The sequence below is a fragment of the Pantoea sp. genome, from assembly GCF_028283705.1.
Lineage (GTDB): Bacteria > Pseudomonadota > Gammaproteobacteria > Enterobacterales > Enterobacteriaceae > Pantoea.
In genome coordinates this window covers 461,372-692,057 of the sequence record NZ_JAPWKD010000011.1, presented here as the reverse complement: position 1 = coordinate 692,057, position 230,686 = coordinate 461,372, and the positions used below count along the sequence as shown (strand labels likewise).

The 230,686-nt window shown below is 53.9% G+C and carries 216 protein-coding genes, 4 pseudogenes and 1 riboswitch (2 of these 221 cut by a window edge); of the genes and pseudogenes, 100 read left to right on the top strand and 120 right to left on the bottom strand.

The genetic code is table 11. The annotated features are described in order from the left end of the window. Window positions 1–8, bottom strand: the beginning of a protein-coding gene (locus PW844_RS10165; protein ID WP_299450923.1) for a BtpA/SgcQ family protein. Its footprint begins 838 nt before the window's first position; 8 of the gene's 846 nt are visible here — the first part of the coding sequence; it begins with the start codon at window positions 6–8; its stop codon lies off the left edge, out of view. A gap of 24 nt (window positions 9–32) precedes the next feature. Between PW844_RS10165 and PW844_RS10160 the strand changes: the two genes are divergently transcribed. Beyond that, window positions 33–902 carry a PfkB family carbohydrate kinase gene (locus tag PW844_RS10160; protein ID WP_299450921.1) on the top strand — a complete coding sequence of 290 codons (870 nt, stop codon included), beginning with the start codon at window positions 33–35 and terminating at the stop codon, window positions 900–902. 15 nt (window positions 903–917) lie between these two features. Here the strand turns inward: PW844_RS10160 and PW844_RS10155 are convergent, their stop codons facing one another. Next, window positions 918–1,865 carry a substrate-binding domain-containing protein gene (locus tag PW844_RS10155; protein WP_299450920.1) on the bottom strand — a complete coding sequence of 316 codons (948 nt, stop codon included), beginning with the start codon at window positions 1,863–1,865 and terminating at the stop codon, window positions 918–920. 305 nt (window positions 1,866–2,170) lie between these two features. On the opposite strand from PW844_RS10155, the gene PW844_RS10150 reads away from it, so the two are divergent. The 6 genes from PW844_RS10150 (at window position 2,171) to PW844_RS10125 (ending at window position 8,309) form a co-directional block, all read left to right on the top strand. Then, on the top strand, window positions 2,171–3,193 hold the full coding sequence (locus PW844_RS10150; RefSeq protein WP_299450918.1) for a LacI family DNA-binding transcriptional regulator: 1,023 nt from the start codon (window positions 2,171–2,173) through the stop codon (window positions 3,191–3,193). Between the two features lie 353 nt (window positions 3,194–3,546). Further along, window positions 3,547–4,293, top strand: a complete 747-nt coding sequence (locus PW844_RS10145; protein ID WP_299451136.1) for an ATP-binding cassette domain-containing protein — start codon at window positions 3,547–3,549, stop codon at window positions 4,291–4,293. 10 nt (window positions 4,294–4,303) lie between these two features. Beyond that, complete coding sequence (locus PW844_RS10140) at window positions 4,304–5,314, top strand: ABC transporter permease (RefSeq protein ID WP_299450917.1); 1,011 nt, start codon at window positions 4,304–4,306, stop codon at window positions 5,312–5,314. A gap of 3 nt (window positions 5,315–5,317) precedes the next feature. Then, window positions 5,318–6,397: a phosphotriesterase gene (locus tag PW844_RS10135; protein ID WP_299450914.1), complete on the top strand. Its 1,080-nt coding sequence runs from the start codon at window positions 5,318–5,320 to the stop codon at window positions 6,395–6,397. Window positions 6,398–6,408: 11 nt separating this feature from the next. Continuing rightward, window positions 6,409–7,167 carry a glutamine amidotransferase gene (locus PW844_RS10130; protein ID WP_299450912.1) on the top strand — a complete coding sequence of 253 codons (759 nt, stop codon included), beginning with the start codon at window positions 6,409–6,411 and terminating at the stop codon, window positions 7,165–7,167. Then, entirely contained in the window at window positions 7,164–8,309 is a 1,146-nt protein-coding gene (locus PW844_RS10125) for a M20 family metallopeptidase (protein WP_299450910.1), read from the top strand. Before PW844_RS10130 ends, PW844_RS10125 begins: the two co-directional genes overlap by 4 nt. A gap of 19 nt (window positions 8,310–8,328) precedes the next feature. Here the strand turns inward: PW844_RS10125 and PW844_RS10120 are convergent, their stop codons facing one another. Beyond that, window positions 8,329–9,264, bottom strand: coding sequence for an AraC family transcriptional regulator (locus tag PW844_RS10120; protein WP_299450908.1), 936 nt, complete (start codon window positions 9,262–9,264; stop codon window positions 8,329–8,331). A 108-nt stretch (window positions 9,265–9,372) separates the two neighbouring features. Here PW844_RS10120 and PW844_RS10115 point away from each other — a divergent pair, with 108 nt between their 5' ends. Continuing rightward, window positions 9,373–10,209, top strand: coding sequence for an oxidoreductase (locus PW844_RS10115; protein WP_299450906.1), 837 nt, complete (start codon window positions 9,373–9,375; stop codon window positions 10,207–10,209). Window positions 10,210–10,341: 132 nt separating this feature from the next. On the opposite strand, the gene fdhA is transcribed toward PW844_RS10115, so the two are convergent. After that, on the bottom strand, window positions 10,342–11,541 hold the full coding sequence (gene fdhA / locus PW844_RS10110; protein WP_299450904.1) for a formaldehyde dehydrogenase, glutathione-independent: 1,200 nt from the start codon (window positions 11,539–11,541) through the stop codon (window positions 10,342–10,344). A 388-nt stretch (window positions 11,542–11,929) separates the two neighbouring features. Beyond that, entirely contained in the window at window positions 11,930–13,138 is a 1,209-nt protein-coding gene (locus PW844_RS10105) for a pyridoxal phosphate-dependent aminotransferase (protein ID WP_299450902.1), read from the bottom strand. Between the two features lie 68 nt (window positions 13,139–13,206). Here PW844_RS10105 and PW844_RS10100 point away from each other — a divergent pair, with 68 nt between their 5' ends. Further along, the gene (locus tag PW844_RS10100; RefSeq protein WP_299450900.1) at window positions 13,207–14,283 is read left to right on the top strand and encodes a CTP synthase; all 1,077 of its coding nucleotides are present in this window, start codon (window positions 13,207–13,209) and stop codon (window positions 14,281–14,283) included. On the opposite strand, the gene PW844_RS10095 is transcribed toward PW844_RS10100, so the two are convergent. From PW844_RS10095 to PW844_RS10065, 7 genes are read right to left on the bottom strand one after another with little or no spacing between them, the layout of a single operon-like run. Next, window positions 14,267–15,190, bottom strand: coding sequence for a dihydrodipicolinate synthase family protein (locus PW844_RS10095; protein ID WP_299450898.1), 924 nt, complete (start codon window positions 15,188–15,190; stop codon window positions 14,267–14,269). The two genes, PW844_RS10100 and PW844_RS10095, sit on opposite strands and share 17 nt — an antisense overlap. Window positions 15,191–15,199: 9 nt before the next feature. Beyond that, window positions 15,200–16,369, bottom strand: coding sequence for a Xaa-Pro peptidase family protein (locus PW844_RS10090; RefSeq protein WP_299450896.1), 1,170 nt, complete (start codon window positions 16,367–16,369; stop codon window positions 15,200–15,202). Beyond that, window positions 16,356–17,456 carry a mandelate racemase/muconate lactonizing enzyme family protein gene (locus tag PW844_RS10085; RefSeq protein ID WP_299450894.1) on the bottom strand — a complete coding sequence of 367 codons (1,101 nt, stop codon included), beginning with the start codon at window positions 17,454–17,456 and terminating at the stop codon, window positions 16,356–16,358. Before PW844_RS10085 ends, PW844_RS10090 begins: the two co-directional genes overlap by 14 nt. Continuing rightward, complete coding sequence (locus PW844_RS10080; protein WP_299450891.1) at window positions 17,453–18,628, bottom strand: M20 family metallopeptidase; 1,176 nt, start codon at window positions 18,626–18,628, stop codon at window positions 17,453–17,455. The genes PW844_RS10085 and PW844_RS10080 overlap by 4 nt, the downstream gene beginning before the upstream one ends. A gap of 13 nt (window positions 18,629–18,641) precedes the next feature. Next, on the bottom strand, window positions 18,642–19,388 hold the full coding sequence (locus PW844_RS10075) for an amino acid ABC transporter ATP-binding protein (RefSeq protein WP_299450890.1): 747 nt from the start codon (window positions 19,386–19,388) through the stop codon (window positions 18,642–18,644). Then, the gene (locus PW844_RS10070) at window positions 19,385–20,110 is read right to left on the bottom strand and encodes an amino acid ABC transporter permease (RefSeq protein ID WP_299450888.1); all 726 of its coding nucleotides are present in this window, start codon (window positions 20,108–20,110) and stop codon (window positions 19,385–19,387) included. Before PW844_RS10070 ends, PW844_RS10075 begins: the two co-directional genes overlap by 4 nt. 30 nt (window positions 20,111–20,140) lie before the next feature. Next, window positions 20,141–20,953: an ABC transporter substrate-binding protein gene (locus tag PW844_RS10065; RefSeq protein ID WP_299450886.1), complete on the bottom strand. Its 813-nt coding sequence runs from the start codon at window positions 20,951–20,953 to the stop codon at window positions 20,141–20,143. A gap of 185 nt (window positions 20,954–21,138) precedes the next feature. Here PW844_RS10065 and PW844_RS10060 point away from each other — a divergent pair, with 185 nt between their 5' ends. Beyond that, on the top strand, window positions 21,139–22,035 hold the full coding sequence (locus PW844_RS10060; protein WP_084880868.1) for a GntR family transcriptional regulator: 897 nt from the start codon (window positions 21,139–21,141) through the stop codon (window positions 22,033–22,035). A 52-nt stretch (window positions 22,036–22,087) separates the two neighbouring features. Then, window positions 22,088–22,873, top strand: coding sequence for an SDR family oxidoreductase (locus tag PW844_RS10055; protein WP_299450883.1), 786 nt, complete (start codon window positions 22,088–22,090; stop codon window positions 22,871–22,873). 86 nt (window positions 22,874–22,959) lie between these two features. Here PW844_RS10055 and PW844_RS10050 read toward each other — a convergent pair whose 3' ends face one another. Both PW844_RS10050 and PW844_RS10045 read right to left on the bottom strand, forming a co-directional pair. Next, window positions 22,960–23,787, bottom strand: a complete 828-nt coding sequence (locus tag PW844_RS10050) for a substrate-binding domain-containing protein (protein WP_299450881.1) — start codon at window positions 23,785–23,787, stop codon at window positions 22,960–22,962. A 24-nt stretch (window positions 23,788–23,811) separates the two neighbouring features. After that, window positions 23,812–24,462, bottom strand: a complete 651-nt coding sequence (locus PW844_RS10045) for a LysE family translocator (RefSeq protein WP_299450879.1) — start codon at window positions 24,460–24,462, stop codon at window positions 23,812–23,814. A 243-nt stretch (window positions 24,463–24,705) separates the two neighbouring features. Here PW844_RS10045 and PW844_RS10040 point away from each other — a divergent pair, with 243 nt between their 5' ends. After that, the gene (locus PW844_RS10040; RefSeq protein ID WP_299451134.1) at window positions 24,706–25,278 is read left to right on the top strand and encodes a cytochrome b/b6 domain-containing protein; all 573 of its coding nucleotides are present in this window, start codon (window positions 24,706–24,708) and stop codon (window positions 25,276–25,278) included. A gap of 53 nt (window positions 25,279–25,331) precedes the next feature. Here the strand turns inward: PW844_RS10040 and PW844_RS10035 are convergent, their stop codons facing one another. Further along, the gene (locus PW844_RS10035) at window positions 25,332–25,691 is read right to left on the bottom strand and encodes an NUDIX hydrolase (protein ID WP_299450876.1); all 360 of its coding nucleotides are present in this window, start codon (window positions 25,689–25,691) and stop codon (window positions 25,332–25,334) included. After that, window positions 25,685–26,284 (bottom strand): NUDIX domain-containing protein, encoded by a 600-nt coding sequence (locus PW844_RS10030; RefSeq protein WP_299450873.1) that lies wholly within the window; start codon window positions 26,282–26,284, stop codon window positions 25,685–25,687. The genes PW844_RS10035 and PW844_RS10030 overlap by 7 nt, the downstream gene beginning before the upstream one ends. Before the next feature lie 81 nt (window positions 26,285–26,365). On the opposite strand from PW844_RS10030, the gene PW844_RS10025 reads away from it, so the two are divergent. Then, complete coding sequence (locus PW844_RS10025) at window positions 26,366–27,115, top strand: DeoR/GlpR family DNA-binding transcription regulator (RefSeq protein ID WP_299450870.1); 750 nt, start codon at window positions 26,366–26,368, stop codon at window positions 27,113–27,115. On the opposite strand, the gene PW844_RS10020 is transcribed toward PW844_RS10025, so the two are convergent. After that, on the bottom strand, window positions 27,108–28,049 hold the full coding sequence (locus PW844_RS10020; RefSeq protein ID WP_299450868.1) for a helix-turn-helix domain-containing GNAT family N-acetyltransferase: 942 nt from the start codon (window positions 28,047–28,049) through the stop codon (window positions 27,108–27,110). The genes PW844_RS10025 and PW844_RS10020 overlap by 8 nt on opposite strands. 373 nt (window positions 28,050–28,422) lie before the next feature. On the opposite strand from PW844_RS10020, the gene PW844_RS10015 reads away from it, so the two are divergent. Then, window positions 28,423–28,806, top strand: a complete 384-nt coding sequence (locus tag PW844_RS10015) for an ATP-binding cassette domain-containing protein (RefSeq protein ID WP_367187752.1) — start codon at window positions 28,423–28,425, stop codon at window positions 28,804–28,806. A gap of 105 nt (window positions 28,807–28,911) precedes the next feature. Continuing rightward, entirely contained in the window at window positions 28,912–29,673 is a 762-nt protein-coding gene (locus tag PW844_RS10010; RefSeq protein ID WP_299450866.1) for an amidinotransferase, read from the top strand. A gap of 3 nt (window positions 29,674–29,676) precedes the next feature. Here PW844_RS10010 and PW844_RS10005 read toward each other — a convergent pair whose 3' ends face one another. The 10 genes from PW844_RS10005 to PW844_RS09960 all read right to left on the bottom strand — a co-directional run bounded on the left by PW844_RS10005 (window position 29,677) and on the right by PW844_RS09960 (window position 36,795). Next, the gene (locus PW844_RS10005; protein WP_299450864.1) at window positions 29,677–30,477 is read right to left on the bottom strand and encodes a hypothetical protein; all 801 of its coding nucleotides are present in this window, start codon (window positions 30,475–30,477) and stop codon (window positions 29,677–29,679) included. Further along, entirely contained in the window at window positions 30,474–30,962 is a 489-nt protein-coding gene (locus PW844_RS10000; protein ID WP_299451132.1) for an RNA polymerase sigma factor, read from the bottom strand. The genes PW844_RS10005 and PW844_RS10000 overlap by 4 nt, the downstream gene beginning before the upstream one ends. A gap of 54 nt (window positions 30,963–31,016) precedes the next feature. Continuing rightward, window positions 31,017–31,556, bottom strand: a complete 540-nt coding sequence (locus tag PW844_RS09995) for a tetratricopeptide repeat protein (protein WP_299450862.1) — start codon at window positions 31,554–31,556, stop codon at window positions 31,017–31,019. A 160-nt stretch (window positions 31,557–31,716) separates the two neighbouring features. Continuing rightward, entirely contained in the window at window positions 31,717–33,243 is a 1,527-nt protein-coding gene (locus PW844_RS09990) for a carboxylesterase (protein ID WP_299450860.1), read from the bottom strand. Window positions 33,244–33,258: 15 nt separating this feature from the next. Beyond that, window positions 33,259–33,816, bottom strand: coding sequence for a lipid IV(A) palmitoyltransferase PagP (pagP, locus tag PW844_RS09985; protein ID WP_299450858.1), 558 nt, complete (start codon window positions 33,814–33,816; stop codon window positions 33,259–33,261). 82 nt (window positions 33,817–33,898) lie between these two features. After that, window positions 33,899–34,045 (bottom strand): hypothetical protein, encoded by a 147-nt coding sequence (locus tag PW844_RS09980; protein ID WP_167379277.1) that lies wholly within the window; start codon window positions 34,043–34,045, stop codon window positions 33,899–33,901. A gap of 83 nt (window positions 34,046–34,128) precedes the next feature. Then, the gene (locus tag PW844_RS09975) at window positions 34,129–34,338 is read right to left on the bottom strand and encodes a YdgH/BhsA/McbA-like domain containing protein (RefSeq protein WP_013508023.1); all 210 of its coding nucleotides are present in this window, start codon (window positions 34,336–34,338) and stop codon (window positions 34,129–34,131) included. A gap of 194 nt (window positions 34,339–34,532) precedes the next feature. Then, window positions 34,533–34,748, bottom strand: a complete 216-nt coding sequence (locus tag PW844_RS09970) for a YdgH/BhsA/McbA-like domain containing protein (protein ID WP_299450845.1) — start codon at window positions 34,746–34,748, stop codon at window positions 34,533–34,535. Between the two features lie 125 nt (window positions 34,749–34,873). Next, window positions 34,874–35,629 carry a 2-phosphosulfolactate phosphatase gene (locus PW844_RS09965; RefSeq protein WP_299450842.1) on the bottom strand — a complete coding sequence of 252 codons (756 nt, stop codon included), beginning with the start codon at window positions 35,627–35,629 and terminating at the stop codon, window positions 34,874–34,876. A gap of 71 nt (window positions 35,630–35,700) precedes the next feature. After that, window positions 35,701–36,795, bottom strand: a complete 1,095-nt coding sequence (locus tag PW844_RS09960; protein ID WP_299450839.1) for a hypothetical protein — start codon at window positions 36,793–36,795, stop codon at window positions 35,701–35,703. 435 nt (window positions 36,796–37,230) lie between these two features. Here PW844_RS09960 and fhuE point away from each other — a divergent pair, with 435 nt between their 5' ends. Next, window positions 37,231–39,429: a ferric-rhodotorulic acid/ferric-coprogen receptor FhuE gene (gene fhuE, locus PW844_RS09955; RefSeq protein WP_299450837.1), complete on the top strand. Its 2,199-nt coding sequence runs from the start codon at window positions 37,231–37,233 to the stop codon at window positions 39,427–39,429. A gap of 41 nt (window positions 39,430–39,470) precedes the next feature. On the opposite strand, the gene PW844_RS09950 is transcribed toward fhuE, so the two are convergent. Next, window positions 39,471–39,737, bottom strand: a complete 267-nt coding sequence (locus tag PW844_RS09950) for a YdgH/BhsA/McbA-like domain containing protein (RefSeq protein WP_299450834.1) — start codon at window positions 39,735–39,737, stop codon at window positions 39,471–39,473. A 297-nt stretch (window positions 39,738–40,034) separates the two neighbouring features. Here PW844_RS09950 and PW844_RS09945 point away from each other — a divergent pair, with 297 nt between their 5' ends. From PW844_RS09945 to PW844_RS09910, 8 genes are all read left to right on the top strand, one after another. Continuing rightward, window positions 40,035–42,008, top strand: coding sequence for an alkyl sulfatase dimerization domain-containing protein (locus PW844_RS09945; RefSeq protein WP_299450832.1), 1,974 nt, complete (start codon window positions 40,035–40,037; stop codon window positions 42,006–42,008). 158 nt (window positions 42,009–42,166) lie between these two features. Beyond that, window positions 42,167–42,865: a sulfatase-like hydrolase/transferase gene (locus PW844_RS09940; RefSeq protein ID WP_299450829.1), complete on the top strand. Its 699-nt coding sequence runs from the start codon at window positions 42,167–42,169 to the stop codon at window positions 42,863–42,865. Between the two features lie 86 nt (window positions 42,866–42,951). After that, on the top strand, window positions 42,952–43,860 hold the full coding sequence (locus tag PW844_RS09935; RefSeq protein ID WP_299450826.1) for a sulfatase-like hydrolase/transferase: 909 nt from the start codon (window positions 42,952–42,954) through the stop codon (window positions 43,858–43,860). 181 nt (window positions 43,861–44,041) lie between these two features. Next, a complete protein-coding gene (locus PW844_RS09930; protein ID WP_299450823.1) occupies window positions 44,042–44,917 on the top strand; it encodes an HAD family hydrolase in 876 nt (291 codons plus the stop codon). A gap of 8 nt (window positions 44,918–44,925) precedes the next feature. Beyond that, window positions 44,926–46,200: an anaerobic sulfatase maturase gene (locus PW844_RS09925; protein ID WP_299450821.1), complete on the top strand. Its 1,275-nt coding sequence runs from the start codon at window positions 44,926–44,928 to the stop codon at window positions 46,198–46,200. A gap of 19 nt (window positions 46,201–46,219) precedes the next feature. Continuing rightward, window positions 46,220–46,519, top strand: a complete 300-nt coding sequence (locus tag PW844_RS09920; RefSeq protein WP_299450819.1) for a YicS family protein — start codon at window positions 46,220–46,222, stop codon at window positions 46,517–46,519. A gap of 43 nt (window positions 46,520–46,562) precedes the next feature. Then, the gene (locus PW844_RS09915; protein ID WP_299450818.1) at window positions 46,563–47,729 is read left to right on the top strand and encodes an OmpP1/FadL family transporter; all 1,167 of its coding nucleotides are present in this window, start codon (window positions 46,563–46,565) and stop codon (window positions 47,727–47,729) included. Window positions 47,730–47,762: 33 nt separating this feature from the next. Then, entirely contained in the window at window positions 47,763–49,376 is a 1,614-nt protein-coding gene (locus PW844_RS09910; protein WP_299450816.1) for a mechanosensitive ion channel domain-containing protein, read from the top strand. Here the strand turns inward: PW844_RS09910 and PW844_RS09905 are convergent. From PW844_RS09905 to PW844_RS09895, 3 genes are all read right to left on the bottom strand, one after another. Then, window positions 49,369–49,569 (bottom strand): diguanylate cyclase, encoded by a 201-nt coding sequence (locus PW844_RS09905; RefSeq protein ID WP_299450815.1) that lies wholly within the window; start codon window positions 49,567–49,569, stop codon window positions 49,369–49,371. The two genes, PW844_RS09910 and PW844_RS09905, sit on opposite strands and share 8 nt — an antisense overlap. Window positions 49,570–49,623: 54 nt before the next feature. Further along, entirely contained in the window at window positions 49,624–50,160 is a 537-nt protein-coding gene (locus tag PW844_RS09900) for an NlpC/P60 family protein (protein WP_084880800.1), read from the bottom strand. Between the two features lie 269 nt (window positions 50,161–50,429). Then, window positions 50,430–51,410, bottom strand: coding sequence for a 2OG-Fe(II) oxygenase family protein (locus PW844_RS09895; protein WP_299450812.1), 981 nt, complete (start codon window positions 51,408–51,410; stop codon window positions 50,430–50,432). Between the two features lie 582 nt (window positions 51,411–51,992). Here PW844_RS09895 and PW844_RS09890 point away from each other — a divergent pair. Together PW844_RS09890 and PW844_RS09885 are read left to right on the top strand one after the other, a co-directional pair. After that, complete coding sequence (locus PW844_RS09890; protein WP_299450810.1) at window positions 51,993–52,961, top strand: ABC transporter substrate-binding protein; 969 nt, start codon at window positions 51,993–51,995, stop codon at window positions 52,959–52,961. A gap of 9 nt (window positions 52,962–52,970) precedes the next feature. Next, entirely contained in the window at window positions 52,971–54,389 is a 1,419-nt protein-coding gene (locus tag PW844_RS09885; RefSeq protein ID WP_299450809.1) for an amidohydrolase family protein, read from the top strand. 48 nt (window positions 54,390–54,437) lie between these two features. Here PW844_RS09885 and PW844_RS09880 read toward each other — a convergent pair whose 3' ends face one another. Together PW844_RS09880 and PW844_RS09875 are read right to left on the bottom strand one after the other, a co-directional pair. Further along, a complete protein-coding gene (locus tag PW844_RS09880; RefSeq protein WP_299450808.1) occupies window positions 54,438–55,796 on the bottom strand; it encodes an 8-oxoguanine deaminase in 1,359 nt (452 codons plus the stop codon). A 121-nt stretch (window positions 55,797–55,917) separates the two neighbouring features. Then, entirely contained in the window at window positions 55,918–57,432 is a 1,515-nt protein-coding gene (locus PW844_RS09875) for an MDR family MFS transporter (protein ID WP_299450807.1), read from the bottom strand. Between the two features lie 80 nt (window positions 57,433–57,512). Here PW844_RS09875 and PW844_RS09870 point away from each other — a divergent pair, with 80 nt between their 5' ends. Continuing rightward, complete coding sequence (locus PW844_RS09870) at window positions 57,513–58,205, top strand: TetR/AcrR family transcriptional regulator (RefSeq protein WP_299450804.1); 693 nt, start codon at window positions 57,513–57,515, stop codon at window positions 58,203–58,205. Here the strand turns inward: PW844_RS09870 and nac are convergent. From nac to PW844_RS09850, 4 genes are all read right to left on the bottom strand, one after another. After that, window positions 58,177–59,088, bottom strand: a complete 912-nt coding sequence (gene nac / locus PW844_RS09865; protein ID WP_299450802.1) for a nitrogen assimilation transcriptional regulator NAC — start codon at window positions 59,086–59,088, stop codon at window positions 58,177–58,179. The two genes, PW844_RS09870 and nac, sit on opposite strands and share 29 nt — an antisense overlap. Before the next feature lie 203 nt (window positions 59,089–59,291). Beyond that, a complete protein-coding gene (locus tag PW844_RS09860) occupies window positions 59,292–62,891 on the bottom strand; it encodes a DUF6543 domain-containing protein (protein ID WP_299450800.1) in 3,600 nt (1,199 codons plus the stop codon). 219 nt (window positions 62,892–63,110) lie between these two features. Continuing rightward, the gene (locus tag PW844_RS09855; protein WP_299450799.1) at window positions 63,111–63,479 is read right to left on the bottom strand and encodes a hypothetical protein; all 369 of its coding nucleotides are present in this window, start codon (window positions 63,477–63,479) and stop codon (window positions 63,111–63,113) included. Continuing rightward, window positions 63,466–64,209, bottom strand: coding sequence for a hypothetical protein (locus PW844_RS09850; protein WP_299450797.1), 744 nt, complete (start codon window positions 64,207–64,209; stop codon window positions 63,466–63,468). The genes PW844_RS09855 and PW844_RS09850 overlap by 14 nt, the downstream gene beginning before the upstream one ends. Before the next feature lie 192 nt (window positions 64,210–64,401). On the opposite strand from PW844_RS09850, the gene PW844_RS09845 reads away from it, so the two are divergent. From PW844_RS09845 to PW844_RS09830, 4 genes are read left to right on the top strand one after another with little or no spacing between them, the layout of a single operon-like run. After that, a complete protein-coding gene (locus tag PW844_RS09845) occupies window positions 64,402–64,980 on the top strand; it encodes a peroxiredoxin (protein WP_299450795.1) in 579 nt (192 codons plus the stop codon). A gap of 15 nt (window positions 64,981–64,995) precedes the next feature. Beyond that, complete coding sequence (locus PW844_RS09840) at window positions 64,996–66,228, top strand: thioredoxin family protein (protein ID WP_299450793.1); 1,233 nt, start codon at window positions 64,996–64,998, stop codon at window positions 66,226–66,228. A 16-nt stretch (window positions 66,229–66,244) separates the two neighbouring features. Beyond that, window positions 66,245–66,796 (top strand): sigma-70 family RNA polymerase sigma factor, encoded by a 552-nt coding sequence (locus PW844_RS09835; protein WP_299450791.1) that lies wholly within the window; start codon window positions 66,245–66,247, stop codon window positions 66,794–66,796. After that, window positions 66,789–67,418 (top strand): NrsF family protein, encoded by a 630-nt coding sequence (locus PW844_RS09830; RefSeq protein WP_299450789.1) that lies wholly within the window; start codon window positions 66,789–66,791, stop codon window positions 67,416–67,418. Before PW844_RS09835 ends, PW844_RS09830 begins: the two co-directional genes overlap by 8 nt. A gap of 292 nt (window positions 67,419–67,710) precedes the next feature. Here PW844_RS09830 and PW844_RS09825 read toward each other — a convergent pair whose 3' ends face one another. Further along, window positions 67,711–68,775, bottom strand: a complete 1,065-nt coding sequence (locus PW844_RS09825) for an SDR family oxidoreductase (RefSeq protein ID WP_299450788.1) — start codon at window positions 68,773–68,775, stop codon at window positions 67,711–67,713. 100 nt (window positions 68,776–68,875) lie between these two features. On the opposite strand from PW844_RS09825, the gene PW844_RS09820 reads away from it, so the two are divergent. Beyond that, entirely contained in the window at window positions 68,876–69,778 is a 903-nt protein-coding gene (locus PW844_RS09820) for a LysR family transcriptional regulator (RefSeq protein WP_299450786.1), read from the top strand. Here PW844_RS09820 and PW844_RS09815 read toward each other — a convergent pair. The 6 genes from PW844_RS09815 to PW844_RS09790 are packed head-to-tail and all read right to left on the bottom strand — an operon-like array spanning window position 69,775 to window position 76,066. Further along, the gene (locus PW844_RS09815) at window positions 69,775–70,425 is read right to left on the bottom strand and encodes a methionine ABC transporter permease (RefSeq protein ID WP_084880755.1); all 651 of its coding nucleotides are present in this window, start codon (window positions 70,423–70,425) and stop codon (window positions 69,775–69,777) included. The genes PW844_RS09820 and PW844_RS09815 overlap by 4 nt on opposite strands. Then, window positions 70,409–71,509: a methionine ABC transporter ATP-binding protein gene (locus PW844_RS09810; RefSeq protein ID WP_299450784.1), complete on the bottom strand. Its 1,101-nt coding sequence runs from the start codon at window positions 71,507–71,509 to the stop codon at window positions 70,409–70,411. The genes PW844_RS09815 and PW844_RS09810 overlap by 17 nt, the downstream gene beginning before the upstream one ends. A gap of 2 nt (window positions 71,510–71,511) precedes the next feature. Continuing rightward, a complete protein-coding gene (locus tag PW844_RS09805; RefSeq protein ID WP_084880750.1) occupies window positions 71,512–72,309 on the bottom strand; it encodes a MetQ/NlpA family ABC transporter substrate-binding protein in 798 nt (265 codons plus the stop codon). A gap of 23 nt (window positions 72,310–72,332) precedes the next feature. Further along, a complete protein-coding gene (locus tag PW844_RS09800; RefSeq protein ID WP_299450780.1) occupies window positions 72,333–73,694 on the bottom strand; it encodes an LLM class flavin-dependent oxidoreductase in 1,362 nt (453 codons plus the stop codon). Further along, a complete protein-coding gene (locus PW844_RS09795; RefSeq protein WP_299450777.1) occupies window positions 73,691–74,881 on the bottom strand; it encodes an SfnB family sulfur acquisition oxidoreductase in 1,191 nt (396 codons plus the stop codon). The genes PW844_RS09800 and PW844_RS09795 overlap by 4 nt, the downstream gene beginning before the upstream one ends. Before the next feature lie 9 nt (window positions 74,882–74,890). Further along, window positions 74,891–76,066, bottom strand: a complete 1,176-nt coding sequence (locus PW844_RS09790; protein WP_299450775.1) for an SfnB family sulfur acquisition oxidoreductase — start codon at window positions 76,064–76,066, stop codon at window positions 74,891–74,893. 419 nt (window positions 76,067–76,485) lie between these two features. On the opposite strand from PW844_RS09790, the gene PW844_RS09785 reads away from it, so the two are divergent. Beyond that, entirely contained in the window at window positions 76,486–77,880 is a 1,395-nt protein-coding gene (locus PW844_RS09785; RefSeq protein WP_299450772.1) for an amidase, read from the top strand. Between the two features lie 120 nt (window positions 77,881–78,000). Continuing rightward, on the top strand, window positions 78,001–78,936 hold the full coding sequence (locus tag PW844_RS09780; RefSeq protein WP_084880733.1) for a helix-turn-helix domain-containing protein: 936 nt from the start codon (window positions 78,001–78,003) through the stop codon (window positions 78,934–78,936). Here PW844_RS09780 and PW844_RS09775 read toward each other — a convergent pair whose 3' ends face one another. The 7 genes from PW844_RS09775 to PW844_RS09745 form a co-directional block, all read right to left on the bottom strand. Then, window positions 78,937–79,488, bottom strand: a complete 552-nt coding sequence (locus PW844_RS09775) for an ANTAR domain-containing response regulator (protein WP_299450768.1) — start codon at window positions 79,486–79,488, stop codon at window positions 78,937–78,939. It abuts the gene before it with no gap. A gap of 106 nt (window positions 79,489–79,594) precedes the next feature. Then, complete coding sequence (locus tag PW844_RS09770; protein ID WP_299450766.1) at window positions 79,595–80,299, bottom strand: ABC transporter ATP-binding protein; 705 nt, start codon at window positions 80,297–80,299, stop codon at window positions 79,595–79,597. Next, entirely contained in the window at window positions 80,292–81,023 is a 732-nt protein-coding gene (locus PW844_RS09765) for an ATP-binding cassette domain-containing protein (protein WP_299450764.1), read from the bottom strand. The genes PW844_RS09770 and PW844_RS09765 overlap by 8 nt, the downstream gene beginning before the upstream one ends. Beyond that, a complete protein-coding gene (locus tag PW844_RS09760) occupies window positions 81,020–82,051 on the bottom strand; it encodes a branched-chain amino acid ABC transporter permease (RefSeq protein ID WP_299450763.1) in 1,032 nt (343 codons plus the stop codon). Before PW844_RS09760 ends, PW844_RS09765 begins: the two co-directional genes overlap by 4 nt. After that, window positions 82,051–82,920, bottom strand: coding sequence for a branched-chain amino acid ABC transporter permease (locus tag PW844_RS09755; protein WP_299450762.1), 870 nt, complete (start codon window positions 82,918–82,920; stop codon window positions 82,051–82,053). The genes PW844_RS09760 and PW844_RS09755 overlap by 1 nt, the downstream gene beginning before the upstream one ends. A gap of 11 nt (window positions 82,921–82,931) precedes the next feature. Then, window positions 82,932–84,173, bottom strand: coding sequence for an ABC transporter substrate-binding protein (locus tag PW844_RS09750; protein ID WP_299450761.1), 1,242 nt, complete (start codon window positions 84,171–84,173; stop codon window positions 82,932–82,934). 329 nt (window positions 84,174–84,502) lie between these two features. Continuing rightward, window positions 84,503–87,991 carry a hypothetical protein gene (locus PW844_RS09745; protein WP_299450759.1) on the bottom strand — a complete coding sequence of 1,163 codons (3,489 nt, stop codon included), beginning with the start codon at window positions 87,989–87,991 and terminating at the stop codon, window positions 84,503–84,505. Between the two features lie 312 nt (window positions 87,992–88,303). Here PW844_RS09745 and PW844_RS09740 point away from each other — a divergent pair, with 312 nt between their 5' ends. From PW844_RS09740 to PW844_RS09730, 3 genes are all read left to right on the top strand, one after another. Further along, entirely contained in the window at window positions 88,304–88,606 is a 303-nt protein-coding gene (locus PW844_RS09740; protein WP_299450757.1) for a hypothetical protein, read from the top strand. A 242-nt stretch (window positions 88,607–88,848) separates the two neighbouring features. Further along, window positions 88,849–89,127 carry a hypothetical protein gene (locus PW844_RS09735; RefSeq protein ID WP_299450755.1) on the top strand — a complete coding sequence of 93 codons (279 nt, stop codon included), beginning with the start codon at window positions 88,849–88,851 and terminating at the stop codon, window positions 89,125–89,127. A gap of 81 nt (window positions 89,128–89,208) precedes the next feature. Then, window positions 89,209–89,847, top strand: a complete 639-nt coding sequence (locus tag PW844_RS09730; protein ID WP_299450754.1) for a LysE family transporter — start codon at window positions 89,209–89,211, stop codon at window positions 89,845–89,847. Here the strand turns inward: PW844_RS09730 and PW844_RS09725 are convergent. The 6 genes from PW844_RS09725 to PW844_RS09700 form a co-directional block, all read right to left on the bottom strand. Continuing rightward, the gene (locus tag PW844_RS09725; RefSeq protein WP_299450753.1) at window positions 89,823–90,614 is read right to left on the bottom strand and encodes an AraC family transcriptional regulator; all 792 of its coding nucleotides are present in this window, start codon (window positions 90,612–90,614) and stop codon (window positions 89,823–89,825) included. The genes PW844_RS09730 and PW844_RS09725 overlap by 25 nt on opposite strands. A gap of 83 nt (window positions 90,615–90,697) precedes the next feature. Further along, a complete protein-coding gene (locus tag PW844_RS09720; protein WP_299450751.1) occupies window positions 90,698–92,818 on the bottom strand; it encodes a hypothetical protein in 2,121 nt (706 codons plus the stop codon). A gap of 173 nt (window positions 92,819–92,991) precedes the next feature. Continuing rightward, on the bottom strand, window positions 92,992–94,146 hold the full coding sequence (gene argE / locus PW844_RS09715; protein ID WP_299450750.1) for an acetylornithine deacetylase: 1,155 nt from the start codon (window positions 94,144–94,146) through the stop codon (window positions 92,992–92,994). Then, window positions 94,139–94,813, bottom strand: a complete 675-nt coding sequence (locus PW844_RS09710) for a DUF1028 domain-containing protein (protein ID WP_299450748.1) — start codon at window positions 94,811–94,813, stop codon at window positions 94,139–94,141. The genes argE and PW844_RS09710 overlap by 8 nt, the downstream gene beginning before the upstream one ends. Continuing rightward, window positions 94,810–95,235: a RidA family protein gene (locus tag PW844_RS09705; RefSeq protein ID WP_299450746.1), complete on the bottom strand. Its 426-nt coding sequence runs from the start codon at window positions 95,233–95,235 to the stop codon at window positions 94,810–94,812. Before PW844_RS09705 ends, PW844_RS09710 begins: the two co-directional genes overlap by 4 nt. A 9-nt stretch (window positions 95,236–95,244) precedes the next feature. Then, window positions 95,245–96,519 carry an NAD(P)/FAD-dependent oxidoreductase gene (locus tag PW844_RS09700; protein WP_299450744.1) on the bottom strand — a complete coding sequence of 425 codons (1,275 nt, stop codon included), beginning with the start codon at window positions 96,517–96,519 and terminating at the stop codon, window positions 95,245–95,247. Between the two features lie 608 nt (window positions 96,520–97,127). On the opposite strand from PW844_RS09700, the gene PW844_RS09695 reads away from it, so the two are divergent. From PW844_RS09695 to PW844_RS09685, 3 genes are read left to right on the top strand one after another with little or no spacing between them, the layout of a single operon-like run. Beyond that, window positions 97,128–98,531, top strand: a complete 1,404-nt coding sequence (locus PW844_RS09695; protein ID WP_031285270.1) for a cytosine permease — start codon at window positions 97,128–97,130, stop codon at window positions 98,529–98,531. Between the two features lie 14 nt (window positions 98,532–98,545). Beyond that, on the top strand, window positions 98,546–100,192 hold the full coding sequence (locus PW844_RS09690) for a GMC family oxidoreductase (protein ID WP_299450739.1): 1,647 nt from the start codon (window positions 98,546–98,548) through the stop codon (window positions 100,190–100,192). Continuing rightward, window positions 100,185–101,675: an aldehyde dehydrogenase gene (locus PW844_RS09685; RefSeq protein ID WP_299450738.1), complete on the top strand. Its 1,491-nt coding sequence runs from the start codon at window positions 100,185–100,187 to the stop codon at window positions 101,673–101,675. Before PW844_RS09690 ends, PW844_RS09685 begins: the two co-directional genes overlap by 8 nt. Before the next feature lie 44 nt (window positions 101,676–101,719). Here the strand turns inward: PW844_RS09685 and PW844_RS09680 are convergent, their stop codons facing one another. After that, on the bottom strand, window positions 101,720–102,640 hold the full coding sequence (locus PW844_RS09680) for a LysR substrate-binding domain-containing protein (protein WP_299450737.1): 921 nt from the start codon (window positions 102,638–102,640) through the stop codon (window positions 101,720–101,722). A gap of 207 nt (window positions 102,641–102,847) precedes the next feature. Next, complete coding sequence (locus PW844_RS09675; protein WP_299450735.1) at window positions 102,848–103,753, bottom strand: LysR family transcriptional regulator; 906 nt, start codon at window positions 103,751–103,753, stop codon at window positions 102,848–102,850. Between the two features lie 133 nt (window positions 103,754–103,886). Between PW844_RS09675 and PW844_RS09670 the strand changes: the two genes are divergently transcribed. Continuing rightward, window positions 103,887–104,588, top strand: coding sequence for an SDR family NAD(P)-dependent oxidoreductase (locus tag PW844_RS09670; RefSeq protein ID WP_299450734.1), 702 nt, complete (start codon window positions 103,887–103,889; stop codon window positions 104,586–104,588). A 5-nt stretch (window positions 104,589–104,593) separates the two neighbouring features. Here PW844_RS09670 and PW844_RS09665 read toward each other — a convergent pair whose 3' ends face one another. Beyond that, window positions 104,594–105,523, bottom strand: coding sequence for a LysR family transcriptional regulator (locus tag PW844_RS09665; RefSeq protein WP_299450732.1), 930 nt, complete (start codon window positions 105,521–105,523; stop codon window positions 104,594–104,596). A 70-nt stretch (window positions 105,524–105,593) separates the two neighbouring features. On the opposite strand from PW844_RS09665, the gene PW844_RS09660 reads away from it, so the two are divergent. After that, window positions 105,594–106,445 (top strand): MBL fold metallo-hydrolase, encoded by an 852-nt coding sequence (locus tag PW844_RS09660; RefSeq protein WP_299450731.1) that lies wholly within the window; start codon window positions 105,594–105,596, stop codon window positions 106,443–106,445. Then, a complete protein-coding gene (locus PW844_RS09655; protein ID WP_299450729.1) occupies window positions 106,432–107,787 on the top strand; it encodes an amidase in 1,356 nt (451 codons plus the stop codon). The genes PW844_RS09660 and PW844_RS09655 overlap by 14 nt, the downstream gene beginning before the upstream one ends. Window positions 107,788–107,843: 56 nt before the next feature. Here the strand turns inward: PW844_RS09655 and PW844_RS09650 are convergent, their stop codons facing one another. The 6 genes from PW844_RS09650 to PW844_RS09625 form a co-directional block, all read right to left on the bottom strand. Beyond that, complete coding sequence (locus PW844_RS09650; protein WP_299450728.1) at window positions 107,844–108,233, bottom strand: hypothetical protein; 390 nt, start codon at window positions 108,231–108,233, stop codon at window positions 107,844–107,846. A gap of 97 nt (window positions 108,234–108,330) precedes the next feature. Further along, window positions 108,331–108,999, bottom strand: coding sequence for a hypothetical protein (locus PW844_RS09645; protein ID WP_299450727.1), 669 nt, complete (start codon window positions 108,997–108,999; stop codon window positions 108,331–108,333). 117 nt (window positions 109,000–109,116) lie between these two features. Beyond that, a complete protein-coding gene (locus PW844_RS09640; protein ID WP_299450725.1) occupies window positions 109,117–109,749 on the bottom strand; it encodes a hypothetical protein in 633 nt (210 codons plus the stop codon). A 630-nt stretch (window positions 109,750–110,379) separates the two neighbouring features. Next, window positions 110,380–110,787 (bottom strand): DUF2000 domain-containing protein, encoded by a 408-nt coding sequence (locus tag PW844_RS09635; protein ID WP_299450724.1) that lies wholly within the window; start codon window positions 110,785–110,787, stop codon window positions 110,380–110,382. 31 nt (window positions 110,788–110,818) lie between these two features. Next, window positions 110,819–111,694: an AraC family transcriptional regulator gene (locus PW844_RS09630; RefSeq protein ID WP_299450723.1), complete on the bottom strand. Its 876-nt coding sequence runs from the start codon at window positions 111,692–111,694 to the stop codon at window positions 110,819–110,821. A 64-nt stretch (window positions 111,695–111,758) separates the two neighbouring features. Further along, entirely contained in the window at window positions 111,759–112,667 is a 909-nt protein-coding gene (locus PW844_RS09625) for a LysR substrate-binding domain-containing protein (RefSeq protein ID WP_299450722.1), read from the bottom strand. Between the two features lie 99 nt (window positions 112,668–112,766). On the opposite strand from PW844_RS09625, the gene PW844_RS09620 reads away from it, so the two are divergent. Further along, on the top strand, window positions 112,767–113,540 hold the full coding sequence (locus tag PW844_RS09620) for a 2OG-Fe(II) oxygenase family protein (protein ID WP_299450721.1): 774 nt from the start codon (window positions 112,767–112,769) through the stop codon (window positions 113,538–113,540). A 2-nt stretch (window positions 113,541–113,542) separates the two neighbouring features. On the opposite strand, the gene PW844_RS09615 is transcribed toward PW844_RS09620, so the two are convergent. Both PW844_RS09615 and PW844_RS09610 read right to left on the bottom strand, forming a co-directional pair. Then, complete coding sequence (locus tag PW844_RS09615; protein WP_299450720.1) at window positions 113,543–114,616, bottom strand: DUF2817 domain-containing protein; 1,074 nt, start codon at window positions 114,614–114,616, stop codon at window positions 113,543–113,545. Between the two features lie 37 nt (window positions 114,617–114,653). Further along, window positions 114,654–115,424, bottom strand: a complete 771-nt coding sequence (locus PW844_RS09610; RefSeq protein WP_299450719.1) for an ABC transporter substrate-binding protein — start codon at window positions 115,422–115,424, stop codon at window positions 114,654–114,656. Window positions 115,425–115,800: 376 nt separating this feature from the next. Between PW844_RS09610 and PW844_RS09605 the strand changes: the two genes are divergently transcribed. The 3 genes from PW844_RS09605 to PW844_RS09595 all read left to right on the top strand — a co-directional run bounded on the left by PW844_RS09605 (window position 115,801) and on the right by PW844_RS09595 (window position 122,377). Further along, window positions 115,801–117,924, top strand: coding sequence for a hypothetical protein (locus PW844_RS09605; RefSeq protein ID WP_299450718.1), 2,124 nt, complete (start codon window positions 115,801–115,803; stop codon window positions 117,922–117,924). A 75-nt stretch (window positions 117,925–117,999) separates the two neighbouring features. Continuing rightward, on the top strand, window positions 118,000–120,174 hold the full coding sequence (locus PW844_RS09600; RefSeq protein WP_299450717.1) for a hypothetical protein: 2,175 nt from the start codon (window positions 118,000–118,002) through the stop codon (window positions 120,172–120,174). A 28-nt stretch (window positions 120,175–120,202) separates the two neighbouring features. After that, on the top strand, window positions 120,203–122,377 hold the full coding sequence (locus PW844_RS09595; protein WP_299450716.1) for a pentapeptide repeat-containing protein: 2,175 nt from the start codon (window positions 120,203–120,205) through the stop codon (window positions 122,375–122,377). Between the two features lie 84 nt (window positions 122,378–122,461). Here the strand turns inward: PW844_RS09595 and nfsB are convergent, their stop codons facing one another. Continuing rightward, a complete protein-coding gene (gene nfsB, locus PW844_RS09590) occupies window positions 122,462–123,115 on the bottom strand; it encodes an oxygen-insensitive NAD(P)H nitroreductase (protein WP_299450715.1) in 654 nt (217 codons plus the stop codon). An 86-nt stretch (window positions 123,116–123,201) separates the two neighbouring features. Continuing rightward, window positions 123,202–124,203, bottom strand: coding sequence for a zinc-binding alcohol dehydrogenase family protein (locus PW844_RS09585; protein WP_299450705.1), 1,002 nt, complete (start codon window positions 124,201–124,203; stop codon window positions 123,202–123,204). A 134-nt stretch (window positions 124,204–124,337) separates the two neighbouring features. Here PW844_RS09585 and PW844_RS09580 point away from each other — a divergent pair, with 134 nt between their 5' ends. Beyond that, a complete protein-coding gene (locus tag PW844_RS09580; RefSeq protein ID WP_299450704.1) occupies window positions 124,338–125,249 on the top strand; it encodes a LysR family transcriptional regulator in 912 nt (303 codons plus the stop codon). A 229-nt stretch (window positions 125,250–125,478) separates the two neighbouring features. Then, window positions 125,479–126,534 (top strand): 2,3-butanediol dehydrogenase, encoded by a 1,056-nt coding sequence (locus PW844_RS09575; protein WP_299450703.1) that lies wholly within the window; start codon window positions 125,479–125,481, stop codon window positions 126,532–126,534. A 31-nt stretch (window positions 126,535–126,565) separates the two neighbouring features. Here the strand turns inward: PW844_RS09575 and PW844_RS09570 are convergent, their stop codons facing one another. Beyond that, a complete protein-coding gene (locus tag PW844_RS09570) occupies window positions 126,566–128,422 on the bottom strand; it encodes a sigma-54-dependent Fis family transcriptional regulator (protein ID WP_299450701.1) in 1,857 nt (618 codons plus the stop codon). A gap of 141 nt (window positions 128,423–128,563) precedes the next feature. On the opposite strand from PW844_RS09570, the pseudogene PW844_RS09565 reads away from it, so the two are divergent. Continuing rightward, window positions 128,564–129,197: pseudogene (locus PW844_RS09565) on the top strand (LysE family translocator). Between the two features lie 62 nt (window positions 129,198–129,259). Here PW844_RS09565 and PW844_RS09560 read toward each other — a convergent pair. The 9 genes from PW844_RS09560 to PW844_RS09520 all read right to left on the bottom strand — a co-directional run bounded on the left by PW844_RS09560 (window position 129,260) and on the right by PW844_RS09520 (window position 136,422). After that, on the bottom strand, window positions 129,260–129,712 hold the full coding sequence (locus PW844_RS09560) for a hypothetical protein (protein ID WP_299450700.1): 453 nt from the start codon (window positions 129,710–129,712) through the stop codon (window positions 129,260–129,262). Window positions 129,713–129,885: 173 nt separating this feature from the next. Continuing rightward, window positions 129,886–130,821 carry an ABC transporter substrate-binding protein gene (locus PW844_RS09555; protein ID WP_299450698.1) on the bottom strand — a complete coding sequence of 312 codons (936 nt, stop codon included), beginning with the start codon at window positions 130,819–130,821 and terminating at the stop codon, window positions 129,886–129,888. Window positions 130,822–130,830: 9 nt separating this feature from the next. Then, window positions 130,831–131,568 (bottom strand): ABC transporter permease, encoded by a 738-nt coding sequence (locus PW844_RS09550; RefSeq protein ID WP_299450696.1) that lies wholly within the window; start codon window positions 131,566–131,568, stop codon window positions 130,831–130,833. Further along, complete coding sequence (locus tag PW844_RS09545; RefSeq protein ID WP_299450695.1) at window positions 131,549–132,268, bottom strand: ABC transporter ATP-binding protein; 720 nt, start codon at window positions 132,266–132,268, stop codon at window positions 131,549–131,551. The genes PW844_RS09550 and PW844_RS09545 overlap by 20 nt, the downstream gene beginning before the upstream one ends. Then, window positions 132,265–133,233, bottom strand: a complete 969-nt coding sequence (locus PW844_RS09540; protein ID WP_299450694.1) for a HesA/MoeB/ThiF family protein — start codon at window positions 133,231–133,233, stop codon at window positions 132,265–132,267. The genes PW844_RS09545 and PW844_RS09540 overlap by 4 nt, the downstream gene beginning before the upstream one ends. A gap of 11 nt (window positions 133,234–133,244) precedes the next feature. Beyond that, window positions 133,245–134,003 carry a thiazole synthase gene (locus tag PW844_RS09535; RefSeq protein ID WP_299450691.1) on the bottom strand — a complete coding sequence of 253 codons (759 nt, stop codon included), beginning with the start codon at window positions 134,001–134,003 and terminating at the stop codon, window positions 133,245–133,247. A gap of 3 nt (window positions 134,004–134,006) precedes the next feature. Then, window positions 134,007–134,204 (bottom strand): sulfur carrier protein ThiS, encoded by a 198-nt coding sequence (gene thiS / locus PW844_RS09530; protein WP_299450690.1) that lies wholly within the window; start codon window positions 134,202–134,204, stop codon window positions 134,007–134,009. Continuing rightward, window positions 134,188–135,132 (bottom strand): FAD-dependent oxidoreductase, encoded by a 945-nt coding sequence (locus tag PW844_RS09525; protein ID WP_299450689.1) that lies wholly within the window; start codon window positions 135,130–135,132, stop codon window positions 134,188–134,190. The genes thiS and PW844_RS09525 overlap by 17 nt, the downstream gene beginning before the upstream one ends. 127 nt (window positions 135,133–135,259) lie before the next feature. Continuing rightward, a riboswitch (TPP riboswitch) is annotated at window positions 135,260–135,379 on the bottom strand. A gap of 317 nt (window positions 135,380–135,696) precedes the next feature. Continuing rightward, window positions 135,697–136,422 carry a pirin family protein gene (locus tag PW844_RS09520; RefSeq protein WP_299450687.1) on the bottom strand — a complete coding sequence of 242 codons (726 nt, stop codon included), beginning with the start codon at window positions 136,420–136,422 and terminating at the stop codon, window positions 135,697–135,699. Window positions 136,423–136,545: 123 nt separating this feature from the next. Here PW844_RS09520 and PW844_RS09515 point away from each other — a divergent pair, with 123 nt between their 5' ends. From PW844_RS09515 to PW844_RS09505, 3 genes are all read left to right on the top strand, one after another. After that, window positions 136,546–137,421 carry a LysR family transcriptional regulator gene (locus PW844_RS09515; protein ID WP_299450685.1) on the top strand — a complete coding sequence of 292 codons (876 nt, stop codon included), beginning with the start codon at window positions 136,546–136,548 and terminating at the stop codon, window positions 137,419–137,421. Window positions 137,422–137,510: 89 nt separating this feature from the next. After that, the gene (locus PW844_RS09510) at window positions 137,511–137,774 is read left to right on the top strand and encodes a type II toxin-antitoxin system Phd/YefM family antitoxin (protein ID WP_299450683.1); all 264 of its coding nucleotides are present in this window, start codon (window positions 137,511–137,513) and stop codon (window positions 137,772–137,774) included. After that, window positions 137,771–138,058 (top strand): type II toxin-antitoxin system RelE/ParE family toxin, encoded by a 288-nt coding sequence (locus PW844_RS09505; protein ID WP_299450681.1) that lies wholly within the window; start codon window positions 137,771–137,773, stop codon window positions 138,056–138,058. The genes PW844_RS09510 and PW844_RS09505 overlap by 4 nt, the downstream gene beginning before the upstream one ends. Here the strand turns inward: PW844_RS09505 and PW844_RS09500 are convergent. The 4 genes and pseudogenes from PW844_RS09500 to PW844_RS09485 all read right to left on the bottom strand — a co-directional run bounded on the left by PW844_RS09500 (window position 138,012) and on the right by PW844_RS09485 (window position 142,330). Continuing rightward, entirely contained in the window at window positions 138,012–138,995 is a 984-nt protein-coding gene (locus PW844_RS09500; protein WP_299450679.1) for an ROK family protein, read from the bottom strand. The two genes, PW844_RS09505 and PW844_RS09500, sit on opposite strands and share 47 nt — an antisense overlap. Continuing rightward, window positions 138,992–139,858: an ABC transporter permease gene (locus tag PW844_RS09495; RefSeq protein ID WP_299450676.1), complete on the bottom strand. Its 867-nt coding sequence runs from the start codon at window positions 139,856–139,858 to the stop codon at window positions 138,992–138,994. The genes PW844_RS09500 and PW844_RS09495 overlap by 4 nt, the downstream gene beginning before the upstream one ends. Then, on the bottom strand, window positions 139,858–140,778 hold the full coding sequence (locus PW844_RS09490) for an ABC transporter permease (protein WP_299450674.1): 921 nt from the start codon (window positions 140,776–140,778) through the stop codon (window positions 139,858–139,860). Before PW844_RS09490 ends, PW844_RS09495 begins: the two co-directional genes overlap by 1 nt. 15 nt (window positions 140,779–140,793) lie before the next feature. Beyond that, window positions 140,794–142,330: pseudogene (locus PW844_RS09485) on the bottom strand (ABC transporter substrate-binding protein). A 192-nt stretch (window positions 142,331–142,522) separates the two neighbouring features. On the opposite strand from PW844_RS09485, the gene PW844_RS09480 reads away from it, so the two are divergent. From PW844_RS09480 to mqo, 5 genes are all read left to right on the top strand, one after another. Further along, window positions 142,523–143,656: an ROK family transcriptional regulator gene (locus PW844_RS09480; protein ID WP_299450672.1), complete on the top strand. Its 1,134-nt coding sequence runs from the start codon at window positions 142,523–142,525 to the stop codon at window positions 143,654–143,656. Window positions 143,657–143,667: 11 nt separating this feature from the next. After that, on the top strand, window positions 143,668–145,116 hold the full coding sequence (locus tag PW844_RS09475; protein ID WP_299450671.1) for a M81 family metallopeptidase: 1,449 nt from the start codon (window positions 143,668–143,670) through the stop codon (window positions 145,114–145,116). Then, window positions 145,113–146,897, top strand: coding sequence for an ABC transporter ATP-binding protein (locus PW844_RS09470; protein ID WP_299450669.1), 1,785 nt, complete (start codon window positions 145,113–145,115; stop codon window positions 146,895–146,897). Before PW844_RS09475 ends, PW844_RS09470 begins: the two co-directional genes overlap by 4 nt. Before the next feature lie 110 nt (window positions 146,898–147,007). After that, window positions 147,008–147,712, top strand: a complete 705-nt coding sequence (locus PW844_RS09465) for a GNAT family protein (RefSeq protein WP_299450667.1) — start codon at window positions 147,008–147,010, stop codon at window positions 147,710–147,712. A 228-nt stretch (window positions 147,713–147,940) separates the two neighbouring features. Next, window positions 147,941–149,593, top strand: coding sequence for a malate dehydrogenase (quinone) (mqo, locus tag PW844_RS09460; protein WP_299450666.1), 1,653 nt, complete (start codon window positions 147,941–147,943; stop codon window positions 149,591–149,593). Window positions 149,594–149,634: 41 nt separating this feature from the next. On the opposite strand, the gene PW844_RS09455 is transcribed toward mqo, so the two are convergent. Further along, window positions 149,635–150,102: a DUF1203 domain-containing protein gene (locus PW844_RS09455; RefSeq protein ID WP_299450664.1), complete on the bottom strand. Its 468-nt coding sequence runs from the start codon at window positions 150,100–150,102 to the stop codon at window positions 149,635–149,637. Window positions 150,103–150,347: 245 nt separating this feature from the next. On the opposite strand from PW844_RS09455, the gene PW844_RS09450 reads away from it, so the two are divergent. Continuing rightward, window positions 150,348–151,046: an RluA family pseudouridine synthase gene (locus tag PW844_RS09450; RefSeq protein ID WP_299450662.1), complete on the top strand. Its 699-nt coding sequence runs from the start codon at window positions 150,348–150,350 to the stop codon at window positions 151,044–151,046. Window positions 151,047–151,062: 16 nt separating this feature from the next. On the opposite strand, the gene PW844_RS09445 is transcribed toward PW844_RS09450, so the two are convergent. Both PW844_RS09445 and PW844_RS09440 read right to left on the bottom strand, forming a co-directional pair. After that, window positions 151,063–151,602 carry a DUF2058 domain-containing protein gene (locus PW844_RS09445; protein WP_299450660.1) on the bottom strand — a complete coding sequence of 180 codons (540 nt, stop codon included), beginning with the start codon at window positions 151,600–151,602 and terminating at the stop codon, window positions 151,063–151,065. 96 nt (window positions 151,603–151,698) lie between these two features. Next, window positions 151,699–151,809, bottom strand: a pseudogene (locus tag PW844_RS09440) (DUF2543 family protein); the annotation flags it as partial. A 210-nt stretch (window positions 151,810–152,019) separates the two neighbouring features. Between PW844_RS09440 and PW844_RS09435 the strand changes: the two are divergent. Further along, complete coding sequence (locus PW844_RS09435) at window positions 152,020–152,898, top strand: permease (protein ID WP_299450658.1); 879 nt, start codon at window positions 152,020–152,022, stop codon at window positions 152,896–152,898. A gap of 137 nt (window positions 152,899–153,035) precedes the next feature. On the opposite strand, the gene PW844_RS09430 is transcribed toward PW844_RS09435, so the two are convergent. Further along, window positions 153,036–153,464: a molybdopterin-binding protein gene (locus PW844_RS09430; protein WP_084880557.1), complete on the bottom strand. Its 429-nt coding sequence runs from the start codon at window positions 153,462–153,464 to the stop codon at window positions 153,036–153,038. Between the two features lie 335 nt (window positions 153,465–153,799). Here PW844_RS09430 and PW844_RS09425 point away from each other — a divergent pair, with 335 nt between their 5' ends. Continuing rightward, complete coding sequence (locus PW844_RS09425; protein WP_299450655.1) at window positions 153,800–154,519, top strand: dienelactone hydrolase family protein; 720 nt, start codon at window positions 153,800–153,802, stop codon at window positions 154,517–154,519. 3 nt (window positions 154,520–154,522) lie between these two features. On the opposite strand, the gene PW844_RS09420 is transcribed toward PW844_RS09425, so the two are convergent. Then, complete coding sequence (locus tag PW844_RS09420) at window positions 154,523–155,692, bottom strand: ROK family protein (RefSeq protein WP_299450654.1); 1,170 nt, start codon at window positions 155,690–155,692, stop codon at window positions 154,523–154,525. A 254-nt stretch (window positions 155,693–155,946) separates the two neighbouring features. Between PW844_RS09420 and PW844_RS09415 the strand changes: the two genes are divergently transcribed. From PW844_RS09415 to PW844_RS09395, 5 genes are read left to right on the top strand one after another with little or no spacing between them, the layout of a single operon-like run. After that, the gene (locus tag PW844_RS09415; protein ID WP_084880543.1) at window positions 155,947–157,194 is read left to right on the top strand and encodes an extracellular solute-binding protein; all 1,248 of its coding nucleotides are present in this window, start codon (window positions 155,947–155,949) and stop codon (window positions 157,192–157,194) included. Window positions 157,195–157,203: 9 nt separating this feature from the next. Beyond that, window positions 157,204–158,112 (top strand): carbohydrate ABC transporter permease, encoded by a 909-nt coding sequence (locus PW844_RS09410; RefSeq protein ID WP_299450653.1) that lies wholly within the window; start codon window positions 157,204–157,206, stop codon window positions 158,110–158,112. Beyond that, a complete protein-coding gene (locus tag PW844_RS09405) occupies window positions 158,102–158,941 on the top strand; it encodes a carbohydrate ABC transporter permease (protein ID WP_299450651.1) in 840 nt (279 codons plus the stop codon). Before PW844_RS09410 ends, PW844_RS09405 begins: the two co-directional genes overlap by 11 nt. Continuing rightward, window positions 158,938–159,891, top strand: a complete 954-nt coding sequence (locus PW844_RS09400) for a carbohydrate kinase family protein (RefSeq protein WP_299450649.1) — start codon at window positions 158,938–158,940, stop codon at window positions 159,889–159,891. The genes PW844_RS09405 and PW844_RS09400 overlap by 4 nt, the downstream gene beginning before the upstream one ends. Window positions 159,892–159,893: 2 nt before the next feature. Next, on the top strand, window positions 159,894–160,982 hold the full coding sequence (locus PW844_RS09395) for an ABC transporter ATP-binding protein (RefSeq protein WP_299450647.1): 1,089 nt from the start codon (window positions 159,894–159,896) through the stop codon (window positions 160,980–160,982). Window positions 160,983–161,182: 200 nt separating this feature from the next. Here the strand turns inward: PW844_RS09395 and bamA are convergent, their stop codons facing one another. Beyond that, window positions 161,183–163,621: an outer membrane protein assembly factor BamA gene (gene bamA / locus PW844_RS09390; RefSeq protein WP_299450646.1), complete on the bottom strand. Its 2,439-nt coding sequence runs from the start codon at window positions 163,619–163,621 to the stop codon at window positions 161,183–161,185. A gap of 231 nt (window positions 163,622–163,852) precedes the next feature. Beyond that, window positions 163,853–165,262 carry an MFS transporter gene (locus PW844_RS09385; RefSeq protein ID WP_299450644.1) on the bottom strand — a complete coding sequence of 470 codons (1,410 nt, stop codon included), beginning with the start codon at window positions 165,260–165,262 and terminating at the stop codon, window positions 163,853–163,855. A gap of 116 nt (window positions 165,263–165,378) precedes the next feature. On the opposite strand from PW844_RS09385, the gene PW844_RS09380 reads away from it, so the two are divergent. Further along, on the top strand, window positions 165,379–166,236 hold the full coding sequence (locus tag PW844_RS09380; RefSeq protein WP_299450643.1) for a helix-turn-helix transcriptional regulator: 858 nt from the start codon (window positions 165,379–165,381) through the stop codon (window positions 166,234–166,236). Here PW844_RS09380 and PW844_RS09375 read toward each other — a convergent pair. Further along, a pseudogene (locus tag PW844_RS09375) lies at window positions 166,219–166,969 on the bottom strand (hypothetical protein). The gene PW844_RS09380 and the pseudogene PW844_RS09375 sit on opposite strands and share 18 nt — an antisense overlap. A 268-nt stretch (window positions 166,970–167,237) precedes the next feature. Further along, window positions 167,238–167,453, bottom strand: a complete 216-nt coding sequence (locus PW844_RS09370) for a hypothetical protein (protein WP_084880517.1) — start codon at window positions 167,451–167,453, stop codon at window positions 167,238–167,240. Between the two features lie 342 nt (window positions 167,454–167,795). Here PW844_RS09370 and PW844_RS09365 point away from each other — a divergent pair, with 342 nt between their 5' ends. From PW844_RS09365 to PW844_RS09335, 7 genes are all read left to right on the top strand, one after another. Then, on the top strand, window positions 167,796–168,662 hold the full coding sequence (locus PW844_RS09365) for a MurR/RpiR family transcriptional regulator (RefSeq protein WP_299450641.1): 867 nt from the start codon (window positions 167,796–167,798) through the stop codon (window positions 168,660–168,662). A gap of 8 nt (window positions 168,663–168,670) precedes the next feature. Beyond that, window positions 168,671–169,240, top strand: coding sequence for a D-alanyl-D-alanine dipeptidase (gene ddpX, locus PW844_RS09360; RefSeq protein ID WP_299450639.1), 570 nt, complete (start codon window positions 168,671–168,673; stop codon window positions 169,238–169,240). 124 nt (window positions 169,241–169,364) lie between these two features. Beyond that, entirely contained in the window at window positions 169,365–170,825 is a 1,461-nt protein-coding gene (locus tag PW844_RS09355; protein WP_299451129.1) for an ABC transporter substrate-binding protein, read from the top strand. Between the two features lie 46 nt (window positions 170,826–170,871). Next, window positions 170,872–171,894 (top strand): ABC transporter permease, encoded by a 1,023-nt coding sequence (locus PW844_RS09350; RefSeq protein WP_299450638.1) that lies wholly within the window; start codon window positions 170,872–170,874, stop codon window positions 171,892–171,894. After that, window positions 171,894–172,784 (top strand): D,D-dipeptide ABC transporter permease, encoded by an 891-nt coding sequence (gene ddpC, locus PW844_RS09345; RefSeq protein WP_299451127.1) that lies wholly within the window; start codon window positions 171,894–171,896, stop codon window positions 172,782–172,784. Before PW844_RS09350 ends, ddpC begins: the two co-directional genes overlap by 1 nt. Continuing rightward, window positions 172,784–173,770, top strand: coding sequence for an ABC transporter ATP-binding protein (locus tag PW844_RS09340; protein ID WP_299450635.1), 987 nt, complete (start codon window positions 172,784–172,786; stop codon window positions 173,768–173,770). Before ddpC ends, PW844_RS09340 begins: the two co-directional genes overlap by 1 nt. Then, entirely contained in the window at window positions 173,763–174,701 is a 939-nt protein-coding gene (locus tag PW844_RS09335) for an ABC transporter ATP-binding protein (RefSeq protein ID WP_299450633.1), read from the top strand. The genes PW844_RS09340 and PW844_RS09335 overlap by 8 nt, the downstream gene beginning before the upstream one ends. Here PW844_RS09335 and PW844_RS09330 read toward each other — a convergent pair. The 3 genes from PW844_RS09330 to PW844_RS09320 form a co-directional block, all read right to left on the bottom strand. Then, window positions 174,685–175,713, bottom strand: coding sequence for a Gfo/Idh/MocA family oxidoreductase (locus PW844_RS09330; RefSeq protein WP_299450631.1), 1,029 nt, complete (start codon window positions 175,711–175,713; stop codon window positions 174,685–174,687). The genes PW844_RS09335 and PW844_RS09330 overlap by 17 nt on opposite strands. Window positions 175,714–175,824: 111 nt before the next feature. Beyond that, window positions 175,825–177,003 (bottom strand): FAD-binding oxidoreductase, encoded by a 1,179-nt coding sequence (locus PW844_RS09325; RefSeq protein WP_299450629.1) that lies wholly within the window; start codon window positions 177,001–177,003, stop codon window positions 175,825–175,827. A gap of 122 nt (window positions 177,004–177,125) precedes the next feature. Beyond that, entirely contained in the window at window positions 177,126–178,067 is a 942-nt protein-coding gene (locus PW844_RS09320) for a 2-hydroxyacid dehydrogenase (protein ID WP_299450628.1), read from the bottom strand. 227 nt (window positions 178,068–178,294) lie between these two features. On the opposite strand from PW844_RS09320, the gene PW844_RS09315 reads away from it, so the two are divergent. From PW844_RS09315 to crtB, 4 genes are read left to right on the top strand one after another with little or no spacing between them, the layout of a single operon-like run. Continuing rightward, on the top strand, window positions 178,295–179,200 hold the full coding sequence (locus tag PW844_RS09315) for a polyprenyl synthetase family protein (RefSeq protein WP_084880489.1): 906 nt from the start codon (window positions 178,295–178,297) through the stop codon (window positions 179,198–179,200). Continuing rightward, entirely contained in the window at window positions 179,197–180,366 is a 1,170-nt protein-coding gene (crtY, locus tag PW844_RS09310; protein ID WP_299451124.1) for a lycopene beta-cyclase CrtY, read from the top strand. The genes PW844_RS09315 and crtY overlap by 4 nt, the downstream gene beginning before the upstream one ends. Next, a complete protein-coding gene (locus PW844_RS09305; RefSeq protein ID WP_299450626.1) occupies window positions 180,363–181,844 on the top strand; it encodes a phytoene desaturase in 1,482 nt (493 codons plus the stop codon). The genes crtY and PW844_RS09305 overlap by 4 nt, the downstream gene beginning before the upstream one ends. Then, window positions 181,841–182,770: a 15-cis-phytoene synthase CrtB gene (gene crtB / locus PW844_RS09300; RefSeq protein ID WP_299450624.1), complete on the top strand. Its 930-nt coding sequence runs from the start codon at window positions 181,841–181,843 to the stop codon at window positions 182,768–182,770. Before PW844_RS09305 ends, crtB begins: the two co-directional genes overlap by 4 nt. Window positions 182,771–182,784: 14 nt before the next feature. On the opposite strand, the gene PW844_RS09295 is transcribed toward crtB, so the two are convergent. The 3 genes from PW844_RS09295 to PW844_RS09285 all read right to left on the bottom strand — a co-directional run bounded on the left by PW844_RS09295 (window position 182,785) and on the right by PW844_RS09285 (window position 186,458). Next, a complete protein-coding gene (locus tag PW844_RS09295; protein ID WP_299451122.1) occupies window positions 182,785–183,270 on the bottom strand; it encodes a sterol desaturase family protein in 486 nt (161 codons plus the stop codon). A 58-nt stretch (window positions 183,271–183,328) separates the two neighbouring features. Then, a complete protein-coding gene (locus PW844_RS09290; protein WP_299450622.1) occupies window positions 183,329–185,836 on the bottom strand; it encodes a hypothetical protein in 2,508 nt (835 codons plus the stop codon). Between the two features lie 196 nt (window positions 185,837–186,032). Continuing rightward, window positions 186,033–186,458, bottom strand: a complete 426-nt coding sequence (locus tag PW844_RS09285; protein WP_299450619.1) for a MarR family transcriptional regulator — start codon at window positions 186,456–186,458, stop codon at window positions 186,033–186,035. Window positions 186,459–186,663: 205 nt separating this feature from the next. Here PW844_RS09285 and PW844_RS09280 point away from each other — a divergent pair, with 205 nt between their 5' ends. The 4 genes from PW844_RS09280 (at window position 186,664) to PW844_RS09265 (ending at window position 190,297) form a co-directional block, all read left to right on the top strand. Beyond that, window positions 186,664–187,263 (top strand): non-oxidative hydroxyarylic acid decarboxylases subunit B, encoded by a 600-nt coding sequence (locus tag PW844_RS09280; RefSeq protein ID WP_299450617.1) that lies wholly within the window; start codon window positions 186,664–186,666, stop codon window positions 187,261–187,263. 2 nt (window positions 187,264–187,265) lie between these two features. Beyond that, on the top strand, window positions 187,266–188,693 hold the full coding sequence (locus tag PW844_RS09275; protein ID WP_299450615.1) for a non-oxidative hydroxyarylic acid decarboxylases subunit C: 1,428 nt from the start codon (window positions 187,266–187,268) through the stop codon (window positions 188,691–188,693). A gap of 10 nt (window positions 188,694–188,703) precedes the next feature. After that, the gene (locus PW844_RS09270; protein ID WP_299450613.1) at window positions 188,704–188,931 is read left to right on the top strand and encodes a non-oxidative hydroxyarylic acid decarboxylases subunit D; all 228 of its coding nucleotides are present in this window, start codon (window positions 188,704–188,706) and stop codon (window positions 188,929–188,931) included. Window positions 188,932–189,106: 175 nt separating this feature from the next. Continuing rightward, on the top strand, window positions 189,107–190,297 hold the full coding sequence (locus tag PW844_RS09265) for an MFS transporter (protein ID WP_299450610.1): 1,191 nt from the start codon (window positions 189,107–189,109) through the stop codon (window positions 190,295–190,297). A gap of 85 nt (window positions 190,298–190,382) precedes the next feature. Here PW844_RS09265 and PW844_RS09260 read toward each other — a convergent pair whose 3' ends face one another. From PW844_RS09260 to PW844_RS09245, 4 genes are all read right to left on the bottom strand, one after another. Then, window positions 190,383–190,721 (bottom strand): helix-turn-helix transcriptional regulator, encoded by a 339-nt coding sequence (locus PW844_RS09260; protein ID WP_299450608.1) that lies wholly within the window; start codon window positions 190,719–190,721, stop codon window positions 190,383–190,385. A gap of 97 nt (window positions 190,722–190,818) precedes the next feature. Next, window positions 190,819–191,760, bottom strand: coding sequence for a sugar phosphate isomerase/epimerase (locus PW844_RS09255; protein ID WP_299450606.1), 942 nt, complete (start codon window positions 191,758–191,760; stop codon window positions 190,819–190,821). A 9-nt stretch (window positions 191,761–191,769) separates the two neighbouring features. Then, a complete protein-coding gene (locus PW844_RS09250; protein WP_299450604.1) occupies window positions 191,770–192,948 on the bottom strand; it encodes a Gfo/Idh/MocA family oxidoreductase in 1,179 nt (392 codons plus the stop codon). A 53-nt stretch (window positions 192,949–193,001) separates the two neighbouring features. Further along, window positions 193,002–193,925 (bottom strand): substrate-binding domain-containing protein, encoded by a 924-nt coding sequence (locus PW844_RS09245; protein WP_299450601.1) that lies wholly within the window; start codon window positions 193,923–193,925, stop codon window positions 193,002–193,004. 393 nt (window positions 193,926–194,318) lie between these two features. On the opposite strand from PW844_RS09245, the gene PW844_RS09240 reads away from it, so the two are divergent. From PW844_RS09240 to PW844_RS09225, 4 genes are all read left to right on the top strand, one after another. Next, window positions 194,319–195,332, top strand: a complete 1,014-nt coding sequence (locus PW844_RS09240; RefSeq protein WP_299450598.1) for a LacI family DNA-binding transcriptional regulator — start codon at window positions 194,319–194,321, stop codon at window positions 195,330–195,332. Between the two features lie 341 nt (window positions 195,333–195,673). After that, window positions 195,674–196,402 (top strand): gluconate 2-dehydrogenase subunit 3 family protein, encoded by a 729-nt coding sequence (locus PW844_RS09235; RefSeq protein WP_299450595.1) that lies wholly within the window; start codon window positions 195,674–195,676, stop codon window positions 196,400–196,402. 18 nt (window positions 196,403–196,420) lie between these two features. Next, window positions 196,421–198,190 (top strand): GMC family oxidoreductase, encoded by a 1,770-nt coding sequence (locus PW844_RS09230; RefSeq protein ID WP_299450593.1) that lies wholly within the window; start codon window positions 196,421–196,423, stop codon window positions 198,188–198,190. Window positions 198,191–198,192: 2 nt separating this feature from the next. Further along, complete coding sequence (locus PW844_RS09225; protein WP_299450590.1) at window positions 198,193–199,506, top strand: cytochrome c; 1,314 nt, start codon at window positions 198,193–198,195, stop codon at window positions 199,504–199,506. Window positions 199,507–199,544: 38 nt separating this feature from the next. Here the strand turns inward: PW844_RS09225 and PW844_RS09220 are convergent, their stop codons facing one another. Together PW844_RS09220 and PW844_RS09215 are read right to left on the bottom strand one after the other, a co-directional pair. After that, the gene (locus tag PW844_RS09220) at window positions 199,545–200,009 is read right to left on the bottom strand and encodes a heme-degrading domain-containing protein (protein ID WP_299450587.1); all 465 of its coding nucleotides are present in this window, start codon (window positions 200,007–200,009) and stop codon (window positions 199,545–199,547) included. 84 nt (window positions 200,010–200,093) lie between these two features. Next, window positions 200,094–201,107: a LacI family DNA-binding transcriptional regulator gene (locus tag PW844_RS09215; RefSeq protein WP_299450584.1), complete on the bottom strand. Its 1,014-nt coding sequence runs from the start codon at window positions 201,105–201,107 to the stop codon at window positions 200,094–200,096. 191 nt (window positions 201,108–201,298) lie between these two features. On the opposite strand from PW844_RS09215, the gene PW844_RS09210 reads away from it, so the two are divergent. Continuing rightward, on the top strand, window positions 201,299–202,492 hold the full coding sequence (locus tag PW844_RS09210) for an L-talarate/galactarate dehydratase (protein ID WP_299450581.1): 1,194 nt from the start codon (window positions 201,299–201,301) through the stop codon (window positions 202,490–202,492). A gap of 10 nt (window positions 202,493–202,502) precedes the next feature. On the opposite strand, the gene clcA is transcribed toward PW844_RS09210, so the two are convergent. Both clcA and PW844_RS09200 read right to left on the bottom strand, forming a co-directional pair. Beyond that, a complete protein-coding gene (gene clcA, locus PW844_RS09205) occupies window positions 202,503–203,894 on the bottom strand; it encodes a H(+)/Cl(-) exchange transporter ClcA (protein ID WP_299450579.1) in 1,392 nt (463 codons plus the stop codon). Window positions 203,895–203,914: 20 nt separating this feature from the next. Continuing rightward, window positions 203,915–204,265 carry a cupin domain-containing protein gene (locus PW844_RS09200; protein ID WP_299450578.1) on the bottom strand — a complete coding sequence of 117 codons (351 nt, stop codon included), beginning with the start codon at window positions 204,263–204,265 and terminating at the stop codon, window positions 203,915–203,917. Window positions 204,266–204,411: 146 nt separating this feature from the next. Between PW844_RS09200 and glsB the strand changes: the two genes are divergently transcribed. Further along, window positions 204,412–205,335 (top strand): glutaminase B, encoded by a 924-nt coding sequence (gene glsB / locus PW844_RS09195; protein WP_299450577.1) that lies wholly within the window; start codon window positions 204,412–204,414, stop codon window positions 205,333–205,335. A gap of 8 nt (window positions 205,336–205,343) precedes the next feature. Here glsB and PW844_RS09190 read toward each other — a convergent pair whose 3' ends face one another. After that, complete coding sequence (locus PW844_RS09190) at window positions 205,344–206,285, bottom strand: D-2-hydroxyacid dehydrogenase (RefSeq protein ID WP_299450575.1); 942 nt, start codon at window positions 206,283–206,285, stop codon at window positions 205,344–205,346. 187 nt (window positions 206,286–206,472) lie between these two features. Here PW844_RS09190 and PW844_RS09185 point away from each other — a divergent pair, with 187 nt between their 5' ends. Both PW844_RS09185 and PW844_RS09180 read left to right on the top strand, forming a co-directional pair. Next, the gene (locus PW844_RS09185) at window positions 206,473–206,871 is read left to right on the top strand and encodes a DUF2946 domain-containing protein (RefSeq protein ID WP_299450573.1); all 399 of its coding nucleotides are present in this window, start codon (window positions 206,473–206,475) and stop codon (window positions 206,869–206,871) included. Window positions 206,872–206,901: 30 nt separating this feature from the next. Further along, window positions 206,902–208,653 carry a DUF2534 family protein gene (locus tag PW844_RS09180; RefSeq protein WP_299450571.1) on the top strand — a complete coding sequence of 584 codons (1,752 nt, stop codon included), beginning with the start codon at window positions 206,902–206,904 and terminating at the stop codon, window positions 208,651–208,653. A 51-nt stretch (window positions 208,654–208,704) separates the two neighbouring features. Here the strand turns inward: PW844_RS09180 and PW844_RS09175 are convergent, their stop codons facing one another. Together PW844_RS09175 and PW844_RS09170 are read right to left on the bottom strand one after the other, a co-directional pair. Continuing rightward, window positions 208,705–209,721: an NAD(P)-dependent alcohol dehydrogenase gene (locus tag PW844_RS09175; RefSeq protein ID WP_299450569.1), complete on the bottom strand. Its 1,017-nt coding sequence runs from the start codon at window positions 209,719–209,721 to the stop codon at window positions 208,705–208,707. 106 nt (window positions 209,722–209,827) lie between these two features. Further along, on the bottom strand, window positions 209,828–210,097 hold the full coding sequence (locus tag PW844_RS09170) for a hypothetical protein (protein ID WP_084881206.1): 270 nt from the start codon (window positions 210,095–210,097) through the stop codon (window positions 209,828–209,830). 291 nt (window positions 210,098–210,388) lie between these two features. Between PW844_RS09170 and PW844_RS09165 the strand changes: the two genes are divergently transcribed. The 3 genes from PW844_RS09165 (at window position 210,389) to PW844_RS09155 (ending at window position 212,766) form a co-directional block, all read left to right on the top strand. Continuing rightward, complete coding sequence (locus PW844_RS09165) at window positions 210,389–210,949, top strand: thioredoxin (protein WP_299450565.1); 561 nt, start codon at window positions 210,389–210,391, stop codon at window positions 210,947–210,949. A gap of 114 nt (window positions 210,950–211,063) precedes the next feature. Beyond that, window positions 211,064–211,990 (top strand): extracellular solute-binding protein, encoded by a 927-nt coding sequence (locus PW844_RS09160; protein ID WP_299450564.1) that lies wholly within the window; start codon window positions 211,064–211,066, stop codon window positions 211,988–211,990. Further along, window positions 211,987–212,766 (top strand): molybdenum ABC transporter permease, encoded by a 780-nt coding sequence (locus PW844_RS09155; RefSeq protein ID WP_299450562.1) that lies wholly within the window; start codon window positions 211,987–211,989, stop codon window positions 212,764–212,766. Before PW844_RS09160 ends, PW844_RS09155 begins: the two co-directional genes overlap by 4 nt. 5 nt (window positions 212,767–212,771) lie before the next feature. On the opposite strand, the gene PW844_RS09150 is transcribed toward PW844_RS09155, so the two are convergent. The 6 genes from PW844_RS09150 to PW844_RS09125 all read right to left on the bottom strand — a co-directional run bounded on the left by PW844_RS09150 (window position 212,772) and on the right by PW844_RS09125 (window position 217,704). After that, entirely contained in the window at window positions 212,772–213,161 is a 390-nt protein-coding gene (locus PW844_RS09150; RefSeq protein WP_299450560.1) for a response regulator, read from the bottom strand. Window positions 213,162–213,441: 280 nt separating this feature from the next. Continuing rightward, entirely contained in the window at window positions 213,442–214,218 is a 777-nt protein-coding gene (locus tag PW844_RS09145) for an ATP-binding cassette domain-containing protein (protein ID WP_299450559.1), read from the bottom strand. Next, window positions 214,218–214,901 (bottom strand): ABC transporter permease subunit, encoded by a 684-nt coding sequence (locus tag PW844_RS09140; protein WP_299450557.1) that lies wholly within the window; start codon window positions 214,899–214,901, stop codon window positions 214,218–214,220. The genes PW844_RS09145 and PW844_RS09140 overlap by 1 nt, the downstream gene beginning before the upstream one ends. Before the next feature lie 9 nt (window positions 214,902–214,910). Next, window positions 214,911–215,630, bottom strand: coding sequence for an ABC transporter permease subunit (locus PW844_RS09135; RefSeq protein ID WP_084880409.1), 720 nt, complete (start codon window positions 215,628–215,630; stop codon window positions 214,911–214,913). Window positions 215,631–215,642: 12 nt separating this feature from the next. Beyond that, window positions 215,643–216,491: a transporter substrate-binding domain-containing protein gene (locus PW844_RS09130; RefSeq protein ID WP_299450553.1), complete on the bottom strand. Its 849-nt coding sequence runs from the start codon at window positions 216,489–216,491 to the stop codon at window positions 215,643–215,645. 16 nt (window positions 216,492–216,507) lie between these two features. Further along, entirely contained in the window at window positions 216,508–217,704 is a 1,197-nt protein-coding gene (locus PW844_RS09125; RefSeq protein WP_299450550.1) for a M20 family metallopeptidase, read from the bottom strand. A gap of 410 nt (window positions 217,705–218,114) precedes the next feature. On the opposite strand from PW844_RS09125, the gene PW844_RS09120 reads away from it, so the two are divergent. Beyond that, entirely contained in the window at window positions 218,115–219,773 is a 1,659-nt protein-coding gene (locus PW844_RS09120; protein ID WP_299450549.1) for an inositol phosphate phosphatase SopB, read from the top strand. A 6-nt stretch (window positions 219,774–219,779) separates the two neighbouring features. Further along, entirely contained in the window at window positions 219,780–220,133 is a 354-nt protein-coding gene (locus PW844_RS09115; RefSeq protein ID WP_299450547.1) for a hypothetical protein, read from the top strand. Window positions 220,134–220,243: 110 nt separating this feature from the next. Here PW844_RS09115 and PW844_RS09110 read toward each other — a convergent pair whose 3' ends face one another. Beyond that, entirely contained in the window at window positions 220,244–221,029 is a 786-nt protein-coding gene (locus tag PW844_RS09110) for a helix-turn-helix transcriptional regulator (RefSeq protein ID WP_299451120.1), read from the bottom strand. A 158-nt stretch (window positions 221,030–221,187) separates the two neighbouring features. Here PW844_RS09110 and PW844_RS09105 point away from each other — a divergent pair, with 158 nt between their 5' ends. From PW844_RS09105 to PW844_RS09090, 4 genes are read left to right on the top strand one after another with little or no spacing between them, the layout of a single operon-like run. Further along, window positions 221,188–223,317, top strand: coding sequence for a TonB-dependent siderophore receptor (locus tag PW844_RS09105; protein ID WP_299450545.1), 2,130 nt, complete (start codon window positions 221,188–221,190; stop codon window positions 223,315–223,317). Then, complete coding sequence (locus PW844_RS09100; RefSeq protein ID WP_299450543.1) at window positions 223,311–224,180, top strand: ABC transporter substrate-binding protein; 870 nt, start codon at window positions 223,311–223,313, stop codon at window positions 224,178–224,180. The genes PW844_RS09105 and PW844_RS09100 overlap by 7 nt, the downstream gene beginning before the upstream one ends. Next, window positions 224,177–226,159, top strand: a complete 1,983-nt coding sequence (gene fhuB / locus PW844_RS09095; protein ID WP_299450541.1) for a Fe(3+)-hydroxamate ABC transporter permease FhuB — start codon at window positions 224,177–224,179, stop codon at window positions 226,157–226,159. The genes PW844_RS09100 and fhuB overlap by 4 nt, the downstream gene beginning before the upstream one ends. An 8-nt stretch (window positions 226,160–226,167) precedes the next feature. Then, window positions 226,168–227,760 (top strand): cyclic peptide export ABC transporter, encoded by a 1,593-nt coding sequence (locus tag PW844_RS09090; RefSeq protein ID WP_299450539.1) that lies wholly within the window; start codon window positions 226,168–226,170, stop codon window positions 227,758–227,760. Here PW844_RS09090 and PW844_RS09085 read toward each other — a convergent pair. After that, window positions 227,750–228,439, bottom strand: a complete 690-nt coding sequence (locus tag PW844_RS09085) for a DJ-1/PfpI family protein (RefSeq protein ID WP_299451118.1) — start codon at window positions 228,437–228,439, stop codon at window positions 227,750–227,752. The two genes, PW844_RS09090 and PW844_RS09085, sit on opposite strands and share 11 nt — an antisense overlap. Before the next feature lie 295 nt (window positions 228,440–228,734). On the opposite strand from PW844_RS09085, the gene PW844_RS09080 reads away from it, so the two are divergent. Further along, window positions 228,735–229,064 carry a helix-turn-helix domain-containing protein gene (locus tag PW844_RS09080; RefSeq protein ID WP_299450538.1) on the top strand — a complete coding sequence of 110 codons (330 nt, stop codon included), beginning with the start codon at window positions 228,735–228,737 and terminating at the stop codon, window positions 229,062–229,064. A gap of 39 nt (window positions 229,065–229,103) precedes the next feature. Here PW844_RS09080 and PW844_RS09075 read toward each other — a convergent pair whose 3' ends face one another. Together PW844_RS09075 and PW844_RS09070 are read right to left on the bottom strand one after the other, a co-directional pair. After that, window positions 229,104–230,630, bottom strand: a complete 1,527-nt coding sequence (locus PW844_RS09075) for a sodium:solute symporter (RefSeq protein ID WP_299450536.1) — start codon at window positions 230,628–230,630, stop codon at window positions 229,104–229,106. Further along, window positions 230,627–230,686, bottom strand: partial view of a hypothetical protein gene (locus PW844_RS09070; RefSeq protein ID WP_299450534.1) — the final stretch only. It continues 210 nt past the right edge of the window; the window shows 60 of its 270 coding nt (coding positions 211–270); the start codon falls outside the window, past its right edge — the gene reads right to left on this strand; the stop codon is at window positions 230,627–230,629. Before PW844_RS09070 ends, PW844_RS09075 begins: the two co-directional genes overlap by 4 nt.

Genomic DNA, 230,686 nt, shown 5'->3' with positions numbered 1-230,686 from the left:
ACTGCCATCTTAATCACCTTTTCGAGAAAACCATGCATATCTACGTATGCGGCAATATTACCGTTGATGAATTCTGGCAGGTTGATCATTTTCCTTCCGAGGGTGAATCCGCCCTGGGAAATAAAGTACATAGTGATGTGGGTGGCAAAGGTTCCAACCAGGCGATGGTATTATCCCGCTGTGGTATTGCCACCACATTAATTACTGCTACCGGCGCAGATTCACAGGGTGAATGGTTACGCCAGCGCGCCAGTGATGAAAGATTGACGCTGTTACCTTCTGCGGCCACCGTTACCTTTAGTGACAACTCGGTTATTTTCACCACGGCTGATGGCAACAATGCCATTATGACCAGCAATGCCGCCGCAAATAGTCTGACCCCGGAAAGCGTTAGCGCACATTTAACAGCGGCGCAACCGGGAGATATTTTTTTACAGCAGGGAAATCTCTCCCCGCAAACCACTCTGGCATTGTTCCAGCAGGCTAAATCCCGGGGTATGACCACGATATTTAACCCTTCCCCGGTGAATCCGGATTTTGCCCATTGCTGGCCCTGGGTAGACATCGCAGTCGTCAATCAGGGAGAAGCGGCCTTACTGCTCCCGATGCTGCCACCGCACGGTAGCCTGATCACCACCCTGGGCGCTGCCGGTGCGCAATTACAGCGTGACCAGCAGAGCTGGCAGGTCGCCGCCGTCAAAGCCGAGGTTATCGATACCACCGGCGCGGGTGATACCTTCCTTGCCGTGATGCTGGCCTCCAGCCTGCTGCGTCAGACCCTGCCGGACGCGCTGGCATTGCGTCATGCCACTGCGGCGGCAGCCATCACCGTCAGCCGCCGGGGGACCTGGGGCGCATTTCCCACCCGCTCAGAGTTACAGACCATTCTGGCCCGGCGTTAATGCCGGACCAGAGGTTTATTTGAACATGGCGCGATAGCTACCCACGTTCTCTTTGGTCACCACCGTCGCCGGTACCTGGATGTGTTTCTGCACCGTTTTACCGGCGCTGATGGCATTCAGGGCTTTGACGGCTTCTTCACCCATTTTTTCCGGGTCCTGTTGCAGTACCGCCACCACATAACCCTGATCGATACCGCTGATGGCGCGGGCAGTCAGGTCCCAGCCAAACACCTTGATATCCTTCTGACGTCCCTGGTTTTCCACCGCCGCAATCGCGCCGAGCAGTGCCGGTTCACCGGTGGCATAAATCGCGGTCATATCCGGGTTGCCGGTAATCAGGTTTTCCGCCGCCGTCATCGCGTCATCCTGGATGTTGCGGCCATCAACCACATCGGCCACGCTGATGTTTTTATTGCTTTTGATGGTGTCTTCAAAGCCTTTCTGGCGCTCATTCTGGATGGCAGAATTCAGCGCGCCAACAATACCGACACGCGCTTTGCCGCCCATACTTTTATCAACATAACCCAGGAAATATTTGCCGAGGATCTTACCGCCTTCAACGTTATCTACCCCCACCTGAGCCGCCTGTGGGCCAACGGGTAATACCGCATCGATAGCAATCACCGGAATATTTTTCGCTGCCGCTTCTTTAATTGCGGGCATGATGCCATTGACGTCAATGGCATCCACCATAATGCCTTTCACGCCCTGTTCAATATAGTTTTCAATCGCATCATTTTGTGAAACAGGATTATCGTTAGCGTTAAAGATAACGACATTTTTACCGCTGGCTTTTGCCGCTTCCTGCGCGCCTTTATTCATCTGATTAAAAAATAAGGCCTGCTGATTGATCTGCACCAAAGCATAATCAGCCGAAGCCGCCATAACGGAAGTAGTCATTATCGAAGAGAGAAGTACAACACAGGAAAGAACGCTTTTCTTGCTGGTGTTAAATAACATCATCGTTGCCCTCATCAAAAAGTGTCTGCACCCTGGTGGGTAAGTTTTTTTGCGGGACAAATATCTGTAACAGCAAACATAATGTCTGCTGCCTGCATTGGCGGCCTTTATTACTTTTCCGTCACGAACTCCGTTCGGTGGCTGGATGAAAAGCGCTAAAGGAAAAACGGCATCGGATAAACTGGGTATTAACATTCGCCGAACGCAATAAAATGTCAAGCGAATATTTTAAGTGCAGCCGCAGTAAAAAGTCTGTCGCTGGCAGGGAAAAATGTGTTAATGCTGTGGCCGATAAAAGGTGTGCACTCATGACAAAAAAACGCGTTTTACTTTCAGATGTGGCGCAACTGGCTGGGTTGTCAAAAGCAACCGTGTCGCGCTATCTCAATCATTCGCTGGTTCTGCCGCAGGATACCGTTACGCGTATCGAAAACGCGATCCGTCAGCTGGATTATCGCGGCAACTCGCTGGCTCGCCGCTTAAGCAAAGGCGGCAGCGAAACACTCGGCCTGGTGCTGCCCGATATTACTAACCCCTTCTTTGCCGAGCTGGCCGATGCCGCCGAAGAAGCCGCGTCACAGCGTGGCTACAGCCTGGTGTTATGCATCACCCGCAACAACCCGGACAAGGAATGCCAGTTTATTCGCTGGCTGGATACCTGCCAGGTGGATGGCCTGTTGTTCACCACCAACCGCCCGGATAATGGCCTGCTGCGCAAAGAGGTCCAGCGCCAACAGCGTATCGTCTTGCTGGATGAGGATATTCCCGGCAGCAACGTGCCGAAAGTTTTCGCCGATAACGTCCAGGGTGGCAAACTGGCGACGGAGCAGCTGATTGCCGCCGGGCATCGGCAGATTGCCTTTGTTGGCGGTCCCGATGCGTTGATGAGCGTGCGCGAACGTTACCAGGGTTTTTGCCAGGCGATGCAACAGGCCGGGCTGGCAGTGGTGCCGGAATGGGTGTTGTTTGGCAAATACGAGCGCAGTTTTGGCGCGCAGGCCCTGCACCATTTCTTTGCCAGCGTACCACGCCCGAGTGCGGTGTTCGCCGCCAGTGATTATCTGGTGCTCGGGTTACTGGATGGCCTGCGTGAACGCGGGTTGCGTGCGCCGGAGGCCCTGTCCCTGGTGGGATTCGATGATGCCAGCTATGCCGATTTCACCCAGCCGCGTATCTCCACCATTCGCCAGCCCGCACGGGATATGGGGCGTGCCGCCGTTGAACAGATGCTGAATCTGCTGCACGGCGATTTGCCGCTGCCGCAGGAAACCCGTTTACCGGTGGAATGGATTGCGCGCGACTCCATCAGTCCCCTGCACAACGTGCGCTAAATTAGCGCATCGTTGCACCCTGCTGGCTCATCACGCTTAAAATCTCCGCCACCAAGTAAACCGGTTTACCTGAGTGAAAAAAATATTTCACCAAAGTAAACATCAGGTTGCACAAGGTTGCATGAGGTGATTTTTTCACCTGGCACAGTCTCTGCTATCTTTCCAGTGGCGAACAAATATCTCTGCAAGACATGCGTTGGTCAGCGACACGTATTACGCGCATCGGGTAAACCGGTTTACAAGATGTAAACCCTTACCGCGTAAGGCGTCCGCTGATGCAACGTCTCCGTTTGAATCACAAGGGGAGTGTTGAGATGCAACAGCAGCAACGTGCCGCCCCGGCACGGGTTGAGATGATCAATATCACTAAAACCTACGGCTCGATTCGCTCGCTGCGCGGTGTGAATCTCGAGCTGGCACCCGGTGAAGTGCTGGGTCTGGTCGGTGACAACGGTGCCGGTAAATCCACGCTGACCAAGGTGCTGTCCGGTGCCGTAGTGCCTACCAGCGGAGCAATTCGTATTGATGGCGAGGAGCAGCGTTTCGCGAATCCCGCCGATGCCCGACGTTGCCATATCGAAATGGTTTATCAGGATCTGTCGCTGTGCGACACCGTGGATGTCGCGGGTAACCTGTTTATGGGCCGCGAACCGATGAAACACTGGCTGGGCGTGCCCTTTCTCGATCAACAAAAAATGCATGCCGATGCGCGTGAAATGCTAAAGGGATTGGGGATTTCCATTCCTGATACCCGCCTGCTGGTGCGTAATTTGTCAGGTGGGCAGCGTCAGGCGATCGCCATTGCCCGTGCGGCAGCGTTCGGTCCGAAAGTGCTGATTATGGATGAACCCACAGCGGCGCTGGCCGTGGCCGAGGTGGAAGCGGTGCTGGAGCTGATCAAACGCGTCAGCGCCCGTGGCGTTAGCGTGATCCTGATTACCCACCGTTTGCAGGATCTGTTTCTGGTATGCGATCGCATCATGGTGATGTACGAGGGCACCAACGTGGCGGACCGCCGGGTGGCCGACACCAGCCTGAGCGAAATCGTCAACCTGATTGTCGGCGAGAAGTTCAGCGCGCCGTCCGCCCACGCCCATTAAGGGAACGAGTATGAGTATGGTTAACCTCTCCGGTACACGCATGATCCAGCATTCGCTGCCCAGACGCCTGCTACATAACCATTCTGGCGTGGTCAGCATTGCGCTGTTTTTTGTCTTCTGCTGTGTGGTGTTTTCACTGATCACCAGCAACTTTCTCACCACGCCTAACTGGCTCAACATTATTCGCCAAAGCGCACCGCTGCTGATTGTGGCGACGGCGATGACGCTGGTGATCACCACCGGTGGCATTGATCTCTCGGTAGGATCGACGCTGGCGCTGGTAGGCGCGTTGTCCGCCATTGCCCTCAACAGCTGGGGCTGGCCCTGGTACTGCGTACTGATTGGCGGCCTGGCAATGGGCGCGTTAGTCGGCGCGATTAACGGTTTCTTTATCGCTTACGAGGGGATTCCGGCGTTTATCGTCACCCTCGCCACCCTGGCGGTGGTGCGGGGCGTGGCGCTGTTGATCACCCAGGGCTACTCGATCCCGGTCCCCGCCGATAGCCCGTTTACCTTTATGGGCCGCGCCTGGGTGATGGGTATCCCGATGCCCGCCCTGATCGGCATTGTGGCGCTGATTGTCGGACATGTGGTGCTTAACCATATGCGTTTTGGTCGCTATGTCACTGCCATCGGTGCCAACGCCGAAGGTGCCCGCCGTAGCGGTATCAATACCAAAGCGGTGGTGATGCGCGTTTACATTATCAGCGGCATGGCAGCCGCGCTGGCAGGCATGATCATCACCGCCCGTCTCGGCAGCGGTTCCTCTAATCAGGGCGAAGGGTTTGAGTTGCAGGTTATCGCTGCCGTGGTGCTCGGCAGCACCAGCCTGTTCGGCGGTTTTGGCACGGTGATCGGTACGTTATTGGGTGCGCTTTCCATCGCCATTATCCAGAACGGGTTGATTCTGTCGCATATTTCACCGTTCTACACGCAAATCGCCACCGGCGCGATCATCCTGCTCGCCATCTGGATCAACACACGCATTCTCAACCCGGCACGCGCCTCTGCCAAAGGATAGCTGATGAAAGGTTCACTTTTTCGTCATCCCGAACCGCTGCCGCTTGGCGTGCAAAGCGGTTATGTGATGACGGTCCTCGGCCCGCTGCCGCTGGACCAGATGGGTGTCACGCTGATGCATGAACACATTTTGCTGGATGCCTCAGGCAAATGGGTACCGCCCTGCTGTTGTAGCGAGCGCCATATCGCCGAGATGCCGGTACGCATCGAAAATCTCGGTGAATTGTCGCTCAATCCGCTGATGAGCCGTGATAACTGCCAGCTGTTTGACGTCGATGTGGCGATTGAAGAGTTGATGAAGTACCGCGCCCTCGGTGGGGAAACGGTGGTTGATCCCACCAATATCGGTATTGGCCGCGACCCTAAAGCATTGCAACGTATCGCCCGTCTCACCGGCCTGAACATCATCATGGGCACCGGTTTGTATCTGCAACCGTCGCACCCGGAGTGGGTAAAAACCACCAGCGTGGAACAGCTGACGGAAAAACTGATTTATGACCTCGGTGGACTGGCGGAAAAACCTGAGGTGCTGGCCGGGCTGATTGGCGAGATTGGCGTATCCAGTCGTTTCACCGCCGATGAAGAGAAGTCACTGCGGGCGGCGGGACGCGCCAGTGCGGCCACCGGGGTGCCGATTGAGGTTCATCTTCCTGGCTGGGAACGTCTTGGCCACAAGGTGCTGGATATTCTGGCCCAGGAAGGTGCTGATTTGCGGCATACCGTGTTGTGCCATATGAACCCCAGCCATGCGGATAAAAGTTATCAGCGAGAACTGGCCGATCGCGGTGCGTATCTCGAATACGACATGATCGGCATGAGCTACTACTACGCCGATGAACAGGCACAGTCCCCCTCCGATGAAGAGAATGCTAACGCGATTTGTGCACTGATCGATGACGGCTATCTCCAGCAGATTTTGCTGTCGCAGGACGTGTTCCTCAAAACCATGCTGACGCGTTACGGCGGCCACGGCTACGGCCACATCCTAAAAAATTTCGTACCGCGCCTGCGCCGCCACGGTGTCAGCGGTGAACAGTTAGAAACGTTGATGATCGCCAACCCACAGCGGGTATTTGGCGCGTAATGGAGAAAATCATGACGAAAAAGGTTCTGCTGGTGGGTGAATCCTGGACCAGCACCTCAACACATATCAAAGGCTTTGATCAATTCGCGACCGCCACCTGGCACAACGGTGCGGTGGATTTCCTCGCGGCGTTGCAGGACAGCGCGTATCAGGTCACCCATATGCCGGTACACGAAGCCCCTGAACAGTTCCCGCTGACGCTGGCTGCATTACAGGAATGGGATGTGATCATTCTGTCGGATATTGGTGCTAACACCCTGCTGCTGCATCCCGCTACCTGGCTGAAAAGCCAGCGCACCGCTAACCGCCTGACGTTACTGCATGATTATGTTGCTCAGGGGGGGGCGCTGATGATGATTGGCGGTTACTACAGTTTCCAGGGCATCAATGGCGGCGCACGCTACCGCAACACGGCGGTTGAACAAACGCTGCCCGTACGGTGCCTCGCCTGGGATGACCGGATTGAGCGCCCTGAAGGCTGTTACCTGGAGCAAACCCAGACGCATGGCATTCTGGAAAATCTGCCTGCGGAGATGCCGTGGCTACTGGGCTATAACGAAGTCGAAATGCAACCCGAAGGGCAGCTGCTGGCGACCGTCACCGGTACAACGCACCCGTTGCTGGCAATCCGCGAATATCAGCAGGGACGCACGCTGGTGTGGACCAGTGATATGTCTGCGCACTGGCTGCCACCGGAATTTGCGCAATGGCCCGGATTTCGCCAGCTGTGGCTCAATTGCCTCGACTGGCTGACCGGATCACCCGCATGAGCGCGTTACGCGATCTGACGCAGCAATTGCTGCGTTTTAACACCATCAATCCCCCCGGTGACGAAGCTGCATGCATGGCGTGGCTGGCAGATTACCTCAGCGATGTGGGTTTCCAGGTGCAGCAGCATAGTTTTGGTGAACGGCGAACCAATTTGATTGCCATGTTACCGGGCAAGACTAACGGCAAGCCGCTGGGTTTTACCGGACATCTGGATACGGTGCCGCTGGGCGTGGCTGACTGGCAATATGACCCTTTCGGTGCGGATATTATTGATGGTCGCCTCTATGGACGCGGCAGCAGCGATATGAAAGCGGCGATTGCTGCCTTTGTCACCGCCTGCCAGCATCATCAACCCGCAATCATGGCGGGTTGCGGCGTGGTGCTGTACCTCACCGGCGGTGAAGAAACCGGCTGCGATGGCGCACGGGCTCTGATCGGTGACACCGCGTTGCCTCAGCCGGGCGCGTTAATCGTCGGCGAACCGACGGCTAACTATCCGGTGATTGGGCACAAAGGGGCGTTGTGGTTACGCTGCGAAACCCGCGGGAAAACCGCGCACGGTGCCATGCCGCATCTGGGTATTAACGCTATCTATCTGGCGGCGGAGGCGCTGGGGAAGATCCAGCACTTCTCGCCTGGCGCGTCACATCCGCTGATGAAGCAACCCACGCTGAACGTGGGACGCATTCAGGGTGGGTTAAACATCAACTCGGTGCCCGATCGCACCACCTTTGATGTCGATATCCGCACCGCGCCAAATCTGCAACATGGCGAAATCCGCCAGCGCCTCTCAACTGCCCTCGGGGAAAGAGTGTTCATCACCACGCTGGTCGATTTGCCTGCGGTGCTGAGCGCAGAAGAACATCGCTGGATGCAACAGGTGTTTCAGCTATGTCAGCCTCTACACGCCGAGCCATTGACTGCGCGGATTGTGCCCTACTTTACCGATGCGTCGCTGCTGCTACCGGCACTGGGTTCACCACCGTGCGTCATTCTCGGGCCGGGTGAACCAACGATGGCGCATCAGACTGATGAATATTGCCTGCTGTCACGGCTGGAAGAGGCAGAGAATTTATACGGGCAATTGATTGAGGCGTGGATGACATCTCAGGCCGCCATCAATGGCGACCCTACGATTTAACGTTTTATCAATCACGTAATCAATGCGAAGAAACAAATGCCGCGTCGCGATGCTCTGGCGGCACGGCGAAATGCTGTTGCATTCTGCGGCTCTCCTCCGCCGGTGGCAGGCCAAACAGGCGTTTGAATTCGCGGTTAAACTGCGACGGGCTTTCATAACCCACCGCAAAGCTGGCAGCGGCAGCGGTCATCTCCTGTCGCACCATCAACATCCGCGCCTGATGCAATCGTACTGATTTCACATATTGCATCGGTGCAGTACCGGTGATGGTTTTAAAATGGCTGTGAAAGGTGGGCACGCTCATCCCCGCTTCTGCCGCCAGCTGCGCCAGTGTCAGCGCCTGTGCATAGGTGGCATGGATCTGGCGCAGCGCTTTGCCAATTTTGCCAAACTGTCCCTGCTGCGTCAGCGCCGAACGCATTACAGTGCCCTGCGCGCCGGTCAGCACCCGGTAATACAATTCACGCATCAGGGCTGGCCCGAGAATGGCCGCATCACGCGGATGATGCAGCGCTTGCAGAAAACGCAGCACAGAACCTTGCATCACCGCATCCATCGGGCTGGACATCATGCTTTGCGGTGCCGGTATCGGTTCGGCACCGCCCTGCTGTTCGAGTTGCAGCAACAACTCCGCCGCGACGGCGAAATCCAGATGGAGATAAATAGCCAGCAAGGGTTGCTCCGGGCTGGCATCGGTTTCCATCACAAAGGGCACCGGCACTGAAACCGCAAGGTAATGCTGGGCATCATAGACATAAACCCGATCGCCCAAATAACCGCGCTTACACCCCTGGCAGACAATCACGATACCGGGATCGTACAGCACCGGCGTGCGTGTCAGAGGACGGTCGGATCGCAGGATACGCACCTGCTCCAGTGCGGTCAGGTTATAGCCCTCCTCCGGTGCCAGTGCGCGAAGCAATGCCACCATGCTGGTCTGAATCTGCTCACTCATAAAATCACCCACTCATAAGATTAGGCAATAAAACCAGAAGATACGGCCTCAGCACAAGAAAGAATGAAGAATATTATGCATTCTCACTTGTTAGCAGGAGCCTATCTTATGTCATCAACCAAAACGTTATTCATCACCGGTGTCAGCAGCGGCTTTGGCCGTGCTTTAGCGCAGCAGGCATTAAACCAGGGTCATCGGGTGATCGGCACCGTGCGTAATCAGGCCGCCGGAGAGGCATTTGAAGCGCTTAAACCTGGTTTCGCCACCGCCTGCCTGCTGGACGTGACTGATTTCAGCGCCATCAACAGCACCGTTGCTGCACTGGAAGAGGAAGTGGGTCCGATTGATGTGCTGGTCAACAATGCCGGTTACGGCCATGAAGGGGTGATGGAAGAATCTTCCCTGGAGGAGATGCGTCGTCAGTTTGATGTCAACGTATTTGGCGCTGTCGCTATGATCAAGGCGGTGCTACCGTTTATGCGCCAGCGCCGGCGCGGCCACATCATCAACATCACCTCGATGGGCGGTTTTATCACCATGCCGGGTATCACTTATTATTGCGGCAGCAAGTTCGCGCTGGAGGGGATTTCCGAAGCGCTGGGCAAAGAAGTGCAGCCTTTTGGTATCTTCGTCACTGCCGTGGCACCGGGATCGTTCCGTACCGACTGGGCAGGTCGTTCGATGGTGCGCAGTGAAAGAAGCATTGCCGATTACGACGCGCTGTTTAATCCCATCCGCCAGGCGCGCGTGGAAAAAAGTGGTAAGCAACTGGGTGACCCACAAAAAGCCGCTGTGGCGATGCTGGAGATCATCGGCAGCACCAACCCTCCGGCGCATCTGTTGTTAGGCAGTGATGCCCTGGCACTGGTACAGGATAAATTAACCACCTTTAATGAGGATATTAAACGCTGGGAAAACCTGACACGTTCAACCGATGGTGAATAATGGTTTGTCAGATATTTTAAATATTTCACCTTAATGAAAGATGCGCCGGCACCTTATTTCTCTTGTTAATGCTGGCGCAGTTTTTTTAGAATTTATCTGATGCAATTACCACACAAAATATAGGTTATCTGGTCAGGGTTTCGAGAAAGAGAAATGCGGATCAATAACGAATTTCTTCGGTACGCCAGAATCAAATTCACTGTAGCCGCGCGGCGCATCTTCCAGTGAAATCACTTCAACCCCAACAATTTTGGCAATCGGAATACGATCCCACAGAATGGCCTGCATCAGCTGGCGATTATATTTTATCACCGGTGCCTGCCCGGTGTGGAAGGCGTGTGATTTGGCCCAGCCCAGTCCCAGACGAATGCTCAGGCTGCCCATTTTTGCTGCCTTATCGACAGCGCCAGGATCTTCTGTGACATACAGGCCGGGAATACCGATTTTGCCTGCGACTCGCGTCACCTGCATCAGCGCATTGAGAACAGTTGCCGGTGCTTCATGCTGCGCCCCTTCGTGACCATGCCCACGGGCTTCAAAGCCCACGGCGTCGATGGCGCAATCCACTTCCGGCTCACCGAGGATGGCAGCAATCTGCTCATGCAGCGGTGTATCCTGACTTAAATCAACCACTTCGAAACCCTGTTCTGCCGCATGTTTGATGCGTGCGCCATTCATATCACCAACGATCACCACCGCCGCACCCAACAGGCGTGCAGAAGCAGCGGCCGCCATGCCGACCGGACCCGCACCCGCCACATAGACGGTGCTACCTGGTCCTACCCCCGCCGTCACCGCCCCGTGGAAGCCGGTGGGCAGGATATCGGAAAGGCAGGTTAAGTCTTTGATTTTCTCCAGTGCCTGCTCGCGATCCGGCAGCTTGAGTAAGTTGAAATCGGCATAGGGCACCAGTACATATTCAGCCTGCCCCCCCACCCAATCCCCCATGTCCACATAACCATAGGCCCCACCGGCACGCGCCGGGTTTACCGTCAGACAGACGCCGGTGTGTTGTTCTTTACAGGAACGACAGCGCCCGCAGGCGACGTTGAACGGCACTGAGACCACATCACCGATCTCAAAGCGTTCCACATCGCGACCTTTTTCGATCACCTCCCCGGTGATTTCATGCCCCAGCACTAACCCAACCTGGGCGGTGGTACGCCCGCGCACCATATGCTGGTCGGATCCGCATATATTAGTGGAGAGTACTTTGAGGATCACTCCGTGTTCTATTTTCTTGCCCCTGGGATCGTGCATTTTCGGATAATCAATCGACTGGACTTCAACTTTGCCATTACCTATGTATACCACTCCGCGGTTTTCAGACATGTGAGCACCTTTCAGAAAGTATTAATTTTTAAATGTCGCCGTTGAGCATAGGATCATACTCTGCGCCTCTAAGCTTAATAACTCCCCTGCACGCGGTTGTGCTTTCTGCGTTTATTATTCTCGATGTGTGCAAAGCATCACAATTAAATTAAACATCATTCAACTTGTGGATAATTTCAGTGCGGTATTTATTCAGGACAAAATTTATTTACTGCCTCGCTTAAATAGCAGATATACAGCGACGCTGTGGCCGGTTTTTGTTAGTCGATGTTGTAGTATGTTGTAATCAAAGTGGTACCGGGAGTGTTTCTGAAACGCGTGATAAATCACGCCGCTACCGCCACATTTGTAGCGGCGCGATTTATCGCGCAAAGCCAAAAACCTGGCGCTAACGCAGTTTTGCGCATGCGGTCAGCAATCGCTGGCACGCCGTTTCCAGCAGCGCATCGTCCACCGCATAGGCGATACGCAGATAGCCCGGCGTCCCAAACGCCGAACCATGCAACACCGCCACCTGGGCTTCCGCCAGCAGCCAGGAGGCCAGCTCCTTATCATCGCTGATCACCTCTCCGCCCGGCGTACGGCGACCCATCAACCCCTGGCAATTGGCAAACACATAAAATGCGCCTTGTGGGGCACTGGCACTCAGTCCGTCGGTGGCCGCGATCATCGCCAGCACCTGGTTACGACGCTGTTCCAGTTTTGCCAGCCAGCCCACCAGAAAATCAGCCGGTTGATTCAACGCTGCCACCGCCGCCGCCTGGGCGATGCTGCTGGCATTGGAGGTGCTTTGCGATTGCAGCACCTGCATCGCCGCAATCAGCCAGCGCGGTCCCGCCGCATAGCCCAGACGCCAGCCGGTCATGGCATGGCTTTTTGACACGCCGTTCACCGTCAGGGTGCGATGTGCCAGTTGGGGTGCCACTTCGGCAAAGGTCGCGAACGGCGTCTGGTCATAACGCAGCGGTTCATAGATATCATCGGCCATAATCAGCACATGCGGATGATCGGACAGCACATCTGCCAGCGCCCGCAGCTCCTGGGCGCTATAAATCGCACCGGTTGGATTGCCCGGCGAATTGAGGATCACCCAGCGCGTTTCCGACATCAGGGCCGCCGCCAGCTGCGCCGGTTGTAGCTTCCAGCCGTCCGCTTCAGCGCAGGGAACAATCACCGGCTCACCTTCCGCCAGCGTGACCATGTCCGGGTAAGACACCCAGTAAGGGGCGGGAATGATCACCTGCTGGCCTGCATCGACCGTCGCCAGCAGCGCATTAAAAATCAGCTGCTTCGCTCCGCTACCGGCGATGATTTCATCTGGCGCGAACTGCAACTGATTATCACGGGCAAATTTACCGGCAATTGCCGCCTTCAATGCTGCGGTACCCGCCACGGCGGTGTACTTGGTTTGCTGCTGCACAATGGCTTCGATACCGGCATAGCTGATTGACGCCGGGGTGGCAAAATCCAGCTCGCCCTCGCCCAGATTGATCACCGCTTTGCCTGCTGCTTCCAGTGCACGTACCTGGTCAGAAATGGTCGCGGTTGGCGAAGGTCGTACCCGCTGCATGCGCCGGGCCGTTTGACTGTTATTCATAAATCCTCTTTTGTATCTGATGATTCAACTAATACAATTATTCATCCAACATCAGCAGGAAAATTGCCGTGTCACTGATATTCATTCTCGATGATTCACCCTTACCGGCCCGTTACGGTGTCACCGCCAGCCTGTGGGCTAATCAACTCGGGTTGCCGTTATGGAGCCTGCGCCCCAGCTTTAGCGGCGATGTGCCCGATAGCCATCAACACGTTATTCCCGCCGGTTATTGCGTCACCAGCGGCCTGTATCGCAGCGATACGCTGCAACAGGAAGTCAGCAGCGCCGACTCGCTACCGAACGCTGGCGCAGTGATCGTCTTACACACCACGCGTGCCACAGAAATTGTTGATCTGCCTGGCACCCGGCTGTTCAGCCACGACAGCGGCCAGACGCTGGTACTGCGCGATGACACTCAGCCGCTGCTCACCCTGCATACCGACCACTATGGTCGCTGGTCTGCCGCACCAGCCGCTGAACCTGCCAGCACGCTGCGTATTGGCCTGATTGGTCGCGAAGCTGACCATCGTCAGGCTTATCCGGCCACGCTGGCGGCGCTGGGTGATGCTGCATCCGCATTGCATCTGACGCTCGACATCCACTTCCTGCCACCCGCCTCGCTCTCCGCCAGCCTGGATGAACTGAAGGGGCTGCATGGCGTGTTGCTGCCGGGTGGATCATCAATGGCGGCGGTACAGGGACAAATCCGCGTCGCGCAAGCCACAGTGACCCGCCCACTCCCCACCCTCGGGCTGTGTCTCGGGATGCAGAGCATGGCTACGGCTGCCGTGCGCCAGCAGCCAGCGTGCGAACAGGCGATTCTGGCGGAGGTCGCCCCCGATGCGGCCCTGCACAGCTTTGTCGCCTTCGTCGATGGTCATCACCGTTGCGGGGTGCTGCCATTTCATGACGGTGCCATGCATTACAACCATCGTTATCGCTTTAATCCGCAGTTATTTGCTCAACTCAGCGCCAGTGGCGTGCAGGTCAACGCGCAGACCGACGATATCGTTGAGGGTATAACCTTGCCCGATCATCTGTTCTGGCAAGGGGTGCAGGGCCATCCCGAACTGGCATCGCGTCCGGATGCCCCGCACCCGCTGATCACCGCGTTTCTACAGGCGGCGCTTACTCAGCGAGGGTAACGCCGGTACGCGCATCGCTGGCCAGTTTGTGCATCACGCTGGTCAGCGCTGTCTGGGCTTCGGCAGAAATATCCAGCAGCGGCGCACGTACGCGACCACCGTTGAAGCCACGCAACGCCATTGCCGCTTTCACCAACTGCGGCTGACCGTGCTGACGCGCCAGGGCACGGTAGTCGTACCACAGCTGATGAAGATCGCGAGCCGTGCCCGCATCGCCTTTTTCCACCGCGCGGAATGTCGCCAACACCAGCTCCGGCAGCGCCCCGCTGTTGGTGGTGCTGATACCGTCAAAGCCAGCCATCATCGGGCCTAAGAACGCGAGGTCCGAGGCGCAGAACAGACGCAGACGTCCACGCAGGCGGTTGGCGATCTGGTCGATGGCGGTCGGGTTAAGATCCCCCTGTTTGATCCCCACCACACCCGTGACATCCGCCAGTTGCTCAAGCAAGGCAGGCGACAGCGTGATACCAATGCCCGGTGCGTTGTAGACCAGGATGCCGGTTTTAGATAACGGTGCCATCTCTTTGAAATAAGACAGGATTTGCGCGTCGGTGATTTCGCTGACGTACGGTGCAGTGACCATCGGTAAACCACCCAAATCGCCCGCCAGAATAGTCAGTTCACGCGCATCACGCGGGTCTGAGCTGGCGCTGCACAGCATCACCGGGATACGGTCCTGCACACAATCCATCACCTGATAGAACAATTCACGGCGCTCGGCCAGTGACATCACCGGAAACTCGCCATACGTCCCGCCAATCAGAATGCCGTCATAACCAAGACCAATGACGCGCTCAATGTTTTCCCGCAGGGCAGCGAAGTCGATAGCGCCGTCAGCCGCAAACGGCGTGACGGTGATGTTGAAAATGCCACGCAGGCGTTCACGGCATTCGTTGATATCTTTCATGGAAATTCCTTACAGCAAAGTTAATGGACGAGAGAGACTGCCAAGCTGGCGATAACCGGTTTCCGTGACCACCACGGTTTCACTGACGCCGACGGTGAATTCGCCGTAAATGCGCAGCGCCGGTGGAATATGGAAAGTCATGCCTGGCTGCAATTCGGTGGTAACACCGCTGTACAGGCTGAGAATGCCGCCTTCGCCCCAGTCCGGTGCGAAAGAGACACCGATGGAATAACCGGTGCGTTTTTTGAAATGTTCGGTGAAACCGGCGCGATCGATCACTTTTTGGCAGGCGATATGCGGCTCGGCACAGGTGGCACCCGGACGGATGGCATCCAGTGCCGCCTGCAACGCTTCCTGGCACACTTTTTCCATTTCCAGCGCAATCGCCGGTGGGCGACCAATCCACGCCGAACGCATCAGCGCAGCGTGGTAGCGATCATGCGCAGCAGCCATTTCGAGAAATACTGGCTCGTTATCCTGCATCACGCGACGACGCCAGGTGCCGTGCGGCACACCACTACGCGGTCCGGTGGACACCAGCGGCTCCATCCCGACATATTCAGAACCGGCCGCGATGGCGGCACCCATCATCGCGGAAACCAGCGCGTTTTCATCGCTGCCGCTGCGAATTGCTGCCATACCGGCACGCATACCCGCATCAACATAACGTGCCGCGGTGGCGATTTTTTCCACTTCTGCCGCAGACTTCACCGCACGCAGCGGTTCGATCACGCCAGCGGTGTCGGCGATGGTACCGAGTTTGCTTTGCAGCAGTTCGTAGACAGCAATCGGCAGGAACCAGCCGCGTTTGTCCAGCCCGATGCGCTTATTCAGCCAGCCACGCTGTTGCAACATGCCGACAAGAAAATCCACCGGGTTATCGCCATCCTGATAGATGGCGGCGTCAGAAATAAAGGTGTTGGCGATAAAGTTGAAGTATTCCAGCTGGCGAATCACAAACACCGGGTCCCCTTCTACCGGCAGCAGCAGCGCCTGGAAGGTGTAATAACCGGGGGTTTGCTGACCGGTGAGCCAGAAGATATTTTCCGGCCCGGTGACGATCATCACATCGACACCGGCGGCGCTAAGACGCTCACGGGTGCGCTGCATACGCAGTGCATACTCGTCCGCGCTGAAGGCGGACTCACTGCCCTGGACTACATTATTAAGCTGTTGCATCACTAAACTCCTGAAGGAAAGTGGCGTCGGCGGCAGAAAACTGCACACCCAGGCCGGGAGAATCGTTCACGGCGACCTGGCCGTGGGCATAAGCGAGACCGCTGACCGGGTCATCAGTTAAACCATCAGCGCCATAAAGTTCGGCGAACGCCGGTTGCAGCACGCGGCACAGCTGCAACGCCGCTGCCGTCGCCGCATGGCCTTCATTCATCTGACCAATCATGAAAGGAACCGCCGCGTTTTGCAGACGGCGCGCCGCCGCCAGCGTCGGTGCCAGTCCACCCAATTTGACCAGCTTGAGATGGCCCCACAGCGCCCCTTCGGCCGCGATCAGGCGATCGATGGCCGCGTTGCTGTTAAGGCTTTCGTCGAGCATGATCGGGATGGCATACGGGTACAGCTCCGCCAGATGCCGGTCATCAGCGACGGCCAGCGGCTGCTCGATATAACTCAGCTGAAGTTCACGCAATTGCGGCAGCACCTGGTGGGCCTGCGCCAGCGACCACTGGCCGTTAACGTCGATCGCCAGTGAGATCTGGTCGCCGAAGGCGTCGCGCAACGCCTGTAAACGCGCCAGATCGGTGGCGAAATCCGCCACGCCGGTGCGCAGTTTCAGCTGGGTGAAACCGCGCCCGACATACCCTTTCGCCTGGGCCAGCAGTTGCGCTTCGCTGCCCCAGAACAGCGTCTGGTTGGTGGCGAAACCCAATGCCGCTGTCGGTGCACCCAGCCAGGCTGCCAGGCTGACGCCCTGCTGACGTGCCAGCAGGTCATGCAGCGCCATATCCAGCACCATGCGTGACGGAGCCAGCAGCGGGCTATCCTCGGCGTGCACGGCAGCCAGCATGCTGTGCGCATCGGCCTGCCAGTCCCACTGTGCCAGCGTCGCCAGCAGATTGTTCAGCACCTGCTGTTCGCTGTAGCCATGCAGATAAGCAATGTTAAGCCGCACTTCACCGATGCCCTGCACACCCTGATCTTCCAGCTGGAGCCACAGGGTATCGAGCGCATGTACCGCGCCGGATGCCGCGGTATGCAGCGTCACCCCGGCGTAATGCAGATCGCCGTGCCACAGTTGCGCCTTCACGCGTGGGCCTCCGCAGGCAGCATCGCCAGCGCGATATCGAGATAGATGTAAGCCGCAGCGATAAACTCCTCTACCGGGACAAACTCGTCCGGCTTATGCGCCACCGCCAGCGCGCCGGGGCCGACCACCACACCTTTGGCACCGAGGGTACGGAAATGCACCAAATCACAGCCGCCCTGGAAACCAAACGGGCCGGGTTCCGGCTGACCATGCCGACGGCAGGCCGCCAGGCTGTGCTGCACAATGGCTTCATTGCTGTCAGTTTCGGTTGCGCCACCGGTGGTCGGTTGCCAGGCGATGATTTCCGCCTCAACACCGGATTGTTCTCTGGCGTGATCGAGCAGCTGTTGCAGCTCCGCTTTCACCTCTGCTTCGTCTTCGCCCGGCACCATGCGGCGATCCAGCAGCAGTTCGCAGTTATCCGGCACCACGTTATCGGCGTGCCCGCCGTGGATACGGGTGACGGTTAAACTGGCGTTACCCACCAGCGCGTGGCAGCGGCAGCGCACCTGCTGATGATGGGCCTCCTCGATCAACCCGAGCAGTTTCGCCGACTGGTAAATCGCGTTGATACCCAACTCCGGCGTACCGGAATGCGCCGTCACGCCTTTCACCCGCACACGCGGACGCAGGCTGCCCTTATGGGCCGAGAAGGTGGCGTTGGAGGTCGGTTCGCCAATCACTGCAAAGTCGATGGCCGGCGGCTGATCGCGCACATAAAACTTCGCCCCTTCACTCGCCACTTCTTCATCCGCCGTGAACACGCCCATTAGCGTGCCGGACCAGCTGTGACGGGTCGCCGCCAGCATGCGCAGCGCTTCCACCATCGCCACCAGCGGGCCTTTGGCATCACAGGCACCACGACCGTATAAACGCCCTTCACGCTCGGTCAGGGTAAAGGGATCGCTCGACCAACCGGTCCCGGCCGGGACGGTGTCGAGGTGGGTATTAAAGGCAAAACAGGGGCCGTCGCCGTTTTTCAGCAGCGCGATCACGTTGGTGCGCCCTGGCGCATACTCGCTGAACGAGAGGTCAAAACCCGCTTCGCGCAGCCAGCCTGCTACGCACTCGGCGGCCTCACGTTCGTGACCGGGCGGGTTTTCGGTATTGATGGCGACCAGTGCGGTAAGATCCCGCTTCATGCGCACACTGTCTGCCTGGTAACTACTCATAGGTACTCCGCTATTAATGTAAGATCTGGTCGAGGAAACGTTTGGCGCGTTCGCTGACCTGGCCGGTAAAAAAGTCCTGGGCGCTGGCGCGTTCGAGAATTTCGCCCTCTTCCATAAACAGGATTTGATTGGCAGCGCGGCGGGCAAAACCCATTTCATGGGTTACGACCATGCTGGTCATGCCTTCGGCACTCAGCTCCGCCATCACATCCAGCACTTCACGGATCATTTCCGGATCCAGCGCCGAGGTCGGTTCGTCGTACAACATCAGTTCGGGTTTCATCGCCAGCGCGCGGGCAATCGCCACACGCTGCTGCTGGCCGCCGGAAAGCTCATCCGGGAAGTGGTCGGCGCGTTCATTGATACGCACCTTTGCCAGCAGCATTTCGGCCTGTTTGCGCGCCTCAATGCGGTTGATGCCCAGCACCGTCATCGGGGCCAGCATGATGTTTTCCGCAGCGGTGAGATGGGAAAACAATTCGTAGTTCTGAAACACCATGCCAATACGCTGGCGCAGCTGATGCGGCGGAACTTCGCCACGGCTGATGTTTTGCCGGGCAAAAAAAACATCGCCGCTGTCAGCCGGGGACAGCAAATTGACGCAACGCAGCAGCGTCGATTTACCCGAACCGGACGGGCCAATCAGCACCACGGTTTCACCGCGATTCACGCTCAGCGAGCAGTTTTTCAGTACGGTCTGACGACCAAAGGTTTTATCGATGCCGATCATTTCCAGCAGCGGTTTACGTTCCTGGTTCATGACACCTCCCGAGCAGGTTTAGGCAGTTTCATTTCATGGGATTGTGCTTTCTGACTTTTGCGGCGGCGCTGTTTCGGGTCGAGGGTGCGCTCCAGCCATGACTGGAAAATCATGAACAGCGTGGTTAGCAGCAGATAGTAGATACCGGCAGCGCACAGCGCTTCGAAGTAGCGGAAACTGGCGCTGGCCGCCTGATTCGCCACCAGCAGCAGCTCCTGCACCGCAATCACCGACACCAGCGCACTCGATTTCAGCATGCTGATCATCTGGTTACCCATCGGTGGCAGTACAATGCGTGCCGCCTGCGGTAACACGATCTTGCGCATGATCTGCGCGTTGCTCATACCCAGCGCCATACCGGCGGTACGTTGCCCGCTTTTCACTGCCTGGAGACCGGAACGCAGTATCTCAGCCATATACGCACCTTCATTGAGCGAAAGCGCCAGCACTGCACAGGTAAACGCGGAGAAGCGTAAGCCGAAGCCTGGCAGCACGTTGTAGACAAAGATGATCTGGAATAGCACTGGCGTGCCACGAAACAGCCACAGGTAGAAAAAGGCCAGGGCCTTTCCGGCGCGGAAAGGAGCCTCCTGTAGCAGGGCCAGTACCAGACCCAGCACCACGCCACACAACAGTGAGCAAAGGGTGATGAGCAGTGTCATCCACGCACCCTGCAAAAACTCAGGGGAAAGGAAGTACTGCCACATTAAATCAATCGACATAGCTATCTCCGGTTAACGGCTTGAAACGCATTAAAAAATGGCAACGGAATCCGGGAAGTTCCATTTCTCAATCAGTTGCTTGTAGGTGCCATCTTTCACCAGGCTTTGCAGGCCCTTCTCCAGCTGTGCTTTGGTTTCGGCATCCCCTTTACGCACGGCAAAGGCGATATGGGTATCGGCTTCAAATTCCGGACCTACCGCTTCGAACATGCCGGGTTTCTCGCTGAACAGCGCCAGGGTGCCCGGCGTAGAGAGGAATTCTGCATCAGCGCGGCCCTGAGCAACGGCAACCGCAGAGTCAGTGGCCGCCGGGAAGGTCAGCACGTTGATGGCGGCTTTGCTGGCGGCCACGCAATTTTTGTTGTCCACCCGCGCCTGACTCTCTTCAATGCCACCCAGAGTGACGGCGATGGTTTTGCCACACAGCGACATATCACGACCGGTGATGCCCGCCGAATTACCTTTACGCACCACCACGCGGCTGCCGATCTTCAGGTAAGGCACAAAATCCACCTGGGTGGCGCGGGTCGGGTTGACGTACATCGCTGAGTTGATGATGTCGAGGCGATTGCCCTGTAAGGCCGGGATCAGTCCTTTGAACTCCATCGCCATCGGCGCAGGCGTGAGTTTGAGTTCTTTACTCAGTGCCGTGATCAGGTCGATATCAAAGCCAGTGAGTTTGCCGTCTTTGACAAATTCGAACGGCATAAAGGTGGCGGCGGTGCCATAAGTCAGTTTGCCGGGGGTAACACTTTCCCCTGCGGCATGGCTGGCAAGTGGCAGCAGCGCCAGTGTGAACATCAATCCGCGCATGCGGCCTTTAGTGAAATACGAGCTGGACATAGTCGTCTCCTGGTTAATATTTTGGATTTTATGAATCAACAAATACAATCATGATGACAAAAACACGTCCCTTCCTGGTGCACTTGCACGCTTATCGTGCAGTTCCTGCTTTATTTCGCTGCAAAACTTTTCCCGTGTTATTGTATATTCAGACCACAACAATACACTTTCAGGGAACGTTCTCCATGCAGCCTGACTCAACTGCGAGCAGTCGCCGGATAGCCCGGCAAATCCTTGACCTGATATATGAAGCAAGATTCGATCCAGGTCATCATTTACGTGAACAACATCTTGCCGATGCGCTGGGCGTTTCACGCACGCCGGTACGTGCCGGATTAAAAGAACTGACCCGCCTCGGTGCGGTGGAAGCCCGGCCCAATCAGGGTTTCTTTCTGTTAAAGAGCGCCGATGAACTGCAACAACTGAGTATCGAACAACCCAAAAGTAATGATCAGAATTTGTATGAATTGCTGGTCCGCGATCGTATTGCCGGTACGCTGCCCGAGTCCTTCACCCAGACCGAAATTGTGCAGCGCTATGAGGTGGACCGCGGGATACTGACGCGCACCCTGGTGAAGCTGTCGGAAGATGGCCTGATTGCACGTAATGCCGGGCATGGCTGGCGCTTCCTGCAAACGCTGAACTCGGATGTGGCTTTGCGCAACAGTTACGGTTTCCGCCTGATGATTGAACCCGCCGCCCTGCTGACGCCGCATTTACATGTCGATCGCCAGTTACTCAAACGGCTGCGTGCACAGCATCTGTGGCTGATTACTCACCCGGATATCACCCAAGTCCCGGCGAAGGACATCTTCGAAACCGACGCCTCCTTTCATGAGCTACTGGCGGAAGCCAGCGGCAATCTGTTTGTGTTGCAGGCGATTCAGCAGCAAAACCGCTTACGCCGCCTGATGGAATTCGGCAGTTATCACAACAAGCGTCGCGTCAAAGAATGGTGTGAAGAACATGTGGCGATCATTGATGCGTTACGGGAAAACAAGCAGGAACTGGCCGCCAGCCTGATGCAGCAACATCTGCAATTTGCCTATGACCAGGTAAATATTAAGCGGCCACGTAAATAATCGGCATCAATTTTGCACATCATGATCCTGAAAATACAATCAGGAGTGGTTTATGGATTTGCAAATACAACAACGGGTCGCGCTGGTGTGTGGTGCGGGAAGTGGTTTAGGCCGGGCGATGGCGCTGTCTCTGGCGCAGGAAGGGGTAAAAGTCGCGGTGACCGGCCGCAACCTGGAAAAGCTGGCAGAAACGGTGGCACTGATCCAGCAGCAAGGCGGCACCGCGCAGACCTGGCAGCTCGACCTGGCTGCGCCCGAAAAGTTTGATGATGTATTGAACGATATCCACCAGCATTGGGGCGATATTGATATTCTGATCAACAACTCGGGTGGCCCGCCTCCTGCCACTGCTCAGGGCACTGATGCCGGTATCTGGCAGCAGCAGTTTTCCCTGATGGTTTCCTCACTGATTCAGCTGACAGACAAAGTGCTGCCCGCCATGCGCCAGCGCGGTTGGGGTCGTATTATCACCTCGACTTCGTCTGGTGTGATTGCCCCGATCCCTAATCTGGCGCTGTCCAATGCCCTGCGTATGAGTTTACTCGGCTGGTCAAAAACCCTGGCCCGTGAAGTGGCGGCGGATGGTGTAACGGTTAACGTGCTGGTGCCGGGACGTATCGCTACCGATCGCGTCAGCCAGCTGGATGCCATCAAGGCGAAACGTGAAAACAGTACCGCGGACGCCGTAGCGGAGAAAAGCCGTCAGGGCATTCCAGCGGGCCGTTATGGTGCACCCGAAGAATACGGTGCCACTGCGGCGTTTCTTGCCAGTCAACAAGCCAGCTATATTACTGGCACCATCATGCGGGTGGATGGCGGGATGATTGATGCGATTTGATGAGTAAGGTCAAAAGAGCGCGGTGAATCGCGCCGCTACGGACCGATGGGGGTTTTGTAGCGGCGCGATTTATCGCGCAATCGTTATCAATGGCGGTTGGCACAGCCGCACTTTGACATCTCACCGTGCACATGTTTGCCATGATGCGAATGACGCACCTGCAATTCGCCCTGCTGCCACGCCGCGCTGTCATCTGCCTTGTTATCCAGCAAGCGATTTAACGCCTCAGCCACCAGCAAATCACCACGCTGCGCCCAGCTGGTCAAATGCCAGGTCGGAGAGCGAGCCTCGTCGACATCATCAAAACCCACCACGCCAATGTGCACACCCTGACCAAAATCGCGCACTGCCTGCATGACACCGAAAGCCAGCACGTCATTTTCGCAGAACAGCGCATTGATACGTTCAGCAGCACGCGTTTTTTTCAGGTATGCCATCATCGCCTGATAAGCCAGTTCACGATCATTGTTACCGGCAATCAGTCGCTGATCGAGGGTTTTATCCGCAGCGGCTAAGCTCGCGACAAAACCCTGCATCTGACGCGGTTCGATTGCGGGATCTTCGCCGTGCATAACACCAAAACGTTGATGCCCCTGCGCCAGCAGCAGACGACCAATCTCAGCACCGGCATCATAGTTATCCGCCCTGAGCGCGTTCTCCCCACTCAGCCAGATCGCCGGGAATGGTGATGCCTCTTCGCGATAAAGGGAGGTGAGGAAAATCAATCCGTTAACGCCCAGTTCAGTCGCCTTACTGAGTAACGACAGGTAATGTTCGCGCGAATTAACGTTGAGCAACAATGACAAACATCCACGCGCATTCAGTTGTCGCGTCACTTCATTCAGCATTTTTACGCTGCTGGGATTAGCGAACTCATCGCTGACGATACCGATGATATTGTGCTTTGCTGCCATTAAAGGCTCCTTCTGCAATCAGGTTTAACCACGACGGGTTAAGGCCAGACGAATCCCAAGACCAATAAAGGTGACGCCAACCACCCGATCCAGTAACTTTTGCATCGCGGCGTTTTTCGCCACTGCACTGGCGGCACCACCGGCTAACAACGCAAACAGGGTATCAGTGGTTAAACCCACCAGGGCGTAAGTCAGGCCGAGGATCAGGAAAGATTGCGCATGGTGATCGCCGTCAACCACGACAAATTGTGGGAAGAAGGCGATGAAAAATAGCAACACCTTCGGATTGGTCACCGAGGTAATCAGCCCACGAGTTAACAGGCTACGCGCACTGACAGGCATTTTGACGGCAGCCTCACCAGCCTGTTGTGCGGCGCTACGGCTGACAAACGTCCCCCACACCATTTTGCTGCCGAGAAATAGCAGGTAGGCAGCACCAATATATTTAATCACCGTAAATAGCAACGGCGAGGCGGCAATCAAGGCCGTGAGGCCAATGGCACTGGCAACCGCATGAGTACAACTGCCTAACGCCACACCTGCAGCCGAGATCACTCCGGAACGTCGCCCATTCGCCACGCTTTGGCCTACCACGTAGGCCAGATCAGGGCCGGGGGTTATGCAAAGTAAAAAGACTGAGGCGAGAAAAAGAGGAAAGTGGGTGATGTCCAGCATGGAGCGCTCCTGTCAGTGACTAAAGGTTGATTTTAACCAACCCGCAACAGGAATCTAGCACTGAAGAAGAGAAAAAGTTTCTCCTGAGTTGAGTTAAAACCCTCAAAATTGGATGATAAATATTATCAGTTGCAATTGCAGCGTATTTCTCAGCATAAATATTAAAATTAGCGTTAAGGTTGGATTAATCTTCCTCTGAAAAAATTCATGTTATCCACCCAGGATGCAATGAAGGTAAATAACATGAAGGTCAGTATCTGGCGTAGCTTGCCACATGAAAATGCGCCGTTGTTCCGGCTATTACATATTTTGGTTGCAGTGTTGATTCTGGCACAGATTATTAATTCTAATTTTACCCGACGAGAAGCGCTGGGAGGTCACTCGCTGGAGACAACCATCACCTGGATGCATATCGTATCCGGATTTGGGTTGATCGTGCTGGGGATTGTTCTGCTGTGGTGGATGTTCTCGCAACGCGGCTTTAACTGGTATTTTGCATGGGCAAAGGCTGATTTCAGGGGCATACGCCAGGATCTCAACACGCTGGCAAAGTTGAAGTTGCCAGAGGCGCTGCCGGGAGGTATTGCCGCCACCATCCAGGGACTGGGCGTAGTCGCCTTACTGGCCGTGGCGGTTTCGGGCGGATTATGGTTTGTCGTGAATACTATTCAGGGTCCATCTTCTGCTTTCGCCCATTCCATCCTGCACTGGCATAAATTTCTTACTACTTTTATTGAAGTCTATTTTTACGCACATGGCGCGATGGGACTTCTGCATATTTTTCTCGATTATTACAAACGCTATTCCGCTGAATGATAAGATATTAGAAAATACACAGGAAACCGTTTATTTCCTGTGTATTGCTAAATTCAATCCTCAATGACCGGAATAGAATCAACGCTGGTGAAGATAGTCAGACCGGCGGCCAATCCCACCTGCACATCATTATCCGCGCCCTTCGATGTACCCGGCAGGCGCAGAATCGCCTCACAGCAATGAATCAGACGATGCGCCACCGGATAGAGAAATTGTTCACTGATTTCATCACCTATTTTTTCCGAACCTGCCACCCGTGCCAATGGCAACGCCAGCCATTCACCAATCACTGGCGTATGGCCTTTCTGATACACCGCCAGCGCAACCTGTTCCATTTTGCGCAGGTTTGCGTGGATCAGCGCCTGATCGCCCTGCGTACCGCTACGAACCGGACCCGCGATAAGAATCAGCATGATTTCATCTCCGTATTGAGGCGCAATGCCAGGTGTTGCAGCAACATGATCGTTTTCGCATCCATAATTTCACCGCTTTCAATCGCTCTGAGCGCGCGCGCTAAAGGCCACTCCAGCACTTCGATGTCTTCCCCTTCTTCTGCCAGGCCACCGCCCGAACTACTGCGATCCTTGTCCTGATACTCCGCGAGAAAGAAATAGAGTTTCTCGGTCACTGACCCCGGACTCATAAAGGCTTCAAACACCTTTTCGATACGCTGAATACGAAAACCGGTTTCTTCCTGCGCTTCGGCAATGATGCGTTCTTCGGGTGACGCGTTGTCGAGCAGGCCAGCCGCCGCTTCAATCAAAAAGCCGTTGTGTCCATTGATAAACACCGGAAAACGAAACTGCCGCGTTAGCACCACGCTGCTTTTTGCGCGATTAAATAACAGCACTACCGCGCCATTACCACGATCGTATGATTCGCGGCTTTGCTCCTGCCAGCTACCATCAGCCCGTAAAAATTCAAAGGTGTATTTTTTCAGCGTGTACCAGTTATTCGATAGCAATTGTTCGTGGATATGCCGCACACGTGGTGATGTTGATTGCATGTTTTACTCTCCTGAAGGTGACAATAATCACGCTATCATGCATAATCGTGCACATACAAGAAAAAACAGGAATAAAAACGCATGCTCTCCAGTCAGCGAAAACAGCAAATCCTTGATATTCTGACCGCCGAAAAGCAGGTGCTTTCCAGCGAACTGAGCCAGCGCTTCCGCGTTTCTGAAGACTCAATCCGTCGTGATTTAAGGGAGTTAGCAGCGGAAGGATTACTCCAGCGTGTGCATGGTGGGGCCTTGCCGGTATCGGCAGCCATTGCGCCTTTTGAAACACGCAAAAACGTGCAAATCGGCTCAAAACAGCAGATTGCACAGAAAGCCGTGCAGCTGATTCAGCCCGGCCAGGTGGTGATTATCGATGGTGGCACCACCACAGAAGAAATGATCAAACTGCTGCCGCAGGATGTGGATTTTACCGTGGTGACACATAGCCCGAGCATTGCCATGGGGCTGTTACCTTACCCGCGCGTTGAGGTGATCATGATTGGCGGGCGCTTATTCCGCCATTCGGTGGTGACAGTTGGCGCGGCTATGCTGGAGTCGATCGCACGTATCAACGCCGACCTGTTTTTTATGGGCGTGACTGGCGTGCATAAAACCGCCGGCCTCACCACCGGGGATTATGAAGAGGCTGGCGTGAAGCGCGCCCTGGCTGCCAGAGCTGCCGAGACCGTGGTGATGGTATCGAAAGAGAAAATGAACTCCGCTTCGGCGTTCGCGATTGGCGATTTGTCGCTTGCCAGCACGTTGATCGTTGATGACCCGCTTGATGACGCGATGGCGCGATTACTGGCGCAAAAACAGATAACGGTTATTTAGTCACGCGGGTAAATTGCTGTTCCAGCATGGATTTTCCCCACTGGTCGCCCTGCCACTCCTGTGTCAGGGTAAAACCAAAAGATTCGTACAGACGGCGGGCGGCGTGCAATCCGCTGAATGTCCAGAGCTGAACCGCAGAGAATGCCTGCGCATCACAAAATGCCATCGCGGCACTCAGTAATTTTCTGCCGACACCCGCCCCACGGCAGCCATCGTCGAGAATAAACCAGCGCAGATGCGCCTGATTATTTCCCAGGTCTTCACCATCGATGGCAACTGAGCCGACAATACGGCCCTGCTGGCTGGCGACCCAGATTTGGTTGCGTGGCGCATCCAACCGACCGGCAAATTCCGCCAGACCCGTTGCCACTTTGCCTTCAAAAAACGGGCCAAAACCATGCTGCTGCGCATAGTAGCGACCGTGCATTTCCGCGACCCGGCCAATCAAGCCGGGCTGATAACCCGTGGTGATGGCGATTTCCGGCACCACTTCATCCTGATCGCGGCGCGCTTTTAATGCTCCGGCATAGGCCGCTAATCCCTGAGCAACCGCCTGCTGCTGCTGCCCCGTGAGATGCGCCAGCGCAGTGATGACCTGGCTGGTGCCATATTCATTGATTCTGGCAACCGTGATTTTTCCCTGATCGGTCAGCACCAGTTGCTTCACCCGGGCATCCTGGGTGGATGGCACTTCGGTTAATTCGCCTGCTTTGATCAATTTGCCCAGCATACGGCTCACGCTGGACTTCTCCAGCCCGAGGATTTGCACCAGCTGCGCGGCGGTCATCCCGTCATGGCTGGCAACTTCCAGCAGGGTATGCACCGCCGAGGGAGAATATTCGGTCGCCGCCAGGGTGGTGTTCATAAATCCCAGCTCGCGCACCATCAGGCGCGATGAAGCACGGATCGTCTGGATAAGGGTGGGATCGGTCATGGTTAGCATTCGGCGTGAAATAAGGTTGTATAATACAACCATTTTGCGGGTGAAGTTGTCAAGGGCGTACTGGGTTGTGCATCAAGCAGTAAAAACGCCTTGTCTGAAAAGAGACAAGAAGGTATCAATAGTCATTCCATCCCTTCACCCACTGATAACTAAGGAGGATTACTATGCTGACGTGTGAATTGTTTATTTACTCACACCTCTATAGTAATTGGCCGTGCTCAGGCGTCACCGGTATCGTGCTGCGATAATCCGCGTCCTGAGCGAAGTCACTGAAAATTTAACTCCCTTCCCTCCGGCTTACCGGGTTGTCGTCAGCGTTGTTTGACGTCAGGACTTTTTGCGCCTGCAACTTATGAGTAAGCACATGAGCACTTTACTATCAGCACAGGCTGTCAGCTTTGATAATGCCTTCGGCACCCTTTTTCACAACATCACTTTTAGTCTGCAAAAAGGCGACCGCATTGGTCTGCTGGGGGCAAACGGCAGCGGCAAAAGTACCCTGCAAAAAATCCTCAGCGGCGAACTGGATGTCAGCAGGGGTAATATCGTGCAGGCCAGCCATTGTTTACTGGCAAGAATTGAGCAACACCTGCCACCGTCACTTGCACAGGCAACGCTACTGGCTAGCGTAGTGGCACAACTGCCCCCCTCGCTGCAACTGAGTGAACGCTGGCGTGCGGAAGCTCTGCTCGACAGCCTCGGATTCAGCGTGGACCCGCAAGCATCGGTGTTGTGGCTTTACAGGTGAAAAGTGGCGATCGCATCGCCGTGCTGCACGCGCGGCTTAATTTACTGTGAGTCGCCTGCAAGTTAGATTGATTGTCAGGCACAACCATTATTAAAGGAATGACAGATGGCTTTTACTCAAATCATTGCAAGACTCCCGGCTGACAATTGCGCGGCAGGGCTGACCACCGCCTCTCTCGGCGCACCGGATGCGGAACTCACCCGCAGGCAGTTCTGGGAGTATCTGAACGCCATGCTGTCGCTCAGATTGAAGGTGACACTGCTACCCGCAGAAGCCGACTTTCCCGATGCGCACTTTGTCGAAGATACCGCCGTGGTCCTGCCAGAACTGGCGGTGATCACCCATCCTGGCGCGCCACAGCGGGCGGGCGAAGTCGAATCAATCAAAGCGGTACTAAAGGATTTTCGTCCGCTGAAAGTGATGAGCGAGCGCGGAACGCTCGAAGGCGGTGATGTCATGTTAATCGATAAGGCGTTTTATATCGGACTGACGACCCGCACCAATGAAGCCGGTATCAGCGAGTTTGCCAGTCTGGTGGAACCTTGCGGTTACAGCGTCACGTCTGTTGAAGTTGACGAAGGTTTGCATCTTAAATCGGCGATCAATTATGTCGGTGAAAATACCCTGATCTCGACAGAAAAGTTCGCCCGCCTGCCGCAATTCTCCCACTATCAGCACCTGATTATTCCCGACGAAGAAATCTACGCCGGTAATACTTTGCTGATTAACGGTACGCTAATTACCCCGACGGGTTATCCGGCAACCCTGGCACAACTGCGCACGCTGGATATGCCGATTATTGAACTGGATACCAGTGAAATCCGTAAGATGGACGGCGGCCTGACTTGCCTTTCACTGCGTTTCTGACGTTTACACCTGCAAACCGCGACTCAGCAAGGTCGCGGTTTTCATCAACTGCTCCGCCGGATTACGCCCTATCAACACAAACTGATAACCGTCGCGATACCACCACACCAGGTTCATACCGTGACGTGTTTCCTGGTTAAGTGTGCTGGAGGGCTGCGGGTCCTGACGTGAAATGCACAATGCCATCGGACCATAGCTGGCATGGTTCCAGGCAATCTGGCTGATCAACGTATCGTCATAGCGCAGCATTCTGACGCTTTTCAGATCCGCTTCCGGTAACGCGAGTTGCGTCAGCGTCAGATGGAGATCCAGATCGCGCGCGGTGCGTGCCAGCGCCTGTTGCAGTGCCTGTGGTGAGTTATCGACATCCGCCAGCGTTTCCGGGCTGTATAACGACATATATTGTGCTTCCAGCTCACGGATGGTTACGCTTTCATCCGGTTGCGTCACCGGACGCAGCAGATAGCCGACACTCCCTCCCACCAGCAGAAAACCCAACGATGCCGCGATTAATGCCCGCCGACTCACCTGTACCGATCGCCGCTCGGGCAGCGCTGGCGTTTGCGCCAGCAACTGTGCCAGCTGCTGCTGCATACGTTGTTCCGGGGCCTGATCCAGCATCACACCAAACGCTTCCGCAAAGGGTTGATTGCTTTTCATCAGTTCTGCGGTACGGGCAGATAACGCCGGGCTGCGTTTCAGTTCCTTCTCAAATGCCTGGACGTCATCCGCGCGCATTTCGCCATCCAGCCAGGCAACAATAGCTTCATCCGGATAAGGTGAAGTAAAGCGGATCGCAGTCACAAACGTTTCTCCTGTGCCGAAGACCCGACATTGACGGCATTGGCCAGCGTGGTGCGCGCCGCAGCCAGGCGGCTCATAATCGTCCCCACCGGCACGGCCAGCGTCTCAGCCGCTTCCTGGTAAGTAAAGCCTTCGACATACACCAGAAACACCGCATTGCGCTGCGCCTCCGGCAACTGTCCAACGCGCTGCATCACCTTGAGATACTGCATGCGTTCCTCATTAAGTTGCTGATGATCCGGGGCGATCAGTTCATCACTGGCGACAAAACCCTGTCCCATACGCACCCGCTGGGCGCGCAATTCATTGATCCACACTGAATGCAGCACGCTAAACAACCAGCGATCAATGCGCGTGCCAGGCGTGAATTGCGCACTGCGTTCCAGCGCCCGCACACAGGTGGATTGCACCAGCTCTTCGGCCACATCACGGTTACGTGACAGCACCATGGCGTAACGCCATAAGCGCGCCAGATGTGTCGCCAGATGCTGTCGGACTTCAGTGCTGGTGATTTTTCCACCCTCCGCTAAACACCGCTATCAGGACTCCGGATGCCCATTAATCGCGGCTTGCAAGTCGCGATACTCTTCACAGCTTACGCCACACAAGGTTTTAATGACGGCAAGCTGCTCCTTCGCCAGATCGGGACGACCTTTGATCATCCAGGCCTCGCCGAGATATTCACGCACTTTGGCGTAATGGGGGTCGATGGCGATTGATCGTTGATAGTAGCTCATCCCTTCATCTGTGCGGCCCAGCTTACGTGTGGCGTAGCCCCGGTAATTCCAGGCTTCTTTGGTGTTGGGATTTTTTAGCGTATCCAGCAGATTCAGCGCTGCCTGATACTCTCCTTTTTTGGCCAGATGGTAGGCGTAGTTGGTTTTGTCCTCATCGCTGAGTGAACTGGTTTTATCCGGCACACAACTTTTCGATTTGCTGTCGTACACCTGACCTTTCGGACAATCCGGTGTTTTACTGTTGCTGTCATCATCCCCCATCGCCCATGCACCGGGTACGTGCAGGGCCAGTAACAAAGCAGGCAGAACCAACCAGCGAACAGAGTTGATCGTTTTCATCATTGAACCTCGCGAAGTGGCATGGAATAAGGCGGCCAGTGTTTTCACACCGACCAGAGGCAAGGTTCACCGGGAGAAAGACGCCGAAAAATCACCTTGTCTGGTGGTAAACACCTCAATGGCGATTTCTATTCGGGAAAAATTGTATTTTTTTCGCGATCGATCACCAGCTTTGCAGACATGCGGCAACATCAGGTTGGTTGCTACAGGCAATGTGGTGATTAATACGCGTCATCATATAGTCAAAAAACGGGTTGGAATTGGCGCGCATCAGGGTATCCAGCCCGACAATCAGCGTGTTGGTTTCACCGCGCAATGAGATGGTACCAAGGCTAATACCCGACTGGTTCTTTTCCGTCGGTTCCAGACCATAGAGCGAATCCGTGAGGGGAAACGGCACCGCGACATGGGACAGAGAATACATTCCTGGCGGCCACGCGATATTTAATGGCTGAACGGTTTCGTTGGTTTGATCGGCTGCTGTGTTGCGGGCAACGGTTTCGCTGGTTGCTGGCGTCGCATTGGTGATCACTGTGGTGCCGTAATGACGTGGTGCAGCCGGCAGCAAATTGCTCACGGCAGTGTATAACGCTGGCCGGATCAGCGCGCGCAAATCAGAAGCCTGGTTGATATCAAAAATCACCAATTGATTACCCCGGCTTTGCAGATAACGATATAGCGAATCCACCACCGCACGGGTACTGACCGTGGAATCCATTACCGACTGGAACGTCAGCACGGGCGGCAGTTGTGCCAGCTGCTGATTACGTGCCTCCTGCAAAATTTGTTGCTGAAGTGCCTGGGTCAGTAGCCAGGACTGGCGTGCCGCCTTAACCGGAAAGGAGTTGTATTTATAGGGATTGAACTCCGGCACCACATTCAGCCATGCTGCTTTGGCAAATCCAGGCAGTAGCGAAGGCAATCCCGCCAGCCCGGCAAAGCGCGCAAAAGCCGTCACACCGATCATCGGTGACATCAGTACAATCTGCTGGGGCTGGCGCAGCGAGGGATCATTGAGAGCATCAAGGGCGTATTTCATTGCCAGCGCACCACCGTTGGAATAACCCACCAAATGGAGCGGGACATCAGGTCCGGCGCGTCGCGTGGCTTCGCGCACCGCCAGACGGGTGACGGCCAGCCATTGCTCCCAGTTCACCGTGGTCAGTGCGCCCGGTGCGGTACCATGTCCTGGCAGACGCGGGACTACCGCCACAATGCCCTGCTGCCGGTAATCTTCCGCCAGATAGCGCATGCTGTAGGGTGAGTCGGTCAGGCCGTGTAACAATACCACCGCGCCGCGCGGGGTGCCCTGTGGCATCAGAATAAAAGAACGATTCCAGTCAGGCTGAAAACGGGCAGGATAAACCCGGCTTTGTGCGTAGTAACGGTTCAGTGTCGTTTTCTCATCGTCACTGAGCTTATCGGTAATGCTGTGCTTCATATCGAGAAAAATCGCGTCTTCCCGCGTTTGATAATCAGAAAAACTGGCGCGGTCGATCTCTTTCTCACTCATTTCATCCGCTGACCAGGTATGCCAGCGATGTAAAGGCGCACCGCGTTCTGACTGATAAATCCGACCAATAAAGAAAACGATGATGATGACGACCAGACCCACCAGGACGATTTTTGCCAGGCTGGCAACGGTTAACCCGGTTTTTTTCAGCCAGCCATCAAAGTGGGTTCTCGCCATATCAGCATCCGTCGGTTAAAAGGCCAAACGCAGCCAGGCGAATAGCACATTGCCATTATTATAGGTGCCTGGAATATAGGTGAACTGCACGGTTGCGCGTTTATAACCCACTGAGAAAAGCGGTAATACGATGGGTAACGGCACATAGTTGGCGAAATCATCACGCGCCGTAATCCCGGCGGTAAAGCCGAGGCCGAGGCGAAAATCACGCGCGTTATCGAGATAGCAGCCCTTTTCCCAACCGTAGCCAACGATCGGCTGCCACTCATTATGCGAATCTTTAAACATCATGGCATACAGCGTGCTCCAGTTACCTTCTTCATTGTAACGGGACACACCAAACCCACCGCCCCACGGCGTTTCATTATAGTTATCGGTTTTTTCTTTATCGTATGCGAAGCGTGCATGCCAGGCGATGAATGGCAAATAGAGATCGTAATTCTGCGGTTGTTCCCAGGTCTGGGAGATGTCGTTGGTTAACCAGTTCCACCCTGAACTAATCGTTCCTTCTGCCTGTGCCGGAGCCGCACAGATAAACAAGGTTACACACAAAGCCACCAGATAACTTCGCATGATTTATCCTTCTGAAAACTCACACATTGAGTCTCAATTCTGGGAACAATCTGAAGGATTTGCAAATCTGGATTACAGGAAGTTAGTTTTTTTCCATTAATTCGCGCACGGTCGAGATAAATTGCGGCCAGTGGCGAAAACGGATAGCGGGCATATTGGCGTGGCGATGAGATTTGAGAGACTGGACAAATGCCGCTGCCTGGGCTGCGATTTCGTGGTTGTGATGCATGGCATTAACTCCTCATGACGGGTGAAGGGCGAAAAAGGCCGTACCAGGACGGCCCTCTTCGGCACTTCCCTTTGCGACCATAATTATTTGGTCAGTTCAGCCGACAGGTAAGCACCGTTATCAACACGCGCACCGGTGATTTTGTAAGATGCGCCCGCTTGTTTGGCCTGAGCGGCAATTTTGGCTTCGGCACCATCAAGGGTTGAGGCGGAAGCGGTAATGCTTTGTGCGAAGCTGCCGAAAGAAACCAGTGACAGGGCCGCAACTGCAACGAAAGTTTTGATAGATTTCATGGTCATTTCCTCAGAGATTATTTTAAGTTGTGAGGCATTTCGCCCCGATGTGAGAAAGAATAGACCTGTCACCCGGCGGATAAAAGCTGAGCGCTTTGCTGAAATAAATCAAAAAAATTGATAAAGATTGATACCATCAAAAAAAGGGCCACCCCACGGCGACCCTTTCCAGCGCTTCCGGGCATCACTCGCTGTTATTTGTATAACTCAGCGGTCATATGCACACGATTATTCGTGTTGGCTTCAGTGATTTTGTACTGAGCGCCCTGCTGTGCTGCCTGCGCGGCGATTTTCGCTTCAGCACCGTCCAGCGTAGAAGCTGTAACGGAAACGCTCTGAGCAAAGCTGCCAAATGACATCAGTGAAAGAGCAGCGACAGCGGCGATTGACATGGCTTTAATGGTTTTCATGGTCTTCTTCCTTCGTTTATTTGTTAAAAGGCTGTATGCCTTCGATGGAAGTTATAGTAACTATAGTTATCATTTCATGATTGATAATTAGTGCGGTAATTGTGATCGTGGTAATTATCACTCCATCACGGCTTTGAGTTGTCATTAACACAGGGGACAAAAAACTTCCCTGCCAGCTGGCAAGCATTGGCACTCACATCAACCTGCAAACACAGTTCAACATCTGTTGCAAAGCCCCGTTCCCTTAGCTCTGTAGCTGATGCACACTCTTTTAATACGGCAAAATTTTGCTGCTGCGCCGCCTGAAAGGCGGCAACCGCCATCTCCGCATCCGGGGAACGCAGACGCATACCTAATGCCTGGATAATTCCGCCCGCTGCGACATAATCCTCAATCGCCGGACGCAGGCTGCCATCCGGCCAACGCTCACCACAGGGGATCACCAGAATTCGTTGAAAATGGCCACAGGCCGCTGCGGTTGCCTGCCGATTACGTAACCCGGCGCTATAAACCGCGCCGCCATGTTCGCGCGCTTTAAACGCAATGGTGGAACCATTGGGTGATGGCAACACCAGTTTTGTCCCGGCAGGAATATTCAATAATGAGGCGGGCGATAAGGTAAAGGTTTCAGCAGAGAAGCGCCGATCAATGCTCGCGGCCTGCGCACCCATCTCTGCGGCATACGCCTGGGCAGACGCGTCTTTCCAGGGCCAGGGGGCTATCAATGCGCCATTGTCATTCGCCACACTGACACAGGTGGAAAACGACATGACATCTACCACAATCACACAATCCGCATCCTTAGCCAGATGCTGTGCGGCGGCAAGCCCCCATTCCAGACGGATATCGAAGCCATGTTGCGAGAAGTATTGACCAGGCATAACGGAGAGTCACCTTGGGTAGCAGCGCAATCGGGAGCATAGTGTATTGCGCTGCTACAGATTTTTCTCTTTTATTTTAGTGCGATACGCGCCACGCTATCCGGGCCTTTAGTGGAGTTGTCTTTGTTAAACGCCTGCTTCAGGGAAACATACAGCGTTTCACCATCAGGTGACACCAGCAGGCTGTTCGGGTTGGTATCGAACGACCAGCTGTTTTTCACCGCATAGCTGGTGGCATCCAGTTGCAGCACTTTCTTCGACTCACGCTGGCTGATGTAGATCTCATTGCGTTTCGCGTTGAACTTGATGCCCAGTGCGTCACCCGTGATACGCTTGATCACCTTACCGCTATGCTCGTCAAACACCAGCGTGGTCTTGCCTTTGGAATCATCAGTAACGAACAGGCGACCGGTGGCCGGATCTTCTGCCATATTCAGGAACAGGTACTCTTTGCCATCTCCTGCCGTCCAGCGTTGTTCAATTTTATGCGTACGTGGATTGATGACCGCGATTTCCCCTGCACCATTGGCAGCGTAGATACGTTCGGTCAGCGGTGAATAGATGATGCCCGTTACCCATTTACCGACATTTTTGATCGTGGTTTTAGGTTTGAAGGTTTTGGTATCCACCACCGAGATAAAGCCCGGATCAGCGACGCGGCCTACGTAAAGTTCGTTGCCATGCAGCAACATCTCGCGTGCACCGGGCACGTCACCGTCTTTATCCTTCTTACCACCCAGCATCAGGCGTTGCAGCACTTTGCCGCTCTGTGCATCAACTTTCGACACCCCGCCATCCAGCGAGTTGGTGGTGTAGAACACGCCACCTTCGCTATCGATAGCCATACCGAAGTTTTTCAGATCGGTATGGGTTTCCCCTTTGGTTGCCAGCGTAGTCGGGTCGAGGCGATACAACATGCCGCCGTTAACGTCCTTGAAGCTCTGCGCACTGGCGACATACAACGCATTGGCTACCGGAGAGTAAGCCAGTTCATACAAGCCATCACCAATCACACGCTGGGTAAGCTGGTTATCGGTTGGTTTTGCCGCCACGGCGACAGCAACTGTCTGAGTTTTCTGGGCGGGTGCCTGGCAGGCAGTCAGGCTAAATGCGGCAATGACCGCTGCGGCAAGCGCTGCCCGACGCGGACTGAAAAACGATGTCATTCTGAACTCCATCAATGGATAACGGTCTCCGGCAGGACAAAGCTCTGGCGGAAATGATCGTAGAAAGAATGAGAATCATACGCATTAACGAAAACTTAGCAAATCCCCCCTAAACAACAGCTTAGAAGAAGCCCACTCCCCTCGTTATAAACGGAACATTTCCCTGCAAAATACGCCAGCTGGCAGGTGAATTGACGTCAGTAAAAACGTTAACTTGAGTAATTACAAGGTCTATTGACACCCTATCCTTATGATTACCTTAATTTATACAAATATTTACATAATTGAATGAAACCTTTTTAGAATTTTTAAAGCAAATGATTATCATTGGCTTTCTCAATTAATGCGCTTCTTTGCGTTAAATGCCGCAGGATGGTGCGGCTAAATAAAAAAACAGAAGCGATAACAAACACGCTCTTTTTGACGGGAAATATCATGTCTTTGATTTGCAGGGATACTCACGCGTCCGGCATGCGCAAAACCTTTACGGTTTCATTGCTGGCAATGGCAGTACACGCCCTTCTCAACCCGATGACGGCCCAGGCGGCGGATAGCAGCAGCAATACTCAGCAGGATCTGGTGGTGGATGCCACCACCAGCGGCGACAACACCGCCCAGGATAAGCAGGACTATCAGGTCAAAACCACCCGTGCCGGTACCAAATTGTTGCTGACGCCGCGCGATGTGCCGCAATCAGTCAGCGTCGTTACCCAGCAGCGTATGCAGGACCAACAACTGCAAACCATTAATGACGTGCTGAACAACACCACCGGCATCACCAGCAGCCAGGATGACAGTGAACGCGCCTACTACTATTCACGCGGTTTCCAGCTGACAAACTTCACCTTTGACGGTATTCCCACCTCCATGGGTGATTCGTGGAACTATGGGGATACCGCCTCGGATACCGCGATTTACGATCGTATCGAGATCGTGCGCGGTGCCACTGGCCTGATGACCGGCGCAGGTAGCCCGGCGGCGTCTGTCAACATGGTACGTAAACATGCCGACAGCAAAGATTTCACCGGAACGGTAAGTGCCAGCTACGGGAGCTGGAACAAACAGCGTTATGTCGCTGATCTTTCTGCGCCATTAAATGAATCAGGTTCGGTTCGTGGCCGCGTCATTGCCGGTTATCAGGATCAGGACAGCTGGCTGGATCGCTATCACAAAAACACCAAATTCCTTTATGGCACCCTTGATGCGGATCTCACTGATAACACCACCTTGTCACTGGCTTACGATTATCAGGACGCCGACACTCGTGACCCCACCTGGGGTGGCAACCCGGTGTTTTACAGCAATGGTTCTCTGACACATTACCGCCGCAGCCTGAACTCATCCGCCGACTGGACTTACTACCACACCACAGTGCGCAAAGTGTACGCCGACCTGGTGCATAACTTCGATAATGGCTGGAGTTTCCGTCTGAACGGCACGCATGCCGAAAACACCTTCAGCGACAAACTGCTGTATGTGGGATACATGGCTTACCCGGATGAGACCACCGGTGAAGGTGCCGATGGTTTTGGCAGTAAGGACCGGGGCAAACGTGAGTTAACTTCGGTGGATGGCTATGCCAGCGGTCCCTTCGAGTTATTTGGTCGTCAGCATCAGCTGATGGCGGGTATCAGCTATAGTCGTCAGCACAACAGCACCTATAGCCAGAATGGCATCACTGATGAAGATGCAGGAGATATTGCCAGTGATGATATCGGGATATTTAACAATCACTGGAATGGCAATATCGCGGAACCTGAGTGGGGCGACTGGTATCAAAACGCCGATGACGTGGTACGCCAGAAATCTGCCTACACCGCTGCGCGTTTCTCGCTGGCCGATCCGCTGTCGCTGATTGTCGGTGCGCGTTACACGCAGTACAGCACCAATGGCAGCAGCGGCAATATGGAGAAAAACAACATTACGCCTTACGCGGGTGTGGTGTATGACATCAACGATACCTGGTCGGCGTACGCCAGCTATACCTCAATCTTCCAGCCACAAACCTACCGTGACGCCAGCGGCCATTACCTGACGCCGGTAACCGGCAAAAGCTATGAAACCGGCCTGAAATCAGCCTGGTTCGATGGCCGACTGACCGCCACTATGGCGATCTTCCGCATTGAACAGGACAACGTCGGCGAGGAAATCAATGGCGTCTATGTCAACAACAGCAGCGAGCAGGCTTACACCGCGACCAAAGGTGCGCGTAGTAAAGGGGCCGAATTTGAGCTGAATGGTGCGCTGACGGACAATCTGCAAATGACTTTTGGCGCAACACGTTACGTGGCGCGTGATTCAGACGGCCGTTACAACCCGGGTCAACCGCAGACTGAATTTAAGCTGTTCACCCGTTACCAATTGCCCATGCTGCCAGAGTTAACGATCGGTGGCGGTATCAACTGGCAGAACCGTGTGTTTGAGGATGACACCGCACCCGATGGCAGCACCCAACGTGTCTATCAGGGTAGCTACCCACTGGCTAACCTGTTTGCGCGTTATCAGGTCACCAAACAGGTGGCTGTTCAGGCTAACGTCGATAATCTGTTCGACCGCACCTACTACAGTTACATGAATAACTATGTCTACGGTGAACCGCGTAACTTCTCGGTCAGCGTGTCATATCAGTTCTGATAGCCGATGCCTGCGCCCTGGATAACCAGGGCGCAGTGTTTTTATTTGTATACCGTTGCCGTTGCACGGACCTTGTCACCTTCATTGCCGGAGGTGATGACAAAATATTTACCTCCCATTGCATCAGCCTTTTTGGAAATTTCCTCCATCGCGGCACGCGGTGAGGTATGTTCTTTGGTCGAACTCACTGTGCCAACTTTATGATATTTCTTCGCTTCTGCTTTGCTGATTTCCTTTGCAGCAAAGGCTGAGCCACAAATTAACGAAGCGGTGATGAGCGCTATCACTCCTGCCATGATCTTTTTCATTATCACACCTCAGAGATGTTTGAAATCGGACGGATTATTGCAGCAATTAAATTTTTAGACTGAGTTTGAAATATTGCAACTGTTCGATTTAAAACCTGGCGAGGACTAAATTCTAAAAAAAATCATTAACGCTTCGCTTGATTACCAAAAATCTTCGGCTAGGGTTACTTCACAATGTCAATGAATTTAAAACCATTAACCCAATAATTTTCATCACAGTTTCTATTTTTTACTGGCCTTATATTTACCAGGTGCAGCTTCATTTTTATTTTTAGCCCATCAAGCCGAGGTCATTAAATGAAACGGAAACATTTGCATTGTCTGGTAATGGCTGCCCTGCTTACCAGTTCGTTTAATTCTGTTGCTGCGGACACCAATCCCAAAGACGCCACTGGCGCAACTAAACAAGCCAATGATGCGCTGTATAACCAGTTACCTTTTAACGATAAAACCGATTTTAGTGATGCCCACAAAGGATTTATCGCCGCATTACCCGAGGCTGTGATTAAAGGCGCAGCCGGAAATGTTATCTGGGATCCGGGCCAGTACGCGTTTATTAAAGAGGGTGAAAAATCGCCGGATACCGTTAATCCCAGCCTGTGGCGTCAATCACAGTTAATTAATATCAGCGGGCTATTTCAGGTTACCGATGGCGTCTACCAAATCCGCAATCTTGACCTCTCCAATATGACCATCATCGAAGGTGACAAAGGTATCACGGTTATCGACCCACTGGTTTCCGCTGAAACCGCCAAAGTAGGGATGGATCTTTACTATAAACATCGTGGTAAAAAACCTGTGGTCGCGGTGATTTATACTCACAGCCACGTTGACCACTACGGTGGAGTACGTGGCGTAGTAGACGAAGCGGATGTGAAATCCGGCAAAGTGAAAATTTATGCCCCGGCAGGTTTTATGGAGGCCGCGGTGGCTGAAAATATTATGGCAGGCAACGTGATGAGCCGCCGTGCCAGTTACATGTACGGCAACCTGTTAAAAGCAGACCCGAAAGGCCAGGTCGGCGCGGGATTAGGCACCACCACTTCAGCGGGGACCGTCACCCTGATCGCCCCAACGGACACCATCAGTAAAACCGGTGAGAAGCACACCATCGATGGCCTGACCTATGAATTTATGATGGCACCGGGTTCGGAAGCGCCATCAGAGATGTTGTGGTATGTCGAAGAGAAGAAAATGATTGAGGCGGCGGAAGATGTCACCCATACCCTGCATAACACCTACTCCCTGCGCGGTGCTAAGATTCGTGAACCGCTGCCCTGGTCAAAATACATCAACGATGCCATCACCCGCTGGGGCGATAAAGCCGAGATTATCATCGCCCAGCATCACTGGCCGACCTGGGGCAATGATAACGTCAACAACCTGCTGAAAACCCAGCGCGATCTCTATCGTTACATCAACGATCAGACGCTGCGGATGGCGAATGAAGGCCTGACGCGTGACGAAATCGCCGCCAACTTCAAATTGCCGGATGGACTGGCGAAAACCTGGGCGAACCGGGGTTATTACGGTTCAGTAAGCCATGACGTGAAAGCCACTTATGTGCTCTATCTGGGTTGGTTCGATGGTAATCCTGCCACGCTGGATGAGCTGCCCCCGGAAGAAGCAGCGAAGAAATTCGTTGAATACATGGGCGGTGCGGACTCAATCCTGCAAAAAGCCAAAACCGACTTCGACCAGGGGAATTACCGCTGGGTAGCACAGGTCGTCAGCAAAGTGGTGTTTGCCGATCCCAACAATAAAGCTGCGCGCGATCTGGAAGCCGATGCCCTGGAACAATTGGGTTATCAGGCTGAATCCGGCCCATGGCGTAACTTCTATCTCACTGGCGCGCAGGAGCTGCGTAATGGCGTGGTTAAAGGCCCCACGCCAAATACTGCCAGCCCGGACACAGTCAAAGCCATGACACCAGAAATGTTCTTCGATTTCCTCGCGGTGCATATCAATGGCGAGAAAGCCGGCAATGCGAAGGCAGTGATTAACGTCGATCTGGGTGATGATGGCGGCAAATATAAGCTGGAACTGGAAAATGGTGTGCTCAACCACACGTCTGATGCCCAGGCACAAAATGCGGATGCTACCCTCACCCTCAACCGCGACACCCTGAACAACATCATCCTCAAGGAAGAAACGCTGAAGCAGGCGCAGGATAAGGGGGAAGTTAAAATCAGCGGTAATCCCGCCAAAGTCGATGAGTTGCTTGGCTACATGGATAAATTTGAGTTCTGGTTCAATATGGTGACGCCGTAATAATTACCGGGCTACCGAGCCATTGGGTAGCCCGGAATCACCCTAAAAAAACGCTTATTCTGTTTTTATTTTTTTCGCGAATGGACGTAAGACAATCTCAATACCTTTCTGTGCAGTGAATACTTTCAAAACAACCGCTATTTCTAAGGATGTAAACGATGAACAGATCCTATAAAGGCGTTGGTGTTTTAGCTCTTGCTGCCGGTTCGATACTTCTGCCCCATTATCTCCGGGCGGAAGAACCCGCGAAAAATGTGTCGGATGATCAGAGCAACGGTAATAAACCCAATATTATTTTAATTGTTGCCGATGATACCGGTTACGGTGATCTCGGTGCCTATGGGGGTGGCGAAGGCCGGGGTATGCCAACGCCAAATCTCGATAAAATGGCGCAGGAAGGGATGACCTTCTTCAGTTTTTACGGGCAGCCGAGCAGTACCCCAGGCCGCGCAGCAATGCAGACCGGGCGTATACCTAATCGCAGTGGCATGACCACGGTGGCATTCCAGGGCCAGGGCGGCGGGCTACCGAAAGAGGAATGGACACTGGCTTCGGTACTGAAAACAGCAGGTTACGACACCTTCTTCACCGGCAAATGGCACCTGGGGGAATCGGACTATGCCCTGCCGAATGCTCAGGGTTATGACGAGATGCGCTATGTCGGGCTTTACCATCTCAATGCCTACACCTACGCCGATCCGACCTGGTTCCCGGATATGGATCCTAAACTGCGCGAAATGTTCGCCCGCGTGACGCGAGGGGCATTATCAGGAAAAGCCGGTGAAGCGCCCCATGAAGATTTCAAGATCAATGGTCAGTACGTTAATACCCTGAAATTAATGGTAAAGAAGGTGTAGTCGGTATTCCTTTCTTTGATCGCTATGTAGAAAAAGCCTCACTGGAATACCTCGATGCTCATGCGAAAGACAGCAAACCTTTTTTCATGAGCATCAATTTTATGAAGAACCATCAACCTAATATGCCCGACCCGGACTTTGTCGGAAAATCAATGGCGAAGACCAAATATGCCGATTCGATGGTAGAAATGGATGCCCGCGTCGGTCACATCATGGACAAAATCCGTTCGCTGGGACTGGATAAAAATACCTTAGTTGTCTTCACCACCGATAACGGTGCCTGGCAGGACGTTTATCCTGATGCCGGATATACGCCGTTTCGTGGCACTAAAGGCACCGATCGTGAAGGAGGAAGCCGCGTACCAGCCATCGCCTGGATGCCGGGCAAAATCAAAGCCGATAGCAAAAACCATGACATCGTGGGAGGCCTCGACTTGATGGCCACCTTCGCGTCTGTAGCGGGCATTAAAGAACTGCCCAAAAATGACCGCGCAGGAAAACCCATTATCTTCGACAGTTACGATATTTCCCCGGTACTGTTCGGCACTGGCCCGGACCCTCGAACATCATGGTTCTACTTTACCGAAAATGAACTGACACCAGGGGCCGTCAGGGTCGGACACTACAAAGCAGAGTTCAATCTGCGCGGCGATAATGGTGCCTCAACTGGCGGGCTGGCGGTGGACAGCAACTTAGGCTGGAAAGGTCCGTCGTCCTATGTGGCGACTGTGCCGCAGATTTTCGATCTCTGGCAGGACCCGCAGGAACGTTATGACATCTTTATGAATAACTACACCGAGCACACCTGGACGCTGGTGACGTTCAACCAGGCCATCGGTGACCTGATGAAAACCTACATTAAATATCCACCACGTCCGGCACAAAGTGAATCCTATACCGGTCCGATTACCATCAGCCAGTATCAGCGTTTCCAGAATGTGCGCGATCAGCTCGATAAAGAAGGTTTCCAGTTGGGATTACCAACCGGTAACTGAGTATTTAATGCCTGGCCCATATTTTATGGGCCATTTTTTCTGCCTTCATGAAGGTATCGAAATGAAAACATTCGCGCATTCAATCACTGTATTCATTTTGTGGTTTTGCTTCGCCTTGCCAGCCGTCCACGCTGCGACGGAGCTCCCCTCCTGGAATGACTCTGCGTCGAAAGAAAAGATTATGAGTTTTGTCCAGAAAGTCACACAGCAAGGCAGTGCGGATTACGTGCCGCCAGAGGAACGTATTGCGGTATTTGATAATGACGGTACGCTCTGGACCGAACAGCCTGCATATGTGCAACTGGTGTACCTGATCGATCGTATCAAAGCACTGGCACCGCAGCATCCTGCATGGAAAAACCAGCAACCTTTTAAAGGGATACTGGAAAACGATATGCATGCCGTGGCCGCAACCGGCAATCAGGGACTGATGGCAATTGAACACGCCGCTGACGCCGGAATGACCACCGACGACTTTAAAACCAGCGTGACACAATGGTTGCAGACTGCGCGCGACCCTCGCTTCAAACGCCCCTACACCGAACTGGTTTACCAGCCGATGCTGGAGCTGCTGAGCTATCTACGCGCCAACGGTTTTAAAACCTATATCGTTTCCGGCGGCGGCACTGATTTTATGCGTCCGTGGGTAGAAAAAACCTATGGCATCCCGCCGGAACAGGTGATTGGTTCGACTGACCAGGTCAAATTCGAAATGGGGAAAGATGGCAAACCGCGTCTGATTAAACAAGGGGTCATTAACTTTATCGACGATGGTGATAATAAACCGGTGGCCATCAATCGTTATATTGGCCGGATGCCCATCCTCGCCTTCGGCAATTCCGATGGCGATTTGCCGATGCTGCAATATGTCTCCTCTGGCTCTAAAACCAATCTGGTGCTTTATCTTCATCACGATGACGCTGAGCGTGAATATGCCTACGACCGTCAATCCGCTTTTGGACGACTGGATAAAGGACTGGATGAAGCGCATCGGCATGGCTGGCCCGTTGTCAGCATGAAAAAAGACTGGAACACCGTCTTCCCGGCATCTCAGTGAGGCATCCGATGAAACATAGCACGACTATTCCGCTGACTCCGCTGCCGACTTTTGAAAAGCTGGGAGTGAACTACAAACGTCGTTATCACATGATGGCAAAGCCCTCCGGTTCCACCTGTAACCTGGATTGCAACTACTGCTTTTATCTGCATAAAGAAGAATTATTACATCAACATCGTGACGCAGGTATGAGTGGTGAAATACTGGAAAACTTTATCCGTCAATACATTGCCAGCCAGGACGGGGAGGAGATTATTTTTTCATGGCAAGGCGGTGAACCGACATTAATGGGGCTGGAATTTTTCGAAAAGGTTGTCGCTTTACAGAAAAAATACCAACCCCGCGGCCAGCGGATTGAAAATGATCTGCAAACCAATGCGGTGTTAATTAATGACCATTGGGCCAGATTTTTGAAGAAGCATCATTTCCTCGTGGGTGTTTCCATTGATGGGCCACGGGAGTTACATGACCGTTATCGTGTCACGCGCAGTGGAAAACCCACCTTTGATCGCGTGATGAAAGGCGTTGATGCCTTAAAGCGTCACGGCGTTCCTTTCAATGCATTGGTGGTGGTGAACCGTACCTCCGCAAAATATCCCCTTGAAGTCTATCGTTTTTTGACTCAGGAATTAGGTGCGACTTATATCCAGTTTAATCCCTGCGTGGAGCCGGTTGATTTTAAACATACCGCGCCACAATTCTGGCAGGATGACACCCTTCCCGTCACCGGATCGCGACGCGCCCGGCCGGGCGATCTGGACTCAATCGTCACCGACTGGTCGGTTGATCCTGAAGACTGGGGGCAGTTTCTGATCGCCACTTTTCAGGAGTGGGTCAGTAAAGATCTTGGCCGGGTGCAAGTGAACTTATTTGAAACCGCAGTCGTCCAGACCATGGGGTTGCCTTCTCAACTCTGCATCACTGCCGAGTTTTGTGGTAAGGGGCTGGCAATTGAAAAAAATGGCGATGTGTTTTCCTGCGATCATTATGTTTACCCCGAATATCGCCTGGGGAATGTCACCACCCATCAACTGGCACAGCTGGTGTTTTCTGAGCGACAAAAACAATTCGGCATGGGGAAACGTAATACTCTGCCACGATACTGCAAAACCTGCCCATATCTGACGCTTTGCTGGGGGGAATGCCCGAAAAATCGTATCGTGCTCACACCAGATGGCGAATCCGGTCTAAATTATTTATGTCCGGGTATTAAAGCTTTTTTTACATCCGCTATGCCCGCGTTGCAGCAGATCGCAAAAATACTCACTGACCTTAAAGAGTAATTCACGAATGGAGAATAATATGCGTCGATCTCTATTATTATTGGCCCTGTTGCTGATGCCGTTTCACTATCTGGCAGCATCCCCGTATGAAAGCCTCGGTTTTGCCTTGCGCGAGCAAACGATTTTACAGGACCTGCGTGCGCACTGCCATGTCAGCACCACCGTTTCCGATCAGGCGCTGACAAAATACTTTACCGATAATAAAGAGACTCATGATGAGATTATCGCCGCTGCTGATGCATTAAAAGCCGGTAATCAGCAGCTGTATCATAAAAAAATCAGTGATGTTTCCTGCCCATCCGGATTAGCCAGTAAATAACTACCCAGTCGGGAGACGTTATGCGCCGCAATGTCCTGTTATTATGGCGTTGAGTACGCCACTACTTGCCCATGCCAGTGGTTTATATCTGTATGAAATTGCCACGGAAGATACCGGCCTTGCCGGTGCTGGCCAGGCCGCACGGGCACAGGATGCATCAACGTTAATGACCAACCCCGCCGGGATGACGCGACTGCCAGATCATATGATTACTGGTGGTCTTCAGGCGTTATACGGCGATACGCCCTATACACTGGATAATGATGCCGCCTTACAGGGCAACAGCCCCGGCAACACTATCGGCTGGTTTCCCGGCGCCAGCATGTTCTACCATCAGCGCCTTAGCGACCGCTGGTCAGCGGGCATCGGCTTGTATGGCAATTACGGCCTGGGGTTAGATTTTGGCAATTGGGCGGGGGACCGCTTGATCAAAAAAAGCACCCTGATTGCGATGACACTGAGTCCGGCCATCGCGTGGAAAATCAATGAGCGACTGTCGTGGGGGCTGGGTCTCGGTATCAACTACGGCTTTCTGTCATTGACGCGTAATGTTGATGGGCAGGATGAAAAAGCCACGGATCATGACTGGGCACTTAACTTCCGTACCGGCTTACTCATGCAAGTCACCGATGCAACGCGCGTGGGTCTCACCTACACCAGCAAAACTGATTATCACTTCAACATCAATGGCACAGCACGCTTCCCGCAGTTAGATAATGTCTCTTATAACCTGCCAATATCGGCGCAGGTTAACACCCCGGCACAACTGATGTTAAGTGCGGTACATGACCTCAATCAGCAATGGTCGCTGTTAGCCGACCTCGGCTGGCAGGACTGGAGCGCTTACGGTACCAATCAGATCACTGTCAGCGGCCAACCACTGACGCGCGACAATCGCCTGCACGACACCTGGCACACCGCACTTGGCGTGCAGTTCCGCCCGAATGACCAATGGCGTCTGAACACGGGTATCGCCTATGACAGCAGTTTCTATAAAAACCAGGATGATACCTCAATGACCATGCCCTCGGGTGCAGCGTGGCGTTATGGCGTTGGTGCGCAATACCAGCTGACGACGTCCAGCAATATTGGGGTGGCCTTTGAATACCTGAATATGGAATCGTCGTCCGTTTCATCGCCACTGGTGAAAGGTCACTATAACGATCCGAATATCTATTTTTTCAGCATGAATTACAGCTATCAGTTCTGATTACTGTCAGAACCTGGCACGAGGATGAGCGTAATGAAAACAGGCGTTTATCTGCTTTGCTGGCTATTACTATTTCTCGCGACAAGTGTGTTTAGCGCTGAACCGCGTCAGTCACCTTCACCACAGGAGAAGGCACGAACCCTGGTGCTGCTGAATCAACCCGTCGTGATGTTGCAGGCACGTTTTGGCATGACCACCCCGGAAGAACGCGTACAACGTACCCTGACACAGTTACGCGGGCTAAACGCTGACGATCTGCAACAACCGGTCGTTATGGAACCTGTGATGCGTTACCACCAGCCCGGGGTGCTATTTTCCGTCAACCATCAGCCATTTATGTTACTCAGCCAGGCCGACCTGGATGAAGGTGACGATTTAACGCTGATGCAGGCGGCAGACCGTGTTTATCAGCGTCTGGAAAAATTACGTGCCTTACTGAAGGAGCAGTATTCTCCGCACTATTTGCTGATTTCGCTGGTGAAAAGCCTGGCTGGCGCAGCGGGGTTAGTCCTGTTGGTGGCGCTGTGCTGGCACCTGAATCAGTGGCAGACACGCGCAGCGGCCAAACGTCCGGCCAGCCGCAAACACCTGCTACCTGCACCGGTGCGGACTTTTTTCGGGCCAGTCCGGTTACGGATGTATCAGACATTAATGTGGCTGCTTTGCCTGGTCATGACTTACCTGTGGTTAAGCTGGGTATTGCGCTTGTTTCCTTATACCCGCATCTGGGGACTGGATCTGGGTGATTATGCGCTGTCGCTGTTGCAGGAGATCGGCGTGGCGGTGCTGTCGGCATTGCCGGGTTTATTTATTGTCGCCGTGATTATCCTGATCACCGCCATTTTCACCCGTATTATTCGGCTGGTACTCCGTCGGGTCGAGTATGGAAATATGCATATTCCCGGCCTGCATCCTGAAACTATCGGCGTAACGCGCCGTTTGATCAGTGTTGCTATCTGGCTGTTTGCGCTCTCTGCCGCTTATCCGTTTCTGCCCGGTGCCAATTCCCTGGCGTTCAAAGGTATTAGTGTGTTCTTCGGTCTGATGCTGACGCTGGGATCGGCGGGTATCATGAACCATGCCATGAGTGGTCTGGTACTCACCTACTCACGCGCCCTGCGTAAAGGCGATGTGATTCGTATTAGTGACAATGAAGGTGTGGTCACTGAAGTCGGGATGCTGGCGACAAAAATCATCACACGCGAAAATTATGAAGTCACGGTGCCGAATGCGGTGGTGGTCAGTGGCAAGATCACCAATCTCAGCACCGCACTTAAAGGCACAGGGATTAATCTGACCACCAGCGTGACGATCGGCTATGACACACCGTGGCGTCAGGTGCACAGTATGCTTGAGCTAGCCGCCAGCCGCACGCAAGCCATTGTACATCAGGAACCTCCGCTGGTACGTCAACTGGCGCTAATGGACTGGTACATCGCCTATGAACTTCAGGTGCGGCTGCCAGCAGGCGGATCTCTGGCCGCCGCCAGAACTGAACTACATAGCCATATTCAGGATGTATTTAATGAGTTTGGTGTGCAGATTATGTCACCAAATTTCGTTGCGCAGCCGGAGGGAAACGTATTGGTCACGCCGGAAAACTGGTACACCCCTCCGGCGCGCAAGCCAGACCCGGATGTCAGCTGACCCAGCAATTTCTGCCGCGCTCTTTAGCGCGATACAGCGCCTTATCAGCCAGAGCAATGATCGCCTCAGCAGTCAGACCGGGCGCTGCACGGGCAATACCCATACTGGCCGTCACATACGAGGCAGCGTCAGATGTCGCATGCGGTAGCGCACGCCGTTGAAAACTCTGTTGTTGCGGTTGGGAACTGTTCACCAGACATCCTTTACGTTGATGGCATTGATAAACAGTTTATCTGCTGAGTGTAAATCAGGTAGTTTTATTCAGCGTAATTTCGGAGTTGTATTCCCGGTGCAAACGGCGCGCCTGAATAAATACTGATTTCCAATACGGATTGTTCAGGGAAGAACGCATGACTCCACGACTGGCCGATGCGTGCAGGAATTGTTGATCGGTGTCATAAAAACCAACGTGCAGTTCATGATTGATGCGGAAAAATACCAGGTCGCCGGGCTGCATATGGTCAGGCTGAACCCGCTCACCCATTTGAATTAATTCACGCGTGGTGACACGGTCCATCGGAATATTGAAACGATCCTTTAAGGTGCGCCACACGAAGCCGGAACAATCAACACCGGATAATTGCGTGCCACCCCATTGATAAGGTGTTCCCTGCCATGAATGCATCTGGTCATGCAACGCGGCAATAACCGGAATAAGATCTTCCTGGCTTTGAGCACTGTCATTGTCGGCCTGTGAGTCACGATGGGCAGAATGGGATGAGCACCCTGCGAGAGAGAGAAAAACCAGAGCGGCCAGTGCTTTAAACATTGCAGGGGAATTCATGGTGTCGTGTGTCACTCATTGAAGTTGGTTTCAGGTTTATACCGCAGTAATGAACGCCGGAAAAATCAGAACCGCTCAGACTTGCAGTACCTTACACTTCACTTACTCAGGCTTACACTACAATACCAGGATATTTCCGCAGGTAAATAGTTAAATCACTTTCTGATGAATTAATCGACAGGTGCAGGATGTATTGCACATCCTGCACACAAATTTGGCTTAAAATTAATTCAGCGCTGACTCACGAAGCGAAGCGGTATTATTTTCGCTCAATATTTACCGGAAAAGTTTGCACTGATACGTTGTGCCAGATAATCCTTCGCCGAAATCGGTGGATATTTTTTCTCCGGCCCTTCGATAATAACGTCTTCATTCGCCTGGCAGAAAAACGCCAGGCTGTAGCGCGCAGGGACGGATTCGCCTGGTAAAGGATTTGCCACGCGATGGAAATTGGACGGCAATTTATCATCGCTCCAGCGCATCAGCATATCGCCAATATTGCAGGTAATCAGCCCATCCAGCGGCGCGATTGGTGTCCAGACCTGCTCCTCCATCTCTTTACCCGGACATACCTGCAAACCGCCTTGCCCATCGCGCTGGAACAATAAGGTCAGGCAATCGAAATCAGTATGTGCACCTGCACGCCACGGGCCATCCACCTCACCGGTGATAGCAAAGTAATGCAGCATACGTAAGGTGCTTTGGTAAGTGGCGTGAGAGGGTTCATGTGCATGGCTGAAGAAGTCCTCCGGGAAGCCAAGCTTCAGCGCGAAGCATGAAAGCAGCTTCATCCCCACCGCCCAGCACTGACGCTCGAACTTCATTATCTCATCACGAAAACCTGGCAGGGTGTCATCATCCGGCCACAGGCCAGCCATACGTGGCAGCGTAATCTGGTACGACTCTTTCTGATCAGGCTTGCCGGTAGAAGGACGGATTTGTGCACGATATTCCCAACCTGCATTGCGGCTGAGCGGATGACGGGCCTTTTCGCTTTCCGGCAGCGCAAAAAAACGCTCCGCATTGGCGAACGCGGCGTTGATATCGTCGAGTGGGATATCATGGCCGGAGACCTGGAAGAACCCGATGTCTATGGCCGCCTGCCACAGCTGGTCGGCGATTTCGTGTTTACGTTGGTCGAAATCAGCGAGATCGATGATACGCACTTCGCGCACCGCTTCACTGCCGCGTGCGCCCATGCGTGATTCTTTAGCCAGTTCATGCATGGTATAAGTCGTTGTCTTTTCCATTGGTACACCTCGTTATAAAGAGATAACGGATGACCTGTACCGCAACTGGCAGGCCATCCCCGCGTCCATTGGCTGGACGATCGAGCAATGACCCACCGGGCAACGACCACGGCTGACAGCTTCTACTCAATAGCAATCTGGCAATATTTGTGCCACAAATCGCACGCTACCGTCGCGGCACCATTTATCACGCGGTTGTTGCGGTGGCGCGGCTTAAAAACGCGCAATAAATCGCGCAGCAACGGGTTAAATACAGTTTTATTGCACCATAACAATGCAAACCAGCAACCAATGACTCACAAATGAGCAAAATCTAACAAACATCTCACCAACCCATAATGTCGCTAAGAGATTTATTTTAATAAATTCATAATGATAAACATAATCATGGTAAATGGCATGGGCTTTGCTATTTTCCATGCAGAGTATAAGCGGTTAGCGTGGCGCGCCTGCCATGCGGAACATTGCTCTACAGCTTCGGCTGTACCTCGTCAGGGGACGGTGCTATGCATCGTGAGCAGGTTCATACACCGCATCATCCCCTGAATACGAACACACTTTGCGTTTGCTTTGGGGGTTTTTATGTCAATGTCGTCCTTCCGTTTGCCGCTGTTTGCCGCGCTTATCGGCGCATCTTCCCTCACCCACGCCGCAGACAAGCTGGTGCTGCAAACCACCTGGGTCGCACAAGCCGAGCAAGGCGGTTATTACCAGGCTGTCGCCACCGGAATCTATAAAAAGTATGGCCTGGACGTGGAAGTCCGTTCAGGCGGGCCGCAGCTGAACAATATGACGCTGCTACTGGCGAACCGTGCCGATGTTATCGTCAGCTATGATCTTCAGGTGTTGCAGGGCATCCAGCGTAACTTCCCGCTCAAAGCCATCGCCGCCCCCTTCCAGTTCGACCCACAGGGCATTATCACCCACGGTGATGTAAAGGATTTGGCCGGGCTGAAGGGTAAAACTGTGCTGGTCTCCGCCAGCGGCCAGGCCAGCTGGTGGCCGTGGCTGAAAAGCAAATATCAGCTCAACGACGACCAGGTGCGTCCTTATACTTTCAATATGCAGCCGTTCCTCGCCGATAAAAATACCGCGCAGCAGGCGTACGCCACCTCTGAAGTCCAGCAAATTAAAGAAGTGCAGCCGGACAGCCAATTTTATCTGTTCGCCAATTACGGCTATCCGGCGTATGGCGGCATTCTGGTGACGCGCGATGACCTGTTGCAGCAGAAACCCGATGTGATGAAACGTTTTGTCGAAGCCTCAATGGAGGGCTGGAAATCTTACCTGGCTAATCCCGCTGCCGGTGACGCGCTGATCAAAAAAGAAAATCCACAGATGACCGATGCGATTCTGGCGTTTGGCGTCTCGCAGATGAAAGCCCTGCATTTGATTGATGGCGGCGATGCGGCGAAACAGGGACTGGGAGTGATGACGGAAAAACGCTGGCAAACCACTCGCGACTTTATGGTAAAAGCCGGGTTGCTGGATGCCGCCACGCCGTGGCAAAAAGCCTTTACCACCCAGTTCTATCGTCAGACAGCCATGTAAGGGACAGGCATGAAAATTCTGATTAAAAATTGCCAGGCCATCCTCACCGGGGATGCTCAGCAGCCCCGCAGTCACACGCGTGATATCCGTATCGAAAACGGTCTGATCAGCGAACTGGGTTCGCTTCTGGCACAGGCCGATGAGCAGGTGATCGACGCACGCGATTGTGTGGTCTATCCGGGCTGGGTCAACACCCATCATCACCTGTTCCAATCACTGCTGAAAGGCGAGCCGCAGGGGCTGAACCAAAGTCTCGGCGCCTGGCTAGCCGCCACCCCTTACCGTTTTCGTGGTGCGTTTGATGAACAGACTTTCCGCATCGCTGCACGCATTGGTCTGGTGGAGTTAGTGCGCTCCGGCTGCACCACCATTGCCGATCACCACTATCTTTACTGGCCTGAGATGCCGTTTGATGGCGCGCAGATTTTGTTTGAGGAGGCGCAACAGCTCGGCGTACGTTTCGTGTTATGCCGTGGCGGTGCCACCCAGAGCCGTGGGCTGGAAAGCGATTTACCCACTGCCTTGCGCCCGGAAAAGTTCGAGACAATGATGGCCGATGTCGAACGGCTGGTGACGCAGTACCATCAGCCCAACGCCTTCGCCATGCGTCAGGTGGTGATGGCACCCACCACCACACTGCATTCCACCACACCGCAGGAGTTGCGGGAAAGTGCCAAGCTGGCGCGCCAGCTTGGCATTCGTCTGCACAGTCACCTGTCCGAAACGGTTGATTATCTCGATGCCGCCAAAGCCAAATTTGGTATGACACCTCTGCAATTCTGCGCCGAGCATGACTGGATCGGCAGCGATGTGTGGTTCGCCCATCTGGTGAAATTGTTGCCGGAAGAGATCGCCTTACTCGGTGCAGCAGGCAGCGGTATCGCCCATTGTCCCCAGAGTAATGCCCGCCTCGGCAGCGGTATTGCTGACCTGATTGCTCTCGAGCAGGCCGGGGTAAAAGTTTCGATTGGTGTTGATGGAGCGGCATCCAATGAAGCCGCAGATATGCAGAGCGAAACCCATGCTGCCTGGCAATTACAACGCGCCCGTAAAGGGATGCTGGCGCAACCGCGTTATGCCGGTGGCACTTTTGAAGGCGGTGGCGATGCCGCCAGCATTGAAGATGTGGTGCGCTGGGGCTCCCACGGCGGCGCACAAGTGCTGGGATTGCAAACCGGCGTGATTGCTCCAGGTATGGCGGCGGATATCGCAATTTATCAGCTCGACGATCCGCGCTACTTCGGTTTGCACGATATGGCCATCGGGCCGATTGCCTGTGGCGGGCGGGCGCGTATCAAGGCGCTGCTCTGCCATGGAAAAATTATCATGCAGGATGATGTGATTCCGGGCGTCGATTTGCCAGCGCTGGGACGAGCTGCCGCTGATGCAGTGAAAATCCTTCAGCAGCGAGCAGGCGTGACAGTGTAACATGATCCGTAACGGCGCGACGCATCGCGCCGTTACAGGATATGATGATTACAATCCGGCAATCAGCGCTTTGGCTGCTGCACGATGTTTCACCATCAGCTCTGCCGCATCCAGCCCGATGATCTCACCGTCTGACACACGCCATTCCCCACCTACCATCACTTTATCCGCCCGTTCCGCACCACATAAAATCAACGCAGATAACGGATCGTGGCTGCCGCTAAAGCGCAGCTCATCCAGCTTAAATAATGCCAGATCCGCCTGTTTGCCCACCGCCAGCTCACCAATATCCGCACGTCCCAGCAAGCGCGCCGACCCGGCTGTCGCCCATCGCAGCACCCGCTGCGGGGTTATCTGTTCGGCGCCATAGCGCAACCGTTGCAGATAAAGTGCCTGGCGTGCCTCGTACATCAAATTCGACGCATCATTCGAGGCCGAACCATCCACACCCAGGCCAACCGGCGCGCCAGCCGCCTCAAGATCTACCGTCGGGCAAATGCCTGAAGCCAACCGCATATTCGATACCGGACAATGGCAGATACCGGTGCCTGCGGCACCCAGACGTTTGATTTCGTCATCATTGAAGTGAATGCCATGCGCCAGCCAGGTTCGATTGCTGAGCCAGCCCACATGTTCCAGATAATCAACGGTGCGCATACTAAAGGTTTGCTGGCAAAACGCCTCTTCATCCAGCGTCTCCCCCAGATGAGTATGCAGGCGAACATCATGCTGTTCCGCCTGGCGGGCGATTTCGCGCATTAAATCGGTGGTCACGGAAAACGGGGAACAGGGTGCGAGGCCGATCTGAATCTGCGCTCCTTCGTGTCGCTGGTGATACTGCTTAATCAGGCGCAGGCTATCCTGCAAAATGGTGTCGGCATCCTGAATAGTCTGCTGTGGAGGCAGGCCACCCTGTTCTTCTCCCAGATTCATCGAACCCCGGGTAAGCAGCGCGCGCATGCCCAGCTGTTGTACCACCTCCACCTGCACATCAAGTGACTGCTCCATCCCGGCAGGGAAAAGATAGTGATGATCGCTCACTGTAGTACAGCCGGACTGCAACAACTCCGCCATCGCCACCTGACTTGCCAGATGCAGCGCCTCGGGGGTCAGGCGCGCCCATACTGGATATAGCGTTTTCAACCACGGGAAAAGCGGTTGATTCACTACCGGAAGCCAGGCGCGGGTTAAGGTTTGATAGAAATGATGATGGGCATTAATCAGACCGGGTAATACCACATGGTCACGGGCATCAACCACGCTGTCACAAGGCTGAGACGGGGTCTGCCCAAGGCGCAGAATTTCGCTGATACGTGAACCTTCAATGACCAGGCCGCCACGGCCATCAAGGTTGTCGGGGAGAAATACGGCAAGGGGGTTTTTAATCCAGATACGGGCAGCGCACATGGCTGGCTCCTCTCAGTGGTTAAACATAAGGGTTAGCCAGCTCAGTTATTGCCTGTCTGCTGATCCAGGCGCATCGCGATGCGGCATTACTATGCCGCATCAGCGAAGGTGTGAAAAGCGATCAGGCGTCTTTTTTACGCAGCGGTGATTCCGGCATAAACAACGACAGAATAAACGCCAGCAACATCACGCCCGCCGCCATCTGAAATGCCGCATGCACCCCATCACCAAATGCCTGCAAATACGGGATCTGCACATCCATAGCAAGATGGTGGATCGCCTCGGGGTCGAGGCTGTGTGGCAGTTCAGCGCCCTTGTCCACCAGCTTTGTCAGCCCGGATTTCAATACCTGGCTGAACACCGCACCAAACAACGCCACCCCAATGGAACCGCCCACCGAGCGGAACAACGTCACCGAAGACGTCGCCACACCAATGCTGTCAGGTGAGACGGTGTTCTGCACAGCCAGCACCAGAACCTGCATCACCATGCCCATTCCCATGCCTAAAATGCTGGAGAACAGGTAAATGTGCCAGACCGGGGCATCCAGCGTTAGCGTGGTCATCAGCGCCATGCCGATGGTCGCCAGCAAAGTACCGGCAATCGGGAACATACGATACTTACCGGTGTGGCTGATCACACGTCCACTGATAATCGAGGTGACCAGCAAACCGCCCATCAGCGGCAGCAATTGCAAACCGGCCTGCGTGGGTGTCGAGGCTTTCACCACCTGCAAATACAGTGGCAGAAAAGTGACGCTGCCAAACAGCGACATCCCGACAATAAAACCAATCAGGCTGGAGAGCAGAAAACTCCGATTACGGAATAACGTCAGTGGGATGATCGGTTCCCACGCCCGACGTTCTTCATACACAAAGCCAATCACTCCCACCACGCCAAAGGCGAAAATACACCACAGCTGCGGGTCGGACCAGGCATGTACCGAGCCCCCTTCACTGGTGAACAGCGTGACCCCCACCAGCGCCAGGCAGAGGAAAAAGGCTCCAGGATAGTCGATTTCATGTGCCTTGCGTTTGCTGTCGGTTTTGAACACCGCGTTAATCACCAGCAGAGCGAACAAACCCAGCGGCAGATTGATATAGAAAATCCAGCGCCATGAAGCGTGCTGCACAATAAATCCCCCCAGCAACGGACCAATCACCGTCGCGAGGCCAAATACGCCGCCAAACAAACCCTGATATTTACCGCGATCGGCAGGCGGGATCACATCTGCCACCGCCGCCATACTGACCACCATCAGGCCGCCTCCCCCCAGCCCCTGCAAGGCACGGGTAAAAATCAGCTGTTCCATGTTTTGTGCCAGCCCACACAACGCAGAGCCGACCAGGAACAAAATCACCGAGATTTGCAGCACGGGTTTACGACCAAACAGGTCGCCAAATTTACCATATAGCGGTACAACAAGGGTCGAAGCCAGCATATAAGCGGTAACGATCCACGACAGGCGGTCTAAACCACCCAGCTCACCAACAATCGTCGGTAAAGCTGTAGAAACAATGGTTTGGTCCAGGGCAGATAGCAACATGACCAGCAGCAACGCACCCAGCAGCCAGCCAAATGACTGCCGTTTGGTATCCGAGCTGGCGACTGGCTGTACCAGAGAATTGGTTTTCATAGGAAACACCATGTTGAAATTAATTAAATACACAATTAATATTGATCGTAGTCTGGCAGGAAACAAGTGAGCACGCAAAAATGACCGCACAGAAAGTCCCTTTAGACGCAAAATCAGCAAAATCCGAACCGCGTCGTCCCGGCCGTCCACGCGGTGGCGCGATTAACGCGCAGCAGCGAGAACATCTGCTGGATATCACCCTGGCGCTATACGCGGAGAAAGGCATTGGCGAGACATCGCTCAACGCCATTGCGCGCAAGGCGGGTGTCAGTCCGGCAATGCTGAATTATTATTTTCAGTCACGCGAAGCGCTGCTTGATGTGGTGGTTGAGGAGCGTTTTCTGCCGCTGCGACAGCGTCTTGTCGGACATTTTATGCATGAGCCGAGTGACCCTGTCACAACGTTTAGCGCCTTTATCCGCGAGATCGCCGACATCATTGAGACCCACAACTGGTTTGCTCCACTGTGGATGCAAGAAGTCACCGAAGGCCAGGGTGGGTTAGGACATCACATCAAAACCCGCTTTGGACATGCGGAACGCGATAAGGTGAAAGGTCTGATCGAGGGGTGGCAACAACAAGGGCTGCTCAATGCTGACCTGGAGCCGCAGCTTTTGATGACCTCAATACTGAGTATGGTGCTGGTGCCGTTTACCCGTTTTGCTGGCGATCCTGCTTTCAACCGCGAAATGATTGTGCAGCATACCCTGAGCCTGTTCTGTAACGGGATGCGGCCTGCAACCATCAAACCAGCGAAGTCAGGCCAGCAGTAAGTTCAAGCAACAGCTCACGTACCGCCGCAGCGGGCTCCGACAACGGTGTGCGATCGGAAATACATAAGGACAGAGTCTGACTAATGACCGGTGCGCGAATGGTACGGATCACCACGTTGGGCGAACCCACCTGAATCTGTTCTGCTATTGCTTTTGGCATGATGGTGCAGCCAAGACCCGCATACACAGCACGGGCAATACTATTCACCGCCTCCAGTTCACCGATAACATTGAGGCTTTGATGATGTTGATAAAAAGCTTCATCGATGGCACGGCGGACAAAGTTATAGGCAGGTGGCAGCAGCAACGGGAGTCCGGCGAGCTGGTTAACCCGTATCCCGCCATCATCAGCGTCGAAAGCAACATCAGCCCGGGCGACAAGACAGAAAGATTCTTCCAGCAGTGGTTCATAATGCAGACCTTTGATGCCACCGCGACCATGCAGCAACGCCATCTCCAGCCGACCATTGGCGATAAGTTCGCTATAGGCCTGCCCGACACTTTCCACCAGATGCAGTAATATCCCCGGATGGCGTAAGCGCATTTCATTCAGCAAGGGCACCGCCAGATTTGCCGCCGCACTAAATGGCGCCAGGCCAATGGAAACCCGGCCCGATAGCAGCTGCCCGGCGCTCAATACATCCACTTCCGCCTGTCCAAACTGACGCAGCATGGCGTTGGCATGACCGTACAGTACCTTGCCGGCTTCGGTTGGCACCACGCCCTGCTGACTGCGAATCAACAACTGGCGCTTAAAATGCTCTTCCAGCGCCACTAACTGCTGGCTGAGCGCTGGTTGCGCAATATGTAATGCATCTGCCGCACGGGTAATGCTGCCCATATCCACAATAGTGATGAAGGACTTCAGACGCCGGATATTCATATTACCCTCATGAACGATTAACGCCTGTTCGGCGATTCAATCAGGCAGTGGCGACTATATCGGCTTTACTTTTACGAGGGGTAAGAAGAAATGCCTGTCGCCAGATAGGTGTTTTATATGAATATCTTTACCAAAGCCGATACATCCATTCTGACTGGAGAGACTTTGGTATCAGGTCAACTCTTCAGTCCTGTCAGACACTGTTACTTTTCGGATCTGAAAGGTGAGTTGATCGAACCATCAGGATGGGTTGTGCCGGGAATCGCCTCCCCCATCTCGGAAATACAGAGAGTAAATGAGTCCGCATTTTCATAAAATATTTCACGCCTGAAAGCATGATTTTCCCTGAGTCGGGTATCTGTAATCACCGAAGAATGATAAAGCGGATCAATTCTTTCCACCAGCTTACCATTTTTTATATGATCACCTCCGCCGGTAATGAAATCACTTCCCCAATCTCCCCGGGAAAAAAGAATTGAGTTATCGCGTCTGCCCATCAGTGAATTGGGGCCAGTCCCGCCATAGCGGGGAGTCGGATAAATTAAATCCGGGGACGGTTTACCATCAATTAATACACTAGGATGAAATAGTTCATGCATCCAGGCTTGATTCTGTGAGTGCTCATCTAACAGCATGAACCGTTCGGTGAGACCGATATAATTTTCGTCATGATGCCAGGTAGCCACAACATTTTGCCGACTCTTCTCTGTAAGCATCTCATAACGGATGCTTTTATCATTCCGTAACGCCCATTGCGCACGCTCATATAAGGCATCAATGCGTTCAGCGGTTCTGACGATATCCACATTGGTCAGCTGTTCCAGATATGAGGCAAATCTGTTGCTAAGGTCATAGCTTTCCAGCGTTTTAATATCATGCAGTAAAGAACGCATCTCGTTCAATTTCAGTTTCCTGACCTTGACCAAAGCAGAGGCTATTTTACCTGTCGGGACTTTGGTTTCATCAATCATGTAAAAACGCTTTGATTCATCCAGCTTTATATATTTTTTTATCTCAGTAAGATCAATATCTTCAAAGCCATTAAATCCGCCCACGGCTTCACGGAACTGTTCAGTGCGTTTAATATAACCTAAATGAAGAGAGAGAATCTCTCTTCCTTTCGGGGTATATAATACATCTTTAGCCTTCAGCAAAGTAGGAATGGCCTTTTCCATCGCGCTATTAAGCATTTGTGCGCGCTGATGACTGAGTTTATCGAGTTTTTTCAGACCTTTTGCCAGGGTCACAATGTTATTGGTTGGCACAACTACATAGCGTTGCCAGAAAGAGAGATTTAACGTTTCCAGCCTTCGGGGGGATGTTGAATCCACCAGGGATTCAGCTTTAACGCCTTCTTCTGCTGTGGCTGCCGCTTCCGCGACGCCCTCTGTTTCCATTTTCGGTGAATATTTAAAAATATTCACCTCATCGGAAACAAAACGGCTACCGAACCTGATACTATTGCCCTCCTTCACGCCAACACTTTCCACAGCAGCGATACCATCAAATAAGATGGCCGCTCCATCCCAAAACAGGTTTTTTATGGCTTTTTTACGTTGAGCATAACTATCTCCATTAATGGCCTGATCCAGGTCGAGGCTCGCTTCGGCGATATCCATGCCAAGGAAAGTCACTGCTCCGACCGCAGGCGCAACCACGAAAAGTAATCCGATAACACCTTTTGCCGCCTGTAAATTCATTAAAACCTGTTGCTTGAGCACCTCATTATTAGAAGTCGTCAACACCTCACTGTCGCTTAATATACGTTCTTTCATCCTGTCGCGTAGCCAGGTAAAAGGATCACCATTTATCGTTTTTGGTCTGATGTTAATACATTCACTGCCCCACCTGCCCTCTTGTATTTTTCTCATTGCGGAAAGAACACCGTTCGTCAGCATGCCATCCTGACGGTTCAGCAGGGTAAAATGCCCCGCCAGTGTTTCACATTTTCTCGGGTCGGCAATCTGATTGATGAACCATTGCTTCATCTGACTTTCATTGTCGAATTCCTGATAGTATTTATCAAGAGATGGAAGATAGACAATAATTTTGCCATCACTTCCTCGCAGGATAAAAATATTACTGGCTTCATAACCATTAATATCAAAGGTTATCAGCGAAGCCCCCAAACCGACACCCATTTCCTGTTTCAGTGCTGCCAGCGAGACAGCTGAATTTTTTAGCACATTGCCAAAAATTGCGCCATCCAATAGCTTTAACCCTTCCGGTGATAATTTCCCGGTTGCGCACTGCTCCATAGCTGCACTGATTGCCTGCCCCTTAGCCAATAGCCTGACTCCCGCTGAATATTTACTCCAATAGTCCTTTTGTTTCTGTTTAAATTCGTTGGAAAAATCAATACCGATAACGACATCTTTAAAAGCCCTGGGGGTTAAACGAACCTCATTTCTTTCGTCATAGTATTTTGCTGTATTGTTTGCTGTATAAATCCCGTCACTGCCATTAAGGGTGTCATCATTCAGCCGCTCTTCGGCATTGAAGTTTTCCATTGCCTTTTCTGTCAGTGTTAGCGATTTATCTGGTGGCCCGACATGATCCCAACCAGTGACGGTTTTAGTAGAAGAACCCGCATATTTAAATTGGTGATAATAAATACGGTCAGGATCGAGATCTAAAAGACAGCATTTCTTTAATGACGTTTTCAGTTCAGTGGAAACAAAGGAAAAAATATCCTGGTAGTTATCAATCACTTCATTGGTGATATTGACGTAAGTTTTCCACTCAACCAGCCAGTTTGTACCATTGTGGGCATTGATCTTAATGGTGGACTGCTCAATCAGGCTGGCATGGGGTGGCACCGTGCTAACTGCAGTTGTCGGGGCAGTGATTTCACGCTTTTGCCGGGCGAGACCAGGAATATTATTCTGCAACATCATCGCTCCCCAATCTCTGAAGCGGACTGGAGGGGTTGCCGCTTCGACACAAAATCCGGCTGTCACAGGAGGACGCACATTCCCTGCGGTCTGTTCAGGTATGACTGGTGGTCTGTTTGCGGCTTCCCTCATCCCCTGCTGAGAGAGATGGTGTCCCATCTTTGCTTTTCGCAACAACAGCCCCAAATCGGTCTTATCATCCACAATCCACTTTAACGGATTCAGCCCGTCATAGAGCGAAGAAAGCCATTTAGCGGCTGGGATGATCTGGCAGCACCTTGCCCGGAATAATGTTTTAATCGCTACAGTTATGGCAGAGGCGATATCGGTTCGATTCGGCACCAAAGAGGCGAAAAAATTGAGCAGTACAATTTCTGGCGCGATAAGTGTGCAAGGCAGTATGGCTCGCCCCTCCTCCATCAGTGCTTCCCCCTCTCTTGTCAGCGCTCTCCCTTGTTGAAGTACCACAACCAGTTGTTTGAAAATTGCCTGATTCACCTCGACGGGTTTGGCCATGGCCACACCCGTGATATCAAAAAAATCTTCAAAAATTTTTTTATGTTGCAAATTTGACTTTTTTTCTGGCGGCGGGAAAGGTGAGGGTGTAAATAAATGATTAAGTAACTCCCGGTTTTTCTTTATATTCAACAGCCGTAACGCCCGACTGAGAAAAATATAACGCTCGTAGGGTATGATTTCTGCACGATAATCATCAGAAACTTTATCAACTTCCGGCATGATACGTGATAAAACAGCTGAAATCTCCTTATTCACCGAGTGCGACAACGGTTCAAAAGGTGAATTCGTGACCTGACAGATCCAATTCATTGACCAATTATAAGTAGAAATAACCTGATTAAAATGCGAATTTACTTTAAACAGGGATGAGTTGCTAATTCCTTCTTTCATCAGAAACTCCTTTTATAGATAGATTTTCTATCCGGCAGAATCAGCTTAGTCGTACCTGAGCAGAACCGCACCAGCCCTTAACGTATTAAGTTATACGAATCATCTTATAAGTGGGTAGTAAAACCGGCGTTATTGCGTGAGTGAATGGATATGATGTGCGAGGCAGATCGGATGATAAACACGCCACCAGGATGGAGGCGTGTTTATCACTGTTCGATGTTATTTTTCAGTTCTGTCAAGAATGAGATAAGCCGGTTGGCACATACTACCGCGCTCCTGAATCCAGTAATAATCCATATCGGTGACATGGTCGTTCAGCCCGGCATCGACACGCTTCACTTCCAGGCGCAAGCCTGCCATATCGTTATAAGTTAGCCCTGCCTTGACGATAAATTTATATTTAACGCCCTTCTCTTCTTCGAAGGATTTAAGATAAGGTGTCATCTGCTGTTGGATTTCTTTCAAACAGATAACTTCGTTATTAATCTTAAATGGCTCCCCAGCTACACCGTCAATCGGCGCAGCGAAAGCAGATGCTGATGCCAGCGCCAGCAAGGTGGGCAGAATTATTTTATTAATAACACGCATTATAATTGCCTCCATTATTGCGCACGCACTTTAACCCTTCTGATTCATAGGGTGGTAACACAATTGGCTTTGCATCGGGTCGTGAAAGGTGAGGGAGTGAGCTGATCAGAGCAAAAACACACTGATTTAAGACGTTACCGACCTCCGCTGCCTTGTTGAGATAATCATTCGTTACCCGGTCTCTTCGGTACATCTCCTGCTTCCGCATCTCTTTTGGAAATTCGGAGAAAGGACGCCAGTCCTGCGCATCACGCCATGCTTTATATGGGGCAAGTTGTGTTTTATATTGCTGGCGACAATCTGAATTTTCTATTGCTGCCATATATTTGTTGTTGCTGACGCCATAATCAATATAATTACTTTCGGCCAAACCCCTATCAAGAGAGTCTTCAGCGTAGGTAGAAATTTCTTTCAGAATCTCCTGGGTCATCTGAGGATTTTCTTTCATATCCTTCGCAATCAATGTATGGACCAGCGACATGTCCTTCGCTTCTGTCCATTTAATCATTGGGACTTTCGGTACATCAACAATATCTGAGTTCGGATTTTTGGGGAAGAAATTAGCCACACCCACGCCCATCGTCACCACAAAAATAAAGAAACTCGCAATCGCTGCGGTGAGAAAGGTTCTGAATTTTCCACGGCCTTTATCACGGCAACGATTCGCTATCTTCTTATAGCTTAAAATCGTGATTGCAATACAAATGACGATCACTACCAACCCTTGCATGCCTGCTCCTTTGGAAATATATCCCGATTAAATTCATAAAGGTACACATCCGTGATATCGGCATTTGTTGCCGGGTCTTTAACGCACCCCTGTAAAAATCTTTTCACCTGACCGAAACTTTCCCTGCTCATCCAGCGAACTGATTAACAGAGTCGAAAAACCGGAACACCCTCAAACCCGCAGGAGCAGATAATGAAACCCATGAAAAACCTCGTTCGTACCCTGACCCTGGCTGCCGTACTGGGCCTGTCCGCCACCGCAATTACCGCGCAGGCCGCACTACCCGTCGGAGCCAAAGCACCCAACTTCGAATTGCAGGGCGCTCTGGCAGGCAAACCGCTGACCTTCTCACTGCAACAGGCGCTACAGAAAGGTCCGGTGGTGCTTTACTTCTTCCCGGCGGCGTTCAGTAAGGGTTGTACTCTTGAAGCGCATGATTTTGCTGAAGCCACTGATAGCTTCAAAAAAATGGGGGCGACAGTGATTGGCGTGACTGCCGGTAACACCGACCAGGTCAGCGATTTCTCCAAACTGGAGTGCCGCGATAAATTCACAGTAGCGGCCGACCCGGGTGCCAAAGTCGCGGCAGAATACAAAACCACCATGGAGATGAAGGGCAAAACCCTGTCTGACCGTACCTCCTACGTCATCGCACCAAATGGCGACATCCTGCTGAGTTATACTGACAGAAACCCGGACACCCATATCGAGAAAGCACTCGCCGCCGTGAAACAGTACAGCGACGCACATCCGCAAACCGCGACTAACTAATCGACGAGGCCAGCGATGTTAACCGCCATGCTGGCCGCCTTTATTGGCGGCATCATTCTCAACTTTATGCCCTGCGTATTTCCGGTGGTGTCACTGAAAGCACTGGGCCTGTTACGTCATTCCGATAACAGCGCCAGCGCGCGTCGTGAAGGTCTGGCATTTTTACTCGGTGTTGTCGTGACCATGATGGCACTGGCGGGTATTCTGCTGGCGGCACGCGCCGGTGGCGCAGCGGTTGGCTGGGGTTTTCAACTGCAATCACCGCTGGTTATCGCCCTGCTGGCGCTGGTGATTCTTGCGGCGGCACTCAACCTGCTTGGCGTGTTTGAAGTCGGTTTGTCAGTGCAGCAAGTGGGCGCAATCGACATCGGACGCGGTGCCTTTGTGCGTTCGGCCCTGACGGGTGCACTGGCGATTATTGTCGCCACCCCCTGCGCTGCACCTTTTATGGCCAGCGCTATCGGTTATGCGCTGGTCCAGCCTCCTGCCGTTGCGCTGGTGATCTTCTTTGCCCTTGCACTGGGTTTTGCCGCTCCTTTTACCCTGGTGTCACTGTTTCCGGCACTGGCAAAATTCCTGCCACGCCCCGGCGCATGGATGGATATTCTGAAACGCGGCCTCGCATTTCCTATGTTCGGTGCTTACGCCTGGCTGGTGTGGGTACTGGCGCAACAGTCAGGTAGTGGCGCGCTGGCAACCTTACTGGCTGGCTCGGTAGTGTTGGGGTTTGCCGGGTGGTTATACGGCATAGCACAAAAACGCCGCTTCGCCGGAAAAGGCCACAAAGTCCTGTTTGCCGTCACTGCCGTCCTGGTGATTGCGGTGCTTGCTCCGCTGCCGGGGATGATCAAATCCGGGGCGGGGCTGCCGGGTGACCAGGTGGCAGCAACCATCACCCAGGAAAAATGGACGCCACAAACCGTTGCGGCAGAGCGTGGTCACGGCAAAGCCATCTTTGTGGATTTCACTGCATCCTGGTGTATAACCTGTCAGGTTAACCAGAAAACCACGCTTTCGACCCAGGCGGTTAAAGACGCACTGGCGAAAACCGGTACGCTGTATATGGTAGCCGACTCAACCAAATTTAATCCCGATGTCGATGATGCCCTCGGACAGTTTGGTCAGGGTGGTCTGCCGATGTACCTGGTGTATCCGGCCGATGGCGGACCGCCAAAAGTGTTGCCGCAGGTGTTAACCCCCGGCATCGTGGTTGATGCGCTGACTCAGGCAGCGAACAAAAAAGCCTGACCCAACAAGGCGGAATATGGATACAAGCGATACCGGGCGCGACAGCTGGCCTGCACTGATGGAACGGGCGCAGGCAGGCGATCAGCTGGCGTATACACGCTTGCTGCAAGCACTGGTGCCGGTGATTCGTTCGCAGGTACGAAAACAGCTCGCTGACGACGCGCTGATCGAAGACGTGATCCAGGATGTGCTGCTGACAGTGCACCGGGTCCGTCATACCTATGATCCCGCTTATCCCTTCTTACCCTGGTTGATGGCGATCATCTCAGCGCGCGCCGTGGATGCATTGCGCCGCCGGGGACGTCATCAGCGCTGGGAAGTGGCAGAGGAGCATCTGTCGGAAGCATCCGCCCCGGCGGATACACAACGTCAGGATTCACAGGAAGAGCTGGCGGGATATTTGCGTCAGCTGCCTTCACGCCAGCGGGAAATTGTCGAACATGTCCATTTACGTGAAATGAGCCTGACAGAGGCGGCAGCGCATAACAACCTGAGCGTCGCAGCGGTGAAATCGCTGTTGCATCGTGCGCTGATCAATCTACGCCGCTTTGGAGCACATCATGACTGATCATAACCTGTTGATTGAAAAACTCAGCCAATCAGTGCAGCCGGTCAAACGTCCGCGCGCCACGGGCTGGCGGGTGCTGACCTGGCTGGCTGGCGCATTGCCCTGCGGCGTGCTGGCAAGTTTTCTGGTGCAACGAAGCCTCACTGACTGGTCACAACCGGGTGCACATTGGGCAATGCTACAACTGGCACTGGCCTTTGTGCTCGGCACGCTGGCTATTCGTAGCGCCTTTACGATGAGCATTGCCGGACGTCGCAGCATCAGCTGGAAAGCCTTATTGCCTCTGGGTTTGCTGTGGCTGGCGTTGAGTATTCTCAACATTCCGCGTGTGGAGCCGCCGTTACATGTGGGCGATGGCACCAACTGCTACACCTTTTTGCTGGTGGTCAGCACGCCAATGATGGTGATGATGATTGCCAGCCTGCGCCGTACCCGTGCGCTGCATCCGGTGCGCAGTCTGACGATGGCGGGCTTTGGGGTTGCCTGCATGGCGGTAACCTTGCTGGCCTTTTGCCATCCGGTGCATCTGCATAAAGAGGACTTTGTGATGCATCTGGCAGCGATTGTTACCATTGTGGCGTTAACGGTGTTGCTGGGGAAACGCTGGGTGGCGATAACGTAAGCTGCTTCATAGCCTACTTCTCCTTGACCCGAAGGTCCGTAAGAGGCTACTCCAAACGCGTGTGGCATTTGGAATGTGGCCTCAGTTTAATGTAAAACGTCCTGCAAGACGTCATATGTTAACTGGGGCTTTTCTCTTTCTGCCGTTGGCAAATGCTTAAGGCAGAAAGCCTCAAGCACCCGTCGCGATTCTAATCTAACCGCCTGACTTATCCCACATTCTTATCTCATCTGATCGCGCTAACCCGCGTTTTATCTGCGTTCTGGGATCCGTGACAGATTCTTATGCAACGTTATGGAATCACCCGCTCTGCCTTCAGTTTATCGAACAGCTGAGTAAACGAATCCAGTGTGCTGCGATACCCGATAAACCCGGCCTTACGGCTCTTGCTCATATCCGTGAAAGCCTCCATCGGACGGCCCAGATCGGCATCGGTGTGCCACCACGAGGCAAGTTTGTTGATATCGGCTTCGCGTAAGCCATCACGCTGCGCGATCTCACGCCATGCTGCCGCTGCATCCTGCATCCGCCCTTCCAGCGGCATCATCTGCGCCGGATACGCTGCTGCTTCGATACCGAAATAGCTCGCCAGTCGCGGCCATAACCAGTTCCAGCGGAATACATCCCCGTTGACCGCATTAAAATCCTGATTAGCCGCAGCAGGAGATGTCGCCGCCCACAGCAGTTGCTCCGCCAGCAAACCGGCATCGGTCACATCCGCGAGACCGTTCCATTGCTCCGTCGAGCCGGGGAAAATAAAGGGCCAGCCCTTTTCACGGCACAGCGTGGCATACACTGCCAGCGTCTGGCCCATATTCATCGCGTTACCCAGGGCATAGCCGATGATGGTATGGGGACGATGCACGCTCCAGCGGAAGCCAAATTTCTCCGCCCCGGCAAAGACTTCATCTTCCTGCGCGTAATAGAAATTATCGACTGGCTGACGCCCTTGTTCCTCACGGAAAGGCGTGACCGGTACGGCCCCTTTGCCATAGGCTTCGAATGGACCGAGATAGTGTTTCAGTCCGGTTACCAGCGCCACATGCGCCCCCTGCAAACGATCGCCCAGCGCGTTAATCACGTTGCGTACCATGCCGCCATTAACGCGAATGTTTTCTTTTTCATTCTCCTGACGCGACCAGACGCTAAAAAACAGCGCATCCGGTTTTACCCCGGCTAACACCGTATGAACCGCTTCCGCATCGGTCAGATCTGCCGTCAGACTGCGGCATCCCTCCGGCACTGCCCCACGTCCGCGTGACAGGCCCGTCACCTGCCAGCCCTCGCTGATCAATTTCTCCGCCAGCGCACGACCAATCACACCGCTGATCCCGACAATTAACGCCTGCTTTTGCATTTCAATTCTCCTCAGTTTGCGTAATCATTAGCGTAATAGAGAATTTAATTCCCATCTCTGGCATTAATTCACATCATTCACAACCTGAGTTCATGAATAGATGCACGATCAACGTCTGAAGGACATCGTCCCGTTTGTTGCCAGCGTGGAAAGTGGCAGCTTTACCGCAGCAGCGGAACGGCTGCACCTCACCGGTTCAGCGATCAGCAAAAGCGTCACCCGCCTGGAGATGCGCCTTGGCTCGCGTCTGCTGGAACGCACCACACGTAGCCTGAAACTGACGGACGCCGGTTCCGCTTACTATCAAACCTGTATCCGCATTATGGAGGAACTGGCGGAAGCTGAAGCGGTGCTGGCGGCGCAGCGCAGCATTCCTTCCGGCCGGTTGCGGCTGGCTGTGCCCAACACCTATGGCCGATTGGCGGTGATGCCGCAGCTGTTACCCTTCTGCCTGCAACATGAGGAGCTGGAACTTAGCCTGAGTTTCTCCGATCGTTTTGTCGATTTGTTCGAAGAAGGGATTGATGTGGCGGTGCGCATTGGTGATACCCCGGATTTGCCTGCCTCGCTCGGTTATCGTCAGATGGGACGTGAACGAATGGTATTCTGCGCCGCGCCAGATTATCTGGCACGTATCGGACGACCCACCGATGTCACCGGACTGATGCAGCATCGGGCCATTATGTATGAACGCGTTGATGGCAGCACCAAACCCTGGCTGCTGCAAGCGGAGGACGGACATCTGCAATGGCGCAACGTACCGCATCGCATGGCGCTGGGTGATGTGGATGCTCAGGTACAGGCGGTCTGTGCCGGGCTGGGAGTTGGACAGATGCCTTCATGGCTGGTGCGTGAGCAGCTGGCGCGCGGAGAGCTGGAAATTATCCTGCCCGAACATCAACCCGATGGGCTGGCGCTGACCCTGGTCTGGCCGCGCCGCAAACAATTGTTGCCGAAGGTGGATGCGTTACTCAGCGCGCTCAGTCAGTTGCCCATTCGTTAACGATGATTCAGCCGCCGGGATAAGCGATCACCAAAGAATTGCAGCAGGGTAACCAGTGCCACCAGCACCACAATCACCGTCAGCATCACCTGCATATCAAAGCGCTGATAACCGTAGCGATAGGCGAGATCGCCCAGACCGCCTGCACCAATCGCGCCTGCCATCGCGGAGGCGTTAATCATCGTCACCAGGGTGATAGTAAAACCGCTGACGATGCCGGGGCGGGCTTCCGGCAACAAGACGTGCCAGACAATATGCCAGCGATGAAACCCCATCGCCTGCGCCGCTTCAGTCAGCCCTTTATCCACTTCACGCAGGCTGACCTCGGCAATCCGCGCAAAAAAGGGTGTCGCCGCCAGCGTCAACGGCACTGTCGCCGCCCACACGCCATAGGTGGTGCCAACCACCCAGCGGGTAAACGGAATCAGCGCTACCATCAGAATCAGAAACGGGATAGAGCGAAACAGATTCACCAGCCAGCCAAGCAGACGATTCAGCAGCGGATTGGGGAACAAGTCGCCTCGCCCCGTCACCACCAGGATCACCGCCATCGGTAACCCCAGCGCCAGCGCGAATAGCGACGACACCCCGACCATTAACAAGGTATCCAGCAATCCGGTCCACAAACGTTCAAAGCCCAGTGACATAACCTGCAATCTCCAGTTGGTCTGCCATGCCGTTCAGCGCCTGCTGCACGTTCGGCGCGTCATGACGTACATCCAGCAGCACCAGCAGCTGGCCGGTGGGTTTATTTTCCACCCACTCAATAGCGCTAAACAGCAAGGTTACTTCCCCCGCGACGCGCTGGCTGAGTGCACCGATATCCGGTAACGCGCCCTGCCCGGTATAGCGCAGCCGTACCAGCAAACGTGAATCGGCCTGCTGACGTTGTGGCGTAAGCAATGGCACAAGATATTCCGGCAGCGCCTGATATTGTGGGTTGAGCAGCTGGCGGGTGGTTTCGTGTTGCGGATCGCTATACACCTGCCACACCGGACCACGTTCGATAATCTCACCCTGATCGATCACCGCCACCTGATGGCAAAGATCGTGCACCACGTCCATTTCATGGGTGATCAGCACGATGGTGATATGGCGCTGCTGATTAATTTTCCTGAGCAGCGCCAGAATGGCGCGGGTGGTTTCCGGGTCGAGTGCCGAGGTGGCCTCATCACACAGCAGCAATTCCGGGTCATGCACCAGCGCGCGGGCAATGCCGACGCGCTGCTTTTGCCCGCCAGAAAGTTGCGCGGGCCAGGCGTGCTGGCGCTGTTCCAACCCCACCAGTGCCAGCAATTCATCAACTTTGCGCTGGCGTTGTGCAACGGGCACTCCGGCCACCTTCATCGGCAGCTCGATGTTTTCCCGTACCGTTTTCGCCGACAATAAATTGAAATGCTGGAAGATCATGCCGGTGCGGCGTCGCCACTGCACCAGTTGGCGATCGCTCAGTGTGCCAAGGTCGATACCATCGATAACCACCTGCCCGGCCGTCGGCGCTTCCAGCCGATTGAGGCAACGGATCAGCGTGGATTTACCGGCTCCGCTGCGACCAATAATGCCGAAAATCTCCCCCCGCTTAACCTGCAGGTTGATATCTTTCAACGCCTCCTGCGTCTGCCCGGCGTAGCGTTTCGTTAAGTCGCGGATCTGCACATGCGCCTTGCCCGATCCCTCGCGCGTCTGTTCCAGCAAGGCATCCTGTTCGCCGGGCAACGTCAGGCTGACCATGCTTACTGGCTCCAGCCTGGCTGGTACAGCTTGCCGTAGAAACTGTCCAGTTTGGCGCGCACCACTGGCGAGTGTTGGTAGATATCGACAAACTTCGCCAGACGCGGATCGTCCTGATGACCGTCGCGAATCACGAACTGAATGACATACTCCGGGTGTTCCAGGCCATCAAACAGCAAGGCTTTTTCCGGATCGATGGTTTTCGCCAGACGCAGGTAGTGTGGATAGCCCTGCGCGAGGTCAACTTCATCCAGTGAGCGCGACAGCTGCACCGCCTCAACTTCGATAATCTTCAAATCTTTTGGGTTGCTGGCGATATCATCAACGGTGGCTTTGAGACCGACGCCGGGTTTTAAGGTAATCAACCCGGCCTTTTGCAACAGCAGCAGACCGCGTGCACCGTTAATCGGGTCATTGGCGATGGCGACCGTGCCACCCTGCGGGATTTGGTCCAGCGAGGTATGCTTTTTCGAGTACAGGCCGATGTTATTGATGATGGCAGGCGCGTAAGGCACCAGATGGAAACCGCCCTCTTTGTTAGCGTTTTCAAGGAAAGGTTTATGCTGGAATAAATTGACATCGATATCGCCATTTTCCACGCTGACATTGGGTGCGGTCCAGTCGGTAAACTCCACCAGCTGGACATCAAGCCCCTGCTTTTTTGCTTCAGCAACGGCGGTTTCCAGCGGCGGAGCAAAGGCTGCGGTAGTGCCGACTTTTAACGGGCCGCTGTAATTAGCAGCACTCGCTACCGAGCTTACAGCCAGCAACGCAGCGGCCAGTTTTAACGCAATTTTCATAGCAATTCCCTGAGGTCAATGGATTAACGAAGGTTGGTCGCAAGCCGCCAGCGTGCCGCCGGATGGCGATCGGGCAGACGGTCCTGATGCTGAAAAATCTTTTTACGCATTGAACCGGGTTGATAGGCGGTTTTATAGCGTTCACGCTGCTGAAGTTCTGGCACAACTAAATCAATAAAATCCTGATAACTTTGTGGATTGAGGATGCGCGTCAGGTTGAAACCATCAATATCCCCTTCGTCGATCCAGTTGATCAGTTGCTCCGCCACCTGCGCAGGGTTACCCATCACCAGCGGATAACGGCTGCCCATCGCGTGTTGCTCCAGCAGACGCCGACGTGTCCAGCCGCTGTAGGCTTTGCTCACTGATTCAATCGCCCGCGTGTCGCCGCTGGTAATCGGCTCATCAAGCCCGAAAGCGGCCAGATCCATGCCAATCGAACTGGAGAAGTGAGCGATCCCCGCCTCTGGGCTGGCGTAGGCGAGATAGCTGCGATACTTCTCCTGCGCTTCGCGTTCGGTAGGGGCGACAATCACGCTGACACCCATAAAAATGCGTAGATCCTCAGCCAGCCTCCCGGCATCCACTGCAGCCTGACGCAGCCGCTGAGTTTGCTGACGCATCACTGCCGGGGAGCTGGCATTAACAAAACTGCATTCGGCATGACGCGCCGCAAATTGCATCCCGCGTGCCGAGCTACCCGCCTGAAATAATAACGGCGTGCGCTGCGGCGACGGGCTGCTCAGGTGATAGCCCTGCACCTGATAAAACTCGCCCTGATGGTTTATCTGATGAATTTTCTGCGCATCGGCGTACAGCCGTCGTTGCCTATCCACCACCAGTGCATCGTCCTGCCAGCTGCCTTCCCACAACTGATACACCACATCCAGAAACTCATCGGCCTGATCGTAACGGCGATCGTGGTCCAGTAACTGGCGCTGGCCCATCGCGCGGGCGGCGCTATCGAGGTAGCCGGTGACAATGTTCCAGCCAATGCGCCCCTGCGTCAGATGATCGAGCGTCGAGAGACGGCGGGCAAAAGCATATGGCGCTTCATAGCTCAGGTTGGCCGTGACGCCGAAACCCAGATGCTGTGTGACGCTCGCCATAGCGGAAACCAGCATCAGCGGGTCGTTCACCGGCAACTGAATCGACTCGCTGGCCGTGAGATCAATACCCTGCTGATAAACGTCGTAGACGCCGAGGATGTCGGCGATAAAAATGCCATCAAATAAGCCGCGCTCCAGCAGACGGGCGAGATCGGTCCAGTAGGTCAGTGAATTGAAATCGACGGAACGATCCTGCGGATGCGTCCACATACCGTGATGGATGTGGCCCACGCAGTTCATATTGAAAGCGTTCAGCAGAATCTGCTTGTGGCTCATAATGTCCCCCGACGCGGCGGTAACACGCCATTCAGCAGATAGTTACCAATCGCCGGATATTTCCAGCGTACCGGGTCATGCAGGGTATGAGTGCGCGCATTGCGCCAGTGACGATCAAGATTGTGTTCACGCAGGCTGGCACGTGAGCCACCCAGTTCGAACAACAAATTACCGGCTTCCAGCGCCACTTCCGTAGTCCACGCCCGTGCTTTCGCCACCTCGACCGACGCCGTCGCCACGCTTTCTGCCGTGGGTTGTTGTTGTGCGCTATCAACAGCCTCCCCCGCCAGTGCCAGCAACGCATCACCCGCGGATAGCCGCGCCGCGAGGCGGCCGGTGCGATCCAGCGTCAGCGGATCGTCAACGGCACGTTCAACGCCGCTGTCCGGCCACGGACGTGCCCGCTGCCGCAGAAAATCCAGCATGTCGTTAAAAGCCGCCCGCGCGATGCCCTGATCAATGGCCGCATGCAGGATCTGGGCAAAGGGACCAACCGTCGTGGGTCGTTCAAAAGCGGTCTGGAATGGCACCACATCAGCCGCGCTGACGGCGACATCAACAAACTGTACGCTGCCGCTACCGGTGGTGCGTTGACCAAAGCCGCTCCAGTCATCAATAACGCTGACGCCCGCCTGATGGCGCGGGACAAACACCAATTGTTCTTTATCGTCATCACCGCGCGCAGCGGTGGGGATACGGTCCGCAAATAACGCGCCGGTGGCGTAAAACTTGCTGCCGTTGAGCTGCCCAGCGGCGATGCGCGTGCTGCGCTGATGCGCCGTTGGGGAACTAAATTCCGCCAGCGCATTACCCAGATGCACGCCCGCCAGCACTTCTTCATACAAGCGCTGCTGCTGCGCCGGGCTGCCATTAACGCGCAGCACCTCCAGCGCGTAGAAGTGATTTTGCGGTACCTGGCCGATGGCAGCATCCGCCTCGCTGACAATGGCAACAATCTGCGCCAGCAACCCCGAGGGGATGGCGATGCCACCATAGGCCCGAGGCACGGTAATCGCCCCCAGACCAGCAGCGAAAAACTGCTGTAACTCAGCATGGGGCAACTGGCGTTCACGATCACGCAACGCGGCATCGCGTCGGTACTGTGCAGCCAGTTGCTGCGCTGCCGCCAGCGCCTGTTGTGCATCAGCAAGGTGTGCAGCGGGTTGTTTGGGCTGAACCTGGGTCATGATTGCTCCTTAAATCCAGGCATGGCGTGCCGGTAGCACTGCATTGAGGTAGTAGTTGCCGATGGCATGGGTTTTCCAGCGCACCGGGTCATGCAGGGTGTGGGTGCGCGCATTGCGCCAGTGGCGATCGAGGCCATGCCGCAGCAAAGTGGCGCGGCTGCCACCCCATTCGAGCAACTTTTCACTGGCGCGTAACGCAACCTCGGTGGTCAGTACTTTGGCTTCAGCGACCGCTATCGATGCCTGCGCACAGTTTTCCGCCGTCAGAGATTGTTGATCGATGCTATCCAGCACCTGCGCAGCGCGTGCCAGCAAGACATTTGCCGCCGTCAGCTCGGTACTGAGGCGACCAACATCGGCAATGATGTAGGGATCGTCTGCATTACGGGTGACACCAGCATCCACCCACGGGCGAGAACTGCTGCGTACAAACGACAGCGCATCATCCAGCGCGCCCTGCGCGATACCGGCATCAATAGCCGCCTGAATCAGTTGTGATACTGCGCCGCGCAGCGTGGGTTTTTCCGGTGCCGGCAACGGCATCACCAATTGGGGATCCACTGCCACCTGCTGCAATCGGACCGTCCCGCTGGCGGTGGTGCGTTGCCCCATCCCCGACCAGTCATCGACTATCTCAACACCTGCGGCGGGCTGCGGGATAAACGCCATCACCGGCTGTCGATCATGAATCGCGGTCGTTACCAGGATGTCAGCGAATAACGCCCCTGTGGAGTAGAATTTCTCGCCGGTAAGTTGCAACCCCTGTGACGTTGTAACTAGCCGTGCCTGCACATCACGGGTATGACGGGTATTTTTTTCTGGTCCGCCGTTGCCAAGCCGCTTGCCACTGACCACGGCACTCAGCAAACGTTGCTGCTGTTCTGGCGCTCCTTCACCAAGGATGAATTGAATCAGGCCGAAATGATTTTGTGGAATTTGTCCCAGCGACGGATCGCTGGCAGAAATCAGGCGGAATACTTCCGCCACGGTCCGGAATGATAAACCAGCCCCGCCGAACTGGCGCGGCACACTGATACTACCCAGCCCCAGCTGGGTAAATTGATTCAACAAAGCAGTGGGATAAATACGTTGCTGATCGCGCTCGATCGCACCCGCTTTTGCCTGTTCCGCCAGATGGCGTGCAGCGTCAAGCGCTTCAGCGTCATTACTTAATATTTTCGTCATGATTTATTTCACTTTTGGCGAATCTGGGGGAAACAACCGAATGGAAGCGATAATAGGCAGCGGGAATAAAACAAGTAAATAGCGCGGTTATGCTATATCCACACAAGGTTTTTCATTATTGAGATAACTTTTATTTCAGGCGCAGACACATGCATTTTAATAGTAAGAACGATAATATTTTTCTTAAAAAGAAATATCGCTAAGTAATGGCAAAATATATATATCAGCTTCGCACCAAATTGTAGCGGTGCGATTTATCGCGCGCCTTTAACCTCCGCACCACAGCAACAGCGCAATAAATTGCGCCGCTACACGCCCTGTCATTCCTGGCACAGCGGTTGTCCGGCTTAACAAAGCCGGGCTGGCACGTCTGCTTTACGTTGTTGTTCATCCACATTTTTCTGCGAGGAAAGCACACGATGAACAACCTGCACTACAAAAGTTTGCTGGAAATTGGCCGCCTGATTCAGTCGCGTGAAATCACCTCGGTTGAGGTCACTACCGCCCTGCTGGCGCGTATCGATACGCTGGACAAAACGCTGCACAGCTATTTTCACCTGATGCGTGAAAGCGCGTTAAAACAAGCCGCCGAAGCGGATAGCGAGATTGCCAGCGGCACGTTACGTGGCCCGCTACATGGAGTGCCCATCGCACTGAAAGATCTGATCTGGACCAAAGACGCGCCCACCAGCCACGGTATGATCATCCACAAAGATCACTATCCGGCGGAAGACTCAACAGTGGTGGAGCGTTTCCGCGCGGCCGGAGCGGTAATCATGGGCAAACTGACGCAAACCGAAAGCGCCTTTGCCGATCACCACCCGGAGATAACCCGCCCAACCAACCCGTGGGGTAGCGCGTTGTGGACTGGTGTTTCCTCCAGTGGCTCCGGCGTCGCTACCGCAGCGGGTCTGTGCTACGGCGCGATAGGTACCGATACCGGCGGTTCGATCCGCTTTCCGTCGAACGCCAACGGCCTGACCGGCATCAAACCCACCTGGAGCCGTGTCACCCGGCACGGTGCCTGTGAACTGGCAGCGTCCCTCGACCATATTGGCCCGATGGCACGCTCCGCCGCGGATGCCGCCGCCATGTTGCAGGCGATTGCCGGACGGGATGAGAAAGACCCCACCTCCAGCAGTGAACCGGTGCCGGACTACCTGGCACTGATGACCCGCGGCGTCAGCAAACTGCGTATCGGCCTCGATAAAGCCTGGTCGCTGGATCAGGTGGATGACGACACCCGCGCCGCGTTGCAGTCTGCCATTGCCACCCTGAGTGAACTCGGTGCCACCTTTGTCGATATCACCATGCCGGATACCGAGCAAGCGGCAGCAGAATGGAGCGCGCTGTGTGCAGTGGAAACCGCGCTGGCGCACGAGGACACCTATCCGGCACAGAAAGAGAAATATGGACCGGGTCTCGCCGGGTTGCTGGACCTGGGGCATCAGGTTACCGCACTGGAATATCAACGCTTGCTGCTCAGCCGGGCGGCACTGCGCGGGGATATCTCCGCCCTGTTCAGCAAGGTGGACCTGGTACTGGCTCCTGCCACTGCTTTCGCCGGATTAACCTGGGACACCATGACCCGTTTTGGCACCAATCAGGCACTGTTTAACGGCGTGCTGCGCTATACCAGTGCATTCGATGCCAGCGGCCACCCCACTATCACGCTGCCCTGCGGCATGACCGCGGCCGGTGCGCCTATCGGCTTTCAGCTGGTAGCCGCCCATTTTGCCGAAGCCACCATGATTCAGGGCGCGTGGGCTTATCAGCAGGTTACCGACTGGCATAAAAAACATCCGGCCCTGTAAACCTGCTCCGTTTCCCGCCGCGCTCCCCGACGCGGCGGCTTTTTTTGTCGCTTTCATGGCCCAAAAATTGCTTTATTTCTCCCACTGCCGCCCTTTTCGCCATGTTTAGGGGACGTTGTCATGAAAGAAAATTTCACCACCGATAACCTGGAAAACCGTCATCGCTTCGATGCCTGGCGTGATGCAGTATGCTCACGACTGATCAAAGCCGAGGCCAGACAAACCCATAGCGGGGAATTTTCCGGGAGTTTTGGCTATTCGATGCTGGGACATGTGGATATCGCCAACCATATTTCCCGTACCGCGCTGGTGTGGCAACGCACCCGGGAATGCATTCGCCGCCATCCCAATCACGATTTCTATCTTGGCTATATCTGCAGCGGTTCCGGCACGCTCAGTCAGAACGACAATCATTCACACGTCAGTGCCGGTGATGTGGTGATTTATGATGCTGCCACGCCGTTTGATTTCGCGATGGACAATGTCGCGATCAATATCGTCCATTTGCCACGTCCGATGATTGAAAAAGAGGCCCCGGCGATTGCCCGGCTGGCAGGAAAAGCGCTGGATCTCACCCGTCCGGGCATGCTGTCGCTCAGGCAAATGCTTACCGAAACCTTCTCCTTTAACGCCGAGCGCGAGAATGCCTTTCTCACAGAACAATTCGCCAACACGTTGCTGAATATGATTTCTGTCAGCCTCAATTTGCAGAAAAGCGATGATGCGCTGAGACCCGATCTTTTCTCGCGCATGGTGAGCTTTTTGCGGCTGAATCTGCACGAACATGATTTGTCCGTAGCGCAAATCGCCAATGCACATCATGTTTCACCACGCACCGTCAGCCGGGTATTTGCTGCCCATGGCACCACGCCGATGAATTTTGTCTGGCAGGAGCGCTTACAGGCCAGCCACAAAGCGCTGGCCGAAGGCAAAGCACGCAATATCACCCAGGTGGCGATGGATCACGGCTTTAGCGATATGTCGCACTTCAGCCTGGCGTTTCGTAAGGCCTTTGGTTACACCCCCAGCAGTTTGATCCGTCAGCCACAGAGCTGACTACTTTTGCAGGCTGTTGATCACCCGCTCGGCGGTATATTCCATGCTGCTGCGGGTGTTCATCGCTTCACTGCGCATAAAACGGTAAGCACCCGATTCATCCAGCCCGTATTCGCGCATCAGAATGCCTTTCGCCTGGGTCAGACGTTCACTTTTCCCTTTTACCTGCCGTCTGACAGCCTGTAACGTGCCGATCATCTGCACAATTAACGCAAACGGATTGAGGGTACGTTCGGCGATAGCACTGGGTTGCAGCTCGATTAACAAGGGAAATAACCGGGCATTATGGCAATCAGCAAGGGCGATCACCGGGATATTTGCCTGCCGCCAGGCACGCATCAGTGGCAGGATCGCCTGCTGAAAATGCGGCTCCACTGCAACAATCACCAGGTGCACATCATCAGGTGCGAGGGTCGGCAGCGGCCAGCTGTGCTGCGCCTGACAACCCAGTTGCGTCAGCGAAGCACAGAATGCACGGACGCTCTGGGCATCAGGATGGAAAAGATGCAGCCGCACGCCCGCAAGCGTCGCCATTAAAGATTGCTCAGTCATGCTTCACCCTCATGGAGTGGAAAGCATTACAGTAAGCAACCCGAACGGTAGCTGCTTTGTTGTGGCGGTCGGAGATTGTGTCAGATGGGACAGCCCGGTTCGCCCATCAGGCATGAAACCCTAAATACTGCTCCGCAATACTGGCGCTTGAGGTGGTTTGCGGATCGATGTGGTGAATAATCTCACCCTTCTCAATCACATGGATCTGATCCGACAACGCATAAAGAAACTCAATATCCTGTTCCACCAGGATGATCGAAATATCCATCTCATGCCGCAGTCGTTGCAGCGTCTCAATAATCTCCTCGCAGATATTCGGCTGGATCCCCTCGGTTGGCTCATCCAGCAATACCAGCTGTGGTTGCCCACACAAACAACGCGCCAGCGCCAGCAATTGCTGTTCACCGCCAGATAAAGCGCCTCCCGGCTGGGCCAACAGCCGTTTGAGGCGCGGAAAAATCTCCAGCATCTGCTCGATAATTTGTCCGGCGCGCGAGAAGTGCTTCACGCAACCCATGCGCAGGTTTTCTTCCACCGTCAGCAAGGGAAAGATTTGTCGCCCCTGCGGCACAAACCCAATCCCGGCCGCCGCCCGCTGATGCGCCTGATAAGCAGTGATATCGATACCATTCAACGCAATACGCCCCTGCCATGCAGGCAGCTCCCCCATAATGGCGCGCAGTAGCGTGGTTTTACCCATGCCGTTGCGCCCCAGCACGCCAGTAAAGGATTTGGCGCCAACAAACAGATCAGTCAAATGCAGCACCGGAATCTTGTTATAACCCGAGACCATCTCTTTAATTTCAAGCATGTTTAATCTCCACGTTGCCGAGATACGCCTCTTTGACCAGTGGGTTACTGGTTACCTCGCGGAAACTTCCTTCCGCCAGCACCGCCCCCTGATTAAACACCGTCACTTTCTGCGCGATCATGCTGATAAACTCCATATCGTGTTCCACCACCACCACGGTACTTTGTTGATTGATGGCTTTAATCAGTTCGGCAGTTTTACGCACCTCGTGGTGCGTCATCCCGGCGGCTGGTTCATCCAGCAGCACCAGCTGCGGGCGGGAGATCAGGATCATCCCCAGTTCGACCCATTGCCGCTGACCGTGCGCCAGCTCCGCTAAGGTGACGTCTGCCAGATGCGCCAGTCCGATATCCTGCAACACACGATCAATGGCGGCAGGCACCTCCGCTTTAACCATTTTATTGGCCGCCGCCTGCCACAGATTTTCGCGCACGCTCAACCCTTCAAACACGCTGGGGACCTGGGTCTTGATACCAATACCCAGACGCGCGATGGCCCACGGACGCAGACCGGAGATCACCTGGTCGCGATAGCGGCACTCCCCCCGGCTCGGTGTCACCTGCCCGCTCAGCATCTTGAAGAAGGTGCTTTTACCTGCACCATTCGGCCCAATCAGGCAACGTAATTCGCCCTCGTGCAGGGTGAAATCCACTTCTTTCACCGCGTGGACCCCGCCAAAACTGACGCCGATCTTGCGGGTTTGTAACAATACCGGCGCGTTCATTGTTTCACCTCGCTGACCTGCGGTGAGTTTGCCTGCTCTGTGGCTTGTCGCTTACGCCGCCCCAGCCGTTGTATCGTTGGCAACATGCCTCCGGGGATCAGCAGCACAAATACCGCCAGAATCACCCCCAGCACCAGATTGACGTCTACCGTCTGCTGCGCACCCAGCCGGGTGACCATCCACTGCAACAGAATGCAGCTGATCACCGGACCGATCAGCGTGCCGCGTCCGCCAACAATCACCCAAATAATGATCTGCGCTGACTGGCTGATACTGAACACGCCAGGGCTGACAAATGCGCCCCAGTTAACGTACAGACAGCCCGCCAGCCCGGCGATGGCAGCACCGATGGCAAAGGTCGCCAGCTTGTGGGCTGGCACGTTATATCCAAGCAGACCGGCACGCTGTTCGTTCTCCCGGATCGCCACCACCGTTTTGCCAAAGCGACTCAGCAGGATGAATTTCAGCAGCACATAGCACAGCGCCAGGCAGCCCGCCGTCACCATAAAGATCGCTTCCGGTGACAAAATCGCATCAGGCTGGAATGGCAGGTTAAGGGTGGGCACCGACGGGATACCATTGAAGCCGCCAAGCAGCGCCTGACCAATATGGTATTCACTGCCCGCCGTGGAGTTTACCCAGTTAAACAACACCAGGCTGACAGCCAGGGTGATCGCGCCAAGATACACATCGCTCACACCGCCATAAAAAATCACATACCCGAGCAGCAGCGAAAACAGCGTCGGCAGCAGCACCGCCATCACCACCGCCCAGGTGGAGTCGCCCCAGTTGATGGCGCATATCGCGTAGGTATAAGCACCAAGACCGAAAAACGCCGCCTGACCAAAACACAGAATGCCGCCATAACCCCAGATAAACGCCAGGCTGAGCGCCAGCAGCCCCATCACCAGAAATACTGTCACCGACAGCAGCGTATACAGCTCCAGTGCGCCCGACAGCCAGAACGCCGCCAGCATCACCACCAGCGCGACCACGATAATCTGCACCCGTTCAGCAATCAGTTTCATTACAGCGACCTCCTGAAGAAGCGTCCGGTGATGCCCTGCGGCAGTAGACGCAGCAGCACAATCGCGCTAAGCAACAACGCCACTGCGCCAAATACTGGCGTCCAGGCGTAGGTTGCCAGCTGGGAGATGGTGCCAAACAGGGTGGATGAGGAGAGCGTCCCGGCAATAATGGCGCTGCCGCCGCCAATCACCGTGATAAACGCCTTCGCGATAAAACTGATGCCGATGGTGGGAATCACCCCGGTGATCGGGGCCAGCAGCGCACCGCCCAGCCCGGAGAGCGCCGCGCCGAGGCCGAAGGTCAGGCTGTAGATTTTGCCGGGATTGGTACCCAGCGCCGCCGCCATGCGCGCGTTCTGCATGGTGGCGCGCGCGCAGAGGCCGAGGGTGGTAAAGCGCAGCAACAGCCACAACCCACCGACCAGACACAAGGCAAACACAATGGTAAACAGCGAATAGCCACTGGTGCTGTAACTGCCCACGCTGACGCTGGGTAGCGGCGAACTGATACCCAGCGTGGTATTACCAAATACCATGGTCGCGGCACCGATCAGTGCCAGACTCAATCCCCAGGTTGCCAGCATGGTGTCAATCATCCGGCCATAAAGGTGACGGATAATCACTCGCTCAATCACGATACCAAACAGCCCCACCACCAGCGGGGCAACCACCAGCATGGCTACCCATATGGGCAGGCCGAGGCGGTTGGTGGCGAGAATCGCACTATAGCCACCGAGCATCATAAATTCGCCATGCGCCATATTGACGATTTTCATCATGCCAAACACCACCGCCAGACCGAGGCTCATGATAATCAGCACCGCGATAGCATTGAGCACCTCAATGCCGTAGATAATTAACAGATCCATAGTGGCTCCTGTTACAGCTCGATTTGATACTGTTTGGTATCGCGCGGGTTTTTCTTCAAATCGCACACCATTGCGGTATCGCTCGGAGGCTGATCGGTGAAGGTTTCGAGGATTTTCATCTGATGGTTCTCGACCTCAGCAATGTGCACATCCAGCGAACAGTGATGCGTGGCCGGATCGACCGTGACTTTGCCGCTTGGCGAGGTCACGCTAATGCCAGACTCCAGCGCTTCAATCACCTTCATCCGGTCAATATCACCCGCTTTGCGCACCCCTTCCGCCCAAATCAACATGCCCTGATAAGCCCCCATCGCCAGATCGCTGATATTTGGCGTGCTGGCACCGTATTTGGCATGGAATTTTTGCACAAAGGCCTGGTTTTCCGGGGTGGCGATTTCCTGCATATAGTTGGCCGCCACCAGGATGCCGTTGCTCTCTTCCGGTGACAGGATGATGTGTTCATTGCCGCCACCAAACACCGTCGATGCAATCGGGATCTTGCCGCTCATACCCGCCGCATGCCATTGGCGATAGAAAGAGATATGCGCGCCGCCCACCAATGCCGACCACACCATATCCGGTTTCGCACTCTGGATTTTTGAGATGGCGGCACCGAAGTCGGTGACATCGAGCGGGAAGAATTCCACCGTCATCACTTCGCCGCCGTTATCGTGCACCGACTTTTTCACCCATGCGGAGACGATCTGGCCATAGTTATAATCAGCCGCCAGCACATAGACTTTTTTGCCCCATTTCTTCATCGCGTAGGGCACCAGTTTTTCCACAGTTTGCGCCGGGGTAGAACCCGTTGAGAAATAGTTGCGGTCACACACGCCGCCTTCATATTGCGTCGGATAGACGTAGAGTGTGCGGAAGCGGTCCAGTACCGGACGAATAACTTCGCGCGAGGCCGAGGTAATTCCGCCGTGTACCACGGAGACCTTATCTTTTAACGCCGCCTGCTGCGCGTATTGTGCATACAGCTGCATATTGGATTGGGCATCATAATTAATCATCTGCAACGGGCGCCCCAACAAGCCCCCGGCCGCGTTGATTTCATCGGCCGCCAGATTGATGGCGTTGGACATTGGTTTACCGTAGATATCCAGACCACCAGAAAGATCAAGAATGGTCGCCACTTTGATGGCGTCTTTATTATCCGCCGCAAAACTGATTTTCGGTGCAACACCCGCAGCCATACCTAATGCCGATAATGCAGATCCCTGAAGAAAAGAACGACGACTAATAGCCATAGCACCCTCTGAATGAAGTGATGAGTCAGTAAGAACAATAAAATGGGTTTCCGGGAGAACCGGACAGGGTGAAACCAGCAGCTGGCAGACAACGCTGTCTGCATGAAAAAAGATGTGATTGCCACAACGCTGGGGCAATAGTTTCAGAAAGCAATAACCGGGCCAGCCTTAATACCCTGATGCCTGCTCAGAATATTCGCGGGTTATGCGGGCCAGTCTGAATGAACATTCAGGTGCTATTGCACTCTTTCGCAGCGCCTGGCACCACGGCGGTGCAGAGGGATTGGTTTAGAGCGGCGCGATAATTCGTGCCGCTACAAATGTGCAGGTCAAAACAATTTCATCATTTCCCAGATTTTATTATCGATATAACCCGGCTTATTCATGGTGACTCGCATTTCTGAGCTTAATAATGCTGTGCAATCCGCATAACCGGTAAGTATCCCCACTTGCGGGCATAATGTATCCTGCCAGTGTTTTAGCGTGTCGATTTCCTGCACGGTATTTTCATAGACAATTTTCTTTTGTTGTTCGTCATAGTGGGCTTTGCTGTATTGATGGTAAGACTTGCCAAAAGAATCAGCCAGCTCCAGCCAGAAGCGTTCAACATCTGTCAGAAAATGCCAGGCTAATTTACGCCACGCTGGCGGGGAGTTATCATGCGTCCCGCTAAATTCTGACGAGGATAACCGTGCAAAGAGTTCTGCCAGGCTCAGAGCCGCCACCGCACGCTGCTGATTAGGACTTAATAGTAAAAATTGACTGTATGCCCGCTTAGCTTCTTCCTGGCTCCCCCATCCATTGAGATCCATCATGCGTGAACGCAGAAGACTCAGCAGTTCATCTGATAAATTCTGACGTTGTTGATTGGGCGAACTCCCCTCAGAAAAATAAGGAGCCAGTACTTTCGTCAACAGCAGATGATCATCCATGCTGGTCAGATCGATTTGCCAGACACCGTTTTTAGCCACACAACGCTGGAAATTTCTGCTGATGAGTTCAAGCCGTGCAGCTTCACGCCCGGAGACAGGCGCAGTGAATTGAAACGGATCAAAAACAGGCCGGACGGCTGGTTGTTGTTGAATAAACAGCCAGGGGTACAGGGAAAAGATTTCATTAATCCGCGCTGCATTTTTCCCAATAAAACTCACTGATAGTGTCTTATCCTGTTGTTCAATATCGAATGGTTCAGGATTAATAACGATATCGGTTCGCTTTTCCAGCACCGCATCCTGATGCTCATTGGTGAGATAGAACCCTTTTGTCTTATCAGGTAAGACATAAATTGGCAGCTGCTGGCCATCATCGCTGTCAACAACCATGAGTTTGATCAACTCACGTTGTACGGCAGCGATTTCCGGGATGGTCAGAAAAGCAGTTTTAACTGCGGGTGGCAATTGATTGTACCTTTGGTGGATCCAAAGCTGATATTTCAATAAAGCATTATTTCCCAGGACGGGTAAGTAACGGGTAAGAATATGATGCTGTTCCTCAATACTGATACGCTGATCGAGTAGCTGAGTGCCCAAGGCACTATAAAGTTTATCCATTGCCCATTCACAACAGTGCTGGATATCGATGGAAGAGGCATAGCCTTGTTGCGAGAAATGATTTAGCAAAGCATAAAGAGCCGGGTGACTGAGGCGTTCTCCCCCGCCAGCGATAATATGGCTAGCCATCTGTTCCGCAAAATCCTGTTTAACCCGCTGGTCGGCAATGCTTTCGAGAAATAGCAGAAATTCAGGTTTTCCTCCTTCACCTGTGCCGGGTTCCAGTTGAGAACGTATTTGATGATTATTAAACATCTCGGCTGCCAGCGTGATCTGCCGTTTGTCATAATTACCAAACAAGGTGTCATTAAACCTGGTATTTTTAACAATTAAGTTTTTGACTCTTAACCCGGAGAAATTACATCCCCGGCGAAACGTCAGCCCGGTCCACGTCAGATTTTCCGCCTCCACATTTGAAAAATTGCTCTGGAGAATCTCGCAGCACGGATAATAATGATGTTGCTGGTGGTGAATGTTAACAGGAAGCGATGACATCACCACATTTTTCAGCTGTGATTGATTGAAGTTAATTTCGGCATTGTCTGCTTTGTTACATTGATTTAAATAAATATGAACATTTTCCCATTTATTACCGATGACGGTCGTGTGTCCCAGAGACTGCACTAACCAACGAATCGGGGCGGTATCCGTGCCGGTTAAGTCCAGTCGTTCCATATTAAAATCTTTAAGCCAGACACTGGCCGGTTTTTTATGCAGTGACTCCGGGGTTTGTTTGATTTGACTCCCCTTTAGCGTAGATATGGGTTTTTCGTTACCAATGACATTATCAAGATAACAGTCAGTGAAGCTGCAATTTTCCAGATGGGTAGTATTCACATCGGAAAGCAAAAATAGCAGCGCACAGGAGTCAAACGATTTTGCCTGCAACATCTCCTGTACACGCTGCTGTAGCGTTAATTCTCCCTCAGGTTTCCGAATACCTGAAATCTCTTGCGAAAAGGTAAAATAACGCTGCATACCCACCAGTGACATATCTGTGGTGACTATAAAGTCAACCAGCGCATCGATCAGGAACTGGCTCGCTTCATCCCCGCTGGCGGCAAGATGATAATAAAGCGCAGAAATGTAATTGACTTGTTTTTGAATCATTAGCGTTAATTTTCCCGGGGGAATTATTTCATCACGCTTATTAGTGGGTGCGGTGTTGAGAAATTCGTCTATCAGACTGGTTAATGTGTAACGAGGTTGCAGTTGATTACGAGTCTGTTCAGCATCGGGACGATATTTTGCCTGAGCTTCTAACAAATCAGCAATTAGAGAGTGAAAAGCTGTCCTCTCATGTTGTTGGTTATTAATATTGATGTGGAATAATTCCTGAAGAATGACGCCGAGATTATAGCTATCGGCCTTGCTATTATAGGTTCTGCTACTCTTGACCTCCGGTGATAAATAACAGGAAAAATTTATGCCACTCGATTTTGTCATGGATTTAATCCTGGCCTGTTGCAGAAAACGGTAGAAAAACGCCGAGGGTTCAAACTCCACTTCAAGGCTACCATCGGCAGCTTCCGGTTTTTCGGACAAGAAAATAACTGTCGGATTGAGATAGGCATGCGCTTTAATACCCACAGAATGACCAAAGGTCATGATCTTTTTATGGAAATCACTACACCCTTCCAGCATCGCACGCGCACCTTGTAATCGCGTCATATAGTCACTGACAATATCTTCAATCGAACAACAATTATCTCGTTGATGATTAAGCCGCTCCAGCCATTCCGCGCACGAAATTAGCCCCTGCCGGTTAAACGAAACGGTGATAAAGTTTTCTTCGCCCTGGCCGCTATCACTGGGCAACGTCACCATGCCAATCCTCGAACGCTCGCTATTAACACAGTTAGCAATGGCAGGGAATCGATCTTCATGTCCACTGGCGATAATGGCGCTGGCAGGATAGGTAGAAACTTCAAACTTTTGCCCGGTAGCCATAATTTTTACGTCATAACATTGCAGCTTTCCGTGCCCAATGCTCGCGCTACGGGCCAGATTTTCCTCCACCAACAGATCGTGAGCGTCCAGATAATAGCCCGTCTGCTGCCCAAGCAAACAGGCGAAAGCCGCTTGCCGCTGCCAGCTGATAGCCGTCTGAAAGGTCGTGGTGGCAGCAACAGAGGTTGTGGCATGGGAAGCTGATTGCGGGATCTCGGCCACATTACCGATATGATCTATCCTGGCAATCGGTGCCACCTGATTAGGGGTTATTATTGTGTCATTAGCAGCCTGCGGTACTGACGAAGTTACGCGCATATCATGGATCTCTTTAAATATATTTGGATAACGTCGGGCGCTGAAGGATTGAATGAATATACTATTTCAAAGACGTGTGGCAAAAGCAGAATAATCCCTCTGCAATTTCTGATTTCATATCTTGCTCATAAAATCGCTATGTTTTATTTTTCCGTATTTTTGCAATCTCCTTTTCCTGATGATTACCGAAATTAAAAAATCCACCAGCATCATAAAAACCTCATCCTTATTTAAGGAGAAATAATATGTCAGACATTCCCATTAACCCAGTGAGCTCAGCCGCCCACGTTAAGTCACAAGAAGGTGAATTACGTGCACAACAGCAGCCCATCGTTATCAGAAACAGTGGTGAGATTGTTAGCAATACCAAATGATGAATTTAACCGCCTGATTACTGCACAGGAAATCCCGCCAAATTTTCAACTGTTAGAGTATGACCCGGAGAAATACACCATGAGGCCCGTACCTGGCACTGCTGAAAATCTTATTAATTTGCTGCGCACTTTCCCCGCCCTGCATTCACTCTGGTCCACCAGTGACAGGAATTTATCAGAGGTGATCACCAGGTTATTCTCCCACCGCGAAGGTCTTAATACCGTGAGCAACAGCGGGTAACGGAAATTGAAAACCATATTATTGCACGGCTTACCCGGCAAACCCGTGAGAGAAAAGATCTGACGTCGTTTGATGATTTAAATACGTCAGGAAAAATGCTCTCACCGTTCAATGCGGACATCGGGACAGAAGAAAAACGTGAGGCACTGATCAACCTCACACGTGAAAAGCTGGGATTGACTCGTACTGGACTTTCCACGCAACAGGAATAAACCATCGCCGCCGTGATCCTGGCAAGAATAATGATCCAGCTATCATCCGCAGCAGATTGCGGCAATGAAGAACAAAACCCCTATCCACTGCGCGATACCGGTATCGGGCTGATTGACGATGCTATTGTCTTGTGGCCGGATATTGCCCCAAAAAACCGCAACAATTCGAAGGAGTTGCTTTCATCACAGCAGGACATCCCCGCAAACCGCCTCGCCCTGCTTGCCTCCCGTATGGCGGCCTATCATCCACCTGGGCTGGAAGGATGGCGAGTTGCGAGGCTGATTCAGCAGAATTATCCGCTGCTGTAATGCGCAATTCTTTCCAATATCCCTATACGACAACATGGTTAAATACCTCCACTTTCACCAGCGCGGGATGCGTATTTAATTATGTTGCAGTTTTCCAATGGTTTTCTGTTGAGTTTGTCGTTGTGCCTCGATATCGGTCTGGCGAATATCGCCATGATCACTCTGGCAATGCAGCGCGGTTATTTCCACGGTTTCTGGCTGGGGATTGGTACCTGCATCGGCGATTTAATTTATGCGCTGCTGGCACTGGCGGGCATGGCGGTGGTGTTGCAGTTTGCGGCGGTACGCTGGGTGCTGTGGGTGGGTGGCGGGCTGTTGTTAGTCTGGTTTGCGATCAAAATGCTGCTGGCGGCATACCGTTCGGTCACGGCGATCAATATGTCTGAACAACAGCCAAAACGTTCATTGATGCGGGAATTCAGCCGTGGCGTGATGCTGGCGCTATCGTCCCCCACCGCCATTCTGTGGTTTGCCAGCGTCGGGGGCGCACTAATTTCACGTATGGGGCATGGTAATACGGGTGCTACCTCATGGTTTCTCAGCGGCTTCTTTATCGCCGGGGTATTCTGGACCTGCGTATTGTGCCTGGTGGGCAGCATGGGAGGAAAACTGCTGGGGCAGCGTCTGCTGAAATATTCCTACCTCGCTTCAGCGCTGATTTTCTGTTACTTCGCTGTCTATGTGATCAGCTCCGGCTATCGGGAATTTATCCTCAGCTGATGGGCATAAAGGTGCGGCGTGGTGCCCATCACCTTGCGGAACGCATTGATAAAATGGCTCTGGTCATAAAAACCGAGTTGCAGCGCCGCCTCCTGGGGGTGCACGCCACGCCGCAACAAATCACGTGCATGATGTAAACGCAGTTGCATATGGTATTGCAGCGGTGGCATACCGGTAAGCTGGGTGAAACGCCTCACCAGATGGTATTTGCTGAAACCCACCTGTTGCGCCAGCGTATCCAGTTGCGGTTTTACACTCAGATCGGCGCGCAGCAAATCTTTCACCTGGGCGATAAGCTGTTCATCGCCCTGCTGGCAGCTGGCCTGATCATCCAGCAGCTCGCCGCATAACCACATCAGCAGCTGTTCATCATCCTGCTGTGCCACATCCGCAAAGCGACAAATCGCGGCAAACACCCGCGCATCGTAGTACGCCCCTTCACGCAGCACTGGTGCCTCACTGGTGCTATGCAGGCCATGCTGCGCCACCACTTCTCGCAGCACCGACTGCGGTAAATGCACACTAATAAAACTTACCGGTTCCAGACTGAACGCTGACGCCTGAATCGATGCCGGATTGTAAACCGTCACCTGCCCGGCTACCGCTTCATGTTCTTTACCATCCAGCCAGATGGCTTCCCGGCCACTCAGGTTGGCACAAATCACATATTCATCATGTAAATGTCGTGGAAAACCACTGTCACTGGCGGTGACGCGGGAACATTCAATACCATTACGGTTTACCCATTCAGAAGCATTCAGCGACACAAATCCGGACCCATTGCGCGAAAAGAGCTTTATAACAGCATCGTCACAACGGGAATGCAATGTTGCATCCCCGCTAATGTAGCTTATTGCGGTAAAGGATAGACCGCATCAAACGCGGCTTTGATCGCTGCGCCGTCAGGGCCGTGGAACTGATACTGATTTATTTCGGATAATAAACCGGCTACCTGCTCGGGATGTTGCAGGCCAGGACCTGAAAGCGAGTTATACCAGCCGATTCGCGCACGGTCATTGAACATACCCGGGCAGGCTTTGCAGGCATTCCAAAAAATATGCGAGGCGGGTTCATGGAAAGCCGTGACGCTACTACTTTCGGTGCCGTAATATCGCTTTGTAGATAATTCAAGCAGCACCTTCACCATGACCAGCGCCGCGATAGCGTGTTGTTGATCACGAGGACGGGCCTGAAAGCTGGGATGATTTTCCAGTTGCTGTTGGGCTTGTTTTACCAGTGCGGTGCAACTTTGCTGTGAATTATGCCCACAATAAGAGGAAAAAACTTTTTTCAACATTTTCGCCGTATTACTGAAGGTCAGATTCAATTTTTTTCCATACGGCTGCGCCAGAAGTGCCTTCGTATGATGGTTAATAGCCCCTGCTTCCATTCTCTCCTCAACAGACAAGTCACTATATGAATATGAAGTAAACAGGCCGTTTATCACCATTTGCAATGACATGGTGGCGCGCTCCCATAAACGATTAACCAGCGGCAAGGCCGAGCGAAGGCGACTTATTTCGCCTTGCTCAGCCGCCACAAATTTAATGTTCTTGCCTGATACATCACATTTTATCTGCTCTGGATTGCGTGGCGGAGTATTTGACGTGACCAGACCTTCGAAATCCATTTTTGACAGGCAAATAATCTCCCATGTTTCCGGATTAAAAAAAAGATGGGGAATATTGGATCCATTTATCTTTCTCAGCCAGCTGAGATCTGCCAGATCTCTGTGCTCAGAAAACCTGCTCCAGATTTGCGGATATTCTCTTGCCACCTGATTGACCACCACCTGGACTTGCAAAAGTTTTTCCACAGGCAGTTTGCTGAGCAACCCCCGGGCCTCTGCCAGCTCCTTCTCACCGGGGTTCAGCGGGGCACGTCGATAGTGTTGAAACAGCAGTTTATCCCTGAATTCCTGAATATCTTTGTTACCCGCGTAAAGAGGATCGCGCAGTTCTGCAATTAATGCGCGCAGTAGCGGTTCATTACGATAACACTCCACCAACGCAGGTGAGTGCATGATGATTTCCGTCATCTGCCTCATCAAATCCACCACGATATCTCCGTTGTTCTTTTTCATGGTGTTGAGCATATTGAGAACAATTGCGCCATTTTCAGGGGATAATGATTTATTCAATCCCTCTGCATTATCAAACATCTTCCGGTTCCAGCTAATAGCACCGTCACTATAGTGGTCACACTCCAGACCCGACCAATCACAGGGGCCCGTCACTAATAATTCTTTGATGGTATTACCGGTGATATTCACCTTTTCCAGAAAATCAACGTAACTCAGCGTCAGATCCGTTATCCCAGAACCGGTCAAATTCACACGACTAAATTCACAAATACTGTGGAAACATCCTTTAAAAGAGACATTATTGAATTTAGCTTTACTGAGATCGACCTGAGAAAAAACAGGAGCATCACCGCTGGTGAATTTAACATCATTAATCTCAGCATCTTGCAGATTGACAGAGGAAAACCCAATTGAATCAAAACAGGATTGGCTGCCTTCCAAACCACCATCAATTTTTATGCCCGCCAGATTAGCATGCGAAAAACTCACATCGCCCCACTTCATCAGGTCTTCTGTCGCCTTAAACCAGCAATTACTCATTTCCACTCCAGCGGGAAAATGGTTATGCATAATTTTAAGATCGGTAAATTTATGCCCACTCATTCTGAAGGGAGGATTACCATATATCTTATAAGAGGTGGCTTTGCCGTCTGAAAGTTCAACACTGACAAAATTTCGTGGCTGCTTATCCGTGCTCATGAGTTTATCGACATAATGAGCAAAGTCTCCGGCTTTAGTCATCAAATAATCACCCAGGGTTTTAACGGTATTTGACTGCATGGAGGCCTGGGAATTCTGAGCAGCAATTTTTCGTATGGCGGGGGTTGGTTTATTTTCTGCTGAACTGCGGGTGACATTTGACACCAGAGATGTCGGTAATTTTGGCATGCTTTTTTCCTTAAAGGCATTGATACGCGTGGAGCCGCGCATCATCTGAATTTTTCGGAAGGACTGCCAGTGAGTTCAGCTGAGTTAAGAGGAAAGTCATAACATCATCAGGATCAATTGATGATGGTTGTTGATTCGCGCCCTGATGTAGCGGCGCGATTTATCGCGCGTTTTTAAGAAAAACAGCGCATCCACTGGCACAGATTATCAAGCATCGCCATACAACGTTCGACTTGCTCTATGGCGATAAACTCATCCGGTTTATGCCCCTGCTCCATGCTGCCCGGCCCGCAGATCAGGGTAGCAATCCCCGCTTCATCAAATAATCCCCCTTCGGTGCCAAACGCCACCGTTGAAAAATCATCGCTACCGCTCCACTGCACCAGCCATTGCGCAAATTGCGACTGGGGATCGGTGAGCAGGCCAGGGTAATGGCTCAGCGGCTGAAAATGGATCGCGCTTTCGCCCGCTACCGCCTGCATCTGTGGCAATAGTTGCTGCCGGGCAAACTGCTCAACCCGGGTCATCATCCCCTGGACATTTGCCTCTGGCAGATAGCGGATTTCGAAATCAAACTGGCAATCCTGCGGCACGATATTTAGCGCACTGCCACCCTGAATCACACCGGTCTGGAGCGTGCTGTACGGTGGTTCAAAACGCGTATCCTCGACCAGTTTCAGTTGCTGCGCCGCTTCGCCGAGGTGGTTGATAAGCTTTGCTGCATATTCGATAGCATTGACGCCAGATGGCGCATAGGCCGAATGGCAGGCGCGGCCATGCACCTGACAGCGTATCGCCACTTTACCCTTGTGCCCATAAACCGGACGCATTTCCGTAGGTTCGCCGATAACACACATGGCGGGTTTTTCCGCTGAAGCGCGCAGATAGTCAACCATGCTTCGCACGCCGAGGCAGCCCACTTCCTCATCATAGGAAAAAGCCAGATGCAACGGCAGGCGCAACGGCTGGGCCAGAAAATTATCCAGCGATGCCAGCACGCAGGCGAGGAAACCTTTCATGTCAGCACTGCCACGACCATAGTAGCGCCCTTCCTGTTGTGTCAGGGCAAACGGCGGCAGCGTCCATTGCTGACCATCAACCGGGACCACATCGGTATGGCCGGATAACATCACTCCACCGTCACCGCGCGGTCCCAGCCGGGCATACAGATTGGCTTTGCGCCCGCTGGCATCCATGATGCGCTGCGATGCGATCCCGCGCTGCACCAGAAAATCCTCAATCCAGGTAATCAAGGCCAGATTGGATTCGCGGCTGGTGGTATCAAACGCCAGCAGCGCCGCAAGGATATCGCGCACCGCGCTACTCATCGCCGGGGACGCCATAGCTCGGGGCATCGCGTGGATCGAGCGCACGGGTGACGTAAGCCTGCATCTGCGGTTCATACGCCAGCCACAGCTTATGCAGCTCGGCCAATGGGTTTTCTTCTGCCCAGTCAACGCGCAGATCCACCAGCGGCCAGGTGTAATCATCCACCACCTTCACAGCAGCAGAATGCACCGGCCCCGCCTCACCACCGGCGTCGATCCCTGCCTGCAACGCCGTGAGCAGGCGACCAGTAAGCTCACCGGTGGCAGCTTCAAAAGCCGCCACCATCTCGGCGATCACCGCTTGTTCCGCCAGCATATTACCTGCGGCCACGCACTCTTTGCCCTGCACCACATGATAGATACCCAGCGTCTTGTCACCGCTAAAGGCGGCGCTGCGACCGCTGGCGTCAATTACCGTCACCTGGCGATATTCGCTAAAGCGATCTTCTGCCAGTGCGCTTTTTAGCGCCTGTTCCGGCGTTAAGCCCTCTTCCAGACGCGCCAGAATCTGCTGCCCCAGCGCCGGTAATGTGATGTTCTGGCTGGATACCGCACCCACTCCGGCCACCAGCCACGGGCAACGCGCCCCTACGGCAATGCTCGACGAACTAATGGCGATACCAAGCTGGCCGGACTCCGCACAGCGTGCCGCAATCGAAAGCGTCATTTCGCCTCCCAGTCATCCGGGATCACCGCAATCACATCAATTTCCATCAGCCACTGCGGCTGCGCCAGTGCCGAAACCACCAGGCCAGTTGAAATCGGAAACACCCCTTTCAGCCATTTCCCCACCTCCTGGTAAACCGGCTCGCGATAACGCGGATCGATGATATAGGTGGTGGTTTTAACAACATGGCTCAGATCGCTACCGGCTTCTTCCAGCAGTTGTTTGAGGTTTTTCATCGCCTGTTCGGTTTGGGCGCGTGGATCGCCCAGTCCCACTAAATTACCGTCAAAATCAGTACCGACCTGACCACGCACGTAGACGGTATTACCGGCGCGCACTGCCTGGCAGAGATCGTTGTCCAGTGTCTGATTCGGATAGGTTTCTTTGGTGTTGAACATACGAATACGTTGATGAGTAGGCATAACAGTTCCTTAAAGCGAGTCAGAGGGAGCGCGGTACTGCTGGTACTGGTACTGGCGCTGGATAGCGATCTGGTCAGCAATGAATTTGGCATCATGCCAGACGCCCCAGATAAAGGTGGAACCACGACGTGACAGCCAGGGTAAGCCGAGGAAATAAACGCCCGGCTCGCTGGACACGCCACGATGATGCTGCGGTCTGCCCTGTTCATTGAAGGCATTGACCTTTAACCAGCTGTAATCGGCCACGTAACCTGTCGCCCAGATAATGCTGGTGATCCCGGCCTCTGCCAGATTCAATGAAAGCTGCGGATGGGTGACACAAGCGGGGTCTGGCAGGAATTCACGTGCCTGTGGCTCCGGCGGTAAATCAAGGCCGTTACGATCGATATACGCATCAGCGGCATCCAGTAACGCGAGGTAATTCGCATCGCCACGCGCAATATTCTCCGCCAGATCATCCTGAAAACGAACGGTGTTCTCGGTGAAACTTTCCGTCAGGCCAACGAGGTTTACGCCCTGCGCCGCCAGACGACGGAAATCAACAGTATGACCACCGCGTGCACCGCTCACGGCGATGGTGACATGCTCTTTGCCCGGTTGACTGGCCGCGGCATCCCACAATCCGAGCACACCAAGCCACCAGCAGAAGTCCCGGCCACGGTAAGAACGCGGCGGGCGATCGTGCGGTCCCACCGACAACCACACTGGCTTACCGGATCGTTGCAATTCATCGGCAATCTGCACGCCGGAAGAACCAGCACCAATCACCAGTACGCCACCCTGTGGCAGCTGCTGCGGATTTTTATAGTCAGCCGAGTGCAGCTGTTGTATCTGGCTATGTTGAGGGGCAATTGCCGGGATAACCGGGCGCTGGAAGGGTCCAGTGGCGGCCACGATACGCTGCACATTGATTACGCCTGCGGAGGTGGTGACAGTAAAACCACTGCGCCCCTGATTGCGTTCAGCGCTTAACACTTCGACGCCGGTATGAATCGGTGACTGGTTCATGGCGGCATAACTGACAAAATAATCGGCAACCTGTTCTTTTGCCACAAAGCTATCTGGTGAGCAGCCAGGAAATTCCATGCCCGGAAAACGGTCATGCCAGGCCGGGCCATTGGCAACCAACGAATCCCAGCGACGACTACGCCAGGATTCGGCAATACGGTTTTTCTCCACTACCAGATGCGGAATACCCAGACGCATCAGGTGTTCGCTCATGGCAACCCCCGCCTGACCCGCGCCAATAATCAGCGTATCTGTTTCAGTATTTAATGATGTCATTTCAACGTCCTTCATCCCGCATCACGCAGGGGATTAACCACTTAAGAAGGACCCAAGACTATTGGAGCGCATGCAGACGGTAAAATATTATAAAGTGAGCGTCTGGATAGAAAATATTTAACCTGTTGGCAACCTTCATCGCCGAAATAAAATACAAAGCCCTGTTAAAGCCGCATCCGCACTGCACAGGCAAGATAAAAAGGTGCTGAGATAAATCAAATCCACGCGATTCACAGGCAACATTTTTACTTATTAATTTTACAAAATTGACGATATTTTATATTGCCAATGATGCTTCATTGACGTGCGGGCGCGCACCAAAATAAGGCACTCAGCCAGAGACTTGTATTTTAGATGTTAATAATCATAAGGTTAATTAGATTCAAAAAGGTCTAACCTGTCATTCTTTAACGTCTCAATTTGGGGCAGTCAATCCATAAGCGAGATTGCATCTTTTTTTTATATTAGTTGGCTATATTTTTCTTCATTTCTCTCAATAGCCAACTGTTGCAACATCCCATCAACGTTATTTTCACCCCTCCCAATTTTTTGGGTGGTTATAACCGCAGCCATGCGGCAAGCCTGCAAATGACTTTGTTGAGATAACTATGATGACAAACAACCCAAAAGATAATGCTGTTGCAACCACAATAGAGTTGAGCACCATCCAGCCTATTCCCGCGCATGAACGTCATGGCAAGCCACGGGATCTTTTTACCATCTGGTTTGGTTCAAACATCATGTTGCTTACCGTGATTACCGGCGCGCTGGCGGTGAGTATTTTCCACTTATCTTTTATGTGGGCCACCATCGCGGTATTGATTGGTAACCTTGCTGGTGGGCTGTTTATGGCATTGCATTCCGCGCAGGGACCACAATTAGGTGTGCCGCAGATGGTTCAAACCCGCGGCCAGTTTGGTTCTTATGGTTCCGTGCTGGTGGTGGCGTTAGTCGTCATCATGTATATCGGCTTTCTGGCATCGAACCTGGTGCTGGGCGGTCAGTCACTGCACGCCATCTACGCACCGGTTTCTACGGATACCGGCATCCTGGTTTCTGCGGTTCTCAGCCTGGTGGCCTGTGCCTTCGGCTATAACCTGATTCATGCCTACACCAAGGTGATGTCGTGGGTATCCGGTATTATTTTGCTCGCGGCCTTTGCGTGGATTGTTTTCGTGCATGGTCTGCCGACTGATTTTCTCGCGCGTAATGGTTTTAATCTCAGCGGATTCCTCGGTGCCATTTCTATCGCCGCGTTATGGCAGCTGGCCTACGCGCCTTATGTATCCGATTATTCCCGCTACATGCCAAAAGATATCAGCGAAAAAAGTGTCTTCTGGTGTAGTTATCTGGGATGCGTACTGGGTTCATTGTTCCCGATGATTCTTGGCATTCTGGTTTCTATTTGCATCGTGGATGGTGATTTAATCACCGGTATTGTTAATATGACTGGCGGATTATCCTCCACCGTCATTATCGTGTTTGCCTTAGGCATTGCCGCGACCAATGCAATGAACCTCTATTGCGGTGTGCTCTGCACCCTGACCCTCGGCCAGACATTCCTGCCTAAGTGGTCGCCGCTTTCTGGCGCCCGTATTGTTGTTTCTATTGTCACCATTCTTATCGAAGTCTTGATTGCGATTTATGGTCAGGAAAACTTCCTGGTGAATTACACCAACTTTATTCTGATGCTGCTGTATGTGCTGGTGCCGTGGACGGCAATTAACCTGGTTGATTACTATCTGGTGGCCCACGGTAATTATGATGTCGCTTCATTCTTCCGTCGTGACGGTGGGATATATGGTTACTTCAATTCAAAAGCCATTTTCTGTTATCTGCTGGGTATCGTGGTCGAGATTCCTTTTATGTCAACGGCTATCTATACCGGTCCGGCGGCAAATATGTTAGGTGGTGCCGATATCTCCTGGATTATTGGTTTAGCCATCGTCTCGCCTGTTTATTATTTCCTCTGCCGTACTCAGGCAGTGGCGCAAACCTCTGTTGCTAAATAATTACCGGAATGACTATGAACAATAGTAATACCTACGACTACATCATTATTGGTGGGGGTTCCGCAGGTTCCGTGCTGGCCGCCCGGCTGGCTGAGCAGGCAGATCTGAAGATCTGCCTGATTGAGGCTGGAAGTCGCGATGAGACCCCACGCATCCAGACGCCTGCGGGAACCATTACCCTGTATAAAAGCAAAAAGTTCAGCTGGAACTTTTATTCAACGCCACAAAAAAGCTTAGGGGGGCGACAACTCCACGTCCCGCGCGGCAAGGCGCTGGGGGGGTCCTCATCCATGAACAGCATGATTTATATTCGCGGATTACCTTCTGATTATGACCGCTGGGAACAGCAAGGTTGTGAGGGATGGGGCTGGAATAATGTCCTGCCCTGGTTCAAACGCTCGGAAAAGAATCTGTTGTCTCAGGATCCGGCATATCATGGTTTTAGCGGCGAATTACTGGTTGATAAACCGCGCGATCCCAATCCGGTATCAGCGCTGTTTGTTGCGGCGGGCAAGCGAGTCGGATTAGCGGAGAACACCGACTTTAACGGTAAATCGCTGGCAGGTGTCGGGATTTATAACGTTACGCAAAAAGATGGCAAACGGTTATCGAGCTATCGCGCATTTTTGCATCCCCATATTGGTCAAAGCAATTTGACGGTCATGACCGACTGCACTGTGCAAACGTTGATCATTGAAGACAAAGTGGTCAAAGGCGTGCGTATTACTGAGCATGGCCGCGATCACCCCACGTCAATTTTGTGCCGCCAGGAAGTCATCCTGTCAGCAGGCTCCATTGGCTCACCGCATATTCTGTTGAAGTCAGGCATCGGGCCTGCCGCCGAACTTGAAGCCGCAGGTATTCCGCAGGTGCACCCTCTTCCCGGCGTGGGTAAAAATCTTCAGGATCATCTGGATGGTCTGGTCACCGTGCGGTCCGGTAACCCGCTAACGCTGGGTTTTTCCCTCGCCGCCTGGAAACCGATCCTGACCTCTCCCTTCAACTATCTGTTTCGCCGCAAAGGTTGGTTAACCACCAATTATGTAGAAGCGGGTGGTTTTGCCGCGACAAAACTCAGTAGCGATGAACCCGATATTCAGTTCCATTTTGTGCCGGGTTATCGCAGCCACCGGGGGCGCTTATTTGAATGGGGCCACGGCTACGCGATTCACACCTGCGTGTTACGCCCGAAATCGATCGGCGCGTTGCAGTTAACGCGCGATGGGCAAATTGCCATTGATTTTAATTTCCTCGCCGACCCTGATGACGCCAGCGTGCTGGTTGAGGGGATAAAAGTGGCAAGGAACATTCTTGCTCAGCCGGAATTCGCCGCATTGCGGGGTGAAGAGATGCTGCCGGGCAAACATATTCAGACTGACGAACAGCTGCATCAATACGTCAAAGAATATTGCGCCACCGTTTTCCATCCAGTGGGCACCTGCAAGATGGGCCGGGATGAAATGAGCGTTGTCGCACCGGATACCCTCAAAGTGTATGGCGTGGAAAATTTGCGCGTGGCTGACGCATCAATCATGCCATCGCTTATCAGCGGCAACACCAATGCCCCTTCAATTATGATTGGCGAACGTGCGGCAAGCATGATCCTGCAAGGAACGCCGGTAGCTGGCACCGAGACGAATAAGGAGAACGCGTATGCATAATCGTGATTACTGGCAAGGTCTGCTTAACCAACAACGCTTTAGCACACATGCCCTTATCGGGGGTAAACCTTACATCGCCAAAGCGGAGAAAACCTGGGCGGTAGTGAATCCCGCCACCAATGCGGTGTTAGCGGAAGTCACCGCTTGCCAGGCTGAGGATATTGACGCAGCGGTGGATTCCGCCCGCCAGGCGTTTACCTCTGGCATCTGGTCCGGGTGCCCGTTAGCGCAACGCAAAGCGGTGCTGCGCAGGCTGGCAGAGCTGATGCTGGAGCACCGGGAAGAACTGGCGCTGCTGGAAAGCGTCAGCATGGGGAAACCGGTGCTCGATGCCTATAACGTTGATGTGCCGGGGGCTGCCCATGTGATTGCCTGGTACGCAGAAAGTATCGATAAGATTTATGACGAAGTCGCCCCGACCCGTCCAGGAACGCTGGCAACCATCACTCGTGAGCCTGTCGGCGTTGTGGCCGCCATTGTACCGTGGAATTTCCCCCTCGATATTGCTGCCTGGAAAATCGGACCGGCCCTGGCCGCTGGAAACAGTGTAATCCTGAAACCCTCGGAGAATTCGCCTTTCACTGCACTGAAACTGGCAGAACTGGCGCTGGAAGCCGGATTGCCTGCCGGGGTGTTAAACGTTGTTACCGGGCTGGGGATCGAAGCCGGTGCCGCGCTGGGCCTGCATAACGATGTTGATGTGCTTACCTTTACCGGTTCAACCGCAGTGGGCAAAGCCTTTATGGCCTATTCCGGCCAATCCAATTTGAAGCAGGTGTGGCTGGAATGTGGTGGCAAAAGCGCCAACATTATTTTTGCCAATTGCCAGGATCTCGATTTAGCCGCCGAAAAAGCCGCCTTCGGTATCTGTTTCAATCAGGGTGAAGTTTGTTCAGCCAACTCCAGATTATTAGTTGAACGTAAGATCTATCCCGACTTTATGGCGAAGTTGATCACGAAGTTGCACAGCTGGCAACCTGACCATCCACTTAACCCAAATGCGAGGATGGGCGCGATGGTTTCGACTGCGCATAAAGATAAGGTGATGGATTTTATTCAAACCGCGGTGACTCAGGGCGGTATTGTGCGCACTGGTGGCGAGCAACGCGAAATCGAGACAGTCGCTAACTACATCCTGCCGACGGTGATTGAGATTGAAAGTGAAAACGTTAACTTATGGCGTGATGAAGTGTTCGGTCCGGTGCTCGCGGTAAAAGTCTTTGATGATGAGTCGGAAGCCATCGAACTGGCGAATAATCATATTTACGCCCTTGCCGCGTCAGTATGGTCTGACGACCTGAATCAGGCGCATCGTGTGGCGCGCAAACTGAACGCCGGGACGGTGTCGGTCAACACCGTTGATGCGCTGGATGTGACCGTTCCGTTTGGTGGCAATCAGCAATCGGGTTTTGGCCGCGACCTGTCTTTACATGCCTTTGATAAATTCACCAAATTAAAAACCACCTGGATTGAATTACGTTAAGTACCACTGACGTTGGCTCTACCCGCAACGGGTAGAGCCACAATTTAATGGCTGCTGACGGCCGGAGTTAATTCAACGCTGCGGCAATAATCCATAAATAACCGCGTCGGCCGCGTGGGTTCATTATTTTGCAGATAAGCCATAATCAGCGTCGATGCCGCCATTTCATCGACAATATCCAGTTGCACCAGGCGCTGCCCATCGTATGTCATATCCGAACAGGGCCGGGTCACCAGCACCGAAAAGCCCAGCCCCTGCCCGACCATGCACCGCACCATTTCAATTGACGGTGAGCTATAGGCCACTTCAGGGTAATAACCATTCTCTTTGAAAATGCTGATAAAGTAATTTTTGCTGGGTACCGCATCCAACAGGATCATCGGTTCGCTTGCCAGTTCCTGTAATGTCACCGCACTTTTTTTCGCCAGCGGATGAGCCGCCGGTAGCAGCGCATAGGGTTTATGCGGCGCATTCAGCGGTTCTTTCTGAATCGCGTTGTCCAGGTCAAGATCGTAGAGAAATGCCATGTCAAAACGGCCACGATGTAAACCGTGCATCAGCTCATGCTGTTCACCGTCGTACAGCTGAATATTGATTTCTGGATAGAGTTTTTTGAAACCTGCAATCAGCTTGGGCATATACAGCGGAGCCGCCGATTCAAAGCAACCCACGGCGATGGTGCCGCAAACCAGCTCATTTTCTGCGCGTGAACTTTGCTCAAACTCATAGGACAGCCGCAGCAACTCCTTTGCTTTATCGTAGAACCGCCTCCCACTGGAGGTGAGCGATACGCCCTGCGCATGATGGCGAATGAATAGCTGCTGATCAAAAGCGTCCTCAAGGTTTTTGATGGCGACCGAAATCGAAGGCTGGGCGATGTGCAGCTGACGTGACGCTTCGGCGATGCTTTCGGTCTCAACCACAGTGACGAAATATTTAAGTTGCTTGAGCGTGAAATGTGTCATGAGAAAACCATTATAGAAATATTGTCAGGTGAAGGTGCTACATAGCTTTAGGCTAATCAATGTGGATCAAGCAAGTGCCATGCCATGTATTCGCGATCGCGACAGCATTCTTAAACGGGAAAAGTTTGATATTCGTGAGGGAGGTAGCGGGTTTTTACTGCACTGTGAATCATCAGTAAACCAGCCCTGCCCCCTGGTTGCACCTTATCAGGGCAGAGGGATCTGATCACGCACCAGACCACGCAACCAGCGATGCGCCGTATCATTTTCCAGCCGCGGATGCCAGAACTGCGAAACGGTCATCTCCGGGGTACTGAACGGTAGCTCAAAACTCACCAGCGCCGGGCTGGCTTTAATCAGCGGGTGACAGAGAAACAGCGAACGAGGCACCAGCGCCACCAGATCAGAGCCTTGCGCAATCGCCACTGCGGTGGAAAACGCAGGCACCACGGCGGCAATCTGCCGGGTGTAGCCCGCTGCCGCCAGTGCATCATGGATCGGTCCGCCCAGTTCACCACGGCGTGAAGCCACGATATGCCCCCAGGCAGCCAGTTCGCGCAACGTCACCTGCTGCGCCAGCGGATGCCCCTGGCGCACCACACCAACAAACCGATCGCGAAACAGCGCCTGCATGCGGATTTCCGGCCCCATATTGCCGAGCACGCCGATCTCCAGATCGACCCGCCCTTCACGTAAATCGCGTGAACTTTTTTCCGGCTTCGCCACAAAGTTCAGCCGCACACGCGGCGCAACCTGCGCCACCGCGTTGATTAAGGTGCTACCGAAAGCCTCGACAAATCCCTCATTGGTGCGCAGATTAAAAACCCGATCCAGCGTCGCCAGATCCAGTGCTGTGGCTGCCGGTTGCAGCACCGCGCGCGCCTCACTGACGCTATGCTGGGTTCGCTGCCGAATTTCCTCGGCGTACGGCGTCAGCACCATATTGCGCCCGGCCCGCACCAGCAACGCATCACCTGTGGTGGCGCGTAACCGCCCCAGCGTACGGCTCATGGCAGACTCACTCAGGCCAAGACGGCGCGCAGCCCCCGTCACACTGCCTTCAGTCAGCAGCGCATCAAGCGCGAAAAGAAGATTCAGATCGGGTTCAGTCATACTTCATCCTCTCTGATTAGTGCTGCGGAAACAAGGCGTTTACTGCAGGTTATCAATGCACATACTGCGCGTTCCGCCTGCTATCCAGCGGCGCTACACTCTTGCTGTAACGTTCATTACAGGAGAGAACCTTATGACCCCTTCAGCAACCCCACGCGTTTTACTGATTGGTGCCTCACGCGGGCTGGGCTTTGCCCTGACTGAGACCATGCTTCAGCGTAGTTACCATGTGGTGGCGACCGGACGCCAGCATTCCACCGCATCACTTGAGTCTCTCAACCAACGCTATCCAGATACCCTGAGCGTAGAAAGCGTGGATATCACCCTGCCAGAACAGGTTAGCGCCCTCAAGCAGCGCCTGGGCGATCGTCAGTTCGATATGTTGTTCGTCAATGCCGGTGTGAAAAATAAGGATGGTGAAACCATTGCCGATGTCTCCACTGACGAATTTATTCGCGTGATGGTCACCAACGCGCTCAGTCCGCTGCGCGTGATTGAAACCTTCAAAGACAATGTCAGCGCTGACGGCACCATTGCGGTGATGTCATCCGGCCAGGGTAGCATCACCAATAACACCAATGGCAACTACGAAGTCTATCGCGGCAGCAAAGCCGCTCTGAATATGCTGATGCGCAGCTTTGCCGCGCGTCATCAGGATGATAGGCGTACCCTGCTGCTGCTGGCGCCAGGCTGGGTACGTACCGATATGGGTGGTCCCGAAGCACACCTGAGCATTGAAGAGAGCATCCCCAACCTGCTGAATACCATGGAAACATGGCGTGGTCGCACCGGATTACATTATCTCGATTATCTTGGCCGCGAGGTGCCGTGGTAACCCCCTTAACCCAGTTTGTGCAGCACCAGCTGACGGAGTTTGTTGCGCATCCAGCGATGGGCCGCATCCTCGCTCCCCGCCTTATGCCACAGCAGCGATAACCTGTAATCAGGCATCGCTACCGGCACCGATGCCGCGCACAGTTCATAACGTTTGCACCAGCTGCTGACCAGCCCTTGTGGCACAGTGGCGAATAGCGGCATACGGTTCAGCATCATCGGTAATGCGGAGAAGTGCGGCGTGACAAACCTTACCCGGCGGGCAACTCCCTGTTGTCTCAGTTGCTCATCGAGCGCACTTTCGCTGACGCCGCGATAGGACACCAGCACATGATCGTGCTGAACGAAATCAGCCAGCGTCAGCGGTGAAGCCAGCCGAATCTGCCGGTTATCCCACAAGGTGCAGAAACCCGCGCTGGCAATATCTTCACGCAACAAATCGCGGCTGCTTTCATTGCCGACCATTACCGCCATATCCGCCTGCTGCTTCTCCAGCAGCGGGATGGCCTGCCAGGGATCGGCAGCCAGCACCGTAACATCCACCTGCGGCGCTGCTGTCATCAGATCCGCCAGTAAATCCGGCATCAGCCATTGCTCGACCCAGTCACTCATGCCGAGGCGAAAGCTGTAACGATCCTCCTGCGGGTTAAACGCTGGCGTACTAAAAATTGCCTGCTGTACACCCTGCAATAATGGCGCAATTAACTGTATCAGCTGTTCCGCGCGCGGCGTCGGCGTCATGCCGTGCGAGGCACGTATAAACAGCGGGTCGTCAAACATCTCACGTAAGCGTTTCAGTGCCGCACTGACGGCAGGCTGTCCAAGATACAACCGCTGCGCTGCGCGGGTAACGCTGCGCGTTTCGTACATCACCAGCAGCAGCACCAGCAGATTAAGATCGACGCGAGTTAAATCATTTTCATTGATGATTTTCATGATTTTAATCGATTTAGATAATGCTTCAGGCTTCAGTATAGTGGCGTCATTAACTGACCGGGAGCAAATTATGCCAATCCGTGTAGGCGACTGCCTGATCGCGAAAGTGACCGAACAAACCGCAGCAGTTCCGTTTAGCGCGCTCTTTCCAGAGAGCTGCCATGAAATGTCCAGCGCAATAGCACAACAAACGGCTGAATTGTCGATCCACAGCTGGGTGGTAAGAAGCGGCGACGACATCATCATTATCGATACTGCCACTGGTAATCAGCGCGAACGAGACCATAAGCCACAGTTTCATCAGCTGCAAACCGATTATGCCGCACGCCTGGCACAAGCCGGTGTGCAGCCGCAGGATGTCACACTGGTACTGATGACGCATATCCACACTGATCATGTCGGCTGGAATACCCACTGGCAGGAAGGACGCTGGCAGCCGATGTTTCCGCATGCGCGTTACATCTGTTCCGCACTGGAGCTGGAGCGATGCCAAAACACCCCGGCGATGCAGGCGTTATATCTCGATAGCATTCTGCCGCTGATTAACAGTGGTCAGCTGGAGACGGTTGATGTCGATAATTCACCACGGTTTGCCGGTGTACTGCGTTATCTGCCTACTCCCGGCCACAGCAGCGATCATGCGTCACTCATGCTCAGCAGCCAGCACCAGCATGCGCTCTTTTCCGGCGACGTGATGCATCATCCAATCCAGTTTCAGTTCCCCCTCTGGAACTCGGTATTTTGTGAAGATAAAGCGCTGGCGGTGCGTTCGCGGCAACGGGCGATAGACTGGTGCCTGCAAAATCAGGCAATCTGGTTTAGTTCCCATTTTTCTGCCAGCTCATGCGGCAGGGTTTTACCTGCTGACGATGGGCAGCTTCACTGGATGCCGCTGGAGGCTGAACCGGATGCAATATGCTGATTATCTTCGTGCTTCGTTAAGCGACCTGACCCAGGCACTGAATCAAGGCACCACCACCTCTCGCCAGTTAACCGGGTTTGCCCTGCAACGTATTGCGGAAGCCGATCAAAGCGGCCCGCACTATAACGCCATTACCTGGCTGTTTGCTGACCAGGCACTGGCTGCGGCTGATGCCAGTGATGCGCGCCGCCGCCACGGTGAATCACCGGGTCGCCTCGAAGGTATCCCGGTGTTGATCAAAGATAACATCGAGGTACAAGGCTGGCCGACCAGCGCCGGTTCGGTGCTGTTACGCGCTGTCATTGCCGAACAGGACGCCCCGTTAGTGACGGCGCTGCGTGCCGCAGGTGCGGTGTTGCTGGGTAAGACGGCGATGCATGAGCTGGCGGCAGGGATTACTGGCGCATCCTCCCTCAGTGGTTTTACTGACAACGCCTGGCTGGCGGGCCATTCACCCGGCGGTTCCAGCAGCGGCTCGGCGGTGGCTGTCGCCGCAGGTTATGTTCCGCTGGCGATCGGTACCGATACCGCAGGCTCGGTACGCATTCCGGCCGCATTTAATCATCTGTATGGCCTGCGCATGACGCACGGTGCCATCAGCATTGACGGCATTGTGCCGCTGTCACCGACTCAGGATATTCCCGGCGCGCTGGTACGTCATGCAGCCGATCTGCGCCTTGCCAGTGAGATCCTGAGCGGGCAGCAGTTTGTGGGTGGTGAAGAACCCCTGCGTATCGGTTTGTGGCTGGAAGGATTTGCCGCAGAGGAACCGGCAATCAACCAGGCGATACGTGCTGCGGTGGCGGCGCTGACGGGAGAAAACGGCACGCAACAGGAGATTGCCTTCCCGCAGCTTGAAGCGCTCGCAACGGATGCCAGTATCATTCCCTGGGAGTTTGCCGAAGCGCTGGCAGACTGGCTGGCCGACAAACCGCAGGCCGAGGTGAGCACGCTCAGCGAAGTGGTCGCATCGGAGCGGCATCATCCTCAGCTGAAAGCGGTGTTTACCGCACGCGCCAGTCATCCAGGTAAGGCCAGTGAAAGCTATGCCGTCCAGCAGGTACGTCAGCGCACGCTTTATCAAACCCTCAGCCAGCTGTTTGCCCAGCGCAGGATTAACCTGCTGGCCTATCCGGTGGTCAAACATCCCCCGGTGAAACATGGCGAGTTACAACCCGGCAGCAACGCCCTGCTGGCTGCGGTAACCGGGGCACCCGCTATCAGCATCCCGGTGGGCTTCACTGCCCAGGGACTTCCGATTGGCATGGAACTGCTGGCATTGCGCGGACGGGAAGATCTGTTGCTCTATGCAGCAGCGCAGATGGCGGAGTTCGGCAGGTAAGGTTGTATGTGTATCGACCATTGCCACGACGGCAGCAATGGTCAACGTTTTGCGGATTACTGGCAGTTTGGCGCGCCAGCCACATTGGTGTTAGCCACCGCATTGATATTGGTAAAGGCTGCCGCGTTATTAGACGCCTGGAAACAATAGCTATCCGTGTTTGGTGCTTGCACCGCGAAGAAACAGGAGACGACATTCGCCGGAATAGTGATGTTGTGCAGTCCGTGAATAGCGAAAATTGTGGCGGTGGCCGCGCGGGTGGCTGCACTGTTCGGGTTTTTCCGGAAAGTAATCCCGGTATTAGGTGCCGTAACCTGAATCTGCGAATAGTTGGTACAATTGGCACTGAACGGCAGATCAACGGCGAATGCTGGCAGCGACATAGCAGAAAATGTACTCAGAATCACACCAGCCGTCAGGTAGTAGCAGATACGTTTTGTTTGCATGATATACGTCCTTTTCATCGATAGGAATCTGCAATAAATGCAGTGGTTTGTTGCAACATCACAACGTTGTAAAGCGAGACTACCTGGTGATTGAGAGTCAGATTTGCAGGAAATTTAAATTTCCGTTCAACATATATTTCAGATCCGTACTGCCGGATCCGAAAGCAATTTTAACCGGCGTACTCATACTGGAACCTGAAACAGAAAAAAAACGGCTATTTGATGAATTGCTCATCCTGGGCAGCGCCACCCCTTGTGCAAAATCGGTGACCGTCAGATACCAGGATATTTGCGCAACATCAAAATAATAAAACGTATTAGGCGCACCTTGCATGGCTAAGGCTGGATATTGTTCAACATAAAGCGCGACCGCCATATTAGCCGCATCCGAGACGGTAAAACTGCTGTCTGTGGTAATTTCCAGTTTATTAAAAATACTACTTTTGTTATAAGGATTACCGGAAGAAAATCCATACTGGTTATGTTGTACCGGAAGGACATTATATCCACCCAGGGTGGAGGGGAAAACAGCAACCGGTGGTTGTCCGGTAGTAAAAAGGACATTGGTATCCAGCGGCTGAGGCGTACTTCCCCAACCTAATCTAAAATCAGTTGGGTCCCAGCTGAATGATACTCCTCCACCATTATTTGTCCCATTCACCATCCAGACCAGGGAAGATTCATTCCCTCCCGAAGCATCGGCAAGAAATATCGCTATATATTGCGCTGCACCGCTGTTATTAATCACCTGCACCGAATAAGCCACGATTAGATATCCTTCTACCAGAAAACCTATTCGAAAACCAACCTGCTGCATAAACAGCAGATTGGATTTCTTAATCTTTTGCTGTGCAAAAACTAATTACCGCAAAAAGTGGCAATATCAGGAAACAGGAACAAACTGCAAGGTTTCATTGAGTTCAAATTTCAATGAAGTCACCCCATCAGCAAAGGAGAACTGGGTCGGACTGCTGACATAAGTACCTGATACAGCGACACCTTGCTTGGAATCCGTGGTGCAAATCCAATAGGTTGGGTGCGTATCAAACAGGAAATTCCCGTTGGGTTTACCTTGCATTGCAAATGCCGGTAACGAATTCATATACACCGCGAGGCTCATGGCTTTTGATTGTGCAACGGTAAATGTTGCATCGGTTGTCACCAGCATACTGCCGCTGGCAACGCTGGCATTGTTGAATGCCAGGGGCTGTGTCTGGAACTGGCCATTTGAAAACGTCACACCCATGGCATTATTTCCACCCGAGGCAGTCGGATTCATATTCTGTATTGGCCCACCAGAACTCCACTGCACACCGGGCGCGATTGGTTGTGCCGATGTACCCCAGTTTAATGCCCAATCAATGGTCCAGTTATAGGTGTTCGTATTTCCATCATTGATGGTTTGCAGCAGCCAGACTAATGGTAAACCAGCGATGAGATTAGGATAGGTTTGGTAAATTGCAACATTTGCAGCGCCGCCGCTGGAATTTAATACAGAGAGAGAATAGGAAGACATAAGTTGTTCCTTTCAGGTTGAGTTAATAACAATATCTGTATTCAGAGCCAATTTACAACGATGTTCCGAAGCGGAACGACCTTATTATCATCGTATTTTTTTATTGTGCAAACCCCCTTACCAGGCCTGCGCGAGGAAATATTTAAATAATTAACATGGGGTATTCAGATTTTTTCTGGAATTTTCAGCAAGGGAAGATTACGAATAACTCCCCCTTTTTCATAGGAGAGCATTTAAAATTTCATTATGCAGGTATATTTTTTAACAGAAAATAATGTAAAAAATACTTATGAATTTGAGTTAAGAGTGTAAATTTAATTACATGATTTTTAAGATAAAAAATATTTTTCCTTTTTCATATTGATTTTCATATGCTCTGAATTATCATTTTTCATAATGATTTGAGCAGCAAGCTGGTAAGGAAATCCGATGTAATGCACTTATGGCGAGAAAGCGTATGGCGAGCCGATGTAGTTAAATCATACTGTTATGTTGCAGGCAGCAAAGTGCTGACTTAAAAACCGTCAATAAACTGATAGAACGTTGCCCATTATTTGGGCAACGCGACACGCCTATTAGTTATTGAATATTAACCTTAATAAAAATATAAATTTTCAAAAAATAAAAATATCAACCATGTAATGACAAGCCCTTGATGGCTTTATCAACCGCTTTCTTCGGACCCCGTAGCGCGATGCCCACCAGATTCAGGTTATCTGCATCCTCGGCAAGGAAGACTTCGCGATTCGCCGCATCATGACCCGTGGAAAACATAGCGTGAACATAGGGAATGATGGTTAATTCGCGTTCCAGTCCCTGACGATGGGCGCGTTGCAGACCCGGCAAATCCCCGGCAAACACCAGCATCGGCTGCCCGGCCATATTGCCGTAATGACGTCCGCGAGCATCAACGTAAGGTTCGCCCATCATTTCTGGCGCAGCCGAGGCAATCCCGGTGGCCAGAAAGGCCACCACATTTAAGCGCTGCCAGGTGGCTAAATCATCACGTACGATCAGGGCGATTTTAGTATCAAACATCTGCAACAACTCCGTTCGGGTCAAAACCCTATCATAAACAGGAGCGAGGCAGGCGGTCTGGAACGTTTGTGCACTGACGCTGATAAGAGGCGGGTGTCATGCGATAAGCACGCTGGAACCAGCGGCCAAGGTGGCTCTGGTCAGAAAAACCCACTTGCAAGGCAACCTGAGCAGGTTCAACGCCCTGCGCCAGCAGGCTACGTGCGCTACGCAGCCGTAACCGTACCAGATAAGCATGAGGAGATTGCCCAAAGGCTTTTTTGAACTGGCGCGTCAGGCGAAAACGATCAATACCCGATAACCGCGCCAGCTCCTCGAGACCAATATCTTCCGCCATAAAATCGTGCAGATAATCACGCAGCAACTGCATCGGTGCCAATGTCTCAGTTCGCTGCAATCCCGGACGCGTATCGAGGTGACGTGACAACATGGTCAGCAGATGATCAAGGCTTTGGTCACGCGCCAGCCGTCCTTCGCCATGGTGCACCGCGTACCATGCCTGCTGAATCGCGCAGGCCAGCAGCGCATCATCGTTCAGGGTTGAGCGAAAAGCCGCTTCTATATTGGCAATATCACCCAGACCACGCCGCTGCATCATCTGTGCCACCCACGTTTGTGGCAGGTAAAGCATCACATAAGTGAAGCCTTCGGTATCCGGGGCATGACCATCATGCACCGCACCCGGTTCAATCAGAATCGACCGCCCCGGCGTGCTGGTATGCAATGCGCGGTGGCAGTTGAAACGCTGCAACCCCTGCTGCGTCACCCCCACCAGCAACTCATCATGATCGTGGGGATCGTAAGCGTGTCCGCAAAAATGGGCATTGACGCTTTCGATGCCAGTTTCGTCATCGCGGCGAAAATCGACCCAGTCCTGGCTGCTGGCGTTAGCGATTTTGGCTGGCATAACGGCTCCTGGCTGGCGCAATAGAAAAGAAACAAACTATATCAGGCCGGATAACAGCCACCAACTATTGGCAGCCCGCTCCCAACTCACGTAGCCAGTGAATCATCGCTTCACTGCCTGGCTGGCTCAGGGTGCGCTGTGGCCAGGCAAGAAAATAGGGTTTGCTGAGGGGCAGGCAGAGTTCATCAATCACCACCAGCTCGCCACGCGCCAGCTCCGGCGCGATCAGTCGCCGCTGCCCCAACAGCAATCCGGCTCCGGCCACAGCGGCATCAATCGCCAGCGAGGTGAGATTGAAGCTAAATGCAGGTTGCGGTGGCGGTTCGTCTATTCCTTTAGCCTGAAACCAGCTGCGCCAGTCAGGCAGGAAACGCCCTTCGTTACCCCAATCGAGATGAATTAAAGGTGCATGGCTGAAGATTTCTTCAGGTGCAAAGCGTTGTAACAAGGACGGACTGGCAACCGGCAGTACCTCATCATGAAACAGCCACTGCTTATCCAGCTGCGGATAACGATCCTCGCCAAAGCAGATAACAAAATCGGCGGGCATAGCGGTGAAATCCACCTGGGCATGGGTGCCATGCAACGACAGATCGATCTCCGAACAGCAAGCGCGCCAGCTCGCCAGCTGGGGCAACAACCATTTCGACGCCAGCGCCGGTAATGCATACACCGTTAACCTGGGGGCGCTGGCGGCATGGCGAATATTTTGCTGACCAAGGTGCAAAATATCAAAGGCTTCGGTGACATAGCGCAAATATTCCTTCCCGGTTTCGGTCAGCATCACGCCACTTTGCGTGCGCAAAAACAGGGCACTACCCAGTTGCTCTTCCAGCTGGCGAATCTGCTGGCTGACTGCAGCCGGTGTTAACGCCAGCTGGGCAGCCGCTTTTGCCAGGCTGCCCAGTTCGGCGGCCACTTTAAATGACTGGATAACGCTGATTTTTGGCAACCGCGGCGATTGGGCAGGCATTAAGTCTTCCTTATCAGGGTATTAAGTATTTATCGTTACACAGCTTTGCAGGTGACAGTTAGAGTAACATCACACCTGCTAATCATGAGAATTGTTGCTATGTCTGGCTCTCTTGTTCGTCTCGACCTGCATCCGCTGGCCGATCATGACTGGCGTCAACGCTGTCGTGAGCAATTAAACCAATCTGGCGCGCTGGTACTGCGTCAGTTTTTACAACCCGCAGCCTTACAGGCGATCATCGATGAAGGCCTTGCGCAGCGCCATCTGGCTTATCACACCCTCAGCAAACATAATGTTTATCTGATGAAGCCTGATGAGGCGTTCAACCCTGAGCACCCACGCAATCGTGATGTGATCAGTACCAAAGGCTGTATCACCGATGATGCCATCGCTGCCGAATCACCGCTGCGTCAGCTTTATAATGATGCCCTGTTCAAAAGTTTCCTGTGCGAGGTACTGGGTGAAGAAGCGCTCTACCCCTACGCTGACCCTCTTTCCTCTATCAACCTGCACTACGCACCCCACGGCCAGGAGCTGGGCTGGCACTTCGACAACTCCTCTTTTGCCATCACCTTATTAGTACAAAAACCGCTGGCAGGCGGTGTGTTTCAGTACGTGAAGGATCTGCGTGATGCCGACGCTGGCGAGATGAACTTTGCAGGTGTTGAGGCGGTGCTGGATGAACGCCAGCCGGTGGAAGCGCTGGCGATTGAGGCCGGTGATTTGGTGTTGTTTCGTGGCCGTAATTCTCTGCACCGCGTGACGCCTACCGAAGGCGACGTTACGCGGATGCTGGCGGTGCTGGCTTACAACACTCAACCCGGCATTGCATTATCAGAGACAGCGCGTATGACATTTTACGGCAGACTGTGAAATCAGGGCGTGTCCGCCAGGGCATGCCAGCCGCGCAGAAAGATTTGCTGCGTGCGGAAAGCCACTAACGCACGCCAGTCCGCATCGCTGGGCCAGAATCCTTCCACCAGTTGTTGCTTGATCACCTGGCCTGCCATACTGGCGGGGTCGCCATATAAATGCAGCCAATGATCTTCCCGCACTCGCTGATGCATATCTTCCCCCGGGTATGTCCCACATTCCACCACCAGCGGCAAAATCCGGGTGTCGGCGAGCACAGTCAGCAGGTATTGCGACAGATATCCCGTCGCCGTCGCGGTGACGCCCGTTGTGCTGTCACGTCCGGCTCCGGTAAACAACAAGGTCAGCCATTCCCCGTAAATTGCCTTACCCCAGTCATGCGCGGCATAACGCTGTTCCGCAATCGACAACAGCATCGGATGTCCCCAGGCCCCGGCACCGGTATGCAGGTCAAAACTGATGATGGTTTTCGCCGTCCGAAGATGTTGGTCGATGATCGCCGCCATGGTGTGATACGACCAGGACGGCTGATGACCACCAAAGAAAAAGCCTTCGGCAGCTGCGTACTGCCCTGCTTCCACCACACGTTTTACTGCCTGCCAGCCAACATTCCCGAGCGCTTCAGCCAGTTGTCGATCGGCGCTGTCACGGTCACCATGATAAATACCATGCCACTGGGCATAATCCGGATTGACTGGGGCCGGCTGGCTGAAATCGAGAAAATTACGGTTGAGGTCGATATTGTCTTCGTTGACGCGCCGCAAATGGGCCGCTCCCCAGGGATTGAGCAGATGAATCAGCAGCACCGCCGTGTCAGCAGGCAATGCCTTTTCGTCAAGCGTAGCCAGCCAGGCGATCTGACAATCTGAGCCATAGTAACCTTCCACACCATGCGTACCCGAAACCACTAGCATCAAACGTGATGCAGTGGTTGGCCCAACCCGGACGACGTCTGTGTAGAGTCTCTCCCCCTGCGGACCAGGAAGTGGATGTGCATAAGAAGTCACAACGGCATCTCTGCCTTGAGCAGCAGCCAGAAAGCGCGCCCGCTGGGCGCTGTATTGGGGTAATAACATATGATTCAGACTCCTGCGATTCGTCACGCCGGGATGATCAGGGATAAACCTTGAATTTAAAGTATTTTTTGGTCAGCTGATCATAGGTGCCATTTTTATGAATCTCCGCCAGTGCCGCGTTGATCATCTTCAGGTTTTCTTCATCCCCTTTACGCAACGCGATACCCACACCGTCGCCAAAAATCTTTTTATCGACCAGCGTGCCTTTGATGGCGTAGTCCTTGCCTTCCGGTTTGGTCAGAAATCCCTGTTCAGCGGAGACGGCATTGCTCAGGCTGCCATCAAGACGACCGGCCAGCAGGTCCGGATAAACCTCCATCTGATTGGGATAAGAGACCACGTTGACTCCTTCCGGTGCCCATTTGGTTTTGGCGTAAGTTTCCTGGATGGTACCCTGCGCCACACCGATGGTCTTGCCGCGCAGGGAAGCAATGTCGGTCGTCAGCTTGCTGGCTGAGGGGGCCAGCAACGCACTTGGCGTGTTATACAGCATGTCACTAAACGCCACCTGCTGACGGCGTTTATCGGTCATCGACATCGCTGACAGGATGGCATCAAATTTCTTCGCCTGCAGGGCGGGAATACTGCTGTCAAAACCCATTTCCACCCACTGGCACTTCACTTTTGCCTGAACACAGATAGCGTTACCCAGATCGATATCAAATCCCTGTAGCGACCCATCAGCCGCTTTTGATTCAAATGGCGGGAAGGTGGGATCAACACCAAAACGCAGAGTTTGCTGCGCCAGTGCTACCTGGGTAAAGGTAGTAAGCGAAAGCAATAACGCGAGGGATAAGCTCTTTTTCATTTTTATCTCCGGAATGCAGGTGAGTTTGAGCACGACACTCAGATTAAATAACATGCGCCCTGCCTTCCCACCAGCGAATATATAACTTCTATCCAGAGCAAAATCTTATATTATTTAATGGGTTAGGGAATTCTTTATACCGCATTAATATTTACTTAATGCCACAGTTCTCTACAGGCACAATCAATCATGCCACCGTCATTCAGAGGACAGGCATAATCTACCGGCTCATGTCTTTATCATTATCTCTTCAGCCATATTTCAGGATGAAACTTGTCCTTGCGCGATAATATACCGCTTATATTTATCTACGTAACCTCTCACTCGTGCAGATACAGGGAATTGCTTATCCCGAAAATGATGCCAAGGAAAATAAATGGACAACTTTATTAATGCCCTTTCGTCATTAGAAATAACCCGACGAGAGGGTAACAACCAGACGCAACGTCCGAGGCTGCAATTAGGAAATGTCCCCGCCGAACCTGTTTCAAATAAGCCAGAAACCTCATCTCAGGAAAAATACACCCCAGAGATTCATGGAGAAGATTTTAGCTATTACATGAAAAACCACAAAGAAGAACAAAAAATCTCACGAATATTCCGGGAAATTAACTTCGCCAATACCAGCAAGAGTCCGGGCGTTTATCGTGACATAATGAAGTTCGACGGCGACACTTTTATCGATATGAATTTTAATTTTGCATTTTTTCTGCAAAAAGGCAGTCAGTTAATCAGAAGCCTGATAAAAACAGAAAAAAGAGGCCTAAACTGGTTTAAATTTCAAATGGGGGATATTTGTTGGCAGGAAAGTATCATTGATGGTCTGAGACATGGAAAAAGATCAAAGATGATAGCCGTGGATATCTCGAACGTTAATTTAATTGGTGGTGCGTTAAAGAACTTTTCTATCAGCAACTGTGATAGCAAAATTATTAACAATATTGATTTCACTCATGCTTTTCTGGAGAATATCACTTTATCCGATGCACGAAACCAACCTTATAAACTGAGCAATGTCCGCTTCACCAATATGCATGCTATCAACGTAGAGTTTGATTCAGTCGAGTGCGTCAACGATGTTTATTTTATCAATACTTTTATTGATAAATTTATACCAGGGAAATTCAGCCAGTTTGACGGGGCCATATTTGGTGCATATCAACCTCGCAGCATCGGGTTGGACCCTGTCATCTTCTCCTGTGAAGAAAACATTCATCTTTATCTTAATGAAAGTCATGGTGCACTCTTTTTTAAAATCATTCATACAGTGCCCAATAACGCTGTCCAGCGAGACTGGATGGAGCAACTTCTGGATATGTTTAAAAGCGAGCCACTGTTATATCAGGTTGTTCTTAGCTCAAAGTCATTACAGGAATCACTGATGACTGAACTGACAAAGCCCTATCTCACCTCCTCATTAATGGTAAAAGAATTTCTCAGTAAATCATTGCTCCAGCATCATCAGCATGCCCTACTACGTGATACCGAATTGGCCGAAGCCTATTACCTGCTTTTCAATACGCTTGCCCATAACTTACCAGGATATGAATTCCTGATTTACCAGGTATGTAAGCTTTCACCGTACTGGCAGGATTTATTATACCAACAGGCACCTTTTCAACCTTTTCTTCATTATTTAAACGTCAATAACATTGACGCGTCCCGCTGCCATATCTTCTGTTATCCCCAGGCAGGAACCGCCTTATGCATTTCAGCAGAGGAATTCCAGCAACTCATCAATATCGGTAAAAAGCCGGAGAGTTTTTTACTGTTACAACATTTCACAGGTGATAATCGTGTTCAGCGCATTCCTTCCTTATATGAGGCACTCAATCCTCTGCTTAATATCTTCCCTATAATGCAGTCACTTTGGGGAGAACACGGAAAGAAAATGATCCCCATGATCAATTTCCTGTTTTCCTGGCGCACGGGTCTCAATGACATAGAGAAACACCGGGTCGAAGAGATCAGGCATTACATAATTTCTGTGCTGGAACGTAAGGCGACACAGAGAATGGATCTTACCTCGCATTGTGACGAGCAGCTTCTGGGAAAAGTCTTTTCTCCTTTTTTTAATGATAACGAGACCAGCGCTCATCAGGCGTCAAGGCATCGTCAGGAACTTATCTGGCTGATGCAGACGCATCTTTCACTAAACAGTTATGGACTGTGGGAAAACGACCAGAATGCTGTGTTTTATCGGCTAATGATACGATTGCTGACTGAACTCTCCTCTTCACGCCATTTTGGTGCTGACCAAACGTCCCCTCTGCCAACACGCATGCTGGCTGCGATGCTATGTATGGATGCAACCCAACCCACAACGTCTGTTATTGATAACAAAACCAGTGAAGCGTGGCAGCAACGCCTGTTACTACAGGATAGCGACACCCTCAATGACCTCGGTTCATTAGCAGACCAGATGGCGGCCTATCAAAGTCCTGGGTTCAGGGGTGACAAAATCGATGCAGCAAGCAGAGAACGCTATCCCCTGGCTTGATTGACAGCGCGACTCGCCGTTTTTATCAGACAGGATACTTCTTTATTTTTTCAGGACTTATCAAACAGGAAAAAAATGATTAATAATACAACCCCCTCCTTCACTCCTGTGGTATCTGCTACTACAGGGAATAATAGCCTCCCTCAGCCTGTCCCGATGGAGATTTATAATACTGATACAGTTCCAGCGTCAATGGCCGTGGTAACGGATAATGTCATGGATGTCGATCATGCGCCCGTACTGAATGACATTACCCCCGATAAATATGTTGCATACATGAAGAATGAGAGAGCTCATGAAAAATATCCGCGCACATTTCGCAATATAAAATATTCCCCCTCTGCGAAATATAACCCTAATGCATATCAGGGGCCGATGCACTTTGACCACGATAAGTTTATCGATGTGGAGTTTTATTGTTTTAACATCGGTGGAAAGGGAGTGGTAGAATTTAAAAACTGCACAATTGAAACCTCCAGCCACAAATTAAACTGGTTAAAGATGGATTTAACAAATACCAATTGGGAAGGATCGACAATCGATGGTTTATATCGAGGCTCAAGATCAGAAATAAGATCATGTTATTTCTCTGATGTTCAAATGCCAAAATGTACATTAAAGAACTTTAAAATATATGATAGTGATACGGATCGGATTGAACGATCAAACTTTAGCGATTCCACTATGGAAAATATGGTCTTTAGTGGTTGCATCAGCTGCGACTACACGAGATTTTATCTTTTTAAAGATACCCGTTTTTGTAACATGCAGGCAATCAATCTCACGTGGGATGCCGTAGATTGTGTGGAAAATGTTGACCTTACCAACGCTCAGATAAAAGAATTCACCCCGTCCGGAGGAACTAAATTAACCGGCGTGGAGTTTGGCGATTATCAAAAAGATGCAATCACGATAAACCCCGCGATGTTTAACTCGGAAGAGAAAATTGATCTTTATCTCGATAGCATTAACAACCATGAATCAGGCGCGCTGTTTTTAAATACCCTTGATTCGATTACCAACCTGGTGGTTAAATGTGATTTCGCTGAACAACTTATCAAAATGATTAAAAATGAATCGGTATTATCAGCCACCTATAACAGCTCGATAACACTACGACAATCCATCATGAGTCATTTGGCTAACCCAGCTTATGCCGCCTCACCTGAGATCCAGACATTTATCAGAGATGAATTATTAAAAGAAGATAATGATATCATAATTCCGGCGAACTTACGCCCCATGATGTATCGTGTACTTAGCTCGCTGGATAGTAGTAAATTGCTTGATCATCAATTTATGGTAAATCAGTTAATCACTGAATACCCATTGTTACGACAAAAATTTTATCAGCTAACACCGATAAATGAATTCATTAGGCATATAGAAGAAAAAATAATGATGCCGGATGAAAACTCACTGTATCATATTTTCTATCATCCTGACGACAGGAAAACCGCGTTATATCTTCCAGCAGCGGACTACAAAGATTTAATAGAATCTAACCAGGCACCACAACATTATTCGTTTCTGAAATTTCAACCTGGCGAGAACGATATCATTACTGATAAGTCAGCCACGGTTAAACGTCAAAGCCGCGTTCTTGGCGCATTCCCGGCTTTACATAATCTCTGGATTCGTGCCGCCGGGCTTTTCACGCCGGTCATTCATTCCCTGTTTGAACACGGCGACAAACTGGATACTGCACAAATGACGAGGGCCGCTGAGATCGAAAATCATTTGATTTTGATCATCAAACGCCAGGCCGATGAAAACGTAAGACTTACAGATGAAAAAGATGCGTGTTTGTTAAGCGAGATAATGGCACCTTTCTATATTGAAGGGGATCGCGCCAGGGGTTTACGCTGGCAACTGGTTGAACTGATACAACGACAATTGGGCCTGAAGAGAAAACAATTCTCAGTTCGCGAGCAGAAAATTATTGCTTTTATGATCATCATAAGAATGCTACCAGATATCTTCTCTACGCATTATTATTCAATAGAAAATATGTCTCCTTATGCGCCTCGTCAGCTTGCTAAAAAACTGATTGATGACCTTGTGGCCTATGCACCTGAGATCGTTGATGCGGCTGAAGCCACGGTATGGAGAAATCGCCTGGTGACAGACCAAACCAATGAATTTACCTGTTCTGCTGCATTAGCAACCAGAATGGGTAACTATCAGATTCCCGGCGATCGCGGTCAGGAGATGAATAAAGCCATTAAACTCTATTATCCTCTTAATTAATTTATCTCCTCTTTCAGGAAGAAACATCATGTCCGATATTTCTGTTAATGCCCTATCCTTACCCACGGCAACGCTCCCAGGAAATATTCAACCCGAGTCTTTGTCTGGTGTGGCGGTGAATAATATCTCAACTTCTCCTGCTTCAAATACACCACTCGTAATCAATACCCTGGATGCAGACAACATCATTGAACTGGAACCTATCACCGGTGAGACCTTTGTCGATTATATGCATAATGTCAGACCCCATGATCAACGCCCCAGAACCTTTCGCGGGCTGGGTTTTGGCTATGAGCGCGACTGCAAACCTGGTGCTTTTTACGAACCGCTGATATTTAATGGAGACAACTTTTCCGACTTAAACTTCCGAGGGCATTCCACTAACTACCGCATTGAAATGAAGAACTGCATAATCACAGCAGAACAAGATCAGTTAATTTGGTATGGGTCGAATTTTAAAAATTCCTGTTGGGAGGGCACCACAATTGACGGTTCATGTAAAGGACAGCAAGGTACTATCAGAGACTGTGAGTTATCCCAGGCAGAAATGTCTGGCTGTAAACTAAAAGACCTTCATATCGTAGACAATGCCTCATGCCAGATTGAAAAAACTAGCTTTTCTAATTGTGAGCTGAAAAATATAACTTTTTCCAATAATCTAAGGAGTCAGTATAAATTCAGGAACATTAGTTTCAGAGATATTCAGGCGGGAAAATTAGTTCTGGAAAGAGTTAATTGTCTGGAGAATGTGGACTTTACTAATGCAAAAATCGATAAACTCTCTCTGTTGGAAGGGACTAAATTAACCGGCGCGATATTTGGTGATGACGCATCTGATTTTATTAAACTCGATCCCGAGATGTTCTATGGCATCCCCCAGATAGACAGACATCTAAACAGCATTAACAACCCTGATACAGGCGCGTTGTTTTTCAATACACTCGCATCGATAAACAATAATGCTGTCCGCTGCACCTTTGCTGAGCAACTGGTCGCAATGCTTGATGGTGACGGTGTGTTAGCGGAAACCTATAAAAACTCTCCATCATTAAAGCTCTCATTTATTAGAGAGATGACAAATAACTGTTATACAAACTCAGAAATCATCAAAACCTTTATCGACCGTGAATTATTGAATCACAGCAGAAATGCATTACTTTCGGACAGCCCGCATGCAGATCTCACTGAACTGTTTATGAAATTGAAGCAGGAAGAACTACTCGATTATCAGTTCCCAATAAACCAGCTCATCAAGGCACACCCAGAATTGCGGGATAAGTTTTATCAGCAAACGCCGATTAAAGATTTTGTCAGCTTTATAGAAAAAACAATAATGATAGATAATGAGGATGCTCCCCATCATATTTTCTATAACCAGGAGAATAAGACCGCGCTTTATCTTCCGGCAAACGATTTCAGAGATCTGATTCGCTCCAGCCAGACACCGGAACGTTATGCCTTATTGCGTTACCAACCAGAGCCTGATAAGGAAGAAACCATTACGGATATCCCCGCAGCAATGACGGATCTTAGCAGCGTACTGGAAGATTTCCCTAAGTTGCACTCCCTCTGGAGCCGGTCCGGGGGCATTATGACACCGGTGATTCGTTTTCTGTTTTCCCATGCTCCCGGTCTTGAAAACCGGCAAAAAAACCGGGCCGCTGAGATTGAAAACCATATGATTTCCCTGCTGATGCGCAAAGTTGATGCATCAGCAAAACTCACAACAGGGGCTGATGAATCTCTGTTAAGCGAGATACTGGTCCCTTTCTATCTCGCTGAAAATGAAGACGACCGAAATAAAGCCAAAGCACTGCGCGGGCAGCTGATTGAATTAGCGCAACATCGGCTGCCGCTGAGTCGCAAAAAATTCTCTGATGCTGAGCAAAAAATTATCGCCGGGATGATCATCATACGTATGCTGGCTGACCTGTTTTCCACCCGTTTTTATGCGGAAGAAGAAAAATCGGCCTATGCCCCACGTCAGCTTGCCCGATGTTTGATTGATGATCTCAACACATTCTGGCCCGGAATAATTAATCCCGCTGATGCGGATGAGTGGAAGGAACGCCTGGTGCCGCAATTAAGCGATACTTTTACCTGCTCCGCGATTGTTGCGGGTATGGTCGCCAGCTACAAAATCCCTGGTGAACAGGGCACTGAGATCAGCAAGGCAATTAAACTTCATTACCCTCTGATTTAATAAATGCTTATGTAACCCGTAGCGGCCCGATTTATCGCGCATCTTTTAAAACAATGCGATAAATCAAGCCGCTACGGCAAACAATTAAATAAACGTGAAAATCTCTTCGCGTGGCAGACGTGATTTCGGCAGCCCCGCATTGAAATCTTCTTCGCTACGGTAGCCAAGCGAGACCAGTACCACGCTGGTCAGCCCTTTTTCACGCAGGCCCAGCGCCTGGTCCAGCGCGCGTTGGTCAAAACCTTCCATCGGCGTGGCATCAATACCCATCATTGCCGCGCCCAGTAACAAACCACCCAACGCCAGGTATACCTGTTTTTCCATCCATTGCGGGATATCGCGTTGCTCGTAACGATGAATATCAACATAGCCACGACGGCTCTTATCCTGACCCGCTTTCGCCTCCGGCTTCAGAAAACGACCGTCTTTCTCTTCCTGCGCCAGTACATTTTGCAAATGCGCTTCATCGAGATCAGTCCGCATGCACAGCGCGATAACGTGAGAGGCATTCAGCACTTTAGGGCCGTTGTAAACAAAGGGTCCCTGGGTTGATTGTGCGATAAGCTCGCGACCGGCAGTCGTCGAGGCCACCACAAAGTGCCACGGTTGCGAATTCACCGATGAAGGGCTGTTGCGCAGCACATGCAGCAGGGTTTCGATCTCGGTATCCGGCAGACTTTTGCCGGAAGCAAAGGCTTTCACTGTGTGGCGACGGACCACAGCATCATTCAGCGTCATGTTTTTCTCCAGAGCAGTAACGGGTAATGTGGCAATACGATATCCGCCTCGCTAACCCACGGGTTAACGATTTGTGTTTCAATACGTTAAAAACCGCTCAGTACAATTTTGCCGCGTGCACGACCACTTTCAATCAGGGCATGAGCCTTGCGCAGGTTGGCAGCATTAATGGTGCCATGATGTTCACCGGCAGTGGTTTGCAGGGTGCCATCATCAATCAGCGCGCTCACCTGTTGCAGAATGTCATGCTGACGTTGCATATCGGCGGTGTGGAACAGTGAACGGGTAAACATCAGCTCCCAGTGCAGTGATATCGCTTTACGTTTCAGCGGCACTGCATCCAGCGTTTCAGGATCATCGATCAACGCCAGCTTGCCCTGCGGAGCCAGCACATCAATCAGCTGCGGGTAGTAGCTGTCGGTATGCGTCAGGCTGGCGACATAACGCACGTTGCTAATGCCCAGCGCGGCCAGTTGCTCGCCCAGCGGACGCTGATGGTCAATCACATGATCTGCGCCGAGCGAACGCACCCAGTCCGCCGTTTCCGCACGGGATGCCGTGCCAATCACCGTCAAACGGGTGAGTTTACTGGCAAGCTGGGTCAGCATCGAACCCACTCCACCGCCTGCGCCAACGATCAGTAACGCGGAATCGTCATCGGCCTCGATTTCCAAGCGGTCAAACAGCAATTCCCAGGCGGTTAACGCGGTGAGGGGCAGCGCGGCAGCATCCGCGTCGTTCAATGACTGCGGCCTATGTGCGGCGATACGCTCATCCACCAGTCCATACTCGGCATAGCTACCGGGGCGGGTGATATCACCGGCGTAATAAACCTTATCCCCTGGCTGAAACAGCGTCACCGCCTCGCCCACCGCTTCCACCACGCCCACTGCATCCCACCCCAGAATGCGCGGTGTATCGGTAGGCGCACCAGCGCGAACCTTCGTATCCACCGGGTTGACCGCGATGGCATTGATTTTGACCAGCAGATCGCGGTCGCCTGGTTGCGGTTTGGCAACATCGAGATCATACAGGGCATTTTCATCAGAAATCGGTAAACCATTCTGGCTGTAAACAATGGCTTTCATCGGTTGATCCTTATATCTCAAGGGTTTTAGTGAATGACACTTAGCCTACGCTGCCCTCTCCTTGCGAAAAACGTCACTTGCAGGGGAACACTTTCACTCTTAGAGTGAAAATCCGCTATCGCTGGGGAAATAAAATGATTCGACTGGAAGATGTGACGTTATTTGTGCGCTCCGCTGCGCTTGGCAGCTTTTCTCGTGCCGCGCGCGAGGCTGACCTGTTGCCAGGCCAGGTCAGTGCTGCGATTCAGCGTCTGGAACGTGAGCTGGATAAACGCTTGTTCGCCCGATCCACCCGCAGCCTGCGTCTCACCGCTGAAGGGGAAAAATACCTGCCCTACGCCCAGGAAATGCTGGCACTGATGCAGGCTGGTGCCGACAGCCTGCAAAGCCATGAAGATGCGTTATCCGGCGAACTAAAAATCGCCCTGCCTTCCGATATTGGACGCAATATCGTGCTGCCATTGATTACCGAATTTTGCCGTCAGCACCCGGCATTGTCGGTGCGTCTCTCGCTGTCCGATCAAATCAGCGATGTGTTTCGTGACCCGGTGGATATCGCCATTCGCTACGGCAAACTGGATGACAGCAGTTATGTTGCCCTGCCGCTGGCCGAAGATAATCGTCGGGTGCTGGTGGCGTCTCCATCCTGGCTCGATCAACATGGCCGCCCGGGGACGCTGGAGGAGATCGCGCGGCATGATTGTCTGCTGTTTGTGATGAATGGCCATGTCTATGATAAATGGACCTTTCCTCAGGAAGGAATGCGCCGCCAGATTACGGTTAAAAGCCGTCTGCTGTGTGACGACGCAGATGTCGCCCGACGCTGGGCGGTGGCCGGGATGGGTATCGCTTATAAATCCTGGCTTGATGTGTGTGATGACGTGCGGGAGGGGCGGCTGGAAGTGGTGCTGCCACAGCAGCCTGGCGAAAGCACCCCGCTGCATCTTATCTGCCCGCATCGCAAACAATTTTCTCCGGCCATTCGGGCATTGCATCAGCTGCTGCGTACCCATCTGCGGGCGCTGACTGCGCAGCTGTCGGCATAATTGTCACAAATGCGCGATTTATCGCGCGCCTTTTATGTCACAACGTTACACCTGCACCTGTTACAGCTGTAACACCGTGACACTTCATCCAAACCATCAATCTTTTAAATTCATATAGTTACCATCACCTTCCGACTGGCACAGTTTTCGCTATAGCCACGCTGAGCTTCTGCACCGGCCATCTTAAGTGGCAATGGACAGAAATAATGCCAGCCTCAAGGAGAACATAATGAAAGCGGCACGTTGGTATAAAGCACGCGACATTCGCGTCGATGACATTGAAGAACCCCAGGTCACAGCCGGAAAAGTCAAAATTAAAGTCGCATGGACCGGCATTTGCGGTAGCGATCTGCATGAATATATCGCAGGTCCGATCTTCGTCCCGGTCGAAAAACCGCACAAAATCAGCCATGACATTGCGCCGATTGTTCTCGGTCATGAGTTTTCAGGTCAGGTGGTTGAGGTTGGTACCGGTGTCACTAAAGTCAAAGTCGGCGACCGTGTCGTGGTCGAGCCGATTCTCTCCTGTGGCGAATGCCCGGCCTGCCGCGAAGGCAAATACAACCTGTGTGGAGACCTTGGTTTCCACGGCCTCTCCGGCGGTGGTGGTGGTTTTGCCAGCTATACCACAGTGGCAGAGCATATGGTGCATCGTATGCCGGACGCCCTCTCCTATGAGCAAGGTGCGCTGGTGGAACCTGCTGCGGTGGCATTGCATGCGGTACGCATGAGCAAACTGAAAGCCGGCGACAAAGCAGCAGTATTTGGTGCCGGTCCGATTGGTTTGCTGGTCATCGAAGCGCTGCGTGCTGCCGGTGCTGCTGAAATCTATGTGGTGGAACTGTCACCGCAACGTGCAGAGAAAGCACGCGAACTGGGTGCCAAAGTGGTCATCGACCCGAGCAAAGAAGATGCCGTAGCGAAGATCCGTGAGCTGAGCGATGGCGGCGTTGATGTGGCCTATGAAGTGACCGGCGTGCCGGTGGTGCTGAAGCAGTGTATCGACAGCACTAACTACGAAGGCGAAACCGTTATCGTGTCGATCTGGGAAGGTGAAGCGTCGTTCCACCCAAACAAAGTGGTACTGAGCGAACGTACCATTAAAGGCATTATCGCCTACCGCCATATTTTCCCGGCAGTGATGGAGTTGATGGTGCAGGGTTATTTCCAGGCGGACAAGCTGGTGACCAAACGCATCGAACTGGCCGATCTGGTCGAGCAGGGTTTTGAGGCACTGGTGAAAGAAAAACAACAGGTCAAAATTCTGGTACGTCCACCACAGTGATATTAATCGGGCCAGCCTGGCTGGCCCGCCTTTAATGCCGCTCCGGCAGCTGAATCGCGTATCTTTGCAAACGTCGGTACAACGTCATGCGGCTGATGCCGAGCTGGCGTGCGGCTTCACTCATATTCCAATGCACTGCGCGGAGCTGCTGAATCAGTTGCCCCGCCTCGCTTTGCGTCTGATCGGGCTGTTGTGCCACCGCCTGAAGGGTATCGGGCAAGTCGCCCGGCTGAATGATCCCTGCCTCACACATCGCCAGTGCATACTGCAACGCATGATTTAACTCGCGCAGGTTACCCGGCCAGCGGTGATTGACCAGATGATGACGTGCGCGATCGCTGAGTTGTGCCCGCCCCGCCAGCAGCGTATCAATCAGCCAGTTAATATCCGTACGTTCCCGCAGCGGCGGCAACATGATGCAGGCCCCCTGGAGACGATAGAGCAAATCTTCACGGAACAACCCCTGGGCCACACGCTGCGCCAGCGCATGGTGCGAAGCGGAGATCACGCGGATATCCACCTTCTGCGGCTGACGTGCACCAATCGGCAGCACTTCCTGCTCGGCCAGCACTCGCAGCAGACGCGTCTGCATCTCCAGCGGCATATCCCCAATTTCATCGAGGAACAGCGTGCCGCCATGCGCCGCCTGAATCAGCCCACTGCGCGCTTTGCTACCCGCACCAGAAAAACTTCCCGGCAGATGACCAAACAGCTCGCTTTCAATCAGGCTCGACGGAATTGCCGCGCAGTTCACCGCGATAAAAGGGCCGTGGCGGCGGGCGCTGGCCTGATGAAAGGCACGGGCAAAATACTCTTTCCCGCTGCCGGTCTCCCCCTGTACCAGCACATGCAGCGGGGCGTCCACCAGACGCGTTGCGCGACGTAATTGCTGCGCCAGTTGCGCATCGCCACCGGTTAACGCCGCCAGTTCAGGCGCTATCGTCACACTCTTCGCTGCCGGGGAGGAAGCGGCTACCCGCACCGGCGCGAGGGTTTGCGCATAGAAACGTTGTGGTCCGTGGATATCTTCCAGTTGCTGCGCCTGCAACAACTGCTCAAGCGACAGATCAAATAACGTCGAAACCGATAATCCAGATGGTAGTTGCCCGGTTCCCAGCCAGCGTCGGGCCGCTGGATTCAGTCCCACCAGCTGGCCGTTGCCGTCAAACGCCAGTAAGAATTCTGGCTGCACATCCGCCCATGCCGGATTACGACTGAGTTTCAGCACCCAATCGTGACGATGACGATGCAACAGCCAGGCGTTCTCGATTTGCTGCGCCTGTTGCCGTGCCAGCTGCATCACCAGATGCTGGCTGGTACGTGGCTGTGGGGAGGTGAGCGCAGAAATATCCAGCACCGCCTGTAGTTCGCCCTGTGAATCAAACAGCGGCACCGCGCTACAGGTCAGGGGGATATGGGTGGCGTCAAAATGTTCGGTTTGATGGATGGTGATGGCCTCCCCCGTTGCGAGGGCGGTGCCGACGGCGCAGGTGCCGGAAAGCGCTTCTGACCATTGCGCCCCGAGGAACAATCCGGCGCGACGCAGGCTAATCTCTGCGTGGGTATCGCCGAGATAGTCCACCGCCACGCCCTGCGCATCTGCCAGTAGCAGAATATAACCGGCAGGGGCAATCTGCTGATATAGCCTTTGTAAACCATGCTGCGCCACAAAACGTAGTTCTTCCAGTTGCTGGCAGTGCTCGCGCAACTGATGGGCCGGTAAGATGCGTGCCTCCTGCATTCGGCTAGGATCCAGACCGTGCCGCGTGACACAACGTAACCAGGAAGCATGTACCGCATCATCCTGCGGATTCAGCACATTTGTGGCTACCGCCTTTTCGACGCTGGTGACCACGTTGGCGATATGCTCGCGCTGGCTCAGATTCACAGTCCCTCTCCTTCCTGGCACCCTGGTTAAGTGGAATCACAGCATAGCGAATTAACACCTAATTAACAGATCCGGCATGGAAAAATGTCGCGTCTGACGATATAACCCTAAATCTGGACTTATTCGGCCACAGAGGAAATTATGGCGCTTTCTCACGGAACTGATTTTGATCTACACCACCTATTTTGTTGCCACGGCCAGCCCCGGTCCGAGCAACATGGCGATTATGGGTACAGCGATGAAGCAAGGGCGCGGTTCTGCGCTGGCACTGGCGGGTGGGGTGATTGGCGGTTCGATGCTATGGGCGTTGCTGGCAGCCTGCGGCGTTCTTACAGTTCTGGCAACCTTTGCTCAACTGCTGGTGATATTAAAAATCGGTGGTGGCCTGTATCTGTTGTGGCTGGCGAGTAAAGCCGGCAGATCGGCTTTGCGTAAACCAGATGCACCGGAATTTGCGCAGCACAGTGGCACGCCAGCGCAGTACGGCAGAATGTTTCGCCAGGGTTTGCTGATGCATGTGGGCAATCCAAAAGCGATTCTGACCTGGGTAGCAATTATGTCAGTGGCGCTGAAGCCAGAAGCGGCATCATCAACCCTGCCGATGATCATCGCCGGATGCGCTGGAATTTGTGTGTTGGTTTTCTGTGGATACGCGCTGCTGTTTTCCACCGCGCCGATGGCGACGTTCTATCGCAAAATCAGACGCGGACTGGATGCGCTGCTGGCCTGTTGTTTTGCCATTGCCGGGCTAAAATTAGTCTTCAGCCGTAACTGAGTCGCATTTCAAAGCGGCTCGATAAATCGCGCCGCTACGACGCCCAGCTAATTTTGTTGAAATCAGGAATTATTCGGTTTGCTGGCCGCAGTTTCGCTGAACGCGGGTTTCTGTTTGGACACAGAATACACCACATTTTTCGGGCCGTTAGTGTCCGTGGTGACGTCTACTGACTGGATAGTCACGCGGCCAAAGCCAAACAGCGTCTGAACGTAGCCACCTACCTTATGTTTACCCGCCGCAACATGAACCTGCTTTTCTTCGCCTTTCGTCAGCAGACCCGCATCCTGGCCATCCACCGTTACATAGATGGCAGAGCCGTCATCGGTACGCGTGACTTCGTGAGTGATATTGATTACCGTCGGGCCTTGATCAAACGGCGATGCCATGTTGTCGTTCTCAATCGGAGCCGGGGTGGCAGCGGTGACAGCAGCCGTAGTATCAGCAGCATGACGGGCACAACCGGTAAGCAATGTTGCGGCCATCAGGCCAGCCAGCGTGTAACGTGAGAGCATCGTGACGAAAAACCTTTTTCTGAAAGATAAAGGCGTATTTTAGCGCGCGGCTATCAGTGATGACAGTCACACAATTCCAGTATTATCCGAATTCCGCCCCCGTTCAGCCCCTGCGCCGCACGCAATGCAAAAAAGGCGGCGATTTTACCGCCGCCCGGGGAGTCAGCAACAGGTTATGGCAACGAATACCTTGCCATCGGAGCCACCTGCTGGATTAAGCCATTGGCTTTCATATAGGCGGCAAAAGCCTGATAGCGTTGCGTATCGAGCGTTGCGCTATGGCTGGCGAAATACGGCAACGTTGCCTGCCACGCCTGATGATTAAGCGGTGTGTTCAGTTCAGGATATTGCTGAATAAAGGCCTGCCAGGCCTGTTGCGGATGGGCACGCAGCCAGGCGACACCGGCATCCAGACCGCGTAAAAAGGCTGGGATACGTTTGTCCTGCGCCGCCGTTTTCTGGTTTGCCAGGATGATCAATTCGTCGTAAGCCGGGACACCAAAATCTTCCGGCTTAAATACCACCGGATTCGCGCCCTTATTTTTCAGGTCGAGCAACTCATAGTTGCGATACACCGTCATCGCCCCATCAATTTTGTGCGTCAGTAGCGCAGACTCCGCATCCATATTCAGGTTAATCAGTTTGACCGAGTCCGCATCAACACCCTGGGATTTCAGCATGTTGCGAATTGCCACATCCTCAAACCCCGGAATAGCATAACCGAGCGATTTTCCGGCAAAATCCTTCAGCGAGTGAATGTCCGGGGACACCGTGGTCAGGGTGTTCAGCGGCTGATTGATCAGCGTACCCACGCGGATGACCGGCACGTCTTTATCCACCAGCGTGTACAGCTGCGGTTGATAGCTGATAGCAAGATCAGCCTTACCCGCCGCCAGCAGCAAGGGTACGGAGGCCGAATCAGCCGGGGCGATCATCTCCACATCCAGCCCTTCTTTTTTAAACGCGCCGCTGTATTGTGCGGCAAAAATGGCCGCATGGTTAGGGTTCACAAACCAATCGAGCAGCAGACGAACCTTTTCATTGGCCTGGGCGACACTGGTGGTTGCCAGCAACAGCAAGGCGGTGATCGCAGTACGTAGGGTGTTCAAAGTGCATCCTTAGGTTAAGTGCCAGAGAGTTTTCTTGCGCATCAGGGCGACGCTACCGGACAGCAACAACGCCAGAATCAGTAACAACAACAACGCGGCAAAGCTGGTGGCGGTTTCCAGCCGGGCATTGGACTGCATCATCAGGTAGCCCAGTCCTTCGCTCGCGCCAACCCATTCGCCAATCACCACACCAATCGGTGCCAGCACCACCGCCATCTGCAGGCCGGAAAAGAACTGCGGCAGCGCGGCTGGCCAGCGTACCTGCCAGAAGAGACGAAAACGCGATGAGTTGAGGGTTTGTGCCAGCTCCAGCCAGCCCGGCGGGGTGCGACACAGGCCGTCAAACAACGACAGGCACAGCGGGAAGAACAAGATCAACGCCGCCACCACGACTTTGGACGCGATGCCAAACCCCAGCCACAGCACCAGCAGCGGTGCCAGCGCAAACACCGGAATCGCCTGGCTGGCAGTGACCAGCGGAAATAACAAACGGCGCAATGTCGTGCTGGCGGCCATCAGCACCGCCAATACCACCCCCGCACCGACGCCCAGCAGCAACGCCAGCACAATCTCCGCCAGCGTGTACAGCATGTGATGCCATAACAGTTGACGGTGTACCCACAAGGCTTCCAGCACCGCCTCAGGTGAAGGCAGCAGAAATTTGGGCACACCGCTGCGCAGCGCCAGCAACCAGCCGCACAGCAACACTGCCAGCAGATAAACGGCGCTAAACAGATTCTTTTTCATCTTGATTCAATCGGGTAAAAAGATGGCCCTGCGCCAGCAACAGGCCGGGATCGTCAATCGGACGAGGTACCTGCCCGTCTGGCACCGACCAGCGTTCAATATGCAACGGCTGCCCATTGAGCAGCAGAATGTCATCGGCCATGCGGCAGGCTTCCAGCGGGTCGTGCGTCACCAGCAGCACGGTTTTACCTTGTAACAGGGTTGCCGTCAGGGTTTGCAAGCTGAGTTTGGTCATCACGTCGAGGGTGGCAAAAGGTTCATCCATCAGCACCACATCCCGTTGCGCGTAAAGGGTGCGAGCCAAAGCCACGCGCTGACGCATACCGCCCGACAGGGTATCAGGCCGGGCATTGGCGACCTGAGTCAGTTTCACCTGCTCCAGCAGATGCTGTGCCCGCTCCGGTTCGGGTTTGTCGCCTTTCAGACGCGCCGCCAGCATCACGTTGTCCAGCACCGATAACCACGGAAAGAGCAAATCCTGTTGCCCCATCCAGGCCACACTGGCCGCAACGCCACTAATGCGCCCCTGCTGTGGCTGGAGCAAGCCCGCCACCAGCCGCAGCAGCGTGCTTTTACCGATGCCACTGCGTCCCAGCATCACCGTGGTTTTACCGCCACGCAGCCGCAGATTCAGCTGCTGGCACAGCGGCTGTGCTCCCCAGCTAAAACCAAGATCGTGCAGTGTGATATCCTGGCTCATGATCGATTCGCTGCCAGAATGGCCAGCTGCGCACAACCGCGCTGCGCCAGCGTCGTGGCGGCCTGAGCCGCACGAATACCGCTGGCGCAAACCAGTACAATGCGCCGGTCTTGCGGGGGTTGCCATGCGTCAAGCTGTTGCGGCAGGATGCGCTGCGCCCATGCCGCCACACTGACCGGCGCTTCTTCGCGGCTACGCAGTTCTACTATGCAGTCCTCCGCCGTGAGGAGCTGCGTATCAATAAACGGCACCCAGGGTTGATCCGGCTCCGCAGCCCGATCAAAACGGAACTGACGAAAGTGCCAGTGCACAAAATCACAGTTCACCAGACAACCGAGCGGTGAAGGTTCCAGGCCAAGCAATACGCTCAGCGCCATTTGCGCCTGCATCGCGCCCAGTGTCGCCACTGCTGGCCCCATCACCCCGGCGGTATTGCAGTTCGCGGCACTGGTGGGTAACTGCGGGAACACCGCACGATAGCTGGGGGCTGCGCCGCAGAATCCCCCGACATAGCCCTGACGCCCCAGAACCGAAGCGCTGATCAGCGGTATCCCCGCCGGATAACAGGCATCCGATAACTGATAAGTGACGGCAAAGTTATCTGCCGCATCGATAACCAGATCGATGTTGCTGAGTGCCTGCTGCACATTGCTGGCCGTTAGCGGCTGCGGCACCGGTTCCACCTGCACCTGTGGATTTCGCCGCAGCAGCGCACGCTGGGCGCTGGCGACTTTCGATTGCTGCACATCCTGCATATCAAACAACGTCTGCCGATGCAGATTATGCAGCGCCACCGTATCGTCGTCATACAGGCGGATAAAACCCACGCCGGCGCCCACCAGCAGCGGCAGCAGCGTCGAACCCAATCCACCTGCCCCCACTACCAGCGCCCGTGCCCCAGCCAGCCGCTGCTGCCCCTGCTCACCAATCTCCGGCAACATCGTCTGACGTTGATAGCGATCCATATGGACTCTCCTCAGCAAAGATTCGCCAGGCCAAAAACCGGGGTCGAAGGCACCGCCATATCGCGTTTTTCCATCAGTCCGCCGTCGCGCGCCGCTTTCCCGGCCTCAATGGCCTGGCGGAACGCCGTCGCCATCAGCACCGGATCGCCCGCTTTCGCCACCGCGGTATTCAGCAAAACAGCATCAAAACCCAGCTCCATCGCCTGCGCTGCCTGTGATGGTGCTCCAATGCCTGCGTCAATAATCAGCGGGATATCGGTAAACCAGGCACGCATCGCCCGCAAACCATCAATATTGCGCAGCCCCTGACCGGAACCGATGGGCGCGCCCCACGGCATCAGCACTTCGCAGCCTGCTTCCAGCAGTTTTTCGCCGACAATCAGGTCTTCCGTGGTATAGGGGAAGACCTGGAAACCCTCAGCGCACAGAATGCGTGCCGCTTCTACCAGCGCAAAAGGATCCGGTTGCAGCGTATCGGCATGGCCGATCACCTCCAGCTTGATCCATGGCGTGTTAAATAATTCACGCGCCATATGCGCGGTGGTCACCGCCTCCTGTACCGTATGGCAACCGGCGGTATTCGGCAGCACGCGCCTATCCAGCTGCGCCAGCAATTCACGAAATGCCGCACCGGCGACACCTTCACGCCGCAGGCTGACGGTGATGATTTCACTGCCCGAGGCGACAATCGCCTGTTGCAGAATCGCCGGGGAGGGATAACCTGCCGTGCCCAGTAAAAAACGTGATTGTGGTTCAAAGCCGTAAAACATGATTTAGCCTCCCTGCATCGGTGATAACACTTCCAGCTGACATCCTTCTTCCAGCAGCTGGCTGTCGTACTGTGTTCTGGGCACAAACATGCCGTTAAATGCCGTGGCGACGCAGGCAGCATCAATTTGCTGCTCACGTAGCAACTCGCTAAGGGTGCTGGCGGCAGTCAGCACCTGGCGACCATTAAGCTGAATTTTCATAACGATGTTCCTCAGACAGACGCTGCATCAGCTGTTCCGCCATCAGCGGTGCCAGCAGGAAACCATGGCGATACATGCCGTTCAGATAAAAAGTGTCATTTTGATAGTGGATTTCCGGCAGATTGGCCGGATACGCCGGGCGCAGACCGCTGGCGTTTTCGATAATGCGGGCTTCGGCTAACGCCGGATGAAGGGTATAAGCCGCACTGAGGAGTTCCATCATGGCACGTGCGCTGATGGCGCTGGTATCATGGCTCTCCACCATAGTGGCACCGAGCATAAAATGGCCGCCACGGCGGGGCACCAGATAGCAGGGAAAACGCGGATGCAGCAGACGAATCGGGCGTGAGAACTGCACCTCATCGCTGTGCAAAATCAGCATTTCACCGCGTACCGCGCGCAGACGCGGCAGCTCAGAGGCAGCGTGGATGCCGCGGCAATCAATCACTTGCCCGGAGGCTTTGTCGCTGTGGAACGTCACCCCTCGCTGCTGTAATTTTTCACGCATCTCAGCCAGCGCCAGACGCGGATCAAGATGGGCTTCCTGGGAGAAAAATAAACCCCGCGCGAAACGACCGGCCAGTGCCGGTTCCACTGCGGCCGGATCCACCCATTGATGCTGTTCCGTCATGCGGGCAAAACGGTTCAGCTCCTGGCTATCACGCACGGGTGCCACCACCAGCGTCCCCTGATGTTCGACGCTGCTGACCCGTTTCTGCCACCAAGCAGCAGCATGCTGACCAAGATCAATCACCGCACGCGGCGCACTTTCGGCTTCACACCAGGGCGCAAGCATACCGCCCGCGAACCAGGATGCCGGAGTACGGTTTGCATCGACAATCACTTCGATCTGCTCACCGCGTTCCGCTAACAGGGTCGCCACGCACAGGCCCGTCACACCGCCGCCAATCACCGACCAGCGACTCAAAACGGATATTCCGGAAAAGAAACAGGAGATTGCATATCGGCCTCTCAGTCATTGCACTGAGACCCGGATACAGGAGAAGGGAAATAGCATACGTTGCACGGAAACGCCCCGCTGCCAGACAGCCTGCGATGCAGGTTGTCAGTCTTCCTACGCCAGTATCAACTGGGTCAGGTTCAAAGGGTCGCTAAGCCGCGCAATGCGCTTTTAGCCTCTCAGTCTCTCTGGCGAGACTCCCCCGACGCGTCTATTTGTATTGTAGTCGTCTGAATTCGTCAAGCATCAGCACCGCAACAAAGCCTAACCTTTCAAAATCTCCTGTTTCAGCATCATGCGCTTTTCTCCACGATTGCCTGGTATGCTCTTGAGATCTGGATTAATAAAACAACGTCTGGCAGGAAAATTATGTGTGCTGATTCAGTGATTTCCGCCATCCTGGTGTGCGTATTTGGCGTGATTATTTTGTGGTGTGTCTTACGCCCGTGAAAGGGCAGGAAGTCGCGGGGATAGTAATGGATTTGCTGCTACCACTAAAGGGAGGCACTCATGCCTCCCCTTTTCTACTTATTAACGCTGCGGATGATTTACTTCCAGCGGACGCAGGTCAAACAACAGCACTTCCGCGTCTTTACCGTTGGCGAATTGCAGCGCGGTTTCGTTACGTACACGCGCACCGTCACCTTCGTTGAACACCACACCGTTCACTTCAATGCTGCCGCGTGCCACATGGATGTAAGCGTAGCGATCGGCATCCAGCGTAAAGGTCTGCTGCTCTGCGCCGTTAAACAATCCGGCATAGATTCGGATATCCTGACGCACACTCAGTGAACCTTCATCACCCTGCGGTGAAACAATCAGACGCAGCTGACCACGTTTGTCGCTTTCTGCCACCGATACCTGCTGGTAACCTGGCTGCGTGCCGCGTTCTGCCGGAACGATCCAGATTTGCAGGAAATGGACGTTGTCCGCTTTCGAGTGGTTAAACTCGCTGTGCGTTACGCCGCTTCCGGCACTCATCAGCTGCACATCACCGGGGACAATCACCGAACCGGTGCCCATGGAATCTTTATGCTCCAGCGCCCCTTCCAGCACATAGGAGATGATCTCCATGTTGCTGTGCGGATGAGCACCAAAACCCCGTCCCGGCGCAACACGGTCATCGTTAATCACCAGCAAATCGGAGAAACCGGTTTGTTTCGGATCCCAGTAGTTGGCAAAAGAAAACGTGTGGCGTGAGTTCAACCAGCCGTGGTCACCGAGGCCACGCTGGGCTGACAGTCTTTGTTCAATCATGGTCTGCTCCTCAAATTTGTTGGCGGAAGACGATATTGCTTCCTGATGTGACTCAGTATACGTAAACTGAATCGCCCAACAATGTGTTGCATTGACAATGACCGTCACCAATAAGTGGACAATATGCAGATAGACGACCTCCGCATTTATGTCGCCGTGATTAAAGCCGGCAACTTCACCGCCGCCGCAGAACAGCTGCTGCTTTCCAAACAATATGTCAGCCGCCGCATCGCCGCGCTGGAAGAAACACTCGGCGCACGCCTGCTCAATCGCAACACGCGTAAGTTGTCAGTGACGGATAACGGCCAACTGTTTGCCCGCCATGCACAGCGCATTCTTGATGATGTGCAGGAGGCAGAGTTGGCCGTGTCAGGACGCCGCCAGGTTTTACAGGGCAGTTTTCGTCTCAGCGTGCCGATGTCGTTCGGCATCAGTCATCTGTCGCCGTTTATCGCTGAATTTCTCAGCCTGCATCCGGCGCTGCAATTCCAGGTCGAACTGGCGGACCGTTATGTCGATATGATTGGCGAAGGCTTCGATATGGCGATTCGTATCGGCACATTGCCCGACTCAACGCTGATCGCCAAAAAACTGGGGGAGTTCCGCCGGGTGATCTGCGCCAGCCCCAGCTACCTGCAAGGGGCCGATGCCCCGCGTCGCCCCGAAGATTTGCTGGATCATGCCTGCCTGCGCTACGGTCGCGAAAGCCAGACCGGCTGGGAGCTCTTTCAGGGGGAAAAACGTGAGGTGATTAACGTGCAGGGGCCGATGGTCAGCAATAACGGTGAAATGCTGCGCGATGCAGCAATTGCCGGGCTGGGGTTGATCCTGCTACCGGAATTTATCGTTGCCCCCGCCCTCGCCAGTGGTGACCTGATCACCGTGCTGGATGACTGGCACCCCTCCTCGCTCAGCCTGAATGCGCTCTATCCGCAGCATCGCCAGCGCAGCGAGGTCAACCGGGTGTTTATGGCGTTTTTGCAACAGAAGCTGGCGTAGCGGCACATTTTATCGCCAGCTTAGGCTGGAGGTTTATCCGTGGTCTGGCTATATTAATCATTCTGACCATTTTGATTAAAAGGTGCGTTATGGAAACCATTACCGCTCAGGTAGCTAAAACTCAATTTGGCGAGTTGCTTATGAAAGCACAACGTGAACCTGTTGAGATCAGTAAACATGGCAAGCGTGTGGCTGTCGTTATGTCCGCTGAGGAATATGATCAGATAGAGACATTGAAGCTACAGATGCTACGCGAAAAACTGGCTCGCGCTGAAGCCGATATTGCGAATGGTCGCTCAATGGAGGGTGATCAATTCTTTAACCAACTGATGAAAGAGTTTGATGACGAATGACGCTGATCCTATCGCAGGAAGCGCAGCAGGATATTAGCGACATTCGTCGCTACACGGTTAACAAATGGGGTAAGGCAAAGGCTATAGAGTATATTTTGCAACTCCAGCTCGCTATGAAAACACTGGAAAGATCTCCGCAACTGGGCATCGAACGCGAAGAAATACGCGCCGATGCACGCAGTTTTCCTTGTGGCAAACACATCATTTTTTATCGTGTGATCCCAAATGGTATTGCGATCACCGCGGTGCTGAGCCAGCTTCAGGATCCAAAGAGATATCTTTAGACACCGCTTCTCCAGCCAGCAATGCTGCTCCGAGCATACCACCATGATGGGCAAAAGCTCCCGGCACCACTAATGGCTGAGCACTGCGGCGTAACACATAACCTTGCACCGCCGCATCCAGCGCCGCGATCAGAGGTGACACCGAAGCCAGGCCGCCACCCACCACCACCACTGAAGCCCCGGTGAGATTGATGCAGTACGCCAGCGGCTGGCTGACCAACTGTAGCCAGGCGCTGATGGTTTGTCCGGCCAGTGCCTCCTGACGTTGCCAGCGCGCAATAATGTCGAGGCTGCTGACGGATTCATTATGCAAAGTGCGATGCAGATTTTCCATGCCACGCGCACCACCGTAGCTATCGAGGCAGCCCCGTTGTCCACACGGACAGAACTGGCGTGGCAGGCGTCGCCATTCACCGTCAATCTCAACTTCCGTCAGTGTGATCGGGCCATGCCCCCATTCGCCGGTTAACCCATTTTGCCCGATGATAATGCGGCCATTCGCCACCAGGCCGCCGCCGACGCCAGAACCGAGGATCGCGCCAAACACCACCCTGTGACCCCGCCCCGCCCCGGCCAGCGCTTCGGCATAAGCAAAGCAGTCCGCATCGTTATGGACGATCACTTCACGTTGTAGTTCGTCAGCCAGTTCTCGTGCCAGGTTGCGTTGATGGAAGGCCGGAATATTGCTGGCAAAGATCTCACCGCTATTGGGTGCCACAATCCCGGCGGTGGAAATCGCTACCGGGCTGCTGGCGCTAAAATGCTGCTGATGCTGGTCGATCATCGTTCGGATTAACCGCGTGAACTCCGGCCAGGACGTGGTTGGCATGTTTTCCTGCCCGAGCAAAGCCAATTCACCGTTGCTCGTCACCATCCCCAATTTGATAAATGAACCACCTAAATCGAAACAGATCACCGCAGGTTGCTGTGTATTCATAAACGCTTATCCATCACATCGCGTAAGCCGTCACCCAGCACGTTAAAGCCAAGTACGGTAATCAGAATGGCCAGGCCAGGGAAAAGGGAGACGTAAATGTTGAGTCCGAGGAAGTTGCGTCCATCGCTCATCATAGTGCCCCACTCCGGCATCGGGGGCTGCACCCCCAGCCCGAGGAATGACAGGCTGGCAGCCGACAACACCACCGCACCAGCCGTCAGGGTCGATTGCACAATCAGTGGACCGATCGCGTTGCGCAAAATATAGTGGGTGATAATGCGCGGATAACGTACCCCCAGCATATGCGCCGCTTCGATGTACTCCATATTTTTCAGCCCCAGCGTCAGATTGCGGCTGAGACGGGCATAAACCGGGATGGAGAATAACGAGATGGCGATCAGCATATTGGTCAGCCCTTCGCCGAGTACACTGACAATCAGAATCGCCAGTACGATACCCGGAAAGGCAAAAATCACGTCCATCATCCACATGATCGCCGCGTCGATTTTGCGCCCCGCCAGACCCGAAATGATACCGAGCGGAATGCCAATCACCATCGAAATCGCCACGCTCAGGCACACTTCAAATAACGAGATACGCGCCCCATAAATCACGCGCGCGAAGATATCACGGCCATAATCGTCAGTGCCAAACCAGTGCGCGGCGGAGGGTGCCTGTAAGGTATTCAGTAAATCCTGTTCGATCGGGTCCCAATGGGTAATCAGCGGGGCCAGCAGTGCCGCCAGCACCACCAGCAGCACCAATCCACCGCCAATGGCAATCGACGGATATGCCGCCAGGAAACGCAACAGCTGCCTGCTGCGCGATCGGCGCGACACCAGGGAAGTTTCGATGCTGTTCATCAGTCGAACCTTATTTTTGGATTCAGCAAGCCGATGAGAATTTCCCCCACCAGATTCATCAGCACCACACCGGTGACGGCCACCAGGGTGACACCCTGAATCACCGGGTAGTCACGATAGCGCACCGAATCCACCAGCAAACGACCAATGCCCGGCCAGTTGAACACCGATTCCGTCACAACCGCACCGCCAATCAGGCTGCCGAAATTCAGCGCCACAATGGTCACAATGGGGATCAGGGCGTTGCGTAACGCGTGTTTCCAGTGGATGCTGCGCGCCGACAACCCCTTAGCCCTGGCGGTGCGAATGTAGTCCTGACTTAATACATCCAGCATGCTGGAACGCGTCATGCGGGCGATCATCGCCATCGGCAAAATCGCCAGCGTCACGGTGGGCATGATGTAATTACGCCACGAATCGGCTCCCAGCAGCGGTAGCCAGCCGAGTTGTACCGCAAAATAGTTCATCGCCAGCAGCGCCAGCCAGAAGTTGGCAATCGACGCTCCGGCAATGGTCAGCACCATCACCACCTGATCCGGAATGCGCTGGCGATAAATCGCCCCGGTCATCCCGGCGGGTACGCCAATAGCTATCGCCAGCAGGTAAGCCAGTGCCGCCAACGATAAGGTATAAGGCAGCCGTTCACTGATCTCGCTGATGACGGGACGTTGCGACTGCAACGACATCCCCAGATTGCCGTGCAGCGCTTCCGCTGCAAACTTCACATATTGCAGCGGCAGTGGCTGGTCAAGACCCAGACGGATACGCATGTTATCCACCGCTTCCTGCGGTGCTTCCGGCCCCGCCATCAGGCGTGCCGGATCGCCCGGCAGCGCACGGATGGCGATAAAAACGATGATGGACACCCCGAATATAATCAACGGCAGTGAAAGCACCTTTTTCGCGACATACGCTTTCATAGCAACTCGCCTGGGTTATTTTTTGACGGCATCCCGCACCACTAACTGACCACCCGGCTGCATGGTCACGCCGCTGATATTTTTCCGCGCTGCATACAGGTCATCCTGGTAGAACAGCAGCACCTGCGGTGCCAGCGCGCTGATGCGTTTCTGCGTGTCGAAGTAGAGTGCTTTGCGTTTGGCATCATCCATGGTGGAGGCGGCGGTATCGATCAGATCATCGGTTTGCTTATCGCTAAAGAAACCAAGGTTGGCGCCACCCGGAGCGAAGCTGCTGGTGTGGTACAGCGGTCGCAGTTGCAGGTCAGAACCGTACAGGCCGGATGACCATGAAGCCAGCACCGCATCAGTGCCCTGCGAAGCTTTCTCTTTTGCATCAGCGAAGGCCGCTTTGGTCCAGACACCACTTTCCATCTGGCGCACATTCAGCTTCACGCCAATTTTGCTCCACATGCCCTGCAATACCTGCGCAGTGCGTGCATCCGGTGCCTGCACCGCAATCGACATGGCAAAGCCATCGGCATAACCCGCCGCTTTCAGCAGGTCTTTAGCTTTTTGCAGATCAAAGGGATAGTCATGCAGGCTTTTATCGTAGTTCACATCAACCGGTGCCAGCGCCGAGTTGGCGGGCTGGGCATAACCAAACATCACTGCTTTGCTCAGCGCCTGCTGATCGGTGGCGAAGTTCAGCGCCTGACGCACGCGGACATCGCTCAACGCTTTACTTTGCGTATTAAGATCAACCCAGAACACCGCCGCACCCGGCGATTGTTTCAGATTGATGTTGGGATTGTTTTTTAACAATGCCGGCGAATTGTGGTGGCACGGGGTTAATAATATCGACCTGGCCGGATTGCAGCGCCATATTCATCACCGAAGGCTCACTGCTCCACGTCCATTTTATTTCATCCGGCCCGGATGATTTACCCCAGTAATCCGCGTTCTTTTGTTCCAGCACGTATTCGCCGGATTTATATTGCACCAGCTTATAAGGCCCGGTGCCATCCGCTTTATTATTGATGCTGCCATCTTTATCCGCTTTGGGGCTGACCATTAATCCTGGCCCCGACGCCAGTACCGTCAAAAATGCCGGGTTTATTTTTTTCAGCTGAAATTCCACCGTCAGATCGTCTTTTTTCTTCACGTCCTGAACAAAGGTGCGGATTTTACCGCTGGCGGCCAGGCCGCGTTTGGTATCGAGATGGCGTTGAAAGTTTTCCACCACTGCATCGGCGTTAAAGGGCGTGCCATCATGGAATTTTACATTGGGACGCAGTTTAAAAGTCCAGTTCAGCCCGCTGGCATCGCTACTCCAGGAGAGCGCCAGCGCCGGAACTGCCTTGCCATCATCACCCAGTCGCGTCAGGCCTTCATACATCGGGTCCAGCACCGTACCGGTAAAGGTGGCAGTCTGATTACCCGGATCCATGCTGCGTGGCGGTTCGTTCTGCATAATAACCAGTTGGCTGGCAAACGCAGAGGCGCTGGCAAATAGCGACATCATGCAGCCCGCGAGAGTAATAACCCTGAAACGCTTAAGTGTGCTTTCCATGAAGGCCCTCAGATACGATTGGTGAATTATCCCGGCCATATAAGGCACAACTCCCAAACAAAAGCCAATAGGTTAGTTCATATATTTTACTTATATCTCGATCCAGGTTCAGAAAATTAACTAAATGCCGTTGTATTTGTTCCTATGACTTATTATTGTCAGTGAAACAGTGCCTTGATCGCAGGACTCTTAATGCTCAATGCTCATCAGCAACAAATCATTCGTCTGCTTATTGCCTCACATGGCATGAGCCGCACGGCTATTGCGCAGAAGATGAAAATGAGTAAAGCGGCCATTAGCACCCTGATTAAAGAGATGCTCAATGCCGGTTTGCTGGAAGAAAGTATTCCTGAAGCCACCGGGCAGGGTCGCCCTTCCGTGTTATTAAAAATGCGCGCCGATAGCGCTTATTTTCTTGGCGCGTCGTTGCTCGGTGAACAAATTACCCTGGTGTTGATCGATATGCATGGGCACGTGCTGGCAAGCAGCGTGCTGACCCTGAGTCTCGACCCGCAACAACTCATCCAGGCCATTGCCGCAGCCATCCCCCCGCTGGTACAGAGCAAGGGTATCTCACCGGATCAACTGATTGGCCTTGGCGTTACGCTTTCCGGCTTTGTCGATGAACACCAGGCAGTCTGCGTGCAATCAGCCCTGCTCGGCTGGAAAAATGTCGCGCTGGCGGAGATGCTGAAGCAGGCAACCGGGCTGGAGGTGTCGCTGGAAAATGATGCCAAAGCCCTGGCGGTGAGTGAGAAGATCTTCGGGCTGGCGAAGAAAGTTCGCAACTTCACCCTGATTTCGCACAGCGATGGCATCGGTTCAGCGCACTTTTTTCAGGGGCAACTGCATCGCGGTGCCCACGGTGGTGCCGGAGAAATTGCCCATTGCACCATTGAGCCCGGCGGCCACCCCTGTCGCTGCGGTAAACGCGGCTGTCTCGACACTCTGGCATCCTTAACGGCCATCCGCGAAAACATGCGCGAGAAAGCGCTCGATGCCGTAACCCTGGCGGAGCTGGAAAATCTGGCGGTGAAAGGCAGCAGTGCGGCGATTGCCATTCTGCACCGCGCGGGTAATGCGCTCGGCCTTGCCATTGCCAATATCATTCAGATGAACGACCCGGAATTGATCGTGATTGCCCATCATTCCGGCGCGTTTGATGGCTTGCTGAAAACCGTGGTGATGCAGGCCATCGATGCCAATGTCTTACCTTCCATCATGGGTAAGACGCCGATTTCGACCATCGTTCTCAGCGACGAAAGCTGGGCCAGAGCCGCTGCCAGTGTGGCGGCCTATCGTTTTTTAATTCATTTACCCGAGTAACGGAGGCGGCAATGCGCATTGCTTTTGGTGGTATTCATACTGAGTGCAGTACCTATAACCCGGTGCTGAATTATGCTGACGACTTCCGTATTCTGCGCGGCGATGAACTCACGGCGAGTCCTTATTTTGCCTTTCTTGCCGATTACGATGCCCTCTTCCTGCCGACCTTTCATGCCCGCGCCATCGCAGGTGGTCCGGTCGCACGCGTCACTTACGAAGATTTTAAGCAGGATTTCTTAAGCCGACTGGCGACGTTGTTGCCCGTAGATGGCGTGTACCTGGCGATGCACGGCGCGGTCTACGTTGAAGGAATGGAAGACGCCGAGGGTGACTGGATTGCCGCCACCCGTGAGCTGGTGGGTGACGATTGCCCGATCAGCGTTAGCTATGATCTGCACGGTAACGTCACGCAACGCATCATCGATGCGATCGATATGTTCTCCACCTACCGCACTGCGCCGCATATCGATGTGGAGGAAACCATGCGTCGCTCAGTCGCGATGCTGGTGAAAAGCCTGCACAGCGGCGTGAAACCAGGCGTTGTCTGGGCACCGATTCCGGTAGTGTTGCCTGGCGAACGCACCAGTACCGAAGATGAACCGGCGAAAAGCCTGTATGCCCGCCTGCCCGCCATTAACGCGATCGATCATATCTGGGATGCCTCACTGATGGTGGGTTATGTCTGGGCCGATGAACCGCGCGCAACGGCGGCAGCCATCATGACGGGTACCGATGCCGATGTGCTGGCTGAACAGGCGGCAAAACTGGCGCTGACGTACTGGCAGGCCCGAGAACAATTCAGCTTTGGTTGTGTCACCGGCAGCACTGAGGAATGTGTACGGATGGCGATCGCCAGCCCTACCCATCCGGTGATTCTGGCGGATTCCGGTGATAACCCCACCGGAGGTGGTGTTGGCGATCGCGGCGATATGCTGGCCGAGTTGATTCGCCAGGGTGCGCAGGGAGTGATTGTCGCCGGTATTACTGATAAACCGGCGACCGACGCGGCTTTTGCTGCCGGAGTCGGCGCAACGCTGCCATTGACCATCGGCGCGACGCTCGATCCGGCGGGTGGCAAGGCCAGTGCGCAATTTGTGGTGACTAACCTGGTGGATGACGCACGATCCGTCGCGAAACAGGCGCTGCTGCAAACGGGTGGCATTACCGTGGTGGTCGCTGACAGACGCCGTCCCTACCATAATCTGGCGGATTTTGCGCTGCTGGGGCTGGATCCGGCCACTGCCAATATTGTGGTAGTAAAATCCGGTTATCTGTCCCCCGAACTGGCACCGCTGGCCAATCCTAACCTGATGGCGCTATCAGAAGGCGTGGTCGATCAGTACGTCGAACGTCTGGTCCGCAAGCGTAAGACTCAGCCTGCTTATCCTTTTGATACCGATTTTGATTTCCTGCCGGTGAGCGCCCTGTCCGCACGCTTTATGGCAGAGCCGCAGCCATGAAGACGCAGGAACCAGTGCTGCGCATAGAAAATCTGTCAGTGGCGTTTCGCCACGAGGATCACTGGCGCGAAGTGGTGAATAACGTCTCATTTGACATTCACGCTGGCGAAACGCTGGCGATTGTCGGTGAATCCGGCTCCGGTAAAAGCGTCACGTCTATGGCGATCATGCGCCTGCTGAATACCCGTCATGCTCGCATCACCGGTAAGGTGCTACTCAACGGCAGTGATTTGCTGCTGCTGAGCGAAGCCGCCATGCGCGATATTCGCGGCAATGCCGTGGCGATGATTTTTCAGGAGCCGATGACCAGCCTGAATCCTTCGTTCACCATCGGTCATCAGATTGCCGAGGTGCTGACCACGCACCGGAAAATTTCGTCGCGAGCCGCCAGAGAAGCAACGATTCGTTTGCTGGAAAAGGTACGCATCCCCAACGCCGCGAAACGCTTTGATGACTATCCCCATCATTTTTCGGGTGGGATGCGTCAGCGGGTGATGATCGCGATGGCGTTGGCGTTAAGACCCAAATTGCTGATTGCTGATGAGCCCACCACAGCGCTGGATGTCACCATCCAGGGGCAAATTCTTGATCTGATAAAAACCCTGCAGGAAGAAGAAGGCACGGCGGTGTTGTTTATCACGCACGATATGGGCGTGGTGGCCGAAGTCTCAGACCGAACGCTGGTGATGTATCAGGGCGATGTCGTGGAGACCGGCACCACCGCCGCCATCTTCTCCGCCCCGTCGGCGGAATATACGCGCAGGCTGATTGCCACCGTCCCTCAGCTCGGGGCGATGCGCGGTATCGCGGGACCACGTAAGTTTTCGGATCCTCACTCGCCTTGTGCGATGCCGCGCTTGTCGGCGCAACCGTTGCTGTCGGTGAAAAATCTCACTACCCGCTTCAGTATTCATGAGGGACTGTTTAGTCGCAAAACCGGTGCGGTCCACGCGGTGGAAAATATCTCTTTCGACCTGATGCCAGGTGAAACCCTGTCGCTGGTGGGTGAATCAGGCTGTGGTAAATCCACCACCGGTCGCTCCCTCACCCGTCTGACCCGCGCCACATCCGGTCAGGTAGAGTTTGACGGTTATGATGTGCTCAGTCTCGGCCCGGACGAATTACGCAAACTGCGTTGCGCAATGCAGATGATTTTTCAGGATCCCTTCGCCAGTCTGAACCCGCGCATGTCAGTGCAGGAAGCGCTGACCGAGCCTTTTTTGCAGCATCGGTTGGGCAGCAAAGCCCGGGCAATACAAAAAGCCGCTGAACTGATGGAGCGTGTGGGATTGTCGGCAACGATGCTGAAAAGATATCCGCACGAATTTTCCGGCGGCCAGCGGCAACGTATCTGCATCGCGCGTGCGTTAATGCTGGACCCGAAAATGATCATTGCCGACGAATCGGTTTCCGCGCTGGACGTGACGGTGAAAGCGCAAATCATTAACCTGCTGCTCGATTTGCAGCAAAACCTGGGCTTGTCGTATCTGTTTATTTCTCACGATATGGCGGTGGTAGAACGCATCAGCCATCGGGTGGCAGTGATGTTGTTGGGTGAGATTGTCGAGATTGGCCCGCGCGCGGCAATTTTTGAAAACCCGCAGCATGATTACACCCGTAAGCTGCTCTCCTCAGTGCCGGTACCGGATCCGGCACGCCGCCAGCTCAGACGACATATGGAGGTCAGCGAGCTGAAAAGCCCGGTCCGGCCACTGGATTATGTGCCGGAAACACGTCGCTATCGCGAAGTCAGCACCGGGCATTGGGTGATGGATCAGTAAATTGCACGGATCCGTAGCGGTGCGATTTATCGCGCATTCCCGTGCGCCGTGCCGGGAAAATGCGTTACGTTATAAGGATTGCTACCCGCTACTTTATCAAGGAATGTTGTGTGTCTCATTTTAATCAATATGGTCAACCCGTAGGGTTTGCTCTGCCGGACTGGCAGCCCGTCGCGCGTCCCTCCGTCACCCCCCTGGTGGGGCGGTTTTGTACGCTGCAACCTTTACAGACCGGACACTGCGCATCGCTGTTTGCGGCATTTTCTCAGGCTGAAGACGATCGCGACTGGACATGGCTGGGTGCCGAACAACCCCACTCGCTGGAAGAGATGCAGCGCTGGGTCGCACACAAAATCGCTGATACCTTGCTGGTACCTTATGCCGTCATCAGCCATGCCAGCCAACAGGCGGTGGGTGTGGTGTGTTTCGCCAATATTGACCAACAAAATGGCGCGCTTGAAATCGGCCATGTAACCTGGTCACCGCTGATGCAGCGTAATGTGCTGGGCACGGAGGCATTGTTTCTGCTGCTGGCCCAGGCCTTCACGCTGGGCTATCGTCGGGTGGCGTGGCGCTGCGACTCGCTGAACCATGCATCGCGTCGCGCGGCGGAACGCATCGGCTTCACGTTTGAAGGCCGCTTTCGCCAGGCAATGACACGCAAACAACGCAACCGTGATACTGACTGGCTGTCGATTATTGATACCGAATGGCCTGTCATTTATCAGGCGATAACGCGTTGGATAGACGAAGAAAATATTGATAATTCAGGGCAGCAAATTTTGCCATTACATCGATTCCTTAAGCGGAATTAATTTCGCTCACTCAGGATTTCCCTTTCTGAAATAGTGGTTGTAAATTATGTACACCCCGGCAAAATAACCGCCTATTTCGCATGGAAATAGCCCAATACATTTGTAACCAAATAAATCCACCATTTTGCTTCAATAGTTTTTAAACTAAATAAATTTTAAAATTTCAATAACAATGTTTTAAATTTGTTGCGAACTTTTTACTCATCGCTAAGAAACGTTGTTATCGCAATGAAAAAATCAACTACATTACTCACCTCGCTTTCGCTCGCTGCACTGCTTGTCAGTTCTGCTGTTCATGCCGCCGACACACCGGAAAAGACTGATGTGCTGCTAATTGGCGGGGGCATCATGAGTGCTTCTCTGGGAACCTGGCTGGAAGAATTACAGCCCAGCTGGAAACAGGTTATGGTCGAAAAGCTGGACGGCGTGGCACTGGAATCGTCGAACGGCTGGAATAACGCCGGTACCGGCCACTCCGCCAATATGGAGCTGAATTATACGCCAGAACGTCCGGACGGAAGTATTGATGTCAGCAAAGCGCTGGAAATCAACGAAGCCTTTATGATTTCTCGTCAATTCTGGACCTCGCAGGTGAAACGCGGTGTATTAAATAACCCGCATAACTTTATTAATTCTACTCCGCACATGAGTTTTGTCTGGGGCGATAAAAACGTTGAGTATCTGACGAAACGTTATGAAGCGCTGCAAAAAACCGTGCTGTTCCAGGGAATGAAATTCTCCACCGATCACGCGCAAATTCAGCAGTGGGCGCCGTTGATTATGGAAGGACGCGATCCGCAGCAGAAAGTGGCGGCAACCTGGACCCCGGTTGGCACCGATGTTAACTATGGCGAAATTACCCGTCAGCTGATTGGCAGCCTGAAAAAGAACGATAACTTCTCGCTGGAAACCTCATCAGAAGTGACCGATTTCAAACGTAACAGCGATAACAGCTGGCACGTCACCATTAAAGATGTGAAAAGTGGTGAAAACCGCACCATCGATGCACGTTACGTGTTTATCGGTGCGGGCGGCGGCGCGCTGAAACTGTTGCAGAAAACCGGTATCCCTGAAGGTGAAAACTACGCTGGCTTCCCGGTGGGCGGTTCATTCCTCGTCACCGAAAACCCGGCGATTACCAGCCGTCATCTGGAAAAGGTGTACGGTCAGGCTTCCGTGGGTGCACCACCGATGTCCGTACCGCATCTTGATGCCCGTTTCCTTGATGGCAAGCGCGTGGTGCTGTTTGGACCATTCGCTACTTTCTCAACCAAGTTCCTGAAAAATGGTTCGCTGTTTGATCTGTTAGGCACCACCACCACCAGCAACTTTATGCCGATGACCCACGTAGGCATTGATAACTTCGACCTGGTGAAATATCTGATCGGGCAGGTAATGCTGAACGATGACGACCGCTTCGCCGCGCTGAAAGAATACTTCCCGGAAGCGAAGAAAGAAGACTGGAAACTGATTCAGGCGGGTCAGCGTGTACAGATCATCAAGAAAGATGCAGAGAAAGGTGGTGTGCTGAAGCTGGGTACGGAAATCGTGACCGATCAGCAGAAAACCGTTGCCGCCCTGCTGGGTGCGTCACCGGGAGCCTCAACCGCAGCGCCGATCGCTATTAACGTGATAAAGCAGCTGTTCCCGACCGAATTCGCCAGCCCGGAATGGCAGCAGAAAATCCATCAAATCGTTCCGGCCTATGGTCAGAAATTGAACGACGACCCGGCACTGGCTCAGCAGGTTTGGGATGACACAGCTGCAACACTGCAACTGACTAAACCACCGGTGATCAACATGCCAGCCGCTGCCACTCAGTCGCAGGCCACCACACCGGCTAAAACAACTTCCTCGCCGCAACACGATATGGCGCTGTAAGTCTCAACCCCGTGCCGTCTGGTGCGGGGTTTTTCTTTATATCAACTACGTTCAATGACACACAGATAACAGCCAAACCGGGCGCTATGCACATGGATATATGCGGTTTCAGGTTGACGCAACATCTGCAAAATTAACGGCTCCGCCTCACCGCCTTGCGTGACCTCCGCCGCAATAATCATATGTGCTGTATTAAAGGCTCGTAGCGAGAGTAGCCGGGTTGTCAGATACGCAGGGACTTCATCTTGATAAACACCTTGTGTGGTACATCCCTCATGGATATAGATGGCGTGTCTGCCTGAATAAGGCGTTGCCGCTGGTTGGTAGGCGTAATTGACCAGAATCGCATACTCCCCCTCCGGCACATCACGTAATGCAATACGATCCGGAAAACCCGAGGATCTATCAGCCCGCTTACGTATCGCCAGATGTAACGCCAGATAGCGCTCATCCTGGCCAAATAAATGTGCAAACTCTCTGCTTTCCAAACCGCGAATGGTATAAGCCATATTATCCTCCAGGCGTTAAGCGTGGAGGTATTAAGCACCTGAACACGACGGCGTGCTCGCTGTTAACGGTCATGGAGTTTTCGATGATGAGACTTAAGACTTATGCTCTGGCAAACCTCATTTCCAGCACCGCATGTTGTAGATGCAGCAGAAAGGATTTGGCTGCAATTTCACCGAGGAAGGAAATTCGCCTGTTGGCTAAAAATTAGTTATTATCCGCTCCCACACTCCCCCCTGGCGACCTGATGTCTGTTATTTTTGATACCTTTATTGCCCCACCGTGTCATGACCAGATAGAAACGCTCTATCAGGACGAACACCTGGTACTGATCAATAAACCCGCCAACCTGCTCAGTCTCTCGGGCAAAAATCCGCAAAATATCGATTCCGTACATCACCGGCTGGTAAAAATATTTCCGGGCTGCACCCTGGTTCACCGTCTTGATTTCGGCACTTCCGGCTTGATGGTGATTGCGCGCAATAAGGCGATCAACGCCGCCCTGTGCCAGCAATTCAGTCAGCGCAGCGTGACCAAGGTTTACAGCGCACTGCTGTGCGGACATCTTGAAAACCATGAAGGGGTGATAGACGCGGCGATTGCCAAAGATCCGGCGCGCTTTCCGCTGATGTCAATTTGTGCAATCCATGGCAAACCCGCCCGTTCTCGCTATCAGGTGGTTGAACGTTTCAATCATGAGCTGGAAGATGGGACGTTACTGCCGTTAACGCGGGTGCAGCTAATTCCGGAGACCGGTCGCACCCACCAACTACGTATTCATTGCCAGCTGCTGGGCCACCCTATTTTAGGTTGCGACCTGTATGGCGGTCGCCTGCTGCCTGGCACGGAAAAAGCCCCTCGGCTAATGCTGCACGCCAGTGCGCTGGATTTTGTGCATCCAGTCAGCGAAGAGTGGATCAATGCGCGCCATAATAGCCCGTTTTGAACGGGCAACGCTCTGATTACCACATCAAATCATCAGGCACTTTAAAATCAGCATAGGGATCATCTTCATCATGCTGTTCCTGACTCAGGGGGCTGTTTAATACAATACTGCTCGCATCTCGCTGGGCAATTTTGTCAGCGACCACTGCGGGGATAATCGCGTATTCACTCTTACCATTGCTATCAACCACCAGGCGGGCGATAGCAAGGTGCCCATTCACCAGTTGCGTTTGGGTCAACTTATCAACACTGATTTTTTTAATTAAATTGTTATCGGTGAAATTAAAATCAATATCGCCTTTTGCAACGACGATTCTGTTCATCTCAATAAGTTGCTTCACCTGAGCTTTATATTCTTTTGCTAAAGCCGCTTGTTTTTGTTGTTCGCTTAGCTGCTTATCTCGCTCAAGTTGCGCTTTTTTATTCTCTTCCACCGCCTCTCTGGCCTCACGAGCCTGAACGCGTGATTTTTTTGCCGTCTTTTGGACTTTGGCCATTTTCTTGCTGGTCACTAATCCAGCCTTCAGTATTTGCTCTTGTAAGGTAAGTTTTGTCATCTTCGCTTCTAAACCATCTTAAAAATTTTGGGGGCAGCCCCAACTCTCACGTCTATTCATTGCCCCAGTGATTGAGAAAAGTGGCGATCTCATCAGCTGAAAATAGCGTGCCAGCGCATCAGGTTCTGACTCGCTTACCGGCTTTGCCACTTCCGCCTTGTACTTATCCACGATGCCATAAAATTTAAGCGCTACGCCATTGTTCATCAGTTGGGGGTTAAAGTCTATGCCGTGCCTGCTGTGAATTTTCTTTACCTGTGTGCTTTCATAAGGTTATATAAATCCACCAAATGATTAAGCGGAATCGTTGATCATTGACAAGGTGGATATCACGTCTTAACTCAATACGCGCTGTGCTGAAAATTGGGCAGAAAGGTGAGCCGTTGAGTTTTGCGAAAACGCTGTTAAGGAAACATTGTGACGATTTTTGTTCCGCTGATTTATCTTTTTGCTGGCTGGCTGATGGGAAAAACGGCCTGGGACTTCAAAACAGCTGCGTCCTGGATATTAACGCGTGTTGCCATTCCGATTGTCATCATATTCAACATATCGACGCGCTTTGGCAGTATGAGTACCATCATCATCACCACAGCCATCAGTATGCTGATTATGCTGATGGCGTCGCGCTACATTATTCGTGATCCCATTAAAAGCCTGTGCTTCAGTTACCTTAATATTGGCTGGCTTGGGTTGCCTGTGGCTACGGCCCTGTTTGGCAATGAAGCCGCAACAATCATCATCGCCGCCTATGTCGGCAGCTCGATTGTGGGCAATTCTGTCGGTGCGGGGATGCTTTCAGGCCACCATTTTAATCCAGTTAAATTGGTTCAGACTCCACCAGTGCTGGCGCTAATCCTCGGGGCGATGCTCATTCCCTTTAGCCAGCAAATCACACTGTGGTTTGCCGATCTCTATGATGTCGCAAAATTTCTGATGAGCTTTCTCGGCATGGCCGTGCTTGGAATATGGCTGTCCAAAATTGAGCTGACTCTTCAGGATCTCCGCCAGGAAGTCCGCCCGTATCTGGTTAAATGTGGTGTGATGTTTATTCTGTTCACACTGCTTTTAATGCTCGCCAGAACATTCGACTTCCGGCTGATAACACAAAATCCTGGGACGCTTTATCTGCTTTGCCTCCTTCCTCCGGCAGCCAATATCATCGTTCTGGAGACGCATTATCTGGGCACGGGGCGTTCTGCTAAGCTCATTACCTGCGGAACCTGCATCAGCATCATCGCGATTAGCCTTTTCGCTGCGGCTGTAGCTATTGCCAGGACGATGGGTATTGCTCACTGATATCACGTCCGGAAAGGGTATTTTGGGCATGGCAGCCAGGGTTTGATCAGCAACTCGCGTTCACTACCTCCTGGTAATGACGATGAACGCAAGTTGCGTTAGAACGCTGATTACCTGACATAGAAGGAAACTGCGTGTCAGGCACGGGTTGCAATCAGAATGGCTGATGCTTTGATCAGAGCCAGCACGCGACTGCTCTGATTCAGCTTCATCTCTTCCTGGCTTTCGTTGGTAACGACGGCAATGATTTCAAACCCGGCGTCAGTTGCAATATGCACTGTCGCGTTAACTGCGCCTTCAGTCACGCGGGTGACGCTACCGGCATACTGGTTACGCGCGGAGAACTTCAGGCCACACTCTTCAGTGGCAAGGGTGACCCATGGCGCTTTAATGAGCGCGATGGCCTCTTTACCAACCGCCAGGCCTAAAGCTTCTTTACTGCTGTGGGTGACAATCGCCACCAGTCTGACGCCACCAGCGAGCGTCAATTCGACTTCGTCATTGACCGCGCCGATGGTGACTGCGCTGACCGTGCCAACCAGTTGATTACGTGCTGATACCTGCATAGAAACTCCTTATCTCGCGATTGAGTGATTATCGGATTTATAGTCTGACATCCGTCTATTTAGCGCTGTTTCCGTTTAAGTTCAATAAGCCATTTTTGACTGCTGTTATAAGATTTGGCTTGTTTACAAGTCGGGGTGTTTTTCACGACTGTATCTATCCAGAAAAAAGGAGTGAGCTTATGAAGTTGGCCGCGAAATCGTCGCGCTCCAGCCAAATTCTCAGCACATCGACTCCGTTAACATTTCCTGCTATCACCTGCTGAAACCATTGCATTGATCACCGTTTCCCGGCACGGTATAGGGTTTTAACCTATTTATTTATCAGGGAATTATTTATGAATTCTATCGTCACATCTCCAGTTACTTATTCATCAAACGGCGTAACCTTAGCCGGTTCTCTGGTTTATCAGGATGGCATCAATCATCCACGCCCCGGTGTGGTGATGGCTCCGAACTGGATGGGTGTCACTGCGCTGGCCGAAGATGTGGCAGCAAAAATCGCCGCTCAGGGCTTTGTGGTAGTGGTGGCAGATCTCTACGGTGAAGGCCAACGCCCGACGAACGGCGAGGAAGCCGGTAGCATGATGATGGCGGTGAAAGATACCCCGGCAGAAGTGGCGCGCATGCAGGCAGCCCTGGCGGCGCTTCAGCATCAACCGCTGGCACCGGTAGCAGCGGATAAGCTGGCAGCGATTGGTTTCTGTTTTGGTGGTCACTGCGCGCTGGAGCTGGCACGCAGCGGTGCTGATATCAAAGCGGCAGTTTCCTTCCACGGCACGCTGGATACCAAAGGCGACTATGCCATTGATGGCATCAAAGGCAGCGTGCTGGTGCTTGACGGTGCCGCCGATCCGCTGGTACCGCGTGAACAACTGAGCGAATTCGCCCGCGAGATGAGTGCGAAGCAGGTTGACTGGCAACTGGTCAGCTATGCCGGAGCAGTGCACTCTTTCACCGATCCGTCGGCAAGCAATCCGGGTGTCGCGCAGTACCACCCGCAGGTGGCAGAACGTGCATTTAAACGCATGTTCGCGCTGTTCGCCGAAACCTTCTAATCCTTATTTCATCAGTACCTGAAACTGTGGATTAAATTCATCGAAGATCGGCAATGCCGCAGCTCCCAATGCTGCGGTATCGCTGCCTGTCATCCCGGTTTTCAGCCGTGAACCGGTCAGATAGCGTCCGCGCACCGATTGATATAACGGCGGCAGGCGCTGAATGATTTTATCCAGCAGCGTAGCAGGCATCATGCCGCCAATGATCACACTCTCGGCATCGAAAATGCACTCCAGCATGTTAATTGCCTGCCGCAGAGGCCCTAATGCGTTGTCTATCCAGCGATCAAATAATGCCGGGTCAACTTCCAGCAAATCGTCCGGCAATGCGCTCATTGGATCCAGTCCGCAAAACTCATAGGCCGCCTGTAACGACACATAACGCTCCAGACAGCCGTGATTGCCGCAATAGCAGGCGCGTCCACCCGGTTCGATCACAATATGCCCCACTTCCCCGGCATTGTGCGCATGCCCGGTATAAATATGCCCGTCGGTAAAAATTCCGGCCCCGAGTCCGGTACCGATATACAGGTAAATAAAAGAGTTGAGCTGGCGCGCGACGCCGTGGAAACGTTCGCCGATAGCGGCCACCGTCGCATCATTCTCCAGCGTCACCGGCAGGCCGCTCATCGCCGCCAGTTCAGCCTCAATATCCACCTGTTCCCAGCCATTCAGCGTAGTCGGCCCTACCGATGAGATCCCCTCGACACCAAACGGCCCAGGCATCACCACACCAATCCCCAGCACCTTATGCCAGCGGTTACCCAACTGGGTTTTGATCTCCGCCAGCACCTCGGCAATGCGCGCTAAGGTGGCACCGGGTTGGGGCTTTTGCACCAGAATAAGGCGACGAAAGTGAATCTCGCCGGTCAAATCTACCAGCACAATCAATAAAGTTTGATGATCGAGATGAATGCCGATCGACCAGGCGCTGGCCGGGTTCAGCGTTACCGGAATGGCTGGTTGTCCCCGCCCCTGCTTACGCGGCTGGCGGCTGGCAAGCAGCTCTGCCTCTTCCAGTTCCGCCACGATGTTTGATACCGTTTGCGGCGTTAACGCGGTCAGCCGTGCCAGCTCGGCACGCGTCAGTTCGCCATGCAGGCGAATGGCTTCGATGATCACGCGGCGGTTGTGCGCACGCGCATGTTCCAGATTGGTTCCCGAGGTTCTCATCGTACTCCCTTAGCTCTTAAGCGCATCGGCATCAATATCTATGATCGGCCACACATTTTCCATGCTGTTCACCTGACAGATGCAAAAATCTGTGCAGAGTTAAGCGCAGTAGTCGCCGGGATTTTTACCCTGGCACGTCACTTGCTTTAGCTAACTGATGTCAGCCGCAGCAATCTGACAACCTGTGCGCGTTATTAAATCAATCAAATTGATTTAATTAAACACCCTCTTTTTGCATCTAGGCGGAGAAAACCATGAAAACCCGATTCACCCCCACGCTGAAAGGATGTTTTGCAGCCCTGCTGTTAGCGAGCGCGGGAAGCGCCTCAGCGGCCACCACACTCAATGCGCTGTTTATGACTCAGGCTGCTTACAGTGAAAATGACATTCGCGCCATGACCCAGGAATTTGAAAAAGCGCACCCGGATGTGCAGGTTAATCTGGAGTTTGTCCCTTACGAAGCGTTGCACGACAAAATCGTTGCGGCACGCGGTGCCGGTGGTAACGGCTATGACGTGGTGTTGTTTGATGCCATCTGGCCTGCCGAATTTACCCGCTTCGATTTACTGCAGGACGTGAGCAGCCGCATCACCCCGGAAGAAAAATCACAAATCTTCCCTGGCGCGATGAACACCGTGGTGTTCAAAGGTAAAACCCTCGGCATGCCGTGGATCCTCGATACCAAATATCTTTACTACAACAAAGCCATGCTGGAAAAAGCTGGTATCACCACCCTGCCACAGACCTGGCAACAGGTGATGGATGATGCGCGTACCATCAAACAGAAAAATATCGTCAAATATCCGCTGGTGTGGAGCTGGTCACAGGCGGAAGCGCTGGTGTGTGATTACACCACGCTGGTGTCTGGTTTTGGCGGCAAGTTCTATCAGAATGGCAAACTCGATTTCTCCAGCCCGGCCTCATTACAGGCAGTGAAACTGATGAAAAGCTCGCTGGATGAAGGTCTGAGCAATCCAGCATCCCGCGAATATCTGGAAGAGGACGTGCGTAAATCCTTCTCCAACGGCGACGCCGCGTTCGCACTGAACTGGACTTACATGTACAACATGGCGAACGATCCGAAGCAGAGCAAGGTTGCAGGCCAGGTGGGCATTATGCCTGCTCCAGGTGATGCCCCCGGTAAAGTGGGCGCGGTTAACGGTTCGATGGGTCTGGGCATCGCCAAAGGCAGCAGCCATGCGGAACAAGCCTGGCAATACATCAGCTATATGACTTCCCAGCCGGTACAGAATAAATACGCCACCCTGAGCCTGCCTATCTGGAAAAGCTCGTATCAGGATCCCGCCGTACTGAAAAACCAGGAAAGCCTGATTGCCGCCGCCGATAAATCGCTGAACGTGATGTTGTCTCGCCCGGAAACCGCCGATTATTCCCGCCTGTCTAATACGCTGCAACAGCAATTACAGCAGGTGCTGCTGGGCAGTGCGACGCCGGAAGCGGCGATGCAGGCGGTGGATAAAAGCGCGGCGCACCTGCATTAAGGAGTCAGTATGCTGAGTTTGCGTCAACGCGAACAGCGGCAGGCATGGGTGCTGCTGGCACCCATGTTACTGGTGATGCTGCTGCTCACCGCCTGGCCCCTGCTACGCACCATCTGGCTCAGTTTTACCGATGCCGCCCTAATCGGCAGCGGTGAAGCGCCCGGCTGGGTGGGATTGGATAACTACCTTTTTGCCCTCACCGATGCTGATTTTCAGTCTTCGCTCTGGCGTACGCTCTACTTCACCGTGGTGTCGGTCGCCATTGAAGGGGTGATTGGCGTACTGGTGGCCCTGCTGCTTAATCAGAAATTCATCGGTCGTAATTTCTTACGCGTGCTGGTGATTCTGCCGTGGGCGCTACCCACCATCGTTAACGCCATGATGTGGCGACTCAACTTCAACCCGGATTATGGCAGCATCAATGCGCTGCTGACACAGCTGGGGATTATTGATGGCTATCGCAGCTGGCTGGGTTCACCGGATTCCGCCCTTAACGCCGTGATGTTAGCGGATATCTGGAAAAACTATCCGCTGGTCACGCTGCTGGTGCTGGCTGCACTGCAATCCGTCCCTGAGGATCTGTATGAGGCCGCACGACTCGATGGCGCATCGGCCTGGCGACGTTTCCGGGCGATTACCTTTCCGGCCATCGTCGGCCCTCTGAGTGTCGCGCTGGTGTTGCGTACTATCGATGCCTTTAAAATCTTCGACATTATTTACGTGATGACGCGTGGTGGCCCGGTCGATAGCACCAAAACCCTCAGCTTTTATGTCTACCAGGAGTCATTCAGTTATCTGCGCGCCGGGAGTGGTGCGGCTTACGCCATCCTGATGACCCTGCTGTGTGCGGTGCTGATCATCATTTACATGTCGCTATTGTGGCGTCAACGTCGTCGTGGGAGTGCCTATGAAGGCTAAATTACGCGCGGTGGCGAAATACCTTGCCGCGCTGGTGGTCGCCATTTCGGTATTGGCACCGATGGGTTGGCTGTTTCTGATGAGCGTCAGTGCCACCAGCGACCTGACGCGCATACCGCTGGAATGGCTGCCACGCCAGTGGGACTTCACCCGCTACGGCAGGCTGCTGTCGCTGGCAGCCGATCAGCCTGGCACCCTGTTTCTACACGCCCTGGGCAACAGCCTGATCGTCGCCACCGGGGCGACGGTGATTTGTTTGCTGCTGGCGATTCCGGCCGCGTTCAGTTTCTCACGCTATCGTGGTCGCGACGGCTGGTTGTTTGCCTCCCTCGCCATCTACATGGTGCCACCGGTCGCCTTTGTGCTGCCGCTTTATTTCCTGTTACAGCATTTCGACCTGCTCAACACCCGACCCGGTTTGATCATTGTTTATTGTTCGCTGATCTTACCTTTCCTCACCTGGATGCTAAAAAACCAGTTCGATGCCCTGCCGCAGGATATCGAACAGGCGGCACGCCTTGATGGTCTGCGTGTCTGGCAGGTGCTGCTGCGGATAACGTTACCGCTGGCGAAACCCGTGCTGGGTGCCGCAGCGCTGTTTGGCTGGTTGCTGGCGTGGGACGAATTTTTCTATGCCCTGTTGTTCACCAGCAATATCGCGGCGCAAACCCTGCCAGTGACCATTGCCGGATTTACCGCCGGGCGTGCCACCGATGATGGTTTAGTTGCGGCAGTCGGTATTCTGGCTTCGGTGCCACCGCTGTTTATTGCTATCTGGCTACAGAAAACCCTGGTAAGCGGACTTGCCAGCGGCGGGAGTAAGGGATGATCAGCACAACGGCTACCACCGCCACGCTGTATGTGGTGGGTAACATTAACGTCGATTTAATTATGGGCACGCTGGATCAGTGGCCACAGCGCGGGACCGAAGTGATGGTCAAAAACAGCGAACTGCGCCCGGGCGGCTCTGCGGGCAACTGCGCACTGGCGCTGGAAGCAATGCAGGTGCGCCACCGCGCCATTGCTAACCAGGGTGACGATGGCCTCAGCCAGTGGCTCGCCGGTTATTTCCCGCACAGCGCAGCGCACTGGCCACGCAGCCAGTGCGAAACTTCACTCACCGTCGGCGTCACACATTCCGATCATGAACGTTCGTTTATCAGTAATTATGGCCATATTGTGCAACTGACGGCGCAGCAGGTGCTGGAACAGCTGCCCGAGCAAGCGGCGGAAGGTGATATCGTGCTGCTGTGCGGCACCTTTCTCTGCCTGCATCTTTACGATGAATATCCTGCCCTGCTGTGCGAACTCCGTCAGCGCGGATACCTGATCGCCGTGGATACCGGCTGGCCGCCACAAGGCTGGACGGATCAGGTTAAGCAGGATATCGCCCGCTGGTTGCCGCAATGCGACTGGCTGCTGTTGAACGAGGTGGAAACCCTCGGGCTGGGGGCGGCGGAATCGTTAGACGCCAGTGCGATGCAGTTAACGCTGCAACTCAGCGGACGTGGCGGCTGTGTGGTGAAATGCGGTGAACAGGGCGCACGCTGCTGGTTACACGATCGCAGCCTGAGCCAGCCAGCTCAACCGGTCACGGTGGTCGATACCATTGGTGCTGGCGACAGTTTTAACGCCGGTTTTCTTACCGCGCTGCTGCATCAGCAGGATACTGCCCAGGCACTACAGTGGGGGATCGCGGTGGCCGCGCTGGCAATCAGCACCGCCCCACGGCGTTACCCCACCTGGCAACAACTCCAATTTTCGGCAAAGGAACAGTAATTATGGCCAGTGTTGAACTGATCAAAGTCGCCAAACGCTACGGCAAGCAGTCGGTGCTGCATCCGCTCGATCTGACCATTCCTGACGGCAGTTTTACCGTGCTGGTCGGGCCTTCCGGTTGCGGCAAATCGACACTGTTGCGTCTGTTGGCCGGGCTAGAGAGCCTGTCTGAAGGGGCTATTCTGATGGACCAGGTGCAGATCAACGATCGCGATCCTGCTGACCGGGATATTGCGATGGTATTTCAGAGCTACGCGCTTTATCCGCATCTGACGGTGGCTGAAAACCTGGCCTTTCATATGCAGGTGAAGAAGGTCAAACGCGAGGAGCAGCAGAGCAAAATCCAGCGTATTGCGGCGATTCTTGGCATCGACCAGCTGTTACAGCGCTACCCGCGGGCGCTGTCGGGTGGGCAGCGCCAGCGTGTGGCAATGGGTCGGGCGATGGTGCGCAATCCACAGGTATTTTTGTTTGATGAACCGCTGTCAAACCTTGATGCCCAGTTGCGTATGGAATTACGCGCCGAGATTAAATCGCTGCATCAGCGTTTCAAAACCACCATGGTATATGTCACGCACGATCAAGTGGAAGCGATGACGCTGGCGGATCAGATCGTGGTGATGCAGGCCGGCCATATTGTGCAACAAGGTGCCCCGCTGGCAATTTACGATCGCCCTGCTAATACCTTCGTGGCGCGTTTTATTGGTTCGCCACCGATGAACCTGTTACCGGCGCAGCTGATTGCGCACGACGGCGTGTCGGGTGTGCAATGTCAGGATTTATGGCAGCCGTTACCCGAGCGCTGGCATGGTGTGGCACGTGAACGTGACGGTGACATTGTCACCATTGGTATACGCCCGCATGACCTGCGCGAAGTCAGTAATGGTGCACCGGCACAGGTTAACGTGGTGGAGATCACCGGTGAATCGACCCTGCTGCACCTCGACTGGCATGGACACGCGCTGCATATGCAGATTGCCGGACGCCATACCGCCAGCAGCGGCGATGCGCTGATGCTTGGCTTTAATAGCGAGAAAATACATCTTTTTGATAGTGAAACGGGCTATCGTTTAAACGAAGCCAATAGCTGAAAATAAAAAAGCCACCCTCTAAATGAGGGTGGCGAAATAAAATTCAGTTAATTAAAAACGCATAACAACGATGTTTTCGCGAACCCTCTTTCCCTGAGCATTGCACGATTTACTATTTTACCTTTTCATCAGCTTTCGTCTGTCTTCTCTGTTTAAAGAAAATGTAAAAGCCTTTTCACTATTTAACAGACTGACGACAGTTACCATGTCTTACCAATATTAAACTGGAACTGCTCAGACTTATCGCCTTCATATTTCTTGATCGGCACAGCATAAGAGAACACCAGCGGACCCAGTGGTGACTGCCATTGCAATGCCAAACCGCTGGAAACACGAATATTATCTGGATTGCCATAATCAGGAATACCCGCAGCGCGTGTCGCAGCGGTATTTTCCCATTTGGTATCCCACACTGTACCCGCATCAACGAATACCGAAGTCCGCAGAGAGCTTTCATAACGTTCACTCACAAACGGCGTAGGCACGATCAACTCGGCACTGGCGATGGCCATCGCGTTACCGCCTACCGCGTCATCCGATTTTTTCACCGCACAATCGCTATAGCTGCTTTCGCTGCCGCTACAACTGTAATACGCGGCTTTCGGACCGATGGTGTTGGAAGAGAAACCACGCACCGAACTGGAGCCGCCCGCATAGAAGTTGTCATAAAACGGCACTTCTTTGCCACCCAGGCCATCTGCGTAACCCGCCTTCGTCCGTCCCATCAACACCCAACGATGATCGCTGCTGAGCGGGAAATAGGCATTGGCCGTGAGGGTGCTTTTGTAATAACTGTTGGTTGATCCCGGCACCGTCACTTTGGTGTTGAAGCCTGCGCTGACACCGGACGTCGGGAAGAAACCACGGTCAAGGGTGTTATAACCCCAGCCCACATTCCAGAAAACGTCATTGGCGCTGAAAGTATTAGAGCTGGTTGCGTAATCATCATCATCGTCGTCATCGGTTTCGATCACTTTTGGATGCACACCGACGGAACCCAGATAACGCCACATCGACACCTGAGGAGCCATATTGCTGACGCGGTTATAGACATAATCGAATCCGGTATTGATGCTGTTATGTTCGCTAATCGGGAAACTTAAGGTGGTGCCCGCACCTAAACTTTTCAGCGTATATTCAGAAAGGTCATCATCATCGGCTTTATAATCGTTGTAGAACAATTTGCCACCGAGGCTGACACCATCCACGGTGAAATACGGGTTGGTTGCCGAAACTTCGACATAGGTCTGGTAATCATTTTTGGTGCCGCTGAAACCGACGGTATTCCCGGTACCCATCCAGTTATCCTGGCTGACACCGAGCTGGAAGCTCACGCCGCTGTCGGTACCATAACCGACACCAATGTTGAAGGTGCCGGTGTTACGCTCTTTGACCTTGTACACCACGTCAACCTGATCCGGGGTACCTGGCACGCGCTCGGTATCGACATCCACCGTTTCGAAATAGCCGGTACGGTTGAGGCGTTCTTTACCCTGATCCACCAGATTATTTGCCAGCCATGAACCTTCCATCTGACGCATTTCGCGGCGCAGCACCGAATCTTTTGAGGTGTCATTACCTTCAAAGCGTACTTTACGCACGTAGAAACGATTGCCGGCTTCAACATTGACGTGCAATTTTACCGTTTTGTCCGCATCGTTAATTTCTGGCTGGGTACTGACCTGCGGGAAAGCATAGCCATAACGGCCGAGCAGGCTCTTGATGGCATTTTCATTCTGGGTAATCTGCGCGCCGCTGTACAATCCCCCTTTCGGGATTTGCGCCAGTTTTTCAATCTCAGCAGAATGCCCGGCTAAATCGCCGTTCACCACCACGCTGCTGACATGATAGATATCGCCTTCGTTAATATTAACGGTGATATAAATCCCTTTGCGATCGGGCGTTAAACTGACCTGAGTGGAATCAATATTAAAACGCGCATAACCACGATCGAGATAAAAACTGCGCAGCGTTTCCAGATCGCCGGACAGTTTTTCTTTCTGATATTTCTGGTCGGCAATGAAATTCCACCACGGGACGTCATCGCGTAACTGGAAGCGCGATATCAGCTCATCATCGGAAAAGGCATGATTGCCGACAATATTGATCTGCTGAATTTTCGCCGAGACACCTTCAGTAAAGATAAATTTTAGATCGACGCGGTTACGTGGCAGCGGCGTGACCACCGCCTTGACGCTGGCGGTATATTTTCCGACGCTGTAGTAAAAATCTTCCAGCCCCTTTTCAATCGACGAGAGCATGGTGCGGTCCAGCGCTTCACCCACGCGGACACCGGTCGCATCCAGATTCTGTTTCAGCTGATCTTCTTTAATCGCTTTGTTGCCGGAGAATGAGATGCTGGCAATCGCCGGACGTTCTTTCACCTTAATCAGCAGCGTGTCGCCGTCACGCAATACCTGCACATCTTCAAAGTTGCCGGTAGCAAACAGGGCACGAATGGTATTTTTGATGTCGTCATCATTGACACGGTCGCCGACGCGCAGTGGCATACTCAGCATCGCCGCACCCGGTGCGACACGCTGTAATCCATCAAAATGAATATCCCTGAGGGTGAAATCATCTGCACCAAAGGCAGTGGTGGTTACCATGAAAAGTAACCCGGTTAACATCTTTTTCATCTGCTATGAGCCTGCCGCTATTCCTGTGCCTGTTGCGAATGCCTTGATTCCCGCACCACAAAAAATGGGCTGAACACATGGTTCAGCCCATCGGTAGTGGCGTTATGTTCCGGAAAAAAGACCGCAAAGCCTATGGTAAATTCATTGCGACAGGCCGATTTTCGGTTATTTTACAATAAGCTGAAAATCCGCTGCTTAAATCACATCAGAAGAATTACGCCAGGTAAACAATTAACCTTCCGCCGCTGCCGTCTGGAAGGAGCGACGGTTGATGCTGGTTAACACCACCAGCACCGCCATTAATACCCATTCGACAATCAGGGTGCCGGTAATCGCCGACAGATGATTGCCATGCAGATAGAGCTGGGTAAATATGCTCCCCAGCAACATTGGCCCTAACCCCAGCGCCGACTGTTGCACCGTTGACAGCATCGCGCTCCCCGCGCCAGCCTGATGATGCGGCACGCCGGTCATGCCAATACGATAAAAGGTGCTGACAATAAACGATTGTCCAAAGCCAATCAGTACGGTTGACGGGATTAGCATGACCACGCCCACGTTTGGCCAGGCGTATTGCAGAGTGGCGATCAGCGCCAGCAGCCCCAGCATCTGAATGGTGCAACCGGTCAATAACGTGACGCGTTTACCGCGCCTTTCGACCATGCGTGTGCTTTGCAACGAACCGATAAAATAGGCGATCCCCAGCGCGATAAAGGCGTTACCTGACTGGAAAGCGCTTAGCCCCAGACCGGATTGCAGCGTAAGCGCCACCGCAAACATAAAACCACTCCAGCAGGAGAAGAACAGCACCGCCATAGTTAAACCAAAACGCACCCCCGGCAGACGCATCAGCGAAGGCGGTAGCAGTGGCGCACCCTGTGCGGCTTCGAGGCGCAATGAACTTTGACGCAGGCGATGCAGAAACAGCGGGAACAACGCCAGCAGCAGCATACACGGCCATGACCAGTGCAGCACCGGCCCCAGCGCCAGGGCCAGCATCAGGCACCCGACCGCCCCTGCCAGCAGCAGCGTACCGTTGACGTCAATGGCGACGCGCTGGTTATTGTGCGTCTCCGGCACAAAACGCCGTGCGGTCAGCAGCACAAAGAGGCAAATCGGCAGGTTGATCAGAAACACGCTGCGCCAGCCATAACCGCCGATATCCGCCTTGATCAGAAAGCCCCCCAGCACCTGGCCGACAATAAACGCCAGCCCGCCGATACCCCCATACAGACCAATGGCACGCGCATGCGCCCGCCCCTTCAGGGTGACGTGTAAGGTGGCGAGGATTTGCGGCACGATAAATGCAGCACCCACCCCCTGTAACGCGCGGGCGAACATCAGCATGCCTACATTGTTGGCGATACCACACAGCAGTGAGGCAATGCCAAAGGTCCAGACGCCCGCCAGGAAGACCCGACGGCGACCATAGTTATCCCCCAGACGGCCACCCATCGCCAGACAGATGGCGAAGGCAATGCCGTAAACTGCCACAATCAGCGCCAGTTCAATTGGCGTGGCGCGCAGGCTATGCGCCATGGCGTCAAGCGCAACGTTGACGATGGAAAAGTCGATCATAGGCAGAAGCTGCCCGGAAAGCAGGACCACCAATCCTGCTCGTTGAAGTTGCGATGTATGCATCGGTTTTGCCCTTGTTTTTGTGTGCAGTGGAGCATAGCATTACCCAACCATTAAACGGGTACCAGTGCTTGTTTATCATGGTATAAATACTACCCGTCTTGTCAGGAGTTCCGCTGATGATTACCGCGCAACTGGCCAGCAACACCGCCAATCACAACCGTAAATTACTCGGCACTTTTCTGCGCACACGCCGGGAAAGCCTCGATCCGAACCGGCTGGGATTGCCGCGCATGCGCCATCGTCGGACGCCGGGTTTACGTCGGGAAGAAGTGGCCCAGCTGGCCGATGTGGGTGTTACCTGGTACACCTGGCTGGAGCAGGGACGCGATATCAAGGCTTCCCCGAAAACCCTCACCGCCATCGCCACAGCGCTGCAATGTAATGATGTGGAAACGCAGCATCTGTTCTCCCTCGCCGGGCACATTCTCCCCTCAGTGCGCGAGGTTGCCGCCTGCTGCAAAATAGCCGAACACAATCAGCAAATGCTGGATGCTATCCAGTTACCGGCAATTATCGAAACACCGCGTTTCGATATTCTGGGTTATAACGCCGCCTGGTGTAAGTTGATGGGGGTGCAGATGGCGGAGATCCTCCTGGAAGATCGCAACTGTATCTGGCTGGCGTTCAATCATCCCGGCTGGCGTGCTGCCATGGCGGACTGGGAAGAAGTGATGCCGCAAATGGTGGCGATGTTTCGCGGACAAATGGGCGAGCATCTTGGCGATCCGCACTGGGAAAGTTTTCTTGCCCGCCTGCTCGCCAGTTCCGACGAGTTTGGCCGGACCTGGCAGCGTTATGAATTGGGTAAAGTGGAAAATCGCGTGAAGCGTTTTCACCGCGCCAGCGTGGGTGAAATGACGTTGCGCCAGAACAACTGGTGGTCGGCCTCACGCAACGGTGACCGTTTGCTGGTTTATGTGCCTGACGATGCCGCCAGCGCGGCGTCATTGCAGCAGTTAATCGCTCAGGGTTAGCATGCGCCCTGGTCGCGGTTTTCTCACCACCGCGACCACAAGTTCCAGCAGCACCAGCGACCAGACAAACGCGCTTTTGCCTGCGGTCACCAGCAGCCAGCCGCCGAAAGCCGGAAAACCAAATATGCCGACAAAATATAACACGACAAACCATGTCAGGGCGGCGTGGTGAGTCGTTAACCGCCCAGGTCTGAATCACCGGATAGAGCAGACCATAACCGGCACCGGTCAACATCCCGGCCGCAATCTGGAATGCGGGATGGATTGCCAGCCCCAGCAGACAAATCAACCCCGCAATCAGGCACCCCAGCAACCCCACCATCAGTGGCAAACGTGGCCGGGTGGGCAAACGTCGCACCAGCAGCAGACGGGCGACTACGGCGGTCACCGCATGTACAGTGAAAAAAGTCCCCGCGCTGACGCGGGTTCCTGCCGTCAGAGACACCTGAAACGCCATCATTCCGGAGAACACCGCCCCTCCGAGACCGACCATGATCACCGGGCGCAATGCGGCTACTGCGGCCAGTCTGGCCGCATCAATTTTTCCAGCACACCAGCCGACCAGAGGGACACCCAGCAAAGTGCCGACCAATGCCAGGCTGAGGGCTTTGCCGGTATCGATATCACTGCCCCCCTGGGCACGGAACCAGGCAGAAATCAGGAGAGTGCCGCCGTATCCCCCGGCGGTAAACATCGTTCCCAGCAGGATAAACGGCAGAGAGGTGCTGCGCATTTGCATAATGATCGGTTTCCTTTTGCGTTTCTGGCGTCATGCCACAGCCGGGACTCACGACACAGCGATCCCTGACCGACTCAATGTTCTGTCAGTGGAAAGGATGAAAGTACAGGTGTCCGGGAAATAGTCAGGAAAAAATCAGGCAGGGGAAGTGTTGTGAATTTCAGAGATTTGTCATCGGCAGTTTTCCGGCGCTTTCAGGGTGAGGTCACATCAACCCTTACCTCACCCCGCTCCCAACACTCGGGAGTATGTTTGCGCGTGACTAGCCTCCATGTTTTGCCCGTTGCAGCGCATGGCGGAATTGCCTTACGTCATGCGGGAACCAGCAACGGCGCGACAGGGGCACATCTTCGTCTACCGCTTCTGGTAGCGGGAGTCTCTCCAGCGTTCCGCGATTACAAATCGCCCGTGCTAAAGTCGCTGGCGGAACCCCCAGATAGCGTGCCATTTCCGGCAACGTCATGACTGAGTTACGCATCATAACCTCCTCTCATCTGTGATTTGATCTCCATGGTTGAGCCATCAGATATAAGTTTTATTGATTTGCGTCAGAATAGAATTTAATTCGGAACAAAAAATAACCAATTCGCGCTTTGAGGTGAGCTCTGTAAAAAATGTCTGACCCGCCGCACAGAATCATCTTCACCTCCTGCCGTGTTGCACCAAAAGTGAACTACGCTGCACAAATGTTGATCTGTTGTTAACTCGCACCGCGTCATTACGCAGGTTTTCTGCGTTCTGCGGCTTTGGCACGCGTTCTGCATTGTTATTCAACTAACAGGATGTCAGCCGATGACAGCCCGCTAACACGGAGGCCGCGATGACTGCAAAACCCGAATTGATCGCCCGCATTGAAGCCAGTTTCAGCCAGCAAACGCCCAGCGCCCGGCGCATTGCCAGCTGGCTGCTGACGCACAGCGCGCAGATTCCGTTTGAAACGGCGGACAGCATCGCTCGCGCCACCGGCACAACCGGCATTACCGTGGGCCGCTATCTGCGCAAACTCGGTTATCGCAACCTCGACGATGTGAAAAAAAGCCTGCGCGACCTGCCTGCTATCCCTTATCAGGCCTGGGGCATGAACGAGCGCCTTGATGCCTGGCAGCAGCAAAATCATTTACCGCGTCGTTCGCAACAGTCACTGGATTTGGAGCTGGATGCCATCCAGCACGTTTATCAACTGGCGCAGAGCGAAGTCTTCCAGCGCGTGGTGCAGCAACTCACCCACGCCGATGCGGTGTTTGTTCTCGGCATTCAGTCCACGCGTGGTATCGCCAACGCCTTTTTCAGTCATCTGGAATATTTGCGTCCACGCGTCAGCTACGCCGAGGGGCTGTCTGGCAGCTGGGTGGAATCACTCAACTCTGGTTTTGAACGCCCCTATGTGGTGATTACCGATACGCGTGCCTACTCCGCCATCGCACGCCAGTACTGTCGCGTCGCCAGCGAACAACAAGTGGGACTGGCGTTAATCACCGACATCTGGTGCCCATGGGCACGGGACTATCCGCTGGATTTATTGCAGGTGAAAACCGATACCGGACACTTCTGGGATTCGCTGGCTCCCATTTCCTGCCTGTTTAATCTGCTGCTCTCGGGTGTGGTCGATCAACTGGGCGATGGCCTTGCCACTCGCCTGGCGACCAATCGCCAGTTGCAGCAGGAATTTGGTCAATTTGAACGTTAAGGATTGCTATGTCTGACAATTGTGAACTGGTCGATCTCGCACAGCATTTTCCAGAGCTGCTGATCGATCTGAAATACGCCACGGACGATAACATCACCGGACGCCCCATCTACCGCGAAGCGCGCTGCTTACTGCATCCCGACGCCGTTGCCGCACTGGAAAAAAGCCTCGCCATTGCCGCGCTGGCCGGTCTGCAACTGCGCGTCTATGACGCTTACCGTCCGCGCCAGGCGCAGGCGATGCTGTGGCAAGCCTGTCCCGACCCGCAATATGTCGCCGATCTCACCCTCGGTTCCAATCACAGTCGTGGCGTCGCCATTGACCTCACGCTGATGGACCCACAGGGGCAGATCCTCGATATGGGTGCGGGTTTTGATGAGATGCATGAACGTTCTCATCAGTACCATCCTTCCGTGCCGGTTGCCGCACAGCGTAATCGTTTGTTACTCAACGCGATTATGTTTGGCGGCGGCTTTGTTGGCATGAGCAGCGAATGGTGGCATTTCGAACTACCAGATGCGCTGCGTTACCCGCTGCTGGACGATCGTTTTTCCTGTTACGACAACACCTTTCTTTAATGTTAACTGGAGCTTTGCGATGAAGACGACACACCTGTTCCGTTCGCTGTTACGCCCGGCCCTTTTGACCAGCGCGCTGGCACTGGCTTTACCTGCTGCCGTGCAGGCGGCGGTGCCAAAAGATATGCTGGTGATCGGCAAAGCCGCCGATCCGCAAACCCTCGATCCGGCGGTCACCATCGATAATAACGACTGGACCGTGACCTACCCGGCCTATCAGCGTCTGGTGCGCTACAAAACGGTGGATGGCAAAGGGTCTACCGAGGTGGAAGGGGATTTGGCCACCAGCTGGCAGGCCTCAGCAGACCAGAAAACCTGGACTTTCAAACTCAAAGATAACGCCAAATTTGATGATGGCAGCGCCGTCACTGCCGATGCGGTAAAAGCCTCGTTTGAACGTCTGCTAAAAATCAAACAAGGCCCGGCAGAAGCTTATCCGGCTGACCTGAAAATCGACGTAGTCGATCCACACACGGTGACGTTTACCCTCAGCCAGCCCTTCGCCCCGTTTCTGTATACCCTGGCGAATGATGGTGCCTCGATCATTAACCCGGCGGTGTTGAAAGCGCACCCTGATGATGATGCGCGTGCTTATCTGGCGGAGCATACCGCCGGTTCCGGCCCGTTTATGCTGAAAAGCTGGCAGAAAGGCCAGCAGCTGGTGCTGGTGCCGAACCCGTATTACGCCGGAGCCAAACCGGCGTTTAAACGCGTGTCGGTAAAAATTATTGGTGAAAGCGCCTCGCGCCGTCTGCAACTGTCGCGCGGCGATATCGATATCGCCGATTCGCTGCCGGTCGATCAACTCACCGCCCTGAAACAGGAAGGCAAAGTCGAGGTAGCGGAATATCCCTCGCTGCGCGTGACTTACCTCTACCTCAACAACGGTAAGGGGCCGATGAGCCAGGTCGATCTGCGTCGCGCCATCTCTTGGGCAACTGATTATCAGGGCATGGTAAAAGGCATCCTCAGCGGCTACGGCAAACAGATGCGCGGCCCGATTCCTGAAGGGATGTGGGGTTACGATGCCTCCGCCATGCAATACAGCATGGACGAAGCAAAAGCCAAAGCCGCGCTGGACAAAGTACCGCAGAAACCCACCAGCCTGACTTTCCTCTATTCGGATAACGATCCCAACTGGGAGCCGATTGCCCTCTCGACTCAGGCCAGCCTGAGCAAGATTGGCGTCAACGTGAAGTTGGAAAAACTGGCGAACGCCACCATGCGCGAGCGCGTTGGCAAAGGGGATTACGACATCGCCATCGGTAACTGGAGCCCGGATTTCGCCGACCCCTACATGTTTATGAACTACTGGTTCGAGTCGGATAAGAAAGGCCTGCCGGGCAACCGTTCCTTCTATGAAAACGCCGAAGTGGACAAGCTGATGAAAAGCGCGCTGGCAACCACCGACCAAAAGGCTCGTACCAAAGATTATCAGCAGGCCGAGAAGATCGTCATCGACGAAGCCGCCTACGTTTATTTGTTCCAGAAGAACTACCAGCTGGCGATGAACAAGCAGGTAAAAGGTTATGTCTTTAACCCAATGCTGGAACAGGTGTTCAACATCGCCAGCATGAGTAAGTAAACAACTCAACGTACGGCGTCGGTCCCGACGCCGTCAGGGAGCGCCGATGACACTCTGGCAAATTTTGCGCCAGCGCTGCTGGGGACTTGTCCTGGTGGTCGCTGGAGTGTGCGTGATCACCTTTATTATCTCGCACCTGATACCGGGCGATCCGGCGCGCCTGCTGGCCGGAGACCGCGCCAGTGAAGCGATTGTGCAGCATATCCGCCAGCAACTCGGGCTGGATCAACCGTTATGGGTGCAGTTTGGACGCTATGTGATGGCCTTACTGCATGGCGATCTTGGCACCTCGATCCGCACCGGTCGTCCTGTACTGGAGGAGATGCGCACCTTTTTCCCCGCCACGCTGGAACTGGCCTGCTGCGCGTTGATGCTGGCGCTGCTGATTGGCATTCCGCTCGGCGTGCTGTCGGCGGTGTATCGCAATCGCTGGCTGGACCATCTGGTCCGTCTGTTGGCGATCACCGGCATCTCGACCCCAGCCTTCTGGCTCGGACTGGGGGTGATCGTGCTGTTCTACGGCCATCTGCAACTGCTACCCGGAGGCGGACGACTGGATGACTGGCTTGATCCGCCTGCGCGTGTCACCGGCTTTTACACTATCGATGCCCTGCTGGCAGGCGACCGTGAGGTGTTTTTCAATGCGGTGCAGCATTTGATTCTGCCCTCGCTGACGCTGGCCTTTGTTCATCTTGGCATTGTCGCGCGCCAGATTCGTGGCGCGATGCTGGAACAACTGAGCGAAGACTATATCCGCACCGCGCGCGCCAGCGGTTTACCGAACCGGGTTATTATCCTGCGTTATGCATTGCCGAATGCGCTGATCCCCTCAGTCACGGTACTGGGTCTGGCGCTGGGTGACCTGTTATACGGTGCTGTGCTGACCGAAACGGTATTTTCCTGGCCCGGCATGGGCGCGTGGGTGGTGGCCTCCATCCAGGCACTCGATTTCCCGGCAGTGATGGGTTTTGCCGTGGTGGTGTCTTTTGTTTATGTGCTGGTCAATCTGGCAGTGGACCTGATCTACCTGTGGATCGACCCACGCATCGGTCGTGGAGGTGACGCATGATGATGACGGAAGTTGAACCGCGCGTCCGCAGCAGCAAAGCCTGGCAAGCCAGCCTGAAACGCACCTTCTGGCTGCTACGCCAAAGTCCGCTGACCTTAGTGGGCGGGCTGATTATGCTGCTGATGTTATTGCTGCTGGTGCTGTCGCCGTGGCTGGCACCCTTTGACCCCAACGCGCTGGACCTCACGGCCAGGCTACAGGCACCCTCCGCGCTGCATTGGTTTGGCACCGATGAAGTGGGGCGCGATCTGTTCAGCCGCGTACTGGTCGGCAGCCAGCAATCGATGGTGGCGGGATTGATGGTGGTGGTGATTGCCGGAGGGATTGGTTCGCTGCTGGGTTGCTTTTCCGGCGTGCTCGGCGGGCGCGGTGATGCGCTGATCATGCGACTAATGGATATCATGTTATCGATTCCGTCGCTGGTACTGACCATGGCACTGGCTGCCGCATTAGGCCCGAGCCTGGTGAATGCCATGCTGGCGATTGCTATCGTACGCATCCCGTTTTACGTGCGACTGGCACGCGGACAAACGCTGATCGTGCGCCAGTTTACCTATGTGCAGGCCGCACGCACCTTTGGTGCTTCACGCTGGCATCTGATCAGCTGGCATATCCTGCGTAACGCCCTGCCACCGTTGATCGTACAGGCATCGCTGGATATCGGCAGCGCGATCCTGATGGCGGCAACGCTAGGTTTTATCGGCCTTGGCGCACAGCAACCTACCGCCGAATGGGGAGCGATGGTGGCGGTAGGTCGTAATTACGTGCTGGATCAATGGTGGTACTGCACCTTCCCTGGTGCAGCCATCCTGATCACTGCGGTTGGCTTTAACTTGTTTGGTGACGGCCTGCGCGACCTGCTCGACCCGAAAACGGGAGGACAACACTGATGGTGGCTCCGGTACTGGAAATACGTGATGTGCAGTTAAGTTTCCCGATCTATCAGGGCGAAGTTCACGCACTGAATCATGTTTCTCTCAACGTAGGGCGTGGCGAGATTGTCGGGGTGGTAGGCGAGTCAGGTTCCGGGAAATCGGTTACGGCAATGCTGGCCATGCGCCTGCTGCCAGAGGGACGTTATCGTGTGCCGCAGGGCGAGGTCACGTTGCTCGGGGAGGATGTATTACGCGCCAGCGAGAAACAGCTGCGTCAGTGGCGCGGCTCGCGCGTGGCGATGATTTTTCAGGAGCCAATGACGGCACTCAACCCGACCCGGCGCATTGGTCGGCAAATTATTGAGGTGATCCGTCATCACCAAGCCTTGACGCGCAAGGCGGCAGAGGAAAAAGCCATCAGCCTGCTGGAGGAGATGCAAATCCCCGATGCCGCGCAGGTGATGAAACGTTATCCGTTTGAACTCTCCGGCGGCATGCGTCAGCGCGTGATGATTGCTCTGGCTTTCTCCTGCGACCCGACGCTGATCATCGCCGATGAACCGACCACCGCGCTGGATGTGACGGTGCAGCTTCAGGTGCTGCGCCTGCTGAAGCAGAAAGCGCGTACCAGCGGCACCTCGGTGCTGTTTATCAGCCATGATATGGCGGTGGTGTCGCAGTTATGCGATCGCTTGTATGTGATGTACGCCGGTAGCGTGATTGAGCGCGGGGCGACTCAGGATCTGATTCAGCACCCGGTTCATCCCTATACCCAGGGGTTATTGCAGTGCGCACCGGAACAGCGCGTCCCACGATCAACGCTACCCGCGATCCCCGGCACCGTGCCCAATCTGGCGCATTTACCCACCGGTTGCGCCTTCCGCGATCGCTGTTTCGCTGCCGGGCCGCGTTGCGCTGAAATCCCCACGCTGCAACCCTGCGGCAACGCCAGCCAGTTTACCGCCTGCTGGTATCCGCAACAGGAGAATGCTTATGTCTGAGATGCTGCTGGAACTGCGCGATGTGCACGTCAATTTCCCGTTACGCCGTAACTGGCTGGGCCGTGTGACGGAACAGGCCCATGCGCTGAATGGTCTCGATCTGCAACTCAAGCGCGGTGAAACCCTGGGGATTGTCGGCGAATCGGGCTGTGGCAAAAGCACCCTCGCCCAGTTGCTGATGGGGATGCTGCAACCTCAGCAAGGGCAGTGCCAGCGAACCGGGCAGGCTGCGAGCACCATGCAGATGGTGTTTCAGGACCCGCTATCCTCGCTGGATCCACGCCTGCCGGTGTGGCGCATTATCACCGAGCCGGTATGGATTCAGCAGCGTCTGAAAGAGTCAGCCAGGCGACAGCTGGCGGCAGAACTGGCGCAGCTGGTGGGGATTCGGGTGGAATATCTTGATCGCCTGCCGCATGCTTTTTCGGGCGGACAACGTCAACGTATCGCCATCGCCCGGGCCCTCTCCTCCAGCCCCGATATCATCGTGCTGGATGAACCGACATCAGCGCTGGATATTTCGGTTCAGGCCCAGATCCTCAATCTGCTGGTCACGCTGCAACAACAACGCAACCTGACTTATGTGCTGATCTCGCATAACGTGTCGGTGGTACGCCATATGAGCGACCGTGTGGCGGTGATGTATCTCGGGCAAATTGTCGAGCTGGGGAAGGCAGAACAGGTGCTGTCGGAGCCGCAGCATCCTTATACCCAGTTGCTGCTGGCTTCGGTGCCTGATATTCACCAACCCCTCGCGGAGCATATTGCGTTACGCAAAACCGACCTGCCCGGCAACCGTATTCTGCCTGCGGGTTGCTATTTCCGCGATCGCTGCCCACAGGCGAAGAAAGCATGTGGGCAACCACAAACGCTGCGGGTGATCGAGGGGGAACGATCGGTACGTTGCTGGCAAGTTACGGGTTCAGATTAACAATCCGCCCTTCACGCGCGCTAACAAACGCCGCATCCAGCACTTCCAGCACGCTAATCGCCTGCTCCGTCGTCACCGGCGGGGCACTGCCGTTTTGCACCGCCGCCGCAAACGCGGCGTAATAATCATGCCAGGCCCCCTGCGCCGACGGGATCTTCTCAGCACCCGCCGCGCTATGCAGCGTGCCCCAGTGCTCCGGGGGTTCGAATCCCCACCCGGCCAGGTCATCCAGCGGACGCTTACCGGCATAGATCTCACGCGCCTGCACATCTGAACCCTGGGCGACATAACTGCCTTTTTCACCGTATAAACGTAGCTCACGCATCGACAGATGATTGATTTTACTGGAGGAGATATAAGAATGCGCGCCGCTGCTATGGGTTAACGTCAGCACAAAGCTGGCATCCGTCGGCCCTTCGGGGCGATCGACGATATCCAGATGCGCCAGCACCGAGACCACCGGCCCCATCAGCCACATTGCCTGGTCCACCAGATGGCTGCCCATATCGCGCAGCAATCCACCCGTTTCCCCGCCTTCCAGCGTGTGTGGTTCGTCGAGATCCATACGGTTATGCAAGCGCCATAACTTGCCAACCTTTTGTTGTTCAATCAGCTGGCGCAGCGTCTGCATATCCGCATCAAAACGGCGGTTGTGATAGACACCGAGCACCACGCCGCGCGCGCGCGCCGCAGCGGCCAGTTCGCGTCCAGTCTTCGCGTCCGGGGCAAAGGGCTTATCGGCAATCACTGCCACACCCGCGGCAATCGCTTCCAGCACCAGTTCACGCCGCGTTTGCGGTGGTGTCGTGATGGTGACAATATCCACCCCCGCAGCCAGCAACGCCGTCAGGCTGGGGTAAATGGGGACATCCGGAAAATCAGCCCTGACTTTAGCAATAGTGGCAGGAGCGCGCGCCACTATACCTGCGAGTTCCAATCCTTTAGCTGCTGAAATAAATGGTGCATGGAAGTTCTGACCACCGGTGCCGTAACCCACTAATCCGACTCTCATATCCCCTCCGTGAAACAGGTTAAGTTGTTGATGATGCGTTATTAGCAACGGTAGCAAAAATACACCAGCAAACAACACAAACATTTCACAAATGAGATATTCGGAACATTATTACTGAGCGGCTGGGAAATAGTGCACCGGTGTCGGGAAGTCCGCCGCCGTTTTTCCCAGCAAACGCTGCGGGCGGAAATCCGTTAATAAAGCACTGGGGCTATCGCTGATTAACTCCTCTGCCACCAGGCGGCCAATCAGTGGCGACAACGTCATCCCGCTGTGCATCACCGCCAGGTACACCCGCTGATGCGGGGTGACAAATCCCAGCGCCGGTAAGCCATCGGCCGGACGTGCACGCTGTCCCACTACAATCTGCTCGATTTGCAGCGAACCGGCGTCATCAAACAATTCGCGGTAGCGTGCCTGCATCTGGCGGGCAACATCGCTATTGGTCGCGGGAGGCGCGGCGGGATCGGCCCGGTCATCCAGATCCAGTGCCTGTAACAGCAAACGTCCGCCACCGTCCGGACGAACATTTAACTGCGGTGAAATCAGGTTGGTGCCCAGCGATAACGGCTGCGGCGCAGTACGCGCGAGGAAGCTACAGCCGATTTTATTGGGCTGGCTGGCATCCGTCAGCGCCAGTTGCAGGCCGAGATGTGTCAGAAATTCAGCGGACCAGCGCCCGGTCGCTACCACCAGCCGATCGCCATGCCAGTGCTCACCATTCTCCAGCTGTAAACTGACCTGACTGGCGCTCTCCTGCACATCCGTCACCTGGCAATGCTGGTGTAAGATCGCACCGGCGGCACGGGCATCTGCCCATAACCGGGCCAGATAAAGCGCGGGATAAAGGAGTGATTCAGCAGGGAAATGCCACAGGCTGCCGCTGACCGCCGTACTGCGCAGTTCCGGGATTGCGCGCTGCAATTCACTCAGCGTGACTTCCCGAGCCGGGTAGCCCATGGATTGCAGCCGTGCGGCACGCTGCTGGAGTTCGGTCTGACCGGCCTCCGAGGCCCACTCCCAGGTGCCACAGGTTTCCAGCCAGCGCAAAGCAGAAGGATGCGACAGCTGCAATTTAACGTGTTCTTCCATCGACAGCACATTGAGCTGGTGATAACTCTCCGGCTGTTTGCCATTGGAGTTCAGCCAGGCAAATGAGGTGCTGCTGGTCCCTGCGCCAATATGCTGCTGCTCGAAAATGGTCACCTGCGCGCCCAGCAAGGCCAGCGCACGCGCCACCGCCATGCCGATGACGCCGCCACCCATTACTGCAATTTTTTGTGCTGTCATATCTGGCTCCCTGAAAAAAAATCAACCATATCATAATCAATCGCTGCCAGCGGAAAGGAAATTCCCGCCAGCCGCATTGATTGAAAAGATATAAGTTTTTCTTCTGAAGTCAGAAGATAAGATTATACCGGAGTGACAATTTTTCCGGTGGCGAAATAAGACAACAAATTCTCCAGTACATTATTCGCCATCTGTTCCCGCGTTTCATAAGTAGCACTGGCAATATGTGGCATTAATATCACATTCTCCAGCGCACAAAGTGCCGGGTTAATAACTGGCTCCTGCGGATAAACATCCAGTGCCGCGCCTTTAATTATTCCCTGCTGCAACGCCGTAATCAGATCGGCTTCATTCACCACATTGCCACGCGCCACATTGATCAGCACACCCTCAGCGCCAAGTGCTTTCAGCACCGTTTTATCGACGATATGCTGATTCTCCGCACTGCCCGGCAAGGCCAGCACCAGAAAGTCACTGAATGCCGCCAGTTGTTCAATATTGTCACAACGGCGATAGTTCACCGCTTTGGCACTGCGGGCGGTGTAAGCCACCTCCATGCCAAAGGCTTCTGCACGACGGGCGATGGCCAGACCAATCGCGCCAAGCCCGGCGATGCCTAACTTTTTACCACTGACTTTGCTGGAAAGCGCCGGAGACTGCACTTCCCACTGCCCGGAGCGGGCAAACTGATCGTAATGCAGCAATTTACGGGAAAAGGCCAGCGTCAGCCCCAGCGCCAGATCCGCCACATCTTCAGTCAGAATATCTTTGGTGATACTCACCTGAATCTGGCGGGATGCGGCATTAGCGAGATCGATACGATCGGTACCAACACCAAAAACGGCAATCGCTTTACAAGCGGGTAATTGCGCCACAAGCGCATTTTCCACCCCCACATCACCCCGGGTGACAATTGCCTCGATTGATTGTCCCTTTCGCTGCAAAAATAACGCCGGGTCAGCATGTTCATATAAACGATGGCAGTGAAAATGTTGCGTCAGCTTTTCATCCAGCTGCGGCATCAACGGCTGAATAATAAGGATTTCAGGTTGTGTGGTTGGCATTTTTCTTTCCGCAATAAAAATGGGTTGATCCTCAGACTAACGGATTAACGTTATGTTACGGCGAGTGGTTACGTATTTCGTCGCAGCGATCACGTTAGCCAATATGCTATTTGGGGCCAGCCATAAGCAGAGTCTCTATACAAATCGCTTCGCTTATCTGGCGAACTCTCCCTGTGCGGTCTACGGTTAAAAAAACCACAAAGACTTAACAACCTTTGGAACATGCTATGACCGCCCGTGTCGATACCCTTGCCAACTCGTACAGCGAATTGCACCGCCTGCAACAGCGGTTGCAGTCACACCTTGAGCAGCTGCTGCCCGGCGGACAGCAGGCTGATCGGGTACGGGCAGCCATGCGGGCAGGCACGCTCGCTCCCGGTAAACGCATTCGTCCCCTGCTGCTGTTGCTGGCTGCGCATGATATGGGTTGTGATACGCAACAACCCGGCCTGCTGGATCTGGCTTGCGCAGTGGAGATGGTACATGCCGCCTCGTTAATCCTTGATGACATCCCCTCGATGGATAATGCCCAGATGCGTCGGGGCCGCCCCACCGTGCACCGCGAATTTGGCGAGAATGTGGCGATCCTCGCAGCGGTAGCCTTACTCAGTCGCGCTTTCGAAGTGATCGCACTGGCACCCGGCCTGGCAGCAAAACATAAATCCGCCGCCATTGCCGAACTCTCCTCGGCAGTAGGTTTGCAGGGACTGGTGCAGGGGCAATTTCAGGATCTGCATGATGGCGCACACGCACGCAGCACCGCAGACATCGAACTCACCAATGAACTCAAAACCAGCGTGTTATTTCGCGCCACGCTGCAAATGGCAGCAATCGCCGCCAACGCTTCGCCATCGGTACGACTCAAGTTGAGTTTCTTTGCGCAGGATTTAGGTCAGGCCTTTCAGTTGCTTGATGACCTCGCCGATGGCGGCCAGCACACCGGTAAAGATCGCCACCAGGACCAGGGCAAATCCACGCTGGTAGCGATGCTGGGCGCAGAAGGTGCCGAGCGCCGCTTACGTGACCATTTGCGCAGCGCCGATGCCCACCTGGCCTGTGCCTGCCATCGCGGTATGGCCACCCGCCAGTATATGCACGCCCTGTTTAATCAACAGCTGGCGAGGTTCAACTGACCAGCCGCTATGATGTGATTCTGGTGGGTGCCGGGCTGGCAAATGGGCTGATCGCTCTGCGGTTGCACCAGCAACACCCAACGCTGAAATGCCTGCTGCTGGAGAGCCAGCCGCAGGCAGGTGGCAACCATACCTGGTCATTTCATCAGGACGATTTACAGGCCGACCAGCATCGCTGGATCGCGCCACTCATCACCTCTCGCTGGTCGGGTTATCAGGTGCGTTTCCCGGCATTGCAGCGCAGCCTGCCCGGTGATTATTTCTCTATCTCTTCGGCCACCTTTGCCCGCCAGCTGCGTGCCACATTCGGCGATGATTTATGCACCGGCTGTGCCGTGCAACAGATTATCCCCAACAGTGTCACTCTGGCGGATGGCCGTCAGTGGCAGGCTCCAGTGGTGATTGACGGCCGTGGCGTGCAATATTCCCCGCATCTGTCCCTCGGCTATCAGGTGTTTGTCGGGCAGGAATGGCAGCTGGCGCAGCCGCATGGGTTGACCCAACCGATATTGATGGATGCCACGGTGCCACAGCATCAGGGTTACCGGTTTGTCTACACCCTGCCACTCAGCAGCGACCGGCTGTTGATTGAGGATACCCACTATATCGACACCCCACTGCTGGCGCAGGAAGTGGCCCGGCAAAATATCGCCGATTATGCCCGGCAGCAGCGCTGGCACCTGAGCCTGCTGATACGCGAGGAACGCGGCGCTTTGCCCATCACCCTGAGCGGAGATATTGACGCTTTCTGGCAACAGCAGCGTGGACAACCCTGCAGCGGTCTGCGTGCCGGATTATTCCACGCCACCACCGGCTATTCATTACCCACGGCGGTAACACTGGCGGAACATATTTCCAGCCTGCTGCCCACCGATGCCGCTACGCTGAGCCAGCATATCGAAACCTTTGCCCGGCGACAGTGGCGTCAACAACGCTTTTTCCGTCTGCTGAATCGCATGCTGTTTCTTGCTGGTCAGCCCGATCAGCGCTGGCGGGTGATGCAGCGTTTTTACCAGCTGAATGCCGGATTAATTGGCCGATTTTATGCCGGACAGCTGACCCTCACCGATAAGGCACGCATTATTTGCGGTAAACCCCCGGTCCCACCAGGTGCCGCATTGCGCGCGCTGCTGACGACACAACCGCAGACAGGGAAGAAACCATGAAACGCACTTACGTGGTGGGCGCAGGCTTTGGCGGCCTGGCGCTGGCGATCCGTTTACAGGCAGCCGGCATCCCGACCACGGTGCTGGAGCAGCGTGATAAGCCCGGTGGACGTGCCTATGTCTGGCAGGATCAGGGATTTACCTTCGATGCCGGGCCCACGGTGATTACCGATCCCACCGCAATCGAGGCACTGTTCACGCTGGCGGGTAAATCCATGCGTGATTATGTCGAGCTATTGCCGGTGACGCCTTTTTACCGTCTGTGCTGGGAAGATGGCCGCACGCTGGATTACGACAACAACCAGACCCGACTGGAGCAGCAGATCGCCACCTTTAACCCGCAGGATGTGGCCGGATATCGTCAGTTCCTTGCTTATTCACGCGATGTGTTTAATGAGGGTTATCTGAAACTCGGCACCGTACCCTTTTTATCGCTGCGCGCTATGCTGCGCGCTGCACCGCAGCTTGGTCGTTTGCAGGCGTGGCGCAGCGTTTATAGCATGGTGGCGAAGTTTGTGCAGGATGATCATTTGCGTCAGGCCTTTTCTTTTCACTCACTGCTGGTGGGTGGTAATCCGTTTGCCACATCGTCGATTTATACCTTAATCCATGCACTGGAGCGTGAATGGGGTGTGTGGTTTCCGCGTGGTGGTACCGGCGCGCTGATCAACGGCATGGTGAAGTTATTGCAGGACCTTGGTGGCGAGCTACTGCTGAATGCCCAGGTGCGCAGGCTTGAAACTGAGGGCGATCGAATTCATGGCGTGCAGCTGGTTGATGGACGACATTTTGCCACCGCTGCGGTGGCTTCAAACGCCGATGTGGTCCATACCTATGCCAGCCTGCTGGCGCATCACCCCGTTGCGGCAAAACGCGCGGCGGCGCTGAAACGCAAACGTATGAGTAACTCGCTGTTTGTGCTGTATTTCGGTCTGAATCAGCCCCATCCGCAGCTGGCACATCACACAGTATGTTTCGGCCCACGCTATCGCGGATTGATTGATGATATTTTTCACAGCAACCAGCTTTCACAGGATTTTTCGCTGTATCTGCATGCCCCCTGCTCCAGCGATCCGCGCCTCGCGCCACCGGGTTGCGGCAGTTTTTATGTACTGGCTCCCGTGCCACATTTGGGCACAGCGGATATTGACTGGCAACAGGAAGGCCCACGTTTGCGCGATCGTATCTTTGCTTATCTGGAGCAGTACCAGATGCCGGGCTTACGTTCGCAGCTGGTCACCGAACGCATGTTCACACCTGTTGATTTTCGCGACACGCTGCACGCCCATCAGGGGTCGGCGTTTTCGCTGGAGCCGATCCTGACGCAGAGCGCCTGGTTTCGGCCACACAATCGCGATGCCGCGATTCACAATTTATATCTGGTTGGCGCAGGCACGCATCCCGGTGCCGGAGTTCCCGGGGTGATTGGTTCGGCGAAAGCCACTGCGCAACTGATGCTGGAGGATCTTGCCGGATGAGTATGCCGTTAATGGCGCACGCCACCCATACCATGGCTGCTGGCTCAAAAAGCTTCGCGACTGCCGCCAAACTGTTCGATGCCTCAACGCGCCGCAGCACGCTGATGCTGTATGCCTGGTGTCGTCATTGCGATGACGTTATTGATGGTCAGACTCTGGGAGCGCCTGGATCGCAGCATGCTATCGATGATGCGCTGGCACGCATGGCGCATCTGCAACTGGAAACGCGCCGGGCCTACAGCGGTGCCAGCATGGCAGAACCGGCGTTTGCCGCCTTTCAGGAGGTCGCACTGATGCACCGGATCCCAGCGCAACTGGCCTTTGATCACCTCGAAGGTTTTGCGATGGACGCACGTCACCAGCGCTACCTGAGCTTCGACGACACCCTGCGTTATTGCTATCACGTCGCGGGGGTCGTGGGTTTAATGATGGCGCGGGTCATGGGCGTGCGTGATGAAAAGGTATTGGATCACGCCTGCGATTTAGGGCTGGCTTTCCAGCTGACCAATATCGCACGCGATATCGTCGAGGATGCACGCAATGGCCGCTGTTATCTGCCCGAGGAGTGGCTGCAACCGCTGGGTTTGCGCAGCGATAATCTGGCCGATGTGCAACATCGTGCGGCGATTGCCACACTCGCCGCACGCCTGGTGACGGCAGCAGAACCTTATTATCAGTCAGCGCACGCCGGGTTAGCGGGGTTACCGCTGCGTTCAGCCTGGGCGATCGCCACTGCTCACGGCGTATATCGTGAAATTGGCATGAAAGTGTTGCAGGCAGGCGTGCAGGCGTGGGATTCGCGCCAGCATACCAGTCATGGGGAGAAACTGGCGTTACTGCTCAGGGGGGCCGGGCTGGCAATCCGATCGCGGCTGGTTTCGCCTGCGACCCGCCCGGCGGGGCTATGGCAACGACCAGGACAATAACGGCAGCGTTGTAATCATTTAAGGTGGTTTTTTCGTCCCTGTCGCTGACGCAACGCTGCCTGTAGCTTAGGTAACGGCGGCGCATATAAAAAGCCAAAGGAGACACAGCCTTCGCGTCCACGCACCGCATGATGCATGCGGTGCGCCATATACAGACGTTTGAGATAGCCGCGGCGCGGAATATAGCGGAACGGCCAGCGTTGATGAACCAGACCATCATGCACCATAAAATACAGCGCACCGTATACCGTCATACCCGCTCCAATCCACTGCATCGGCCATAGCCCCTGCACGCCAAACAGAATCAGCACTATCGCCAGCAGGGCAAACGCCAGTGCATAGAGATCGTTGAGTTCAAATTTGTTGTCGTGCGGCTCATGATGCGATAAATGCCAGCCCCATCCCCAGCCGTGCATGATGTATTTATGTGTCAGCGCGGCAACCACCTCCATCAACACCACGGTGGAAAGCAGGATTAGCGTATTCAATAACCAGAGCATCATCCGTCCTTCTTTGTTAACGGGTCAGTATCCTTACTCAAAATAGCCCAGATTTCTGTCAGAGGCTGTCTTCCCCGGCCGCTAAATCTCTAGCCAGCATGGTCACTTCCTCTTCTGTGGGTTGTTCCCCGAGATAAGAAGCCATTGCTGCCCGGCTTAAGTTATTTTCATCATTTTCACAGCGGATAGATGTGCCATCTGGCCTTGTACCATGATAATAAACCTGTTCGTTTTCCTGCCATTCTCTCAAAATACACAAGACTCTGACGGTTCCACGCATAATGGGTGCATCTAGCTGCGCATCGAAATCTTGCCGGGTTGCAATACTTACTCCTGTTGGATTGAAGCCACGCAGAAATTCTCCATTTTCATCTTCGATAGAAACATACCAGCCCTGTTTTATTGCCAGATTCGCCAGGCGACTATCCGGTTGTTCCGGAGTCACTTTTACCTTTTTACTTCTTGGTTCATCGTTCCCGGCTGGCTGATTTGTCGTTGCCTGATTAAACCAATTCATACGTTGCACCAGTTCGATTGCCAGCATTTTATAAAACGCCACAGATCCGGGGATATTTCTGTAGTGCATCGACTTTCTGACGAGTATCCTGACCAGGTGTTCGATGTCACCCTGGCGTGGGATGGGTGAAGATCGTCTAAGATAACTACGCAATAAATCGACCCAACAATGAATCAACTTATCTTTCCATATTTCTTCATTATTTTTAGTGTTATAAAAATCATAAGTATAGGGAATGGGCAGAATACAGGTTTTGACATAGGTCGCGGGCAGATTACCTCGCTCCATCAGCCAGGTTAAGATGCAGTTAATCGTGCCTATCACATGTGCAGAGTTTTTTGACTCATTGCGATAAAGCCGATCCATCATCCTGGGAAGTTCACCCCCCATTAATGTTAACCATTGCGCCGTTTCGACAGGATAAGGCAACGCGATGCTAGCCAGTTTTTTCATTATTCCATTGGCAGCCCTGAAGTCCGTTGTAATATCGCTCATAACATTACAAATGGTATTCAAATGCAGGTTAATCGATGTTCTGTCTTTAATCTCTTCTATTTTAGCCATAACCGATGCAGGATCAGCCGTTGAACGCGCCTGTGGTGGCAATCCTTTAAGAAACTTATCATAGCCGAGTTTCATTACCAGCATACTTAATAAATCAGAGGTTCTGCTGACTAACATATAACGCAGCAAGTCATTATTCTCCACAGACTCTGCCGCCTCCGTAGAAGTGGTGGCGTTGAAGATATTTCTCAAAGGTAGTTCAGGATAGCTACCCCTGAGCATTTTCATTGTATTATTAAAATAAGCTTCCCGGACGTGAAGGTTATGCCCAATACGTGCCACTTCATTAATCAACGCTTTTTGCAATTCATCGACATCACAAATCTCCTGCTCATTACATCCCTGCGGCATAAGATAGATAAAATCAAAGGCCGGATTTTCAGTTGTGAACATATGACCCACTTCATGGACCACATTCTTGAAAAACTCAGCAATGCTGGATGTCGATTGATTGTGGGCAAACCATATTCTGTTATGTGGATCCTGCGGTATGGTGGCAGCAGCCATAATACTTCCGGGCGGAGTTTCCACAATCGCGAATTGGTTTTCATTGATTTCACCCGGCAGGTAAGTGGCGGCCTGGCGCGACATCGATTGCACCTGCGCTAAGAAGTCGCGATAGATAGCAAAGTTAACCCTTTCAGGACGGATACCCGTGCAAAATGCAATCGCATCCATCACTTCTCCAACATACTCCGGGTTTTTTATTTTCCTGAAAACTTCACCCACAACTTTATTCACTAATTCCAGCGCGGGTCGCAAATTAGGCAATTGCGCGTACACGCCCGCACCACGGGTCAAAATCACCATGCGCTGTTGTTGTTGCGCATAAATTTCACACGGATCACCCTCACCTCGGTAAGGAAATTTCGCTGTGGCAACACTTGCCGGTGGCGTATCTGCGACGCGGGATAGTTGCTGTTGCGATGTGCTGGCTCCGCTATTCATGTACTGCATTTTCAGGGTGTCATTTTCTCTAATCCCCTCGACTGGTGGATGCTGAGATATGACTCCATTTACATCGCTGATGTTAATGCGAGATAACTGTTTCCGTGACTTATCTAATGCTGACGACCATTCATGAGTCGGTTGCGCGCTTATTCTGATGGATTTCACCTTTCCCAAACCACGTTGATGTCCTTGCGAATTCGCAGCCAGAATAGCGCTGACTGTTGACGGTTTACGGCCATCAGGAGCGGTGTTCTTAGCTTTAGTTAAAAAATGATTCCGGAATATTTTTTGCTCAGAAAGGAGCGTTCCATCCCGAAGCATTGAATTCCGGGATAATATATTTACCGGCTTCGCAATAGTAGTATCAGAATAAATTCTTTCTCGCTGTGGTAACGATGAAGATATTGCTGTGCCCGAAGGGAAAACCTGATTAACTGCACCTGTCATTCTGGAAACAGGAAGTTGACGCATTTGCGCTGAAGGCTGCATAAACCCGCGCCCAGTCACTGGCACGATGGCGTTATTATCTGGCATAATATAAATACCCTACTGACTGAAGATGAAAGTTATTCAGGCCATCCTTATTGCGCCTGGTTCTTATTCCTGTAATAACCTTCCCTCAAATTCGCTTATTCCAGCAAGCATTTATATCCGAAATAGTGAAGGTAGTCGCGAAATTATCCGAAGAAACAAAATCGTTTCATATTGATAACGCTGCTGAATTTTATAATTAACCTCGATCTTCCTTTCCCAGCATCGTTTTCAGCAATATCACCACGTCGCTTTGCTGCTGTTCTCCGAGCCGGGAAAGAAAAAAAGTATCTACTTGCTCCGCAATCGGCCGGGCTTCACTTAATGCTTTTTTTCCTTCTGAGGTCAGGAAAATAAACCGGCGGCGTCGGTCACTGGTGCCCTGCTGCCGTTCAATCAGGTTTTTCTTCTCCATCCGCACCAGTAATTCTGCCAGGGTGGCCTTGGTACTCAACGCGGCCTCGGTGAGATCGAGTTGCTCAATCCCCGGTTGTTCCTCAACTGCACACAACACCGCATATTGTTGTTTGGTCAATTCCGGCAGCGATTTCTGCCATAAAGCGGTGTGCTCCTGAAGCAGTTCCCGCATCAAATGAAAAAATACATTACCCAATTCTTTTTGCATGATGTCGCCTGCGGCTGAAATGAAGATGCTTAAGCGATTGATTGTAATGCAACAAGTGCTGGTAGCGCCAATCCGCTAAGCTTATCCGGTTTTGAACATAAAATTCGTATACGAATTTTTTTACCCCAAACGCTTGCATAGCTCCCATTGCGGCTGTTAGTTTAACTACAACGTTCGTATACGAACAATATTCTCAGAGGATATTATGAGACTGATTGTTGGCATGACCGGAGCCACCGGTGCTCCCCTGGGTGTTGCACTGCTCCAGGCACTACAACCCATCAAAGAGGTGGAAACCCATCTTGTGATGAGCAAATGGGCAAAAACCACCATTGAACTGGAAACCCGCTATAGCGCACGCGATGTTGCTGAGATGGCAGATGTCGTGCATAGCCCGGCGGATCAGGCCGCTTCCATCTCTTCCGGTTCTTTTCGCACCGATGGGATGATCATTATCCCCTGCAGCATGAAAACGCTGGCCGGTATCCGTTCCGGTTATGCCGAGGGCCTGGTAGGACGTGCTGCCGATGTGGTGCTCAAAGAAGGTCGTAAGTTGGTGCTGGTGCCTCGTGAAACCCCGCTCAGCACCATTCACCTCGAAAATATGCTGGCCCTTTCTCGCCTCGGCGTCGCGATGGTGCCACCGATGCCCGCTTTTTATAACCATCCCGAAACCATTGATGACGTCACTAACCACATCGTAACGCGCGTGCTCGATCAGTTTGGCATTGAGTTTCCCAAAGCCCGCCGCTGGCAGGGTTTACGCGCAACCAATTCACAAGATGTCCTGAAACAGGAGAGTTAAGAATGGCCTTTGATGACCTGCGTAGTTTTCTGCAAGCCCTTGATGAGCAAGGGCAGCTACTGAATATTAAAGAAGAAGTTCAGGCCGAACCTGATATCGCCGCTGCTGCCAATGCCACCGGGCGGATTGGCGAAGGCGCGCCTGCGATTTCATTCACCAATATAAAAGGTTTCAACCACGCGCACGTGGTCATGAACACCATTGGGTCCTGGCAAAACCATGCGATTTCGCTCGGATTACCCGCCAATACGCCAGTCAAACAACAGATAGACGAATTTATTCGCCGCTGGGACCACCTCCCGGTCGCCCCGGAGCGTCGGGAAAATGCCCCCTGGTCGGAAAACACCGTGAATGGCGACGACATCAACCTGTTCGATATTTTGCCGCTGTTTCGACTGAACGACGGTGATGGCGGCTTCTATCTCGACAAAGCCTGTGTCGTTTCACGCGATCCGCTTGATCCCGACCACTTTGGCAAACAGAACGTCGGCATCTATCGCATGGAGGTCAAAGGCAAACGTAAACTGGGTTTACAGCCGGTGCCAATGCACGACATTGCCCTGCATCTGCATAAAGCCGAAGAACGTGGCGAAGACCTGCCGATTGCCATCACCCTGGGAAACGACCCGATTATTACCCTGATGGGTGCCACACCATTACGCTATGACCAGTCTGAATATGAGATGGCAGGCGCGTTGCGCGAAAGTCCCTATCCCATCGCTACTGCCCCGTTGACCGGCTTCGACGTCCCCTGGGGTTCAGAAGTCATTCTGGAAGGGGTGATTGAAGGACGTAAACGTGAGATTGAAGGTCCGTTTGGCGAATTTACCGGCCACTATTCTGGTGGGCGTAACATGACGGTGGTACGCATCGACAAGGTTTCTTATCGCAGCAAACCGATCTTCGAATCGCTGTATCTGGGTATGCCGTGGACAGAAATTGATTACCTGATGGGACCGGCGACCTGCGTACCGCTTTATCAACAACTGAAGGCCGATTTCCCGGAAGTGCAGGCGGTGAACGCCATGTACACCCACGGCCTGCTCGCCATCATCTCCACCAAAAAACGTTACGGCGGCTTTGCCCGCGCGGTAGGGCTACGCGCCATGACCACTCCTCATGGGCTGGGCTACGTCAAAATGGTGATTATGGTTGATGAAGATGTGGACCCGTTCAACCTGCCCCAGGTGATGTGGGCGCTGTCATCAAAAGTTAACCCGGCCGGTGATTTGGTTCAGTTGCCAAATATGTCGGTACTGGAACTGGACCCCGGCTCCAGCCCTGCGGGTATCACTGACAAACTGATTATCGACGCCACAACGCCGGTTGCGCCGGATACCCGTGGTCATTACAGCCAGCCGGTGAAAGATCTGCCGGAAACCGCCGCATGGGTGGAAAAACTTACCGCCTTACTGGCGAATCGCAAATAAGGAGCCACAAATGATCTGTCCACGTTGTGCTGACGAACATATTGAAACGATGGCAACATCTCCGGTGAAAGGAGTCTGGACGGTATTCCAGTGCCAGCACTGCCTGTACACCTGGCGCGATACCGAACCCGCCCGACGTACTCAGCGCGAGCATTACCCGGAAGCCTTCCGTATGACGCAAAGTGATATCGACAATGCGCCGGAAGTGCCCTCCATCCCGCCGTTACTGGCCAAATAATCAAGGCCGCTGGCGGGTGCAGGCCCGCCATTTATGTTTAAGATGATCCTTTACATCCCCTTCCGGCCTCGTTAGTATCACCGACTCCCAACGGCAACCTGCCGTTGCGTAAGCGTTAACGTCAACCAACGCACCATGAGCAGAACTGTTCTGCCTTTTTCTATGGTGCGAAAAATTGACCCAGACTGTTTTCTCTGTAAACCCTGCCCTGCGCCGCTCCGGCTTTTTCCTGTTCCTGCTGCTATTGACTGCGGCCAACCTGCGCACGCCGATCACCGCCACCGGGCCGGTGCTGGAAAATATTCGCCTGACCTTTAGCCTGAGTGCCAGCGCCGCAGGCGTGCTGAATTTCCTGCCGCTGCTGATGTTTGCCACTCTCGCCCCACCCGCGGCCTGGCTGGGCAACCGTTTCGGACTGGAGCGAAGTTTATGGGGGGCGCTGCTGTTGATTACGCTGGGCTCGCTGCTGCGTATCAGCGGCAGTGAAAACGCGTTATGGGCCGGTACGCTGTTGCTCAGCGCCGGTATCGCCGCCGCCAACGTCTTACTGCCACCGCTCATCAAGCGCGACTTCACCGCTCACACCGCGCGTTATATCGGCCTTTATGCCACCACCATGGCGATCACCGCCAGCATCGCTTCAGGCGTGGCGGTGCCACTGGCGCAACTCACTGGTGCAGGCTGGCATCTGGCCCTGGGCGTCTGGTTAGTCCCCGCTGTCTTCGCGCTGCTGGCCTGGCTGCCACTCCTGAAAAAAACCGCAGCACATCCTCATACCGCATCAGCCCAATCCCTGACACGCTCGCCGTGGCGTTCCGCCATTGGCTGGCAGGTGTCGTTATTTATGGCCTGCCAGTCGCTGACCTTTTACACCCTGATTGGCTGGTTCACCCCCTTTGCGCAGGACAACGGTATCAGCCAGCTGGAAGCCGGTGGGATGTTGTTCGTCTATCAAATTGTGGCGATTGTCGCCAACCTGGCCTGTATGAGCGCGCTGAAAAAATTCCGCGATCAACGTGCCATTGGCTTTGCAGCTTCGCTGGCGATTTTTATTGCGGTAACCGGCTTACTGCTGGCTCCGTCGCTGGCCCTGCTGTGGCTGGTACTGGCAGGTCTGGGGGCGGGTGCATCAATGGTGATTTGCCTCGCGTTATTTAATCTCCGTACCCAGGATCATCGCCAGGCATCGAAGCTATCGGGGATGGCACAATGCGTAGGATATGGTCTGGCGGCGCTGGGGCCGCTGTGCTTTGGCATGTTGCACGACGTCAGCGGCAACTGGCTGCTGCCGCTGACATTGCTGGTGGTGATTGCCGCGATACAAATGGTGATGGCACCCCTGGCAGGCCGGGCGCGCCATCTCTGATCGGGCCAGTACGCAGCTTGCGCTTCCTGTCGTTCCAGCTCGCGCAACAGCGGTTGTTGCCACTCTGTAGCAAATGCAACCTGCTTCAGGGATGAAAATCAGCGAGGGTGGCGCGCGTGAGTGCATCCTGCTCGGCTGCCGCCAGCAAAGCCTCCACCAGCCCGGGGAAACGGGCATTCAAATCTTCCCGGCGCAGTGACAACAGGTTTTCACGCCCGGAGGGCCGCTGCCAGATCACGCCACTGTCGCGCAACACGCGCCAGTGATGAGTCAGCGTGGATTTCGACACCCCCTGCAACAATGAACCACAGGTATGTTCGCCACCATCGGCAAGGATGCTAACCACCGTCATCCGCATCGGGTTGCCCAGTGCCGCCAGCACGTTCTCCAGCCGAATTTCTGTGCGCTGTGGATGTCTGGTCATAAGCTGTCTCTCAATAGTACGTATAAATACGAAGTATCGGGCAGACGCGGCGGGATGTACAGAACACGGCGAGCTATCGCCCGCCGTGTTAATGGATTTACTGACTGATGGATTGTTGCAGGGCGGCGATTGACGAGGTGACACCCGCCTCCACGGACATGGTGAGATCCTCCATTTCCAGTGAGACCCAATCGTTGTAGCCCATCATGCGCACCACCGAGAAGAACGCCTTCCACCATTGCAGATCCTGGCCGCAGCCCACCGCAACATAGTTCCAGGCCCGATTGGCAACATCCTCCACCGGTTTAGTTTCCAGCAGCCCGTTGATATTCACCAGCCCACGCTCCAGTCGCACATCTTTACCGTGTACATGGTGAATCGCCGGTCCGAGCGCCCGCGCCGCTGCAATCGGGTCACCTCCCATCCATAACAGATGGCTGGGATCGAGGTTTAAACCGACCATCGGCCCGACGGCATCGCGCAAACGGAACAAGGTTTCCGGGTTCCACACCAGCATCGAACTAAAGTTCTCCAGCGCGAAACGTGCCACACCGCTGGCTTTCGCCCGCTCCACCAGCCCCAGCCAGTAGGGAATCGCTACCTCATTCCACTGATAATCGAGGCAATTTTTCAGCGTTGGCGGCCAGCTTACCGTGTAAGTGATCCAGTTTGGGATGGTGTCGTGAGGACTGGCGGGCGGCAGGCCACTCATCATCACAATTTTCTCCACTCCCAGCTCACCGGCCAGCGCCAGTGCCTGTTCGGTGTCCCGTTTATGACGCTGCCCCAGCTCGCCAACATCCAGCGGATTACCCGATACATTCAACGCCGCGATCGTCATACCTCGGGTTTCCAGCGCCTGGAGCAGCTGCCGACGTTGACTGGCGCTGGCGAGCAGTTCTTCCGTGCGCAGATGCGGTGCCGATGACCAGCCCCCGGTGGTCATTTCAACGCCATACACGCCCAGCTCAAGCAATTTATCCAGCATCGCTGCAAACGGCAGATGCCCGAGGCTATCAGTACAAAAAGAGAGTCTCATGAGGGTTCCTTATTGATAGTTGACCCAGCAGGCACCGTTATCCGCCGAACGGACACAGTTTTCGATCCAGCGCACCCCTTCCAGACCGGCGTTAATATCGGGATAGATCAAGCTGTCGAGAGTTTGCTGATCGCCGCGCTGCGTGGCGCTGATGGCAATGGCAAATTTGAGGTAGATATTGGCCCATGACTCCGCCAACCCTTCGGTGTGCAGCGCACCCAGGCGTTCATCCGCCAGCGCGCTGTCATCGAGATACGGCATACCGTGATGAAGTATCTGGTTCGGCTGTCCCTGTACTTCATATTTCAGCTCGCCAGGGTTGTAGTCACTCCACTCCAGGCTGGCGCGCGAACCAATCACGCGAATGCTCTGGCTATCCATCGAACCGGCGTTGATCGATGACGCCCACATGCGGCCCACGGCACCGTTGTCGTAATGCATCAACACCAGCGCGTTATCTTCCAGCGGGGCCCGCGACGGGATAAAACTCTGGCGATCGCATAACAGCGATTGGATATGCAGCTGCGGCAGCACCAGTTGCGAGATATAGAAAGTATGGGTAGAGATGTCACCCAGCACGAAAGAGGGCCCGGCGATTTTCGGGTCAACACGCCATTTTTGCGCATCACTGAATTTGTCGGCGCTATCGCTGGCACTAAATCCGTGGGTGTATTGCAATTCGACCATGCGTACTTCGCCAATATCGCCTTTGGCGATCATCGCCCGCATTTGCATCAGTAAAGGGTGGCCGGAGAAACCATAAGTGACACCGACAATCAGCCCCTTCGCTGCCGCCAGGGCCTTAATTTCCTGTGCTTCCTCAGTTGTGAAAAACAGCGGTTTCTCGCAGATAACATGAATCCCGGCATTAAGTGCTGCTTTGGTGATCTCATAATGCGTGCCGTTAGGGGTGGCGATGGTCACCACTTCAACGCCATCATCACGCTGCGCCTCTTCTGCCAGCAGCTGCTGATAGTTGTCGTAGCAACGTTCGGCGTTCATTCCGAGGTTGACGCCAAAATCACGGCCACGTTCCGCATCAATATCAAACGCACTGGCCACCAGCTGATAAGCGGTGTTATCGCGCAGCGCGCCGGAGCGATGTTTATAGCCCACCTGGCTTAAACGTCCGCCACCAATCATTGCCCAGCGTAAAGGACGAGGGATCTTCTTTTCACCGTTTTGCATAGCCATTCCTTAATTATTTGCACTCGGGTGCAATTGAGGTCAGAGGTAAGGGTTCATTTCTGGTTTTTCTGTTCAAACTGCAGGTAATTGGCCTGGGTCACCGTGGCATACGGAATCCAGTTATAGGGAGCGGTTTTCTGTTTATCCAGCATCGCCCTGGTGACCTGCACCGCACCGGTGGCCTGTCCTTTCGCGTCCTGGAAGATGGTCACCGCCATATCACCACTTTTAATAAATTGCAGACCGTCCGGCGTACCATCAATGCCCGCCACCAATACGTGTTCCTTTTTCGCCTGCTTCAGCGCCATGATGGCCCCAATCGCCATTTCATCGTTGTTGGCGGCAATGGCATCGATCGGCGTACCGTTGAGCAACCAGCTGGACACCACATCCACCGCCTCGTTGCGCTGCCATTTGGCGGTTTGCTTTTCCACCACCTTCATATCCTTGTGCGCAGCAATCACCTCTTCCACCGCGCGGGTGCGTTCACGCGCCTCTTCATTCGACAACGCCCCCATGATGATGGCGACATTGCCTTTGTAGTTCATGCGTTGCGCCAGCGCTTCCATCTCCATCTTACCGCTGAGAGCCGAATCGGAACCGACATACGCCATCTGCCCAGCCAGCTTCACCTCCGGTTTACGATTCACAAAGATCAGTGGGATATTGGCGCGTCTGGCCGCCTCCATCATCGGCCTTACCCCCTGGGTATCTACCGGGTTGAGGATAATGGCGTCAACGCCCTGGTTAATAAAATCATCCACCTGCTGAACCTGGAGGGCCACATCGCCTTTGGCATCGGAGAACTGCCCTTTCATGCCTGAGCTATCCAGCTCATGTACCATCTGGGTACGCAGAATCGAGACGAAATTGAGGTCGAAATTGGCCAGTGCAACGCCCACCTGCCAGGTTTTAGCCTGCACACTGGCGATGGCCAGTGCACCTAATATCAGAACTACCGTTTTCACAGTCTTCATGGTCATTTCCTGTAGGGTCATGGTGTTATGATCCGACCGGAAGAGCGACACTGCTGATTTTCACTTTTTGCACCCGGGTGCAAAATAAGCAAAAAAAAGAGACGGACAGTCATATCTTCAGGGGAGGTACTGGCGAAAATGTCGACCACGCCGAAAATTTAGTCAATCCAGCAAAATGTAAATCAGCGGAAGCGATCACAAAATGTTAATCATTTGCACCCGATTGCAAAAAACATTGCAATCGGGTGCAAAGATCAAACATAATCGCAACATCATAAAAACAGGGTTATTTCACGACAGGTTTCGACGCACAAACGCGCTTTGGGTGTTTATTTTCGCTTGGGTTTCACGTTCAATGCAGGGGTCTTTCGCTAACTCCGATATGCAGGTGCTATGAGCAAACCCATCACAAAACCCCATAAAGCCACCGCCAGCGATGTTGCACGCCAGGCGGGCGTGTCGAAATGGACGGTATCGCGTGCCTTTACGCCAGGTGCGTCAATCTCCGACAAAGCGCGTGAACGCGTGCTGGCCGTGGCAACTGAGCTGGGCTACCGCCCTAACCTGTTGGCGCGCAGCCTGTCGCAAAAGAAGACGCACATTATTGGGGTCGTGATTGATGAGATGAGGAATCCGCACTCGCTGCTGTTGATTGATACGGTAACCAACCAGTTGCAGAAACGCGGTTACATGGCCCTGCTGCTCAACATCACCAATAGCGAGAATCATAAATCGGTGATGATGCTAGCCGATCAATTGCAGGTTGATGGTTTGCTGTTCCTCGGCACGGTATTGACGGAAGAACTGGTGGACATCGCGCAGGAACTGCACCTTATCCCACTGGTGCAGCTGTGTCGCAACAATGATGTTCCGGGTATCGATGTGGTGAAAATCGATGACCAGCGTGCAGGGAAACAGCTGGGAGAGCTGCTGCTGGCGCAGGGATATACACGCTTCGGTTATATGCGCGGGCCGGAAACCAGCAGCAACCATTTGCAGCGTCTTGATGGTTTACAGCTGGCGCTGACGGAGGCGGGGTTAACGCTGGAAGTGATGCTGACGGCCGGTGGCTACGCCCAGGAGCGCAGCTATACGGTGCTGACGGAGTATCTCAATGCACACGCGCCTGCCGATCGCATTGACGCGTTGTTCTGTGAGAACGATGCGCTGGCGCTGGGTGCGCTGGAAGCCTTGCACGAGGGCGCTGGTAATAAACATATGGCGGTGGTGGGTTTTGATGGTATCGAGGAAGCCGCCCTCCCCGGCTGGCAACTCACCACCTATAGTCAGCGTATTGATTTGTTGATTGAAGAAGCCTTAAACCGGCTGATTGATGAACGTGCCACCCCGGGTGGCGTCTGGACACAGGGAGAATTGCATATACGACGCTCTCACCTGAAGCCATAAGGTAATAAGGAGGAGCCATTATCCTGCCCCAACGTGAATATTGCTGCCAGAGTTGCTGCCGTCAGGACCCGCAGCGTTGGCAGCATAAAAAATATATCAATTGATTTTTTATTATTTATGGCCAGGAAATTCCATCCTGTGGATACGTGTACCGAAAATATCAGCATGCTCTGGCCCTATTTAAATACCTTCTGAGAAAATAATAACGAATACGGATTCGTCGCTGTTGCCTGCACGCTATTTATCGCGCGGCATCGCCGTGCCTTCCGTTTAGAACGTCGTGCTCTGTAAAATTTATCTGCCGTATCCGTCAGCAGACGGAATGATGAAAGGAAAGATGTATGAACCGAAGAGAAGCGCTCTTTTCGCTCAGCTCGATTGTGGCGTCGCTTGCCGTCGCCCCTCAGTTGCGCGCGAAGGAGTTAAATGATGTCCCGCTGCAAACCCAAATGAGTGCCGATCACCTGCCGTATCCCGCGTGGCAGCAGGGCTATCAGGTACTGACCAACCCCCTGGATCGCCAGAATCTGGCCGCGATTTTTGATCGTTTAATTCCCGCCGATCACCTCGGCCCCTCGGCCAGTGAAGCCGGTTGTATTGAATTTCTCGATAATCAACTGGCTGGCGATTATGGCTCCGGCGCGGCGCTTTATTTAGCCGCACCACTGCACCCGGAAAATGAAGAGAAAATTATGGGTAGTCCGCAATTTCTCTCCACGCCTAAGGAACGTTATTTAACCGGGCTGGTTGCGCTGGAATCCTGGGCACAAAAAAACCATCAGGCGTCATTTCATACTTTAAATGCGCAACAAGTCGATGACTTTCTGACAAAGATGGAAGACGGAAAAATTGATCTGGGAAATACGGTAAACAGCCAGGCGTTCTTTGAATTAATGTTGCAAAATGCGCGCGAAGGCTATTTGTCCGATCCGATTTACGGTGGCAATAAAAATATGGCTGGCTGGAAGATGATTGGCTTCCCCGGCGCGCGCTATGACTATCGCCCTTATATTGAGCGCCGCAACGAAAACCTGGCGCTGATTCCCGTCAGTCTGATTCCCAACGATTAATACGCCGGAGCTGAGTCAATGTCACAAATTAGAAATAAGGCTGACGTGGTTATCGTCGGCCTGGGCTGGGCCGGTTCGGTGATGGCCGAAGAACTGACGCGCGCCGGATTAAATGTCGTCGCGATTGAGCGTGGTGCCTGGCGCGATACCTCCACTGATTTCCCGGTTTCCATTGATGCCGATGAACTGCGTTTCCATACCCGACGTAAAATTCTGCAACCGATGAGCGTTGAAACCACTACCTTCCGCAACCGGAGCGATCAGCTGGCCGCACCGGTGCGTAACTGGTCGGCGTTTCAGTTTGGCTGGAACGTCGGCGGTGCCGGGACGCACTGGGCCGGGATGTCATGGCGCTTTACCCCGTGGGATTTTCAGGTCGCGACACAAACGCGTGAACGCTACGGTGCCAACAAAATGCAGGGATTGCAGTTGCAGGACTGGGGCATCACTTATGATGAAATGGCCCCCTACTACGACCGCTTCGAGCGAATCGCCGGTACCTCCGGTTTCGCCGGTAATCTCAATGGCGAGCGCCGCAAAGGCGGCAATGTGTTCGAGGGACCCCGCTCGCGCGACTATCCGACGCCTCCGCTGAAAGATACCCACTGGATGAGCAAATTTCGCCACACCACGGAAAAGATGGGTTACAACCCGTTCACCGTTCCGGCAGGCAACCTGTCGCAGGCTTACGTTAACCCGCTGGGTGTCAGCATGGGGCCGTGCACCTACTGCGGTTTCTGCGACTTCCACGGCTGCGGCAACTTCTCCAAATCCTCGCCCCAGGCCTGCATTTTGCCGGTACTGATGCGTCGCCCCAACTTCACGCTGCTGACGGAAACGGAAGTGCTGCATGCCGTGAAGCATGATGATGGCAAGACGGTGAAAGGGGTGAAATTTATCACCAAAGAGGGAGTGGAAGGTTTCCAGCCTGCCGATATCGTCTGCATCACCGCCTATCAGATGGACAACGTGCGCCTGATGCTACTGTCGCAGGTGGGCGAAAAGTACGATCCCCGTACCGGACGCGGCACCATTGGCCGTAACTACAACTACCAGACCTGCTCCAGCGTCACCGGCTTTTTCGATAACGAATATATGAACCCGTTTATTGGCGGCGGCGCGCTGGCAGTACAAATCGATGATTTCAATGGCGATAACTTCGATCATAGCGGCCTCGATTTTATTGGTGGTGCCGGAATTATGGGCTTCTCCACCAATGGCCGCCCGATTCAGAACATGAACGGACTGCGTCCAGGTACTAAACGCTGGGGCAGCGAGTGGAAAGCGGGCTATGCGCGTGATTATCAGACCGCGGGCACCATTTTCTGCCAGGGCACCTCGATGCCGATGCGCGAGGCGTATCTCGATCTTGACCCCAACTACAAAGATCGCCACGGCCAGCCGCTGCTGCGTATGACCTTTGACTGGAACCAAAACGATGTGCGCATGGCGAAATACGTCACCGATCGCGCTATCAACATCATGAAGGAAGTGGGCGGCCAGCATCTGGTGGTGGATAACCAGGCAGAACAAAGCTGGAACCCCTATATGCAACACAGCTCGCACACTATCGGCGGCGCAGTTATGGGGGCTGATCCCAGCACTTCAGCACTGAATCCGTACCTGCAAAGCTGGGATGCCCACAACCTGTTTGTGGTCGGTGCATCAGCCTTCCCCAACAATGGCGGTTACAACCCAACGGTGACCGTGGGTGCGCTGGCGGTACGTGCGGCACAAGCCATCCACCAGACCTACATTAAAAATCCGGCACCGCTGGTGGGAGCGTAATCATGGCGAAAGCAAAAAAGATTAGCTGGACCCTCGCCGCGCTGGCGGTGGTCGCGGCAATTGGCGTGACCGGCAGAATGTGGGTGGTACTGGATAGCGACCGCTCAGACGTGGCAGACGATAAGGTGCAACTGGCGGATTTTCATAGCAACGATGATGCCGCCATTAAACGCGGCGAATACGTCATGCGCCTCTCCGACTGCGCCGCCTGCCATAACGCTGATTTTTCCGGTGGCTATAAGATCGATACGCCTTTCGGTGCGTTATTGACCTCCAACATCTCACCGGATCGTGAAACCGGTATCGGGAAAATGACTGAGCGCGATTTCTTCAACGCGGTGCGCCAGGGACGTGGCGAGCATGGCTTCCTCTATCCAGCCATGCCATACACCGCTTATACGCAAATCAGCGATCAGGATATGCACGATCTCTGGGCCTGGTTTTCCGTGCAGCAACCGGTGAAAAACGCCATCGACGAAAATACCGGGATGAATTTCCCGTATAACATTCGTTTGGCGATGGCAGGCTGGAACATGTTGTTCTTCGATAATGCCGCGTTTAAACCACAAAGTACCCAGACCGATGCATGGAATCGCGGCAAATACATTGTCGATGGCCCGGCGCACTGTAGCGTGTGCCACACCGCGCGTAATGCCCTTGGTGGCGAGATCAGCAGCCAGTATCTTCAGGGTGGCAATCTCGGCAGCTGGTATGCACCGGATATTTCACAGAATCCCCATGCCGGTATCGGCAAGTGGACAGATGAAGAGATCGCCGATTACCTGAAAACCGGCTCCAATGGCGGCAGCGTGGCGGCGGGTCCGATGGCTGAAGCGGTCGAGCATTCGACACAATATTTCAACGATCAGGACCTGCACGCCATCGCCTCTTACCTGCGCAGCCTGCCCGCCTCCGCGACCCCGCAGCCGACAGGCTTCGTGATGGATAAACCACGTCATGACCAGGCAGCACTGCGTTATGAGGTGGATTGCTCGGCATGTCATGGACTGGCGGGAGAAGGCATTCACGGAATGGTACCGGCGTTCGCAGGTAACACAGCGATGCTTAATGATCCCACCAATATGATTCATGCGCTGCTGGATGGCGCGCGTGCGCCACATACCGAAGATCGCCCAACGGCTGCGGGGATGCCCGCCTTCGCCTGGAAGTTAAACGATCAGCAGATGGCTGATGTGCTCAACTACGTGCGCAATTCGTGGGGCAATCAGGCGGCAGAAGTGAAAGCCAGTGATGTGGCAACGCTGCGCCAGACAACCGGTGCCGGAGAGAAGCTGAAGACGCCAGCAATGCAGTAATTGTAGGTATTGATGACCGCAAACGCGGTCATCGCCGATCAGCGCAGCAGCTGGGCAATCCCCCATAGCGCTAACGCGTGGTCATCTTCAGAAGGTAAACCGCTGACGCTGACAGCGCCGAGAATCGCGCCCTGAGGATTGAGCAGCGGGAAAGAACCACCGTGATCGGTGTAATCCGCCTGGCTGATAAAAGCCTGCCGATCCATCCGCTCACCCTTCTGCTCGTTAAGCAGCCCCACATACATTGAAGAGTGACCATGACGCAATACGGTATTCCTTTTGCGTCGCATCCACTCCAGATTATCCGGACAGGATCCTGGCAACGCCGCCAGAAACAGCACCTGACCAAAAGCATAGACTTCAATCGAGATGGGTGCCTGCGCTTCACGGCCACGTTGCTGGATGCTCTGACCGATTTGCCAGGCCAGATCGAAGTCAAACTGCGGCAGACGGTGTTCCGCTTCCTGTTGCAACAGGGTTTCAAGGCTAAGCGATAATGACATAACGGTTTCCTCTCCATATGAAATAAAATTTCCACAATTTATAACATGGAAAATATTTTTCACCAGTGATGAGGATCACGTGCCTTAGCCCGAATCACGGGGAATCATGGTAAAACCCATATCGATAATTGGCGTAGTCACTGCTTCGCCCTGCAAACGGCTCAGCAGTTGCTGTGCCGCCAGCCTGCCCATTGCCTGACGATCGATACGCACCGTAGAAATCGCCGGAAAATTAGCGGCGGCAAAATCGAGATCGCCAAAACCAATTACCGCCAGCTGTCTGGGAACCACCAGGCCGCGCGCCTGCGCTTCCATCAGCGCACCCTGCGCCAGGGTATCGGAACTGCATACCAGTACATCTGCCGTGGGATAGGCCGCCAATACCTCAGCGCAGGCTTCACGACCACGCGTCATCAGCGCGGGCAGCGCGACCGGTGCATCGACAAGCAGAGCGATGCCTTGCGCTTTTAATGCCTCCAGCAAGCCCTGCTTACGCTGCAATGCACGCTGATCGTCAGTCCAGATCAATGCCGGTCGCTGATACCCACGCTGCGCCAGATAGGCCGCTACGCATGCACCCACTTTTTCATGAGAAAAGCCTACCAGCATATCAATGGGGGTCGGTGTCATATCCCAAATCTCCACCACCGGCACATCGGCCTGCAACAACACCTTCTTCAGCTGGCTGCTGTGATGGATACCGGTCAGCACCACCCCATCGGGCCGACGCGATAGCAACGTGGCAACGGTTTCCGCCTCAGTCTCGGCCTCATAGCCGGTCACGCACAACAGCATGTGATAACCCTGCGCACTGAGGGTGTCATTGAGGCTCTGAATGGTATCAACAAACATGTTGTTGTTAATTTGCGGCACCACCACGGCAATCAAACGGCTACGATTGGTGGCGAGGCTACCCGCCTGTGCGTTCGGGATATAGCCGGTGGCCTGTACGGCGGCCAGCACCTTCTCTACCGTAGCGGGCCGGACCTGCTGGGGCGAATTGAGCGCACGGCTGACTGTCATCGGTGAAATACCGGCCACCCGGGCCACATCTTCCAGCGTCGGCGCACCTTTGCGCGCCAGATTGCGTTGTTTCATTGCCACTTAGCCTGGAGAAAACCAGCGGCTAGCATAACGTAAAACGGCGTTCCCCGGTAAATGTTAGGGCTATCATTTTTTTCTTCGCAATGCCGAAAATGTGATCAGGTGAACATTAATAACCTAACATCCTGGCGCATATTCCTTTCGAAGCAAAAATGTTAGCGCAATCATTTTAACAGGAGACTCGCATGTCAGGTGTTAATTCCGTCGCAGTGACTTATGCCAAAGCGCAGGGTGCCGCTACCGCTGCCGAAAGTGGCGACCGTATCGTCTGGGTCAATTTATCGCTGGCCTTTCTGCCGCTGGCGACGCCAGTGAGCGATGCCAAGGTGTTGACCGGACGCCAGAAGCCACTGACCGAAGTAGCGATCATTGTGGCGGAAATCGCCACGCGTGATGGCTTTGAGGGTATCGGTTTCAGCTATTCCAAACGTGCCGGAGGCCAGGGTATTTATGCTCACGCCTGCGAAATCGCCGATGCGTTACTCGGCGAAGATCCTAACGATATCGATAAAATCTATACCAAACTGCTGTGGGCTGGCGCATCCGTGGGCCGCAGCGGCATGGCCGTGCAGGCTATTTCCCCCTTCGATATTGCATTGTGGGATATGAAAGCACGACGCGCCCGTCTGCCGCTGGCGAAACTACTCGGGGCGCATCGCGATTCGGTGCAGTGCTACAACACCTCGGGCGGCTTCCTGCATACCCCGCTCGATCAGGTGCTGAAGAACGTCGCCATTTCACGCGAGAACGGCATCGGCGGCATTAAAATCAAAGTCGGCCAGCCTGATACCAAAGAAGACTTGCGTCGCCTGGCAGCGGTACGTCAGACGCTGGGCGATGATTTCCCGCTGATGGTCGATGCCAACCAGCAATGGGATCGTGAAACTGCCATTCGCATGGGCCGCAAAATGGAACAATTCAATCTGGTGTGGATTGAGGAACCCCTGGATGCTTACGATGTTGAGGGGCACGCAGCTCTGACCGCCGCGCTGGACACCCCGATTGCCACCGGTGAGATGCTCACCAGCTTCCGCGAACATGAGCAGCTGATCCTCGGTAACGCCAGCGACTTCGTCCAGCCCGATGCACCGCGCGTCGGCGGTATCACGCCGTTTCTGAAGATTATGGATCTGGCGGCCCGTCACGGACGCAAGCTGGCCCCGCATTTCGCCATGGAGATTCATATCCATCTGGCGGCCGCCTACCCGATTGAACCCTGGCTGGAACATTTTGAGTGGCTCAATCCGCTATTCAATGAACAGCTGGAACTGCGTGATGGGCGCATGCTGATTTCTGACCGCCACGGCCTCGGTTTTAGCTTGAGCGAGCAGGCGCGTAAATGGACCACGCTTACCCACAGCGTGGGTAAGCGGCCCTGAATGACAGCTGCTACGTCACATTTTCGCGGCGCTGGGCTTTCGCCAGCGTGCGCGCCAGCAACGACGAATACAGCGGTTTGCCACCAAAGAATTGCGCCGCCAGCGTGGCTCCCAGGCAGGTGATGATCATCGGCAGGATCAGCTGATAGTTATTGGTCATCTCCAGCACCAGCACGATGCCCGTCAGCGGTGCTCGCACCGAAGCGGCAAACAGCGCTCCCATGCCGGCGACGGCAAACGTCGCCGCTTCCAGCTGATAACCAGGAAACCAATGTGCGCAAAGCTGACCAAAACAGGTACCAAGTAGGGTACCCAGTGTCAGCATCGGCGCAAAAATTCCGCCGGGTGCGCCAGAGGCAAAACAGCAGATGGTGATCACCACGCGTAACGCGAACAGGGCAAATAATCCCAGCGCGGTGAAGTGTCCGGCAGAGAAATCCGGGATCAGCGTGATGCCGCCGCTGATGGCTTCCGGCAGTATCCATCCCAGCACACCACAAATACCAGCCAGCAAACTGCCCCACAACACCCAGGGCGCGGTACGTCCGTGATGCAGCCGCTGGAACTGATCCTGGGTCCAGAAAATCAGGCGATTAAACGCCACGCCGCAGCCGCCAAACAGGATGCCGAGCAGCAGATATAGCCATAAGGTGGACGTCGGTGCATCTTTAAGCTGACCAATGTTGATAATCGCTTCATTGCCGTTAAACAGGCGGAACACGATGCTCGACATAATCACACCGACGAACACCGCTTTAATAGAAATCAGGCTGTAGCGGAACTGCGGACGCATTTCCTCGATGATAAACAGAATCCCCGCCAGCGGTGCGTTGAATGCGGCAGAAAGCCCGGCCGCCGCACCGGTTGCCAGCAAGGTATGACGCGCTTCTGACGAGCGCACCCCGAACATATCGGTACACATACGTCCAATATTGCCACCGATCTGCACCGTCGGACCTTCACGCCCCAGCACCATGCCCGACCCAAGCGCGCCCATCCCGCCGATAAACTTTACCGGCAATACGCGCCACCAGCGCACCGGCCTGAGTTCTTCCAGCGCGCCCTCAATTTCCGGGATGCCCGATCCCCCCGCTTCTGGCGCAAAGCGTCGTACCAGCCAGTAGCCCAGCGCACCCAGCAGGGCGGCCGCAAAGAAAGCACAGAGCACATTCAGCAGCGGATTACTCGCCTGATCAGCCAGCCAGTTCAGCCGTGAATGAAAAATAAAGTTCACTGATTTATCAAAGGCTACCGCCACCAGGCCGGTCAAAATACCAACCAGCGCCGCCAGTAATAGCAGAGCAACCGGAGTTTTATCGCGCCGCATCAAGCGTTGCAGCAACAGAAAACGCCCCGCGCGCATCACCGTTTCCGGCTGCGCAGAATCTTGTGTAACAGACATGCCATCCTCTATCTTTAAATTTATTGTTCTTCTGTATCGGGCAACTCACCGTAGTGAATCGCCAGCCACACCGTTGGCTGGTCTGCCGCCGTCCAGTTCACACGATGACGGCAGCCGGGAGGGATATCAACAAAATCACCGGGACGTAATCGCCGTTCGGCTTCACCCTCAAGCTGCAAACCGGCCTCTCCCTGCACGACCAACACCCATTCGCCCTGCGTCTGGCAATACCAAAAATCCGGCGGGCTGGCCTGGCCGGTTGAAACAATACGTTCGATACGCAGATTGGGACGTTGCAAAAGTTGCTCGAAGGTTTCAGCACTGCCTGCCTGGGCCACCGCAGGGAAGGCCTGCAACAGATTGGTTAACATGGTGATGTCTCATCATCGGTGCGTAATCAATGCACTGTAACGCAGGCTTCACCCTGATTGCTCACAGTTTTTTGTGTCACTGATTGACGCGTAGGCGGCAAGTCACGATCATTCCCGGCCAGAATGGCTATGCACGGAGCATAAAAGTGTCTGAACTCAGTAACGCGTTGCTGGAAGAGATTATCGAACAGGTTCGCCCGCTGACCCGGCAGGGAAAAGTGGCGGACTATATTCCCGCGCTGGCGGGGGTATCACCCGATCAGGCAGGCATCGCAATTTATGTCGCTGATGGCACCTGTTATCAGGCGGGAGACGCCGATACCCGTTTTTCCATTCAGTCGATCTCGAAAGTGCTGTCGCTGACCCTGGCGCTGACGTTATATGACGAGCCGGAAATCTGGCAGCGCGTCGGCAAAGAGCCCTCCGGCCAGGCGTTTAATTCGCTGCTGCAACTGGAGCTGGAACAGGGCAAACCGCGCAATCCCTTCATCAACGCCGGGGCGCTGGTGATGTGCGATCTGCTGGAAAGCCGACTGACCGCACCGCGTCAGCGCATGCTGGAGATTGTGCGGCATCTGGCGCAGCGCAATGGCATCAATTATGACCGGGTAGTGGCCCGCTCCGAATATGAACACTCGGCACGGAACGCCGCCATTGCCTGGCTGATGAAATCCTTCGGCAATTTCCACAACGATGTTAGCAAAGTGATGGAAACCTATTTCCACTACTGCGCGATGGCGATGAGCTGCACCGAACTGGCCCGCACCTTCTTCTACCTGGCAAATCATGGACGCAGCCTCGGTGATGAGACCACGGTAATTTCACCGCGTCATGCACGTCAGGTCAACGCGCTGATGATGACCAGCGGCATGTACGACGGTGCGGGCGAGTTCGCCTGGCGTGTGGGAATGCCAGCAAAATCCGGCGTTGGCGGCGGCATTATCGCGGTCATCCCCGGAGAAATGAGTATCGCGGTGTGGTCGCCCGCGCTGGATAACTCGGGCAACTCACTGGCCGGTACGGTGATGCTGGAGATGCTGACGGAACGGCTGGGACGATCGATTTTTTAATCGTGCGCTTAACTCACCACATTTTGCGCAGTGCCCTGCCAGAATCCGGCGAGATTGCGTTCAATACCGCGCAACAGGTTGGCAACCCCCTGCTGGCTGGCCCAGGCGATATGCGGCGTCAGCATCAGGTTAGGTACATCAGGCTGCAATAGCGGATGATCGGCAGCGGGTGGTTCACTGGTCAGCACATCCAGTGCCGCCCCGGCAATCACCCCCTGGCGCAACGCATGGGCCAGCTCGGTTTCGTTGATCAGACCGCCACGCGCAGTGTTGATCAGCAGGGCGGAAGGCTTCATCTGCGCCAGCGCGGATAAATTGATCAGCTGCTTTGTTTCTGGCGTCAGCGGGCAATGCAGCGTCAGCACATCGCTTTGCGCCAGTACCTGCTCAAACGGCACATACCCATCACGCAAGACGCTGCTGCCTTTACGGTCGGCATATAACACTTTCATCCCCAGCGCCTGAGCCATCTCTCCAACGGCGCGGCCAATATCGCCTTTTCCGATGATCCCCAGGGTCGCACCATAGATGTCCTGGATCGGCTGACGATGCGCGCAAAAATGCGACGAGGCAGGCCAGGCGCTACGCGTGCTGTTGACGTAGTCCACCAGATGACGTCGCAGGGCAAATAATGCCGCAATCACCCCTTCCGCCACGCTGCGCGTGGAGTAGCCCGGTACGTTGCTGACGACAATGCCCCGCTCGCGACAGGCCGCCAGATCGATGCAGTCATAACCGGTAGCCGCCACGCAGACGTAACGTAAGGCGGGCAGCTGGCGCAGCGTATCAGCGCGCAACGGCACCTTGTTGGTGATCACCATCTCCGCATCATGCAGTACATGGACCAGTTCCGCCAGCGAGGTGGTGGCGCGATACTGCCAGTCGGTACACCATTGGGGACGTTGTGGCGCACGCGGTAGGGTATCGCCGTCAAGGGTGACAATCTTCATTGCTTCTCCGCTTTAATGTTTCTCTATTGATCTTGTCAGGTTGCATTAAGGTTAACAAAAGCTGGGTGTTACGTGATTTTTTTCAAAAGATGCGAATTATTTCTTCAATGCCTTCAGTTTTTTTAACCCATCACAGGTAATCGCGTTACACTTCCGCCCAATTTAATCAGTAACCTCCGTTTCCGCCATGATGTTTTCGTCTGCAATTCGCCAGCGCCTGACTGTCTGCATCGCCATCGTGGCGGTGTTGTTGCTGTTTGTTGCGCCGGTGGTATCGAAAACGTTGCTGGAACGTCAGAACCACATGCAAAGCATGATGGCCGACATGCCTATGCATCACGATGCCATGCCGGATATGGCGATGCCGGGCATGGATCATCATATGATGGACGATGGCGAATTCGCCTGTGGCTACTGTGATTTGCTGGTGCATGTGCCGTTGATGATGTGGGTGTTTATCCCCTTCATCTGGCTGATGCTGGTAATTTCCCGCGCCCCACCGCTGCCCTGCGTCATCGCGCCGGTGACCCGTCGTCAAGTCGCAACCCACCGACCGCGCGCGCCGCCTGCCCTTCTCTCCTGCTGACATGATTCAAACGGTAGCGCATCCCGCTGGATGACGCTTGAGCATTCTTTTATCGCAAGGAAGACGGCTTTGTCTGCTGTTCACTCTGTAGCACCGCGCGGCGCGGTGCTTAATTTGCTACGCCGCTTACATTTCTATATCGGCCTGTTTGTCGCCCCTTTTATCTTTATCGCTGCGCTGAGCGGCACACTGTATGTGCTGACACCCCAGCTGGAAAACGTGCTGTATAAAGACGCGTTAAGTGTTCAGCCTGGTGACCACGCACAACCCTTGTCGGCACAAATCGCCGCTGCCCGCGCTTATGCTGGTGAGAAACAACGTATCTATGCCGTTCGCCCGGCACCGGGTGCCAGCGATACCACGCGTGTGCAGTTCAGCGATCCCTCCCTCGGTGTTTCGCAGTCACGTTCGGTATTTATCGATCCCTACACCTTACAGGTGAAAGGCGATATGACGGTCTATGGCACCAGTGGCGTGCTGCCACTGCGCATGACCATCGACCTGCTGCACAGCAGCCTGTTGTTGGGGGACTTGGGCCGCAACTACAGCGAGCTGGCAGCTTCCTGGCTGTGGGTGGCGGCGCTCGGCGGTGTACTGCTGTGGCTAGGGACGCGTCCACGCCGCAAGGCAAAAACGCCACGTGGACGCTTTGCCTTTAGCCGACACTGGCACATCACCCTTGGCCTGACGCTGCTGCTGGGCTTACTGTTTTTCTCCGTCACCGGACTGACCTGGTCGCAATGGGCAGGTGGCAATATTGATCGCTGGCGCACCGAACTGAACTGGCTGACGCCACAGGTCAACACCGCGCTCAACCACGATGAACCTGCGATGGCCGCCGACCCCCATGCCGACCATCAAAGTATGCCGGGCATGGATATGTCGACGATGGCGATGCCGGTACAACATGGCCCGGTCAATGTCGCCGATGGCGACTGGGATCGCGCGTTGCACGCAGCGCGAGCTGCCGGAATCTCGGCGACCAAACTGGAGTTACGTCAGCCGAAAAATGCTGATAAGGCATGGACGGTAAGCGAAATCGATCGCAGCTGGCCGACTCAGGTGGATGCCGTGTCAGTGAATCCACAGGATTTCACCATCGTCGATCATGTGTATTTCGATCGTTTCCCGCTGGTGGCGAAGCTGACACGCTGGGGTGTGGATGCGCACATGGGGGTGTTGTTCGGCCTGGCAAATCAGCTGCTGCTGGCGGCCTTCGGTCTGGGTTTATGCACCATGATTGTGTTGGGTTATCGCATGTGGTGGCTGCGTCGTCCACAGCAGGCAGAAGCCAGTCCGTCCCAGACTTTGACAGCCGCCTGGCTGGCGTTACCACACTATGCCAAAGGGGGCTGTTTGCTGCTGGCACTGGCGCTCGGTTATGCGCTGCCAGTAATGGGCGTGAGTCTGCTGGCGTTTTTGCTGGTCGATATCCTGCGCTTCCGTGCTCAGCAACGCGCACCGGTTGATGCGCAGGTGCTGCTGGCCGCGCAGCAATCGCCGCTTGGCATTATTCGCGCCCGATTTGCCGTGAAACGCAAGGAGATGCGTCACTTCCTGTATGGGCTGTGTGTGCTGGCGCTGATTGTCGGCACGGTGATGAGTAATGCGATTATCGGTGGCGTGATTGAACAATATGGTATCCCGTTCAGCAGCTGGTCACTGACCATGTATCTGACCCAGGGCTTTATGATCGCGCTCTACACCACGGTGTTTACCGCGCTGATGTCGATTCCGCTGTGGTATTTCTTCCTCGGCGAAAAGGATGATTCACAGGGGTAAACCTTAACTCACGGCGCGAGCCATCGCGCCGTGATCATTAAATACCCGGCGTCAGAAATCTGCCTTCAGCACCACGCGATAATGCGCTTTACCAGCACGGACATGATCGAGCGCGTCATTCACTTTCGACATCGGGAATTCTTCCACGGTCGGCGCGATATCAACGCGTGATGCCAGTTTCAGCAACGCACGCAGCTGACCCGGTGAACCGGTGGAAGAACCCGTAACCGCACGGTCACCAACAATCAGGCTAAATGCCGGAACTTCAAACGGCTTCATCACCGCACCCACGGTGTGGAACTTGCCCTGACGCGCCAGTGCCTGGTAATAGGGTTTCCAGTCGAGATCCACCGCCACGGTGCTGATAATCAAATCAAACTGTCCTGCCAATGCATTCAGCGCCTCCGGGTCACGGCTGTTGACCACGCGGTCAGCGCCCATCGCCAGAATCGATTCGGTTTTACCGGCAGACGAACTGAACGCGGTGACTTCCGCCCCCATCGCGCGCAACAGTTTGATCGCCATATGACCGAGGCCACCGATACCAATCACCCCAACGCGGCTGGTCGCGGTGATGTTGTTCATCAGCAACGGTTTAAACACCGTGATACCGCCACACAGCAACGGACCGGCGGTAGCAATATCAAGCGATTCTGGCAACGGGATCACCCATTGCCAGTTAGCGCGCAGATGGCTGGCGAATCCACCGTGGTTATTGATGGTGGAGACCTTACCGTTTTCGCAGTTGACCTGGTCACCGGTGATACAGGCATCACAGTGCTGGCAGCTTTTGGCTGTCCAGCCGATACCGACACGCTGGCCGAGACTCAGCCCTTTATTCTGCGCCGCGTCCCCCAGCGCCACCACACGCCCAATCACTTCGTGACCGGCAATCAGCGGATAGGTTGAGCCGCCCCATTCATTATCAATCATCGACAGATCGGAGTGGCAGACACCACAGTAATCCACCTCTACCTGCACATCCTCGGCAGCCAATGGACCGGCCTCGTATTCGTAAGGCACCAGCGCCTCACCCGCCTGCATGGCGGCATAGCTCGTAATTTTCATTGCTGTCCTCAGTGGTTGGTCTCTGACGACAGAAGTTTATCAAATCATGCCCCATTATTATGCTGAATAATCATACGATTATGTTAGCACCTGCTGCGAAGCAGCGTTAAAGCGGGTCATGATTAATCGGGCTACGAAAGGCGTTACGCGCCGCCTCAATCAACTGACTGGCTGTCACCGTCGGCGGCAGGTGCGTCAGCACTTTCATCGCCTGCCAGTAACATAGCACCATCTCTTCATCGCTCTCGTTTTCGGCCATTTCCCTTAACCGCCCACGCAGGGTCAACACATCCAGCGTCTGCTGCTCATCCACCATCTCCGCAATCGTTTGATTGATAACCTGATGGATGATTTTCCAGGAAATTTCGGCAAGCACAATTAACCTCTTTTTTATCTCTCTCAGCTCCGGGCAAATGAATACAAAAGGCGCGACGGCTGCAGCGCCTGAAACAACGAAAATGTAGGATAACTATAGTTGGTTATTTAGCTGGCAAAGGGCATCGCGCCTGACAATTTCGTAGCTCGCGGATCTGTAAACTGATTTTTATCTGGCACGAATTATGACACCAGAGAATGGCTTTGTAACAAAAAAGCCTGAGCTTGTGCTGGTCGCCACCGCAACGCTTTGTCAAAGTAGAAAAACTTTTTCTCTACACAGGGAGTCACGATGAGTCAGTCAACCGCATTGCATGCCGATCCACTGGTCTGGGGCCACGGCCCGAAGGTGTTTGAAGTGTTTCTCGAACCAACCTGCCCGTTTTCGGTGCGCGCATTTAATAAGTTCGATGCGTTATTAAACCTGGTCGGCGAAGAGAAGATGACGCTGAAAATCTGTTTGCAATCACAGCCGTGGCATATGTATTCCGGCCTGATTGTGCGCTACATTCTTGCCGCGTCCACCCTGCCCGCAGGCAAAGCCGCCGCCAAAGCGGTGCTGAAAGCAGTGGCCGATCACCGCGAAGAGTTCGAGTTCACCGATCACGCCCGCGGCCCCAATATGGATACCACGCCGAACCAGCTCCTCGATCGTCTGGAGCAATACAGCGGTGTCAATGCACGCGAGCCTTTTGACCGTGCCGAATTGCAGAATGAAATCAAATGGCATTGCAAATATTCACGCCAGAACGGTATCCACGTGTCACCCACCTTTATTGTCAATGGGCTGGTGCAGGCGGATATTGGCAGTGGTGATGAGATCGAATCCTGGGCAAAACGTATTCTTGCCTGACTCCCGAGGCCCGCGTCGTCGGGCCTTTCGCTATATTTCGCAATAGTTTACTCCTTGCTTCGTTATGCTTATCCTGTTAATCGTTATTTACCTAATTATATAGCGAGAAATGGAATGCAACATAAACTGCTTAGCGCGTTACTGCTCACCGCAGGCGCGAGTCTCAGTCTTAATGCCCTGGCAAATACTGACATCCGTGTGACCTATGCCGGTTCGATGGGCAAAGTCATGGACCAGGCGTTAGGTCCAGCGTTTGCTAAAGAAAATAACGGTAATTACCAGGGACAAGGCCAGGGGGCTTACGGTATGGCTCGCCTGCTGGCGAGTAAGAAAATCACTGCCGATGTGTTTGTTTCCATCACCCCAGGGCCGATGCAGATCCTGAAAGATGCCGGACTGATCGATACCGCAGTGCCGGTTGCCAGTACCAGCATGGTGATCGCCTACAGCCCGAAAGGGAAATACGCTCAGCAGTTTGCTCAGGCCAAAGGCAGCGATGCCAGCTGGCTGAAAGTGCTGGCAACGCCAGGGCTGAAATTTGGCCGCACCGACCCAATTAACGATCCGAAAGGCCAGAACATTGTCTTTACCCTGCTGCTGGCTGAGAAGTATTACCACCAGCCGGGCATCGCCGAAAAAATCATGGGCGGGGTACAAAACCCGGCGCAAACCCATCTGGAAGGTGGCCTGCTGGCGCGCCTTGAGAGTGGCCAGGTTGATGCTGCGGCCGGTTACGAAAGTGAAGTGATCTCCGCCCATCTGCCTTATATCGCGCTGCCGGATGAAATCAACCTGAGCAACCCGGATCAGGCGAAACAGTGGTATGACACGGTCAGCTTCCAGGTGAAAGACAGCAAAGGCGAGGAAAAAACCCTGCATACTCAACCGATGGTGTATTACGCCGCGGTGCTGAAAAACGCGCCAAACGGCACCGCTGCCGGTAAAGCCTTCGTTGACTTTATGCTGAGCCAGCCGGGCCAGACGCTGTTGAAACAGAACGGCTATGCGGCACCGAAAGGTGGCGTGCTGTACCAGCCATGAGAAAACGCCAGTCCACCGCGTTGTGGCTCTCACTTCCGGCCCTGTTGCTGCTGGCTGTCCCGTTCGTCACGCTGATTGGCGTGACGCACTGGCAACATCTGCGGCTGGCATGGGGCGATAGCCATGCCATCGCTACCTCCCTCGCGCTGGGAGGGGTGGCGCTGTTGCTGATTTTTCTCAGCGGATTACCGGTGGCCTGGTGGCTGTCACAGGCGCGGGGGAAAGCGCGCCTGATCGTGGAATTGCTGGTGTTGATCCCGCTACTCACGCCACCGCTGGCGATGGGGATTTTGCTGGTGAGTGCCTATGGGCCTTACAGTGTGCCCGGCGAGTTACTGGGACGGTTCGGCATGACGCTGGTGAATAACCCGGCAGCCTTTGTGCTGGCGCAATGGTATGGCGCGTTGCCTTACTTTGTCACTGCCGCACGTTCCGCCTTCGCTGGCGTGCCGAAAGAAATTCTTGAAGCCGCTCGCACCCTCGGCGCACCTCCCTGGCAACGTTTCTGGCGATTGTCAGTGCCGCTGGCGGCACCGGGTCTGGCTTCTGCTACCGCCCTGGCCTGGGTGCGTGCCATGGGCGAATTCGGTATCGTGATGATCTTTGCCTACTTCCCTCAGGGAATGCCGGTGCAACTCTACAACAACCTGCAAAATGACGGCGTTGACGCCGTGTATGTACTGTTATGGCTGTTGTTGTTGTTTACTTTACCGGTACCGCTGCTGTGCTTTGTCACCTCGCGCCGCTTGCAGCAGGGGAAAGTCGCACTGGTTTAAATTCGTTACCCCGAGTGCCAGCGCTCGACGCGCCGCGCACTTTCCTCCATCGCCTGTTTAATACTTTCCAGTAAAGGTTCCATATCGAGCGGTTTGATAAAAAAAGCAAAAGCATCCTGGCGATATTCTTCCGGTGTGCCCTGGTCGGCCATAATAATCACCGGCAACAATGGATGAAGTTGGTTATGTTCCGCCAGCCAGTTTTGTCCGTTGATATCCGGCAGCGGCACATCAAGTAGCAGACAACCCCGTAACGGCCTGGCTCCCGCTGTGGCGGCCTCAAAATCGGTAAGATCAATAAAGTCCACCACCTGATAATCCAGTGCTTTCAACAGGAACCCAAGGGATTCGCTCACGGATACGTCGTCTTCCACTAACCAGACCGTCGCAATCATCAATTTACCCCGCAGCTAAAACGTCATGCGAGCGCTGATAATAGTCTGCGTACGGCCACATCTCCACCGGCGAAAATCAGCCATAAAGCCGCATTCCGTCGGGGATTTGTGTGAATAGCACCAGGTTAAAAAACAGCAGATCCTGCGAACGCCAGGCACATCGGGAGGATAATTATCTGACTCCAGCACTGGCGTGGTCTTGCTTTTTGCACCACACCAGTGCGAAATCAGATATTTCTAAGGCATCGTGTAAAATCTACTTACACTCAAATGAGGCGGACTAGCTGTTGCGTTGCAAATGGCTGCTGACAAAGGCCTTACAGCGCGGCGAAATCGGGTCGCTGAACACTTGTTGCGGTGAGCCTGACTCTTCGATTTTACCCTGATGCAAAAACACCGCTTTATTGGAAACGTCGCGGGCAAAACCCATCTCGTGCGTCACGATAATCATGGTACGCCCCTCCTCCGCCAGCCCGCGGATCACGCGCAGCACTTCCCCCACCAGTTCCGGGTCCAGCGCCGAAGTCGGTTCATCGAACAGAATCGCCTTCGGCTGCTGCGCCAGCGCGCGGGCAATCGCCACACGTTGCTGTTGCCCACCCGAAAGCTGTGACGGCCAGGCGTTGCGTTTTTCATACAAACCCACTTTGTGCAACAGCGCTTCGGCCTCTTCCAGCGCCTCTTTATGGCTGCGCTTTTGTACATGCACCGGGGCTTCCATGATGTTCTGCAACACGGTTTTATGCGGCCACAGATTAAAGCTCTGGAACACAAAACCCAGCTGCATCCGCATCAGCTTGATGCGGTTACGCTGCTCGCGATTCAGTTTTTCATGCGGATTATCGATGGTGACCACTTCGTCACCTACCGCGATCTCGCCCCCCTGGGGAATTTCGAGGAACGGGATGCAGCGCAGCAGGGTACTTTTGCCCGAACCACTGGCACCGATCAGCGAAATCACATCGCCATCCTGTGCTGTCAGGCTGATGTCGTGCAGCACGTCATGGCCACCGTAACTTTTTCTGAGATGGCTCAGGGCGATAGTCGGTTTGCTCATTAACGTGCTCCAGCGTAATAAGGGGACAAACGGCGCTCCAGCAGCGCCACACCTTTGCTCACCAGCACGGTCAGCAGCAGGTAGATAATCGCCGCGCTGATAAATACCTCCAGCGCGCGGAAGGTCTCGGACACAATCGAATCGGCAATCCCGGTCATCTCCATCAGACTGATGGTGCTGACCAGCGACGTTGATTTAATCATCGAGATGATTTCATTGCTGTAAGCAGGCAATGCCTGACGCACGGCAATCGGCAGTGTGATGCGGCGCAGCATGGTAAAGCGCGACATGCCGCATACCTTCGCCGCTTCCAGCGATTGCACGCTCACCGCATTCAGGCCGCCGCGCAGAATTTCCGAGGTGTACGCTGCATCATTAAGAATCAGGGCGATCAGGCCACACCAGTAAGGATCACGCAGCAGCGGCCAGAAGAGGCTCTCGCGCACCGCCGGTAAGCTGCCGAGTCCGTAATAGATCATGAAAATCTGAATCAACAGCGGCGTACCGCGAAACAGCCAGACATAAAACCGCGCGACATAGCTGCCCACACAATTTTGTCGCAGCAAATTCAGCAATAACGCCAGCATCCCGCCACCGAGTAATGACAGGACGGCAAGATTCAGCGTGAGCGGTAATCCGCGCAGCAGCGCCACCAGCGTGTGCTGCAAAAAGGAAAAATCCATCGGGCCTCCTTACAACCGGGCGCGTTGTTGCCCGCGCATGGCCACTTTTTCCACATAACGGAAGACAAAATCGGAACAGGTGGTGATGATCAGGTAAATCACTGCACCCACGCTGTAGAAGAAGAACGGCATTTGCGTTGAATTGGAGGCGGTAGAAATCTGGTTCATGGTTTCTACCAAGCCGGTCACTGAAACCAGCGCCGACTCCTTAATCACTGATTGCCACTGGTTCCCCATACCGGGTAACGCGGTTTTCAGTGCCTGCGGCACAATCATGCGGCGAAACAGCATCAAACGCCCCATGCCAGTCACAGTAGCAGCTTCCAGCGTCCCTTTCGGGATAGCGTGATAAGCCCCACGAAACACGCCGCTTTGATACGCACCCGAGATCAACCCGATGGCGATAGCCCCGGCGACAAAGCCGTTCACATCGAACGGCCCTGGTAAATCGAGCAGTGCGCCAAAGAAGCCCACCACCTGGCGGCCACCAAAGTAAAACAGGTAGATCACCAACAGTTCCGGCACACCGCGAAACAAAGTGATGTAGCCACCCGCCAGCCGTTGTTGCCAGCGCGAGCCACCAATCTGCATCCAGCACAACAGGCTGCCAAGAATTGCGCCCAGCAGCCAGGCGCAGAGTGAAACGGTCACGGTGACGGTAGCGGCATTAAGCAGCACGCCGCCCCACCCTTCGTCACCGAATCCTAACAGTTGCCAGTCGATAGTCATAAGCGTCAGGCATTACTCCGCAGGTGCGACGTTCTCGCCGAACCACTTAATAGAAAGCTGTTTCAGCGTACCGTCTTTGATCATTGAGACCAGCGCAGCATCCAACGCGGCTTTCAGCTCCGGATTGTTTTTACGCAGCGCAATCGCTGAACCCTGGCCCAGCACACCACCAACAAAACCATAGCCGGTGCTGTTCACGGTATCCGCATGTTTTTTCACATAGGCATTGAGGTTAGTACGTGACGCCATCACCGCATCAACGCGGCCATTCAGCAGATCGGCGAAGGTTTCCGGGCCACCCTGATAGGTGCGGATGGTCGCCACATCAGACAGATATTTGTTAAGGAAGTCAGCCTGGATGGTGGCAACCTGCACCGCAATGGTTTTGCCTTTGAACTTCGCTTTCAGCGCGTCGATGGCTTTGGTCATACCTGCTTCATCACCGGCCTGCACCACTTCGTTGTTACCTGGCAGGGTATCCAGCGCACTGCCTTTCAGGGTGACAAAGCCCGACACGCTGACGGTGTATTGATGGGTGAAATCCACCACTTCTTCACGCTTCGGCGTGACAGTTACCGCATCCACCACCGCATCGTATTTGCCATCGACCAGGCCGGGGATCATGCCTGACCATTTCTGTGCCACCAGCTCGTATTTGAAGCCAACGCGTTTTGCCAGTTCTGCCACCATATCCGGCTCATAACCGACAATTTTACCGCTCGGCGTGGATTGGTTGAACGGAGGATAAGCCGCTTCGGTGGCAAATTTCAGGGTGCCAAAATCTTTCGCCTGGACCAGAGCAGAAGTGGCAAGCAGCAGCATGCCAACGGAAGCGGTGAAAAGCCCTTTACGCATCATCATAAAACCTCAGGATTTGTTATTGATTGCTGGAGAGTAAATCGATGGCTAAACGGGCTAACGCCTGAGTGCCTGCATGGATACTGCGCTCATCGGGCTGATAATCCGAGTTGTGCAGGTGATCGTCGCGTCCTGGCGCGCCGGAACCAATATGGATCTGGCATCCCGGTGCCCGTTCGGTAAACAGCGAGAAATCCTCAGCGCCAAAGCTGGCACTGGGTTTAGCGATAATCGCTTTACCAAACTGATGCGACAGGATGGTTTCCAGTTGGTCAATCAGCGCATCGTCATTCATCAGTGGTGGTACACCGCGCTGATAATTGACCTCGATACGCGTATTCAGCGCCAGCGCCACCCCCGCGCAAATACGTTTAAACGCCGTCTCGATATGTGCGCGTGCCGCCGGGGACTTCGCCCGCACCGTGCCCTGAATCAGGCAGCTATCAGAAATGATATTGTGCGTGGTGCCACCGTGGATATGGCCAACAGTTAGCACCGCCGAGTTAGCCGGATCGAGTTCACGGGAAACAATAGTTTGCAACTGGGTGATCAGATGCACCGCCGCAATGATCGGATCGGTACCCATATGCGGGCGCGCAGCATGGGTTGAGGTGCCGTGCACCACCAAATCAAACTCATCGCTGGAGGCAGTGCTGGCCCCGCGTGTCAGGCCGATTTCACCGGCCGCCAGTTCCGGCTTGTTATGCAGCGTAATCGCCAGATCGACGCCATCTGCCGCACCATCGGCGATCATCGCTTCCGCACCACTTTCCGGCGTTTCTTCCGCAGGCTGAAAAATCAGGCGTACCGTGCCGTGCAGCTGGTCACGATAATGCGGCAGGATGGATGCCACGCCCAGCAACGTCGCAGTATGAATATCATGGCCGCAGGCATGCATTTTGCCCGGATAATTGCTGCTGAACGGCAACCCGGTTTGCTCGTGAATCGGCAGCGCATCCATATCGGCACGCAATAATACGGTTTTACCGGGATGAGCACCGACGATGTCCAGCATCACACCGGTTTTCCCTACGCCGGTTTTCGGCGTCAGGCCGAGAGCTAACAACTCCTGCTCAACGATTTTCGCGGTACGGTGAGTATCGAAACCCAGTTCAGGATGGGCGTGAATATCACGACGGATATTGATGAGATGTGCTTCCAGGCTTTCGCTTCTGGCACTGATTTCCCGGGCCAAAGTGGCTTGATGGTCTTTCATGGTTGCGGTGATCTTTTTCAGGCTTGCGCCCGGCCTTTATGGCATTTTTATGAAGAAAGTCTCCGTATTTATTCACAGCCCCAGGCAGAATGCAACGCGCAATCTCGCGGGTTACTTGCTGAATTTTCGTGATATTTTGCTAATCCCCTGCGAAAGCAGGATAAAAATCCATGTGCGGGAAATGAAGCAGTCATAACATTCATAATCGACTGCGGATCATCAGTATTTCTGATTTTGTTACTGAACGAACGATTGCTGGATATTTAGGCAATCTGGCTGTTATACCAAAACCATAAGCGTATGTGGTAATTCATAAAAGCCATTCATCTGATTCAATAAACTGGGTTTATTTGATGCACGTTGTTAGTAAGACGGCTTCATAAATTTTGTTTTACTATCAGGAGATTAATGTGATTCGGGCTTCAATATCACATGCAGAACTTAGAACGTATGATTTGAACACAGAACAAATCCAGCCACGTCGGACCTCGCAGGATCCGCTGCCTTTTACCAGCGGTAATGCAGCAAACCCCTACCTTGCCACTCCAATCTGTCCAGGAGCGGGGGGTGATATTTCCCCGCCTGCCCGTTCGGTCAATGCGCTATTAGTTTTCCAGACTGATCAATTGAAAATTGCAGAATTTGTCATGGATAAATTGAAACTCAATAAAAGCACGTTGCAATTGATGCCAGGGCTTTTAAAAACGACAGACTCAGGCATTGATATAGCCAATAAAGAACAAATAAACGCCTCAAAAAAATTAAATAGCAAACTCATCGATAATATTTCAACTGCATTCAGTAATAAACATCGAGTGCCCCTGAAAGACGTTAAAAGCATCATAAAAAAAGAATTCAAAGCAGCGGCAATAAAAATACGTAACAGCAATAACTGGGACAAAATAAACACAAATATTGCACATGGCGGCCATAATTATACCAGTACCCTGACTCCCGCCGGGAAAATGAAGACTGGCAGCCATGATATCTTCCAACAATCCTATCTGGATAAAGGTGTTTGCAGCGCATCTACTACTGATACCCAACACGCCACCAATTTATGGATGTCGGAAATTACGGCTCCCGATAAGGATGGTCGCCCTGAGACGTTATTTAACGGCATCCGCCACGGTATTCTCTCACCCTACGGATTGAAAAAGAGCGATCCTGCTCGTCAGGCCGGTGCCATCACTCGGGCAAAGGAAGTGTTAACTGCAGCTTTATATGCAAAATCAGATTTGTTACAGCGCGCACTCTCCGGCCAGGTAGTTCCTTTTAACCTGGTTTCCACCTCACTCGCCACCGCAAGCAAGACAGGAAAAGAGGATGGTATGGTCGCTGACCAAATGCATGCCTGGCAAGCATTGACCCAACAAACGCCTCTGAGTCTTACCATCAGGGATAAACAGGGCGAATTAAAACAGATAAAGGTCAATCTGAAGGTTGTTGCATTCAGTCTGGGGGTTAACGAAATGGCACTGAAGTTCAAACTGGGCTGGACTGCCTCAGATAAATATAATGATCAGGCACTGAAGCAACTATTTGGCCCTGAGCTGAAATTCACTACGCAACCTCAAGGTATGGTCGGCGAATATCTGAAAACCAACCCTGAGAATGGAGAAAAAGTACGGGAACTTAGCCAGCAGCTCAGGGATATCTTTATTAAAAAATCCCACCATCATGATGGAGGTGAGCCCTACAAGGCAGCACAACGCATCGCCATGCTGGCATATGAAATTGGTGCTGTACCGTGCTGGAACTGTAAAAGTGGCAAGGACAGAACAGGCATGCTGGATGCAGAAATCAAAAGGGAAGTGATAAGCCAGCATCAGGGAAAACCATTAAGTCAACCGGGTCGCCTGCAAAATAAAGCAGATAAGGAATTATTTCAGAACGTCCTGGTTAATGGTGGTAATGCAGAGGTTCAGGTGTATAACACCAGTGTTGCAGGTAATAAAGTCATTAAGTCCTTACCTCTTCCCGGGATGAATCTGTCATTTAATGAGCGTATTGGAAACAACCAGGTATTGAAAGCAACACAAGGGTTATCAAAACTGGTTTATAGCTGAGGAATTATGTCGAATATTATTTATAGTCTTTATGACGCTCTCGGGTTGGAAATAGACGGTGATGACCCGGTTTTAATCGTTGATGAGGAACTGACCATTTACTTCAATGAGTCAGACCATACGCTGGAGATGTGTTGTCCTGTTGGGCCATTGCCGAACACAGTAGATGATTTGCAAAGAGTCCTGCAACTTAACTATTCCAGCCCGGTAGTGCTGGCAACGGATGCCGATAAGACTGCGCTGTTAGCCCTGTTACGCCTTCCGGCAACCAGTGCTGCCGCAGAAGTAGAATCGGGACTCCACCAACTCATCAGCGTGTCCCGCATGCTATGTAAAAATGGCTTTTCCAACGCAGTATAGTTTTGAACGGGCGTTGAGAAACAGGGAAGATCAACGGGCGAAATTAGCACGGATACCCTCGCCCGATGCCCCACTACAGGCGGGCATCGGTGATCATCAGGCTGGCGATTTCACCCTGAAATCCGCAAAAAACGCTGTGGCGTATCACCCAGCAAACGGCGGAACATGGAGATAAACGCGCTGGGACTTTGATAGCCGAGCTGGCTGGCAATGCGCAGTACCGGTTGTCCTTGTGCCAGTTGCACCAGCGCTTCTGATAATCGCAATTGCTGCCGCCATTGCGTAAAGGTAATACCGGTTTGATCGCGGAACAGACGCGCCAGGGTACGCGAGCTGGCCCCGACGCGATGGCCCCACTCTTCCAGCGTGTCACTACTGGCCGGAGTTTGCAGCAACTGCTGGCAAATGTTCATCAGACGACGATCAGCAGGTAACGGCAGCACACAGACCGGACCCTCAGGTGCGCGATGGATTTCATCCAGCAGCAACGGTGTAATCAGTTCCACCCGCAGCGGATCGGGGTTAGATTGTTGTTCCATCTCCACCAGCGTCTGCATTAACGCCTGGAGCAAGGGCGAAATCATCATGCTGCGAGCTTCCGGCCAGAAGGCGCGAGCCACCACCGGTTCCAGATACAGACTCAGGCTGCGAATATCGCTCAGTGCCGTTAACGCATGAGGTAAAGTCCCCGGCAGCCACAGCGCCCTGCCCGGTGTTAATGTCCATGATGCGCTGTGCGTCTGCACCCGCATCACCCCCTGCAAACAGAGCACCAGCTGCGCCACTTCATGGGCATGCCAGCGCTCCTCACGCCCCGCGTGATAATGCATTTCCCGCGTGGTTAATAAGGGTAAGGTCGGGCTGGCATCGGTTAGCCGTGGTTTGTTCAACACCATCACATCCAATCCTGTCAGATTGCCGATTGCTGTCCGCTTTGCGTTATTGAACCAATCAATCGCGCGAAGTCGCCAGCGCGGCGCTATCAAATAAAATAGTAATGATTATCATTTGTATCACTATTTATGGCCGTTGAACTATATCGGGGATAAAAATCTTGCGTCATCGCACTTTTCAACGCACACCACTGAACGCCTTACTGCTGGTGCTGTTCAGCAGCACACCAGCATTGGCGGCAGATAACAATAATAATTCGCATGACAATACGCTGACCGTCTCCGCCAATAACGTGGATACCGATGGCGGCGATGCCGACAGCTGGAACCAGGTGGCGAAAAAAGCGGATTCTGCCACCAAAAGCAGCCGTCCGTTAATCGAAACGCCACAAAGCATCTCGGTGATCACTCAGGCGCAGATGGCTTCCCAGGGTGCACTGAACGTGGCCCAGGCGTTGCGTTATAACAGCGGTATCGGCTCCGAAGGCGGTGGCGCAGATTACCGTTTCGATGATATCTACATTCGTGGTTTCGCGGCTGACGAGTTCCTGGATGGCCTGCGTCTGCCTACGGTGACTTACTGGTCGCGTCCGAATTTCGATACTTTCCTGCTGGATCGCGTCGAAGTGGTTAAAGGCCCGGACTCGGTGACCTTTGGTCAGGCTAGCCCGGGCGGTGTGGTTAATCTGGTGAGCAAACGCCCCACCGCCGAACCTATCCACCAGATTTTTGTCAGCACCGGTAGCCATAATCTGTTTGAAACCGGGCTGGATCTCTCCGGCGCGCTGGATAATGACGAACACTGGCTGGGCCGTATTACCGGCACCTGGTCTCGCAACGACACCCAGGTCGATTACACCAAATATAAACACTATGACATCGCCCCGGCGCTGACCTGGCAGCCCAATGACGACACGCGTCTGACGCTGCTCGGGCAGTTCCGCAAAGATCCCTACGCCGGGTTTTATAACCAGCTGCCGCTGGAAGGCAGCTTAATCCACCTCGCGCAGGGCAATTACTCCGACAGCTTCTACGGCGGCCAGCCGGGCTTTGATTACTATCGCCGCGAGCAGGCCAGCATCGGCTATGACTTTATGCATAAGTTCGATGACAGCTGGAGCCTGCACCAGAACCTGCGTTATCTGCACACCAGCAGCGATTACCAGATGGTCTACCCGACCAATACCGTGGTTGATGGCTCGGCGACGGTAAGCCGTGACAGCATGCGCGTGATCGAATCCTTCAATGCGTTTGATGTCGATACTAACCTGCAAGGCAATCTGTATACCGGCCCGGTTAACCATGCGGTGACGGTGGGCATGGATTATGTGCACGACGATTTACGTCAGAACAGCGGCTACGGCACCGCGTCTGATATCAGCTATCTCAACCCGGATTACAGTACGCCGGTTGCAAGCCCGTCGATTGATAACCACAGTCGCTCCTTTATGACCCAGCTGGGTTTTTACCTCCAGGACAGCATGAAGTGGAACCACTGGATCCTCAATCTCGGCGGACGTTATGACAAAGCGCAAAGCCGCGCACAGAACTGGGTCACCGATACCCGCACCGAGCTGAACGACTACGCCACTACCGGTCGCGCCGGTCTGATGTACCACTTTGACAATGGTATTGCGCCATATATCAGCTATGGCACCTCGTTCCAGCCGCAGTCCGGCACCTCCTGGGCGGGCGATCCCTTTAAGCCGACCAAAGGCAAACAGTCGGAGGTGGGAATCAAGTATCAGCCGAATGGCTTTAATGCGTTGTTCAGCGCTGCGCTCTACGACCTGCGTCAGACCAATGTTCTGACCGCCGACCCGGAGCATGCTAATTATTCGGTGCAAACCGGCGAGATCCGCTCTCAGGGATTCGAACTGGATGCGAAAGCGAACATCACGTCTCGCTGGTTGGTGAATGCCTCGTACGCGCTAACCAACCCGAAAGTGATCTCGGCTAACGATGATACCGAGGGTAAACAGCCGGTAGCGATCGCCCGGCAGACTGCCAGCCTGTGGACCGAATACGCCTTACCGGGGCTGCTTGATGGCGTCACTATCGGCGGTGGCGGACGCTACGTTGGTACCAACTACGCCACCACTGACAACAGCCTGAAAGTACCGGCGGTGATGATTTATGACGCGATGATGCGTTACCGTTGGCAGGACTGGCAGCTGGCGCTGAATCTGCAAAACCTGACCGATAAACAGTACATCAGCAACTGTAACGATCTCGGTTGCCACTTTGGCCTGCGGCGGCAATTGATCGCCACGGTGAGTTATCAGTGGTAATTAGCCGTCGGCAGGTAATCCAGGGCGCGCTGGCAGGCGCTGCCCTGTTTTCGTTTCCGTTGCTGGCCGCAACCCGGCCACGTTGGGTGATCCTCGACTGGGGATTAACCGAAATGGCGCTGCTGCTTGGTGTCACGCCGGTGGGTGTCGCCGCGCCAGACTGGTATCGCCGCTTGTTCAGCCAGCCGCCGTTGCCCTCCCAGGTGACCGATGTTGGCCTGTTGTTTCAACCCAACTATGAAACCCTGTTTGAACTGCATCCCAGCCAGTTGCTGGTCACCCCCGCACATCGTATGGCCGAAGCGCAGTTGTCACGCATCGCGCCGTTGCATTACTTCCCAATTTATAGCCCCCATCCCTGGCAGCAGGCGCAGCAGAATTTGCGTGCTATGGCACAGCTGGCGGGAGAGGGTCCCCGGGCGGATCAGGTGATGACACTCCTGCTGCAACGGCTCAACCAGGCCCGGCAACGAGCCGCACGATTTCAGCCACGGCCCATCTACCTGCTGCATCCACTGGATACGCTGCATGTGCAGGCGCTCGGCCCGGGGAGTTTGTTTAACGACATGCTGAGATTGCTGGGGCTGGATCATCGTCCCCCCTTCGCCGTCGGCCCACAGGGCATGGCAACGCTGGAGCTGGAACAACTGGCACAAATACCGTCCGGCTGGCTGGTACTGCTGCCTTCCTGGCCGGAGGTGGACCTGACACCGATCATTGACTCCCCGCTGTGGCAGACCCTGACGCGCGGTGGTCACCGGTTGCTGGTAATGCCCGATGGATTATCCACTGAGGGCGGAGTGCTGACGGCGGTACGTTTTGCCGAGAGCCTGGTCAGCGCGTTACAGGAGGCAAACGCATGATGACACGCCATCCTGCCCTGCTCTGCACCCTGCTGTTCGCCACAGCGATGCTCCTCAGCCTGCTACAGCTAAGCCAGCAGCTGGCATGGCCAGATATCTGGCAGGTGCTGCACGGCTCAGCCAATCCCAGCCTGGCGCAGCAGATTTTTAGCCAGATGTGGTTACCGCGCCAGGGGATGGCGTTGCTGTGCGGGCTGGCGCTGGGTTTTACCGGGGTGGTGATGCAGCAGGCGCTGCGCAATCCGCTGGCGGAGCCCTTGACACTGGGCATCGCTTCCGGTGCCACGCTGGCGCTGTCGCTCGCTTCCCTGGCTGGCCCGGCTTGGCTGCTGGCGGGACGTGAATGGATCGCGCTGAGCGGCGCATTGCTGGCCTTTGCCGTGGTGTTTCTGCTGAGTTTGCGTCAGGGTTTTACCCCGCTGGCACTGACGCTGGCGGGCATGCTGGTCAATCTGTACTGTGGCTCCGTCAATCTGCTGCTGACGATCATCTATGACCGTTCGCTGGCGGCGGTATTTATCTGGGGCGGTGGTGCCCTGACCCAGCAAAATGCCAACCCGTTTTGGTGGCTCTTGCCGCGAGTGCTACTGGCCGCCTTGCCGGTACTGCTGATCCTGCGGCCTCTGCGGCTGCTGGCGCTGGATGAGCGGGTAACCCATTCAATAGGCATGCCCGCCGGGCTGGTGCGGGGCATCGCACTGCTGTCAGCGCTGGTGATCAGCAGCCTGGTGATCAGCGTGGTCGGGGTGATTGGTTTTATTGGCCTCGCCGCCCCGCATCTTGCCATGCTGGCGGGCGCAAAACATCTGCGCCAGAAACTGATTTGGTCGCCGTTGCTGGCTGCCGGGTTGCTGTGGCTGACCGATCAGGGCGTAAGCCGTCTGAACGGCATCGGTGGTTTGCTGCTGCCAACCGGTATGATGACAGCGCTGGCGGGTGGACCGTTGCTGTTGTGGTTTTTACCCCGGCTGCGTCATATCTTTCAACCCGACGTCAGTGAACCTTCTCAGGCACCCTTTCCCACCCATCGCATGATCCTGCTGCCGGTGATCGCGCTGTTTTTTCTGCTGCTGGCGGTGTCGCTCGATTTTGCGCGTGGCATTCACGGCTGGCACTGGAACTCGCTGGCTGAACTCCATGCCCTGCTGCCGTTCCGTCTGCCACGTCTGCTGGCAGCACTGTCGGCAGGTGTGCTGCTGGCGGCGGCTGGCGTGATCATCCAGCGGGTCAGCCGTAACCCGATGGCCAGCCCGGAATTACTGGGCATTGGCGCTGGTGCCTCACTGGGTATCACCATACAACTGTTGCTCTGGCCGTTGGGTGGCATCATGCTGATGCTGGCCAGTAGCGCCATCGGCGCGTTGCTGACGCTGGCGCTCACGCTGTGGCAGGCGCGCCATTACGCTCTCAATCCGCAACGCATGTTATTAAGTGGCCTGGCTATCACCGCGCTGTTTCAGTCAGTCGCCGCTATCGTAATGAGTAACAACGGCATGGCGGCAGCGATGCTGCGTCAGCTGATGACCGGTTCGACCTACTACGTCAATGCCAGTACCGCGGCAATCGCGCTGATGCTGGCGCTGCTGTTGCTGGCGCTGACCCCGCTATTGCGCCGCGCATTGCTGCTGTTACCGCTGCATAAGGTATCGTCCTCACTGGGACTTAACGTCACACAGGCGCGCCTGCTGCTGATGATGCTGGCGGCGGCGATGACCGGCGTGGCGACGTTAATTGTCGGCCCTTTGTCCTTTATCGGCCTGCTTGGGCCACAGCTGGCACGGCAGCTGGGCGCACGCCGTCCGCTCGGGCAACTGATACTGGCGGTGCTGATTGCGGCAGTGCTAATGATGCTGGCTGACTGGGCAGGCAGCAATCTACTTTATCCACGACAAATTCCGGCCGGACTGATGGCAACGCTGATCGGCGGCCCATGGCTGGCGCTACTGCTGTGGCGTCCGTTGAATAGTACAAACTCATAGGAGATGAGGTGGCGATTTACCTGATGTTACTGCGCACCACCGGTGCGCTATTTTTTGTGGCGCTGGGCTGTAGCGTAGTGGGTGGTTTAAGTAACGCGGCGCTGCTGGCCTTAATCAACCAGGGGCTGAACGCCACGGACGCGCAGCGCCTGCAACTGGCGTGGCAATTTGGTCTGCTGGCGCTGCTGATGCTCGGCACGCGAACGCTCAGTCAGTCGCTGTTTATGGCGATGGGCCAGCGCAGCAAAGCCCAGCTGCGGCGCATGCTGGTGCAGCAGGTGGCGGATGCCCGCTACGCCGATCTGGAGCTGCACGGCATGCCGCGCGCACTCAGCATCCTGACCCAGGACCTGGATCAGGTAGTGATCTTTTTCGTTTCGCTCCCGGCTTTTGTCATGTCGCTGGCGGTAATCATAGGCTGCATGGCTTATCTGGGTTATCTGTCTGTCACCGTGATGGGGATTGCGATTGTTACCGTGCTGATTGGCTCCCTCGGCTACAGCTGGGTGCATCGCCGCGCGTTGCAACTGATGCGCCAGTCGCGCCAGCGGGAAGAAACCCTGACCGGCGATGTCAACGCGCTTTTCAGCGGGGCCAAGGAGTTACGACTGCACGCCGCGCGCAAGCAGGCGTTTCTGCACAATCGATTGTTCACCACTATTGAGAAAGTACGCGTCGAGCGTACACGCGGTTATGTGTTGTATTCCCTGGCGAATATCTGGGCCAGCGTTTTTTTCTTCGCGTTTATCGGTGTGGTGATGTTTCTGCTGACCCGCGTGCTGGACTTGCACGGTGCGGTGTTGTCGGGTTTCGCCATGGTGTTTCTTTATATGATTGTGCCGATTGAAAGCGCGCTATCCACCTTGCCCTCGCTGACTATGACCCAGGTTGCCCTGAAGCGCATCAATGCGATGCAACTGCAATTGCCGCCCGAGCAAACCCACATCGACGCCACCCCGCAGGAATTTCAGCGACTGGAGCTGCGCGATCTGACCTACCATCATGGCGCAGCGCAGGGTTTTCAGGTCGGACCGATTTCGTTGCAGTTTACCGCTGGTGAACTGGTGTATCTCACCGGCGGTAATGGCAGCGGCAAAACCACACTGGCCCGGCTGATTACCGGCTTATATCAACCTGATGGTGGCGAGTTGCTGCTGGATGGTGTTGCCATCACCGATGCCAGCCGCGCACGCTATCGGCAGTTGTTCTCGGCGGTATTCAACGATTTCCACCTGTTCGACGATCTGCAGGGGATTGATGCCGCACGCTGGAATGATGAAGCACAACAGCTACTGGAAGCATTGCAGCTTAAGCACAAAGTCACGCTACAGGATGGGGTGTTCTCCACGCTGGCGCTTTCTACCGGACAGCGCAAACGGCTGGCGTTGCTGGTAGCGTGGCTGGAAGATCGGCCATTTTATCTGTTTGACGAATGGGCAGCCGATCAGGACCCGGCGTTTCGCGAGGTGTTTTATCACCAGCTGCTGCCCGCGCTGAAAGCGCGTGGCAAAACTGTGCTGGTGATAACCCATGACGATCGCTATTTTCACCTCGCCGATCGCTGCCTGAAGCTGGAGCTGGGCCAGCTACTTAACGCTTAAGCCGCCCGGCCGCTTTCTCGCTCGCCACCCGACGGCGGGCGATAAATTCTGCGATTTGCTGCTGCGCTTCAGTGAGTCTCTCTGCTGAAGCGCTGCGCGGTGAACCGCTGTGGAACGGCGGGGCCGGGTCGTACTCCATCTGCAACTGAATATTTTCCGCCACTGCCCGGCCCAGCAATTCTTCCGCCACCGTCAGCGCAAAATCGATGCCGGAAGTCACCCCGGCACCGGTGATGCGGTTACGGTCGCGCACCACCCGCTCCTGCACCGGCGTTGCCCCAAACAAGCTCAATTGATCGAGCGATCCCCAATGGGAAGTGGCGCGATAGCCCTGCAACAATCCCGCCGCACCCAGCACCAGCGAACCGGTACAGACCGAGGTCACCCACTGCGCCTGTTCCGCCATGCGCCGCACAAAATCCAGCGTTTCGTCATCTTCCATCAGCGCAATTTGGCCCGGACCACCGGGGATACAGATCAGATCCAGCGGTGGGCAATCCGCAAACGTCGCCGTCGGCATGATGGCTAAACCCCGGTCGGACATCACCGGCTGGTGATCTTTCCACACCAGGTAGTTATTAACGCCAGGCATCCGCACGAAGACTTCCCACGGACCGGTAAGGTCGAGTTGCGTCAGAGAGGGGAAAAGCAGCAGACCAATATTGAAAGGGGTGGACATCGCCATTATCAGCTCCTGTTGGGAATCATCGACTTATCATGGACTTATTTGGGGGAAGATGCATCTGGTCCAGGTTCACTAAATTTAAATTCATTTCATATAACTATAATACTTAGTATCATAGTTCTTATAAGCAAAAGAAGTGAAGAGAGTTTAAGGCCACTCTGTAAAGCACATTCTGTAGCGGCGCGATTTATCGCGCATCGCGAATCAGTTAAAGAGCGCGATAAATCGCGCCGCTACGATTCAGTGCGAGTACGTAAACGTATAGGGAAAATGAGAGAGGTTAAGTGTGATGGTGAATCATCTTAAAGACTTGCAGGAAATTGCTCACGATTTCAACGAAATCGGCGTGGTTTCTGATGACCAGGTAAAACATATCGATGCCCGCGTCCAACTGCGAGAACTTCGTGCCAGTCTGCCAGTTGTTCAGGATATGAATGGCGAAGAAATACGCTCCTTACGTGACCGTTTCCACTTAAGCCAGGCGATGCTGGCGTTGTACGTGAATATGTCAGTTGTGACCATTTCAAAATGGGAACGAGGTGAGAAAAAACCCAATGGTGCAGCGCTTCGCGTACTCAATACCATTGCAATAAAGGGGCCGGATGTCTTCGCTATCTGATTAAAAGCCCCAATAAATGGGGCTTTTTTTACCTCAGCGTTAATTCAGCACCGGTTTCCCTAGTGGCTGCGTGGGGCGCTCCGCCAGCGCAAACAACGCCTCAACCCGCGCTTTCTCTTTGGCATCCACCGGCACCAGTACGCCGCAGGCGACAAACACCAGCAGATTACCTGCCAGACCGACAATACCGCTGGTCAGCGAGCCGAGGGCCGGAATGTCATCAGGGAAGAAAACCGTCAGCACGATGGCGATGATAATGCCGGTCATCATGCCAAGCAGTGCGCCCTGCTTATTGCCAAAGCGACTGAAGATGCCAAAGAACAGCGGCACCGCCAGCTGGATAATCCCCTGGTAAGAAATCTGTGCCAGCAACTGCAAACGTGAATAGTTAAAAGTGAAATACGCCAGCAGCGCTGCCGCGACAATAAACACCACCATGCCCGATTTCGCCAGCACCGTTAACTGACGATCGCTACGCGGTTTGTTCCAGGTGGCAAGGTCATTGGCGAATTGCGTGCCGCATACCTGCACACATCCATCGACATGGCCGATGCTCGCCGCCAGCACAATCACCAACGCTAACGCCAACAGCCACGGGCCACCCTGATCAAACAAGGCGGTGAAGAAACCGTTCTGTGGGTTGGCCTGTACATTCGGATCCTGGCTGACCGCCGTAGCAAACAACATCAGGATGGCGTAGAAACCGCCCACCAGCAGAATGGTCAATAACGTGCCCTTCTTCACCGCCTTGATACCGCTGGCGGTGTAGATACGCTGGAAGCTCATCGGCCAGCACATCGACCCCACCACGCCGGTGAAAATCAGGCTGAACATATACCACGAACCGTAATGCGAACCTTCGGCACCCGGAATCTGTAACATGGCTGGCGGCAGCGACGATAGCTGGCCGAAGCTGTGATCGCCGTTGAACAACAGCACCACACACACCAGCGCGCCCAGGCCGTAAGCGATAATACCCTGGTACATATCGGTCATGATTAACCCGCGCATCCCCATGCTTACCGTCCAGTACTGGCGTACCAGAATCAGCAGTACCCCCGCGATCAGGCAGGTGGTGACGCCCCAGCGACCAAAGCTGGCAAACTCCACCAGCAATGCCAGTGCCTGAATACCCATCACTACCCACGGAAACACGCAGATGATGCCAATGATCGAGGCCACACGTTTCACAGCCGGGCTGTTGTAGCGCATCCCCAGCAAATCGGGCTGCGTGGTCAGGTTAAAGTGCTGACCCCATTTCCAGGCGCGGCGTGCCATCAGATACATCGCAGTGACGCCGAGCGTGGAGTACACCGCGCCGTAGAAGCCAATCACGCCGCTAACAGAGAGCGCAAAAAACGCGGTAAAGGTCGCCCCCGGCCACCAGGAGTTGGTGTAACTCATGGCGATATACCAGGGACCGTAAGAGCGCCCCCCGACCGCATAGTCAGAGAACGAGGTACTTTTACGGTTGGTGGCATAGAGTACGGCAATCATGATCGCCAGAAATAAACCGATCATGCCAAAGGTAATTAAATAATGCGGTTCTGCGGCGCTAATTTTCATGATACTTCCTCATCCGCGGGAATTTCGCCAAATGCACACTCAGCGAGATACATCAC

What these genes read in the sequence shown, in the direction of transcription:
- PW844_RS10150 (WP_299450918.1), top strand. Translation starts at nt 2,171, where the DNA reads ATGACAAAAAAACGCGTTTTACTTTCAGATGTGGCGCAACTGGCTGGG.
- PW844_RS09425 (WP_299450655.1), top strand. Translation starts at nt 153,800, where the DNA reads ATGAATTCTATCGTCACATCTCCAGTTACTTATTCATCAAACGGCGTA.
- PW844_RS09805 (WP_084880750.1), bottom strand. Translation starts at nt 72,309, where the DNA reads ATGAAAATTGCGTTAAAACTGGCCGCTGCGTTGCTGGCTGTAAGCTCG.
- PW844_RS09930 (WP_299450823.1), top strand. Translation starts at nt 44,042, where the DNA reads ATGAGTTTTGTCCAGAAAGTCACACAGCAAGGCAGTGCGGATTACGTG.
- PW844_RS09760 (WP_299450763.1), bottom strand. Translation starts at nt 82,051, where the DNA reads ATGAAACTGATTGCTGAACGGGTGCAGATTATCGTGGTCGCGCTGGTG.
- PW844_RS09800 (WP_299450780.1), bottom strand. Translation starts at nt 73,694, where the DNA reads ATGAGCCACAAGCAGATTCTGCTGAACGCTTTCAATATGAACTGCGTG.
- PW844_RS09870 (WP_299450804.1), top strand. Translation starts at nt 57,513, where the DNA reads ATGACCGCACAGAAAGTCCCTTTAGACGCAAAATCAGCAAAATCCGAA.
- PW844_RS09385 (WP_299450644.1), bottom strand. Translation starts at nt 165,262, where the DNA reads ATGCATACATCGCAACTTCAACGAGCAGGATTGGTGGTCCTGCTTTCC.
- PW844_RS10080 (WP_299450891.1), bottom strand. Translation starts at nt 18,628, where the DNA reads ATGAGTAGTTACCAGGCAGACAGTGTGCGCATGAAGCGGGATCTTACC.
- PW844_RS10095 (WP_299450898.1), bottom strand. Translation starts at nt 15,190, where the DNA reads ATGAAAGATATCAACGAATGCCGTGAACGCCTGCGTGGCATTTTCAAC.
- PW844_RS10010 (WP_299450866.1), top strand. Translation starts at nt 28,912, where the DNA reads ATGGCTTTTACTCAAATCATTGCAAGACTCCCGGCTGACAATTGCGCG.
- PW844_RS09395 (WP_299450647.1), top strand. Translation starts at nt 159,894, where the DNA reads ATGGCCAGTGTTGAACTGATCAAAGTCGCCAAACGCTACGGCAAGCAG.
- PW844_RS09975 (WP_013508023.1), bottom strand. Translation starts at nt 34,338, where the DNA reads ATGAAATCTATCAAAACTTTCGTTGCAGTTGCGGCCCTGTCACTGGTT.
- PW844_RS10050 (WP_299450881.1), bottom strand. Translation starts at nt 23,787, where the DNA reads ATGGCAGCAAAGCACAATATCATCGGTATCGTCAGCGATGAGTTCGCT.
- PW844_RS09895 (WP_299450812.1), bottom strand. Translation starts at nt 51,410, where the DNA reads ATGGAAAAGACAACGACTTATACCATGCATGAACTGGCTAAAGAATCA.
- PW844_RS09655 (WP_299450729.1), top strand. Translation starts at nt 106,432, where the DNA reads ATGCAATATGCTGATTATCTTCGTGCTTCGTTAAGCGACCTGACCCAG.
- PW844_RS09320 (WP_299450628.1), bottom strand. Translation starts at nt 178,067, where the DNA reads ATGCCAACCACACAACCTGAAATCCTTATTATTCAGCCGTTGATGCCG.
- PW844_RS10015 (WP_367187752.1), top strand. Translation starts at nt 28,423, where the DNA reads ATGAGCACTTTACTATCAGCACAGGCTGTCAGCTTTGATAATGCCTTC.
- PW844_RS09275 (WP_299450615.1), top strand. Translation starts at nt 187,266, where the DNA reads ATGGCCTTTGATGACCTGCGTAGTTTTCTGCAAGCCCTTGATGAGCAA.
- PW844_RS09545 (WP_299450695.1), bottom strand. Translation starts at nt 132,268, where the DNA reads ATGAGCCAGGATATCACACTGCACGATCTTGGTTTTAGCTGGGGAGCA.
- PW844_RS09445 (WP_299450660.1), bottom strand. Translation starts at nt 151,602, where the DNA reads ATGACAAAACTTACCTTACAAGAGCAAATACTGAAGGCTGGATTAGTG.
- PW844_RS09770 (WP_299450766.1), bottom strand. Translation starts at nt 80,299, where the DNA reads ATGCTTGAAATTAAAGAGATGGTCTCGGGTTATAACAAGATTCCGGTG.
- PW844_RS09680 (WP_299450737.1), bottom strand. Translation starts at nt 102,640, where the DNA reads ATGACACATTTCACGCTCAAGCAACTTAAATATTTCGTCACTGTGGTT.
- PW844_RS09940 (WP_299450829.1), top strand. Translation starts at nt 42,167, where the DNA reads ATGAACAGATCCTATAAAGGCGTTGGTGTTTTAGCTCTTGCTGCCGGT.
- PW844_RS09495 (WP_299450676.1), bottom strand. Translation starts at nt 139,858, where the DNA reads ATGAACAGCATCGAAACTTCCCTGGTGTCGCGCCGATCGCGCAGCAGG.
- PW844_RS09430 (WP_084880557.1), bottom strand. Translation starts at nt 153,464, where the DNA reads ATGCAGGTATCAGCACGTAATCAACTGGTTGGCACGGTCAGCGCAGTC.
- PW844_RS09605 (WP_299450718.1), top strand. Translation starts at nt 115,801, where the DNA reads ATGGACAACTTTATTAATGCCCTTTCGTCATTAGAAATAACCCGACGA.
- PW844_RS09825 (WP_299450788.1), bottom strand. Translation starts at nt 68,775, where the DNA reads ATGCAAAAGCAGGCGTTAATTGTCGGGATCAGCGGTGTGATTGGTCGT.
- PW844_RS09130 (WP_299450553.1), bottom strand. Translation starts at nt 216,491, where the DNA reads ATGATGATGCGTAAAGGGCTTTTCACCGCTTCCGTTGGCATGCTGCTG.
- PW844_RS09920 (WP_299450819.1), top strand. Translation starts at nt 46,220, where the DNA reads ATGCGTCGATCTCTATTATTATTGGCCCTGTTGCTGATGCCGTTTCAC.
- PW844_RS09910 (WP_299450816.1), top strand. Translation starts at nt 47,763, where the DNA reads ATGAAAACAGGCGTTTATCTGCTTTGCTGGCTATTACTATTTCTCGCG.
- PW844_RS09500 (WP_299450679.1), bottom strand. Translation starts at nt 138,995, where the DNA reads ATGAATACACAGCAACCTGCGGTGATCTGTTTCGATTTAGGTGGTTCA.
- PW844_RS09640 (WP_299450725.1), bottom strand. Translation starts at nt 109,749, where the DNA reads ATGTCTTCCTATTCTCTCTCTGTATTAAATTCCAGCGGCGGCGCTGCA.
- PW844_RS09840 (WP_299450793.1), top strand. Translation starts at nt 64,996, where the DNA reads ATGTTAACCGCCATGCTGGCCGCCTTTATTGGCGGCATCATTCTCAAC.
- PW844_RS09270 (WP_299450613.1), top strand. Translation starts at nt 188,704, where the DNA reads ATGATCTGTCCACGTTGTGCTGACGAACATATTGAAACGATGGCAACA.
- PW844_RS09675 (WP_299450735.1), bottom strand. Translation starts at nt 103,753, where the DNA reads ATGACTGAACCCGATCTGAATCTTCTTTTCGCGCTTGATGCGCTGCTG.
- PW844_RS09890 (WP_299450810.1), top strand. Translation starts at nt 51,993, where the DNA reads ATGTCAATGTCGTCCTTCCGTTTGCCGCTGTTTGCCGCGCTTATCGGC.
- PW844_RS10120 (WP_299450908.1), bottom strand. Translation starts at nt 9,264, where the DNA reads ATGAGTGAGCAGATTCAGACCAGCATGGTGGCATTGCTTCGCGCACTG.
- thiS (WP_299450690.1), bottom strand. Translation starts at nt 134,204, where the DNA reads ATGAAAATTCAGCTTAATGGTCGCCAGGTGCTGACTGCCGCCAGCACC.
- PW844_RS09980 (WP_167379277.1), bottom strand. Translation starts at nt 34,045, where the DNA reads ATGCATCACAACCACGAAATCGCAGCCCAGGCAGCGGCATTTGTCCAG.
- PW844_RS09410 (WP_299450653.1), top strand. Translation starts at nt 157,204, where the DNA reads ATGCTGAGTTTGCGTCAACGCGAACAGCGGCAGGCATGGGTGCTGCTG.
- argE (WP_299450750.1), bottom strand. Translation starts at nt 94,146, where the DNA reads ATGAGTAGCGCGGTGCGCGATATCCTTGCGGCGCTGCTGGCGTTTGAT.
- nac (WP_299450802.1), bottom strand. Translation starts at nt 59,088, where the DNA reads ATGAATATCCGGCGTCTGAAGTCCTTCATCACTATTGTGGATATGGGC.
- PW844_RS09785 (WP_299450772.1), top strand. Translation starts at nt 76,486, where the DNA reads ATGAACAACCTGCACTACAAAAGTTTGCTGGAAATTGGCCGCCTGATT.
- PW844_RS10115 (WP_299450906.1), top strand. Translation starts at nt 9,373, where the DNA reads ATGTCATCAACCAAAACGTTATTCATCACCGGTGTCAGCAGCGGCTTT.
- PW844_RS09480 (WP_299450672.1), top strand. Translation starts at nt 142,523, where the DNA reads ATGCTCAATGCTCATCAGCAACAAATCATTCGTCTGCTTATTGCCTCA.
- PW844_RS09160 (WP_299450564.1), top strand. Translation starts at nt 211,064, where the DNA reads ATGCAACATAAACTGCTTAGCGCGTTACTGCTCACCGCAGGCGCGAGT.
- fhuE (WP_299450837.1), top strand. Translation starts at nt 37,231, where the DNA reads ATGTCTTTGATTTGCAGGGATACTCACGCGTCCGGCATGCGCAAAACC.
- PW844_RS09885 (WP_299450809.1), top strand. Translation starts at nt 52,971, where the DNA reads ATGAAAATTCTGATTAAAAATTGCCAGGCCATCCTCACCGGGGATGCT.
- PW844_RS09875 (WP_299450807.1), bottom strand. Translation starts at nt 57,432, where the DNA reads ATGAAAACCAATTCTCTGGTACAGCCAGTCGCCAGCTCGGATACCAAA.
- fdhA (WP_299450904.1), bottom strand. Translation starts at nt 11,541, where the DNA reads ATGTCTGAAAACCGCGGAGTGGTATACATAGGTAATGGCAAAGTTGAA.
- PW844_RS09210 (WP_299450581.1), top strand. Translation starts at nt 201,299, where the DNA reads ATGTCAGGTGTTAATTCCGTCGCAGTGACTTATGCCAAAGCGCAGGGT.
- PW844_RS09925 (WP_299450821.1), top strand. Translation starts at nt 44,926, where the DNA reads ATGAAACATAGCACGACTATTCCGCTGACTCCGCTGCCGACTTTTGAA.
- PW844_RS09685 (WP_299450738.1), top strand. Translation starts at nt 100,185, where the DNA reads ATGCATAATCGTGATTACTGGCAAGGTCTGCTTAACCAACAACGCTTT.
- PW844_RS09960 (WP_299450839.1), bottom strand. Translation starts at nt 36,795, where the DNA reads ATGACATCGTTTTTCAGTCCGCGTCGGGCAGCGCTTGCCGCAGCGGTC.
- PW844_RS09845 (WP_299450795.1), top strand. Translation starts at nt 64,402, where the DNA reads ATGAAACCCATGAAAAACCTCGTTCGTACCCTGACCCTGGCTGCCGTA.
- PW844_RS10070 (WP_299450888.1), bottom strand. Translation starts at nt 20,110, where the DNA reads ATGTCGATTGATTTAATGTGGCAGTACTTCCTTTCCCCTGAGTTTTTG.
- PW844_RS09255 (WP_299450606.1), bottom strand. Translation starts at nt 191,760, where the DNA reads ATGAGACTCTCTTTTTGTACTGATAGCCTCGGGCATCTGCCGTTTGCA.
- PW844_RS09355 (WP_299451129.1), top strand. Translation starts at nt 169,365, where the DNA reads ATGCTGGTGATCGGCAAAGCCGCCGATCCGCAAACCCTCGATCCGGCG.
- PW844_RS10030 (WP_299450873.1), bottom strand. Translation starts at nt 26,284, where the DNA reads ATGCAATCAACATCACCACGTGTGCGGCATATCCACGAACAATTGCTA.
- PW844_RS10155 (WP_299450920.1), bottom strand. Translation starts at nt 1,865, where the DNA reads ATGATGTTATTTAACACCAGCAAGAAAAGCGTTCTTTCCTGTGTTGTA.
- PW844_RS10130 (WP_299450912.1), top strand. Translation starts at nt 6,409, where the DNA reads ATGACGAAAAAGGTTCTGCTGGTGGGTGAATCCTGGACCAGCACCTCA.
- PW844_RS09745 (WP_299450759.1), bottom strand. Translation starts at nt 87,991, where the DNA reads ATGCGCGTAACTTCGTCAGTACCGCAGGCTGCTAATGACACAATAATA.
- PW844_RS09515 (WP_299450685.1), top strand. Translation starts at nt 136,546, where the DNA reads ATGCAGATAGACGACCTCCGCATTTATGTCGCCGTGATTAAAGCCGGC.
- fhuB (WP_299450541.1), top strand. Translation starts at nt 224,177, where the DNA reads ATGATGACACGCCATCCTGCCCTGCTCTGCACCCTGCTGTTCGCCACA.
- PW844_RS10040 (WP_299451134.1), top strand. Translation starts at nt 24,706, where the DNA reads ATGAAGGTCAGTATCTGGCGTAGCTTGCCACATGAAAATGCGCCGTTG.
- PW844_RS10060 (WP_084880868.1), top strand. Translation starts at nt 21,139, where the DNA reads ATGCAGCCTGACTCAACTGCGAGCAGTCGCCGGATAGCCCGGCAAATC.
- PW844_RS09780 (WP_084880733.1), top strand. Translation starts at nt 78,001, where the DNA reads ATGAAAGAAAATTTCACCACCGATAACCTGGAAAACCGTCATCGCTTC.
- PW844_RS09820 (WP_299450786.1), top strand. Translation starts at nt 68,876, where the DNA reads ATGCACGATCAACGTCTGAAGGACATCGTCCCGTTTGTTGCCAGCGTG.
- PW844_RS09075 (WP_299450536.1), bottom strand. Translation starts at nt 230,630, where the DNA reads ATGAAAATTAGCGCCGCAGAACCGCATTATTTAATTACCTTTGGCATG.
- PW844_RS09880 (WP_299450808.1), bottom strand. Translation starts at nt 55,796, where the DNA reads ATGTGCGCTGCCCGTATCTGGATTAAAAACCCCCTTGCCGTATTTCTC.
- crtB (WP_299450624.1), top strand. Translation starts at nt 181,841, where the DNA reads ATGAGTATGCCGTTAATGGCGCACGCCACCCATACCATGGCTGCTGGC.
- PW844_RS10065 (WP_299450886.1), bottom strand. Translation starts at nt 20,953, where the DNA reads ATGTCCAGCTCGTATTTCACTAAAGGCCGCATGCGCGGATTGATGTTC.
- PW844_RS09665 (WP_299450732.1), bottom strand. Translation starts at nt 105,523, where the DNA reads ATGAAAATCATCAATGAAAATGATTTAACTCGCGTCGATCTTAATCTG.
- PW844_RS09600 (WP_299450717.1), top strand. Translation starts at nt 118,000, where the DNA reads ATGATTAATAATACAACCCCCTCCTTCACTCCTGTGGTATCTGCTACT.
- PW844_RS09815 (WP_084880755.1), bottom strand. Translation starts at nt 70,425, where the DNA reads ATGTCACTGGGCTTTGAACGTTTGTGGACCGGATTGCTGGATACCTTG.
- PW844_RS09415 (WP_084880543.1), top strand. Translation starts at nt 155,947, where the DNA reads ATGAAAACCCGATTCACCCCCACGCTGAAAGGATGTTTTGCAGCCCTG.
- PW844_RS09915 (WP_299450818.1), top strand. Translation starts at nt 46,563, where the DNA reads ATGGCGTTGAGTACGCCACTACTTGCCCATGCCAGTGGTTTATATCTG.
- PW844_RS09650 (WP_299450728.1), bottom strand. Translation starts at nt 108,233, where the DNA reads ATGCAAACAAAACGTATCTGCTACTACCTGACGGCTGGTGTGATTCTG.
- PW844_RS09190 (WP_299450575.1), bottom strand. Translation starts at nt 206,285, where the DNA reads ATGAAGATTGTCACCCTTGACGGCGATACCCTACCGCGTGCGCCACAA.
- PW844_RS09830 (WP_299450789.1), top strand. Translation starts at nt 66,789, where the DNA reads ATGACTGATCATAACCTGTTGATTGAAAAACTCAGCCAATCAGTGCAG.
- PW844_RS09260 (WP_299450608.1), bottom strand. Translation starts at nt 190,721, where the DNA reads ATGACCAGACATCCACAGCGCACAGAAATTCGGCTGGAGAACGTGCTG.
- PW844_RS09990 (WP_299450860.1), bottom strand. Translation starts at nt 33,243, where the DNA reads ATGGCGAGAACCCACTTTGATGGCTGGCTGAAAAAAACCGGGTTAACC.
- PW844_RS09950 (WP_299450834.1), bottom strand. Translation starts at nt 39,737, where the DNA reads ATGAAAAAGATCATGGCAGGAGTGATAGCGCTCATCACCGCTTCGTTA.
- PW844_RS09180 (WP_299450571.1), top strand. Translation starts at nt 206,902, where the DNA reads ATGACGCTTGAGCATTCTTTTATCGCAAGGAAGACGGCTTTGTCTGCT.
- PW844_RS09400 (WP_299450649.1), top strand. Translation starts at nt 158,938, where the DNA reads ATGATCAGCACAACGGCTACCACCGCCACGCTGTATGTGGTGGGTAAC.
- PW844_RS10075 (WP_299450890.1), bottom strand. Translation starts at nt 19,388, where the DNA reads ATGAACCAGGAACGTAAACCGCTGCTGGAAATGATCGGCATCGATAAA.
- PW844_RS10145 (WP_299451136.1), top strand. Translation starts at nt 3,547, where the DNA reads ATGATCAATATCACTAAAACCTACGGCTCGATTCGCTCGCTGCGCGGT.
- PW844_RS09215 (WP_299450584.1), bottom strand. Translation starts at nt 201,107, where the DNA reads ATGAAACAACGCAATCTGGCGCGCAAAGGTGCGCCGACGCTGGAAGAT.
- bamA (WP_299450646.1), bottom strand. Translation starts at nt 163,621, where the DNA reads ATGAAAAAGATGTTAACCGGGTTACTTTTCATGGTAACCACCACTGCC.
- PW844_RS09145 (WP_299450559.1), bottom strand. Translation starts at nt 214,218, where the DNA reads ATGAGCAAACCGACTATCGCCCTGAGCCATCTCAGAAAAAGTTACGGT.
- PW844_RS10105 (WP_299450902.1), bottom strand. Translation starts at nt 13,138, where the DNA reads ATGAATAACAGTCAAACGGCCCGGCGCATGCAGCGGGTACGACCTTCG.
- PW844_RS09670 (WP_299450734.1), top strand. Translation starts at nt 103,887, where the DNA reads ATGACCCCTTCAGCAACCCCACGCGTTTTACTGATTGGTGCCTCACGC.
- PW844_RS09755 (WP_299450762.1), bottom strand. Translation starts at nt 82,920, where the DNA reads ATGGATCTGTTAATTATCTACGGCATTGAGGTGCTCAATGCTATCGCG.
- PW844_RS09335 (WP_299450633.1), top strand. Translation starts at nt 173,763, where the DNA reads ATGTCTGAGATGCTGCTGGAACTGCGCGATGTGCACGTCAATTTCCCG.
- PW844_RS09220 (WP_299450587.1), bottom strand. Translation starts at nt 200,009, where the DNA reads ATGTCATTATCGCTTAGCCTTGAAACCCTGTTGCAACAGGAAGCGGAA.
- PW844_RS09150 (WP_299450560.1), bottom strand. Translation starts at nt 213,161, where the DNA reads ATGATTGCGACGGTCTGGTTAGTGGAAGACGACGTATCCGTGAGCGAA.
- PW844_RS09450 (WP_299450662.1), top strand. Translation starts at nt 150,348, where the DNA reads ATGTCTGTTATTTTTGATACCTTTATTGCCCCACCGTGTCATGACCAG.
- PW844_RS09250 (WP_299450604.1), bottom strand. Translation starts at nt 192,948, where the DNA reads ATGCAAAACGGTGAAAAGAAGATCCCTCGTCCTTTACGCTGGGCAATG.
- PW844_RS09330 (WP_299450631.1), bottom strand. Translation starts at nt 175,713, where the DNA reads ATGAGAGTCGGATTAGTGGGTTACGGCACCGGTGGTCAGAACTTCCAT.
- PW844_RS09295 (WP_299451122.1), bottom strand. Translation starts at nt 183,270, where the DNA reads ATGCTCTGGTTATTGAATACGCTAATCCTGCTTTCCACCGTGGTGTTG.
- PW844_RS09405 (WP_299450651.1), top strand. Translation starts at nt 158,102, where the DNA reads ATGAAGGCTAAATTACGCGCGGTGGCGAAATACCTTGCCGCGCTGGTG.
- pagP (WP_299450858.1), bottom strand. Translation starts at nt 33,816, where the DNA reads ATGCGAAGTTATCTGGTGGCTTTGTGTGTAACCTTGTTTATCTGTGCG.
- PW844_RS09735 (WP_299450755.1), top strand. Translation starts at nt 88,849, where the DNA reads ATGATCCAGCTATCATCCGCAGCAGATTGCGGCAATGAAGAACAAAAC.
- PW844_RS09125 (WP_299450550.1), bottom strand. Translation starts at nt 217,704, where the DNA reads ATGAAAGACCATCAAGCCACTTTGGCCCGGGAAATCAGTGCCAGAAGC.
- PW844_RS09970 (WP_299450845.1), bottom strand. Translation starts at nt 34,748, where the DNA reads ATGAAAACCATTAAAGCCATGTCAATCGCCGCTGTCGCTGCTCTTTCA.
- PW844_RS09855 (WP_299450799.1), bottom strand. Translation starts at nt 63,479, where the DNA reads ATGCGTGTTATTAATAAAATAATTCTGCCCACCTTGCTGGCGCTGGCA.
- PW844_RS09775 (WP_299450768.1), bottom strand. Translation starts at nt 79,488, where the DNA reads ATGACTGAGCAATCTTTAATGGCGACGCTTGCGGGCGTGCGGCTGCAT.
- PW844_RS09475 (WP_299450671.1), top strand. Translation starts at nt 143,668, where the DNA reads ATGCGCATTGCTTTTGGTGGTATTCATACTGAGTGCAGTACCTATAAC.
- PW844_RS09900 (WP_084880800.1), bottom strand. Translation starts at nt 50,160, where the DNA reads ATGAATTCCCCTGCAATGTTTAAAGCACTGGCCGCTCTGGTTTTTCTC.
- PW844_RS09995 (WP_299450862.1), bottom strand. Translation starts at nt 31,556, where the DNA reads ATGATGAAAACGATCAACTCTGTTCGCTGGTTGGTTCTGCCTGCTTTG.
- PW844_RS09325 (WP_299450629.1), bottom strand. Translation starts at nt 177,003, where the DNA reads ATGACAGCACAAAAAATTGCAGTAATGGGTGGCGGCGTCATCGGCATG.
- PW844_RS09140 (WP_299450557.1), bottom strand. Translation starts at nt 214,901, where the DNA reads ATGGATTTTTCCTTTTTGCAGCACACGCTGGTGGCGCTGCTGCGCGGA.
- PW844_RS09185 (WP_299450573.1), top strand. Translation starts at nt 206,473, where the DNA reads ATGATGTTTTCGTCTGCAATTCGCCAGCGCCTGACTGTCTGCATCGCC.
- PW844_RS10125 (WP_299450910.1), top strand. Translation starts at nt 7,164, where the DNA reads ATGAGCGCGTTACGCGATCTGACGCAGCAATTGCTGCGTTTTAACACC.
- PW844_RS09860 (WP_299450800.1), bottom strand. Translation starts at nt 62,891, where the DNA reads ATGAAAGAAGGAATTAGCAACTCATCCCTGTTTAAAGTAAATTCGCAT.
- ddpX (WP_299450639.1), top strand. Translation starts at nt 168,671, where the DNA reads ATGTCTGACAATTGTGAACTGGTCGATCTCGCACAGCATTTTCCAGAG.
- PW844_RS09695 (WP_031285270.1), top strand. Translation starts at nt 97,128, where the DNA reads ATGATGACAAACAACCCAAAAGATAATGCTGTTGCAACCACAATAGAG.
- PW844_RS09550 (WP_299450696.1), bottom strand. Translation starts at nt 131,568, where the DNA reads ATGAAAAAGAATCTGTTTAGCGCCGTTTATCTGCTGGCAGTGTTGCTG.
- PW844_RS09165 (WP_299450565.1), top strand. Translation starts at nt 210,389, where the DNA reads ATGAGTCAGTCAACCGCATTGCATGCCGATCCACTGGTCTGGGGCCAC.
- nfsB (WP_299450715.1), bottom strand. Translation starts at nt 123,115, where the DNA reads ATGACGCTGAATGATGCTGTGGTCCGTCGCCACACAGTGAAAGCCTTT.
- PW844_RS09560 (WP_299450700.1), bottom strand. Translation starts at nt 129,712, where the DNA reads ATGCTCTCACGTTACACGCTGGCTGGCCTGATGGCCGCAACATTGCTT.
- PW844_RS09510 (WP_299450683.1), top strand. Translation starts at nt 137,511, where the DNA reads ATGGAAACCATTACCGCTCAGGTAGCTAAAACTCAATTTGGCGAGTTG.
- PW844_RS09710 (WP_299450748.1), bottom strand. Translation starts at nt 94,813, where the DNA reads ATGACGCTTTCGATTGCGGCACGCTGTGCGGAGTCCGGCCAGCTTGGT.
- PW844_RS09520 (WP_299450687.1), bottom strand. Translation starts at nt 136,422, where the DNA reads ATGATTGAACAAAGACTGTCAGCCCAGCGTGGCCTCGGTGACCACGGC.
- PW844_RS09315 (WP_084880489.1), top strand. Translation starts at nt 178,295, where the DNA reads ATGACCGCCCGTGTCGATACCCTTGCCAACTCGTACAGCGAATTGCAC.
- PW844_RS09610 (WP_299450719.1), bottom strand. Translation starts at nt 115,424, where the DNA reads ATGAAAAAGAGCTTATCCCTCGCGTTATTGCTTTCGCTTACTACCTTT.
- PW844_RS10035 (WP_299450876.1), bottom strand. Translation starts at nt 25,691, where the DNA reads ATGCTGATTCTTATCGCGGGTCCGGTTCGTAGCGGTACGCAGGGCGAT.
- PW844_RS09585 (WP_299450705.1), bottom strand. Translation starts at nt 124,203, where the DNA reads ATGAAAGCCATTGTTTACAGCCAGAATGGTTTACCGATTTCTGATGAA.
- PW844_RS09225 (WP_299450590.1), top strand. Translation starts at nt 198,193, where the DNA reads ATGGCGAAAGCAAAAAAGATTAGCTGGACCCTCGCCGCGCTGGCGGTG.
- PW844_RS09730 (WP_299450754.1), top strand. Translation starts at nt 89,209, where the DNA reads ATGTTGCAGTTTTCCAATGGTTTTCTGTTGAGTTTGTCGTTGTGCCTC.
- PW844_RS09370 (WP_084880517.1), bottom strand. Translation starts at nt 167,453, where the DNA reads ATGCGTAACTCAGTCATGACGTTGCCGGAAATGGCACGCTATCTGGGG.
- PW844_RS09765 (WP_299450764.1), bottom strand. Translation starts at nt 81,023, where the DNA reads ATGAACGCGCCGGTATTGTTACAAACCCGCAAGATCGGCGTCAGTTTT.
- PW844_RS09490 (WP_299450674.1), bottom strand. Translation starts at nt 140,778, where the DNA reads ATGAAAGCGTATGTCGCGAAAAAGGTGCTTTCACTGCCGTTGATTATA.
- clcA (WP_299450579.1), bottom strand. Translation starts at nt 203,894, where the DNA reads ATGTCTGTTACACAAGATTCTGCGCAGCCGGAAACGGTGATGCGCGCG.
- PW844_RS09505 (WP_299450681.1), top strand. Translation starts at nt 137,771, where the DNA reads ATGACGCTGATCCTATCGCAGGAAGCGCAGCAGGATATTAGCGACATT.
- PW844_RS09380 (WP_299450643.1), top strand. Translation starts at nt 165,379, where the DNA reads ATGATTACCGCGCAACTGGCCAGCAACACCGCCAATCACAACCGTAAA.
- PW844_RS09230 (WP_299450593.1), top strand. Translation starts at nt 196,421, where the DNA reads ATGTCACAAATTAGAAATAAGGCTGACGTGGTTATCGTCGGCCTGGGC.
- PW844_RS09595 (WP_299450716.1), top strand. Translation starts at nt 120,203, where the DNA reads ATGTCCGATATTTCTGTTAATGCCCTATCCTTACCCACGGCAACGCTC.
- PW844_RS09175 (WP_299450569.1), bottom strand. Translation starts at nt 209,721, where the DNA reads ATGAAAATTACGAGCTATGCCGCCATGCAGGCGGGTGAGGCGCTGGTG.
- PW844_RS09575 (WP_299450703.1), top strand. Translation starts at nt 125,479, where the DNA reads ATGAAAGCGGCACGTTGGTATAAAGCACGCGACATTCGCGTCGATGAC.
- PW844_RS09690 (WP_299450739.1), top strand. Translation starts at nt 98,546, where the DNA reads ATGAACAATAGTAATACCTACGACTACATCATTATTGGTGGGGGTTCC.
- PW844_RS09620 (WP_299450721.1), top strand. Translation starts at nt 112,767, where the DNA reads ATGTCTGGCTCTCTTGTTCGTCTCGACCTGCATCCGCTGGCCGATCAT.
- PW844_RS09630 (WP_299450723.1), bottom strand. Translation starts at nt 111,694, where the DNA reads ATGCCAGCCAAAATCGCTAACGCCAGCAGCCAGGACTGGGTCGATTTT.
- PW844_RS09935 (WP_299450826.1), top strand. Translation starts at nt 42,952, where the DNA reads ATGAGCATCAATTTTATGAAGAACCATCAACCTAATATGCCCGACCCG.
- PW844_RS09290 (WP_299450622.1), bottom strand. Translation starts at nt 185,836, where the DNA reads ATGCCAGATAATAACGCCATCGTGCCAGTGACTGGGCGCGGGTTTATG.
- PW844_RS09285 (WP_299450619.1), bottom strand. Translation starts at nt 186,458, where the DNA reads ATGCAAAAAGAATTGGGTAATGTATTTTTTCATTTGATGCGGGAACTG.
- PW844_RS09835 (WP_299450791.1), top strand. Translation starts at nt 66,245, where the DNA reads ATGGATACAAGCGATACCGGGCGCGACAGCTGGCCTGCACTGATGGAA.
- PW844_RS09085 (WP_299451118.1), bottom strand. Translation starts at nt 228,439, where the DNA reads ATGTCCACCCCTTTCAATATTGGTCTGCTGCTTTTCCCCTCTCTGACG.
- PW844_RS09580 (WP_299450704.1), top strand. Translation starts at nt 124,338, where the DNA reads ATGATTCGACTGGAAGATGTGACGTTATTTGTGCGCTCCGCTGCGCTT.
- PW844_RS09850 (WP_299450797.1), bottom strand. Translation starts at nt 64,209, where the DNA reads ATGCAAGGGTTGGTAGTGATCGTCATTTGTATTGCAATCACGATTTTA.
- ddpC (WP_299451127.1), top strand. Translation starts at nt 171,894, where the DNA reads ATGATGACGGAAGTTGAACCGCGCGTCCGCAGCAGCAAAGCCTGGCAA.
- PW844_RS09535 (WP_299450691.1), bottom strand. Translation starts at nt 134,003, where the DNA reads ATGTTTTACGGCTTTGAACCACAATCACGTTTTTTACTGGGCACGGCA.
- PW844_RS09790 (WP_299450775.1), bottom strand. Translation starts at nt 76,066, where the DNA reads ATGACGAAAATATTAAGTAATGACGCTGAAGCGCTTGACGCTGCACGC.
- PW844_RS09420 (WP_299450654.1), bottom strand. Translation starts at nt 155,692, where the DNA reads ATGAGAACCTCGGGAACCAATCTGGAACATGCGCGTGCGCACAACCGC.
- PW844_RS10045 (WP_299450879.1), bottom strand. Translation starts at nt 24,462, where the DNA reads ATGCTGGACATCACCCACTTTCCTCTTTTTCTCGCCTCAGTCTTTTTA.
- PW844_RS09340 (WP_299450635.1), top strand. Translation starts at nt 172,784, where the DNA reads ATGGTGGCTCCGGTACTGGAAATACGTGATGTGCAGTTAAGTTTCCCG.
- PW844_RS09240 (WP_299450598.1), top strand. Translation starts at nt 194,319, where the DNA reads ATGAGCAAACCCATCACAAAACCCCATAAAGCCACCGCCAGCGATGTT.
- PW844_RS09705 (WP_299450746.1), bottom strand. Translation starts at nt 95,235, where the DNA reads ATGCCTACTCATCAACGTATTCGTATGTTCAACACCAAAGAAACCTAT.
- PW844_RS09700 (WP_299450744.1), bottom strand. Translation starts at nt 96,519, where the DNA reads ATGACATCATTAAATACTGAAACAGATACGCTGATTATTGGCGCGGGT.
- PW844_RS10090 (WP_299450896.1), bottom strand. Translation starts at nt 16,369, where the DNA reads ATGCAACAGCTTAATAATGTAGTCCAGGGCAGTGAGTCCGCCTTCAGC.
- PW844_RS09945 (WP_299450832.1), top strand. Translation starts at nt 40,035, where the DNA reads ATGAAACGGAAACATTTGCATTGTCTGGTAATGGCTGCCCTGCTTACC.
- PW844_RS09615 (WP_299450720.1), bottom strand. Translation starts at nt 114,616, where the DNA reads ATGTTATTACCCCAATACAGCGCCCAGCGGGCGCGCTTTCTGGCTGCT.
- PW844_RS10160 (WP_299450921.1), top strand. Translation starts at nt 33, where the DNA reads ATGCATATCTACGTATGCGGCAATATTACCGTTGATGAATTCTGGCAG.
- PW844_RS09305 (WP_299450626.1), top strand. Translation starts at nt 180,363, where the DNA reads ATGAAACGCACTTACGTGGTGGGCGCAGGCTTTGGCGGCCTGGCGCTG.
- PW844_RS09810 (WP_299450784.1), bottom strand. Translation starts at nt 71,509, where the DNA reads ATGGTCAGCCTGACGTTGCCCGGCGAACAGGATGCCTTGCTGGAACAG.
- PW844_RS09245 (WP_299450601.1), bottom strand. Translation starts at nt 193,925, where the DNA reads ATGAAGACTGTGAAAACGGTAGTTCTGATATTAGGTGCACTGGCCATC.
- PW844_RS09720 (WP_299450751.1), bottom strand. Translation starts at nt 92,818, where the DNA reads ATGCCAAAATTACCGACATCTCTGGTGTCAAATGTCACCCGCAGTTCA.
- PW844_RS09200 (WP_299450578.1), bottom strand. Translation starts at nt 204,265, where the DNA reads ATGTTAACCAATCTGTTGCAGGCCTTCCCTGCGGTGGCCCAGGCAGGC.
- PW844_RS09350 (WP_299450638.1), top strand. Translation starts at nt 170,872, where the DNA reads ATGACACTCTGGCAAATTTTGCGCCAGCGCTGCTGGGGACTTGTCCTG.
- PW844_RS09540 (WP_299450694.1), bottom strand. Translation starts at nt 133,233, where the DNA reads ATGGATCGCTATCAACGTCAGACGATGTTGCCGGAGATTGGTGAGCAG.
- PW844_RS09635 (WP_299450724.1), bottom strand. Translation starts at nt 110,787, where the DNA reads ATGTTTGATACTAAAATCGCCCTGATCGTACGTGATGATTTAGCCACC.
- PW844_RS09470 (WP_299450669.1), top strand. Translation starts at nt 145,113, where the DNA reads ATGAAGACGCAGGAACCAGTGCTGCGCATAGAAAATCTGTCAGTGGCG.
- PW844_RS10025 (WP_299450870.1), top strand. Translation starts at nt 26,366, where the DNA reads ATGCTCTCCAGTCAGCGAAAACAGCAAATCCTTGATATTCTGACCGCC.
- PW844_RS09135 (WP_084880409.1), bottom strand. Translation starts at nt 215,630, where the DNA reads ATGACTATCGACTGGCAACTGTTAGGATTCGGTGACGAAGGGTGGGGC.
- PW844_RS09110 (WP_299451120.1), bottom strand. Translation starts at nt 221,029, where the DNA reads ATGGTGTTGAACAAACCACGGCTAACCGATGCCAGCCCGACCTTACCC.
- PW844_RS09080 (WP_299450538.1), top strand. Translation starts at nt 228,735, where the DNA reads ATGGTGAATCATCTTAAAGACTTGCAGGAAATTGCTCACGATTTCAAC.
- mqo (WP_299450666.1), top strand. Translation starts at nt 147,941, where the DNA reads ATGAAAAAATCAACTACATTACTCACCTCGCTTTCGCTCGCTGCACTG.
- PW844_RS09115 (WP_299450547.1), top strand. Translation starts at nt 219,780, where the DNA reads ATGTCGAATATTATTTATAGTCTTTATGACGCTCTCGGGTTGGAAATA.
- PW844_RS09750 (WP_299450761.1), bottom strand. Translation starts at nt 84,173, where the DNA reads ATGGCTATTAGTCGTCGTTCTTTTCTTCAGGGATCTGCATTATCGGCA.
- PW844_RS09965 (WP_299450842.1), bottom strand. Translation starts at nt 35,629, where the DNA reads ATGCCTGGTCAATACTTCTCGCAACATGGCTTCGATATCCGTCTGGAA.
- PW844_RS10020 (WP_299450868.1), bottom strand. Translation starts at nt 28,049, where the DNA reads ATGACCGATCCCACCCTTATCCAGACGATCCGTGCTTCATCGCGCCTG.
- PW844_RS09625 (WP_299450722.1), bottom strand. Translation starts at nt 112,667, where the DNA reads ATGCCTGCCCAATCGCCGCGGTTGCCAAAAATCAGCGTTATCCAGTCA.
- PW844_RS09280 (WP_299450617.1), top strand. Translation starts at nt 186,664, where the DNA reads ATGAGACTGATTGTTGGCATGACCGGAGCCACCGGTGCTCCCCTGGGT.
- PW844_RS09795 (WP_299450777.1), bottom strand. Translation starts at nt 74,881, where the DNA reads ATGACCCAGGTTCAGCCCAAACAACCCGCTGCACACCTTGCTGATGCA.
- PW844_RS09155 (WP_299450562.1), top strand. Translation starts at nt 211,987, where the DNA reads ATGAGAAAACGCCAGTCCACCGCGTTGTGGCTCTCACTTCCGGCCCTG.
- PW844_RS09365 (WP_299450641.1), top strand. Translation starts at nt 167,796, where the DNA reads ATGACTGCAAAACCCGAATTGATCGCCCGCATTGAAGCCAGTTTCAGC.
- PW844_RS10135 (WP_299450914.1), top strand. Translation starts at nt 5,318, where the DNA reads ATGAAAGGTTCACTTTTTCGTCATCCCGAACCGCTGCCGCTTGGCGTG.
- PW844_RS09455 (WP_299450664.1), bottom strand. Translation starts at nt 150,102, where the DNA reads ATGGCTTATACCATTCGCGGTTTGGAAAGCAGAGAGTTTGCACATTTA.
- PW844_RS09660 (WP_299450731.1), top strand. Translation starts at nt 105,594, where the DNA reads ATGCCAATCCGTGTAGGCGACTGCCTGATCGCGAAAGTGACCGAACAA.
- PW844_RS10140 (WP_299450917.1), top strand. Translation starts at nt 4,304, where the DNA reads ATGAGTATGGTTAACCTCTCCGGTACACGCATGATCCAGCATTCGCTG.
- PW844_RS09235 (WP_299450595.1), top strand. Translation starts at nt 195,674, where the DNA reads ATGAACCGAAGAGAAGCGCTCTTTTCGCTCAGCTCGATTGTGGCGTCG.
- PW844_RS10055 (WP_299450883.1), top strand. Translation starts at nt 22,088, where the DNA reads ATGGATTTGCAAATACAACAACGGGTCGCGCTGGTGTGTGGTGCGGGA.